We start from the raw sequence: 230,686 nt of genomic DNA on the forward strand, positions 1-230,686 counted from the left end.
ACACGGCGGCTTCAAGAAGTCCGGCTACGGCAAGGACCTGTCGGCCTACGGCTTCGAGGACTACACCCGGATCAAGCACGTCATGACCTCGCTGGACGGCTGACCCCGCGGAACCCCGAGGGGCACGGTCGCGCACACCGCGTCCGTGCCCCTTATGGCTGCGCACCGCGTCACCCCGTTCGCCTCCATGCCAGAGCCATGCCAGAGCCATGCCAGGGCCATGCCAGGGGTTCTCGCACCCCCGCCACCGACACCACCGCCGGGCACCGCCGGGCGGCTGACCGGATATGCGCCATACCCATAACATTGCCCGATATTGACCACCCCACCGGAGGCGGCGGCTACGGCTGGACGCCGCCAACGACTCCGTGTGCTGGCCCGGAATCGGTGACCCCCAGCCTCAGCCGATCACCGAATCCGTCGTGAAACTAAAAAGCAACAACGGAATCCCTTGTTGAAGAGAAGGTCCTCTGTCAGGATCGGCCTTCGATTCCGGCTAGAACGACGCCATGCCCCGAGAGGCGACCGGCGGAGGAGAGCACGCGATGGATCAGCGGTTCGATGTGACGGAGCGGTTCGCCCAGGGTGCGCAGTACATCGCGGGTCGGCTGCGCACAGGCGGCTCGGAGCACATGCACACGGTCGTGGACCCGGCCACCGGCGAGCAGGTGTACACCTACCGGCTCGCCGGTCCGGCCGACGTCGACGACGCCGTGACGGCGGCGGAGGCCGCCTTCCCCGCATGGGCGGGCGCCACCCCCGGTGAGCGCTCGGACGCCATGCACCGGTTCGCCGCCGCGCTCGGGGAGCAGGCGGAGGAACTCGCCTACGCCGAGTCGTTGCAGTGCGGTAAGCCGATCAAGCTCACCACCGAGTTCGACGTCCCCGGCAGCATCGACAACACCGCCTTCTTCGCGGGCGCCGCCCGCCATCTGGAGGGCAAGGCGGCCGCCGAGTACAGCGGTGACCACACCTCGTACATCCGCCGTGAGCCGATCGGCGTCGTCGGCTCCATCGCCCCCTGGAACTATCCGCTCCAGATGGCGGCGTGGAAGGTCCTCCCGGCCATCGCCGCGGGAAACACCATCGTCCTCAAGCCCGCCGAACTCACCCCGTTGACCTCGCTGATGTTCGCGCAGGCGGCCACCGAGGCGGGCATCCCGGACGGTGTCGTGAACATCGTGGCCGGCACCGGACTGGAAGCCGGTCAACAGCTGGTCGGCCACCCCGGCGTGGCCATGACCTCCTTCACCGGCTCGACCGCGGTCGGTAGGCGGGTGGCCGAACTGGCCACCGCCACCGTCAAGCGGCTCCACCTCGAACTCGGCGGCAAGGCGCCCTTCGTCGTCTTCGACGACGCGGACGTCGAGGCCGCCGCCCACGGCGCCGTCGCGGGCGCCCTGATCAACACCGGCCAGGACTGCACCGCCGCCACCCGCGCCTACGTCCAGCGCCCGCTGTACGACGCGTTCGTGGCCGCCGTCGCCGAGCTGATGGCGTCCGTACGCCTCGGCGACCCCTTCGACCCGCACACCGACCTCGGCCCCCTCATCTCGCACACCCAGCGCGACCGCGTCGCGGGCTTCGTCGAGCGGGCCCGCGGCTACGCCACCGTCGTCACCGGCGGTGAGGCCCCCGGCGGCGATCTCGCCAAGGGAGCCTACTACCGGCCCACCCTCATCACCGGTGCCGCCCAGGACAGCGAGATCGTCCAGTCCGAGATCTTCGGCCCGGTCCTGGTCGTCCTCCCCTTCGACAGCGACGACGAGGGCCTGGCCCTGGCCAATGACACCCCCTACGGCCTCGCCGCCTCCGCCTGGAGCCGCGATGTCTACCGGACCCACCGCGCCACCCGCGAGATCAAGGCCGGATGTGTGTGGATCAACGACCACATCCCGATCATCAGCGAGATGCCGCACGGCGGCTTCAAGAAGTCCGGCTACGGCAAAGACATGTCGGCGTACTCCTTCGAGGAGTACACGCAGGTCAAGCATGTGATGTTCGACAACACGGCGGAGGTCCGCAAGGACTGGCACCGCACGGTCTTCGGGGACCGACAGATCTGATTCGTGCGGCCACCGCGTGTGGCCTTCGGCCGGCTGGAACCGGCCGGCACCAGCCGGCACCTTCGAAAGGCACAGCTTCATGGAACGAACGGAACCAACGGGACCAACCCACGAGTCCGAGAGCCTGTCCCCACCGCAGATCGCCGCGATCCGCCGCAGCATGACCAGCGGCCGGATGGCGCTGACCCGCCGCAGCCTGCTGCGCGCGGGCAGCGCCGGAGCGTTCGCCATCGGCGGGCTCGGGGCGCTGAGCGGCTGCGGCATCCCGCCCGCGGGGCGCGCCGAGGCGGACAACGCTTCCGAGGACCACTCCGACGACGAGAAGCGGCTCAACTTCTCCAACTGGACCGAGTACATGGACGTCACCGACGACAACAAGCACCGTCCGACGCTCGACGAGTTCCAGCGCCGCACCGGCATCACGGTGAAGTACACCGAGGACATCAACGACAACGTCGAGTTCTTCGGGAAGATCAAGCCCCAGCTCGCCGCGGGCCAGGACACCGGACGCGACCTCATCTGCGTCACCGACTGGCTGGCCGGACGGATGATCCGGCTCGGCTGGATGCAGCAGCTGAACGCGGCCAACCTGCCGCACGCCTACACCAACCTGGGGGAAGGCTTCCGCAACCCGGACTGGGACCCGGGCCGCGCCCACTCCTACCCGTGGACCGGTATCCCCGCCGTCATCGCCTACAACAAGAAGGCCACCGGCGGCCGCAAGGTCACCTCCGTCTCCCAGCTGCTGGAGGACCCCAGGCTCAAGGGCCGGGTCGGAATGCTGACCGAGATGCGCGACACCGTCGGGCTCACCCTGCTCGACATGGGCAAGCGCCCCGAGACCGTCACCGCCGACGAGTACGACGCCGCCATTGCCCGGCTCCAGAAGGGCGCCGACCGCGGCCAGATCCGCCGGTTCACCGGCAACGACTACACCGGCGACCTCACCAAGGGCGACCTCGCCGCGTGTATCGCCTGGGCCGGTGACCTCATCCAGCTCCAGGCGGACAACCCGGAGATCGAGTTCGCCATCCCGGAGGCGGGCTACATGATCTCCACCGACAACCTCCTCATCCCCAACAAGGCCCGCCACAAGAAGAACGCCGAACGGCTCATCGACTACTACTACGAGCCCAAGGTCGCCGCGAAGATCGCCGCGTACATCAACTACGTCTGCCCGGTCGACGGCGTACGCGCCGAACTTGCGAAGATCGACAAGGATCTGGCGAACAACCCGCTGATCATCCCGGACGACGAGATGGTCGCCAAGGCCCACGCCTTCCGCCTGCTGTCGAGCAAGGAAGAGACGGCATTCGAGGACAAGTTCGCCAAGCTCACCGGCGCCTGACAAGCGAGGAAGACCCCAGCCATGCCCCAGCAGCCCACCACCGGCGGTGATGTCCGCCTCACCGGGATCAGCAAGACCTACGGGTCCTTCACCGCCGTCCACCCGCTCGACCTGGACATACCCGCCGGCTCCTTCTTCGCCCTGCTCGGCGCCTCCGGCTGCGGCAAGACCACCACCCTGCGCATGATCGCGGGTCTGGAGGACCCCACCACCGGCACCGTCCTGCTCGCCGGACAGGACGTCACCGCCCTCCCGCCGTACAAGCGCCCGGTCAACACCGTCTTCCAGAGCTACGCCCTCTTCCCGCACCTCGACATCTACGAGAACGTCGCCTTCGGCCTGCGCCGCCGCGGCATCAAGTCGGTGAAGAAGCAGGTCGACGAGATGCTGGAACTGGTCCAGCTCGGCGACTTCGCCCGCCGCAAACCCCAGCAGCTCTCCGGCGGCCAGCAGCAGCGCGTCGCCGTCGCCCGTGCCCTGATCAACCACCCCCGGGTGCTGCTCCTCGACGAGCCGCTGGGCGCCCTCGACCTCAAGCTGCGCCGCCAGATGCAGCTCGAGCTCAAACGCATCCAGACCGAGGTCGGCATCACCTTCGTCCATGTCACCCACGACCAGGAGGAGGCCATGACCATGGCCGACACGGTCGCGGTGATGAACGGCGGCCGCGTCGAGCAGCGGGGCGCCCCCGCCGAGCTCTACGAGAACCCCGCCACCACCTTCGTCGCCAACTTCCTCGGCACCTCCAACCTCATCGAGGCCGAGATCAGCGACAAGAGCGGCGGCACCCTGGTGCTGACCACCGCGGGCGGCAAGCTCGCCCTGCCCGCCGCCCGATGCAGCGCACCCGTGCGCACCGGCGGCAAGGTGCTCGTCGGAGTGCGCCCGGAGAAGATCTCCCTCACCCACGCCGAGGACGCCGACACCGTCGCCGACGGACGCAACCGGATCACCGGCCGGATCGCGGACTCCAGCTTCATCGGCGTCTCCACGCAGTACGTGGTGAAGACCCCGGACTGCCCCGAGATCGCCGTCTACGAGCAGAACATCGAACGCGATCCGCGGCTGGTCCCCGGCGCCGAGGTCGTCCTGCACTGGAACCCGGCCCACACCTTCGGCCTCGACGCCGCCCAGGACATCGACGCGGGCACGGAACGGGACGAGGAGGCGGCGTGAGCGCGACCACTGCCCCCAAGCCGGCACCCCCGGCCCCGCCCCCGGCAGCCCCGGCGGGCGTCCGCAAGGCCGCGCTCCGCAAGAAGCTGGTCCCCTACTGGCTGCTGCTCCCCGGCATCCTGTGGCTGGTGATCTTCTTCGCGGCGCCGCTGGTCTACCAGGCGTCCACCTCGGTCCAGACCGGCTCCCTCGAAGAGGGCTTCAAGGTCACCTGGCACTTCCAGACCTACTGGGACGCGCTGACCGAGTACTACCCGCAGTTCCTGCGCTCGGTGATGTACGCGGCGACCGCCACCGTGCTGTGCCTGCTGCTCGGCTATCCGCTCGCGTACCTCATCGCGTTCCGCGCGGGCCGCTGGCGCAACCTGGTGATGATCCTGGTCATCGCGCCGTTCTTCACCAGCTTCCTGATCCGCACCCTGGCCTGGAAGACCATCCTGTCCGACAGCGGTCCGGTGGTCGGCGTGCTGAACTCCCTGCACATCCTGGATGTGACCAGTCAGCTCGGGCTCACCGAGGGCGAACGGGTGCTGGCCACGCCGCTGGCGGTGGTCTGCGGTCTGACGTACAACTTCCTGCCCTTCATGATCCTGCCCCTCTACAGCTCGCTGGAGCGCATCGACGGCAGGCTGCACGAGGCGGCCGGGGACCTGTACGCCAAGCCCTTCACCACCTTCCGCAAGGTGACCTTCCCGCTGTCCATGCCGGGCGTGGTCGCGGGCACCCTGCTCACCTTCATCCCGGCCACGGGCGACTACATCAACGCCGAGCTGCTGGGCTCCACCGACCAGAAGATGGTCGGCAACGTCATCCAGTCGCAGTTCCTGCGGGTACTCGACTACCCGACGGCCGCGGCACTGTCCTTCATCCTCATGGCGGCGATCCTCGCGATGGTCACCGTGTACATCCGCAGGTCCGGGACGGAGGATCTGGTCTGATGGCTCTGACACGCTGGATACGGCGGAACCTGGTCGTCATCGCGGGGCTCGGCACGCTCGCATATCTGATCCTGCCCAACGTCGTCGTCCTGGTCTTCTCCTTCAACAAGCCCAACGGCCGGTTCAACTACGAATGGCAGCGGTTCTCCACCGACGCCTGGACCGACCCCTGCGGCGTCGCCGACATGTGCGGCTCGCTCTCGCTGAGCCTGAAGATCGCGGTGTGGGCGACCATCGGCGCCACCGTCCTGGGCACCATGATCGCCTTCGCGCTGGCCCGCTACCGTTTCCGGGCCCGCCCGGCCGTCAACAGCCTGATCTTCCTGCCGATGGCGATGCCCGAGGTGGTCATGGCCGCCTCGCTGGCCACCCTCTTCCTCAACATGGGCGTCGACTTCGGCTTCTGGACGATCCTCATCGCCCACATCATGTTCTGCCTGAGCTTCGTCGTGACGGCCGTCAAGGCGCGGGTGCTGAGCATGGACCCCCGGCTGGAACAGGCCGCCCAGGACCTCTACGCCTCCCCGGCGCAGACCTTCCTGCGCGTCACCCTGCCGATCGCGGCCCCCGGTATCGCCGCCGGTGCGCTGCTGTCCTTCGCGCTCTCCTTCGACGACTTCATCATCACCAACTTCAACGCCGGCTCGACCGTCACCTTCCCCATGTTCGTCTGGGGATCCGCACAGCGCGGTACGCCCGTGCAGGTCAACGTGATCGGCACGGCGATGTTCGCCATCGCGGTGCTGTGCGTCCTCGTCGGCCAACTGGCCGGCACCCGCCGCAAGAGGAGCTGAAACCCATGGCCGCAGACGCCATGACGCGCTCTACCGGGGACAGCGCCCCCGGACCGTCCGCCCTGGAATCCCTGGCCGACGCCGCGTACACCCCCTACTGGCTGGAGGACCCCGGCCGGCCCCGTGCCCGCCCCGCCCTCGTCGGGGACGAGCACTGCGATCTGCTCGTCATCGGCGGCGGCTACAGCGGGCTGTGGACCGCCCTGATCGCCAAGGAGCGCGACCCCGACCGCGATGTGGTGCTGCTCGAGGGCCAGGAGATCGGCTGGGCCGCCTCCGGGCGCAACGGCGGCTTCTGCGCCGCATCCCTCACCCACGGCCTCGGCAACGGTCTGGCCCGCTGGCCCGGTGAACAGGCCGAACTCGAACGGCTCGGCCACCGGAACCTCGACGAGATCGAGGCCGCCGTCGCCCGCTACGGCATCGACTGCGACTTCGAGCGCACCGGCGAGATCGACGTGGCCACCGAGCCCCACCAGATCGAGGAGCTGCGCGAGACCGCCGAACTGACCGCCCGGCTCGGCGTCGCGGAGCAGGAGTTCCTCGACCGCGACGCGGTACGCGCCGAGGTCGACTCACCGACCTTCCTCGCCGGGCTGTGGGACCGCAAGGGCGTGGCGATGGTGCACCCCGCCAAGCTGGCCTGGGGCCTGAAGCGCGCCTGCGCCGAACTGGGCGTACGGATCTATGAGCACACCCCGGCCGAGCGGCTGACGAGCGCCGGGGCGGCGATGGCCGTCCGTACCCCGTACGGCCGGGTGCGCGCCCGTCAGGTGGCACTCGCCACCAACGCCTTCCCCGCGCTGGTGCGGCGCGTCCGCCCGTATGTCGTGCCCGTCTACGACCACGCGCTGATGACCGAGCCGCTGACCGAGGAGCAGCTCGGCGCGATCGGCTGGAAGCGGCGGCAGGGGCTGAGCGACACCAACAACCACTTCCACTACTTCCGCATCACCGCCGACCACCGCATCCTGTGGGGCGGCTACGACATCATCTACCGCTACGGCGGCCGGGTGCGCGCCGAGTACGACCACCACCCGGCCACCTACCGCACCCTCGCCCGGAACTTCTTCCGCTGCTTCCCGCAGCTGCAGGGCGTGCGTTTCAGCCACGCCTGGGGCGGCGCGATCGACACCTGCTCGCGCTTCTCCCCGTTCTTCGGCAGCGCGCACGGCGGACGGGTCGTCTACGCCCTCGGGTACACCGGCCTCGGCGTCGGGGCGACCCGCTTCGGAGCGGAGGTGATGCTCGATCTGCTCGGCGGTGAGCCCAGCGCGCGCACCCGGCTGGAGATGGTGCGCAGCAAGCCGCTGCCCTTCCCGCCGGAGCCGGTGCGCTGGGCGGGCATCGGGATCACGCAGTGGTCGATGACCCGGGCGGATGAGAACGGCGGCCGCCGGAATCTGTGGCTGAAGGCGATGGACAAGATGGGGCTGGGCTTCGACAGCTGAGGTGGGGCTTCGTGGGTTCGAGGCTTCGGGGCTTCGGGGCTTCGGGCCTTCGGGCCTTCGGGCCTTCGGGCCTTCGGGGTGACGAGTCCGGGGCAGGGGCCGGTGGTGTGTCCGCCGGCCCCGACCCGCTTGTGTCTCTGTCGCCATCGGACTGCCATCGAAAGGCAACCTCATGGCACTGAAGACGAAGAACGACGCACTGCTCAAGGCGCGCGCCAGGGTGGACAACGCGAGCGTGAACGAGAAGGACGACTCCTGGGTGGTCAGCCACGGCTACGTCGGAGGACGCTGACCAGGCCGGCATCGCTCCTCCGACGCGAGGGTCTCCAGCGCGAGGAGCACCACGTGCTGCCAGAACATGGCCGGGCTGTCGAAGGACGGCGGATCGACGTCGCGGATCTCCCGACCAGGCGGCGTACCTCGTCTGCGATCTCTTCCTCCGATTCGTCCTCGTCGCGCGCTGTAGAACAGGTCGAGGCCCTTGAACTTCAACCGGAGCTGGTAAGCGATCTCCACGAACCGCTCCAGGGACGTGTTGGCGAGCGCGAATTTCCGGTCGCTGCTTCCCGGCTCGTACCAGTAGATGCGGTTGTCCGCCCGAGACATGCAGGCCAAACCGCCCATGCCCGTGGCGATCAAGAAATGCCGCTCGGCGACCTCCGGCGGCATCGTCGCGACCCAGAGCGAGCCGAACGCGGACACCAACTCCGCGTGCGTGACCATCGCGGGCTCCGGCCGCTCGGAGGCACCGCAGCGACTGTCGTCGACGACCGGAGCAGCAGCCGTGGAAGTAGGGCACGCCGTGGGTGCGATGGTAGGGAGCTGCGGGCAAGGGTGCCCAGGCGTGGAAGCTGACCGGTTCGCCGCTCCTGCACTGACCGCCCACCGGGATCCTGAGTACTCCTACTCATGACCCGGTCCGCTTCTGAGGGACAAGGGACGAGGGACGGCAGAGGCGATGGGCGACATCGCGGAAGCGGCGGGAAAGGTGCAGGCGCCCTTTCGCCGGAGCCAGGCACTCCGTTCAGTGCGGTGACGGTTTCGGGTCCAGGGCGTTGCCGACAGTGCAGCCGCCCTCTCCGGGCATCCGCTGGATCCGGGGCGGCACCCACACCTCGGTGGCACCGGGGCCCACGCGGGCAAGAAGGCAGTCCTGCGCGTCGAATCCGTTGCCCTTTACCGACAGAAGAACGCCGACCCGGCCGCCGTCCGCCTTCACCTCGGCACGGATCGCCGGATCCAGGTCCAGGGCAGCGAGCGTACGGCGCACCTCGGCCTCGTCCACCCGGCCGCCCTCCGGCACCCGGGGAAGTTTCGCGCGAAGCTCCTCGTACGGCAGCCGGGGCGGTTCGGGTGGCGGGGCGAAGGTCAGCGGAGGGCCATCCGGGCAGTCCACGTCACGGGGATCCTCATCCCACTCCGACTTGGGTGACACCCGCACCGCGAAACAGCGCCGCACGTCGACCTCTTCAGAGTCCCATCCGTTGTACGCCGAGCCGGACGTGCGGACGACCACGTCGACGCCGTCCCCGTCGTGTGTCGAGGTACCCGTCACCCGCAGTACCTCCACCCCGTCGATGACGGAAGCGGAGCGCCCGACCTCCTCCGCCGTGCGCGGACGCTGGCCGTAGAGCCGCTCGCCCGCCTTCCTGGCCACCTCCCGTGCGGCGTCCGTCGCCTCGTCCTCGGAGGACGGCACCACCCCGCAGCCGACCGTGAACAGCAACAGCGGGGCGAGCAGCAGCAGTCGGCGCATACGTCCACCCTTCCGGCGCCGGGCGCGGCGGGCAACCGCTCGCGTACTCAGACCGCGTAGGTGTTCGTACTCAGCCGGTGCGGCGATCAGACGTGGGCGCGCCCCGTGAGGTTCCGGCGGCGGGCGTACACCTCGATCTCGATCCTCATCCGGGGGTCGGCGAGGCCGCAGACCATCATCTTGGCGACGGGCCGAACGTCGCCGGAGCGGCCGCGGAGCAGGGCCGGCACGGCTCAAAGTCGCCGCGGTCGGGGAGGAGATGACGCACCCGGACGACGTCCGCGAAGGCGCAGTCCGCTTCCTTCAGCGCGGACACCGGCTCGCCGGGGGCCACGGGGAGGGTCGTGTACTCCGCCACGCCGATCACCCGCCCTTGCGCCATCGCGAGCGGGGCGCGGTAGCCGGGGTGCGGGGGTGCGCAGATGCGTGCCGCGGCCTCGCTCGCGTACCTCGGATTGGCCGCGAAGAACCGCAGCCGCAGGTCCTCAGACGACATCTCGCGGTGCATGCGCAGCACCTCGTCCCGGTCCTGCGGCCGGGCGGCGCGGATCTCGACGGTGCTGCCGTCGGCGAGCAGCGCGCGAACCGTGTCGGGGCGGTGTGCCGTGTCCGTCATCCGTGCGCCCCTTCGCCGGGCGTTTCCCCCCGATCCGGTGCCAGGAGCGAGGCGGCGTGGTCGGGTACATAGGTCTGCAGATGCCGGGGCGGCCGCTCGTACCCAGTGGGCGCGGGACGCGGCGGCAGTCGCAGGTCCGGCGGCCGGACGTCGCCGTACGGCACGGTGGACAGCAGGTGGGCGATCATGTTGATGCGAGCCGCGCGTTTGTCGTCGGCCTCGACGACGTACCAGGGGGCCTCGGGGATATCTGTGCGCGCGAACATCTCGTCCTTGGCCTGGGAGTACGCCTCCCAGCGCGTGATGGACTCCAGGTCCATCGCCGAGATCTTCCAGCGCCGGGTGGGGTCGCTCAGCCGCCTGCGGAACCGCTGCTCCTGTTCGGCGTCGCCCACCGAGAACCAGTACTTACGCAGCAGAATCCCGTCCTCGACCAGCATCCGTTCGAAGACCGGGCACTGGCGCAGGAAGCGCTGATGCTCCTCCTCGGTGCAAAAGCCCATGACGCGCTCGACGCCGGCCCGGTTGTACCAGCTGCGGTCGAAGAGCACGATCTCACCCGCGGCGGGAAGCTGCTCAACGTAGCGCTGGAAGTACCACTGAGTGCGCTCCCGCTCGGTCGGCACCGGTAGAGCGACGATCCGCGCGATACGCGGGTTCAGGCTCTCGGTGACCCGTTTGATCGCGCCGCCCTTGCCGGCAGCGTCGCGCCCCTCGAAGATCACCACCAGCCGCCACCCCTCGGCCCGCACCCACTCCTGGAGCCTCACCAGCTCGATCTGCAGACGTGACATCTCCTGCTCGTACCTGGCCCGGGGCAGTCGGCCAAAGCCGCGGTCGCCCATGAGGCCAGTGTCGCATCGCACGGACCGCTCCGCCCCCGCTACCGCGCCCCAAGCTGACACCGCGCGAAGGCGGGGGCAGGGTGGAAGCACGGCAGCGCCCGGGAAGCCGACCGCTCGCGCAGCAGCAGTCCCGCGGTCACGGCGACCGCCGCCGCGGTCAGCCCGTGGACGCCGTACGCGGTCGCCGCCGGGCCTGCCGGACGGGACGGGGCAGGACGGAATCGGCGGCGGGCATCGCATCGCCTCGCAAGGCATCGCAACCGCATCACTGACAGCAGGGAGCGGGCTGAGACTTCGTCTCTTGCCGCAGACGTCTTGGCGTTGTCCCGACGTCCTGGTGGCGGGGCTGCTGTAGCTCGCCGGTTTCGGCGATGCCGCCGATGTCGTGGCCGCGTCGGGGGTCGGCTGCGCAGCACGGACCGGTCCCCGGCGTCCGAGGCTTCCGGCGGGCGGGTGCCGGTGATCGCGGTCGGCCGCGCACTCGGCGCCGGGCTGGTCAGGGGCAGATGATGTAGCGGCCGCGGAGGCCGCCCTCGGCGGTGGCCCGGTGGGCTTCGGCGGCCTGGTCCAGCGGGACGGCGGCGTGGACGCGGGTCGGGAGGTCGCCGGCGGCGGCGCGGGTGAGGAGATCGGCGAGTCGGGTGCGGTCGGAGGCGGTGACCACGGAGGTGACCGAGATTCCGCGCTCGGTGGGAGGTTCGAGGCCGGGCCGCAGGCCGACGTAGGCGCCGCCGTCGCGGACCAGCTTGAGGGCCTGGTCATTGAGTTGTGCGGGGTCGACGACTGCGTCCCATTCCGGCTCGGCGTGTGCGGTGAAGTCGGCGCCGAGGCCGCGGACGAACTCCTCGTCGCCGGCGCGGGCGAGCCCGGTCACCTGCCAGCCGCGTTCTCGGGCGAGGACGGTCACGTTCGCCCCGACCGCCCCCGCGGCGCCGGTCACCAGCAGTCGGCCGGCCCCGGCGGGCGCGTCGCCGAGCAGGTCGACGACCTGCGCGGCGGCCAGCCCGTTGAGGGGGACCGTGGTCGCGGCCAGCAGGTCCAGCCCGTCGGGGACCGGGGCGACGTCGGCCGCTGACACCACGATCTGCTCGGCGTAGGTGCCGTAGTCGCGGTCGAAGCCGGCCACCAGGCCGGCCACCCGGGTGCCGACGGCCTGGTCGACGCCCGGCCCGGCCGCGTCCACGACGCCGGCGAACTCCCAGCCCAGGCCGGTGTGCTCGGGCTGCTGGACCAGCCCGAGCGCGTGGAAGAAGCCCGCTGCGACGCCGAGGTCGGTGGGGTTGACCGTCGCCGCAGCGATGACGACGCGGATCTGGCCGGGGCCGGGCTCGGCGACGGGCACGTCGATGATCTCGATCGAGTCGGGCCCGTTCGGGATGCGGACGACGGCGGTGCGGAAGGTGGCAGCACTCATGGCTTTGTTCCCTTGCGGTGGGTGATCGTTTCCGAGCTCCATGCTGGTTTCGTTAACCTCTTTGCGGAAGCAGGCACTTGAAAGTGCGTAAGCCCCCCTCGGGTGCCAAAGGAGCGATCAATGTCGACGCGGACAGCGGCTCAGCGCCGGGCCGAGGAGAAGACGAGCTACAACGCGTTCATGGCGGGCTGCCCCAGCCGTCAGCTGCTCGACCGGATATCCGACAAGTGGGTCGCGTTGATCCTCGCGGCGCTCGGCAGCGACGGCCCGCACCGTCCCGGGGTCGACCACGAAGACGGGCCCCGGGCGATGCGCTTCTCCGAGCTGTCCCGCCGGCTCGCGGGCGCCAGCCAGAAGATGCTCACCCAGACCCTGCGCTCCCTGGAAGTCGACGGCCTGGTCACCAGGACCGTTACGCCCACCGTGCCCGTCACTGTCACCTACGAACTGACCGAACTCGGTCTGTCCCTGAACCGCGTCATGGCCGACCTCAAGGACTGGGCCGAAGCGCATATGAGCGAAGTGCTCGCCCACCGGGAGGAACACCACCGCGCGGCAGCCGAACACTGAGCTTGCTGTTTGAACCTGCAGCCAGGCAAAGAAAGTCACAGGCTCGTCCACCGGCAAATCCGCCACCAGCAAGGGGTTTCACCCGAATCGCGTACGGCCGTCGGTGCGCTCCCGCGCTTGGTGTCAGGCCGACGGCCGGGTGTCGTCGCCTCCGCTGCCGCCCCGGCCGGTGGCAGGTCCTCGGCGAGGTGGACGAGGGCCGTGGTGCGTGCCGGGCGGACCGGGATGCCATGCGCGGCCAGGCGCCGGGACAGGACGGGCGCGGAGGTGTGTGCGCCGGGCCGGGTACCGTCATCGCCGGCTGTGTGACTCCCTGTCGGCGGGCGCCCGCCGAGATCGAGCCCTCTTGGGCCACGGCTACGACGGATGCGAACAGGGCGAGGCCGAACCAGTATTCGACATCATGTGGATCATCTGCCCATCATGGCAGTGGACTCGGCCGGAGCCGTCCTCCGCTCCGACGCCTCGTTCTCAAAGACCCCCGCATACGAATCGAGGAGTACACCGTGAGCAAGCCCGGACAGACCGTCGAGATCCCTCACCTCGGGGGATCGACCATCGGGTACACCTTCGGCAAGCCGTACGACCCCGCACTTCCGACGCTGGTCCTGATCAACTCGTACACCACCTCGGCCGAGTTGTACCGGCCGCAGTTCGCCGACCCGGAACTCGGGACCGTGGCCAACCTGCTGGCCCTCGAACCCTACGGGCACGGCCGCACGAGGGCCGCGTACCAGCACTTCACCTACTGGGACAGCGCGGTCGCGAACCTGCAGGCCCTCGAGGCCCTCGGGATCGACGAGGCCTTCGTGCTGGGAACCTCGCAGGGCGGCTGGGTGGCGGTCCGCATGGCGCTGCTCGCCCCGGACGTCGTGAGGGGCCTCATCCCGCTCGGCACGTCGATGGACTTCGAGAGCCCGCGCAGCCGCGACCTGGGGTGCTGGGACGCGATAGGGCTCAACACGCCGCTCGTCGACGCCCTCGCCGACCCGGTCGGCGAGGACTGGGTCGTGCCGGACGAGGTCGTAGACGCCGTCTTCGCCACGTCCCTGGGCGGCGTCTCGGCCGAGGAACGCGAGTTCTGGCTCACCGCCTACCGTGCAAACTACAGCGGTGACGCCGGACGCCGGCGTCTGCGCCTCAGCACGGTGAACCTGCGGGACCGCGACGGGCTCCACGGCAGGCTCGACGAGGTCCGGTGCCCCGTCCTGTGGCTGCACGGTACCGCGGACCAGGTGTACTCCGTGCCGAACGCGCAGGACGAGATCCGGATGTTCACCAGCTCCCCCGAGGCGCGCCTGGAGATCATTGAGAACGGGCAGCACTTCCTGAGTGCCTCGCATCCCGCGGAGGTCGGCTCCGCAGCGATCGAGTTCCTGAAGCGCTGGGCCTGAGCCTGAAGCCACCCGTGCGTCGGCCGGTTGATCTTCTGCCTGATTGTTGATCGACCCGGGCGGGGTGGGCGGGGAGGTGCCACGACCCGCCGCCTCCCCGAGCCGTCTCCCCCGAGCGTCGCCCGGGCAAAGCTCGCCGCACTCACCATCGCCGACCCCCGGCCGGGCGCGTCCCTCACCCAGGCACCGGTTCAGGCTGTTGGCGAAGGTGGCTCGTCGTGGGTGGTGACCCAGGCCGTCGAGATCGGCCAGTCGCGTTCGGGGCGGTGGGGGTGGAGACCGACGACGGCGAGCGATGGCAGGTCGTCGAGTTTTGACAGCACCCGCCATTGGTCCTGGGTCACCTCCAGGTAGCGCAATCCCTTCAGCTCAGTCACCGTGGCGATGTCGGCGACGGGTGCCGCCGCGATGTCCAGCGCCCACAGGTTGGGCACCGTACGGAGCGGAGCCAGCTCGACGGGCCGCGCGCAGGTGACCGACAGCGAACGCAACTCCCGGTTCCGGGCCGGCGCCGTCAGGTCAACCGACTCCACATCCAGCTCCAGATACTCCACCGGAGGGCTGCCGAGCGGAGTCAGGTCGGGCGAACCCCCGCTCGACAGCGCCAGTGAACACACGTCGGGCACCGCGGCGAGGAACGCGCAATCCTCCACGCCGGACACCCGGACCTCCTGCACGCGCGGACCGGCCTGCTCGGCCCGCGCACGGGAAGGTCGGCCGTCGCTGTACCTGGTGTGCTCGCCGGGCAGGCCCGGCAGGTCCGCGTCGATCCACAGGCTCTTGTTGTGATGGCGGTAGTCACCGCGTTCCAGTGCTTCCACCAGACGGCGCAGGAACGTGGTCACCGAGTCGGCGACGTACGTCGGCCCCCGCGTGTAGTCGACTCCGACCGCGATGACCTGCCCGGGACGACCGTTCGGCCCGGGATCCATGTCCACGGCGAGCCAGTTGCCGCCGGTGTCGAACGCGAACCGGACCCAGCCCGCACGCAGCGGCGACCTCCGGACGGTGTTCGGGGGCTGAGCATCGAACACCGTCCGGCGCCAGGGTTCGTGCTCCCATTCCTGCGCGATGTCGAGCCACTCGTCATCCAGATCGCCGATCTCGGCAAGAGGGAGCCACTCCTGCCGGTCGAACAGAGGGTTGACGACGCCATCACCTTCACCGTCGGCGATGCCGTACAGCGCGCGGAGGTCCGGAGGCAACGCGACGCCGAGTACCTCCTCCGCCGCGGCGAGGTCCTCCTCACCCGCGGGCTCGGGGAGTTCCTCCTCGTACCCGAGGATCTGCGCCATCAGCCGCCGGTGGTAGTGGAAGAGCCGCACCGCCTCGTCCGGATCACCAGCGGGAACCGCAGACTCAGGCCCTTCCTGCTCGTCACCCCGGTCGGGCGGAACGAAGTCCTCATCGATCACATAGAGGAACGGCGACTTCTGCGGGGAGGATGTCGTCATGCCGCCGCAACCTAGCACCCGCCCCCGACACCGCGGCCGGTGGTCCGTGCGGCGTCCAGTGCCTGCCGGGCCTCGGCCACCACCTTCGGGTCGGTGACGAAGTGGGTGTCCTGGAGAGCGGAGGCTCCCGCGACTCCGAGAGGTATCCACGCACCGCCGCGCCGGGGCTCGGCCTGGGTCTTGGCGGAGAGGTGCACTGCGGCGACCCCCGCGGCCACCAGGGCGGGGATGTCAGCGGTGCGGACGCCGCCGCCTGCCATGACCTGCACACCAGGAGCCGCGGCGACCATCGCGGCAAGCGTGGTCGCCCCGCCGGCCGCGGTCGCCGCGCCGCCGGAGGTGAGAACCCTGGTGATCCCCAGTGAGGGGAGCAGCGCCGCGGCGGCGACCGGGTCGGCGGACTGGTCGATCGCGCGGTGCAGGGTGACGTCTACGGAGCACTCGTGGTTCGAGGCCGCGTCATGGGCGGCGTCGGTCAGGCGGGTGACGGCGTCGGTGTCCAGGAGGCCTTCGGCGGTCAGCGCACCGACCACCACGCCCGAGGCGCCCGAGGCGACGACCGAGCGTACCTCGGCGACCATCAGGGCGATCTCCTCGGCGTCGTACACGAAGTCACCGGGACGGCACCGCACCAGAGCGTGCACCGGCGACCCGACGGCTGCGACCGCCTCCACCGAGGCCGCCGACGGGGTCAGGCCGCCCAGTTCGAGCCCGGTGCACAGTTCGACCCGGTCCGCACCGTGGTCGCGTGCGGCACGGGCACCCGCCGGGGAGGTGACCGCGATCTCAAGAGTGGTTCCCGACGTACCGGTGCCGCCCGGAGAGCCGGAGGGCACGCCGGGTCGGCTCTGGCGAGGGGGGTAAGCGCTGTAGCCGGTCACTCGTCGTCCCCGGTGAGCGGCTGGTCGGAGGCCGGGATGAGCCGGGCCGTCAGGTCCGGGTCGGCCATGTCGAGGTCGAAGGGGAACATGGGCCGACGGATGCGGTGGTAACCCAGTCGCACCAAGTCCTGGTCGACACCACCTGGTGTGAGGGCCATCTTCCACGCCGCGGCCATGTCGAACAACTCCGGCTCCAGATAGCCGATCTTCACGATGACCACGTCGGCGGAGCGGGGGTCGAGGTCCAGGTCGGAGAAGTCGTGTTCATGATGGTAGGGCTTGCGCAGCCGGGTCAGGATCGCGTACACGCTGCCGACTCGGACCACGACCTCGGTCTCGGCGTCGCGGTCGCCGTGCCGGATGGCGTGTACCACGCCGGTGAGGGTGACGGGACCGGCGTGCCGGTCGTCCACCTCGGCTCCGGCGGTGACGGTGACGGTGGCGCCCACGCCGGCGGCAACCGCGGTGTCAACGGCGGCTGGGCCGGGCACCGAGGCGTACAGGACGGTCGGGCCGTCGTCCTTCTGGAACTCCGGGCGCTCCAGCAGCCTGGTCAGGCCCCAGGTGACGTCGCCGGCGCCGCCCGCGGTGGGGTTGTCGCCGGTGTCGCTGATGAAGTACGGCCGGTGCTGCGAGCCCAGGGCCTCATCGAGGAGGTCGTCGAAGGTACCGGTCGGGGCGACGAAGCCGAAGTCGTGACGGGCCTCCCAGAAGCCGCGGGCGAGGCGTTCGGCGCCTGACGAGACGGCGTTCCGGTCGGGGCCGATGACGACGACGGCCGCGCGGTTGCGCGGTTCGTCGGCCCAGGCGTAGCCGACCCATATCGCCGCGTCGGTCACCCCGTCCATGGCCTCGACCTCGTCGACCGCCGCGTACACGCTCCTGGCGGGCTCGATGCGGGTGGAGGTCTGCTCTCCGGCCAGCAGCACCGGGACCGGTACCCATGCCTTCACCGGTCGGGGGGCGCCGGAGGCGAGCAGGTCGACCAGGTTGCGCACGGCGCGCTCCTTGGTCTCCATGTGGTCCTCGTGCGGGGCCATCCGGTAGCAGGTGATGAGGTCGCTGCGGTGGGCGAGTTCGCGGGAGACGTTGCCGTGCAGGTCCATCGAGGTGGAGACGATCACGTCGGGGCCGACGGTGGCACGGATGCGTTCCAGCAGGACGGCCTCGGCGTCCTCGACGCCCTCCACGGTCATCGCGCCGTGGATGTCGTACCAGAGACCGTCGAGCCGGGGCAGTGCGGCGAGGCGGTCGATGAGTTCGCCGGTGAGTGCGGACCAGGCGGCGGCGGTGACCATGCCGCCGGGCAGCGACTTGCCCACCAGGGCGCCGTGCCAGTCGGCGGCCTCGCGCAGTTCCTCGCCGGGCGCGAGGAAGGGGTAGCGGCCGAACACGTCGGCGCCCCGCAAGGGATGGAACGCGGGGGCCTCGGTGCGGGCCGGGGAGAAGGTGGACGACTCGATGCCGAGCCCGGCGATGGCGATGACCGGGCGGGCGGCGGTGCGGGATTCCGACATGTCTCCTCGTGCGGGGTGTGGTGCGTCAGGGGGTGCGGTGTGCGGCGGGGCCGAAGCGCTCGACACCGAGCCCGGTGCCGCCGACGTCGCGCAGGGCGTGCGCCATGGCGCGCTGCAGGGCGAACTGTCCGGCCCCGACGACTCCGGCGTCGACGCCGAGGCTGGCCCGCTCGATCGTGAGGTGCTCGGTGACCAGCGGGTGGCAGCTGTCGTAGAGCTGGCTGCGGACCGCGGCGACGAAGGGTTCCAGAGTGGAGAGGATGCCGCCGAGGTAGACGGCGTCCGGGTTGAAGAAGTTGACGTTGGCGGCGAGCACCTGCCCGAGATGCTCTCCGGCCCGGCGGACCGCGCGGGTGGCCTCGGGGTCGGCGTCGGCGGCGAGGCCCACGACGTCCTCGATGCTGCTGACGTCGGCGCCGCGCTCGCGCAGGATGCGTACGAGGGCGGCGCCGGAGGCCACGGTCTCCAGACAGCCCGTCTTGCCGCAGGAGCAGGGGATGTCGGCGGCGCCGTCGATCCGGATGTGGGTGATGTCGCCGGCGGCGCCGGTAGCGCCCCGGTAGAGGCGACCGTCGACGATGACACCGGCGCCGATCGCCGAGCCGATCTTCACCATGATCGACTGTCGGTGTTCGGCGGGCCGGACGGTGTGCTCGCCCATCGCCATGCAGTTGGCGTCGTTGTCCACCGCGGTCGGGACGCCGAAGCGTTCCTCCAGCCAGGTGGCGACCGGGAAGCGGTTCCACCCCGGCATCCGCGACGGCAGCATGGCGGCTCCGGACCGGATGTCGACGGGGCCCGGCAGGGACAGGCCGACACCGCACATCCGGTCGCGTCCGTGTTCCTCGGCCAGGGCCTCCAGGGTTTCGGCGAGCCGTGGCAGGGCCTGCTCGGGGCCGTCGGCGATGACGAACGGAACGGTGGAGACCTTTTCGAGTCGGCCGCCGGGCAGCGCCACACCGATCCGGGCATGCCGGCCGCCGAGGTCGGCGGCGACGGCGAACTCGTCGGTGCCGCCGAGCCGCAGGACCTTGCGGGGGCGCCCGCCGGTGGACGACTGGGTGCCTTCCTCGGCGATCAGCCCGCGCTCGACCAGCTGCCCCACGGTGAGGGAGATGGTCGAGGGGGCGGCACCGAGCAGGCCGGCGAGTTCGGCGCGTGACGATGCCTGGCCCGAGGCCACGAGTTCCAGGACGCGGGCGGCGAGGGGGGAACTCCCCTTCGCCGGCTGACGGTTCCGCGCACTTATTTCAGTCATGTACGAAGTAACTTCCGCAACGGTGGATGTGACGAAGACAGTACGCCCGTACAAGGCGTACGTGAACCGCTTCCCGGACGACATTGCCGTGATCAATAGCGCGACAAACCAGACCAAAGATGGCGTTTTCGCTACCTGGACAGGGCTTCGGAGAGTTCTGTCGAACTCGCAGAAACTTACTTTTTACTAATTCTTGTTTGTTTAATCAGCACGTGAGACGTTGACTGTCGTCGCAGCGCCGATCCCCGCGGCGCCCGCCCCAGGCCCAAGCCCAACGGGGCACACACGGGTCCTTTCACTCCGAGGAGAGTCATGTTCCTTGCTCATACGGCGACCGGCCGCCGCTGGGCCCTCGTCGCGGGTGCCGCCCTCACGTCCGGCGCACTGCTCACCGGCTGTTCCGGGGGCGGTACCTCGTCGTCCGGCGGACACTCGACCGACACCATCAACTACGCGCTCCCGGCCAACTTCACGCCTAACTGGATCCTCCCGGTCGGCACGGCCGCGCACCTCAACACCAACAACTCCTCCATATCCCAGTCCCTCTGGGAGCCGCTGATCGCCTATGACGGCTCCACGGGCGAGGTCGGCTGGAACAAGAACAACTCCCTCGCCACCGCGGCGGACTTCGCCAAGGACAGCAAGAGCGTCACGATCACCCTCGGCAACCGCCACTGGAGTGACGGCAAGCCGATCACCTCGCGCGACGTCGAGTTCTGGTTCAACCTGGTCAAGGCCAACAAGGCCGACTGGGCAAGCTACAGTCCGGGCAAGGCGCCGGACAACTGGACCTCGCTGAAGATCGTCGACGACACTCACTTCACCATCACGTTCGACAAGGCGTACAACAAGCAGTGGATGCTCGCCAACGAGCTGAGCATGATCCGCCCGATGCCGCAGCACGTCTGGGACAAGACCGGCGGCTCCGACGCCGTCTCCGACCTGGACCGCACCCCCGCCGGCGCCAAGAAGGTCTGGAAGTACCTCAACAGCGCCGCCAAGAACATCTCCGGTTATGCCACCGACCCGCTGTGGAAGACCGTCAGCGGTCCGTACACCCTCAAGTCCTTCTCCACCGCGGGCAGGGTCGAACTGACCGCCAACGCCAAGTACGACGGTGGCGGCAAGGCCAACATCAGACACGTCAACCTCCTGCCGTTCACCACGACCGACGCCGAGGCGAACGCGCTGCGGGCGGGCACCGTCGACTACGGCTACATCAACGCCACGGACCTCAGCCAGGAGGAGTCCTTCAAGTCGAAGGGCTACACGGTCAAGCCGTGGGCGGGCTGGGCGATCACCTATATGCCCTACAACTTCAACAACCCGGCCATGGGCGCCGTCTTCAAGCAGCTCTACGCCCGCCAGGCGATCCAGATGTCGGTCGACCAGACCAGTCTGGCGAAGGTGATCTTCAACGGCACCGCGGTCCCCACCTACGGTCCGATCCCCCAGGGACAGGCCTCCGACTTCGTCTCTCCGGAGCAGAAGAAGAACCCGTACCCGTTCGACACCGCCAAGGCGAAGCAGCTGCTGACCTCGCACGGCTGGAGCGAGCAGAACGGCACCATGGTGTGCACCGACGCGGGCAGCGGCGACGACCAGTGCGGCTCGGGCGTCGACAAGGGCACCAAGTTCGAGATGCAGGTGCTGTCCCAGTCCGGTTCGACCGTGACCGACAACATGATGAGCGCGCTGCAGTCCTCCTTCTCGAAGACCGGCATCAAGTTCACCATCAAGACGGCCCCCGTCAACTCCGTGCTCTCGCAGTCCGGTCAGTGCAAGTCCGGTGACTCGGGTTGCAAGTGGCAGCTGTCCTTCTTCGGCACCGCGGGCAGCTGGTACTTCCCGGCGTACCCGAGCGGTGACTCACTCTTCCAGACCGGCGGCGGTTCCAACTTCGGCAGCTACTCCAACCCGGCCGTGGACAAGCTGATCGCGCAGACCACCACCTCCGAGTCGCCCGCCGCCGTCCAGGAGTACAGCGCCACGCTGGCCAAGGACCTGCCGGTGATCTGGCTGCCGGAGCCCGACTACCAGGTCTCCGTGGTCAAGAACGGGCTGGGCGGTTTCGCCCAGGACTCGCTCGCCAACTTCCACCCCGCCATGTGGAAGTGGACGAACAAATGAGCCCGGCCGGTGACCCAGCGCATTCCTGAGCCGAAGCGACCGGAAAACACATGAGTACTCCTTCGTACCTGATCAGACGCGTGCTCCAGGCCGTCGCGGTGATCGTGATCGTGACGATCGTGGTCTTCGGTCTGCTGCACGCCCTGCCCGGGGGCCCCGCCCGCGGCATCCTCGGCCCGCAGGCCACGGCGCAGCAGATCGCCCGCTTCAACCACGAACAGGGCCTCGACCAGTCTCTGCCCGTGCAGTACCTCCACTACCTGAACCAGTTGCTGCACGGCGACCTCGGCACCTCGTACACCCTGAACGCGCCGGTCTCCCGGCTCATCGGGGAGCGGCTGCCGAAGACCCTGGTCCTGACCGTCCTGTCGATGGTCATCGGCCTTCTCCTGGCGATCCCGCTGGGGATGTGGCAGGCCGTGCGCCGCAACAGGCCGGTGGACTATGTCATCACCACGCTGAGCTTCATCGCCTACTCCACGCCGGTGTACTTCCTCGGGTTGATCCTGATTCTGGTGTTCAGCCAGGTGCTGCCGTGGTTCCCGTCCCAGGCGCCGCAGGGGGACTCGCTCGCCCAGGTGTTCTCCGACCCGCAGGCCCTGGTACTGCCGGTGGCCGCCGGCGCCGCCTCCATGGTCGCGGTGTTCAGCCGCTACATGCGCGCCGCCACCTTGGAGAATCTCTCCGAGGACTACGTCAGGACGGCGCGGGCCGGGGGTTCCCGCTCCCGCGCCATCCTGCGGCGGCACGTCTTCCGTAACTCCCTGACCCCCGTGATCGCCATGCTCGGCTACTACCTGCCGGTGCTCTTCGGCGGTGCGCTGGTGGTGGAGCAGCTCTTCAACTACCCCGGCATGGGATTGCTGTTCTGGTCCGCCGCACAGGCCTCCGACTACCCGGTCCTGCTGGGCTGCGTGCTGGTCATCGCCGTCGCCACCGTGGTCGGCACGCTGCTCGCCGACATCGTCCAGCGGATCATCGATCCCCGAGTGAAGGCAGGCAGCCGGGCATGAGCGCCGTCATCCAGCCGGCCAAGACGCCCGGCACCGCGGACACCCCCCGTGAGAGCTCCGGCACCCGGCTCGCCGTGCGGCGCTTCCTGCGCAACCGGCTCGCCGTCGCCGGGCTCGGCGTCGTGGTGTTCTTCGTCCTGTTCTGCTTCGTGGGCCCGCTGGTGTACCACACGGACCAGACCCACACGGCCCTCCAGCAGGTCAACCTCTCGCCGAGCGGAACACACTGGCTCGGCACCGACGCCGTCGGCCACGACGAGCTGGGCCGGCTGATGTACGGCGGCAAGGTGTCGCTGGTCGTCGGTCTCGCCGCAGGCGTCCTGGCCACCGTCATCGGCACCCTGTGGGGCGCGGCCGCGGGCTATGCCGGCGGCTGGATCGACGCGGTGATGATGCGGATCGTGGACGCGGGCATCGCCATCCCCGCCCTCTTCATCCTGCTGGTGGTCTCCGCCATCACCACCCCCGGCCTGGCCGGCCTGATCCTCATCCTCGGGCTGGTGTCATGGCTGGTGCCGACGCGGCTCATCCGGGCCGAGACCCTGAGCCTGAAGAATCGCGACTACATACTGACTCTGCGGGCCATCGGGGGAACACACGCCCGCGCGATCCTGCGGCACATATTGCCCAACTCCGTGTCGACCATCATCGTTGCCACGACCTTCCAGATCGCCGACGCCATCCTCCTCGTAGCGTACGTCTCCTACCTGGGCCTGGGCCTGCAGCCGCCGGCCACCGACTGGGGCGGCATGCTCTCCGCGGGACTCACCGCCGCCTACTCCGGCTATTGGTGGCTCATCCTGCCGCCCGGCCTGGCCATCATCCTGGTGGTGTGGGCGTTCAACGCGATAGGGGACGGGCTCCGTGACGCATTCGACGTGAGGGGACGCGGATGACCGCCACCCAGGCCTCCGCCGCCCTGACGGCCGAGCCGATTCTCGAACTCGACGACCTCGGTGTCGTCTTCACCACCGAGTCCGCGGAGGTTCCCGCCGTACAGGGGGTGTCCCTGCACGTCCGTCCCGGTGAGACCCTCGCTCTGGTCGGCGAGTCGGGCTCCGGAAAGTCCACCGTCGCGCTGGCCGCGATGGGGCTGCTGACCGGAAACGCCCGTGTCACGGGCCAGGCCGTGATCGACGGCACCGACATCGTCGGCGCTGACGAGGCTGGGCTCGCCGCGCTGCGCGGCCGGACCGTCTCCATGGTGTTCCAGGAGCCGGCCACCGCGCTCGACCCGCTCACCCGGATCGGCAGGCAGATCGCCGAGGTGATCCGCAACCACAACGACGTCTCCGCCAAGGACGCCGCCGCTCGCGCCGTCGGCCTGCTGCGCAGGGTCGGCATCCCCGAGCCGGAGAAACGCGCGGCCGCCTACCCCTTCCAGCTCTCCGGGGGCCAGCGCCAGCGGGTGGTCATCGCCATGGCCATCGCAAACGACCCGGCCCTCCTGATCGCCGATGAGCCGACCACCGCGCTGGACGTCACCGTGCAGGCCGAGATCCTCGACCTGCTGCGCAGGCTCGCCGCCGAGACCGGCACCGGCGTCCTGCTCGTCACCCACAACATGGGTGTGGTCGCCGACTTCGCGGACCGGGTCGCCGTGATGTACCAGGGCCGGATCGTGGAGACCGGCCCGGTCGAGGACGTACTGCTGCGCCCGTCCCACGACTACACCCGGCGGCTGCTGGCCGCCGTGCCCCGGCTGTCGGTCGCGGAGTCCGACGAGCGCCCGCCGGCCTCACGTCGCCGCAGCGCCACGGCAGTTGGCGAGGCCCGCCCGGACGACGGGTCCGGCAGCGGCGACGCCACCGCGCCGGTCGTCGAACTGCGCGACATCTCGGTGGTGTTCGGCCGCGGAAAGCGCGCGGTGCACGCCCTGGACGGTGTCTCGCTCGTCGTCCGCCCCGGCGAGACCCTGGGCCTGGTGGGCGAGTCGGGCTCCGGCAAGTCCACCGCGGCGCGGGTCGCACTCGGCTTGATCCCGCCGACGTCCGGCGCCGTGTCGCTGTTCGGCGCCGACCTGGCCCGTACCCGTTCTCGTGCCCGCCGGAGGCTGCGGTCCGGCATAGGCGTGGTCCTCCAGGACCCGGTCGCCTCGCTCGACGCCAGGATGACGGTCGGCGAGTGCGTCGCCGAGCCGCTGCGGGTACATCGCCGTGAACTGTCCGCCCAGGAACAGCGCAGCAGGGTTGAAGCAGTGCTCGACCGGGTCCGGCTGCCCCGCGACATCGTCCGGCGCGCCCCCCGCGAGCTGTCCGGCGGTCAGCGTCAGCGGGTCAGTCTGGCCCGCGCGCTGGTGCTCGAGCCCCGGCTGCTGGTCGCCGACGAGCCCACCAGCGCGCTCGACGTGAGCGTGCAGGAGTCCGTGCTGAAGGTCATCACGGAACTGCAGGACGAGCTGGGCTTCGCCTGCCTGTTCGTCTCCCACGACCTCGCCGTCGTCCAGCACTTCGCCCGCCGGGTCGCCGTCATGCGGGCCGGGCGGATCGAGGAGCAGGGCCCCACCGATGAGACGCTGCTGCGCCCGGAAACCGACTACACCCGGCGGCTGCTGGCCGCCGTGCCGGTCCCCGACCCGGTGGTGCAACGCGGACGCAGGGCCGAACGCCTGGCCACCTTGGCGGCCGGACGCACGGAGGCCGAGGCGTGAACGACCGCCCATTGTTCGCCGGCGTGGACATCGGCGGGACCACGACCCAGGTAGTGCTGTGCGACGACGACCTCACGGTGCTCGACCGGGCCGGAACGACCACTCCGGCGGCCTCCGGCGGGCAGGCCATGATGGACGCCGCGCTCGGTGTACTGGAACCGCTGTTGCGGCGTACGCCCGGCCGGCTGATCGGTGCCGGCGTCGGCGCGGCCGGGGTGGTGGACACCGCCGAGGGCCGCATCCTGGTGGCCAGCGACTCCTTCAGCGGCTGGTCAGGTTTCCCTGTCACCGCCGCCGTGGAGGACGCCCTGGGCGTTCCCGCGTTCCTCGACAACGACGTCAACGCGTTCCTGCGCGGGGAGGTATCGGGCGGCGCGGTACGGGGCGAGCCCGATGTTCTCGGCATTGCGCTGGGCACGGGCGTGGGCGGCGCACTGTGGGCGGGCGGCCGGCTCTTCACCGGCCCGCACGGCGCGGCCGGCGAGATCGGGCACATCCCCGGATTCGGCGATTTGCCCTGTACCTGCGGGGGGCGTGGCCACCTGGAGACCTTGGCCTCCGGCCGTTCCATCGGGGCCCGATTCGCCGACCGCACCGGCCGCCGGCTCACCGCGCGAGAGGTCGCCGACGCGGCCGCGTACGGCGACGAGGACGCCCTGGAGGTGTACCGCGTCGCCGGCGCCGGGCTCGCGCGGGCGGTCGTCATGACAGCCGGCCTGGTGGACATCACCACGGTGGTGATCGGTGGCGGCGTCAGCCGTGCCTGGCACCTTCTTGAGCCCGTCGTACGGGCAGAGCTCGCCGAGGAGCCCCCGGTCAGTGGTCACCCGGTCCGCCTGGTCCGTGCCCGGCTCGGCGCCGATGCCGTACCCGTGGGCGCCGCCGCTCGCGCCCGCCTGGAGACGACGGCGATTCGCACGGCCAACCGCCGAGTCAAGAGGCTCGATGAAAATCAGCCACGCCAGACTTAATATCGCCAAGAGTCACGGCCGACATCATGCGCACCAAAGCGGGCAACAAGGCGGTACGCTCCTCAATCCACACCCCCAAGTGCGTGACCTGCATCACAAAACCGGGACAGCTCTGGTCGGCGCCACGCCGCGTGTCGCAAACTCACTGCGATCTTCTGTTAGAGGAATTGCTCACGGGGAACTCGGTTACGGGGGGCAACAGTGGGTCATCTATCGATTCAGATGCGCGCTTCCAGATCCAGCGGATCGCCGGTTTTGAGGCATATCGCCGCTGATATTCAGGCAAGCTCAAGGAAACCAGGACATCTCGCATTCCAGCACCTCTCCAGGGTGACTCTGTGAATTCCGCCGGGCATCCGCTGTCCCGGCAGCAGCAGACCGTCTGGGCGTCGCAGCAACTCCAGCCCGACGCGGACTCCTACCATGTTCCCGTGGCCTACCGCCTTTCAGGTCACGTCGCCGAGAAGGAGCTTGCCGAGGCCATCCGGTCGGTGCTGGACCGGCACCCCGCGCTGCGTGTGGCGATTCATCAGTTATCGAGCGGCGAACTTCGTCAGAGCGTACGCCCCACGCCGGATCGCGTCCTGGACGTACACCAGGTGACAGCCGATGAGCTGCAGGAACGGCTCACCGCAGCCGCTTCGGAGCCGTTCTCCGGTGAAACCGCGTGCCGTGTGCGAGCCGACTTGTTCCGGCTGTCCCCGCAGGACGCCGTTCTCCTCATGGTGTTCGACCACATCACGGTGGACGCACCTTCGGTCGGCCTGATCATCGAGGAATTAGGCCAGGCCTATACCGAGGCCCTCGACGGCCGCCTCCCGGCGGATGCACCTATTGACGAGTCGCCCTATTTCGCCTACGTCCGCCAGCAGCAGGAGTGGACGAATCTCCCCGAAGAGCAGGAACACACCGACTTCTGGGAGAAATACCTGGAGGGCATGGACGTACTCGCGTCCGCACCACGCAAGCGCCCGTACGGCAATGAGTCGCCCATTCGCCACTCCTCCTGCCCGCTGTCCTTTCGGGCGGATTTCTTCGAGCTCGTCGAACGCCGGCGGGTGACCCCCTTCGCAGTGCTGCTGTCCGCTTACTCTCTGACGCTTCAGCACTTCCTCCGCTCCGATGACGTCGTCGTCTCCTATCCGGCTGTCGACTGGCGACGCACCGAATTCGACAGGGTGGTGGGGCTGTTTACGGACATGATGCTCTTCCGCTGCCCTCCGCAGGCTGAAACAAGCCTTCAGGAGTACGTCCGGGGGGTTCAGGAATCGCTCTTCACCTGCCTGGAGCATCAGGGAGAGTCCCTGGAGAAGCTGTGGGCCCGCATGCGGGTGATCGCCGGTGGCGGTGCGGCCCTCCCGGCCATGCTGTCCGTCAACGACCTGGGCACAGGCCCCCGGTTGCGCGGGCTGGATGTGGAACGCATCCCGCTGATCCCGCGTGACGGCAAGTCGGAACTGCTGCTGGCCATCAACATCAGCGGCACCGAAATCACCGGGCGGCTGGACTTCGATCCCGACGTGTACGCCCCGGCCACCGCACAGCGGCTGGCCCGCGCGTGGGAAACCGTGCTCGGCCAGATCCTCGACGGCTGGGACGGCGCCGCGCGGGAAGTGGAGCTCATCACCGAGGCCGACCGCTCCCTGGTGCTGGACACCTGGAACGCGCCGCCCGGCGAGCTGGACTCGCCGCACGTCCCGGAGTCCTTCCTGCGTCAGGCCACCGCCGCCCCCGAGAAGGTCGCCCTGATCGACGAGGGACACGAGGTCACCTACGGGGAACTGGAACGGGCCTCCCGCTCCCTTGCCGCCCGTATCACGGCCCTCGGCCTCCCCTCGGGGAGCGTCGTCGCGCTCTGCCTGCCGAGGTCGGCCCGGTTCGTCGAGGCGGCCCTGGCCGTGCTCCGATGCGGGCTGGCCTTCCTCCCCGTCGACATGGAACAGCCGCCGCGCCGACGCGCCTTCGTCCTGTCCGACGCGGGAGCGGCAGCCGTGATCGCGCCGAGCCATGCCGGACTCGACGCTCTGCCGCCCGGGGTGAAGCCGCTCGGCCTGGACGCCGCCGAAGCCGCTGCCCCAGGCGACGGGTTCGAAGACCGGCCGGTGGACGCCGAGGCCCCCGCCTACGTCATCACGACGTCCGGAAGCACCGGGCTGCCCAAGGCGGTCGTCGTCCCGCACCGTGCACTGACCAACAACCTCCGGTGGAAGCGGAACGAGTTCGGCTTCCGCCCGGAGGACCGCTTCTACTTCAAGACGCCGCCCATCTTCGACGCGTCGGTGTGGGAGTACCTCGCCCCGCTCACCGTGGGCGCCACGCTGGTGGTGGCGCCTCCGGGTGCGCACCGGGACCCGGCGTCCATGCTCGGCGAGATGCGGCGCCACGCGGTGACCGTGGCGCAGTTCGTCCCCACCCTGCTCAAGGCCCTGCTGGCAGAGGACGGGTGGGGCGGCCTCCCCGCGCTGCGCTGGATCTTCGCCGGTGGAGAGGCCCTCGACTCCTGGGTCGTGAAAGCCGTGGGAAAGAGATGTCATGCCCAGGTCACCAACCTGTACGGGCCGACCGAAGCGGGCTGCGACGCGACGTCCCACGTGTGCCGCCCCGGCGCCGAGCCGGAAGCGGCGGTGCCCATCGGCCGTCCCATTCCCGGGGGCCAGGCCTATGTGCTCGGGCCCGGCGGGCAGTTGCTGCCCCCGACCTTCGTGGGGGAGCTCTGCCTCGGCGGGCTCCCGCTGGCTCTCGGATACGCCAACCGCGCCGGACTGACCGCCGAACGGTTCGTACCGCACCGGTTCGGCGAGGATCCCGGCGCGTTGCTCTACCGGACGGGTGACCTCGCCAGCTTCACCGAGGACGGCCTGCTCGAGTTCCACGGGCGCGACGACGGGCAGGCGAAGCTCCGCGGACTGCGGGTGGAACTGGACGGGATACGCAACCTGCTGCTCGGGCACCCCGGAATCCAGGACGCCGTCGTGACGGTCCGCCCCGAGCTCCCGGACTCCCTGCTCGCCTACGTCGTCTCCGAACCGGACGACGTCCTCGCCGACCTCCGCGGACACCTCGCCGACCGGCTGCCCCCGGAGCACCTGCCCACCCACTTCGTACGGCTGGCGGAGCTGCCCCTCACCGCCACCGGAAAGGTGGACGTACGAGCGCTGCCACTGCCCGAGGCGGGAGCCGCCCCGTCGTCGCACAGCGAACCGCGTACCGGCCTCGAACGGCGGCTCGCCGCGCTGTGGGCGGAGGTCCTGGGCACGGAACCCGACCGGGTGCCCCGTGACGTGAGCCTGTTCCAGCTCGGGGGCAGCTCACTGACCCTGATCCATCTGCATCGCCGGCTCAGGACGGAGATCGCGCCCGGCTTGTCGGTGACGGACCTGTTCAAGTACCCGACCGTTGCCGCTGTCGCCCGCTCGCTGAGTGGCCCGGAGAACGACGGAGGATGAGCATGACCCTTGCGCAGGAGAGCCAGCTCATAGCGGTGGTCGGGATGGCCTGCCGTTTCCCCGGCGCCCGTGACACCGACGAGTACTGGAACGCGCTCATGAAGGGGACGACGTCCCTGGTGCCGCTGACGGCCGACGAACTCGCGGCGAAGGGCGTCCCCCGGGAGGTGCTCGCCGACCCGAGTTACGTTCCCGTGGCCGGGGCGCTCGAAGACGTGGAGATGTTCGACGCCGCCTACTTCGGGATCCCGCCCGCCGAGGCGGCTGCCATGGATCCGCAGCACCGCCTCTTCCTCCAGGAAGCGGTGCACGCCCTGGAGCACGCGGGGTGGGCGGGCGGCGAGGACCGCAGGGTCGGGGTCTTCTGCGGCTCCGGCGAGAACCGTTACGCGGCGACGCTGCCCAGCCCGGACAGCGGCGCCCGGACCCACCGGTCCATGTCCGACGCCCCCGCCGCGCTGCCCCTGCGCGTCTCCTACCATCTCGACCTGCGAGGGCCGAGCGTCTTCATCAGCAGCCTGTGCTCCACCTCGCTCACCGCCGTCCACCTCGCCAGGCGCAGCCTGTTGGCGGGCGAGTGCGAACTCGCCCTGGCGGGCGCGGTGTCCGTGCGGCTGCCACAGCACCACGGCTATCGCGCGCTCGACGGCTCCGTCATGTCCCCGGACGGCCGGCTGCGCCCGTTCGACAGCGCGGCAGCGGGCACCGTACCCGGAAGCGGCGCGGGAATCGTCGTCCTCAAGCGCCTGGACGACGCCCTGCGCGACGGCGACACCGTCCACGCCGTCATCCGCGGCTCCGCCCTCAACAACGACGGGGCGGACCGGCAGAGCTTCGCCGCGCCGAGCGTGCGCGGACAGCGCGACGTCGTCATCGCCGCCCTCACCGACGCGGGTATCGACCCGGCGACCGTGGGGTACGTCGAGGCGCACGGCACCGGCACCTCCCTCGGGGACCCCGTGGAACTCGCGGCGCTCCGCGAGGCCCGGGAACAGCTGGGTGCCACCACTCCCTGTGCGATCGGTGCCGTGAAGTCGTCCCTGGGGCACCTGGACACCGCTGCCGGCATGGCCGGGCTCATCAAGGCCGTACTCGCCGTCCGTGAAGGCACGGTGCCCGCGACGGTGGGGCACGACGAACTCAACCCCCTCATCGACCTGGGGGACAGCGGCCTGTACATCAGCGTGGGCACCCACCCGTGGCCGCATACGGAGCACCCCCGGCGCGCCGCCGTCACCGCGCTCGGCGTCGGCGGCACCAACGTCCACCTGGTGCTGGAACAGCCACCCAGGCAATCCGCACCCGCACCGTCCGGGCCGGCCGCCCCGGACGAGCCCCACATCTTCCCGCTCTCCGCCCATACGCCGCGCTCGTTCGACCGGCTCTGCGACCGGCTCGCCGAGACGCTGGACCACAAGGAACACGCCCCGGGCGATGTGGCCCGCACCCTCCAAGAGGGCCGCCACCACCGCACGCTGCGCCGGGCCTGGGTCTCCCCCTCCCTCAAGGGGATCAGCACCGCCCTGCGCGAGAAGCCCGTCCCCGCGCCGGCGGAAGGGCTCGTGCTGGCGATCGACCTCGGAGACGAGAACCCGTACCCGCTCGACGAGCGGCTCGGCGAGCGCATCCCGGAGCTCCGCCGCGCCCTGGAGCACACGGGCTCCGGGGCCTCCCGGGCGGTGGTCGCGGCGCACACCGCGCGGGGCCTGCTCGACGCCCTGGCCGCACGGGGAGTCGTCCCGGACGCCGTGGCCGCGGTGGGCGCCGGCGAGTACCTGGCGTTCGCCCATGCCGGAGCCCTGCCCTGGGACGTGGCGCTCCGCTGCGCCGAGCGTCACAGCCGGGCTCTGGAGGCGTCACTGCCCGGCGGGGATCTGAGCGTCTGCGAACGGCTGCTGGACGAGATCGAACGGGACCTCGCCACCTGCCCGCCCACCCCTCTGGCCGTCGAGGTGCGATCGCTCACCTCGGGCACCGGTTTCCCCGCCGGCCGCGTACCGCCGACGGGACACCTGCCGACGATGACCCGGGCCGCGGTGACCGGAGAAGAAGCCTCCGCGCCCCTGCCGGGCTGCCCCGGCCTGCTCGACGGCGCGGCAGGCTGGGAGCAGTGGCTGCGTCTGGTCGCCCACTGCTGGGAACGGGGCGCCGACGTGTCCTGGCACCTGCTGCGCGGGGCCGGACGCCGGATTCCGCTGCCGGGCTACCCGTTCGACGAGGCCCGCCATTGGGCCGCTCCGGCGCCGGATGCCACCGCGGGACACACCCCCATACCTGCCGGCACCACCGCCGCCACCTCCCGCTCCGACGGTGCGCAGGACGTCCTGACCGAACTGGGCGCCATCTGGCGGACGGTCCTCGGTGTTCCCGAGGTGGCGCCCGAGGACAGCTTCTTCGACCTCGGCGGGCACTCGCTGCTCGCCTCCCAGGTCATGACCAGGATCCGCGAGCTGTTCGAGGTGCGGATCCCCCTCGGCGATCTGCTGGACGCCGAGACGCTGGAAGGCATGTCCGAGCTCGTGCAGGGCGAGCTTGCCGCGCTGCGTGTCTACGCGACGCAGACCGCCCCGACCGACGAAGCGATGGAGACGGTGGAACTGTGAGCGTCACCCGCTTTCTGGAGGACATGTCCGCGCGCGGGATCCGCATCGCGCCCAACGGCGAGAAGCTGTCGGTGTCAGGCCCCGACGGCGCCCTCACCGACGCCGTCAAGGACTCCATCCGCACGCAACGCGCGGAGATACTCCGGTTCTTCCGCGAGTACGAGGAGGAGCAGTACCGTCGCGGCGTCCGCATTCAGCGCGTCGACCGCCGGAAACCGATCCCCGCGTCCTATGCCCAGCAGCGCCTGTGGCTGGTGGAGCAGACGGCGAGCGACCTGTCGGTCTACAACATGTACTTCGCCACCGAATTCCGGGGCGACCTGGACGAAGCGGCCCTGCGCGGCGCCGCCGACGATCTCGTGCGGCGCCACGAGATCCTGCGCACGGCCCTGACCGAGACGCCGGAGGGCCTGTTCCAGACCATCGACGACGCATGTGCGGCGCCGTTCGGGACACACCGGGCGGACACCCCGGAGGAATACGACAGGCTGCTCCTCGACGTCGTCTCCACGCGTTTCGACCTGGCCGCGGCCCCGCTCATCCGCTTCGACCTGCTGCGCACGGCGGAGCGGCGGTGGACCTTCGTCGTCACACAGCACCACGTCATCTCGGACGGCTGGTCCACCGGGCTGATCAAGAAGGAACTGTCCGAGTTGTACGCGGCGCGCGTCGCCGGGCGGAGCCCGCGGTTACCCGAGCTCTCCGTGCAATACGCTGACTACGCCGTCTGGGAGCGCGAATGGCTCGGCAGCGACCTGGCGCAGCGGCAGCGCGCGTACTGGCGCGACAGGCTCGCCGAGCTTCCACCGCTGCTTGACCTGGTCCCCTCCCGGCAGCGCCAGGCGGTGCAGAGCTATCGCGGCTCCGCGCTGACCTTCCGGTACCGACGCGAACTCCTCGACAAGGTACGGGGGTTGTGCGGGGAGACCGGCACCACCCTCTACAGCACCTTCATGGCGGCGTACTCACTGCTGCTGTCCCGTATGACGCGGCAGTCCGACATCGCCGTCGGCAGCCCTCTGGCCAACCGGCCCTATCCGGCGCTGGAGCGGACCCTGGGGCTGTTCTTCAACACCATCACCGTGCGGACCCGGGTCGATGAGAGCAGTACCGTCCGCGAATACCTGGCGCAGACCCGGAGCAGCGCGTTCGACGCCTTCGCCCACCAGGACCTTCCTTTCGACCAGGTGGTGCAGGCGACGGCCCCCGAGCGCAGCAGCTCGCACTCCCCGATCTTCCAGACCATCTTCATCCTGCAGACCTATCCGGGCGAGCAGTTCACCTTGCCCGGTGTCCACGCCGAGGCCGCTCCGACCCCCTTCTACTCGGCCCAGTACGACCTGATGTTCAAGCTGCGCGAAGACAGCCGGGCGGCCGGCCTGCAGGGGCTGCTGGTCTACAACGACACGCTGTTCGACGAGGCCGACGCGCGGCGCTTCGCCGACTGTTTCGTCCGTCTTGTGGAGCGTATGTGCGAGGACCCGGACGCACGGCTCGCGGACCTGCCGCTGATCGACCCCGGCAGCTCCCGGCGCATCGACCGGTGGAACGCCGGCACCAGCCGGCCGGTGCCGGCGCGGCGCGTGGAGGAGGAGCTCCTCGACCGGCTGCGCGAGGATCCCGAGCGGGCGGCCGTCACGTTCCGGGGGTCCGTGCTCTCCCGGGGTGAACTGGCGCGCAGGGCCGAGTCCGTCGCCGCCGGCCTGCGCTCCGCGGGGCTGCGGCCCGGCGGCCGGGTGGGCGTGCTGGTGCCCAGGTCGCCGGAGCTCATCGCCGTGCTGCTGGGGATCCTCCGGGCGGGGCTGGTTTACGTGCCCCTGGACGGGGCCGCTCCGGACGGGCGCACCACGTCCATGCTCGACTCGGCCGGCTGCGTCGCGCTCGTGACCGGGGAGGTGTACGAGGGCAGATGCCCGTCGTTCGCCGGTGTGCGGCTGAGCGCCGCGGACCTGCTCCGGCACCCGGGGACGGCCGGCTCCCCGGGTGAGGCCGCCGCCGACGCCGCCTATGTCATCTTCACCTCCGGCTCCACCGGGCGGCCCAAGGGCGTCGAGGTATCGCACGCGAATGTGCTGAACCTCTTCACCGCCCTCGACGCGGTGGCTTCGCCTCCGGATCCGGCCGTGTGGCTCGCCGTCACCCAGGTCACCTTCGACATCGCGGTGGTCGAGCTGTTGTGGACCGTGGCCCGCGGTGTTCCCGTGGTGCTCTCGGAGACGTCCGAGACGCTGCGGCACACCACGAGTGACCCGCAGGGGCTTCAGGCGCCCGCGACCATCCCGGAGCTCATCCGTCGTGAGGGGGCGACGGCCATGCAGGCGACCCCCACGCTGCTGCGCGGCGTGCTCCGCCTGCCCGGCGCCGAAAGCGCCCTGGCCGGACTCCGGCTGCTGATGGTGGGCGGCGAGCCGCTCGACCTCACTCTGGCCCGACAGCTCAAGGACCTCGGCATCCCACGCGTGCTGAACATGTACGGACCGACGGAGACCACCGTGTGGTCGACCTGCTGGGAGGTCCCGCGGGAGCCCGACCGCATCCTCGTGGGCCGGCCGCTGGCGAACACCGCGGCCCACGTGGTGGACGCGACGCTGGGCCCCGTGCCGATCGGCATGTTCGGCGAGCTGGTCCTCGCGGGGGCCGGTGTGGCCCGCGGCTACGTCGGCAGTCCCGGGCTCACCGCCGAACGCTTCCCCACCCTCCCCGCCCTGTGCGCTCCCTCCCTGTCCGCCGACGGTCGTGTCTACCGCACGGGGGACATCGCCCGGTGGCTGCCGAGCGGTGAGATCGAGCTGGTCGGCAGGGTCGACAACCAGGTCAAGGTGGGCGGCTACCGGATCGAGCTGGAGGAGGTGGAGCACGCGCTCAACTCCCTTGCCGGAATAGCTGAATCCGCTGTGACCGTCCAGCGTGAGCGGGAGCGCGGCCTGCTGGTCGCCCACTATGTGCCGGCCCCCGGCGCGGTGATCGACGAGGCGTATCTGCGGGCCGGGCTCGCCGATCTGCTCCCGGATCAGATGGTGCCCGCGGCCTTCGCGCCCTGTGCCGCCCTGCCCACCACCAGCAGCGGCAAAACGGACCGCAACGCCTTGCCGCACATCCGCGTCGACACCCGGGAGCAGACGGCCAAAGAGCCGGCGAACGATCTGGAGGCCCGGCTGCTTGCGGTCTGGCGAGCGGTGCTCGGCGACGACGGCATCGGCCCGGCCGACGACTTCTTCCAGTCGGGGGGCACGTCGATCCTCGTCGCCCAGCTGCTCACGGAGGTGCGCGACCGGGTGCACGAGGATGCGCGGATCGTCGACCTGTTCCGCTACCCCAGTGTCCGGGCGTACGCGGCCCATGTCAGCGGGGCGTCCCCGGCCGAGGACCCGCGGCGCGGTCGGGCGCCGGCCGCGGACGCCCGCCGGGCGGCCCGGCAACGGCGTGGCCAACAGGTCTCCCGCAAGAAGCAGCTCCGGGCGGACGCGTTCCGGCCCGTCAACGACTGACCCCCATCCCGCGCTCCCCCATCCCGCGCACCCCCCATCCCGCGCACTCGGCGTTTCGCGCGCCGCTGCCCCACGCGTCCCTCGCCGCATCCCGGTACGCCGACTCGCCGCCACCGCGAGTGCGTGCCGGCAGAAGTCCCGGAGTGTGAGCCTTGGCTGCCGATCTTCCCGACGAACCCGACGACGAGCTCCCGGCGATCGCCATCACCGGTATGGCCTGCCGCTTCCCCGGGGCGGATTCCACCGATGCGTTCTGGGAGCTGCTGCGCGACGGCGTGGAGCCCCGGGAGACCGTTCCCGACAAGGAGTTGAGGCGCGCGGGACTGCTCGACCGGGTGCGCGACGACCCGTCGTACGTCGCCACCCGTATGCGGTTCACGGACCCCTCGCTCTTCGACGCGGGCTACTTCGGCATGACTCCGGCCGAGGCGGCCGCGACCGACCCGCAGCAGCGCCTTCTGCTGGAGACCACGGTCCACGCCCTTCAGGACGCCGCTCTCGAACCCGGGACGTTCGACGGCAGCGTCGGCGTGTACCTGGGCATGAACCTCTCGGACTACCTGCTGCGCCATGTGATGAGCCACCCCGAGGTGGTCGAGGCCCTGGGCTGGCACCGCGTCCTCATGGGCAACGACCGGGGTTTCACCGCGACCGGTGTGTCCTACCGCCTGGGCCTGACGGGCCCGAGTGCGGCGGTCGACTGCGCCTGCTCCTCCAGCCTCGCGGCGGTGCACCATGCCTGCCGCGCGCTGCTGGACTACGAGGCGGACGCCGCCGTGGCCGGTGGCGCCGGCATCAAACCGACCGACCTCGGCTACTCCTATGTGGAGGGCGGCATAGGTTCCCCCGACGGCCGCTGCCGGCCCTTCTCCGCGGACGCCCGGGGCACGGTGTTCTCCAGCGGTGTCGGGGTCGTGGTGCTGCGGCGTCTGGAGGACGCGCTCGCCGACGGCGACCGGGTACTCGCGGTGATCCGAGCCGGCGGTGTCAACAACGACGGGGCGCGGAAGAGCGGTTACACCGCGCCCAGCGCCCGGGGACAGGCCGAGCTGATCGCCTCGGTGCTCGACCTGGCGGGCGTCGACGCCGATCAGGTCTCCTACGTGGAGGCGCACGGCACGGGCACCGCCCTCGGCGACCCCATCGAGGTGAGTGCCCTCACCGAGGCCTTCCGCACGACGAGCCGTGCGACCGGCTTCTGCGGGATCGGGTCCGTGAAGTCCAACATCGGTCATCTGGACTCGGCCTCGGGGATCGCCGGCCTGATCAAGGTGGTCCTCGCGCTGCGCCACCGCACCCTGCCCCCGACTCTGTGGTGCGAGGAGACCAGTCCGCACATCGACTTCGACACCTCGCCGTTCCGGGTCACCGGAAAGCTGCAGCCATGGGACGGCCCGCGACCGCTGCTCGCCGGGGTGAGCTCGTTCGGCGTGGGCGGCACGAATGTGCACGTGCTGGTGGAAGAGGCGCCGGAGGTGCCGGCGGGGCCGGAGGCGGCCGCCGACAGCGTGCCCCGCAACGCACGGCTGCTGCCCTTCTCGGCCGCGTCGCGTACGGCCCTGGACGCATGGGAGTCCGGCCTGCGGGAGCGGCTTTCGGCTCAGACTCCGGACGGCGTGCGCGACATGGCGTACACCCTTGCCCGCGGACATGCCGTACTGCCCTTCCGGCGCGCACTGCTCTGGGCCTGTGGCCGGGAACCCGTCACCCTCGACGGGGACGGCGCGGACACGGGGCGCGGCGGATTCGCCTTCGTGCTGCGGGATGCCGAACCCGACCAGCAGGCGGTCCAGGAACTTCTCGATCACCACCCGGCGTTCCGGAAAACCGCCGAACGGCTCGTCGGGCCGTGGGCCGCGGCGCACGGCCTGACGGTCCAGCAGGCGTTGCGCACCCTGGCGGCCCGGGCCCCGGCAGTGCTGACCTCCACCGTCGTATCACTGGGCGAGGCCGCCGTGTGGGCGGAGCGCCGGGGAGCCGCCCCCCGAGCCGTCGTCGCCGCCCGGGCGTCCCGCCCCGCCGCGGCTGTGCTGGCCGGCGCGCTGACGGAGGACGAACTCGCCGCCGCCATGGTGGACTTCTCCTTCGACGGCGCCCCTGTGGCCGACGGCATGGGATCCGACGAACACGTCCTGCGCCGGGTGTCGCTCCGTCCGCTGACCATCCCCTGGTACGACGAGGACGGAGCGGAACTGTGCCCGGCGGGCCGCCGGCCGGACCCGGCCCTGGCCTTCGGCAACGCCGCGGCCACACCGGGCCGGCGCACCCTGCCGCCCCGGATCTCGGCGCTCGTGCACCTCGGCGCGGCCGCGGCGCTCCCTGCCGCCACGGTCCCGGGCGTGTTCGCGGGAGCGGTCCACGTCGTCGGTCCGTCCGGCACGCGAGGCGGCGACGCCTCGCTGCTCGGGCGCCTCGGCCGCGCCTGGGCGCTGGGACTCCTGGAGGACCGCTCGGGACTCGTCGATGCCGCCGGCGGCCGCGTCGTGGACCTCCCCGCGTACCCCTTCGACCGGCAGCGGCACTGGCTGGAACCACGGCCGCCGCAGGGCGCCGTCGAGCGGTCCGTACGCTCCGGTGGCCCGCGGCCCCTGGCGGTGGAAGCGGCGGAGGAGGCGGGCGGTGCGGAAACCGCCGGACAGTCGGCCCGGCACATCTTCGCGCAGTGTCTGGGGGTCGACGACGTCGCGGAGGACGACGACCTGTTCACACTCGGCGGTGACTCCCTGCTCGCCACCCGGGTCGTGGCCATGGCCCGTGCGCGGCTCCGGGTGAACGTACCGTTCGGCACGTTCCTGCGGGAGCCGACCCCGGCCCACCTGGCCCGGCTGGCACACAGAGAGCAGGACGAGGAGGAGGAAGCGGCGGCGGGCGCCGGAGCACGACCCGAGCCGCGCGATCGAGGCCCGGTGTCCGCCGACGGTCCGATCCCCCTGACTCCCCTTCAGGAAAGGTTCCTGTTCCTCAGCGAGATCGACGGCGCGGCCGAGGCGTACAACGTGCCGGTTCTCGCCGACCTGCGCGGCCCGGTGGACATCGAGGCGCTGCGTGCCGCGCTCGCCGACGTCGTCGCCCGGCACGAGAGCCTGCGCGTGGTGTTCCGCACGACCGCGGACGGCACGACGCAGGAGATCCTGCCCGAGGTGCCCGTCGAGCTCCCCGTTCTCGCCGTCGACGGCGAGGAGTCCCTGCGGTCCGCGATCGCCGGACTGCTGGACCGCGGGCTCCCGCTGGACCGGGCTCCCGCCTTCGCCGCGCGCGTCTTCACCACCGGGCCCGGCCGGCACGTCCTCGCCCTCTCGGTGCATCACATCTGCGCGGACGCCCAATCCACCGGCATCCTGCTGCGTGACCTCTACGCCTGCTACGCGGAGCGAACCGGTGGCGACAAGGCCGCCCTGCCCGCCATCGAAGGTCTGCCGGCCGCCCATATGCGTGCCGTCGCCGCATGGCTGACCTCCGCGGACGCCGACCGGCAGCTGCGCTTCTGGCTGGACGAGCTGGCGGATCTGCCCGAGCCGCTCCAGCTGCCGGGTGACCGGCCGCCCGGTGCGGTCCGCGGCTACCGGGGCAGCACCGTCGACTTCGCCCTTCCGGCGGAACTCTCCGGCCGGGTCCGCGCGCTGGCCGAGCAGCACGGCGTGACGCCCTTCGTCGTCGTACTCGCCGTCTTCTTCCTGCTGCTCGGCAGGGTCACCGGGCGGACGGATCTCGTCGTCGGGACACCGGTCTCCGGACGGCACCGGCCCGAGACCCGCGACCTCATCGGGAACTTCGTGAACACCCTCCCGCTCCGGGTGCGGACCGAGGAAGCCCTGGACTTCCACGCGTTGCTGGGGCAGGTGGCCGAGCGGGTGACCACGGCCCTGGACCACCAGGATCTGCCCGTCGAGGTGCTCACCCGCCGGCTGGGAGGCAGCGGCCAGGACCTGAACGCCACCCCGATATTCCAGGTGCTGTTCAACATGCTCAACCTGGACGCGGGCAGTGCCGCGCCGCCGGCCGGACTCGAGTGCCGCCCCCTGCCGTTCGAGCGGCACACCAGCCCGTACGAGCTCTCCCTGGACTGGTGGTTCGGCCGGGACGGGAGCATTACCGGACGCTTCCTCTACAACACCGAACGCTTCGAGAGGGAGACCGTCGCAGGGTGGCAGGACACCTTCGCCTTTCTCCTGGCCACCGTCGTGGACGCGGCGGACCGACCGCTGAGGGACGTCCCCTCCGAGTCGCCCGCCACCGCCGCCCGGACCTCCGCGGCCCTGGCCGGCCCGCGGGTCCCCGTCCCGCCGCGCCCGGTCCACGCGGTCTTCGCCGACTGGGCGGCCAGGGAACCCGGCCGCCTCGCGGTCACCGACGGCCGGACCTCCCTGACGTACGGCGAACTGGCCCGTGTCTCGGCGGGGGTGGCCGACCTGCTCGCCGGGCTCGGCGTACGTCCCGGCCAAAACGTGGGCATCGCCATGGAACGGGGCGTGCCCCTGGTCGGCGCTCTCGTGGGCGTGATGCGCGCGGGAGCAACGCCGGTGCCCTTCGACCTGACTCACCCGCGGCGGAGACTCGCGGCCATGGCCGAGGACTGCGGCGCCGCCGTCGTCATCTCCGAGCGCAAGGAGGACGCCGACTTCGCCGCCTGCGCGACGGCTCTGGAGCTGGCGGACATCACGGCGGTGCGAGGCGGTGCGGACAGCGTCCCGGGCGACGCGGTGGACCTGTCGGTGGGTGCCTATCTGACCTACACGAGCGGCACCACGGGCCGGCCGAAGGGCATCCACTTCCCCCACCGCGCGCTGGCGAACCTCATCCACTGGGAGACCGCCGGCCACACCGCGGGGCTGCGCCGGCTACAGCTCGCGTCCTTCGGTTTCGACGCCTCCTTCCACGAGGCGTTCGCCGCCCTGTGCTCGGGCGGCTCCCTCCACATCGCCGACGACGAGACCAAACACGACCACGACATGCTGGCCGGCTTCATCCGGGACCACCGGGTGGAGAAGGCCATCCTGCCGGTGTCCCTCCTGCACGCGCTCGCCGCACGCTTCGGACACGACACCGCCGCCTTCTCCTCGCTCAAGGAGATCGCCTCCACCGGCGAACAGCTGCGCCTGAGCGCGTCGGTGATCTCCTTCTTCGAGTCCCTGAAGGAATGCCGGCTGATCAACAACTACGGCCCGGCCGAGACACACGTGGTGACCTCCTACCGGTTCAGCGGACCGCCGCGTGCCTGGCCACGGCACGCACCGATCGGCCGCCCGATCCAGAACGTCACGCTGTCCGTGCTGGACGGGCAGGGCCGCGACGCTCCCCGCGGCTCGGTCGGCGAGCTGGTCATCCACGGCGACTGCGTGGCCACCGGCTATCTGGGACAGCCGCGGCTGACCGCGGAACGCTTCCCGCGTCCGGGCCCGGACGGCGGCACGGCGCACACCGCACGCGCGTACCGCAGCGGAGACAGAGCCCGGCTGCTGCGCTCGGGCGACATCGAGTTCCTGGGCCGTGGCGACAACCAGGTCAAGATCCGCGGCTTCCGTGTGGAGCTGGGCGAGGTGGAGACGGTGATCCGCGAGGACCCGGCGATCCGCGACGTCGCCCTGGTCGTCGGCGGCACGGAGGGCGATCGGCGCATCGACGCCTATGTGGTGGCCGCTTCCGGGGCCGGGGTGGCCGAGCGGACCCGCGACCGGCTCAGGGATGAGCTGCCGGCGGCGATGGTGCCGTCGTCCTTCACCGTCCTCGACAGCCTCCCGGTCAATGTCAACGGGAAGGTCGAGGTGTCCCGGCTGCCCCGGCCGGGCAGCCCGGTACCGCGGAGTGCGGGCGCGGACGCGGGCGCGGACTCCTCCGAGGCGGACGGTGCCCTGCACGGTGTCCTGGCCGTCTTCCGCCGCGTACTGGACAACCCGCTGCTCGGCCCGGACGAGGACTTCTTCGACGCCGGCGGCCACTCCCTGCTCGCCACCCGCGTCATCCACGGCGTACGGGAGGAATGCGGCATCCGGCTGTCGGTGCGGGAGCTCTACCGGCGCGGCACGGCCGCGGAGGTCGCCGCCCTGGTGGCCGGCCACCGCCCCGTGACAGACGCCGAGGAAGAGCTGCCCGCCGTCGCCGCTCCGCTCGTCGTCCCTGCGGGGCACCGCGCGCTCCTCGACGGTTCCCCGTCCTCCGACCGGCAGAAGACCTTCGTGTTCGACACCGGGCAACGGCTGGACCCGGCACGGCTGAGTACGGCGGTGGATGCCGTCCTCGGCCGGCACGCGGCCCTCCGCGTGCCGTATGCGGCGGATGCGGCGGCCGATACGGACGGGGAGTCGCGGGCCCGGACACAGGGCTTCACCGTGCTCGATCCGCCCGGGACGCCGGCGGGCATGACACCACACGAGGCCGCGGCATGGATGTACGACCGGGGTCAGCGCAGGCCCATCGATCCCGCCGGGGAACCTCTGTTCCGGGTCGCGGCGGCGCAGCTGCCCGAAGGCCCCACCCTGCTGGCGCTGACCGTCCATCTGGCCGCCCTGGACGGGCGGAGCCTGAACACCTTGTGCCGTTCCCTCGCCGAGGCCTACGCCACGCCAACGGCCCCCCGTGAAACGGACGACGGATTCCTGCGCCACCTCACCTGGCGGCAGTCCCTGACCGGCAGCGAGCGCGCCGAGGAGACCGTGCACCGGTGGCGCCGGCTTCTGCCCCGTGCCCCGCGGGAAGCCGACACCCTCGGCCCCGCGGCCGACGGGGAGATCGCCGGGCAGCGGTCCTGGGCCCCCGGGCAGCGGCTCCAGCAGACGCTGCGCCAGCGGTGTGCGGAGCACCGCGTCACCCCCTTCCTGCTGCACCTCACCGCCTTCGCCACCGCCCTGGCCTGGTCGCGGGACGAGGACGAGGTCTGCCTGGCGCTGGCGCTGGACGGCAGGATCCACCCCTCCCTCGACGCGACGGTCGGCAGCTTCGCCAACGTCGTCCCCTTCCCGTTCCGCCTGCGCGCCGCGGAGCCGCTGCGCCACGCCCTGGAGGCCGTACGCGAGGTCTTCGACGACGTGGACGGTGTACGCACCGTGAACTACGCCGACCTCGCGGCCGCCGACGAGGGGCTCGGGGCCTTCCGGAGCCTTCCGGTCGTCTTCACCTATGCGCGCGACGAGGGCGAGCCGCTGCGGCTCGGCACGCGGGAACTACGTGCCGTCGGGCCCGACGTACTGGCCGCCGGGCAGCGGCTGCAGCTGACGGTCGCCGACGGCCCGCGCGCCTTCCGCACCCAGCTCACGTACGCCCGCAGCCCTGCCGAGCGGCGGGACGCACAGGTGATGGCGCTGTATCGCACCGTGCTGTACGCCCTCGTGTTCGAGGCCGACACCACCGCCGCGGACCTTGCCGCATCCATCGATCCCGGGGAGGGCGCGTGAAGTTCAGCCTTTTCTTCTTCGCCAACGGGCAGGACACCACCGAGCAGTACCGTCTCCTCCTCGATGCGGCGCGGTTCGCGGACACGGAGGGCTTCTCGGCCGTCTGGACGCCGGAGCGGCACTTCCACGACTTCGGCGCGCCGTTCCCCAACCCCTCCGTCACCTCGGCGGCCGTGGCCGCCATCACCTCCCGCGTCGACGTACGCGCCGGAAGTGTCGTGCTTCCGCTGCACGATCGCCTGCGCGTCGCCGAGGAGTGGGCCGTCGTCGACCAGCTCTCGGGCGGCCGGGCGGGCCTCGCCATCGCCTCTGGCTGGAACCCGCAGGACTTCGTCCTGGCACCCGGCAACTTCGAGCAGAACAAAAACCTGGTCCGTGACGGCATCCCGGAGCTGCGCGCGCTGTGGTCCGGTGAGGCCGTGCGCCGTCCGGGGCCGGGCGGGGAGGAGCGGCTCATCCACACCTACCCGCGCCCCCGGCAGGACGAGCTGCCCCTCTGGGTCACCGCGGCAGGCTCCGCCGAGACGTTCTCCCTCGCGGGAGAGCTGGGGTGCGGCATTCTGACCCACCTTCTCGGGCAGTCCTGGGACCGGCTGGAGGACAATCTGGCCGACTACAGCGAGGCGCTCGAAGCCGCGGGATACGGCATCGAAAGCGACCGTGTGACGGTCATGCTGCACACGTTCGTCGCCGAGGACAGCCGTACGGCGCTGGAGACGGCCCGTGCCCCCATGACCGCGTACATGCGCTCGTCCATGAGCCTCTTCGGCCTCAAGTCGCCGCAGAGTCACGGCGTGGGACCGGCGTCGGACGCCGCGATGCGCGAGTTGCTGGACCACGCCTACGAGGAGCACGCGCGGACCCGGTGCCTCATCGGCTCCGTGGACAGCTGTCTGCCCATCGTCGAACGCCTCGCCGACCTGGGTGTCGACGAACTCGCCTGTCTGATCGACTTCGGCGTCGCGGCGGACGAGGCGCTCGGCGCGCTGCGGAACCTGGCGGTGCTGCGGGAGAGGTGCGAACAGCTGTGATCTCCCGGACCGGAGGACGGCGGGCGGCCGTCTGCCGCCCGCCCGCCCCCAGCGCGCTACGCCCGCACCGCGGTGAGCCGGGCGAGGGCCTGACGCAACTGCTTGACGGTGCCCACGGCCATGGCCGGCACCTGCGAGGCCGAACCGCGGCTGATGTTCGTCAGCACCCTGCCGGGACCGACCTCGACCAGCGCGTCGACGTCCTCTTTCACCAGCAGCTCCAGCGTCTGGCTCCAGTACACCGGCGAGGAGAGCTGGCGCCTCAGCGACTGACGAGCCTCCTCGCCCGTGTGCACATACGTGGCGGTCGCATTGGCGATCACCGGGATGACCGGAGTGGAGAACGGGACGGCCTCCAGATGGGCGGCGAACTCCTCCTCGATGTCCTTCATCAGGAGCGAGTGGAAGGGCGCGCCCACCTTCAGCTGTGCGACGTGTGTCGCACCGGCCGCCCGCGCGGCGACGGTGACGGCCTCCACCCCGGCCACCGTTCCGGACACCACCGTCTGCGTCGGCGCGTTGTAGTTGGCCACGGCCACGCTCTCACCGGTGCAGCGCGACGACTCCTCGCACAGGTCACGGACCCGCTCGGCGGGCAGCCCCAGGACCGCCGCCATCCGTCCCGGTGTGCGCCGGTTGACCCCGGCCATCAACTCGCCGCGACGGCGCACCAGACGCAGCGCATCCTCCCAGGCGAGCACCCCCGCATGCACCAGGGCCGGGTACTCACCGAGGCTGTGGCCGGCCACCACGCCCGGCCGGATGCCGTGTTCCCGGAGCACCGCGGAGACGGCGAGGCTGGTGAGGAACACACCGGGCTGGGTCACGGCGGTGTCCCCCAGCTCCTCCTCGCTGCCCTCGAAGCAGAGCCGGCTCAGCGGAAGTCCCAGAATCTCGTCGGCCGATGCGTAGTAGGCCCGTACGATTTCAGCGTATTCCCGGGCGAAATCCTTTCCCATTCCGGGCACCTGCGAGCCCTGCCCGGGGAAGAGAAACGCAATCCTGTCCACGGCTACCCCGTTCGCGTCGTGACAACAAAACTTGACGCGGCCTCGACCGCGATCGCTCACCCTATCGATCAGGCGGGACGGTGACAATGCCAAGTCAAGTAATCATCAGAGATCTCGGATCCCGGTCCAGGCGATACGGGAACGAAGAGCACCGGAATCGAGAGCACGGGAACCGAGAGCCGGAAACAGAGCTGACCTGCTTTCTGATTCACCATTCCGGCGGCTCGGCCACCGGCTACGCGCCCCTGGCCGAGCACCTTCCCCCCACCTGGCGGGCATTGGCCGTCGAACTGCCCGGACGGGGCGCCTCCGTCGGCGAGTCGGCCTGCGGCGACATGGCCGAACTGATGGCACACGTCGCCCCCGCCGTGCTCGACAACGCCCCCGACCGCTATGCCGTCTTCGGCCACAGCTTGGGGGCGCTGGTCGCGTATGAGCTGGTCAGAGAGGCCGAACGGCGGGGAGCCGGACCGGCCTGGCTGGGTGTCTCCGGAAGCCCCGCCCCGCACCGCCTCCGGGACCGGCTGCCGGAACGGCGTGACCTGTGGCCACGCGAGCGGCTCGTCGCGTTCCTGCGGGAGCTGGGGGGAACACCGGAGGAAATGCTGGAGATCCCGGACGTGGTCGACTACATGGTGACCGTTCTGCGCGCCGATCTGCGCATCGTGGACACCTACGAACACATCGAAGGACCACCCCTCTCCACACCCGTCTCCGTCTTTTCCGGGGACGCCGATCCGCTCGCCGAGCATGAATTTTTGAACGGTTGGCGAGAGAGAACCCTGGCACCCGTCAGTTTTCACATCTGGCCCGGTGGACACTTTTATCTGTTCGATCATCCGGAAAGCTTCTGCAAGAGTCTCGTGGCGGACGTCAGTTCCGCTCTTTCCGGTACACAAGCAGCGGCGCGAGAAGAAATGGAAGACGCTGAGAGCCATGGCTGAGAACAAGCCCTCCGGTCCGGAGGGAGAGAAGAAGACGCGGCAGATCGCCGGTGCCGCGCTCCCCCTCTACCTGACGATGATCGCCTCGTCGGCGGCGTCCCTGGTGGACACGGCCGTCCTGGGGCGGCATGCCACGGCCTCGCTCGCGGCCTTCGCCGTCACGCTGGCCGTGTTCAGCCCGGCCACCGCCGCGGTCTCCGGAGCCATGCGCGGAGTCATGCCGTTCGTGGCGGCACACAAAGACGACGCCGGCGACACCGACGACGCCGACGGCCTGCTGCCCGTGCTGCGCAACGGCATGTGGCTCGGGATCTGCGTCGGACTGCTCGGTGCCGCGGCGGTCGCCTCCGTGCCGCTGATCGGCAAGGCCGGCGGAGTGCCGCAGACCACCCTCGACGAGTTGGGTGTCTTCCCGTACATCCTCGCCTGCAGCGTTCTCGTGATGTCGATCGCCGCCACCGCGACATCCACTCTCGTCGGGCTCGGCAAGGGCAAGGCGGTGATGCGTTCCGGGATGGCCGGCACCGCCGCCGCCGTCATACTCTCGCTGGTCCTGGTCGGCGGCGTCGGTTCGTTCGACGGCCTCGGCCTGCCCGGCGCCGGTATCGCCATGCTCACCTCCAGCCTGATCAACGCCTCCCTGGCACACATCCAGTTGCGCCGGAACACGGTGTTGGCCGGGAGGCCGCTGCGGCTGGGGCGTCCGCATCCGCGCGAGGTGCTCAAGCTGGCCGCGGTCGGCATCCCGCTCGCGGCCACCGTGCTCATCAAGTTCGCCGTCCTGGGCGTCCTCGCCTTCTCCGCGGCCCGGGTGAACACCGACAGCGCGGCCGTGCACAGCATCTCCCTGTCCCTGGTGAACCTCATGTTCACCGCGGCGGTGGCGGTGGGCCAGGCGACCGTGCCGCTCATGGCCGCCCATGTGAAGACCGGCGACGTACAGGAGGTCAGGCGCAGCGCTCACGCGGGTGTCCTGGTGGCCCTGGGCGCCGTCTGCGGTCTCGCGCTCCTCCTGGTGGTGGCACGCACCCCGGTGATCTCGCTGTTCACCAAGGACACCGGCCTTCACGACAAGGTGCTGGACCTGCTGCCCGTCGTCCTCCTCGCGGTGCTGGCGGACGCCGCCCAGGCGGTGTTCGGCTTCGGACTGATCGGCATCAAGCGCACCGTCCCCAGCCTGGTCGTCTTCGCGATCTGCTACGGGCTGCTGGCCCTGGTGGCCCTGCCCGTCGGCGCAGCGGGCGGCCTGAAGGCGCTGTGGCTCTCCCTGGCCGGCGCCAACCTCCTGCTGGTGGCCGGACAGGCCTTCTTCTTCCAGCGCCGCAGTGGCTCGCTGACGAGGCCCGAACCGGCCCCTGCGAGCGCGTGACCCACCTTTCCGCGACCTTTCCCCACCCGACGTGTGCACCGTCATATCCGCGAAGTCAGGAGTACCTCCATGGGCATGTCCGACGATCGTGAGCGACCCAGCACGCTCGTTGAACTCTTCGAGACGACAGCAGCGCGTCACCCGGACCGCAACGCTGTGAGTGACGGCGAACAGACCCTGAGCTACCGGGAGTTGAGCGCCCGCTCCGACGTGCTCGCCGCACACCTGGCCACGCGAGGGGTCGGCCGGGAGGACCGCGTGGTGGTGCACCGCCCCCGCTCCAGCGAGGTGTTCGTCGCCCTGCTCGGCATCCTCAAGGCGGGCGCGACCTACGTCGCGGTGGACGTCCGGTATCCCGACAAGCGCCGGGACCTGATGATCCGGCGAAGCGAAGCCAAGGCCATCGTGACCGAACCAGGGTGGGGTGCGCGGCTCTCGCACCTCGGGCCCGACGTGATCGAATGGCACAGCACGGCCGACTCCCCCGCCCTGGGCGACCTGCCGCTTCCCGCGCCGGAGAACGGGGCCTGCGTGCTGTTCACCTCGGGCTCGACCGGGGTCCCGAAGGCCTTCGTGCTGGAGCACCGCAACCTGCTCGCCTTCGCCCGCAACCGCGTCATGCCTCAGCTGCTGCCCACCGATCGCACCAGCCAGATCGCCAGCGTCTCCTTCGACGCCTTCCACTTCGAGACCTGGTGCAGCTTCGCGTACGGAGCGGAGATCGTCGTCATGCCCGCCATGGCGGAACTCCTGGCCTCCGATGTGAAGCGGGAGCTGGAGGACCGCCGCATCAGCGTCATGATCGCTCCCACCATGGCGTTCAACCACCTGGCCCGCGAGAGCCCGGAGACGTTCTCCAGCCTGCGGGTCCTCCAGGTCGGCGGTGGCACCATGCTGGCCTCCGCCTGCCGGGACGTCCTGGCGAGCGGGTTCCGAGGGTCGCTGTGGAACCTCTACGGCCCGTCGGAGACCACGACGGGCTGCTCAGTGGCCCACATCGAGTCGGTGGGACCCGAGGACACTTCGGTGCCCATCGGCCCCGTCCTGGACGGCTTCTCCATGTATGTGCTGGACGCCGACCGGAAGCCCGTGCCCGTCGGTGAGGTGGGCGAGCTGTACGTGGGCGGAGTGGGGGTCTGCCGCGGGTACATCGGTCAACCGGAGCTGACCGAGCAGCGCTTCGTCCCCGATCCGTTCGCCGAGGACGACAGCCGCATGTACGCGACCGGCGACCTCGGCCGACAGCGGCCCGACGGGGTCTTCGAGTACGTCGGGCGCGCCGACGACCAGGTGAAGATCCGCGGCTACCGGGTGGAACCGGGCGAGGTGGAGCGCGCGCTCGCCCAGCACCCGCTGGCCCGGGAGGCGATCGTGCTGGCCACCGGCGAAGAATTGGACCTGCGCCTGGTGGCATTCGTGGCGGCGGACAGCGCACTGACCGACGAGGAGCTCCTGGCGTACGCCAAGCGGGAACTGCCCGAGTACATGGTGCCCAGCCGCGTCCTGCTCCTGCCCCGGATCCCCGACAACGAGAACGGCAAGCGGGACGTGGCGGCGCTCAGGGCCCTGCTGGCCGAGGACTCCCGGCAGCTCTCGCCGTCCGACCTGCCGTCGGGGGAGACGGAGACGTACCTCGCCCGGCTGTGGCGGGAGTTTCTGGGCGACGAACCGGTCGGCGCCACACACGACTTCTACGCCGCCGGCGGCAACTCGCTCCTCGCCTTCCGCATCCGGCAGCGGGTGGCCAAGGAGCTGGGCGTGACCATTCCCTTCAACGCGATCCTCAACCACCCGGTGCTCCGGGATCTGGCGGCGCTCATCGACGCCCAACGCGACACCTCGGACCGGCAGGTGTCGTGATGCGGCGGATCGCAGTCGTCTACGACATGGGCGCCGCGGACGTGGTGGAGATCGCGGCCGCACTCGAAGGGCTGGCCGAACCGATCTTCGTCTGCCCGGACTCCGAGTTCGGTGAGCAGCCCAAAGAGCTCATGGCCGAGCTGGGCCGGCTGTGCGACATCAGTGGGCTGGACCTCGGCCGCGCCGCCACGAAGGTGCGCGCGGAACGGCCGGACGGAATCGTCACCTTCACCGACTATCAATTGGAGAGAACCGGGGCACTCGCAGCAGAACTTGATCTTCCGTTTCACTCGCCCGAGCTGGTGCGCAAGCTCACTCACAAGCACCTGCAGCGTGAGGTGCTCAACGGCTGCGGTGCGTCCGCGGTGCCGGCGCGGCTGGTCACCGGGGAGGATTCCGCCCGGCTCGCCGTGGCGGAGGTGGGCCTGCCGGCTGTGTTCAAGCCCGACGTGGGAACCGGCAGCCGAAGTACCTACCGCATCTCCTCATACGACGACCTTGTTGCCGCCTGCCGTTCGGAATTCCCGGGACCAGCGGAGTCCGCCGCGAGGGAAGCCTTCGTCTTCGAGAGGGAACTGCGGGGAGTCGTGGACACCGCCCCCTGGGGCGACTACGTCTCCGTGGAGTCGGCCGTCTTCGACGGTGCCATCACCCATCTCACGGTCACCGGAAAATTCCCGCTTGTGCCACCGTTCCGGGAAGCCGGGTCATTCCTGCCCGCGGCCTTGCGGGAAGAGGACGAGAAAACCGTCCTGGACGTGGCCACACGCGCCTTGACCGCCCTGGGCGTGCACACCGGAGTGTGTCACACCGAGGTGAAGCTCACTCCGTCGGGACCGCAGGTCATCGAAGTGAACGGGCGCCTTGGGGGCCTCGTCAACGCTCTTCTCGCCCGCGCGACAGGAGTGGACGTCATCCGGCTGGCGGCCGGTATCGCTCTTGGGGACGAGGAAGCCACGAAGGCGGTGGACAACATCGCCTACGAGCGGATCGCGTTCATATACGCTCGCGTGCCTCCCCTGGAGGCGCGGCGTGTCGCCGAGGTGTCGGGACTCGAGCAGTTGCAGCGTCTGCCCGGCATTTCCCGTGTCGTCCTGAAGCGCGGAGCGGGGCACTCCATCGACTGGCGTACGGGGAGGCTGGGGCAGGTCTACGTCTGCTTCGGAGCCACGGAGACCCATGAAGCGCTGGCCTCGCTGCTCGATGAAATGACCGACGTGGTCAAGGTCCGCTATGAACCGCGATATCCGCCACCGATCAATTGATTCCATATCCGCACACCGCACCCTGGAAGAAGTTCCTTGAAAAAACCTCGAGTCGTACGCTCCTTCAGCGACCTCGCCACAGGGGTCCTCGACCAGAACCTGCCCGTGGTCACGCTGTTCAGCGGAGGGCTGGACAGCACCTATCTGCTGTACCGGCTGCGCCGGTCCGGGCACCGTGACATCCATGCGATCAGCGTGGACGTAGGAGGTGACGAAACCCTCGAAGAGAAACAGCGCATAGCCGACCGACTCGGCATTGAATTGCACATCGTTGATGCACGAGAAACTTTCGCGCATGAGTTTGTTCTCCCAGCCATATCCGCACAGGCCGTCTATCTGAACACGCATCCGATCAGTTCCTCGCTGAGCCGTCCCCTTATGGCACGAATAGCGGTCGAGATGGCCCAGAACATGGGGGCATCGGCAGTACTGCACACCGCCAATCAGTCCCAGAACACGCTGCGACGACTGAACGGGGCAATCAACCTGCTCGGCTTCCCGGGCCGGTACGGAAGCCCCTACGAACTCGATCCGGTCGATCGCGCCCAGAAGATCGAGGAACTCAAGGATGCCGGCCTGGACGAGATGGCAGACCGGATCGTCAGCGGTGACTCGAATCTATGGTGCCGCGAATTCGAGTCGGGAATCCTGGAAGATCCGGAGGACCATGCCACTCCCGAGCATCTGTATCGGTGGTCCATCGCCGAGAATTCCGCTCCCGAGGGCCTCATGGACATCAGGTTCCGCGCGGGAGTTCCCATCGCAGTCAATGGAACCCAGCTTCCGCTGACAGGGCTGATCCGCGAAATGAACCTGCGTGTGGGTGCCTTCGGTATCGGCCGTTACAGTGGCCTCGAGCATTTGCCTGACGGAGAAAAGGTGCTGGAGATCCGAGAGATGCCGGCGGCCTGTCTGCTCTTGCGCACATACCGGCATCTGGAAACAGCCACCCTGGATGCCGAGACCATCCGGGAAAAGATGCACATGGAGCAGCTCTGGGTGCGCGAGGCCGTCGAGGGTCGGTGGTTCGGCCCCCTTCGAGCCGCCTGCCAGTCGTTCATTGACAACTGCTCGGCCCGTATCACCGGATCCGTGCAGTGGAGACTGACTCCCGGCTCAGCACAAACGACGGCGATCCTCGCGGAGCACCCCCTTTACCTGCGCGACCGGGAATCCTGGGAAAAGGAGAAAGTCGCCGACGCCTCCTGTTCTTGGTGAACCGATTGTTCTTGGTGAACCGATGCGAGCTCAAAGGGCTAGATAAGGAGGCCCGATAGGATAAAGACCGACCTGATCGGCAAGCCATTGAGCCCGCAGATACGTGCCTTTCCGGTCGTGAATGTGCACCGTATGATCGGGTGCGGGCTCATCCCAGTGAATTTGTCGCGAATTGATGGAGATGGAAACATGCGCATACTCCTCCTCCGCGGACAACCGCAGCGCAGGCACCTCCGGCCAGCGCATCCCACTCCACACAAGCGTCGCGGGACATTTTCCCGCAGCGGCGACGAAGCGGTCCTCGAGCCGGCCGAGAGGCTGGGATGTCCACTCCAGAAAAATCGGAAACGGGCCCGCGACAACTGAACTGGTCGACGGCTGAATGGCCGGACTCTGGCCGCACCCGAATGCGGTGGCTGTCGGCATGGCGGCGCTCAGCATCTCCAGTTCCGACGCCTCGGACACGGTGGCTTCGAGACTCACCTCGGCATCAGTCGGGTCGCCGATCGCCAGCAAGCGACGAGCCGTCTTCACCGCAGCAACCAAATCCGTCGTCCGGAACACCGGATGCGCCTGAGAGTTCCCCATGGAAAGCATTGTGCCAGCGGCGGCATGCGGTGTCCCACGAAGCTCTGCATAAATATTCCACAAAACGGTCTTTCATAGTAGAGAGGGTGCATCATGTCCACAACGGTCAAGGACTCTTCGACCGCGCTGAAGTCTGCTTACGCCGAGACCGGGTGGAGCCGGATACCTTTCCGATTCGACAACAAGGCGGTTGAGCTGATCCGCGAGCGTGTGGCGTCGATCAGCCGGGAGCGTAGGCCGGAGGTCGTCCATGAGAAGGACAGCGATGTCGTCCGAGCCATCCACGGCTGCCATCTCTTCGACGACGTGTGCTCCGCGCTCGTGAGACACCCGCAACTCGTCGCGCTGGCCGAGGTCCTGACGGGAAAGTCGGTCTACGTCTACCAGTTCAAGGTCAACCTCAAGCAGGCCCATGAAGGCGCGGCCTGGCCGTGGCACCAGGACTATGCGTTCTGGAGCAAGGAGGACGGCATGCCACGTCCGGAGGCCGTCAACGTCGCCGTATCGCTGGACGACATACATGAGGACAACGGCCCGTTGGCCGTCATCCCGGGCTCCCATCGCCTCGGCCTCATCGGTCTCCCCGACACGGTGGAAGGGGAGGGTGACTGGCGGCGACACGTATCCGCCGATCTGGCGTACACCGTCAACACCGATACCGCGTCCGACCTTGCCCGGCGGAACGGCACCGAACTCATGGTGGGTCCGGCTGGGTCGGTCCATGCCTTCCACCCGAGCATCGTCCATTCCTCGTCGAACAACTCCTCGACAGACCGACGTGCGCTGCTCCTGATCACCTACAACGCCGTCGACAACGCACCAGCCAACCCGACACGCCCCGAGTTCCTCGTCAGCCGTGAGGCCACCCCGATCACCCCCCGCTGTGATGACCGGCTGGGTGTTCACGGGTCGTGACGTCCGCGGAACTGATCGCGACCACCTCCCGGCCTGCACTTATAGACCATTTCCCTTGCCCATAAGACCGTCGTTTCTCCCTGGAAGGACCGGGTAACTCGCCCTGGCCGGGACTAGGTTGGGCCAATCGGCGCGCAACCCCCTGGAAAGGGACATGAATCGGTATGACCGTCGCCTCACAAGCCCCGGCCCAAGCCCCGGCCCAAGTCTTGACTCAAGTCCCGGCCCGAGGCCGTACCGCCCGGTTGGTGGGGCGGGCCCCCGCCGGGGTGCGACCGTATCTGGAGTTGCTGCGGCTGGACCGGCCGGTGGGGGCCTGGCTGCTGGTGGTGCCCGGATGGATCGCCCTGGGAGCGATCGCCGGGCCCCGGGACGGGGGCCTGCTCGGGCTGCTGCTCCTGGTGTACGGGGTGCTGTCGAGAGGGGCCGCCTGCGGGCTCAACGATGTGCTGGACGCGCGGTTCGACGCGCAGGTGCCGCGTACGGCGGGGCGACCCGTCGCCTCCGGGCGGCTGGCGGCCGGGCGGGCGCTGGTGCTGTGTGTCGTGGTGGGGGCCGCCGCTCCGCTGGTGATGGGTTTCTGGAGTGTGGAGGCCGTGGTGTGGGCGGCGGCCGGGGCGCCCCTCGCGGCGGTGTATCCGTACCTGAAACGGGTCACCCACTGGCCGCATGTGTGGCTGGGGATCACCATGAACTGGGCGGTGCCGCTGGTGTACGTCCTGCTCGCCGGAGGGCTCGGGGACGGGGGCTGGGTGCTGTACGGGGCGCTGATCTGCTGGGCCGTGGGGACGGACGTGATCTACGCCTGCCAGGACCAGGAGGCCGATGTCCGGGCCGGGGTGCGGTCGGCCGCCGTGCTGCTGGGGCGCCGTAGCCGGGTGCTGGTGGGCGGCGTGTACGCGGGGTGTGTGGTGCTGCTCGCCTGGTTCGGGGTCGTGGCCGGGCTCGGGCCGCTGTACTGGCCCGGACTGTGCGTGGTCGCGGGGCAGTTGGGATGGCAGGTATGGCGGGCCGACCCTGCGGACGTCGGAGCTTGCGGGCGGGCGTTCGGCACCAACCCCCTGTGCGGACTGCTCATCCTCGTGGCCGTGCTCGCCGGGCGGATCGGTACCCTCGGCTGAGGGACACGGACCCTGGAGGTGCTGGTGGGACTGCGGGAACGGATCGCGGCGGAACTCACGACGACCATGCACGGCGGGGATCTCAAGCTGGAGCGGTACTCGGGGCCGCCCGGCGATCCCGGACTGTTCGGGATCGCGCCGGGGGACCCGGTGTGGCGGGTGCACGGGCAGGCCACCGGGATGCTCACCGGCGGGTTCGCCGCGCTCATGCTCCAGTCGCTGCATCCGCTGGCCATGGCGGGGGTCGACCAGCACTCCGACTTCCGCGCCGATCCGGTCGGACGGCTGAACGGAACCGTACGGTTCATCACCACGACCACCTTCGGCTCCTCGGCCGCCGCCCGCGAGGTGATCGACCTCGTCCGGCGGATCCACACCCGGGTGCACGGCACCGCCCCCGACGGCCGGCCGTATCGCGCGGACGACCCCGACCTGCTCACCTGGGTGCACACCGCCGAGGTACGCAGCTTCCTCGCCGGCCACCAGACCTACGCACCCCGGCCGCTCCGACTGACCCCCGCCGAGTGCGACGCCTACTACCGCCAAGCCGCCCCCATGGCCGAGGCGTTGGGCGCGCGGAACGTACCGCGCACGTCCCTCGAAGCCGAGCGCTACCTGGCCCGCCTCCGCCCCCAACTCCAGGCCACTCCGGCCGCGTTGGACTCGGTACTGTTCCTCCGCCGCTTCGGACGCACACGACGGGAGCGGCTGGTCGCAGGCCTGCTCACGAACGCCTCGGTCGGACTCCTCCCCGACTGGGCCCGCACCGAACTCGGCATCCACCGCCCGGCCCCCGTCCGCACCGGCTGGGACCGGCCCCTGGCGACGGCCGTCGGACGCACCCTCCAGTGGGGGCTCGGGCCCTCCCGGATCCAGGCCGCCGCACGGGGGCGGCTGGCGGGGACGCGGCAGGGATGACGTCGAGATCCATCGCCGGATTCAAGGCGAACTGGCCCGGCTCGGACACCCGACCGACGCCTCGACCGTCTGGCAGATCCTCCACTCCGCAGGAATCGGTCCCGCACATCGCAGGCGTCACCGCACACCCGACCGCCGCCTGGGCCACCCAGCAAGCCCGCAACCTCGCCATCGACCTCGGCACGTGCATGGACTGTCGGACGCAGGGCGATCGAAAAGGGCTTGCGGACGGGGCGGCGCTTGGCTAGACGTTACGGCGGAACCCCACCACGAGAGTGAGGGGCCACGACAGCGAGAGGAGGGGTAAGCCCATGATCGCCATGATCACCGCGCTTGTGTCCTCCCGGGGTGCGGACCACATCTGACCTCGGAGCGGACGGGCGCCTTCACCGGAGCGTGCCTTGACCGTGAAACGGAACGACCTGACCATGCGTCCGATCACCGGACGCGAAGAACTCGTCCTCTTCTCCCAACTGCCTTACACCCTCAACGAGGAACTGGCGGACGACCTTGCCGCCGGCCGCCGGCGTCCGGAATGGATGTGGGTCGCCCTTCGCGGCGAGCGCCTACTGGCCAGGGTCGCATGGTGGGGTCGGACCGGAGACGACACACCATTCCTTTTGGACATTTTCGACATCGACGACAGCAGCGCGGACCGCGATCGCGTGGACATCGGCGTACGGCTGCTGCGGGCCGCCACGGCCGCAGTGGTCCCAGCCGACGCCCGTCCACCCGAGTACAACCGAGCCGTCCCACCCGATTGGCGGGAGGGCGGAGTGACCGGGCGCATCGTCGAGGACCGCATGCTCGCCCTGGAACGGACCGGCGCCCGCCAGTTCGTCGAACGGCTGCTTCTGGAGTGGCGTCCCGGGACGCCACTCCCCGAGCCGAAGGGGCGCCTGGCGTTCCGGCCGGTCCGCGACACCGAGGAAATCCTCGCCCTGATGACTCGGGTCCTGGACGGAACGCTGGACGCGCACAGTAGGGACGCCCTGACCCGGCTGTCCCCCCGCGAAGCGGCGACCAGGCACTATGAGGAGGAGCTCGCGCACTACCGGAGCCCGCAGGACTGGTGGCGGATCGCGACACTGCCGGACGGCGAGCCGGTGGGGTTCGTCACCCCGGCCCGCAACGACTACAACCCCGTCATCGGCTACCTCGCCGTACTCCCCGAACATCGGGGCAACGGCTACATCGACGAGATCCTTGCCGAAGGCACCCGGATCCTCAGCGCGCAGGATGTCCCCCGCATCCGGGCAGCCACAGATCTCGGCAACACCCCCATGGCGAATGCCTTCCAGCGCATCGGATACGTCAACTTCGCACGCCGGATCTGCATGATCTGGAGCTGACCGAGGGCGCGGGGCTCCCCCAACGGCGTCCCGCCCGCCCGCGATCAGGTGCGATCTGCTTCGCGACGCCTTGACGTCCGGGAGGTTCAGCGGCGGGAGATGGCTCGCCGCAGCAGGTCCTGGAGCGCGCTTTGCTCCTGCTGGGTCAGGCCCGGGAAGAACGTATCCTCACTCACTGGTTTCAGCAGCCGTTCCCGGCGCTCGGCGCCTTCAGGAGTCAGGAGCAGCTGCTTGGCCCGGCGGTCGGAGGGGTGGGGACGCCGTTCGATCAGCCGCTGGCTCTCAAGCTTGTCGATCACGACGGTGGCGTTCGACGGTTCGCGGCTCATCCGCACGGCCAGCTCGCTCAAGGTCATCGGACCCGTCAGCTCGCGCAGCGCCGAGGCCCGCGCGACGGTGAGACCGAGCGTGGCTCACCGGAAACGGCGGCCTGCTCGTGGAACGCGACGGCCGCGCCCTGCTCATCGACGTCGGCGTCGGCCCGCTGACGATGGGACCCCCGGAGAACCCCTTCGGCATCCTCAGCGGCGGTGCCCTGCTCGACAGCCTCGCCACGCTCGGCCGCAACCCCGCGGACATCGAGGCCGTCGCGTTCACCCACCTGCATGTCGACCACTTCGGATGGGCGCCTGGCATCCCGCCCCCGGCAGCGACCGGCCCGCCTTCACAGGCACCGACTACCTCGTCGCCGAATCCGAGTGGGCCCAACGCCACCACGCCGAAGCACAGGGCATGGGCGGCATGATCAAGGCCATGCAGCCGCAGGTGCGCACCGTGGCGAACGGCGAAGAGATCTTCCCCGGCGTCCACGTCATGCTCACCCCCGGCCACAGCCCCGGACACGCCGCCTACGTCATCAACGCCGGCGGACAGCGGGTCATCGCCTTCCACTCCCCCTCCAGATCACCCACCCGCTCTGGGAAAACACCCTCGATCACGACCACCAGCAGTCCACCAGCCTCCGCCACCGCCTCGTCCTCGAACTCGCCGAATCCGACACCATCGGCTTCGGCATCCACTTCGCCGACGTGCCCTTCGGCCACGTCTCCATCGACGACGGCCGACCGATCTGGCACCCGGTCGACGCCTGAAACCGGCCCGGCGGGAGGCCTTCACCGCACGGCATCCGGTCCCGTCGCCGAACAGTCAAAGTTCGTTCAGCTGGTAAAGGTCCTTGCCCGAGCGGGCCGGGCGGCACATCTCGATGCCGAGGACGACCTTGGCCGTCGCGCCACCTGTCCTGGGAAGAGGCCATGGCGCCACGTATTCGCAGTCACCCCCACCACACTGCTGACCTGGCACCGGCAACTCATTGCACCGAAGTGGGCGTTCCCCCGGCACCGCCGCCCCGGCAGGGACAGGGGCACGTTCTACTGGCTCATCGAAGGGTCCAGCGGGAACTGGACGGACCGCTGCATCACCTGTGAGGTGCCCGTGCCCGGTTCGAGCCGAGCATCGTCACCCACGTACGGCAACCGGGGCCACAACAGCTGCACCGCTGGCCCGGGTGTCGCCGGCCGCAGGCCCCGCCCCCTCTATTGGGTCTCCAGTTCCCCGATCCGCGTCAGCGTCGCTCCCCTCTTCGGGCATACCCACACCGCCGTTTCCGCGCGGACCGTCGCCGTCAGCGGATGCGCGTCCGGGTGTGTCGGGCACTGTAGCCAGACCGCCGACGCGCCTTCGGACCATAGTGCCTCAACCGCCCATTCCTGGACCTGATCTGCCAGGTTAGCCAGCCGCTCCGCGGCGGTGCCACCAGGTGGTGAAGTCAGGCCCTGGCCCGAACCATCCGGGGCGAAGAGCATGATCCCGTACGTGTCGTCCGCACGTATATGCGGCTGCACCGCGCACTGCGCCCGGAGGTCCCGCAGGACTGTCTCCAGAGCTTCGGCGAATTCCACGTCGTCCACTGAGGGCTCCTGATCACATCGCGGAGGACTTTCCCACAGTCTCCACCGTCCCTGAAGCTTGCGGAGGATCTTTTCCGGCCCAGGCTGTCACCCGGGCTGACCTGCTGGTTCGGATCTGCCCAGATCTCAGGAGCGGCGAGCCGTTCTGAGGCAGCATGCCGGTCGTGGTGATACGGCTGATCTACCTGCTCGTCTGCCAGAGTGCTCCGACTCGTCAGCAAGCAGCGGCGTAACCAGGTGGCCTTGCTCGTCACTCCGCGATCGGTCCGTGGACCTACCCATCCCGTCGACCGGGTCGGCCACCGGTCGTGCGGCTGGCGCGGGAGAACCCGGGATGGGGATACCGCCGCATCCACGGCGAGCTCACCGGCCTGGGACGCGACATCGCCGCCTCCACTGTCCGGTCGATCCTCAAGGAGGCCGGGATCGACCCGTCGCCACAGCGCACGGACCGCTCCTGGGGCGGCTACCCCGGCCCATGGGTCGGATCACCGGACAACGGCACCTCCACCTCGTCGTCAACGAGCATTCACAGCACTACAACCAACACCGCCCGCACCGATCCGTCGGACAACGGTCACCAAGCCCGCTGATCGCCCCTGAACCGCGGTCGGCCAACGACAGCACAGCAGGGCCAGTACGGCGCCGAGCGCTCGGTGATACCGGCCGGGATGAACGCTGGTGGGCGTTCACCGCATAAGGAGGGCCAGAGCCCTTGGGGCGGCCGGGACACCGCCCCACGGGCCCGTCCTCATGCCGACACGCCGATGCGAGCGAACTCGACGGTGTGTGCGTTGTTGTGCTGGTCGGCCCGGTTCTGCAGGGCGCTCATGCAGGCATGGTCGAGGTGCCGCAGGCCGGCGAGGTCGAGTTCGATGGCCCGGTGTGCGGGCAGCTGCTCGAGGGCGTCGAGGATGCGTGGCAGGCGAAGGAAGGTGGCGTTGCCGAGTATCCGGACCAGCACCTGGCCGTCGTCTTGGCCATCGACCTCGATGAGGAGGAGTGACGTGGCGTGAGGAACGTGTGCCGCACGCCGCCGATCAGCAGCGGAACGTCTGCAGGGTGGCGGCATCGGGCGGGAGGGCGGAGGCAGGGCTCCAGACCTCTCTCGCGGTGCGTGGATGGGCCGCGCGGGGCAGGGCCTCGGCTTCCGCGCCCGCCACCCTGTCGGCCCGCGCGTTCTCGGCGGGGCCGGCTCGACGGCCGGCTGATCCGTGCGCGGAGCCAGGACCGGCGAGTCGGCCGTCGTGTCCAGGTGAGCCGAGTTGGTGCCGACCTGTGCGGACGCGGATGCCGACGCCGGACCGTGTGGCTCGTCGGTCTCCGATTCGATTGCGGGTGTCGTCGCGGACACCATGTGCGGAGCGGAGGAGGCATGGTGGGGCGTGCCCATGTGCAGGAGCACGGCAGCGGCCAGCAGGAGCACCGCTGCTGCCATGCGCCGTATCACCACTGGACTGCCGACGTTCTGCTTGCGCCGACACCAAAACGTCACCGGCCCGCCTTGTGCCCTCACGCTGATCCCGCGGGCAGGCGAAGTGATTTGAGTAACACCGCTTTCTCGCTGCAAGAGCAATCACCCGGTTCGGCGGTCTTGCCGGATGCAGGGAGCCAGTGAATCCCGCTCACCGGCGCGTGGCACTCGCAGGGTCGGCCACCGGACGGCAGCGGTGACCATTTCCATTTTCAGGCCGGAAATCCCTATGCAAAACAAATATGAAAACGGGAATCAGTCTTTAAATTGAAACTGAGTGCCAGTTTTTGTAACTTATCCAGGGCCGTATTTATCTGGACGGAATAATCGAAGGAGCCTCCATGGCCGCCCCGCGCAACGCGGTGGGCACCACGCCCTCCACCACCGAGCCCCCACGACCCGGCCGACGTCGGCTCGGCCTGGTCGCGCTCGTCCTCGGTCTGCTGATCATCGGACTGGACGCAACGATCCTCACCGTCGCGCTGCCGACCCTCGCCACGGATCTGGAGGCGTCCACCACCGAACTGCAGTGGTTCACGGACGCCTACACCCTCCCGTTCGCCGCCCTGCTCCTTCCGCTGGGGGTGCTCGGCGACCGGTTAGGGCGAAGGCTGGTGCTCGTCTCCGGGCTGCTGGTCTTCGCGGTGGGATCGGTCATCGCCATGCTGGTGGACACCTCCGGCGGGCTGGTCCTCTCCCGTGTGGTGATGGGCGCGGGCGCGGCTGCCATCGCGCCGCTGGCGCTGGCGATCGTGCCGTTGCTGTTCCCGCCCGACGAGCGACCGCGCGCCGTGGCCCTGGCCACCGCGGGGTTCGCCCTGGGGCTGCCCCTCGGGCCGCTGGTCGGGGGCTGGTTGCTCAACTCCTTCTGGTGGGGCTCCATCTTTCTGATCAACCTCCCGGTGATCGCCCTCGCCGTGGCGGGGGCGCTGATGTTCGTGCCGGAGACCCGCGATCCGCATGCCAAGCGCCTCGACCTGGTGGGCTCCGCCCTCGCTCTGGTCGGGATCTCCGCGCTGGTCTACGGCGTGATCGAGGCGCCCAACGACGGCTGGACGGACCCCGTGGTCCTGTCGGGGATGCTGGGCGGGGCCGCCCTTGTCGTGCTGCTGGTGGTGTGGCTGAGCCGGGCCGCGAACCCGCTGGTGGACATCGCGCTCTTCCGCAACGCCCGTTTCGCCTGGGCCACCGTCACGGTGTCCCTCGTCATGTTCATCCTGCTGGGCGTGTTGTTCGTGGTGCCGCAGTTCCTGCAGCAGGTGCAGGGACATGACGCCATGGCCACCGGCATCCGCCTGCTGCCGATGATCGGCACCCTGCTGGTGGCCACGGTGGCGGGGGACAAGATGGTGGCGCGGTTCGGCACCAAGGTCGTGGTCGCCGCGGGCATGGTGCTGTGGGCGATCGGCCTGGCGGTTCTCGCCTCCCTGTCGGCCGACAGCGACTACGCCATCACCGCCACGGCGCTCGCCATCGTCGGCGCGGGCTTGGGCCTTTCGCTGCCGACGACACTGGACGCGGTCCTCGGCTCGCTGCCACCGGACCGGGCGGGGGCCGGCTCGGCGCTGGCCAACACCTGCCGGCAGATCGGGGCCGCGGTGGGCATCGCCGTCCTGGGCAGCGTGATGAATTCCGTCTACCGCGGCAGGGTGGACGAGGACGCCCCCGCGCGATTGACCGGGAGCGCGCTGGCCGCGGTGCGCGACAATGTGGCCGGGGCCGAGGCGGTCGCGCGCCGGCTTCCCACGGAAGAGGGGCGGGTGGTCTCCGACCTGGCCCAGGATGCCTTCGTCGCGGGTATGTCCGCGGCATCATGGGTCTGCGTCGGGGTGGCGGTGATGACGGCGGTCTTGGTGGCCGCCCTGCTGCCGGCCCGCGAGAGTACGGGGAACGGCGCGCCCGCGGCGGACGCGGGTGCGAAGGCGACGAAGAGCGTCGGAAGGTGAGTGAGCCGATGAGCGGACGATGGGCCGGCATCCCCGATGAGGCGCCTGGCCCGTCGCCGCTCGGCCTGCGCGAGTTGAAGAAGCTCCGGGTGCGCCTGGCCATCCAGCGGGCCGCGGTGGAACTCTTCCAGGAGCGGGGCTTCGAGGCGGTGACGGTCGCTCAGATCTGCCGGGCGGCCGATGTCTCGCGCAGTACGTTCTTCCGGTACTTCCCCACCAAGGAGGACGTGGTCCTGCTGGACCACTACGACCCGTTGATCAGCGAGGCCATCGCGGCCCGGCCCCGTGGGGAGCCGCCGCTGACGGCCGTACGGCGGGGTCTGACCGGCGAGTTCCTGGAGCTGTTCCGCGACGACCAGGAACTCTTCATGGCGCGCGCCCGGCTGGTGATGTCCGTGCCCGCGCTGCGCAGCCGCATGTGGGAGGGGATGCGGGAGACCGAGAAGGTCTTCGCCACCGTGCTCGGCCGGCGAAGTGGCAGGGCGCCGGAGGACTTCGAGGTGCGGATCACGGCGGCGACCCTGTCGGCGGCGCTGGTCTCCTCCGTGGAGGAGTGGACCCGGCACGGCGGGCGCGTCGGGCTCGTCGACCTGTTCCACCAGGCACTGGACCAGATCGAGTCCGGCTTGAGGCTCTGACAGTCACGCCCATGCCCATGCCCATGCCCATGCCCCCAGGGTTGTCGCCCCGGGGGCACCGTGGCGTCAGCGGTGGTGGATCCGCGCGGGCACTCCGGGGTTCGGGCGGAGGTTGACCAGCAGCTCCGGGCGTATCTCGGTGGCGCCGGGCAGCAACTCGACCTCGACGCGCTGGGCGAGCAGCGCGGTGAGCAGATGGCCCTCCATCATTGCCAGATGGCTCCCCGGGCAGACGTTGCCGCCGGTGCCGAACGGCAGATAGGCGCCCTTGGGGAGGGCGCGCTCCCGCTCGCGTGCGAACCGCTCCGGGTCGAAGCGCTCCGGATCGGGGAAGACCTCCGGTCGCCGGTGCAGGCTGTAGGCGTTGATGAACACCATCGTCCCGGCCCGGACGGTGCGGCCGCCCACGACGGTGTCCCGGATCGCCTGGCGGGGGATCACCGCGGCCGGCGGATAGAGCCGCATCGCCTCCTTGAACACCTGCAGACAGTAGGGCAGCCGGGCGAGATCGTCGTAGCACACGGCCCGCTGTCCCAGCACCGTGTCCACCTCGGCGCGGACCGCGTCCCGGACCTCGGGGTGGCGGCCCAGCAGATACAGGGTCCATGCCTGGGCATCGGCGGAGGTCTCCTGGGCCGCGCCCCAGGCGGTGAGCACCTCGTCCAGCAGGAGGTCGTCCGGCATCGTCCCGCCGTCCTCGTAGCGGGCCGCCATCAGATCGTCCAGGATGTCCTGGTGGGCGGCCGGGCCGGGTGCCGAGGGGTCCGCCGGGCCGGTGGCGCGGGCCTGTCGCTGGCGGATGAATCCCGCGATCCACTGCCGGAAGGTGGCGATGTTCCGGCGCGCCCGCAGGTTGCGCGGGGTGGGTACCCACATCGGCAGGGCCACCATGCTGGTGATGGCGTGCATCTCCCACTCGAAGGCCTCGGTGATGGCGCGGGCCAGCACGTTGTTCTCGCGGGTCGAGGCGCTGAACAGCAACCGGGTGACGATGTCCATCGTGAGGGCGTTCATCTCGGCCACCAGGTCGACCTCCGCGCCCTCCTTCCACCGTCGGACGGTCCGCTCGGCCTCGGTCACGATCGCGTCGGCGTGGCGGGGGATGCGCCGGGGGGAGAAGTGCGGCAGCACCAGCCGGCGCTGCCGGGTGTGCAACTCACCCTCGCTGGTGAGCAGCCCCTTGCCCATGAGCGGGGTCAGGGCCCTGGTCTGCCGACGGCCGCGGCCGAAGTCGTCGGCGCGCTCGATGAGTACATCGCGGGCGGTGGCGGCGGAGGACACCACGACCGCGGGGCTGGGGCCGATCCGAAAGCCGATGACGCCGTCCGAGCCCTCGGCGAGGTCGTTCAGCGCGGCGATGGTCCCCGTCTGCCGGTGCCGGCAGGTCGTCGCGGTCCCACGCCTGCCGGCCGGGCAGCCCAAGTGGCCACTCCGCGCCGGTGACCAGCCGCCGTGGCAGCGCGTGGGCCAAGGCGGCCTCGGCCAGGGTGCGCAGCATCTCCAGCGCGGCCACCATCCGGGCATCCGCGCGGTGCAGCAGCCAGGCCACGGCCAGCGCGGCGAGCGCGTGCACGGTCATCATCGCCGGCCCGGCGTGATGCCAGGCATGTCCGTCGCCCGGCGCCGCCGTGAGGTGCCCGGCGTGCGCTGCGTGCCCTGGTGTCCCCGTCGGCGTGTTGCCGTCCGCCCAGGACAACGCCAAGTGCAGCACGCCCTGCGTCGCCAGCGTGAACAGCATGGTCACGGTCGGCGGGCAGTGGCGCCGGGCCAGCGGCCAGACCCCCGCGAACTGCGCCGCGGCCAGGCCGCCCACCATCCGCCACGGCACCGTTCCTTCGGCGATGGCATGGTGACCGAACGTGGCGAGCACCGTGCCGAGCGCCGCGAACACACCGGCCCGCGCGCACGCTCCCACCCGGGCATCGGGCCGGGATCCCCCGGCACGCCCCTGGTGCCCCGTCACGGGATCACGCGGCACGGTTGCCCATCGCCCCCTCCGGCGCGCTGCCGGGCGTTCGTCGTGGACGAGCGGGCTGGTGGAGGTCACGGGCGGCGTTCACCTTGTCGTATACGGCGCGGAGGGTGGGAACTGTTCACACGGCCGGCGGCTGTTGGCGCGGGGCGTCGTCGCCGTGCACGGCGTCACGGTGAGCGGCCGCACGCCGGTCGCGGGCGTGCAGACCGGCGAGGTAGGCGTTGTAGGCGGCGAGCGGGTCGTCGGCGTCGCCACGGTCGATCCGCCGGTCGATACGACGGGCCTCGCGCTGGTCGGAGCGGACCCACTGGATCGCCAGAATGACCGTGGTGAACAGCACCGGGATGTCGCCGGTGGCCCAGGCGATGGCACCGGCGTTGTACTGGTCGTCCAGTGGCTCGGCGACCCAGGGCCGGTCCAGCAGCGACCACCAGCCCTCGCCGATCAGCTCCGTGGAACTCATCAACGAGATGCTGAACCAGGAGTGGAGCGGCATGGTCAGGATCAGCACGAACAGCCGGCCCAGGTGGGGCGGGCGGCGCGGCCCGGGGTCGATGCCGATGACGACCCAGAAGAACAGAAGGCCCACGGCGAGGAAGTGCACCAGCATGAACATGTGTCCGAGGTGGCTGCGCATCAGCGTCTCGAACAGCGCGGTGTAGTACACCGCGAAGGCACTGCCGATGAACAGCGCGCTCACCACCACCGGATGCGAGATCACCTTCACATAGCGGCTGTGCAGCAGTTTGAGCAGCATCTCACGCGGCCCGTCCGGCGAGCCCTTGGGCGCGGCGGGCAGCACCCGCAGGGCGAGGGTGGCCGGGGCACCGAGCACCAGCAGGATCGGCACCGTCATCGCGAGAATCATGTGCTGGCCCATGTGCACGCTGAACAGCACCTTGCCGTACACGGCCAATCCGCTCATGGTCGCGAACACTGTGACGGTCAGGCCCAACAGCCAGGAAATCGTACGCCCGAGGGGCCACTTGTCGCCCCGGGCCCGCAACGTCCGTACGCCCGCCAGGTACAGCAGTGCGGCCGCGCCGGTGCCGAAGGCGAACAGCGGGTCGAAGTGCCACTGGGTGAACAGCGGGGTCTTGGGGAAGCCGCCGAGCGCGGGCGGCATGTCGAAGCCCAGCAGTTCCTCGGCCGGCGAGAGCGAGGTGTCGCCGCTCCCGGGTGCCGGGGTACGGGACAGCCCCACCGCGAGCCCGATCGCCCCCGCCATCAGCAGCAGCTCGCCCACGGCGAGCCGGACGAACGCCCGTCGCCTGCCCTCCCGGAGCGCGGGCAGGGTACGGCGGCGGTGCCACCAGCCCATGCCGCCCAGGACGGCCAGCGCCACCGCCTTACCGAGGACCATCACCCCGTAGGCGCTGCCGAACAGCTCTCCCGGGGACGGGAGCCGCACGGCGGCGCTGACCAGACCGCTGGAGCCGACCGCGAGCAGCGCCCCGCCGGCGAGCGGGCTGAACCGCCGCACCGCGTCTGCTGCCCGCTCCTCACGGCGGGCGGTGGCCACCAGTACGAAAACCAGCCCGCCGACCCAGACCGCGACCCCGAGCAGGTGCAGCGCCAGGCTGGTGACCGCGGCGTCGTGGTTGCCGGACGCGGCGGAATGCCCGCTGAACGCCGGTGGCAGCAGCCCTACAAGAGTCAGGAGCAGCGCCAGGCGCGCCCAGCGTGCGGTCGTGACGCCCACGCAGAAGGTGGCGATCACACCGCCGGCCGCCGCCGTCAGAGCGTAGGAACGTCCCTGCGTGTCGGTGATGGCGAAGTCGGCGAGAACCGCGGGCGAGGCGATGTCCGCGACCGGCGTGGCGAACAGATCGGACAGTGTGAACACCAAGGCGGCCACCGACGCGGCGCCCCACAGCGCGGCTGCCACGGCGGCCCAGTTGAGGTAGCGCAGCTGCGTCGCGGTGAGCTTCCGGCCACCCGGCAACAGGACGACCACCAGCAGCAGAGCGCCCACGGTGGCCACGGCGGCCACGTCCGTGAGAGTCCGGGCCACCGGCAACCCCCACGCGGTCATGGCCCCGGCGTCCGGAATGCCGGGGATCGCCTCACTCGCACCTCCGCCTGCCCCCACGGCCGCCAGCGCCACGGCGACGGCCACCCCCGCGCCCGCGGCGAGCAAGGCGGGCAGCCGCGGCAGCAGCCGCTTGGCCCCGGTGTGCCTGGTCTCAGTCGCCATGACGCGCCCGCCTCCGTCGTGCCGCGAAGACACCGGCCCCGATCACGGCGGCGATCCCGGCGGCGGCCAACGCGCCGGCTCCGGCGAGGACCGGCCCCCGCACCCCCGGGGACGCGGCGTCGTCCCGGTCCGCTTCCCCAGATGCCGGCGCGATCGAGGGGTCGGCGGCTTCCCGCCCTCCCGACGGCGACGGACTCGGGCTGTCCGCCGCCTTGACCGTGAAGGGGTACGAGCCGGAGACGGGATGGCCATCGGCGGACACCACCCGGTAGCCCACCGTGTAACGCCCCGCCGGAGCACCGGCCTTCAGCGGGAGCGTGACGGTCCTGCCGTCCACCCGCGGCCGGCCGGCCGCGACCGGCGTTCCGTCCGACGCGGTCACGGCGACCTTGGCGTACTCCTCGGCCATCGCGTCCGTGAAGTTGAGCGTGATACGCGGGGGCAGCCCGGCGAGCGTCGCGTTCGCACCGGGGCTGCTGGTGTCGAGACCCGTGTGGGCCGCGGCCTGCCCGGCCGCGGCGGCCGGCACCACCAGGGCCGCGGACAGGACGAGGATGCGTGCCGCCGCGCGGGCGGCACGCCGATGGACGGCATGCATGATGCGGAGCTTTCTGTCGTCCCCCGGCGGCGCGGACCACCGGGACGGGAGGGACCGGCCCGCCGGGCGGCCCTCGCGTCGCGCCCGTCAGGACAGGCAAGGACCGCCGATCGGCATCGGCCGGAGAAGGACATGCGGAAGGACATGCGGAAGGACATGCGGAAGGACATCCGGTCGATGCGCACGCGGCGGCGCGCGGCCTTCACGCAGCCTCATCAGCACAGCCGACTTCAGAGGCGCCACGCTCTCGACGAAGGTGACCTGCGGGCCGGCCCCCTGAACGCGGCCGAGCAGCGGCCAGACGAAAGCGAGCAGAGAGCCTACGGCCGCCGACAGCGGCCCGGACTGCCACAACAGCCGCTCCGTGACCCCCAGCAGCCGCGCCGCGAGCAGCAGCGCGATGAGGTGCCCGGCCAGCAGCACGCCGGGGGGCGGCCCGGAGATCGCGTCGTGCTCGGCCAACCACGGTCCGGAGCCGAAACCACCCTGCCCCGCGACCGCCGCACAGGCCCCGGGCAGCGAATAGGCCACGTGATAAGCGAGTTGCGCGGCGGCCAGAACGCCCAGCAACTGGGTGTCGGTCAACCGCCGCCGCGTCAGCACGGCCGCGCCGGGTACGGCCACCAGCGCCGTCGCCGCCACCACGGCCCACCGCGGAGTGTGGCCCTGCGACAGCACGTGTCCGACCAGCGGCAGGAGCACACACAGCACCGCCAGCACCCCGGCCCGTACCCCACGCAGCACGCCGGACGCCGGGGAGGCGGAACACGGCAGGAGGAACGGTCGCATCACAGGCGGCTTTCGGAAGCGGCGGGCGGGCGAGCGGCGGGACACGCGGTGAAGCCCAGTCCTCGGCAGCGTACCCACCCCTCCGACACGGTTCGCTGCCGGGTGGCCCCCTTCGTGCCCGCCCCCGCAGTGCACCGGACCTCTCGGCTGCGAGGACCCGCACGGCCCGGTCAACCGGGACGGGCCGCACAAGCACTGGCCCTCCTCCCGCAAGGCCGCACCCTGAACTGAAGGGTGTCAATATGGACCTCGCCGGGTGGGCCGGGTACGGCTACTGCGACTCCCACTCGCGGTTCAGCCCCGGTCACCCGATCCCTGATCGCGTACGACCACTGATCACCGCGTTGAAAGCCTTGTGTTTCGTCGGGTGGGCTCTGGCGAACATCGTGATTCCGTTGTTCAGCTGAATGTCGATGGTCATGTCTCTCCTCAGGTGGTCGTACTTCTGGTGAAGACGCCGCACCCCCGGGAGAGGCGGTGGCTCCGACGGCGGTGGTCAACGCTTTTCGCGTCGGCTGCGGATGCTCAGGGCGATGGCGGAGACAAGGAACCAGAAGGCACCGAAGGCCGAGTATCCGGCGACGGTAAACAGGCTGCTCGTCGCCGAGGCGGACATGGCAGCGAAGGAGGCACCGGCGAGGACGGACAGTCCGCCGCTGATGACCATGGGCCACTGGGCACCGACGGTGCGTCGGCGCCAGATCGCCACGACGAGCTGGATCGCTCCGGCAAGGAGGGCCCAGATGCCGAACACGAGCAGGGCCGTCCCGATGGTGGAGAAGACGGCGATGATCATCCCGGCGGCGGTGGCGAGGCCGAGAGCCACGTTGGTGGTACCGACGCGGTCCGTGGAGCCGGTGCCGGCCATGCGACGCTCGAGGAGCGTGGCGATGGCGTCCCACAGGGGGTAGATGACGAGCAGCACGCCCGCGATCACCGTGGGCCTGTCCGTCGACACGAGCGAGGCGGAAGTCGTGACGACGAGTGCCACCCAGATCAGGGAGAAGGCGACTCGGATCAGGTAGAGCGATCGGAGCCCGGAGGGCGTCGTCGTGGTCGTGGTGGTGCTCGAAGTCACGGTGGTCTGAGTCATCGGGTGTCCCGTTTTGTGATCGTGATGGTGTGAGACGGTCGCCTCGATGAGGAGTCTCAGCGGCCTCGGGACAGGGCGTGTACTTCGAACGAAGTAGTTTTGCCATCCGCTTCGAATCGAATGAGTTCTGCCGTCCCCATCGCCCGGCCCGGGCTCGCCGTCTACATCATTCGAAGTACACGGCCACAGCACACGTGGACGAGAATTGGGTCATGGTCAAGGCGCAGAACAATCAGGGCGGCCCGTGGCACCCCTGTGGGTCCGCCGCCCCGAGGCGCTGCACCTCGTCGCCTATTCGGTGGCCGCGCTGGTGTTCACCGGCCAGATCGTGGCAGTGATCCTGCGAGGGTCGGATTGGCCGACGGTCCTCTCCGTACTCCTCGCCGGTGGCGGTGTCGCCCTCTCATGGTGGAGGCCGTGGGCAGGACTGGTCGTGGCGAGCGCGGCGTCCTTCGCCGTCGCAGCGGTGGGCCATGACCCCCTGTCGGTGTGGATGATGGCGGTGCTCGTGCTGTTCTCGGTCACCCTCAGGGGGAAGCAGCCGCTGGCCGGAACCGGCATCGTGGCGGCGTTCTTCCTGGGGGCGTTCATGACGCTGGGAGGGTTCCGTGGCGGCGCGATCGTGGGAGCCGCCGCACTCTTCTCAGCCATAGCAGGAGGTGCGACAGGGGCCGCGCTGCGCATCCATCGAGAGCACTGGCGCACCCTGGAGGAACGGGCCGAAAGCGCCATCGTCACCCGCGAGATCGAGGCCACCCGACGGGTGACCGAGGAACGACTCCGCATCGCCCGGGATCTCCACGACATCATCGGCCACCAGGCCGCGATGTTGAGTATGCATCTTGGTGCCGCGGAGATCGGGCTGCCCGAAGACGCCGAGTCCTCCCGGCACGCCCTCGTCTCGGCCAGGTCCAGCGCCCGCACCGTCGTCGTCGAAACGCAACGGATCCTCGCGCTCCTCCGCCTCGGAGACGACATCTCCGACGACGAGGCGCTCCGGCCGACCCCGGCGCTCAGCGGCCTGGAAGGCCTTATCGCCTCTTTCGAGAGCATCGGCCTCGACGTCCGGCCCTCCATCGACATCCCCGCCGGTTTCGTGGAACCCAGCGTCGGCGTGACGGTCTACCGGGTCGTTCAGGAAGCACTCACGAATGCCTACCGACATGGACAGGGGGCGGCAACGGTGGATGTGCGCGAGCGCGACGGCAGGATCTGCGTCACCGTGGAGAACCGCGTCGGTCACTCACTGCGCGGCTCCGACTCCGGCTCCGGCTCCGGCTCCGGCTCCGGCAGCGGACTCGGACTCGTGGGGATGCGCGAACGCGTCGAGTCCTCCAGCGGGCGGCTGACGATCGACAGTGACGGCGGGCGATTCCGGGTCCATGCGGAGTTCAGCCCTCTGGGAGCCGCCGTATGACGACGCGGATTCTGATCGTCGACGACCAGGACGAGATAAGGGCCGGCATCAAAGCGATGCTCCGGCTCGACCCGAGTCTCGTCGTTGCGGGTGATCTCTCCGATGGACTCCAGGTCGTCCCCTTTCTCAGGGACCACCCCGTCGACCTGGTCCTGATGGACATCCGGATGCCCGGCATCGACGGTGTCGAAGCCACCCGCCGGATCCGCAAAGAGCATCCACCCGAAATGATGCGGGTGATCGTGCTGACCGCTTTTGACCAGGACAACATCGTTCTCGCCGCCCTTCGCGCGGGCGCCAACGGTTTCCTGAGCAAGACCGTGAGCCCGGCTGAACTCGTCGCCGGAATCACCGAGGTCGTCGGCGGTGGCGGTGCGCTGTCGGCCGCCGCGACGGCCGCGCTCATCGGTCACAGCCACCGACGACAAGCAACCGCTCGACCGAAATCTGACGCACAGTCATGTCGTGAGGGCGAGTCGCTGCGGCAGTGGTGCCCGCTGCTCAGGCCAACCGGTACTATCGGTAACGGCCTGGTGCAGCCGGCCGCTCGCGCCTTTCAAGGTTGGGTGAATGCACCGAGATTCGCCTGGCCTCGGCTCACTGAACGCGGCGCCAGCCGACAACGCGAGCATCAGCAGGATGGGCCGCGTGGAAAGCCGACGCGATGACGTCCACTACCACTGACCGCGCCAAGAAACTCGCCAAACGCCTGCGCGAGGACCTTGCCACAGCGGGGGTCAAGATCCCGTACAGCCTCGCGCTCGAACTGATCGCCCACCAGCTCGGCACCAAGGACTGGAATGTGCTCGCCGCCCTGGCGAGCCGCGCAGGGAACCCTGCCGCGCCGGGCATCAGCCCGGGCGTGCCGGTCCTGCGCGTCATGTCCGCCGCACAGGCACTGCCCTTCTACCTTGACTACCTGGGCTTCGCCCTGGACTGGGAGCACCGGTTCGAGCCCGGGCTGCCACTGTACGTGCAGGTATCGCGCTCGGCAGCTGTGCTGCACCTCTCCGAGCACCACGGCGATGGCGTCCCCAACAGCGTGGTCTGGATCCCGGTGCACGATGTCTCCGCGCTGCACAAGGAATTGCTCGCCCGACCGAACGCGCCGGTACGTCCCGGTATCGATCCGGACGCGCCCGGAGGGCCTACGCTGCAGGTCATCGACCCGTACGGCAATGTCCTGAGATTCGCGCAGCCGTCATCCGCGCAGTAGCCGACCCCGGCAGAGCGCGCCGCAGCACGCGGTGCGCTCTGCCGACGCGATCCCCGACACGGACACTCCACAGAGCGACGGCAGCAAGATCACGCTCTACGGCTGGAGCACTAAGCGCAAGTCGCGGTATCGAACCGCATGGCGGCCCGCCCCCACTACAGCGAATGCGCTCAGCCGGCCCATCGGCCCTCTGGAGCCAGCTCAGCGATATGCATCACAGCATCACCACCGGAAAGCAACAGGCGCTGCTCTCTCCGTCGCGAACGCGGCGTCGAGAGGGCAGCACTCAATGACCCCGCGAACCCAACCGCACACGGCCTCCGCGGACACAAGCCACTCCTCCCTGACCCACACCGGAGAGGCCGGGGCGAGCCTGTTGATGCTGATGGCGAAGCCACGGCATAAGAAACCGGAGAACGTTCGCAGATACTTCAAACCGTCACCGGAGGCGATCGCCGAGCTCACCAGCCTGCTCGCCCCGGGTGACAGCCAACGCTGAACGCAGGCGGCCTGATTCGCCTGGCGCTTCTTCGCCTCACTTGTTCCGGTCTTCATGGAAGTGAGGAGGCAGGACCGGTTGCTCCCAGAGGCCGGTCAGGTGTTCGTGAAGGACGTCGTGTGCCTCTTGCGGGGTGAGGTGACCGATGAGGACATGCGTGGTGAGGCCGTCCGCAAGGGCGAGGAGAGTGCGGGCCTCGCGTGGTGGATCGAGGGGCGCGGCGCGGTCGGCGCCCTCGTCGGCTTCCGAGATGAGGCGGGTGAACGCCTCCTGCAGGGCTGCGTAGTTCGCCCTCAGCGTCCCGGCGAGCGCCTTGCTGACAGCCGCCTGCGCGACAAAGGCGAGCCAGACCCGGGCCTCGGCGCGGTGCTCTTCCCCGAGTAGTGAGATCTCGGTGGCGGCGTGGCCCAGGGCGGTGCCGGCCGACTGGGCCGGGCTCCTGACGAGGCGGGCCTGCACGCGCTCACTGATCCGCTCGCTGACGTGCCCAAGAGCGAATACGAGCATCTCTTCCTTGGTACGGAAGCACCGCTGAACGGCGCCCATGGACACCTGCGCGCGAGCGGCGACGTCGCGAAGGGTCACGCCCTCAAGGCCACGCTCGTCGGCGAGTTGGCAGACGGCCTCGGCGATGAGGCGGCGTCGGCCCACATGATCCACCTGCCTGGGCATGCCCGGTCGCCTCCCTGCTCCACGGCGCTCTGCTTCGCAGTGCACCTTATGCGATGCGCTCGTATCGGTACCAGGGTACGGTTGCGGTTCCGATGCAAGCGCATCGGTACGTAGGGGAGGAAGGAAAGGTCATGCAGGACGCCCTGTGGAAGATGTCGGCCGCCGCCCAGGCGGAGGCCGTGCGCGGCGCACACGTCTCGGCACTCGAACTGGTCGACAGTCACCTCGATCGCATCGCCGAGGTCAACCCACAAGTGAACGCAATCACACAGCTCCTGGCGGAGCGCGCACGCGAGGCCGCGACACAGACGGACCGTCGGCGGGCCGCCGGTGAAGCGCTGGGGCCGCTCGCGGGCGTGCCGTTCACCGTGAAGGAGAGCACCGCCGTCGAAGGCGTGCCGACCACGTTCGGCACGGAGCGCTTCCGCGATCTGGTGGCGCCGGCCGACGCGCCCCCGGTGGCGCGGCTGCGCGCGGCCGGGGCCATCCCCATCGGGCACAGCAACATCCCCACCCTGATCCTGGCGGGGATGCACACGCGCAGCGAACTGTTCGGCGACACGGTCAATCCATGGGACAGCAGCCGGACCCCGGGCGGCTCCAGCGGGGGCGACGCGGTGGCCGTGGCCACAGGCATGGCGGCGCTCGGGCTCGGCAACGACTCCGGGGGATCGGTGCGCGTCCCGGCCCAGTTCTGCGGCGTGGCCGGGCTGAAGCCGTCCACGGGCCGGTTCCCCGCCGACCACCGCATTCTCGGCCCGGACGACCCAGGCCCGGCGTCCCAGATACTGGTCACCGACGGCCCGCTGGCCCGGAGCGTGGGCGACCTACGGCTGGCTTACGAGGTGCTGGCCGGGACCGATCCGCGAGACCCACGGGCCGTACCGGTGCCCGCGTACGGCGAAGCGCTCCCCGGACCGGTGAAGGTCGCGGTCGTGGCGGACCCCGGCGGGCACGGCGTCCACCCCGCGGTTCGCGGAGCCATCGGGACCGCGGCCGACGCGCTCCGCGACGCCGGATACGACGTGCGCGAGGTACAGGACGTACCGCGGATGGACGAGGCTCTCGAGGCGTACGGCCGGATCACCGTGACCGAGTTCGCCCCGACCTGGCCGGTGGTGCGCGAGCTGCTCGGCAGAGGCGGGGACCGCTACATCGAGATGGCGATGGAGCAGACCCCGCCCGCAAGCGCGGACGAGTTCATGAAGCTGATGGGCACCTGGATGACCATTCGCCGCTCGTGGGCCGAATTCCTCGACGAATACCCGCTGTTGCTCGGGCCGTCGTTCACCGAGCCACCGGTCGAGCCGGGGCTGGAGTCGCGCGACAGGGCGGGCCGGGACCGGGTCGGCTCGGGAATGCGCCTGTGCAGCGTGACCAGCTTCGTGGGCGTGCCCGGTGTGGCCGTACCGACCGGCGTGGTCGACGGGCTCCCCTTGGGAGTGCAGATCGTCGGGCGCGCGTTCCGGGAGGACCTGTGCCTGGACGCGGCCCAGGCGATCGAGGACCGGCTCGGAGTTCTCACACCGGTCGACCCGCGCGTGGGAGGCCGGGCTGATTGAGCCCTTGTGCCAGGGAGGGCGCGCTCGGCGGCCCCCGCATCTTCCGCCACGTTGGCCCATCTCTGCGGGGCGCAGGAGGACCTACGCCGGCAGCGGTCAAGATCCTCCCTACCGTGGAGGCGCCGGTCCTGTGGCCCAAGCGTGCACGCTCTCCCTGGATCCTGCGGCAGCCCCAGCGCGGGTTCTCCCGTGCCGGCCGCAGCACCAACTCCTTCACGGCTTTCGCTGTCGGCGGTCTTCCTGGCTCGATCCGGCGCTCGCTGTAGTCCCACCTGAGTGCAACGAGACGTCGATGCCAGCCGAGCAACGTCCCTGGCCTCACAGGGAACAACTGCGCCCAGCGCCACCGAGGGATCAGCGAGGACAACGCCGCGAACCACAGCCGGTCCGCCCACTCATACCCGCACCGGACTGGCAAGCTGCCTGCGCAGCACCGCGTTCTCGTGCCGGAGCACGAGCAACTCCGCGTCTCTGGCCGTCTGCCGACGCAGCAGCACCGCTCCACGGCCCCACGGTGGCGCGGTGGCGCGGTGGCGCGGTGGCGCGGTGGCGCGGTGGCGCGGTGGCGCGGTGGCGCGGTGGCGCGGTGGCGCGGTGGCGCGGTGGCGCGGGAATACGGCCGATAGCTCGCCCAGTGTGCAGGCCACTGCGGAGCGGCGGGCTTCCAGCACCTGCCCGACCGCTCCCCCGAGGCATGCGCGAACACCGGATCGTCTCACCGCGCACCCCGCCCTGGCACCAGCGTCTGGTGAAGCAGATTGGACGCAGCCGCCGTCCAGGGCCGAGCGCGGCTCGCGCCCGACGACGACCTCAGTGTCATTCCCCTGCCCACCGCCCGAATCGAACGCCGACGAGCCGTCGCCGGGGTCGAGCTGATCACTCTGCCCCCGCCTTCCATCGCCGGGCGTCGCCGCCCTGGTCCGGCAGCAGGAACAGCGTGTCGCCCCAGGACGGTGTCACCGCGTGGCCCGGGGCGATCTCCGGGCGGACCACGCCGCGGGAGTCGACGGCGAAGCGCAGGTTCTGGCCGTTACGGCTGTAGACCGCGGAGCACTCCCAGATGCCGACGCCCTCGTCCGTGGAACCCCGGCTGTCCAAGCAGAAGCCGGGATCAGCGAGTGACTGGAGGACACCGCGCGCGGTGTCGACGCGCCAGCGCTGCGTAGCGGACGACGTGCAGGGCGCCGTGATGACGTCCGTGCCCAGGTCCATCACCCCATCGCGGATGTCGAGGCACCGGCCCGAGGCGACGTTCACCATCTGGGCGTACGTGCCGTTCGGGGGATGTGCCGCAGGCGGCTGAGGCGTCGGCTTCGGCTTCGGTTTCGGTTTCGGTTTCGGTTCGGGCTTGGGCGCGGGCTTCGGGAACGCCGACTGTGTCGTCTTCGACGGGGCCGGAGTCGGAGCGGGGCTCGGCGACTTCGTCCCGGACGTGTGGGAGGGAGATGGAGTCTCCGAGATCTTCACCGCAGCCGTCGGCGATGGCGGCGGCGTGCGGACGCTGCTCGCGGCTGGCACTTGCTCCGAACCGCCCGAGAGCAGCAGGTAGACCAGCAGCGGGGCCACCGCCGCCCCCACGGCCGTCGCGCCCAGCGCAATCCGCCGGGAGGGCCACCAGTTCGACAGTCTGTCGGTGCCGGCCCTGATCTGCTCGCCCGTGTCGCCCCTGACGTACGCCGCGCCACCCCACGGGAGCAGTCCCTCCGCCAGCGCCGTGCGGGGAGTGTCACGCAGTTGCGACTGCTCCTCGTACGCGGTGGCACAGTGCACGCAGTGCGCCATGTGGGTGTGAAGATCCACGCTGTAGCGCGGGGTGCCGGGTCGCACCGACTCCTCGATCAGCCGCCGGAAGCCCTCACAATGCTCATTGCCGGAAGCGGCCAGCCGGGTCATCAGCAGGGACTGACGCAGCCTCCAGAAGGCCGGTTCGATGCCGTACGCCACGTCCCGTGGGGAGATGCCCAACAGATTGGCCGCCCGCTCCGGCGGCTCCTGTTCGACGATGCCGTGCCAGAGCAGCACCTGTCCATGGACCGGAAGTTCCTCGAACGCGGTGAGCATCGGTGGGAGAGGGGCCTCGGAGCCGGACCTGTACACATGCGTGAGCAGGTCGGTGTCGAGACGGGCGGCGCGTTCGTCCGCGGCCCAGGAGGTGGCCACGCCACCCGCCAGCAGCAGGAGTTGATGGCGCCAGGAGCCGCGCGGCTCGTTGCCACGGACCGTGTCGCGGGCCGCGAGCGCAAACGCCTGGGCGGTGAGCTGCCGGGCCGCGTTCTCGTCCGCCGTGCATACGCGCGCGTACGCGAGCACCGAGGGACGGTGACGCGTGCGCAACTCGCGCAGGGCCGGATAGGCGGTCGGGGAGCCCGTCCGCAGCAACGTGGTCAGCTGGACATCGGACATCTCCCTCAGCACGCCCTCGCCAGCCTCGACGTCACCGTCATCCCGCGCCGCCCGGGTCATCCCCTGCCTCCTCGCACCCTCCGTCGCCGCCCGGCAGGCACGTCTGAAACTGAGAGGTGCCGACCGGCTAGGGGTGACCTTAGCCGTGGCAACGGACTTGCAGGGAAGGGGTACTGGTGGGTAACCGGTGTGCGCCATGAGGGATCGACACACATCCGTGAGGTGGCGGAGGGAAAGCTCCATCCAACAGGTCGCCCGTCAACTCGCATCGAGCACAGAATCGTTATGAACTCCTGGCGCGATACGCCGTCGGTGCCATCCGTGGACGCGATCAACACGTCCGGATTTCCGGCAGGGCCCTGCGGGCAACCGAGCAACGCCCTGGCGCCACAGGGAACACGCGCGCCCAGCGCCACCAGGGGGACGCCGACGGCACCCTGCCCCCGCTACGCACACCGCACGGGCCAGGAGTTGGCGTCGCCGCGCCCGGCCGGGCCACGGGCGGCGTCGCTCCGGGAGCCGTTCGCCACGCTGGTCGGCTCGGGCACCTCCCTGGTGTCCGTCATCGCCACCTCCAACATCACCGGCGCGGTCACCGACATCGCGGCGGTGGTCGAGGCGGTGCGCGCGAAGAACCCCGAGGTCTACGTCGTCACGACGGCGTCCAGTACGCCCCACACGGCGTCATCGACGTACACGCCTGGGGCGTCGACGCCGTCAACATCGCCCCGTACAAGATGTTCGGCGACCGCGGCAACGCTTTCACCTACCTCTCGCCGCCCCTCGCCGAACTGCACCACGACAAGCTCGCCGCCGCAAGCGCGCGAACCTGGGCCGTAGGCAGCTTCGCACCCGCCGTCTACGCCGGATTCTCGGCGATCGTCGACTACCTCGTGGCGCTGGGCGGCTCGGAGCCGGACGCCGACCGCCGGACCGGCCTGGTCGCCGGAATGCTTGGCGTGATCGTCTACGAGCGTGTGGCGAGCAGCCCCTACTCCGAGCGCACCCTTCGCGCCGTCGGGCTGGACGGGGTCGTATGTGTCTCGCCGTTGCACTGCCACGCCCTTGAGGAGGCGGAAGGGAAAGCTGAAAGGATCAGCCCTGCTTCTGCGGCTTGCGGGACTTGTCGCCGAGCATCATGAGGCCGGCGGGCACGCAACCGGGGGCATCGGGCGCCGCCGCTGCCTGCCCGCGGCATCGCTTCCGGTCACTCGCGCCCACACGGCGCAGCCGCAGATCGCCGGGCCCCGTACCCCAGACGGGCACCCGCCCCGGAAGCAGCGATGCTCATTGATCACAATCCGATACGCGCCCTGACGCCACGTCATTCGCCGGTGCCCTCGTCGTCCTCGTCGAGGTGGACGGTCGCCGGGTCACGCAGTGGGCGCAGGCCCTCGCGTGGCGCCGCCGAAGTTGCCCGGGTCGGACGCGATGCCGACGTAGAGGGGCGCGTCATCGGGGAGGTCCTTGGCGGCGTCACGAGGCGTCCGACCATCCAGACCTCGTGCGAGTGATCGTAGGTGTCAGTCGTGACGGGAACACCCCAGTTCATGCGCTTCTGCAGAGACGCACGCGCGGTCCGCGGCAGGCGCAGGGGGCCGCACGACCCCGACGGTCCGGATCACAGCCTGTCAAAATTCCTGACAGCAACACCGATTGCCTGGTCCGTTCCTACTCGGAGCCCGAACCGCGCCTCTCGATAGTCACGCGACACATTGACCCCACAGCGCCATCGCGGTTGCATGCTTGTGGCCCTCCGGTGGGGAGCCGGGGAGAAGGACCGTGTCCTGCCTCAGGGGGAAAAATGAGGGGAAATGCGAATCGGAGCGCCACCAGACGTGTGCGGGCCGCCTTAAGCGCCACGGTCGTGGTCTGCGCGGTCACGACGGTGCTGCCCGGAGCCGCTTCGGCTGAGCCCATGACCGTGCCGGGCGTCGCGAGCGACAGCGGAGCCGGGGTCGAGCGGATCAGTGTCGCGACCGACGGCGCCCAGGGCGACGGCGACTCCGCCGGCGCCACGATCACGACCGACGGCCGGCGTATCGCCTTCTCGTCGTTGGCGAAGAATCTCACACCCGCCAACCCGGTGACATGGGAAAGGGTGTTCGTCCGCGACCAGCGGACGAGCCAGACCACGCTGATGAGCAGCATCACCCCAACGAATCAGGGCCCGGTGATCAGCGGCGACGGGCAATACGTTGCCTTTTGGGGGCTGTTGCAAAGAGACACGAAGTCCTTCCTGTCCCAGGTGAGCTCGGGAAGCACGATCGGCATCAACTGCCCGGGCCTCAGCTGCAGCCAGCCGTCGCTGAGCGCGGACGGCCGCCACGTCGCCCAGGTCGCCACCTTCAACCGACCGCCGTCCCGGCAGCGCATCGAGGTACGGGACTGGCGCGCCGACACCACGGAGACCGTCGCCGAGTTCGACCACACCGTCTCAGCCCGGCCGTCCATCAGCGGCGACGGCCGCTTTGTCGCCTACCAGGACGGTCAGGCGGAGGACGTCTTCGTGTGGGACCGGACCGACGACACCTCCTCCGGCCCGATCGAGGGCCCGTCCAAGGCGGCGACCCTCGTCCAGATCAGCAAGGACGGCAGCAAGATCGTCTACCTCTCGGGCTCCGACACCTACGTCCAGGACGAGAGCTCAAGCACCGACCAACTCGTGCCGAACGTGCGGGGCGTGGCCATCGACCCCACCGGCCGCTATCTGCTGTACGCCCCACACGACACGAACGGACCGTCGCTCACGCTGCGCGACCTGGAGACGGGCACCGACGAGATCGTCTCGAACCAGCCCGCCTCGGCCGGGACCGACGCGGTCAGCGCCGGTGGGCGCGACGTGGTCTTCCATTCCACGGCCGACGACATCGTGCCCGGCGACACCAACGGCAAGTCGGACGTTTTCCTCCGCCGCTTCTACTGATCGCCCCGACCGCCACGCTCTCCTGCTGCCAACGTTCCCCGCACCCCCACACCCCCGCAGATCCCGTCAGACCCCCTTTGAGCTGCAGCGACGCATTTCTGAAGGGCACAGGATCGAGAATAGTCAACGAACTCCTGAGGGAAGGCGGCGTAGCTCGCATTGCGTCGCCGAGTGCTCCCAGTAGGAACAGGCATCGGGCCTCGGATCCGTCGTCGTGCGACGGCGTCCCTCTACGAAAGCCGGATTGGGCACGGCAGATCGTTGTCACGGCGCCGTCGCGCGATGGCTCACGAGTTGCCTTATGGTGATATGCGGGGGTTTGGCCACCAGTGTGGGATACGGGTGGGGAAGCGGCCGACCCGGGGGCGACACACAATGACTCGTGAATGGGCGGATATCCCATGGACGACAAGGTTGTGCCGCCGGGCGAACCGGTGCCGGAAGAGGGCTGGGTCTACCTCCGGCTCGCGGGAGACGCGAAGCAGCGCGGCGAACAGCACGGGAAAGCACTGGCGAAGGAACTACGAGACGCTCTCGATGTCGGCGACTTCATGGCTGAGTGGGACACCGGCGAAAACCTGACCGAATTCGCCGCTATAGCCAAGGAGGCGTTCGGGCCCATCGACAAGGAGTACCTGGACGAGATCAAGGGCATCGTCAAGGGCGCGACGAGTGGCGGAAATCCCTCGGTCACACCCAAGCGAAAGGTCCCCATCACCGAAGAGGTGCTGATCGCCTGGAACGCGTACAACGAACTGGTCGGCACCTGGTGGCCCCTTGACCCGCCAAAGGAAGAGCCCGCCGGCACACGCGTCAGAAGCTCCCCGGGGCGATGCAGCGCCTTCGCCACCACCGGGGCGGCCAGCGACGGCGGGAAGATCGTGATGGCCCACAACACCTGGGACCGTTACTCCATCGCCGAGTGTTACAACATCATCCTCGACATCGTCCCGCCCAACGGCAAGGGACATCGGGTGCTGATGCAAGCGGCCCCCGGCTACATCACCAGCGGCGCGGACTGGATAGTGACCGACGCGGGGCTGATGATCTGCGAGACCACCATCGGGAGCTTCACCGGACACTTCCTCAAGGGCAAAACCCCCGAGTTCCAGCGTTCCCGGAAGGCGGCCCAGTACGGCGACAGCATCGAGACATGGCAACAGCTGATGCTCGACGGGAACAACGGGGGCTACGCGAACACATGGCTCGTCGGAGAGGCCAAGAGCGCGAACAAGAGGATCGCCCGCATCGACGTGGGTACGGCCTATCACGGCTCCGAGGAGCGCACCGATGGATACTTCGCCTGCTACAACGTCGCCTCGAACCTCAAAGTGCGCAACCAGGAGACCTCCGATCCCGGCGCCTACTCCGACATCCGCGGCAACGGCGCCCGGCGCGTGCGTTTCGGCCAACTGCTGGGCAACTCCGTCCGGATGACCGCCGAGCAGGCCCAGAAAGTGATCGCGGATCACCACGATGTCTACTGCGACAACGCGATCCGCCCCGGTTCGCGGTCGATCTGCGGGCATCTCGACCTCGACGACGGCCATGCCGGCAACCACGGCCGGGAGCCCTTCTACCCCCATGGGGCCAACGACGGGAAGGTCATGGACAGCGACATGGCGGCGAACATGACGTTCCAGGCCCGCTGGGGCAACTCCTGCGGCCTCCCCTTCGACGCCAAGGACTTCCTGGCGACACACCCGCAGTACGCATGGCTGGCGGACTGGTTGCACGACCGGCCCACCCGGAAGTGGACCACCTTCCCCCCGAAGCGGTGAACGACAGGGTCGAGAGCCCGAGCTGGAAAGGAAAACGACATGCCGAACAACCCGACGCCCGGCAACATCAAGTCGGTGGTGAAGAACGCCATAGGTCCCATGGAGGACTACGCCATGGGCTACCTCAACCCCGTGGGCACCGACCCGGCACCCCCTTCACAGGGCACCGGATACGTCGCGACCATGAAGCTCTCTGTGGGCACGGTGGGAATCAGCGATGCCGACATCCTGGACGAGGGCACCGAGAACATCGTGTCCTACGACCGATGTGAGGCGGCCGACGCCAACATCAGCCAGATCAACATGGGCACCGCCTCCTCGTTCTGCGGCCTGAACGGCGCCCTGTGGGGATACCACCTCGCGCACGCGGACCTCCCCACGACCCCGGTCTTCTCGATCCCCGCCGACGGTGGCAAACCCTTGGACGTCTACGACGCCACGCCCCTGCTCGACGCGACCTACCGGCTCTTCGGCGCCGTCGACGTCCCACGGCACCCGCCCCTTCCGGGAGCACATGTCATCTGTGCCAACAAGAGCATCACCGTACGCGGACCCTCCTACGCCTGGGCCTTCATCGCGATCGCCATCGCCGATGACCCCAACGAGAGCAACCTGTTCATCGAGGACTGCGGTGAATTCCCTGCGCGTCCGTACGAGACGTACGACAAGGATGGGCATCCGGTGAAGACCGTCTTCCCCACCGGCGACCAAGTCAGCGACCTGCTCCTGAAACACGAATACGCCGTCGCGAAAAGCGTCCAGCTGTGCGGAACGGACTACCGCAAGAAGGCCTACTCGAAGATGTACGCCGTCAGCCGCGCCGTGTACGCCGCGCCCGGCGAGGTGGGCTCCGCGCTCGCCTGTGCCCCGTACGTTCTGCTCGCCCAGAACGATGTCCCGAATCAGTGGACGACGGACAAGCTCGTCGACAGCAAGCTCACAGCGTGGCAGTCGGCGCTGTGGAGTGACAAGCTCCAGCCCTACCCCTTCAAGGACCGCGAGGTCGTCGGGGCACCGTAGGAGATGCGATGACCGTCACCCAGCTCGAGAAGGACATCACGGACCAGTGGGCGCAGCTCTGCCCGGTCGCCGGGTACACCTCCGGATGGCCGCAGAACAAGGACATCGCTCACCTGTTCATCCCCACCACGGACGCGATGCACGAGGCCAATGCCAAGATCGTCGCCCTGCGCAAGCGCCTGTCGGAAATCTCCGACGCCGACCTGCGCACGACCGCCGACAAGCAGCTGACCCTGCTCGCCACGCAGCTCGCCTGGCCACAGCCAGGCGCGGCCGTCCAGGACTGCGGCGACGGCGCCTTCTACATCAAGCTCCTCAATACGGAGTTCGGCCGCCCCGACCCCAAGAGCTGGCTCCCGGGCTTCCTCGACAGTGCCGCCAAGAAGATCGACTTCGAGACGGACCGGCTGACCAAGATCCCGCTGGACGTCACCCACCGCAGGCAGTGCCTCACCGCGGCCGCCTACTGCGGAGCCACGATGCGGATCCTCGAAAAGGACTACTCGGCGAAGATCGACACCGTCCTCAAGAAGCTGGATCACTTCAAGCAGACGGTGGACGGATCGTTCAAGGGGCTCGACGCGGACGACATACCGACCGTGATCCACGTCCTGCGGGAGCACACCGTCGCTCCCACGTACACCGACGGATACCCACAGCTCCTCGCCGACCTGTACGACTTCGCCCCCAGCGCCGCGGACCTCGACACGACCGCGACCACCTGGCTCGAGCAGGACCTGACCATCGTGAAGGCCCTGGCCGCCGAACTCGCGTCGCTGCTGAAGCTGCCACGCGGCTCCTCCGTGGGCGACGTGTGGGCCGAAGCCGGCCGCAAGTGGCCGGTGGGCGCCACCCCGGTCAAGGACGCGGCGAAGACCTGCGCGGACTTCGCCGACACGTACCTCGTCGAGGTCCCCGACGGACTCAAACTGAGCGCCACACCGCCCTTCCTCGTGCCCATGATCACGGGCGGGCAGGACATCGCGGTCGACTTCCTGACGGCCAAGCCGCAATCGTGTCTCTACTACACCGAGGACAAAACCAGCGCCCTGCTCACGATGCTCAACGTCGTGGTCCACGAGTACTCGCACGGCATCAACTTCGTCCTCTCGGCCCAGCGTGCCGGCTCTCCCCTGCTCAACCTCGCCGGGCCGATGCAGGTGCCGCTCACGGAAGGGCAGGCGTTCTGGCGCGAATGGGACTTCTGGCATGCGGCGGCTGACATCGTCGGGCACTCCGGTCTCACCGACACACAGCGCGAATACCTGAAGCTGTACGGGCAGACCACCTGTGAACAGTCCCAGGCGATCCGCGCCGCCCAGTTGGAGACCTACATCTGGCGTGTGGTGCGCCATCTGCGGGCGATGTGCGACGTCGAGGTCAACATGGGGTGGCGCACGTTCGTGGACTTCCTCGACCAGGCGAGCGAACAGACCGGCCTGACCGAGGAGTTCCTGTTCGGCGAATGCTTCACCTTCCTCGCCCAACCCGGCTACGCCCCCGCCTACGCCATCGACGGCATCCGCTACGGACAGCTCCAACAGCAGGCCGTCGCCAAAGCCGGCACAGTGAAGGATTTCAATACGAAGGCATCCGCTATAGGCTTCTATCCCTGGACCGTCTGCGATCGGAAACTGCAGACATGACGCCTGCGCCCGCCACCACGTTGCGGCGCGATCACCTCCAACGAGGCTTTCACAGGCTGGAGCCGCACCTTCACCGACCGCATGTGCTGACGGCCGCTGGAGCCAACTTCATCCGCCTCAGCGAGTGCTTCCCGCCCGGCACGACACCACCCCGCCTACCCCGGCCGAACAGCCACTTTCAACAGCTCTGTCAGAGGCTCACGACCTAGAGATCACCAACAGCATCAGTTCCGTGGTCCCGTGACACAGCGTGTTGGATCCGACTTGTGCGGCCGCAGCGGCTCCTCTTCCGCCCCACGTGCCCGGCGCTTCCCTGGTCGGACCCGGCCAGGCCTGCGTACCTTTACCTGCAACAACCTGCCCTTCCAAATGTGGCGGCTCGAGTGCTGATGAACTCCAGATGACGTCGCATCGCGGCTCACCATTCGCTGCAGGCCAGGGCACCTGCGTTTCCGAAGGAGCGGGAAACGGGCGCGGCCGAACATCTGCCGCTTGAGCATCTTGATGCGAACGAGCCGACCAGGCATGCGGCGGTCTCCAACTCGGGGCAGCGGTCGGCCACGGCCTTGCAGTGCGGTTTCTCCTCCTCGGTGAGGGTGGCAGGGTACGTCCATTCTGCCGGTCCGGCGCGCGGTCGTCATCTCTGTCAGGCCCTCCGGTGCCCAGGTCCGGCGTTCGCGTGGGACAACCGCGGGCGGCTGGGCGCGCTCCGGGGGGGGTGGGCGACGTTGTCTGCTGGTGAGTCCAGCTATTCGAGCGTGCGATCAGTTCCCGGCCCGCTGCGGATGCCGGCGCGTCAGGTGCTGATGTCGTCAGGCGCTGATGTCGTCAGGCGCTGATGTCGTCAGGTGCTGATGTCGTCAGGCGCTGATGTCGTCAGGCGCTGATGTCGTCAGGATCAGGTGTCGAGCATGCCGCGCAGCAGTTCCACGAACCCCATGCGCAGCGCCGCGCGGCCGGGCACGGCGGCATGGTCCGCTCCGGCGGCGCAGAGGAACATCAGCCCCTCGCACCAAGCGGCGAGCGACTGGGCATGGCGCCGCGGTTCGGCGGATCCCAGGTCTGTCAGCAGCGTCTCCAGCGGCTCCCGGAAGCCGCGCCCGGCCGTGTCGTAGAACTCCCGCAGCTCGGGTCGGCGAGTCGCCTCCAGCGCCAGCTCGTAACGGGCGACCAGCAGTTCGCGCTGACCGGTCAGTGTGCGGTGCAGGGCGAGGGCGAGGGCGTCGGCCACTGCGTCGAGCGCGTCGCCGCCCTGACCGTCGGCGGTGCTGAGGGGGCCGCCGCCCGGATGCGGCATCTCGTCCGGTGCGAGTACCCGCGCCTCCCGCTCGGCCAGCCGTCGGACGGCCGCCGTGAGCAGGGCGGCGCGGGTGCGGGCATGGTTGGAGGTCGAGCCCTGGGGCAGCCCGGCCGCCTCGTCCACCGCGCGGTGCGTCAGGCCCCGCATGCCGCGCTCGGCCAGCAGCGCGAGGGCGGTATCGGCGATGAGCTCGGCGCGGGATCCACCGGCCGGGGCAGCGGGGGTCTGATCAGCGGTCATGGCGCCCAACCTATCTCCCCAACTACAGGTGTAGTAACTTGACTGTTACTACACCTGTAGTGTCGGGAGGAATCATGAAGCAACCCCGTGCCGTCGTCATCGGCGCCGGAGTCGGCGGACTCACCGCCGCCGCGGCCCTGCACCGCAGTGGCTGGGCCGTCACCGTCCTGGAACGCGCTGCCACCCTGGAACCCGTCGGCGCCGCGATCTCGCTCGCCCCCAACGCCCAGCGCGCCCTCGATGTGATCGAACTCGGCGACGAGATACGCGCCCTGGCCGCCTGGCGGAGCGACGGCGAGCTGCGCGCCCCCGGCGGCCGCCGCCTCGCCCGGATGGACGGCGCGGCGGCGATCCGGCGGTTCGGCGGCCCGACCGTCCTCCTCCACCGCGCGACCCTCATGGGCCTGCTCACCTCCCGGCTGCCCAGGGACCGCGTACGCACCGGAGCCGCCGCCGAACTGGCCGACCCCGGTACCGCCGGCCGCCCCGCGCGCGTGACCGTGGCGGACAAGGAGTTCGAGGCCGAGCTCGTGGTCGCCGCCGACGGCATCCACTCAGCGGCCCGCCACGTCCTCTTCCCCGGCCATCCCGGGCCCCGCTACGCCGGATTCACCACCTGGCGCATCGTCGCCCCCGCCCCCGAGCGGCCCTTCACACCGCACGAGACCTGGGGACGGGGACGGTTCTGGGGCACGCAGCCGCTCCTGGACGGCCGCATCTACGCCTACGCGGCGGCCTTCACCCCGCAGGGCGGGCGCGCGCCCGACGACGAGAAGGCCGAACTGCTCCGGCTCTTCGGCGACTGGCACCGGCCGATCCCCGATGTCCTCGCGGCCGTCGAACCCGGCGATGTCCTGCGCCATGACATCCGCCACCAGACCGAACCGCTGCCCGCCTATCACCGGGGCCGCACCGCCCTCCTCGGCGACGCGGCCCATGCGATGACCCCGACCCTGGGACAGGGCGGCAACCAGGCCATCGAGGACGCCGTCGTGCTCACCCACCGCCTGGCCGCCGCCAACGCCGCCGACCTGCCGGACGCGCTGGCCGCGTACACCCGCGACCGACAGCCCCGCACGATGGACATCGTGCGCCGCTCGGCACGCAGCAGCCGCATGACAGCCCTGTCCAGCGCCCCCGCGACCGCCCTGCGCAACGCCATGCTGACCACGGTCAGCCGGCTGGCCCCCGGCCTGCTGCTGCGTGGCTTCGACGGCATAGCCGACTGGCACCCGCCAGGCCCGCGGCGGGGACGGACCGGGCACGGTCCATCATGAGCGGGGCGGAAACCGCCCCGGAGGCGAGGGACACGAGGAGCCCCGGCAGCACGGCCTGATCACGGCCCGGTCTGGTCTTCTGCCGGCCCGGCGGACAACCGCTACGGCCCTGGACCGTCCTGGACCGATTCCGCAAACGGCCCTTCATCCGCCCGTCCGCGGGGCGGGCGTGGCGGGCCGGAGTGCGTGGGCTTCGGCGAGGAGCAGGTAGCCGCTGGCGGTCCAGGTGTAGGCGCGGTCGCGCAGGCCGGTTCCGGTGAGGGCGTCGAAGTTCTCCGCGAAGCCGTGTGTCTCGCACAGGGTCCGGAAGCGGACGCTGATCTCGTCCGCGAGGTTCTGGTGACCGCTGCGGCGCAGGCCGTCCTCGATGAGGACGACGGCGGGGGCCCAGACGGGGCCGCGCCAGTAGCCGTCGGAGAGGTAGTGCGGGGAGCTGGGCAGTTCGGTCGCGAGCCCGTACGGCGTCAGGTGCGCCTCGATGCGGTCGGCCAGCACGCGGGCGACGTGCTGCGGCAGGTGCTCGCCCAGCGCGATCGGCATCAGGTCCAGCAGGCTGGAGCTGCTCCAGGTGTCCCCGCTGTGCGCTCCGCGGGCGACGAAGTGGTCTCCCTTCCACAGGTCGTCGAGCATCGCGGCCTGAGTCGCGTCCGCGGTCCGCGCCCACCGACGGGCGTCGTCCGGCCGCCCCAGCTCTTCGGCCAGACCGGCGAGTTCGCGCAGCTGGAGGACCAGGAACCCGGCGAGGTCGGCGGTGGCGACCACCCGTTCCGGGTCAAAGGTCGTGGCGTTGTCCCAGCCGCTGTCATTGCCGTGCTGGTAGTGGGGAAGGGCGCTGCCGGGCGCTCTTCGCGCGGTGAGCCAGAACTCGGTCCAGCCTGCCAGCCGGTCGTACGTCCGGGCCAGCTCCGCCGGGTCGAGCGGTTCGGGCAGGCGTCGGCGCAGGTGGCCCAGAGCCCAGCCGTGGATGGGGGGTTTGACGTAGTTGTAGAGGATCTCGGAGTGGCAGACGGAGTCGGGCAACGCTCCGCTCTCGTCCTGGTGGTCAAAGGGAAGGCAGAACTGGTCCCAGGCGGACGCGGGCAGACCAGGGGCCATCGCCAGTGCGTTGAAGCAGTGGTCCCAGCTCCAGACCTTGTCCATCCAGTGCTTGGACATCAGCACGGCGGGCCGGGTGACGAAGCCCGTTGGGTTCACCGTCGCGGACCACAGGACGTAGGCCGCCAGTTCGGCGGCCGGGGTGTCGGCCGAGCGCCACGGGGCGACCGCGTCAGCGAATTGGGCGAAGGCGTTCTGTGCGGTGGTCACGACCTGCTCGAAGGCCGTCTGCGCGGTGTAGGGGCGGCGTGCGCTGTCCAGTTCCTCGACAGCGGCCTCCCAGACCCCGCCGTGCTCCGCCGCGATGGCCAGACCGCGCTCCGCGCTGCCCAGGTCCTGGGCGCCGAACGCACCGACCGCGCCGGCGGACAGCGCGGTGATCCGGTAGCGGCGGCCGGTCTCGTACGAGGTGAAGACGTACGCCCCGTCCACCGGGTCACGGAAGAAGTAGGCGCCGGTGAAGGGGGTCAGGGTCTGCTCGGCGGCACAGATACGCAGTCCTAGCCCCTCGCCGCGCAGCCGTATGGTGTCCGGTGACTCGTAGGCGAGGTCGATACGGCCGCCTTCGCCGGTCCAGCTGAGCAGCCCGGGTGTCGCCTCGATGCGGGTCGTGGCCCGGGCACCCGTCCCGGCATCGAGGGGGACGAACTGCAGCATTGCGTGCATGCCGTTCTGGTGCGAAACCAGGTGGAGGTCGTCGGCATAGGTCTTCTGGGCCACCACAGGCGAGATGCCGAACCAGGACCCGTGGGTGCTAAACGGAATGTCGTGGACGGAGAAGGCCGGGCCGGACGGGGCGGCGGTCATGAGCGTTACTCGTTTCTTCGGCGGTGGCGGGTCGGCGGCATACCGGGCGGCTGCGGCGGCGTACCGGTCGATGGTGTGCGGCGTCCCGGCGGGAGCGTCCCGGCGGGCGGGGGAAGGATCGCCGGGGAAGGTCAGTCCTTGACGGCGCCGGCGGTCACGCCGGCGGCGACGTACCGCTGGGCGAGGACGAGGATGACCGCGGCGGGCAGCGAGGCCACGACGGCGGTGGCCATGATGGCGTTCCACTCCTGGTTGTTGTTGCCGATGTAGTGGTAGATGCCGAGGGTGATCGGCTTGTGTGTGGCGCCGCCCGCGAGGGTGCTGGCGAAGACGAAGTCGGACCAGGACCACAGGAAGGCGAACAGGGACACCGTGACCACGGCGTTGCGGCTCATCGGCAGGACGATCGCCCAGAAGGTGCGCAGGGGGCCGGCGCCGTCGGTCTTCGCGGCCTGGAGCAGCTCGCCGGGGATGCCGGACATGAACGCGGTGAAGATGAGGACCGCGAAGGGGACGGCCAGGGTGGAGTCGGCGACGATCAGGCCGGGCACGGACTGGAGCAGGCCGAGTTGGAGGTAGATGGCGTAGAAGCCCATCGCCATGATGATGCCGGGGATCATCTGGGCGGCCAGGAGGAGGAAGCTGAGTACCCCGCCGCCGCGTGGGCGCAGCTTGGCCAGCGCGTAACCGGCGGGCGCGGACAGGGCCACGGTCAGTACGACGGTGCCCAGGCCGATGACGAGGCTGGTGCCGAGGTAGGGCAACTGCTCGTCGAGGACCCTGCGGTAGCCGGCCAGCGTGCCGTGGACGGGGAACAGGTCCGGTGGGCTCTTGCGCATGTCCTGGTCGCGGGTGAAGGACACGTTCAGCATCCAGTAGACCGGGAAGAGCATGATCCCGGTCAGCAGAAGGCCGATCGTCGTCTTTGCCCAGGTGCGCTTGGAGCTTCGCGTCATGCCAGCGCCTGCTTTCTCTGCACCCGGACGTAGACCAGGCCGAAGGCCAGGGCGGCGATCACGAGCAGGTTGCCGACGGCCGCACCCGGGCCGAAAGCGGGCAGCAGGTTGCCGAAGCCGAGCTGGTAGGACCAGGTGGCGAACGTGGTGGACGAGTCCGCCGGGCCGCCCTTGGTCATGATCCAGATGATGTCGAAGACCTTGAGCGTGTAGACCAGCCCCAGCAGCAGGGTGATCGCGGACACCGGGCGCAGCAGCGGGAAGGTGATGCTCCAGAACCGGCGCCAGGCGCCCGCCCCGTCGAGGGCGGCGGCTTCGTACAGGCCGGCGGGGATGGACTGCAGGCCGCTGTAGAGCACGACCAGGTTGAACGGAACACCGATCCAGATGTTGGCAATGATCACCGAGGTCAGCGACCACGACGGTGACGTCAGCCAGTTCACCGGGTCGATGCCGACGGCGTGCAGGGCGGCGTTGACGACACCGGAGTCGCTGTTGAGCATCCATGACCAGGTGGAGGCGGACACGATCAGCGGCAGCAGCCAGGGCACCAGGAACAGGGCGCGCAGGGTGGCGGAGAGCCGGAAGTGCTGGTTGAAGAAGACCGCGAGGGCCAGGCCGATGGCGTACTGAAAGAACAGGCACACGGCGGTGAACACCACGGTGTGGAACAGGGCGGGGGCGAAGGTCGGGTCGTCGAAGACGGTGCGGTAGTTGGCCAGGCCGGTGAAGGGTGCGTCGCCCTGGACGAAGGAGCGGACGGTGTAGTTGCGCAGGCTCAGATCGAGGTTGCGGTACAGCGGATAGGCGTAGAAGAGGGCGAGGTAGAGGGTGACCGGGGTGAGGAAGGCCCAGGCGGCCCACTGCTGGGAGCTGGGGCGGCGCCGTTCCCGGGGCGGTGCGGTAGGGACCGCCGTGTGGTCGGGCACGGGCCGGCGATGCGGCACTTGTGTCGTGTGACTCATCAAAAGGCCCTTGAGTGCGTCACTTGACGGCGGACTGAGCGGCGCTCAGTGCGTCCTTCGGGGACTTCGAGCCGCTCAGGGCGGACTGCACGGCCTTCCACAGCTGCTCCGAAATCTTCGGGTACTTGGTTCCCAGGTCGTCGCTGGTGCGGCCCCGGGCGGCCTTGACCGCGTCCACCCACGGCGTGAGCTCGGGGTTGGCCGCCACCTGCTTGTCCTGGACCGCGGAGGTGGGGGCGACGTAGGAGAGGGTGGTGTCGGTGTCGTACAGGTTCTGGGTGCTGGTCAGGCAGGTCGCGAGTTTCTGCGTGGTGGCGTAGCGGTCGGTCGAGTCCTGGACCGGCACGGTGACGAACTCGCCGCCTGTCGGGGCCGACGCCTTGCCTCCCTCGATGCCGGGGATGGGCAGGACGCCGTAGTCGAGGCCCGCCTTCTTGGCGTTGGCGAGCTGCCAGGTGCCGTTCTCGCTGAACGCGTAATCGCCGGTCGCGAACTCCTGCCAGCTGGTGGTCTGGGTGTTGTTGAGCACCGAGTTCGGGGCGTAGCCCTTGGCCAGCCAGTCCTTCCACAGGGAGAGGGCGGAAACGGCCTGGGCGGAGTCGAGCTCGGTCAGCTTCGCGCCCGAGCCCCAGAACCATGGCAGGAACTGGAAGCTGCCTTCCTCGGTGCCGATCGCCGAGAACGTGATGCCCTTCTTGCCCGCCTTCTTGACCTTCTCCAGCGCCGCGGTCAGCGACTTCCAGTCCTTGATCGAGGCGATGTCGACCCCGGCCTCCTTCAGGACCTTCTTGTTGTAATAGAGGGCGAGGGTGTTGGCGCCGATGGGGGTGCCGTAGGTCTTGCCGCCCGACTGGCCGGCCGCGAGCAGGTTGGGATCCGCCTTCGAGGTGTCGAGCTTGTTGTCGTCGGTGGTGGTGAGTACGCCGGCCTCGGCCAGGGTCGACACCACCGGGTTGTCGACGATGAGGACGTCCGGGGAGTTGCCCTGTTGTGCGGCCAGCAGTGCCTTGTTCGTCAGGTCGCTGGTGTCGAAGCCGGTGCGCTTGACTTTCACGCCCGCCTTGGTGCCGCACTCGTCCAGCAGCTTCACCCATGCCGAGCCCTTGTCGAACTGGGGATACGGGTCCCAGACGGTGTACGTGCCGCTGTCAGCCGCTTTCGCCCCGGTGCCTCCCGAGCTGCAGGCGGTGGCACTGGCCGCGACGGCCAGGGTGGTCAGAGCTGCGGCGGTGAGACGACGCCGTCTGGAGGAGCTGTTCATGGCCGGTTCCTTTGTTCTTGGCATGCGGGTGCCGAGGGCTGGGGGTGGCGAGGGCTGGGGGTGGTGGGGAGGGTGCGGGCACGACGAACGGCGCCGTTGAGCGGTTCGAGCGTCCGGTGGGCGTGAGGAGGTGAGCGTGGGGTGCGGTCAGGGGGTCGTATCGGGCCAGGTGTCCGCCGCGGGCGCGCCTCCCGAGGGCCCGGTGCTGGCCCGCAGGGAGATGGGCGGCGTGAGGAGATGGTGCCGGGGCGGCGCGTGGGGATGGTCGAGTCGCTCCACCAGCAGCTCGACGGCGCGCCGGCCCATTTCGGCCGCCGGTACGTCCGCCGCGGTGAGCTGCGGGGTCACCGTCTCCGCCCAGCGGCTGGCCACCACTCCGGTGACGGAGAAGTCACGCGGTACATGGCGGCCGGCCTGGGCGAGCCCCCGGTAGAGACCGCCCAGCGCGGCCTCGTTCAGCGTGACCAGGGCAGTGGTGGCGGGATCGTCGTGCAGGATGCGTTGCACGCAGCTCTGGCCCGAGGCTGCGTCGTCCCCGCAGCAGTACGTCCGAACCGTCAGTCCGCGCTCGGCCGCCGCCTTGGTGAAACCGTCCAGGCCGCGGTGCGCGGACTCGTACCCGGCCCGCAGCAGTTGCTCGGGACGGTTGACGAAGGCGACCCGGCGGTGGCCGAGATCCGCCAGGTGGTGGACGCACGCCTCCACCAGCGCGGTGTGGTCCAGGGCGACCCACCAAACGCCCTCGGGACGGGCGGTGCGGCCGATGGTGACGGAGGGGAAGTCCAGGGCGGCCAGATGATCCACCCGGTCGTCCTCCAGTCTGATCTCCATGAGGATCGCCCCGTCGACCCGCCGCTCCCCCAGCAGCCGCTGGAACGACCGGTCACTGTCCACACCGCTCGGGGACAGCAGCACGTCGTAGTCGTAGGCCGCGGCGGCCTCCACCACGCTCCCGATGAAGTCCAGCTGCATCCCTGTGTAGTGGTTCCCGGCCGGCGGGAAGACCAGGCCGAGGGTGCTGGTGCGCCCGTTGGCCAGGGCGCGGGCACTGGCGCTGGGCCGGTACCCCAGCTCGTCGACGACCTGCTGGATCTTCCGGCGCGTGTCCTCCGACACCGGGCGCTTGCCGCTCAGCGCGTAGGACACGGTGCTCCGCGAGACACCGGCCCGCCGCGCGATCTCACCGATGTTCACGGCAACTCCTTGCTCGAACCAGTTCGCCGCTTCACAGGAGGAGCGGCCGCCGGTTGTGGGGTCGTGGGACGGGAGGAGAGGGGCGCCCCGGCCGTCGAACCGGTTCGCGTGAAGCGACGGTAGGAACCGCCCGAACGCCTGTCAACACCCTGGACATCACTTTCTCGATCCATCCAAGGGCCGGGAATCGCAGTTGCGTCGCAGGGATTGCTGGTCGGGTTTCGCGGTGCTAGCTTCGCGAACCGGTTCGACGAAGCGATCCTTCCGGCAACCCTGGGCGCGCTCCGTACACCCCCGAGGAGAGGAGCTGCCGCCCCGGCCGGCCGGCGAAGTTCCCGTGGCGCAGGAAATCGAACCGATTCGCCTGCCACCAACACCACCCTCAAACTCTCCCGCCGGGCCGCGCCCCATGGACGAGCAGCCGACCGAGATCGGCCGACCGGAACCGCCAACTCAAGGATGAGGACGCAATCCATGCCATCCGCTGACAGATCCGCCCGGCGCCGGGCACCGGCCGCCGTGGCGCTGGCCCTCGGCGCGGGCCTGCTGGCCGCACCAGCCGTCCCCGCACAGGCGGCCGACACACCCCAGCCCACCGCCCGCTACACCTTCGACCAGGACGACCTGTCCTCCGGCAAGATCACCGACAGCTCCGGCAACGGCCTGACGGCGAGTCTGGTCAACGGCTCCACCGCCCAGTCCGTCGCCGGCACGGGCGGGGGCAAGGCGCTCGCTCTCCCCGGCGGGGCGCCCACCTCCACCGGCGCGTACGTCCGCCTGCCCCGCGAAGTGGTCGGCGACGCCGACAACTTGACGGTCTCCGCCCGGGTGAAGTGGAGCGGCGACACGTCGTCGTGGCAGCGAATCTTCGATCTGGGCACCAACACCACCAAGTACCTCTTCGCCACCCCGTCCAACAACAGCGGGCTGCTGCAGACCTCCGTGACCACCGGCGGAGGGGGCGCGGAGACTCAGATCCGCGGCTACGCGCCACTCCCCGCCGACGAGTGGCGGACCGTCACCGTCACCCTCGACACCACCGCCGGCCGGCTCACCACCTACCTCGACGGCGTGGCGGTCTCCTCAGCCGCGACCGGCATCAAGGCCAGTGAGCTGCTGGACAGTTCGGCCACGGCCGCCGGCTACATCGGCAAGTCCTTCTACCCGGATCCGCTGTTCAAGGGCGCGATCGACGACTTCGCCGTATGGCACTCGGCGCTCAGCCCCGAGCAGGTGGCCGGCATGGCCGGGGAGGTGCCTACCCTCCAGCAGCTCTCGAAGACGTCGTTCGAGGTCCGTACGGCTACCGGGACCGCCCCGTCCCTCCCTGCCGCCGTCCGCTCCTCCTTCTCCGACGGATACGACCGCGATACGCCGATCACCTGGGACGCCGTGGCTCCCGGCAAGTACGCCCAGCCGGGCACCTTCACCGTGGCGGGAACGGCCGCCGGGCGCGCGGTGGAGGCGACCGTCACCGTGGTCCGCGAGGGGCAGCTCACCGTCGACCTCGGCTCGGACACCGGCGCGTTCCACGGCGGCGCCTCCGGCACCCTCTACGGCGTGTACGGACCGGACGTCCCCACCAACAACCTCATCGAGGGCATGGGCCTGCGCACGGTCTCCACGAAGGCGCAGGACGGCCCACAGCACCCCGGCGCCGACGCTCTGGAGGTGGTGGGGCCGCTGGCCGACTCCACCGACGGCGACGTGTACATCTACATGACCGACATCCACCGCGGTTTCCCGTACGAGTGGCCGGGCGACACCCCCGAGGAGAAGCTGAGGCTCTACAAGGAGAAGATCGCGGTCCAGGTCGACCAGGTCCTGCACCTGCCGAAGCAGTACCAGGACAACATCGTCTTCGTGCCGTTCAACGAGCCCGAGGGCAACATGTTCGGCACCGGTCAGTGGAGCTACAACAAGGTCAGCTGGCTGGCCGACCCCGACGACTACTTCGCCGCCTGGGACGACGTCTACAAGCTCATCAAGCGCAAGATGCCCGGCGCCCGCATCGCCGGCCCCAACACCAGCGTCCTGTACAACCAGGTGAAGGGCTTCCTCACCCACACCCTGGCCGCCGGCACCCTCCCGGACGTCATCACCTGGCATGAGCTGAGCCACCCCGAGGCGGTCCGCGAGAGCGTCGCCACGTACCGGGGGTGGGAGAAGGAACTGTTCAAGGGCACCGGCAAAGAGGGCACCCAGCTCCCCATCAACATCAACGAGTACGCCTTCAACTACCACACCTCCGTCCCCGGCCAGATGATCCAGTGGGTATCCGCGATCGAGGAGTCCAAGGTGGACGCCGACATCGCGTACTGGAACATCGACGGCAACCTCTCCGACTCCGCCGTGCAGTCAAACCGCGCCAACGGCCAGTGGTGGCTGCTGCACTCCTACGCCTCGATGAGCGGGCACACGGTGAAGGTCACCCCGCCGTTCCCGGGCGAGAACTACACCATGCAGGGCGTCGCCACCGTGGACGAGAAGAAGCGGCAGGCCCGGCTGCTCTTCGGCGGGTCCACCGGGAAAGGCCACATCACCTTCGCCGATGTCCCGAAGAAGCTCTTCGGGAACCGTGTGCACGCCTGGGTGCGAGAGATCGAGTGGAGCGGACAGGTGGGCGACTCGCCCGGCCCGAAGCTGCTCACGGAGACGAACCTGAAGGTCGGTGACGACGGCAAGGTCGTCGTCGACTTCGGCGACGGCGGACTGCCGAAGCTGAAGGAGTCCTCGGCGTACGAGATCGTCCTCAGCCCGGCCGGGAAGGCGAAGGGCACGCAGTCCACGCCCATGCGCTGGCAGGCTTCGTACGAGGCGGAGGACGCCGCCCACACCGGGTCCGGCTACTCGAAGAACGGCCCGGAGGGCTCGCCCCGCGACGTGTCGAAGTTCTACACCTCCGGCGGCTACGACGTGGGCGGCCTGCGCACCGGCTCGGACGTCACGCTCGACTTCACCGTGGACGTGCCCGAGGACGGCACCTACGACCTGGGCGTCTTCGCCAACTCCCTCAACACCTTCGACAAGGTGAAGGAGCAGGGCCCCACCAACGTCTTCCTGCGCGTGGACGGCAAAGCGGACACCGAACGGGAACTGCACCTGCCGCTCGGCTACAAGTGGGTGGTGTGGGACCACACGGACACCAAGGTCCACCTCACCAAGGGCAAGCACACCCTGACGCTCGCCGCGAAGAGCCTCGACGGCAAGCGCGCCACCAAGGGCGACGCCATCGTCGACCGCCTCACCCTCTCCCTCCCCCAGCCTTCCGCCGCCACCCAGGTGTACGAAGGCGAACTGGCCTGGCCGGACGGCGGCGCACGGCCCGTCTACGACCTGCCCAAGCGGGCCGGAACCCCCGCCACCGGCTCGGGCGCGATCCAGCTCCCGAAGAACGGGACCGCCACCTTCTGGGTCTACTCCCCCGCCGACCGCGAGGCCACCCTCAAGGTCGACACCCTCGGCGGCGCGAACGCCCGGCTCTCCGTCAACGGACACCACGTCCTGCGCCTGTCCAGTGGCGAGCACAGCGTCGCGGTCTCCCTCTCCGGCGGCATCAACAAGGTGACATTGACCGGAGGCTCGTCCGCCACCCTCGTCGACCGCCTCACGGTCACGCCCACCGAGGGCACGCTCACGGCGCGCACATACGAGGCCCAGGACGCCAAACTCGCGGGCTCGGCCACGCTCACCCCGCTCTCCCTGGCCACCGACGGCACGGCGATCACCGGCATCGGCGGCGACCCCGGCAACGGCAACACCGCGACCTTCACCGTGAACGCCGACCGGGCCGGCCTGAACGCGCTGCGCATCCGCTACTCCAACCCCGAGCAGTCCGAAGCCACCCACTACAACCCGGACCCACTCACCCGCCACGCCGACATCACCGTGGGCGGCGGCAAGACGCAGCGCGTGACCTTCCCGCACAGCTTCCACCGGAACAACTTCTGGGAGCTGACCGTCCCGGTCCACCTCGAGAAGGGACAGAACACCATCACCTTCCGCTCCGAGGAACTGCCGAACTTCGACGGCACCACCTACGCCTCGGACACCTTCCCCGGGGTGCTGCTCCGTTCCCGCTACGCACCGCTGATCGACCGGATCACCGTCGCGCCGTACGCACAGGAGGTGCGATGAGGTGATCACCACCGACGGCGATATGCCGCGCGCAAAGATCGGGTAGCGGCCGCTCCGCGTCCCACGCCCCGCCCGGCAGGCGCGCGTCCACTCAAACCGTCGGTGCCGCGAAGGCACAGCGCCCGGGTCCGCCATGGTCGGCGGCCCCGGGCTACTGGCGGGTGATACGCGTCAGGCGCCGCTTCAAGCCGCGGCGCTGTCGCGCAGGAAGTTCGCGAAGGCTTGGGCGGCCGGGGTGAGGGCGTGGTCGCTCATGCGGACGAGGAGGATGCGGCGTACCGGGGCGGGGGGTTGCAGGGGCAGGACGCTGACGCCGGCTCGGATGCCTTCCAGGGCCAGGGTGGGGGCGAGGGCGATGCCGATGCCGGCGGCGACCATGGCCTGGGCCTCCTGGTAGTCGTGGGCTTCGTAGGCGATCTGCGGCTCGAAGCCGGCTGCGTGGCAGCTGCGGGCGAGGGCCTCGGCCACGGGGTGGTTCTCGGCGCGGGTGATCCAAGGGTCGTCGGCGAAGTCGGCGAGGGCGGCCGAGTCGCGGCCGGCGAGCGGGTGTGTCTCGCTGACGAGGAGGGCCGGAGGATCGTCGACGAGTGAGGTGACGACGATGTCCTCGCGGTCGATACGGTTCCAGTCGTAGTCCCACATCAGGGACATCTCGATTTCCCGGTTCTCCAGCATCGCCCACAGGCCCGCGATACGGGAACTGCGCACCGTCAGCCGTATGCCGGGATGCGCTTCCCGGAAGGCGATCACGGCCCGGGGGAGCAGGGAGGCGCCGACGGTGGGGAAGGTGCCGACGCGAAGCGTGCCGGCGCGGAGGCCCGCGAAGTCGGCGAGTTCGTTCTCCGCGGCCGTCAGTTCGCGCTCGATCCGCTCCCCGCGCTCGGCCAGAGCGCGCCCCGCGTCGGTGAGCGTGACACCCCGCGCATGGCGCTCCAGCAGGGGCTGCCCGGCCTCTGCCTCCAGGCGGCTGACCTGCTGGGACACCGCTGACGGTGTGTAGCTGAGAGCCCGTGCGGTCGCGGTGACCGAGCCCCGGCGGGCGACCTCGGTGAAGAGCAGGATGCGCCGGACGTCGAGCACCGCACCACCTCCAGCGTTAATGCCAGCTTAATACCCCTGCAGATTTCCGAGATTGTACTTCACGCTCCCGGCGCCCACTGTGGATCGCACCCCGCACGGACGTGCCGTCGGGGTTTCCACGAGGAGTCTGTTGTGTTGCGTCTGCAGGGCGAGATGATCCGCGGAGGAACCAGCAAGTGCTGGATCTTCGGCCACCACGATGTGGTGGCGACCGGCGTGGACGCCGACACCCTGCTGCTCGCCGCCTACAACGCCGCCGACCCCCGCCAGATCGACGGCGTCGGCGGCGCCTCCTCCACCACCTCCAAGGCCGCGATCGTCCGGTCGTCGGCCGAGCCGGGCATCGACGTCGAGTACGCCTTCGCTCAGGTCGGTATCGGTGACGAGCGCGTGGAGTGGACCAGCAACTGCGGCAACTGCGCCACCGCCGTCGCCCTGTACGCCGTCCACCACGGCCTGGTGCCGATCGCGTCGGACTCCACCACGGTGCGCATGCTCAACGTCAACACAGGGGCCCGCCTCACCGGCACCATCCCCACCCCGGGCCGTACGGCCCCCGACGAGGGAACGGCCGCCGTACCGGGCACCGCCGCGCTCGGTGTGCCGGTCCTGCTCGGCTTCGAGGACCCGGCGGGCTCCACCACCGGACGCGCCCTGCCGACCGGTCGCGCCCTGGACACCCTGAAGGGGCCCGCCGGTCCCGTCGAAGCGTCCCTCGTCGATGCCGGTGCCCCGGCCGCGTTGTTCGAGGCCAAGGCCTTCGGCCTCGATGGCACCGAGTCCCTGGCGGAGTTCGCCGCGGCGGTGCCTGCGCTCACCGTGCTGCGCCGTCGCGCCGCCCTGACCATGGGACTGGCCGGGGAGAGCGATCCCGTCAGCCACGCCGTGCCGAAGGTCGGCGTCGTCGCCCGCCCTGCCGCGTACCGCACCACCGATGGCATCCTGGTCGGACAGGACGAGTACGACCTGGCCGTACGCATGGTCTCCATGCACGCACCCCACCCGGCGATCGGTCTCACCTCCGCCGTCGCCCTGACCACCGCAGCCGCCATCCCCGGCACCCTCGCCCACCGCGTCGCCCGGCAGACCGCCGACGGCACCCTGCGCCTGGGCACCCCGGCAGGTGTCATCACCGCCCAAGCCGTCCCCGCAACGGACGACGCGTCCCCCACGGTGCTCCTGCACCGCGCCGCCCGCCGCATCGCCCGAGCCGAACTTCTCGTTCCCGTCCTGGAAGGACGCCCCGCATGAGCCGCAACGACGCCGCCCCGGGTACCGTCACCGCTCCACCCGGCCGCATCCGCCGGCTGCTGTCCCTGCTCTACATCCAGTGCCTGATCGGTGTCCTCGCCGGGGCCGCCGCCGGCTGGCTGTGGCCGTCCTTCGGGGCCGAGCTCAAACCCCTGGGCGACGGCTTCATCGCCCTGGTCCGCATGATGATCGCGCCGGTCATCTTCTGCACCGTCGTCCACGGCATCGCCTCCATGGGCAACGCGCGCGCCGTCGGCCGGGTCAGCCTCAAGGCACTGATCTACTTCGAGGTGCTGACCACCGTCGCCATGGTGATCGGCCTGGTCGTCGTCAACATCGTCCAGCCCGGCAGCGGACTGCACGTCGACCCCTCCACCCTCTCCACCAAGGGCCTGCCGCCCGAGGCGACCACGGGCCACGAGAGCTTCGCCGCGTTCGTCCTCGCCATGATCCCGGACACCCTGATCAGCGCGCTGACCGGCCACGAGATCCTGCCGGTGCTGCTGATCTCGGTGCTGTTCGGCTTCGGCCTGAACGCCGCCGGCCAGTCGGGACAGGGGATCACCCAGGGCATCGAGAAGCTGTCCAAGGTCCTCTTCACCCTCATCCGCTGGATCATGCGACTGGCCCCCATCGGCGCCTTCGGCTCCATGGCCTTCACCATCGGCAACTACGGCCTGGACACCCTGCGCCACCTCTTCCTGCTGGTCGGCTCCTTCTGGCTCACCGCCCTCTTCTTCGTCCTGGTCGTCCTGGGTACGGTCATGCGCATCAACGGCCTGCGCCTGCTGCCCTTCCTCCGCTACATCAAGGAAGAACTGCTGATCGTCCTGGGTACCTCGTCGAGCGAGCCGGTGCTGCCGCGCATGATGGCCAAGCTGGAGCACGCGGGCGCCTCCAAGCCCGTCGTCGGCATCACGCTGCCCGCCGGGTACTCCTTCAACCTCGACGGCACCGCGATCTACCTGACCATGGGCTCGGTCTTCCTCGCCCAAGCCCTCGGCATCGACCTCAGCCTCACCCAGCAACTGTCCATGCTCGCCGTCATGCTGCTCACCTCCAAGGGCGCTGCCGGCGTCACCGGCTCCGGCTTCATCGCCCTGGCCGCCACCCTCAGCGCCGTTCCGCACGTCCCCGTCGCCGCCCTGGCGCTCATCTTCGGCATCGACCGCTTCATGTCCGAGGCCCGCGCCCTGACCAGCGTGGTCGGCAACGGCGTCGCCACCCTGGCGGTGGCCAAGTGGGAGGGGCAACTCGACGAGGACCGCGCCAGAGCCGTCCTGAAGGGCGAGATCCCGTACACCTCGGCCCCCGAAGCCGGCCACACCCCGGAGCCGCAGGCCGACCCCGCACCCGGCGCGAAGCCCACGGGGGCCGACCCGAAAGCAGCAACCGGAACGGACCGCGACCCCGTGCCCGCCGTCGGCTGACCCCCCTCCACACACAGCCGGTCCGGAGCCTGTGCTCCGGACCGGCCCCTTCTCGTGATCAGGAGCACCCGCACTCATGGCAGCACCCTGGGACGTCATCGTGGTCGGTGGCGGAAACGCCGGACTCTGCGCCGCGCAGTCCGCCCGGCAAGAGGGAGCCCGAGTCCTCGTACTGGAAAAGGCCCCACGGCAGTGGGCCGGTGGCAACACCTACTTCACCGCCGGCGCCATGCGCACCAGCCACGGCGGACCGGCCGACCTCAAGGACCTCCTCGCACCACTCGAACCCTCCGCGCAGGACCGTTTGTCCCTCACCGACCTCGCCCCCTACACCGCCGCCGACTTCCTCGACGACTTGGTCCAGGTGACGCGCGGGCGCACCGATGTCGACCTCGCGCGGATCCTGGTCGGCGAGTCCCGCGCGACGATGGACTGGCTGCGGGACCTGGGTCTGCGGTTCGAGCTGATGTACCACCGGCAGGCGTACGAGGTGGACGGCCGCCATCGCTTCTGGGGCGGTCTGGCGGTCGGCGTGGCCGGCGGCGGCAAAGGGATGATCGAGCAGCATCTGGCGGCCGCCGCACGCACCGGCGTGCACGTACGCTTCGACGCCCCCGTCACCCGCCTGGCCACCGCGTCCGACGGCACCGTGAACGGCGTGGTGCTCGCCGGCGGAGAGGCACTGGAGTCCCGGGCCGTGGTCCTCGCCGCCGGCGGATTCGAGGCCGACCCGCAGATGCGCGCCGCCCATCTCGGCCCCGGCTGGGACCTGGCCCTGGTCCGCGGCACCCCCCACAACACCGGCGACGGCATCCGTATGGCTCTCGACGCCGGCGCCCAGGCGTACGGCCACTGGAGCGGCTGCCACGCCGTCGCCTGGGACGCGGGGGCACCGCCCACCGGCGACCGTGAGCTGACCAACCAACTCACCCGTGGCGGCTACCCGTTCGGCGTCGTCGTCAATACCGACGGCCGCCGCTTCGTCGACGAGGGCGCGGACTTCCGCAACTACACTTACGCCAAGTACGGCGCCGAGATCCTCCGACAGCCCGGAGGCACCGCTGTCCAGATCTTCGACGCCAAGGCCGCACGGCTGCTGCGCCCCGAGGAGTACACCTCGAAGGACGTCACCAGCGTCACATCCGGCAGCGTGCGGGGACTGGCGCGTGAGCTCCGCATCGACGAGGATCGACTCGCCTCTACGGTGGAGGAGTTCAACGCCGCGATCACTGGCGGCCCCTTCAATCCGACGGTCAGGGACGGCAGCCGCACCGAAGGCATCACCCCGCCCAAGTCCAACTGGGCCCAGCCCCTCGACACGCCTCCCTACACCGCCTACCCGGTCACCTGCGGCATCACCTTCACCTTCGGCGGCCTGCGCATCGACCCCGACGCACGCGTCCTCAACACCCGCGGACGGCCCGTACCGGGGCTGCACGCGGCGGGTGAACTCGTGGGCGGGCTCTTCTACTTCAACTATCCGGGCGGCTCCGGGCTGACCGCCGGGTCGGTGTTCGGCCGCAGGGCCGGCCGCTCAGCGGCAGCCGCTGCGGCCGCTCGGGTCGGGTGAGTCCGACCGGCCTGGACGCCTCAACCAGACCGAGAAGTGGTGACTGAGCGCGGCCTTGCCGACCGGCACGTCGAAGCTGCCGCAGCTGTTGGTCACGCCGCAGTCGCGGGCGAAGCGGTTGGGCCTCGGCCGAGGAGCCTCCCAGCATGTGCCGGTAGAGCCCGTACGCCGCCGACTCGACCTGCTCGTCGGTGAGGTACAGGCACCAGCGGTTGTCCACCCGGCTGAAGCCCGCAGTGTGAATCCGCTCGGCGAGCCCTTCCGCCGCCGAAGGCGCACGGCCCCTGACGCCGCCCGCCCGGCAGGCCGCGGGCCGTACGGTACGGGCGGTGCTGCGGCGCGAGCGAAGCGCAGACGAGACGGTCCTGCCCGCGCGCCGCCCACCAGCGGTTAAGCGCAGCCGCAGGAGGCCCGCGCAACGAGCCGGCACGGGAACCTACGCTGACGTTCATCCTGGGTGTGTTCGACCTGTGCGGAGTCTTCGACCGCGTCCATCGCAGCGCGAGCCATGGCCATGCGGTCCGAAGCGACAGTTGTCAGCGGAGGATCGACCAGAGCCGCCTCTTTCACGTTGTCGAAACCGACTACCGCCACCTGCCCGGGCACATCGATGCGCAGTTCGCGCGCCGCTCGCAGTATGCCGATCGCTTGATCATCGGTGGCACAGAAAACAGCCGGTGGGCGGCTTGCGTCCCTCAGCAGTTCCAACCCCGCACTGTAAGCGTGATACCGGGTGTACGGAGTGTGGAAGAGGAGACCTCGAGTAGGGAGTCCGGCCTCCTGCATGGCCTGTCGCCATCCCACCACATGCTCGGCGACCGGGTCACCGGACACCAGGGTTTTCTCAGGGCCTCCCACGCAGGCAACGCGCTCGTGGCCATGCTCCAGGAGGTGTCGAGTGGCCAGCCGCGCCCCGCCGACATCGTCCGTGACCACCGTGATCCCGCCGATCTCCTTGAGGTGGCGGTGGAGGAGAACCACCTGTCCTTCGCGCGCCCGGATCTCGGCCGCCGCGTGTTCGCTGGGGCCTTGGCTGATCAGGATGAGGCCTGACACTTGCATGTCCAGAAAGGCACGAAGGTAGTGCACCTCGCGCTCGGTGCGGTAGTCGGAGTTACCGACAAGGAGCATCTTCTCCCGTTCGGAGGCGACCCTTTCTACTGCGTGAGCCATCTCTGCGAAGAACGGCTGGCGTGCGTCGGGGACGATGAGGCCTATGAGGTCGGTACGGCCACTGGCCATGGCCTGGGCCATCCGATTCGGGCGATAGCCAAGCTGTTCAATCGCAAGGAGAACACGCTGCCGGGTGGCAGGAGCAACCGGGCGGGGGCCATTATTGACAACATAGCTGACTACCGCGGTCGAGGTCTCGGCGAGCCGGGCTACATCGTCGCGCGTCACCTTGGGCACGCCTACAGATTATGCGGAAGGCAAACCGGTAAGCCACAGGCGAAGTTCCTCGAATGGCTCGTCACACGTGCTGCTGGGACGTCCAGCCCGGGTAGGCCGAAGGGCCAACTACCTTCTCGAGCGACGATCACCTGTTCAAGGGATCAACTTCTCCCTTGTTCGTTTCTGCGCGCTGTTCCTCTACGCTCAAGGAGGTCATCAACTGCCACATGACATCTGCCCGGTGACGGAGTCGACGTGGGGTGCGCGTCCCCGCTCCACGTCACCACTGGACGGCTTCAGGCGCAGCCATGGGTCGGGACATCCGGACGCCGACGACCTCGTGTGGCGCGCCCCGCCGGGCGGCGAAGGGGATGCGTCGTGCCTTCGGCTTCGATGAACTATCGTACTCTGCTGCGCACTTCGGGTGCCGCAGCCTTCTTCCTTCCCGCCGCTGTCGGGCGTATAGGCATCGCCATGACGGGGATCGGCATCGTCTGGCTGGTGCACGCACGCACCGGGTCGTACGCCGCCGCGGGCCTCGTCACCGGCGGGTTCGCTGTCGCGGACGCCGTTGCCGGGCCCCAAATCGGTTGGCTCGTCGACCGGTTCGGGCAGGCCCGGGTGCTTCCCTGCGCGCTGGGCGCACACGCCGCGGCCGTTGCGCTGCTGCTCGCCGGCGCCGTTCCGGACGTCGTCGCCGGAGTGCTCGTCGGGGCAACACTGCCCCAGCTCGGTGCCCTGTCCGCCGCTCGCTGGTCCGCCCTGCTGTCCGGCGAACGGGCTGCCGCGCTGCCCACCGCCTTCGCTCTGGAGGCCCTCGCCAACGGTGTGTCCTACGTGGCCGGCCCCGCCCTGGTGAGCGTCCTTGGTGCGGCGGGCCGACCGGGCGCCGGGGTGCTACTGGCCGCCGCCCTCGTCATCGGCGGCGGGCTCACCCTCGCAGTCCAGCGCCGCACCATGCCGCCTCTCACCGGCCACTCCGAACGCCGGCACGCCGGACGCGCCCTGCTCCGCTCTGCATTCCTGCGGCAGGTCGCGCTCGGCCTCGTGCTCGGGGTGTTCTTCGGCGCGATGCAGGTGTCCGTCGCCGCGTACGCCGTCGGACGCGGCACGCCGGACGCGGCAGCACTTCTCTATTTCGCCTCCAACTGCACCAATTTGGTGGGCGGTTGGGCCTACGGAGCATGGGGCCACGGCGACTCACCCCGGCACCGCCAGGCCGCAGCCGCCGCCTGCCTCACCCTCGCGAGCCTCCCGCTGACCTTCCTCGACGCGCCCCTCGCGGTCGGCGCCATCCTCGCCCTGACCGGGCTCGCCGTGCCGGTCCTACTGATCCTCGCCTCCGTCCTCACAGAGGCGTCGGTCCCGCGCGCCGTCCTCACCCAGGCGTTCACCTGGGGCAACTCCGCAAACGCGGCAGGAACAGCGGGCGCCGCGGCGGTCGCAGGGCGAGTGGTGGACGCGGGCGGTGCGCACGGCGGTTTCGGTGTGGCGGTAGGGGCTGCGGTGGTGATGACGATCCTGGCGCTCAGCGGTCTGCGCAACTCATCACCGGAGGCACCGAAGTCGTCCGCATCCGTGGAAACCACGGCGCCCAACCCACCGGTCACACGGCGAGATTCGTCTACGAACCGCAAGGCACCCTGAACCCTATGACCCGCAACGGGCGCCCCGCCTGTGTCGTACGTGAAGGAGCGACTGTTGTCTGCGGGGACTGATGATGGACGGGCGGCGCGAGTCCGTCCATGCCACGGCCTCGCGGCTGCCGGACGGCAATGAGCAGAGCCTGCAGCAGTTCGTGAACCAGTCCACGTGGGATCCGGTGCCGGTGCGTCGGCGGATCGCGCAGCGGATGGTGCCGCAGATCGGCCCGGACACCTGGGCGGTCGAGGGCGTGTCGTTCCCCCGAGGCGCTGCGCGACATGCTCGACACCGCGCCCGATGTCACAGCGGCCCGCCCCGGCCAGACGATCAGCGAGGACAAGAACTACTACGGCCGCGAGTTGGAGACGACCTGGCCGAGCGTCACCTCGAGTTGCTGCGGCCGGCCCGCAAGGGAGAGTCCGAGCGGGCCGGGACACACCTGTTCAAGCCGCTGCGGCAGGTCATCGAGTCGATCAACCAGAGCCTCAAGGGCCAGCTCGACCTGGAACGACATGGCGGCAAGAGCCCGGCAGGGGTGGTGGCCCGCGTCCTGTGCCGGATCCTCGCGCTCACAGCGGCGATCTGGCACAACCACAAGACCGGACAACCGATCAAACGGTCACTGACTGCCTACGATCACTGACCGCAACGACACCCCTTGGACTCATCCATCTGGGCGGTGTGGGGGCGGGCGACGGTGTAGCGGGTGGTGCCGTTGTCGTGACCGAGGTTGTCCGGCACGCCGACGACGTCCAGGTGGAGGGCGCGCGACCCACGGTGTCGTAGACGACGGTGACGGCGCCGGTGTGGGAGTGGGCGCGTAGGCCCATGGGCCGGTTGACGTTGGTGAAGAAGATGGGGAGCGGGCCAACTGTGACGGTGCGGATGAGGCCGGTGGTCTCGAGGGCCATGGGCGGGTGGTCTCCTGTCATGCTGCGTGGTCGCTGGCGGAGGCGCTGTTGAGGTTGGTAGTGGTGTCCTCTCCGAGGTACAGGTGCAGTCCGGGCGGGGCAGGTGTTGCGGGAGACGGGGTTGCAGCGGCCCGGGAGTATGGGGATGGGGGTATGGGGATGGGGCCATGCCGCTACCGCAGTCGCTCCTCCGCCTTGCGCCATGCGAGGTCGGCCACCCCGCACGCGGCGCGGGGGTGTTGCGGGCGCGGGTGGCGAAGGTTGAGGGGCCCGCGTTGTGAGTGCGTAGCAAGTCACGGTATTTGAGCAGGGCTGGCTTGTCGCGCAGCTCGACCTTGGCCCACTGCGCATGAGCGGAGTCGAACCGCATGAGGTAGCCGAAGCGGAAGCCGCTCCCCTTTACTCCAAGGATTCCGTGCGTCGACGCAGGCACATGCTGCACCGCAGGCCTGATGGAATCGCGGATCGGCCTCCACAGGAGCGAGTTCATCAAGCCCCGCACCCTGGAGGGGTTCGACGGCGTCGAACTCGTCACCGCGGAATGGATCGACTGGCTCAATGACCAACTCAACCACACCGTGATCGGCGACATCCCACCCGCCAACCCACAAACCAACTACTACGGGGAGTCTGAGCCGAAGAAACTGCCTCATGCAGGTAGCCGTTTCGCCGCCTGAACGGCCTCGGCCAGCGTGTCAACGACGGGTACTCCTGCACTCATGAGATTGGCGCGGCTGTGCGAGCCCCCGGTATAGAGGACGGCGCGCGCTCCCGCGTGGGACGCCGCGACAGCGTCGTCTGCTGCGTCCCCAATCACCACCATGCGGCGTGGATCGACATCGAGTGCCGCGACATGGTGTGCCAACTGTTCCGCCTTACCAGTGCTGGTCTGTCCGGTCCTCCTGCCGTCCACGCGGACGAAGTGCTGTTCGATGTCGTGCGTGCGAACAAGCGGAACCAGGGACTCGTGGGGGGCCAGGGAGCACAGGGACTGCGTAAGGCCGGCTTCCTGCCATTCGACCAGCAGCTGCTTGGCGCCGGATGCAAGCACGGTGCTCTTAGTCAATGCCTCATAGTGCTGGTAAGTTCCTCCAGCGGCGCGGGCCATACGCAGGATGGTGGCTGCCCGCAGCTCGGCGTGGACACCGGCCACCAGCCCGTTCGGTTGATCCCCGGCCAGCGTGTCGAACATTCCCGCTCAACGGCCCTGCCCGGGTGGGTGGGAGGACTGGCGTCCTCGTAACCGCCACGCGACCGAGCAGGGCCACTCTGATGTTCAAGGGCCGCCGGAGCAGAACCCACGTGAACAAGCCTCCGGGTGTGCGAGCACGCCCGATCGAGCCGTACGGACCATGAGCTCTCTGACCCTGGTGGGCGAGCGGATCAGCGCAGTCCGGCGAAGAGGTCGTTCTCGGGCACGGCCGCGCCGGTGGTGTCCTGGACACGTACGAAGGTCTCGACGCCCATCAACTCGGTGAACCTCTCCCGGCCCATCCTGAGGAAGAAGATGTTCTCGCCCTGGCTGGCGTGCGCGGCCAGCGCATCGAACTTCTGACCCCCGAACGCGGTGGTGTCCACCCAGGTGGTGATCTCCTCGTCGGGGAGTCCGATCTCGGCCATCGCGGCGGCATCAGCGGGATCCGGCTCCTGCCCGTCCGCACCGAACTCGCGCATGACCTCCCCGAACCGCCGCATCATCGAGCGGGGCGCCGTCGTCCAGTACACCTTCGGTGTCAGCGCGGTCATCGCCAGCGCCGCCATCGTGATGCGGTTGGCCTGGATGTGGTCGGGGTGGCCATAGAAGCCGTTCTCGTCGTACGTGACGACCACATCGGGCTGGTAGCGCCGGAAGAGTTCCGCGAGTCGGGCAGCGCCCTCCTCCACGGGTGTATTCCAGAAGGAGCCTGGGGCGTCATTGGCCGGCCAGCCCATCATCCCGGAGTCGGCGTAGTCCAGCGTCTCCAGATGACTGACCTTCAGGACTTTGCAGCTTGCCTCGAGTTCTTGACGCCGCATCAAGGCGACGGCCGCACCGTCGTGCCCGGGATCGCCCGGCTTGACACCCCCCGGTCCGTCACCGCAACCGCCGTCGGTGCACGTCACGAGGACCGTGCAGATGCCCTCCGCCGCGTACCGCGCGAGGACACCTCCGGTTCCAGTGGCCTCATCGTCGGGGTGGGCGTGTACCGCCATGAGCGTCAAGGGCAAGTCATTCATGAAACAGTCCTCCTGTGTGAAAAGGCCTTGATCCGAGTCCGTGGCGGGCGTATGAGCGGTCGCCCTTCAATATCGGATGTCGGATGACCGGGTGTACCGCGGACCCGAGGGCCCCGGATCACGTCGGCTGTTGGCCTCTGTGTTCCCCGCCCGCGCGGCGCCGCTCTCTTGGCAGTGCAACAGTGGCGGCCGGACTGGCTGTTCCCGCCGCACACCGGAACTTTGCCACTCCCGCGAGAACGAAGAGGCGTACATCTCGTTGTAGTGCTCGGCGTACCTGGTCAGGACCGTACACAGGTGTCGTTCGCCGGTGATGAGGAGACGGTCGGTGCACTCGGCACGGGCTGTGCGTATCCATCGTTCGGCGAACGCGTTGGACCGGGGCTCTGCGGCGCTGTCGGGATGACGGCTGTTCCGTTGCCGGCGAAGACGGCGTCGAACGCGGCAGTGAACTTGCTGTCCCGGTCGCGGATGAGAGACCCGAAGCACCCGGATGAGCGCGACTGTCCCTTCCGCCAGCGGTGGCCGGCCGGGTCCGACCGCCGTCTGGTGCCAGGTCAGCAGGGTGCCCGGGGTAGCCAGCCGATGGCGGCGTAAGGCAGGTGGCAGGTGCCGGGCGAGAGCGGAGCAACAGCACGGTCAGCCCATGAGAGCCGCGGCCGCTCGACCTGTCGGCGCAGCACAGCGACCTCATGACGAAGCACGAGGATCTCGGTGTTGTTCGCGGCGGCCGACCGGCCCAACAAGAGGAGGCAGCCCAGTAGTCGACAGCAGATCGGATAAAGCAGTCGCAGACCCACGATCAGAGATCGTGCCCATACATGAGCGATCACAAAGCCCCAGGTCAACCACTGTACGGCAATAAAGACACCCTTCAGGGGGCGGAGGCGGGGGCGGCTAGGGGGATGGTGCGCTTGGTGGCGATCCTCGGAGGGTGGCCAGGCGGCGGTGGTATTCCTCGTCGTCGATCTCGCCGCGTGCGTACCGCTCGGCGAGGATCTGCTCGGGGCCGATGGGCCCGGGCGTCTTGTGCCAGGTGTTGGGGCCTGTGCCGGGCGGGGTGGGGCGAACCAGGGCCCGGTAGAGCAGGACGCCGATGGCGATGATCAGCGCCCAGAACACCACCATGCTGATCGACATCGCGAACCAGCCCCAGCCGTTCATGCCATGGCCGTACCAGAACATCATTCCCGCCTCACTTCCCCAGGTCGGTCTGGGCACCTTTCCCTGCTGTCATCGTCGCTCTGCCTCGGCGCGAGTGCTGGGGCCTGCCAGTCCCCGGCCAGTGGGCCGATCAGCCCCTACCGGGTACCCGTGTCGGCGAGCGAGGCTGGGTCAGGGGGCGGGAAGGGAATGTCTGCCATGAACGCCCTGGATCTCGTGGTCATCGCCGCCGCCGTTGTCCTGATCGCCGGGCTGGGCTGGTACTTCTTCGGGCCGCGCCGGGTCCGCTCGGCAACCCTCGAGGGTGGGGTGCAGCGCGTCGGCATCACGGTGCGCGGCGGCTACCGCCCGAACGTCATCCGGGTGCGCCAGGGCATGCCGGTGGAGCTGGTCTTCGACCGGCGGGAGTCCGGGGAGTGCACCGCACGGGTGGTCTTCCCCGACCTGCGGGTCAGTGCGAGCCTGCCCGCCCACGCGCGCACCACCGTGCGGCTGAGGCCCGAGAATGCCGGGTCCTTCGGGTTCGCGTGCGGTATGAACATGATCCACGGAACGCTGCTGGTCGACCCGGCCGCACCCCCGGGCAGGCAGACCTCCCCTGACGCCGGCCAGGCTCCGCCCACCACAGCCAGGCCGGGCGGCTCGCCACCGGAGGGCGAGAGCGCGGCGGACACGGAGGCGGCGGAGGCCGCCGAGCGGCGTGGGGAGATCGCGGACCTGACCCGGCGGGTCACGGTGGGTGCGGTGCTGACGCTGCCGGTTCTCGTCGCGGTCATGGCGCATGAACTGTTCGGCGCTACGTGGGTGCCGGGATGGATGCTGAACCACTGGCTCCAGCTGGCGTTGATCACGCCCGTGATGTTCTACACCGGCCGTCCGATCCACACCACCGGCTGGCTGGCCCTGTGGCACCGCTCGGCCGACATGAACTCCCTGATCACCCTGGGCACCACGGCCGCCTACGGCTACAGCCTGCTGGTCACCCTCGCCCCCAGCTGGTTCCCGGCCGGAGTCCGCGCGGTGTATTACGAGGCGGTCGGGGTGATCCTCACCCTGATCCTGCTGGGCCGGGTGCTGGAGGCCCGGGCCAAGGCAGGCACCGGCGAGGCCATCCGGGCCCTCCTCGGGCTGCAAGCCCGCACCGCCCGTGTGATACGCGACGGCACCCCGGTCGAGATCCCGGTCGACACCGTCGCGGTCGGTGACGAGCTGCTGATCCGCCCAGGGGAGAAGGTGCCGGTCGACGGCGACGTCCTGGCCGGCTCCTCGGCGGTGGACGAATCCATGGTCACCGGCGAACCGATGCCGGTCACCAAACACCCCGGGGACACCGTCATCGGCGCCACCGTCAACGGCACCGGATCCTTGCGGATGCGCGCGGCCAACGTCGGCGCCGACACCATGCTGGCCCAGATCATCCGCCTGGTTCAGCAGGCCCAGGCGTCCAAAGCCCCGATCCAGCGGCTCGCCGACGCCGTCTCCGCCTACTTCGTCCCCGCCGTGATCGCCATCGCGGTCGCCGCCTTCGCTACCTGGTTCACCCTCGGCCCACCCCCGGCCCTGACCCTCGCCCTGGTCTCCGCCGTCGCCGTACTGATCATCGCCTGCCCCTGCGCGCTGGGCCTGGCCACCCCCCTGTCGGTCATGGTCGGCACCGGCAAAGGCGCACAGGCGGGCATCCTCATCCGCTCAGCCGAGGCATTGGAGACCGCCCACAAACTCGACACCATCGTGCTGGACAAGACCGGCACCGTCACCGCGGGCAAGCCCGTACTCACCGATGTGCACCCAACCGACGGCTACGGCGAGCGGGAACTGCTGGCGCTCGTGGCGGCCACCGAGGAGATGAGCGAACACCCCCTCGCCACCGCGATCGTGATCGGCGCCCGGCAGCGGGGCCTGGACCTCCCGACAGCCGACGCCTTCGACTCGGTCACCGGCAAAGGCGTCCGCGCCACCGCCGACGGCCACACCATCCTGGTCGGCACCGCCCGCCTGCTCCGCGACGCCCACATCGACACCGGTGCGCTCGACCGCGTCGCGGCCGACCTGTCGGCCCAGGGCAAGACCCCCGTACTCGCCGCCGTCGACGGAGCACCCGCCGGGGTGCTCGCCGTCGCCGACACCCTCAAGAACGACTCCGCCACCGCCATCACCGCCCTGCAGCGGCTCGGCCTGGACGTCCTCGTCATCACCGGCGACAACGCCCGCACCGCCCAGGCCATCGCCCGCCAGGTCGGCGTGGCCCGGGTGCTGGCCGAGGTGCTGCCCGAGCACAAGGCGGACGAGATCCGCCGCCTTCAGGGCGAGGGACGTACGGTCGGCATGGTCGGCGACGGCATCAACGACGCCCCCGCCCTGGCCGCCGCCGACGTCGGACTCGCCATCGGCACCGGCACCGACGTCGCCATCGAAGCCGCCGACATCACCCTCATCTCCGGCTCCCTCAGCGGCGTCGTCACCGCCATCCGGCTCTCCCGGGCCACCATGCGCAACATCCGCCAGAACCTGTTCTTCGCCCTGATCTACAACGCCATCGGCGTCCCCGTCGCCGCCGGCGCCCTCTACCCCCTGTGGGGCATCCGTCTCAGCCCCGTCATCGCCGCCGCCGCCATGGCCCTCTCCTCCCTGTCAGTCGTCACCAACTCCAACCGCCTACGCCACTGGCACACCACCCCGCCGCCACCCACCACACCCGCCCTCATCGAGCCTCACGAGGAGTTAACCGCGCACCGCCATCAGACCGCGAGCCGCACCCGAGAAGGAGACCCACCGCGATGACCACCGCCCACCACGCCACCCGGGAACCGGCACCGCCCGGATACACCGACCACAAGCCCGACCACCTGGACCGGCTCCACAAGATCGAAGGCCAGACCCGCGGCATCACCCGCATGGTCGCCGACGACCGGTACTGCATCGACGTACTCACCCAGATCAGCGCCATAACCCACGCCCTGCAGCAAGTCGCCCTCAGCCTCCTGGACGACCACATACGCCACTGCGTCACTGCCGCCACCCGGGCGGACCCGGTCCGCGCCGAGGAGAAGCTCGACGAACTCACCCTCGCACTGCGCCGTATGCTTCGATTGTGAACCTGGTTCGGTTCCCAGCACATCCCATTCCCGGCACGCCATGATGGGAATACGGAGCACTCGCGCATCAGAAGGGTGAGCCGGATGCGGCCGCACGATGCCATGCGGCGCGGTGGGCACCGTAGTGTTCCCCACACCGCGGACCTCCGGGTGGAGGCCTGGGCCCCGACCCGGGAGGAGTGCCTGGCGCAGGCGGTACGAGGGGTCTGCACGTCGTTCCTGGACCTGACGGGCGCGACAGGTGTCCGCAACCGGGATGTCGTGGTGCGGGCGAACATGGACGAGGACCTGTTGGCGGCCCTGTTGGAAGAGGTCGTCTACTGGCTCGACACTGCGGACGAGATCCCGGTCGACATGGAACTGACCGCCGTCCCGGGCGGTGTGCGGGCCCGCCTGCACATGGCGGACACCAGGTCGCTCCCGACGACGGGTGCCGCGCCGAAAGCGGTCACTCTCCACGGCCTGGAATGCGGTCGCGGGCCGGACGGCTGGCGGTGTTCGGTGACACTCGACGTGTAAGCCCAGCACGATCGAGGCTCGGCGGAGGGACCCCGACCCCAACGAGGATGACGGACATGGACATCACGATGACGGAGGAGAGCCCGTTTCGCTTCCGCATCGACCAGCAGGACCGGATGAGAGTTCCCGGGATCGTCTTCGCCAGCCGAGAGCTGCTGCCGCAGGCGGCCGGGGACAGGGCGCTGGAGCAGGTGGTGAACGTGGCGATGCTGCCCGGCATCGTCCGCGCCTCCTTCGCCATGCCCGATGTGCACTGGGGTTACGGCTTCCCGATCGGCGGGGTCGCCGCCACGGACATCGATGCCGGGGGCGTGGTCTCGCCGGGAGGGGTGGGGTTCGACATCTCCTGCGGTGTCCGGCTGTTGGCCGCCGACATCGAGCGTGCGGAGCTGGCCCCTCGCTTGCGGAGACTGATGGACGTACTCGGCGACATCATTCCGCGCGGTGCGGGACGCGGCGGCCTGTGGAAGTTGTCCGGCCGCGCGGAGATGGAGAAGCTCCTCGCCCATGGCGCCGGGTACGCCGTGGAACGTGGCCACGGCACAGCCCGCGACCTGGTGCGCTGCGAGGACCACGGGAGCCTGGCCGGTGCCGACCCGTCGCAGGTCGGGCAGCGGGCCGTGGACCGGGGGCTGCTCCAGGTGGGCAGCCTGGGCTCGGGCAACCACTTCCTTGAGGTACAGGCCGTGGACCGAGTGTACGACCCCCGGGCGGCGGCCGCTTTCGGCCTGCGGGCCGCTCAGGTGTGCGTGATGATCCACTGCGGCTCACGCGGTCTGGGACACCAGGTGTGTGCCGACCACGTCCGCGTCATGGACCGGTCGCCCTACGCCCGTGCCGTTGACCTCCCGGATCGCCAGCTGGCGTGCGCGCCCGTGGCATCGCCGCCCGGCCAGGCCTACCTCGGCGCGATGGCGGCCGGGGCCAACTACGCACGCGCCAATCGGCAACTGCTCACCGAGGCCGCGCGCCGGTCATTCACCTCGACTGTCGGGGTGGGTCTTGACCTGGTGTACGACGTCTCACACAACATGGCCAAGATCGAAATCCACGAGGTAGGAGGTGTACCGCGCCGACTGTGTGTCCACCGCAAAGGCGCCACCCTGGCCCTCCCTCCCGGCCGTCCCTGTCTGCCGGAAGACCTCGCCGAAACCGGACACCCCGTCCTGGTGCCCGGCACCATGGGCACCGCCTCATACGTCATGGTCGGCACCCCGGAAAACGACGCGTTCGCGTCCGCCTGCCACGGCGCGGGACGTGTGTGGAGCCGCCACCAAGCGCTGCGCCAGGTCCGTGGCCAACAGCTCCGCGACGAGCTGGAATCCCGGGGCGTCGCCGTCCGACCGTCCTCATGGCGCGGGCTGGCCGAGGAGGCCCCCGCCGCGTACAAGGACGTCGACGCGGTGGCCGCCGCCACCGAAGGCGCCGGGCTCGCCAGAATCGTCGCCCGGCTGATCCCCCTCGGTGTCGTCAAAGGGTGAGAAGGCCCCGCGAGCGCGGAAGGGGCGAGCGTGGAAGGTGGCATACGGCGCCGACGGCGCCGAGGGCTGCCCGCTTCTCGTGGGCCCGGATTGCACGGTGCGCGACTTCACGCCGCTTCTCCGTGTCTGTTCTCGCCCTCGGTGCCACTTCCATAACACCACCGCACGGCCAAGAGGGCCAGGGCCGACCGTTCCCCGCCCGAGGTCCGGTCCGCCCATCCACATGGGCCCCTCCAGGGAGATCCTGGCCGAACTCATCGCCGCGTCCGCCGTGGAACGCGTGACGCTGCGCAACCCGGACGTGAAGGCCTGCGGTGAAGCGCTGGCCGAAGACACCGTGACGGCCCTGCCGGCGGAGAGCCGTGAGGCGTACGCCGTGGTCACGAGGTCCCAGGGCAGAGGCCGGCTCGCCGGTTCGCTCCTCGGGTCGGTCAGCCTGGCGGTGGCGGCGCGTGCCGTGTGTCCGGTGGTGGTGGTCCGTGGCGGGGAGCGGAACCGCGAGGAGTGCGGCGGTCCAGGTGGCGTGTCGGGCGGCCACGTCGCCGGGGCAGGGCCCGTGGACGGTCCAGTCCAGCGCGACAGGGACGCTCCGACTGCGGACACTTGGGTCAAGGGGCCGCAAACCATGACCATGGGGAGAGCTCGTGGCCGGATTCCGGGATTTCCTGCTGCGGTTCCGTCCGGTGGGCTCGCCGGGCCGGGCGGCGCCCGGAGGTGTCCCGGCGGACCGCGCCGCCGAGCTGACCGCCGAGCTGACACCGCCGCTGTCCCTGCTGGAGGAGGTCGAGGCCGAGGCGCGGCGCATCCGTGAAGAGGCCGCCCGCGTGGCGGCGGACAGACGGCGGGAGGCCGAGCGGCAGGCCGACACGATCGTGGGGCGGGCACGGGCGCGCGCCGACGAGGTGCGGGCAAAGTCCGCGGCCCGGGGCCGCCGCGCCGCGGAGGCCGAGGCGGCGGAGTTTCTCGCCACCGCGGAGCGGAACGAGGCCGAGATGCGTTCCCGGGCCCAGGCGCGGATGCCGGGGCTCCTGGACCGGGTGGCGCGGCTGGTGATCGAAGACATCGAAACACCCGCGACGCCCCGGACGCCCAGCAACCGGAGCGCGAGCAGGAGGACGTCGCCTGACGTGCCGGACTCAGGGCCGCCGGAGCGAGGTCCCTGATGGGCGCCGGATGGGTGGCGGGGGTGACGCGGGCCAAGGCCATGCTCTCCCGCGCTCTCGGTGCGGAACGAGCCGAGGAGGTGGCCTCGGCTCCGGGTCTGGACGCGGCCGTGCGGTACCTGAGCGCTTCTCCCTATGGGCACGATCTGCCGTCCGAGGCGTCTTTGGCCGACGCTCAGCGGGCGGTGGGCGAAACCCTGGTGTGGCATCTGCGGGTGCTGGCCGGCTGGCAGCCGCCAAGCGGTGTGACCGCCCTCCGGCTGCTCGCCTGCGGCTTCGAGATCGCCAATACGGAGGACCATCTGCGCACGTTGACGGACACGTTGCCGAACACGTTTACGGACACGTTGACGGACGGCGGGCCGCTCCCGCCGCCGTACCGGCTGGGCACACTGGCGACCGCCTGGCCCCGGCTGGCCCGCACCCGCTCGCCCCAGGAACTGCGGGCCGCGCTGGCCTCGTCCGCCTGGGGCGATCCGGGAGCCGCCACCCCGGTGGCGGTGGCGATCGGCATGCGGGTCTCGGCCGCGGTGCGCACGGCGATGGCCGTTCCGGAGGCCGCGCGCTGGGCGGCGGGGCGGCTCGCGCTGCTGGTGGGCCGCGAAACGTTCGTCGCCCGCCGCTCGTTGCCGGGCGCGGTCGCGGCGCGAGCGGGTCGGTTGCTCGGTACGAGTGCGATGGCCGCGTCGTCGTATCCCGACTTCCGGCGGCACCTGCCGCCCGCCGCCCGCTGGGCCCTGGCCGGCGTCGACAGCGCGGCGGAACTGTGGCGGGCCGAGCGGCGGTGGTGGCACCGGCTCGACGAGGGCGGACGGGGCCTGACGCACGGGGCCCGACTGGACCGCGCACCGGTGGTCGGCGCCGCGGCGGTGCTCTCCGCGGACGCCTGGCGGGTGCGCGGCGCGCTGGAGCTGGCCTCGCGGGGCGGCGGGCGGATCGGTGCCTTCGATGCTCCGGCATGAACCGATGGTCCCGGTGCGGATGCGGCGGGTGGCGATCGTCGCGCCACGTGCGGCGCTGCGGGACGTCCTGGTGAAGGTCGCCGAGGCCGGCTGTATCGAGATCGAAGCCGCAGGCCGGCAGTCAGTCGGCGGCGGGCTGGACGCGCCACAGACCGCGCCCGGCTCCGCCGCCCGTCGGCTGCGGGCCTCGCGCGCCGAGCCGGGAAGCGCCGTCCTGAGTGCCGTGCCGCCTGATCTCGACGCGCTGGAGCGTGCGGGCCGCACCGATCTGCTGGCGGGCGAGGCACAGCTCGAGGAGCGCCTCGGCAGCGCGGTGCGGCACGGCGCCGCCGCGGCACTGGCCGGCTGGTGTCCGGCCGCGGCTGTCCCGGCGACCGCCGAGCGTCTCGCCGAGGTGGGAGGCGCGCTGGTGCCCCTGCGCACGCCGCGCGGAGTGGACCCGCCGACCCTGCTGGGCGGCACCGGCGCGGTGCGGCGCTCGTTCGCGGGTCTGGTGCGCACATACGGGACGGTGCCGTACGCGGATCTGGACCCCAGCGTGCCCGCGGGCATCGTCTACGTGGTCATGTTCGGGGTGATGTTCGGCGACGCCGGGCACGGGGCGCTGCTGCTCCTCGCCGGGCTGTCGCTGTGGCTCGGCCGGCCCCGCCGGGCGGAGCCGCTGCGCGGGCTGTGGCCGTTCGTCGCCGGTGCCGGGGTGACCAGCACGCTGGCGGGCGTCGCCTACGGCGAGTTCTTCGGTCCGACCGGAGTTCTCCCGGTGCTGTGGCTGAACCCGCTGCACGATCCGCTGCGGCTGCTGGCCGCCGCCGTCGGTCTTGGCGCCGTGCTGCTCGCCGTGGCGTACGGCGCGGGGATCGCGAACCGCTGGCGGGAAGGCGGGCCGTCCGGCGCCCTGTACGCCCTGTCCGGAGTCGCCGGGGCGATGCTCTACCTCGGCCTCGCCGCGATGGGCGGCGCACTGTGGCTGGGCGACGTCGGTGTCCTGTTCGCGGGCGCCACGGTCGCGTGCGCGGGCCTCGTCCTGGCGGGCCCGGGGCTGTTCGCCGCGACCGGTGGCGGTCCGGGAGGGGTCGTCCAGGTCGGTGTCCAGCTCTTCGACGGAGTGCTGCGCATCGGGTCGAACGTCATCTCCTTCGCGCGGCTCGCGGCGTTCGGGCTCACGCACGCCGCGCTGGGTGCGATCGTGTGGCAGGGCACCACGGCGCTCGCGCGCACGGGCGGGGTGGCGCTTGTCGCGGCGGTGGCGCTCTTCGTCGTCGGCAACGCGCTCGCGTTCGCGCTGGAGGCGCTGGTCGCCGGGGTGCAGGCGCTGCGTCTTGAGTTCTACGAGCTGTTCTCCCGCGTCTTCGATCCCCAAGGGCGTCCCTTCCGTCCCTGGCGGCTCCCCGTACTGCACGGCGTGGGACCCGCGGCTGCTCCGCCCGAAGGGAACGCGCCGGACAAGGAGGCCACGTGATCGCCTGGCTCATCGCCCTTCCCCTCGTCGCCGTGGTCGCGGCGGCCGTCCGACGGTTGCCCGTACGCCGTGGGCGCCCGGCCCTGCGTTGGGTGCTCGCCGCCAACGCCCTGCTGTTCGCGGCTGCCCTGGCGCTCCTCGTGGTGGCGCTCGACGGCCGGTCCGCGCAGGCCGCCGCCCCGGCGGCCGCGGCGGCCCAGACGGCGGGCTCGGGGTCCGCCGCGCTGATCGGCGCGGCGATCTCGGTCGCCGGGGCGTCCATCGGGGCGGCGATCGCCGTCGCCTACACCGGGGCGGCAGCGATGGCGGCGCTCAGCGAGCGCCCCGAGCTCTTCGGCCGCGCCATGGTGATCGTCGGCCTCGCCGAGGGCATCGCGATCTACGGCTTGGTGGTCGCGATCATCCTGATCGGAAAGGCGTGATCATGGGGCGGGTGGCGGCCGTGGGGGAACGTACGCGGGTGGCCGGGCTGGCTCTGGCCGGAGTGACCGCCATGGCCGCCGAGGAGCCGCACGCGGTCCGCGAGGCGTGGCGGAGACTGCCGCCGGACGTCACGCTGGTGATCCTGACGCCCGCCGCGGCCGACGCTCTCGGCCCCGCGCCCCTGGAAGGCGTCCGCCCGCTCACTGTGGTGATGCCGTCATGACACCGCCACTCCCCCGACGCCCACTCCCCCGACAGCCGCTCCCTGACGAAGCGGTGGCCGCCCTCGCGCCGGTGCGCGCAGAGTTGCTGCACACGGCCCGCGCCGAGGCCCGAGAGCTGCTGGACCGTGCGGACCAGGAGGCCGAAGCGCTGATCGCCGAGGCGCGGGCCACGGCACGTTCCCTCCTGGAGGAGGCCCAGCGAGCCGGCGAGCGGGACGGTGCGGCAGCCGCCCGCGACATACGGGCCCGCGCCCGCAGGACGGCGCGCGCCCGTGAACTGACCGCACGCGGACGGGCCTACGAGGAGCTGCGGTCCCGGGCCGTCGTGCGCGTCCGGGAAACGTGGGACACGAGGGCCCGCCCAGACCGCCCAGACCTCCTGGACCGGCTGCGACAACGCGCCCAACAGCTCCTGGGCCCGGACGCCGAGGTCACCGAGGCCCCTGACGGTGGCCTGGTGGCCCAGTTGGCGGGCCGGCGTGCCGACTACACCCTGGACGCCCTCACCGCCCGCGCGGTGGACCGGCTCGGAGCGGAAGTGGAGACGCTGTGGTCGGCATGAACGCAACCGGGGAGACGAAGCACTCATGCCGGATTCTGCGGGTCGCCGGACCGCTGGTCGAGCTGGAGTACGTCGGCGGGACGGCCATGTACGACCTCGTCTCCCTCGGCGAGGCCCGCCTGCCTGGCGAGGTGGTGGCCATCAGTGGCGATGTGGTGACCGCGCAGTCCTACGAGTACACCGGCGGCCTGGCCCCCGGTGACACGGCCCGGCCCCAGGGCGCGCCGCTGTCCGCGTCGCTCGGCCCCGGCCTGCTCGGCGGCGTGTACGACGGTCTGCTGCGGCCGCTGTCCGGCAGCGGGGACTGGCTGCATCCGGGGAGCGTCGCCCAAGCGCCCGCAGAGCGCGCCTGGCCCTTCGTACCACGGGTGAGCGAAGGGGAGCATGTCGAGGCGGGCGGCGTGGTCGGGGAGATCCGGGACGGCGGACCGATCCGGCTGCGGGTTCTCGTGCCACCGGGCTCCGGTGGCGTGGTGGAGCGCGTCGCCGGTGAGGGGACGTACCAGCAGGACGCGGTGGTGGCCGTCGTGGGCGGGGCCGAGGTGCGGATCGGCGCCACATGGCCGGTCCGCCGTCCGCGTCCGGTACGCGAACGCGGTGGCGAGCGCGAGGCGCTGAACACCGGACAGCGCGTGATCGACCTGCTGTTCCCCGTCGCCCGCGGCAGCACCGTGGCCGTCCCCGGCGGATTCGGCACGGGCAAGACCATGCTGCTGCAGCAGATCGCCAAGTGGTGCGACGCGGATGTGATCGTCTACGTCGGCTGCGGGGAGCGCGGCAACGAGATGGCGGATGTGATCGCCGAGCTCTCCGCGCTGGAGGACCCGCGTACCGGCGGGCGGCTGGCCGACCGGACGGTGACCGTCGCCAACACCTCGAACATGCCGATGATGGCCCGTGAGGCCAGCATCTACACGGGCGCCACGGTCGCCGAGTACTTCCGGGACATGGGGCTCGATGTCGTCGTGATCGCCGATTCCACCTCGCGGTGGGCCGAGGCGCTGCGCGAGTTCGCCTCCCGCACCGGCGCGCTGCCCGCCGAAGAGGGCTACCCGGCGGGGCTCGCGTCGGCCATCGCGGCGTTCTACGAGCGTGCGGGAGCCGTGGTGACGCTGGGTGGCGAGCAGGGCTCGGTCACGGTGATCGGGGCGGTCTCCCCGCCCGGCGGCGATCTGACCGAGCCGGTCACGGCGCACACCGAGCGGTTCGTGCGCTGTCTGTGGTCGCTGGACCGGGACCTGGCCTATGCCCGCCACTACCCGGCGCTGTCGTGGGCGGGGTCGTTCTCACGGGACGCCGGGACACTCGCGGCCCAGCGGGCGGCGGCGGGCGACCCCGCCTGGGCCGACCGGCGCGCCCGGCTCGCCGCGGTGCTCGCGGAGGCCGATCGGCTGGCCGACCTCGTCGACCTGATCGGCATCACGGCCCTGCCCGACCGGGAGCGCGTCGGCGTCCTGGCCGGACGTCTGGTGCGCGAAGGGGTGCTGCGGCAGAGCGCGCTGTCCGTGAGCGACGCGTACTGCGGGCCGGACAAGGCCGCGGCGCTGGCCGACGCGGTGCTCGCGACCGTCGACCGCTGCCGTCAGCTCGTCGACTCGGGGGTCCCGGCGGCCACCGTGGAAGCGGTGGACTTCGGCCCGGTGCTCCGGGCCGCCGAGGAGGCGGGGCCGCATGATGTGGAAGGGGTGAGGGGGCGGCGTCAGGACATGCTGGCCCGGCTCGGGGAGCTAAGACCGTCCGGCAGTAGGGAGCGCGGATGAAGGAGGGGGTACCGCCCAGGCCCGCCAGGGCCGAGGGGGAGGGTCGAGGGGCAAGCATGGGTGTGCCCCGTGAGGAGAGCGCAGCGGCTCCCCCAGCTGCCGCTGGGAGGTGCCCCCTGCGTGCGACGAGCGGGGTGCGGCGGGGGGCACCTCCCGTGCGGAGCTACGGGGGAGCCGCCCATCGGCACGCGACGCCGCGGGCCCTACTGCCGGACGGTCTAAGGTGACTTCCTGGAGCGAGGTCGAGTACACCGCGGTGCGCGAGCTGCGCGGCCCGCTCGCCGTCGTGGCAGGGGTCTCGGGTGTGGGCTGGGACGAGTTCGTGCGCATCACCTTGGACTCGGGCGAGCGACGCTACGGCCTGGTGCTGGAGGTGGACCGCGAACTCGCCGTGGTCCAGGTGCTGGAGGACACCTCCGGGATGGACCCGGCCAGGATGCGGGTGTCCTTCGCCGGCGAACCGCTGCGCATCCCGGTCGGGACGGGCTGGCTGGGCCGTACGTGCAACGGCCGCGGCGAGCCCGTGGACGGCGGCCCACCCGTGTTCGGCCGGGCCAGTGCAGCTGTGGGCGGCACCCCGATCAACCCGGTGCGGCGGGAGCCACCGTCGGATCCGGTCCTCACGGGCGTCGGTGTCATCGACGCGCTCACCACACTGGTACGCGGGCAGAAACTGCCGGTGTTCTCCGTGGCCGGGCTGCCTCATCTGGAACTGGCCCTCCAGATCGCCGCACAGTCCACCGTCGGCGGCGCCGCGTTCAGCGTGGTGTTCGCCGGGATGGGCCTGACCCACCCGGACGCCTCCTTCGTACGGGACGCCCTGGAGGAACGCGCGGCCGCGGGAGAACTCGTCCTGCTGCTCAACACCGCCGACGACCCCGTCATCGAGCGGATCCTGACCCCTCGTATCGCCCTGACCGTGGCCGAACACCTCGCCTTCACCCACGGACACCATGTGCTGGTGGTGATGACCGACATGACCGCCTACGCCGAGGCACTGCGCGAGGTCTCCGCGGCCCGCGGCGAGGTCCCGGCCCGCCGCGCCTACCCGGGCTATCTCTACAGCGACCTGGCCTCCCTCTACGAACGCTGCGGACGGATCCGGGGCCGGAGCGGCTCGGTCACGGTCCTGCCCGTTCTCACCATGCCCGCGGGCGACATCACACATCCGGTGCCCGATCTGACCGGCTACATCACCGAGGGCCAGATCGTGCTCTCCCGGCAGACGCACGCCCTGGGTGTGTATCCCCCGGTGGACGCCCTGTCCTCGCTGTCCCGCCTCATGCGCAAGGGCGCCGGCCCCGGACGCACCCGGCCCGACCACCTCGATGTCGCGGCCCAGACGCTGGCCGCGCTCTCCCGGGCACGGCAGGTCCGGGAGCTCTCGGACCTCGTGGGGCAGGATGCGCTGAGCCCGACCGACCGCCGCTACCTCGACTTCGACGAGGCGTTCTCGCACCGTTTCATGGACCAGCGCCGCGACGAGACGCGCCCGTTGGACCGGACGCTGGACGCCGCCTGGCAGGTGCTGCTCACCCTTCCCCGAAGCGAGCTGGCCCTGCTCCCCACGGCGCTGCTCGCCGCGCACGGCGGGCGGGACGAACCGGCCGACGGCGAACGCGAAGGGGCGGGGGAATGACCGCCGCACCAGAGGTTCCGCCCTCACGCGCCGCCCGTCTGCGCCTGCGGCACAGCCTGGACGTCGCCCTGCGCGGAGCGGATCTGCTGGAGCGGAAGCTGCGCATCCTGCGAACGCTCCACAAGGACCTGCTGCGGTCCGAGGAGACCCGTGCGCACGAGTGGCACGACTCGGTGCGGGAGGCGGAGACCTGGCTTCTGCGGGGGCTCGTCCTGGGCGGCGAACGCGCCCTGGAGACGGCGGCCGAGGGTGTCGGGGACGCGGAGGTCGCCTGGGGCGAGGAGTCCACGATGGGGGTGCGCCACCCGTCGCTCGCCTCCTGCCACGTCCCGGACCGCTCCCCCGACGCGGCCACTCCCCGCAACACCGCCTTGATCCACGCGGAAGCCGCCTACCGGGAGGCGCTGCGGGCGGGCGCGGAGTATGCCGCGGCGCGAACGGCCGCCCGGCTTGTCGGGGCGGAGGTGGCGCACACCCGTCGGCGGGTCCGCGCCCTGCGCCGCCATTGGATCCCCCGGCTGGAGGAGTCGCTCGCCCGGGTCGTGCTCGCCCTGGAACAGGCCGAGCACGAGGACGCCGTACGACGTCGGTGGGCTGCCGGCGTGGCGGCCGACGGCCCGGAAACCGACCGCAGGCGCTGAGCCGCGCTCCCTCATGGGCCACCGGATGACGACACCGACACCGGATGACGACACCGGATTACGCGCCACCGGAGGAGAGAAAGCCGACGCAGCCGGACAGCGTGGTGAGCCGTGGTGTGTCCGCGTCGTCGATGCGGACACCTGTGCGCTCACTGAGCGTTTCGATGAATCTCAGGAAGTCGAGCGAGTCGAGTTCAAGCGCCTCGCGGAACGGCTCCTCCGGGCCCAGGGCGGTGAGGTCGGCATCGGGCACGATCCGGGCGAGGGATTCCTTGACGACGTCCGCTGCTTCGGTGCGGTTCACAGGTCCTCCGGGCGCTGCAAGAGGCGGTCGACCGCCGTCAGATAGCGGGCCCCGATGGCGCCGTCGGTCGCCCGGTGGTCGGCGGACAGGGTCGCGGTGACCGTGGGCCGTACGCCGAGCAGACCGTCGACGGCACACGGGCGGTCGACGATCCGTCCGAACCCGGCCAGGGCCACTTGGGGCGGGTAGATCACACCGAGCACGCTCTCCACTCCCTGATCGCCGAGGTTGGTGACCGTGATGGTGGGGTCGGAGATCTCCGATCCGCGCAGTCGGCCCGCGCGGGCGCGGGTGACCAGGTCCTTCAGAGCGGCCATCAGCTCGGTGAGGCCGAGCGTGTCGGCGTCGTGCAGGGCGGGGGCGACGAGTCCGCCGCCGCGCAGGGACACGGCGACGCCCAGGTGCACTCCGTCGCCCGGGGTGAAGTGGTCCTCGGTCCAGAAACCGTTGAGCTCGGGGACCTCGCGGGCCGCCAGGGCCGAGGCCTTCAGCAGCAGGGCCGCGGGGAGCAACCGCTCGCTCACCGGGCTGCGCCGGTTGTGCTCACGGAGCCAGTCCATCGCGGATGCCATGTCGACGGTCGTGGACAGGTAGTAGTGCGGGATGTCCCGTTTGGAGCGGGACATGAGGCCACCGATGGTCCGGCGCATGGCCGCCGTCCGCTCATCGGCCGCGCGTTCGGCCGTGTGTGCCGGCGCCGTACGAGGGCTCACCGGGGTGGCGGCAGGGCCGGGGGCGGCCTTGCGCACGTCGTCGGCGCGGACAACGCCGTTCTTACCGGTTCCCGCCACGGCGGTGAGGTCCACGCCCAGTTCCGCGGCCAGCCGTCGGGCGAGCGGAGTGACCGTCGCTCGCCGTGGCCGGGTGTCGGCGGCGCGCTCGACGTCGGCGCGAGTGATACGGCCCTCGGGACCGGAGCCGTGGAGAGAGGTCAAGTCGACGCCGTACTCCCGCGCCAGACGCCGGACCAGCGGAACGGTCTCGGGGCGGGGGTGCTCGTCCGGTGGGTGGGCGACAAGGGACTCCGGGACCCCGGCGGGGACCGGCTGGGGACCGGCCGGCGGTGGGCTCGGCGGCTTGCGCCGTGGCGGACCCTTCTTCCCGGCCTTCTCCGGTGCGCCGGCCACCGGCTCGATCAGTGCGAGCGGGGTGCCCACCGGCACCGTGGTTCCCGGCTCGACGAGCAGCCGCCCCATCGTCCCGGCTTCGAAGCACTCGACTTCGATCGTGGACTTGGCGGTTTCGACGACGGCGACGGGATCGCCTCGGTGGACCGGCTGGCCGGGGTGCACCAGCCACTCCTGGAGCTTCCCCTCGTCCATGTCGGCACCCAGCGACGGCATGGTGAACTCGGCCACGGTCAGTCCACCGCCCGGTGCGCCGCCGCGACGACATCCGCGGTCTGCGGCAACGCGGCTTCTTCCAGCCGCCGAGCGTATGGCATGGGGACTTCGGCGCTGCACACTCGCTCCACGGGCGCGTCCAGTTCGTAGAAGGACCGTTCGGCGATGCGCGCGGACACCTCGGCGGCCAGGCTCCCGGTGCGCCAGCCCTCGTCGACGACGACCGCGCGATGGGTCCGCGCCACTGAGGCCGTGATGGTGTCGTCGTCGAGTGGCCGTAGTGTGCGCAGGTCGACCACCTCGGCGCTGATGTCCTCGGCGGCCAGCTCGTCGGCCGCCGTGAGCGCTTTGGGCAGCGAACCGCCGTAGGTGATCAGCGAGATGTCGGTGCCCGGCCTGCGGACCGCCGCGTGGTCCAGATCGACGGGCGTGGCGGTCGGGTCGAGCTCGCCCGAGGCGTTGTACAGGCTGCCGTGCTCGAAGATCAGCACCGGGTCGGGGTCGGCCAGCGCCGGGGCCAACATGAAGCGGGCGTCCTCGATGGTCGCCGGGGCGACCACGCGGATGCCGGGGATGTGGGCGTACCAGCCCTCGAGGCTGTGCGAGTGCTGTGCGGCGAGCTGCCGGCCCGCGCCCGTCGTCATCCGGATCACCACGGGAACGGGCAGCTGGCCACCCGACATGTGCAGCAAGGTGGCGGCGTTGTTGAGGATCTGGTCGAGGGCGAGCAGGCTGAAGTTCACGGTCATGATCTCGACGATCGGCCGCATCCCGGACAGGGCCGCGCCGATGCCCGCGCCGACGAAGCCGGACTCCGACAGCGGGGTGTCACGGATCCGCTCCGGTCCGAACTCCTCCAGCAGGCCGAGGCTGACGCCGAAGCAGCCGCCGTAACGGCCGACGTCCTCGCCCATCAGGAAGACGCGGTCGTCGGAGCGCAGGGCCTCGCGGATGGCCTCGCGCAGCGCTTCCCGGTAGGTGGTCTTCCGTTCGTCGTCCCGGCTGGTGCCCATGGGATCAGCTCACCTCCGCCGAAGCGCTCGTGACGTGGCGCAACAGGCTCTCGACCGGCTCCTCCGGCGCCCGCTCGGCCGCTTCGACCGCCTGTTCCACCTCGTCGGCCACCTGGTGTTCGAGCTCGGCCAGATCCTTGTCGCCCAGCTCGCCCAGCTCACGCATGCGGGCGGTGAGCCGTTCGATCGGGTCCCGGCTCTTCCACCGCTCGATCTCGGCCTTGTCGCGGTAACGGTCGGGGTCGTACATGGAGTGCGCCCGGAAGCGGTAGGTGCGCAGTTCGAGGAAGTGTGGTCCGGCACCCGCGCGGATGGACTCGGTGGCCCGGCGTGCGGCCGACTCGACGGCCTCGGCGTCCATGCCGTCCACGGCCCAGGCCACCATGCCGTACGAGGCGGCGCGCATGGCCAGGTCGGTCTGTGCCTCGTGGCGTTCCAGGGCCGTGCCCATGGCGTACTGGTTGTTCTCGCAGGCCAGCAGCAGGGGCAGGTTCCACAGCGCGGCGAGATTCGCGGTCTCGTGGAACTCGCCTTCCGCGAAGGCCCCGTCACCGAAGAAGCAGCAGGTGACGCGGTGTGCATCGCGCATGCGGTCGGCCAGCGCGAGCCCGGCGGCCAGCGGAAGCCCGCCGGCCACGATCGCGTTTCCGCCGTAGAAGCGGCGGCTCGCGTCAAAGAGGTGCATGGATCCGCCGCGGCCTCCGCTGCATCCGGTTGTCCTGCCGTACATCTCGGCCATGACGGCTTCCGCCGGAATACCGCGCGCCAGTGCGTGGCCGTGTTCACGGTAGGTGGAGACCACCGCGTCGTCCGGGGTCAGCATCTCGTTGACGCCGACAGCGACGGCTTCCTCCCCGATGTAGAGGTGGACGAATCCTCGGATCTTCGCGGCGCTGTACAGCTCGACGCAGCGCTCCTCGAAGCGGCGGATGCGCAGCATGGCGCGCAGCAGATCGCGGCGGTGCCGGGCGTCCGGCCCGCGCGAGGAGGGAGTGTCGGTCCTCTTGCGCGTGCTGCTCGCGGGCTTCGCCGCCTTGGTGGGCTTGCGGGTACGGGGCTCGCGGGTCGGGCTCATGCGGATCCCTCCAAGGTGGACAGATCGCCGGTGGGCAGGCCGAGTTCGCGGGCCCGCAGCAGCCGGCGCATGACCTTGCCACTGCGGGTCCTGGGCAGGTTCTGGTCGAAGGCGATCTCGCGCGGCGCGACGGCGGGACCGAGCCGTCGGCGGGCGAAGCCGAGCAGGTCACGCTCCAGCGCCGGGGTGGCCCGGACATCGGGGCGCAGCGATACGAACGCCTTGACGATGTTCCCGGCGACGGGATCCGGCCGTCCGATCACCCCGGCCTCGGCGACCGCGGGGTGTTCCATGAGGGCGCTCTCCACCTCGAAGGGCCCGATCAGATGGCCCGCCGACTTGATGACGTCGTCGGCGCGGCCCACGAACCAGAACCAGCCGTCGGCGTCCCGGCTGACCAGGTCGCCGGTGAGGTACCACCCGTCGGCGAATGTGGCCTCGTACCGCTCCTTGTCGTGCAGATAGCCACGGAACATCGACGGCCAGCCGGGCCGCAGCGCCAACTCCCCCTCGGCCCCCGGGCGGTCCTCCACGGTCACCCGACCGTCGGTGACCCGCGCCCGGCCGTCCTCCCCGCATCTGAGCACCGCCGCCTCGATGCCCGGCAGCGGCCGTCCCATCGAGCCGGGGCGGATCTCACAGGCCGCGAAGTTGGCGATCATGATGCAGCCGGTTTCGGTCTGCCACCAGTTGTCGTGGACGGGGAGTCCCAGCACCTCCTGGCCCCACACCACCGCCTCGGGGTTCAGCGGCTCACCGACCGAGGCGATGAACCGCAGCCGGGACAGGTCGTAGGAGGCCGGCAGGTCGTGGGGACCCTGCCGGGGCGTGGCGCGCATCAGCATGCGCAGCGCCGTGGGTGCGGTGTACCACACGCTCACCCGCTGCTCCGCGAGGATCCGGTACCAGCGACGGGCGTCGTATTCGCCCTCGTCGACGACGACGGTCACACCGTGCACCAGCGGGGCGATGACGCCGTACGACATGCCGGTCACCCACCCCGGGTCGGCGGTGCACCAGTACACGTCCTCGGGGTGCAGATCGAGCGCGTAGGCGGCCGTGGCGTGGTGGGCGACGACCGCCTCGTGGACGTGGACAGCGCCCTTGGGGGCGCCGGTGGTGCCGCTGGTGAAGTGCAGCAGCGCCATGTCCTGCCGAGACGTCGGCGGGATGGTGAAACGCTCCGGCGCGGTGGCCATCAGCCCGTCGAAGGACAGCGTGCCGGGCAGGTCCTCGGCGCCGGGACCGACGATCAGCACATGTTCAAGACCGGCCAGGGACGCCCGGCGTTCGGCCACCTTGCGCCGGTAGAGCGCGGCCGTGGTCACCAGGACCCGGCCGTCGCCGAGCCTCAGCCGCTGTTCCACCGGGTCCGGGCCGAAGGCGGAGAACAGCGGGCACAACACGCTGGTGTTCTTCAGCGCGCCCAGCACCGCCGTGTACAGCTCAGGACAGCGGCCCAGCAGTGTGAACACCCGGTCACCGCGGCCGACGCCCAGCGAGCGCAGGACATGGGCGAATCGGGAGGTACGGCCGGCCAGTTCGGCGTAGGTGACCGAGTCGGCCGTGCCGTCCGGGGCCACACAGCGCAGCGCGACCTTGCCGCCGCGGCCAGAGCCCGCATGCCGGTCCACCGCCTCATGGGCGATGTTCAGCCCACCGCCGGGCTGACCTTCCAGCGCGGCACGCGCCCGCGACCAGGTGAACTCCGCCCGGGTACGGTCGTAGTCGGTGAGGTTCGGCCGGACGCGCGGGGCCACATCCTTGTGGATCGTCTCCCAGGCCATGGGGTTTGCTTCCGGCATGCGCCCACCTCGTTCGCGGGTAATTCGTGGGTTATTCGTGGGGGATCACGGCGACCGGACACCGGGCGTGGTGCACGGCCGACTGCACCACCGGGCCGAGCCGGGGCGCCAGGGCGGCCCGGTGCCTGCGGCGGCCGATCATCAGCAGCCCGCTGCCCCCGGCCGCCCGTACGACGGCTTGCGCCGGGCTCTCGAGCCGGACCTCGTCGACCACCTCCACACGGGGAAACCTCTTCCGCCACGGCCTCAGCACCTCGTCCAGCTCCCGCTGCGCCTCCTGGGCGACGTCCCTGGCGATGCCGGGGTCCACACCCCACGGGACGTGTGCCTGGACGGGCAGGCTCCTGCCGTGGACGGCGCGCAACGGGACACCACGGGTGAAGGCGGTGACGTAGGCGAATTCCAGCAGGTTGTCCTGAGGGCCGTGCAGACTCAGCCCGACCACCACGTCCCGCTCGCGGACCCCGGGCGGTCGTCCCTCCTCCGGCTCACCCGCGCGCACCAGGACCACCGGCCGCTCGGCCCGGCCGACCACATAGAGGCTGATGTCACCGAAGAAGAAGCTCGCCAAGGGCTCCATGCCCCGCGATCCGAGCACCAGCATCCGCGACCGCGCCGCCGCTTCCAGCAGAGCTGTCTCGGCCTCCTGCGCGACCAGTTCCTCCTCGATGGGCAGATCCGGGTGGCGCCGGCTGAGCTCCATGCGCGCGTCGTGCACGATCCGCTTGGCCCAGTAGTTCTGGTCATCCGCCGAGGGACTGTCCGGCGTGGGCGGGGACAGCAGGATCCACGCGTGCAGCAGCCGCAGCGCGAGCTCCCGCCGCTCCGCCTCCCCGGCGGCCCAGCGCGCGGCGGCGAGACTCTCCGGTGAGCCGTCGAGGCCCACGGTGACGACCTGTTCCTCCATGGCGTTGCTCCGTCTCGCGCATAGCCGCTCATTGTCAGCCGCCTCGTTGTCAGCCGCCCGCGTCTCATGTGGCGGTGGCAGGCCCGTGGGTGTCGTCGGTTCCGTGGGCGATGTGTGCGGTGACCGAGACCACCCCGTCCACGCTCCGGCACAGCCGCTCGATGACCGGGACCAGGCTCCTGGCCTCCACCGAGCCGTGCAGGGTGACCTCACCCTCCCGCACGTCGACCGTCACCGCCGAGGGGGCCAGGCGCATCGTCCGGCCCAGCACATCCCGCTCGATCTCCTCGCGGATCGCGTCGTCATGGCGCAGGAAGATCCGTAGCAGGTCGCCGCGGCTGATGATGCCCAGCAGCCTGTCGGTCTCGTCGACCACGGGAAGCCGCTTGACGCCCTGGACCGCCATCAGACGGGCCGCCTCGACCACGCTCCACTCCGGGCGCGCGCACACCGCGGGAGCCGACATCAGCTCCTCCGCTCTCGTTCCTTCTGCCTTCGCGCGCTCCCACGCCTCCAGGTGCGGGATCGGCACCCGGCCGGACGGATCGGCCTGACCGGAGGACTTGCGCAGCAGATCTCCCTCGGACACCACACCGACCGGGTGGCCTGAGCCGTCCACGACCGGCACGGCGGTGACATCGTTTTCCGCGAGGAGCTCCACGATCTCCTTGAACGGCATCTCACGCGGCGCCCGGACCACGTTGTGGGTCATGAGCTCCCCGACCGTCCTGTGCTGCATGTCCACGACTCCCTTCGGACACTCGAGCCATCGGGTACCCACGCGAGGACCTTCCGCCCATGCCATCGCCCGCCGAACGTGAAACGCTGGACGGAGGAAGACCGGCGGAGAGGCGGGGATGCCGATGCGTGCTCATATCGGCGACCACCTGATTGTCGAAAGCCCCACCACGGGTGCGACCAGGCGCGACGGCGAGATCGTCGGCGTCCACCACCACGACGGGACACCTCCGTACGACGTGCGCTGGTCGGATACCGGACAGGTCTCCCTCGTGTTCCCCGGACCGGACGCCCATATTCAGACAGAACCGCGTACGAACGCACGGCCGCTCTCCGACGCGGAGGTGACGGCGCTGGTGCGGGACGCCTCGGCCGCCCCGTCGATGCACAACGCACAGCCCTGGCGGTTCCGGTACTTCCGCGGCAACCACCTGTTCCACATCACCGCGGATCTGGCGAGGACCCTGCCGCACTCCGACGCCGACCTCCGCGCCCTCCACCTGGGCTGCGGCGCCGCCCTGATGAACCTGCGCATCGCAGCCGCACACACCGGCCGGCCACCGACGACCCGGCTCCTGCCCGACCCCCACGACCCCACCCTGCTCGCCGCCCTGTCACTGACCGGCCCGCCCGGCGACGAAGAAAACCTGGGCGCCCTGTACCCGGCCATCCACACCCGGCACACCAGCCGGTCCCCGTTCACCGAGACCGAAATACCCCAGCCCGTACGCACCACCCTCCAGGAAGCGGCCGAGGCGGAAGGCGTCTCACTGTCCTTCGCCTCCGGATGGCACCTGCAGACAGTCCTGGACCTGACCCTGGAAGCCGAAGCACGCAACCTCACCGACCCGGGCAGCACCGAGGACCTCACCCACTGGACCCAGCTCTCCGACCAGACCCCGCGGTCCGCCGCCGAAGGCGTACCGCCGTACGCCTTCGGCCCCCGCCGACGCGGCGGCAAAGCCCCCGTACGCGACTTCGCCGGCGGCAAACCCGTACCCGGCCGCGAAAGCGCCGACTTCGAAACCTCCCCCCAGCTGGCACTCCTGGCCACCCCCGACGACACACCAAAAGACTGGCTGCGCACCGGCCAGGCCATGGAACGCGTCCTGCTGACCGCCACCCTCGAAGGACTCTCCAGCTCCTTCATCACCCAGGCCCTCGAATGGCCCGACCTGCGCTGGCCACTACGCGACCCCGTAGCCGGCGCAGGACACGTACACATGGTGCTGCGCCTCGGCTACGGCCCACCAGGCCCCAGAACACCACGACGCCCGACCCGCCACACACTCGACATCCAGCCCTGACCACGTGTGCACCAGGGGGTGTTGTCAGGCGCCGCGCGCCCCCTGAGATCGTCCGGCGCCGGTGAAGTGGCATTCGACGTCCACCACCCCCTCCACCGCCCGGATGAGACGCGCGGCCACGGGAATCATCGCGGTGTTCGGGATCTGCCCGCCAAGAGTGACGACGCCCTCGTCCACCCGCACGTGTACGGCATGGCTCGCCCCGGGGAAGAGATAGGAAATCACCGTCCGGCGAACCTCTTCCTCGATGTCCTCGTCCGGCCGGAGGAAGACTTTGAGGAGATCGCCCCGGCTGACGATGCCCTGGAGCATCCCCTCGCTGTCGACCACGGGAAGCCGTTTCACCCGCCGAACGGCCATGATCCGGGCCGCCTCGGCCAGCGTGGCTTCCGCGTGGACGGTGACCGCCGGGGCGCTCATCAGCTCCTCCGCCGTCACCGCCCCCGCCTTCGCCAGGTCGGGGAGGCGCCGCAACTGCTCGAAGCGGTCCGGATCACTGTCCCGGAACTCCTCCTTGGGCAGCAGATCCGCCTCGGACACCACACCGACCACTCGCCCCTCGCCCTCCAGGACCGGCATGGCGCTCACCCTCCACTGCCCCATGGTCCTGACCATTTCCTTGAACGGCGCATCGCGCCCGACAGCGACCACCGTGCGCGTCATCACGTCACTCACCTGGTGCGGAGTCTCGGACACGGGAACCTCCTCATTCCGCGTCTGCCTCACCGGACCTCCCTCGACCGGTATGCCCCGGTCGGAACGCCCTGGGCGTGCACCAGCCGCAGCGGCAACCGGCGCCGCGCCGCCTCGTCCACGGCCCAGGCAAGCACCATCCGCCTGGTGGGGTCGGGACCGATCCCCGGCACGACCGGCCGACGTCCCAGCGGATTCGTCATTGCCGCCTCCCGGGAACCAGGCTCGCCCCCTTTCGCGCTCTCACCATCCAGCCTGCCCCCGTCTGCCGCCGGTCACCATCCGGCAGCTGTGCCACTGCCGGGTGCCGCGCCGGGGCTGGGACGACCCAGATCACAACCGCCCCCTTATGCACGGATTGCACCCTTGTGCGGCTGCCACCACGATGAGGTCATGGATCCTGCGGACCGTTTCGACGCGTTCCGGGCCCTGGCCGACCGGCGCGGGCGGCCGGGAGACCGGCTGATCACGTCGCTGGCCGAGGCCAGGGCAGGAACGGCGGACAGCCCCGAGGTCTGGGCTCCGAACATCGCCGCCGGTTTCGGTCTGCCCGCTGCCGCCGCGCTCGGACCGGCCGATTACTACGCGGACCTCGCCGCCCCGCACGGCCGCCGCCACGTCCGGGTCTGCGCGGGCACCGCGTGCTTCACCGCCCAAGCCGGACGGCATCTCACCGATGTGGAGCGCGAGCTGGGCGTTCCCACGGGCACGGCCTCACCGGACGGCGAGACGTCGGTGCAGGCGGTCCGCTGTCTGGGGTACTGCTACGCGGGCCCCGCCGCGCTCGACGGTGACCGGCCCCGTGCGGGCCCGACGCTGGCCGGTCAGCTCGCGGGGCGCGAGCCGCCTCGGGCACCGGAGATCCCGGTGACCGACGACACGGGCGCCCCCGTGCTGCTGGGGGGTGTGGTGGCCGGTGAGCCCGCATGGCAGGTGTGGCCGCGGACGGTAACAGCGGGCTCCCCTGACGAGGTCCGGCGAGAGGTGGCCGCGTCCGGGCTGCGGGGGCGTGGCGGGGCGGGGTTCCGGGTGGCCTCGAAGTGGGAAGCGGCGGGCCGGACACCGGACACCGTGGTGGTGGTCAACGGCGACGAGGGCGATCCCGGCTCCTTCGCCGATCGGCTGCTGATGGAGGCGGATCCGGAGCGGGTGCTGGAGGGCCTGGCACTGGCCTGCTTCGCGTGCGGGGCGCGCCGGGGTGTGGTGCTGGTGCGCTCGGAGTATCCGCGTGCGCTGGCACGCGTGCGGGAGGCGGTCGAGCGGGCTTACGCCGACGGGCACTTCGGTTCTTCCGTTCACGGAACGGCCACGGCCATGGACGTCGAGGTGGTGGAGGGGGCGGGTTCGTACGTCGCGGGTGAGGAGACCGCACTGATCGCGAGCTTGGAGGGGGATCGGGGGTGCGCCCGGCCGCGCCCGCCCTACCCGACCCGGCGCGGGCTGTGGGACGCGCCGACGGTGGTGAACAACGTGGAGACCCTGGCGGCCGTCCCGTGGATCGTCTCCCGGGGCGGCGAGGCATACGCCCGGCGGGGGGTTCGAAGTGAGACCGGAACGAAGCTGGTCTGCCTGTCGGAGCGGTTCGCCCGGCCGGGGGCGTACGAGGTCGAGCTGGGCACCCCGCTGTTGCGGATCGTCACCGAGCTGGGCGGCGGCCTGCGGGAGGGGTGCGAGCTGACGGCTCTCCAGGTCGGCGGGCCGCTGGGTGGTTTCCTCGCCCCCGACGCGCTGGACGTGCCGCTGACCACCGCCGATCTCACGGCCCGGGGCGCCGCTCTCGGCCATGCCGGACTGGTCGCCTTCGACCAGCGGGTGACGCCGGAAGAGGTGCTGCGGCACATCTGGCAGTTCGCCGCGGCCGAGAGCTGCGGCGCCTGTTCACCCTGCCGCGTGGGTTCGCGCCGCGGCCTGGAGCTGGCGTCCGCCGACACTCCGCCCGGGGAGGAGTGGGAACGGCTCGCGCCTGTTCTGGCCGAGGCGAGCCTGTGTGCCTTCGGCCGGCGGATCCCGCCCGCCGTGCACAGCCTCGCCCGCGCCTACGGGGACCGACTGGCGGGATGGGCCCCATGACCGGAATCGAGATCGAGGTCGAGGTCGATGGCAGGGGCGTCGCCGTCCCCGAGGGGGCCTCACTGCTCGCGGCGGTGCGGACGGCCGGGATCGAGCTGCCCACGCTCTGCTCCGACGACCGGTTCAGCCCCGCGGGCTCCTGCCGTACCTGTCTGGTGCGGGCCGACGGACACATCGCGGCGGCCTGTGTGACCCCGGCCGCGTCCGGTGTCCGCGTCGAAGCCGCCACCGACGACCTTCAGCGGCTGCGTCGGGACGCGGTGGAGCTCATCGTCTCCGCCCTGCCCTCCCGTGCCCTCGCGACCGGCAACCCCAGCGAACTCGCGCAGGTCTGCCGGTCGACGGGTATCGGTCCCGAGGCGGCGCGGGGTGCCGGAGGCCGGGGCGAGGACGACTCCCACCCGTACGTCCACCTGGACCGGGATCTGTGCATCGCCTGCGGCCGGTGCGTCCGCATGTGCGCCGAGGTACAGGGCACCTTCGCCCTCACCCTGGTCGGCCGGGGCGCCGACACCGTGGTCGCCCCCGGCACCGGCGGACCCTGGGCCGAGTCGGACTGCGTGGCCTGCGGCGGCTGCGTCGACACCTGCCCCACCGGCGCGATCACCGAGCCGGGGCCCGGGCGCGGGCTCACCTCCGCCCATCGGCCGACCGCCCCCCGTACGCACGCCACCCGTACGACATGCGGCTACTGCGGTGTCGGCTGCGCGCTGGACGTCGTCACCCGCAACGGCGAGGTCGAGGCGGTCCTGCCCGCCCGGGACGGCCCCGTCAACCACGGGCACGCATGTGTGAAGGGCCGCTTCGCCCACGGCTATCTCACCTCCCCCGAACGGCTCACCCGGCCCCTGCTGCGGCGCGACGGCCGCGATGGCCGCCTGGAGTCCGTCGGCTGGGACGAAGCGCTCGGCGAGGTCGCCCGCGGACTGCGTGCGGCCATCGGCGCCGGGGGCCCGAACGCCGTGGCGGCGATCTCCTCGGCCCGCGCCACCAACGAGGAGAACTACCTCGTCCAGAAGTTCATGCGGGCCGTGGTCGGCACAAACAACGTCGACAACTGCTCCCGGCTGTGCCACTCCCCGTCCGCCGCCGGCCTGACCGCCTCCTTCGGGCTCTCCGGCGGCACCGACACCTTCGACGACGTCGAGCGGTCCGACTGCCTGCTGGTGGTCGGGGCCAACCCGGTCGAAGCCCATCCGGTGGTCGGAGCGCGACTGCTCCGGCGCGTGCTGCGCGGGGCCAGGCTGGTCGTCGCCGATCCCCGCGCCGTCGGCCTCGCCCTCCACGCCGACGTACATCTGCGCCCCCGCCCCGGCACCAACGTCGCCCTCTTTCACGGGCTCGCCCACGTCCTGCTCGCCGAAGGCCTCGCCGACGAGGGGTTCCTGCGCGAGCGGGCCACCGGCCTGCCGGAACTCGCCGAGCTGCTGGACGACTACCCGCCCGACCGGGTCGCGGAGATCACCGGCGTACCCGTCGCGGACCTGATGGCCGCCGCCCGGCTGTACGGCCGTGCCCGACAGCCCGCCATCGTCTACGGACTGGGCGTCACCGAACACCTGCACGGCACGGACGGGGTGCGGACCCTGGCCAACCTGGCGATCCTGCGCGGCGCCGTGGGCACCGACCGCGGGCACGGGGTCAACCCGCTGCGCGGCCAGAACAACGTCCAGGGCGCCTCGGACATGGGCGCGCTGCCCGACTGCCTGCCCGGCTACGGAAAGGTGACCGACCCTGCCGCACGGTCCCGGGCCGAGGCGGTGTGGGGGGCACCGGTTCCAGGGCGGCCCGGACTGCGGATCCCGGACATGTTCGCCGCCGCACGGGCGGGGGATCTCCGGGCCCTGTGGGTCATCGGCGAGGACGTCTGCGCCACCGACCCCGACACGAACCGGGTGGCCGAAGCCCTGGACACGTGCCCGCTCGTCGTCTGCAACGAACTGTTCCTGTCCGAAACCGCCCGCCACGCCGACATCGTGCTGCCGGCGGCGTCCTGGCTGGAGAAGGAGGGCACTTTCGTCAACTTCGACCGGCGGTTCCAGCGGGTCAGGCCCGCCGTGCCCCCGCCGGGCGAGGCACGTACCGACTTCGAGATCGTGCACGCCGTGGCGACGGCCATGGGCACCGCCCTCGGCTGCCCGACTCCGGCCGAAGCCCTGGCCGAGTGCGGCCGGGTCGCACCCGTCTTCGCGGGCCTCTCACACGGCCGGCTGGACCGCGACGGTGCCATCCCCTGGCCATGCCCGGACCCGGACCGCGCCGGTGAAGCCAAGCTGTACGAGGAACGGTTCGCCACACCCGACGGACGCGCCCACCTCGCCGCACCCCCCTATCTGCCGCCGGGCGAGCAGCCCGACGACGACTATCCGCTGATCCTGGTCACCGGGCGGCGCTGGGCCCACTACAACTCCGGGAGCATGACCCGCCGCGGCGACAACCTCACCCTCGATCCGACCGACTTCCTCGACCTCAACCCCGACGACGCCCTCCGGTACGCAGTGCGCGACGGCCTGCCGCTCACGGTGGAGAGCCGCCACGGCCGGGCCCACCTCATCGCCCGGATCAGCGAACAGACACCCCCCGGACAGGTCTTCTGTTCCTTCCACTTCCCCGCGAGCGGAGTGAACCGCCTGACCTCCGACCACGCGGACACCGTCACCTCCTGCCCCGAGTACAAGGTCACGGCGGTGCGCCTGACCGTGCCGTGACCGAAGGACGTGGTCGACGTCTGCCTCGGCGTCAATCGTGATCGGCTTGCCCTGCGCCAGCTGGCCCGCGGGCATGGTCCTGGGGTCCTTGCCCTTGGCGAGGCAGTTCACCACGATGTCACGGTCGGTAATGATCCCGTGGAGCCGGTCATCCGGCCCGCAGATCGGCAGGGCTCCGACGCCCTCCCGTCGTGTCCCCAGTGCCCGCCCTGGGGGCGGGCACGACATCCCCCAGCCTCAGGGTGACGGCAGGTGCCTCCCGCGGCCCTGTTCCGTCAGCCTCGCTGAGGAACGACGGCGACCGGGCACTCGGAGTGATGCAGCAGGGTGTGGGCAACCCTGCCGAGCTGCAGACCGAAGTGGCCGTGTCGTCTCAGAGCGCCGACGACAATCAAGTCGGCACCGGCCGATGTCTCCACGAGGGCCTTGTGGGCGGGGCCTTCGACCGGCCTGCGATGTACATCGACCCGAGGATGCTCCCTCAGCGCCTCGCGTAGTGCGTCGGCGAGTTCGGCCAGAGCCCGTTCCTCATGCACTCGAGCCGCATCGTCCGCGAGCAGAGGGTGATCCACGTGCTCATGGGCCGGACAGCGCCAGGCCCGTACGGCCTCCAGGGCGCAGCCGCGGGCCTCGGCCTCGCTCAAGGCGAACCCCACTGCGTCCGAGCCCTTGGCCGAGTCACCGACCCCGACCACCACCCGCCCGAAGGCTCCCCGCCGATTCTGCTCCGAACCACGGACCACGATGACCGGACACTCGGCGCGGGCGGCCACCGTGAGGCTGACCGACCCCAGCAGCAGCCCGGCCAGCTCGCTACGGCCGCGAGAACCGGTGATCAGGACACCTGCCTCATGGCCCTCGCGCAGCAGCGCGGAAACGGCATCGTCGGGCACGACCTCGCCCGACACCTTCGCCTCTGGATTGCGAAGCGCGGCCCGTTCCGCGCATGAGGCGATGATGTGCTCCGCCATGAGCTCTTCGGCGGGACGATCAGTGCTGAAGGACGGACGCCCTCCCTCATAGCGCTCCCACAGGGAGGCGTAGACAAGCCGCAGCGGCAGCCCGCGGCGTGCCGCCTCGTCCACCGCCCAGTCCACTGCCTCCAAGCTGGAATCCGACCCGTCGACGCCCACGACCATCGAGGTTTCCATCGTCCCTACCGCCTTCCGTCCCGGCAGCTGAGCACCCCCCGTAAATACCCTCGCACCGCTCAGGTGCCATCGCGACACACGGACCGGCTCTCAAAAGCTGGGCAGCCCGGCCACTCACCGGTCGGCCGGGCTGATGCGGCGGCCCGTGAGGCGAGCGGCCGGATCGACACCCACATCTCGCGTTCGCCCCCGGCCATGGTGTGGTGAGAGCGCGACCGGCCAGCCGCCGCACGGCGTCGGGCTCTGTGACAGCCCGCGCGGAGCCGACGACGAGCACGCTCCAGCCCTGGCTCATGGCCTCGTCCACATGATCGACCTCGAAGGCGACCTCCGCCCCCACAGCCGCCGCCGGCACCGAGTCGGACGCGGTCCGGAAGGCGAGCGCGGCACTCATCCGGGCTGAGATCCCGCAACTGAGGGTGCGGGAGCGCCCGGCCCCGGCCGGGCGGCAGCTCGATTCCGACGCCGCGCAGCGCCGCGACGCTGGTCCCCAGCGCAGCGGCCAGCCTGATGAGACTCGCCAGACTCCGGTCAGCCGATCCGGCCGCACGTCATAAGGAGGTGTTCCATCCGCGTGCCGGAGTCCGACAATCTCGCCGTCGCGCCTGGCAGCCCCGGTTGTCGGGCTTTCGACGACGAGTTGATCACCGATGTGAGCTCGCATGACCGTCGCCTTTCCCCCACGATGTCGCCGTGTCCAACGTGCCACGTGCGGCGTCCCACCGCAGGGACGGCGAACACGAATCAGTGGCCGACACCGTCAGGACGGAACTGGCCACCGTCGGCCGGGTCGCCCAGGCGATCGGCGCGGCTGCTCGAGCGGCCGACGTCACCGTGGTCACCGGTGACACCAAGGTGGTCGATTCCGGCCACGGCGACGGGGTGTACATCACCACGGCCGGTGAGCGGTGCCCGTTCTGGAGGCGGTGGCGCCCGCTTGTGCCTCCCTGCCCGCTGGGGCCTGCTGTTCGGCCCCCGTGGCCGGGCGGCGGGGACAGACGGCCCGAAACGACAGGCGCAGGATCGGTGGCCGATATCGGTTTCGCCACTGCCGGTCGGCAGCGTGGAGGTGGATTTCGGGTGCGGGAGTTCCAGCGGGGCGCGGTGCGGCTGCACATCCTGCACCACGCGGCCGAAGAGGAGATCCACGGCGTATGGACGACTGCGGAACTGGCCCGGCACGGCTACGAGATCAGCCCGGGCACGCTGTATCCGACGGTGCACCGGCTGGAGGCCGATGGGCTGCTCACCTCCGAGCAGCGCGTGGTCGACGGGCGCACGAGGCGCGTCTACAAGGCGACGGAGGCAGGGGAGAAGGCGCTGGCCGAAGACCGGCAGGCGCTGCGGGAGCTGGCCCGCGAAGTCCTCGGCGACGAGGCCCCGTAGGAAATGCCACCGACGGGTGGCCGCTCACCCGGCTGAGGGTCCGCGCAAGGTACCGGTACCCGGCCCGGCCCGGCCCTCGGGCAGCTTCCGTGGGAAGCCGGACGAGGGGTCAGGCGGCCGGCCGACCGGCGAACATGCGGCGAATGGCGTAGGCGGCGGCGCCGACCGCCAGGACCGCAGCGCCCGAGATCACCGAGGCAAGGGGCAGGGCGAAGGCGAGGATGAGGCATCCGGCCAGGCCGACAACGGGGATGATCCGGCCAGGCGGCATTCCTGCGGGGTGAGGGTCCAGGCGGAGGCGTTGGCGATGGCGTAGTAGGCCAGCACGCCGAAGGAGGAGAACCCGATCGCCCCGCGCACGTCCGCTACTGCTGCGAGCACGGCCACCACCGCGCCGACCGCCAGTTCGGCCCGGTGCGGCACCTTGAACCGGGGGTGCACGGCGGACAGGGGATGCGGCAGGTGCCGGTCGCGGGCCATGGCCAGTGTGGTGCGCGAGACGCCGAGGATGAGCGCGAGCAGCGAGCCCAGCGCCGCCATCGCCGCGCCCACCTGGACCACGGGGGCCGGCCAGTCGGCGCCCGCGGCCCGCGCCTGCTCGGACAGCGGCGCGGAGGACTCGGCCAGGCGGGTCGGGCCGAGCACTGTCAGAGCGGAGACGGCGACGAGGGCGTAGACGACGAGTGTGATGCCCAGCGCGAGCGGGATGGCGCGGGGGATGGTCCGCGCTGGATCGCGCACCTCCTCGCCCAGCGTGGCGATGCGCGCGTAGCCGGCGAAGGCGAAGAACAGCAGGCCGCCCGCCTGCAGCACACCACCGAAGGACGCGTCCGCGCCTACGTCCAGGCGGGCCGCACGCGCGACGTCCGAGGTGTGGGAGGCGACCACGACCGCGGCGAGCACCGCCAGCACGATTGTGACGATCACGCGGGTCAGCCGCCATGTCCCCAGCAATGCTGCGATTTGAGCGGCTGTGCAGGTCGGGTCGCGTAGCAGGTCGCGCAGGGCTACAGCATCGTCGTGGGTGGGTTTGACGGGAATGCCGGAGGCTTCCAGGTACATCACGCCGGTTGCCGCCGCGACCGCGAGGTTGGAGCGTTACCAGCCAGCGCAGCGTCCCAGGACGTGTACCAGGGCTGCGGCTCGCGCGTAGGGGCCGTCGTAGACCGGCTGCTCGAGGAGGTCGGCCTTGTGGCAGGCCACCGCGGCAACCGGGATTCCGTAGTCGTCCGGAGCCGGATCGCCTGCGCCGGCGATCTCGGCGATCTGCAGGATCCAGGCGACGGCGACGTGCAGATCCATTACGCGGCGCGCGCCCCCGGAGCAGGCTTGTGGGCGTCCTCGGCATCGTCGTCGTCGGCTTTCAGAGGGATGCGGAACGGTTCACAGCTTTTCGAACGGATCGTGCTCGGTGAGCAACTTCTCCATCCGCGCCTGATCGACCCGGCTGACGATCTGCCCGGCCTCCTGCCGGTCCCGGATCACCTTGGCCAGGGTAAAAGCGGAGGTCACCAGATAGAGGACGGCGATGGCCAGGAAGCCGCGTACCCAGGCGTCGGCGTTCAGCCGGAAAATGCCGACAGCGGTGGCCGCCATGGCGACAGCGAAGGAGGCGACCGCCTGACCGTAGAACGCGGCCGTACTTTGCTGGCTGACTGATGTCTCACTCATGCGGACAAGAATCACCAGAGGCCGTCCGCCCCGCATCCGACCCGATACTCAGCTATGTACTCAGAAATCAGGCCTCCCCAGGACGGGCCGCCTTTTTGTCTTCCCTGAGCCGGGCAAGAAGCGAGACGGAAGACGGCCGAACCCCCGACGTCAGCGGTCACGTCCCCGGTCGCGCTGCAGCGGCGGATCCGGGGCATCAGGCCGCGGGTCGACGTCGCCCTGCTGCCCGAGCTGCTGGAGACGCCGCACACCGAGTGGGCGTGGCGGCCAACCGGCCAGCGTGACGACCTGTTCTTCGCCCCTTGGACGCCGTTTTGCCGGACCGGCAACAGCAGTGGCGTGCCCGGGACATGAGGGGCGATGGTGGGTCCGTGACCGACAACATCACAGCAGGATCGCGCGCGTCCGGCACCCCCTCGCCTGCCGACGGCTACGTCGGAGACCCCGCGGTGCGGGCGGAGTGGGACAACCGGTACGCCGACCGACAACAACTGTGGAGCGGCCAGCCCAACGGTGCGCTCGTGGCCGAGGTCGCCGGGCTCACACCCGGGCGGGTGCTCGACGTCGGCTGTGGCGAGGGCGCGGACGCCGTCTGGCTCGCGCGCGGCGGCTGGGACGTGACCGCGCTCGAGGTCTCGGGCGTGGCGCTGGAGCGGGCGGCCGGGCACGCACGGGACGCGGGCGTCACCGTTCGCTGGGTACACGCCGCCCTGACGGAGGCGGCGCTCCCGCCAGCCTCCTTTGACCTGGTCTCCGCGCAGTACCCAGCCCTGCTGCGCACCCCCCACGCCGCAGCCGAGCGAGCGCTGCTCGCGGCCGTCGCGCCCGGCGGCGTGCTGCTGCTCGTACACCACGCGGGGATGGACAACCAGCAGGCGCACGACAGCGGCTTCGACCCGGCTGACTACGTCTGGCCCTCGATGGTCGCCGCTCTGCTCAGCGACGACTGGGAGGTGGAGGTGGACGAGCAGCGGCCACGCGTGGCACCCGACGGCGGCGCCGGCGCGCACCATACCGACGACCTGGTGCTGCGCGCACGCCGGCTGCGCTGAGCGCGTCCTACCCTCCAAGCGTGGGTCTGAGCTGGTCATTCGTAACATCGGTGGACCCAGGGGTTCGGGGTATGGCTGTGAGCTTGTCGCCGTTGGACGGCTCAGAGAACTTGGCCGCCCCGGGCTCCGCGACGACTCGCCTCACGCCGAGTCTTCAACGACGAGTCGGCCCTGCTGGAGCTGATCGCAGACGTACGGGAGCTCGCCGAAGACGCCCTCTGGGCGGCGGACATCAACCGCTGCGGTCACGCCGACTGCCACAGGAAGGCGACCTGATCGCGGTGCGTGGGGCACTGCACGATGTAGCCCGCGCCGTAGTCGCCCCACACATGAGGTACCCCGCGTCCGGAGTCGATCTGCAGGACCGGCTGCGTCATGCGGTGGTCCCCGCGGGGGCAGTTCGGGTACCCGGGGTCCTGGACCCAGTTCGGCCACCCTCCCAGCTTGTCGCCCTGGCGGTTGAGCCCGAACACGGCGGCGCGTTCCTCCGGGAGTAGTTCCGACTCGTCTGCCTCGCGGTACGGATAGTCCCTGACCGCACGCGCCCACCCGGCAATCGGCCGCTCCGGGAACAGTGGGACACCGTCGGGCGGTGTCGGCGACGACGCTTGGCCGGCCGCGTCGACGACCCGAACCAGGTGGCCACCCGAGAAGGCGCGGTACGGGTTGCACGCGGTGCAGTGGAACAACTGCAACAACCCCGTGCCCAGATCCCGCGCCTGCTTGGGCGCGCCCGCGAGGTCGAGTTGCACGAAGAACGTCAGCGGGGCCGCGCAGTCGGCGCAGCGAGGCCATGGTTCATCCGCGCCCAGCCAGGGCAGGCCGCCGAACCGCGAGGCGCCCGGTTGCCCGTCCCCGTCTGTGGCGCCGATGAGCGGGCGGACATCTTTCACTGCACGGCTGATGGTCATCGCGGTGGTGTTGAAGAGCTGGCCGAGAAGCTCCTGAAGAGCGTGTTTCCGCAGGTAGAGGATGGTGACCAGGATCTGTTCGGCGGGAGTGAGGGTAGGTTTGCGGCCTGTGCCGCGTGCGACGCGGCGTGGTCCGCCGCGAGCTGCGTGGCGGGCTTGCTCGCGGTGCTCCTCCAGCTCAGGGATCAAGGTGTTGACCAGGTCGCTGAAATGCTGGCGTGTCATGCCGGTCAGCTCAGGGTGCTGCAGTTCATCGGGCATGAGCGAGTGAGAGCCGCCGGCTGGGGACCGGTTGCGCTGCGGGCGGTCCGGACGCGGTCGCCGGTCTGCGGTGTGGAGGGTTTGGTTCCCGTCTCCGTGGAAGCGATGCCGGGTGATCGGCAAAACAGCGATGGCCTCGTCGCTGATTTGGATGCCGGTGGGTGGGGCAGTGACCGCTGTCGAGTTCGGCGTGCACGGTCAGGCCGGTGCGGCTGGTGGTCGCGGCGATGGTTTGGAGCATGACTTCATGGCTGGTCAGAGGCCTGCCACGGCAGTTGATGGTGATGTGGGAGAACAGCCGGTGCCGGGAGGCGGATGGCACACGGTGATCTCCAGGCCCGTTTCGCCGGCGAGGTCGGCGAGGTGGGTCTTCCAGCCGCGGGTGCGGTAGCCGTTGGAGCCCCCGCCGTCGGCAGTGATCAGCAGCCGGCGGGCGCGGGGGTAGTCGTGCTGGCCGCGGGTCTGCCACCAGCGGCGGATCGAGGCGACGGCGAACGCCGCCGTGTCGTGATCGGTGCCGATGGTGACCCAGCCGGTGTTCGCGGCCATGTCGTAGATCCCATACGGAATCGCCTTCCGGGCCTGGCCGGGGAAGTCGTGCGTGTTGACCTTCACGGGCTGCTGGGCGGGTCGCCACTCGTGCCCGGCGTTCTTGTAGTCGCCGATCAGCTCCTTCTTCTTGGTGTCCACGCTGATCACCCGGTCACCAGCGTCGCTGTGATCTCGCGCCTGCTCGTTGAGGTAGCGGAACTGGGCGTCGCGGTCCGGGTGCTGAGCGCCTTCGACGGTCTTGGCGTTGGCCTGCAGACTGAAGCCTTCCTCCCGCAGCAGGCCAGCGACCGTGTCGGCGGAGACCCGGTGGCCCTGCCGGGCCAGCTCCGCTGCCAGCTTCCGGGTCGACTTCGTCGTCCACCGCAGCGGCGACATCGGATCGCCCCGCTCGTCGGGCTCGACCAACGCCAGCAGTGCGGGCAGCGTGGGGACGTCGCCGTGGATCGTGTCGGATGAGCTGTGGGACCGCCTGGAGCCGCTGCCGCAGCGTGGGCGGCGCTTTCGCTACTCGAACACGATGACGTACGCCCCGCCCCGCCCCAAGGTCCAGGTGCAGATCCATTCCACGATTGGCCCAGTTAGTCACTCTTCAAATCGACCACATGTCCGGGTCACTAGCTGCACAGGCTCGACACCAATGCGGCTGAGACCACGAGCGACCTCTGTAGGGGATCCCGTGGTCGACACTGTTGCTTGCTTTGGGTTTCCGGCCCGTACCTCCCGATCGGCCGGACTGAGTGAGAGGACAAAGATCTGTTGTGAAGGCGTGCGGAGTGTCCGGGGCCGAGAAGGAAGTCGCCCTGCTGGAGTTGCCCGAACCGTCACCTCCCGGGCCCGGTCAGATCCTGGTGGCGGTTGAGGCGGCCGGGGTCGGCCCGTGGGACGAACTGCTGAACAGCGCTGGTTGGGACGTGGGGCTGCGCCCTCCGGCGGCGCTGGGAGTGGAGGGCGCGGGCAAGGTGCTGGCCGTCGGCGCGGGTCTCACCGGGTTTGCCGTAGGCGACCGGGTGCTCGCACACGAGGCCCCGCTGCCCGGGGGAAGCGGCTTCTGGGCCGAACGCGTTCTGATCAACGCGGATCACGCGGCAGCCTGCCCACCCGGGCTGGACGCCGTGCACGCGGCGGCGCTGCCGGTCAACGGACTCACCGCGTTGCAGGCCCTGGAGAAGCTGGACCTCAGCCGAGGACAGCGGCTCCTGATCACCAACGGAGGCGGGGCCACCGGAGCCCTGGCCATCCAGCTCGCCGCGGCCAAGGGCATCGAGGTGACCGCGACCGCGTCTGCTGCCGCCGCAGAGCGCCTGTTGGGTCTGGGAGCGATGGAGGTCGTCGACTACCACGACCCGAACTGGCCGGCCAAGGTACGCGGCGGGTTCGACGCCGCCCTCACCATCGCCACCAGCACGGCGGACGCCGCCCTGCCTTTGCTGCGGGACGGCGGCCGACTGTGCTCCCTGACCTCGGACGCGCCTCCGGAGGAACGAGGCATCACGAGTTGGGACCTCTACGTCGAGCCCAACGCCGCGCAGCTTGTCCAGCTGGCGGAGCAGGCCGTCGAGGGAACCTTGAAACTCGCACCGGAACCCCTGCCGCTGAGCGAGGGACCGGCTGCGTTCGCCCGGGTGGTTACCGGACGGGCCGGCGGTAAGAAGATCGTGCTCACCCGAGCATGACCCGGCCGGGCACCGACCGATCCCGATGCCGGGCCACGGGTGCCCTGAAGGTGTCAATATTCCCGATCAGGCTGCTGAGCTGGGCGTTTCCTGTGGATGGTGAGGCGGTCGGGGTGGCGTGGTGTGGTACTCGTTGAGCAGTCCACCAAGTACCTGTCGGCGCCTGACCGTGGCGGCGGGCAGGGGGATGATGTCCGGGTCGTCGTCCGGAGCACGTAGGTCGAGGCTTCGGTGGGCTCGTCCGGCGTTGTAGTGCTCGGCGTACCTGGTCAGGACCGTACACAGGTGTCGTTCGCCGGTGATGAGGAGACGGTCGGTGCATTCGGTGCGGGCTGTGCGTATCCATCGTTCGGCGAACGCGTTGGACCGGGGCTCTGCGGCGGCGTCGGGATGACGGCTGTGCCGTTGCCGGCGAGGACGGCGTCGAACGCGGCAGTGAACTTGCCGTCCCGATCCCGGATGACGAACAGGAAGCCCCCAGCCCTCTCCTCGAGGCCCATGAGCAGGTTGCGGGCGAGTTGGGCGACCCATACGCCGGTCGGGTGGGCAGTGACACCCAGGACGTGAACGCGCCGGGTCTTGATCGATGACGCAGACGTCTGAGGGAAACGGTCTCCACGTGCATGAAATCGCAAGCCAGCAGCGTGTGGGCCTGTGAACAGAGGAAGGAACCAGGTCTGCGGGGAGGCGCGCTGCGGTGCGGGTGGTAGGCCGGAGTGGCGCGGAACGCGCCGGATCGTGGCGGCGGCGACCCGATGGCCAGGCCGTCGCAGCTCACCCTGGATCCTGACGTACCCCCAGGCCGGGTTCTCTCGCGCCAGGCGCTGGATCACGCGACTGCCTCTTCCGCCAGCGGTGTACGACCGGATCCGACCGCCGTCTGGCCCGTAAGTACGGCAACCTCGGCCGGCTCACGCTCTTCGGCAGCATGCTGCGCCGGGGGCTGGACGGGACGGTCGGGATCCGCGTGACCTTGTGAAGTGCGGGGCCCGGACAGACCGGACCCCGCACAAGAGGGTGCTCACGATCCCTCGTACATCGTGCTTACGGCTTGTCGAGCGCCGTCCCCGTCAGTACCGGCCTGTCGGGCAGCGGCTCGGCGTTGTTGTCGGTCAGTGCGAGGCGCATCGACTCGGTCGGCTCGGCCACCTGGTCCCGCACGGTCGGCACGACGAAGTCCACGCTGGTGCTCCCGGGCGGGATGTTCAGCCACACCCACAGGTGCGCGTCGGACAGCGGCCGCTCGGGGTCGGGCACGTCACCGGACCAGTCCTTGAGCCACTGCGGGTCCACGTCCTTGGTGGACAGCTCGGCGCCCTCGGTGGCCGGAAGCACCCGCGCCGGCTGCCAGATGTCCACCGCCGTGGGCGCGTCCACGGACAGCCGCCAGGTCAGCGTCTCTCCCTCGGTCACCCGGTCCGCGACCGGCGACAGGGTGATCACCGGCTCGGGGTCGTCGTTCTCGACGGTGAGCCCGCCCCGGTGCTTGCCGACGACGGCGTTGTGGACGGCCTTGACCGCGATGTCGTGCTCTGCGTCGTCGCCGTAGACCGTGTCGCCCTTCACCTCGACCGGCACGTCGATCGCGTCGCTGCCGGACCGTACGGTCACGAGGCGGTTCTCGGCCCGGCCGCTGTCCGGGTCGAGGACGTACACGCGGACCTGCCCGCTGCCGTGCCCGGAGATCTCGACCGGGATCCGGTAGGTACGGGTGCCCGAGTCGCCCTCCTTGACGATCGTGCGGCCCACGTCGACACGCGGCAGTGCGGCCGCCTTCACCGCCAAAGTGCCGGGCGCCCAGCCCCAGGCGTCCATCAGCCAGGCCCGTCCGGACTGCGAACGGGGCGTCAGCTCAAGGGACTTGACATGCCTGAGATCGAGCCCGGCCCGGGTCGCGGCCGACAGCGGGACGCGCAGCTCCTGAGCCCAGTATGAGGCGGTGTTCGCAGAGCCCGGGAGCCCATCCACCTGGACCGAGCCCAGCCTCACCCGACGGTTGGAGGAGTCGGTGACGGACACGTCGAACTTCGTGCCGGTCGTGTTCGGCGGTACGAAGACCCGGAGCGCGAGCTTCTGGGAGCCGCGGAGGGAGAGCGGCTTGGCCGGAGTGATACGCGCGGCCGTGCCCGGCTGGGACCACTTCAGGTCCACCGCGCTGCGGCCGGTCTCCTGTTCCGTCTCCCACGACGCGAAGTGCGGTGACGATCCGAGGGCCTCCGGATCCAGACAGGCCACGGCCGGGTCCGGGTCGATCGCCGAACACAGCCGGGCGCCGGTCACCCTCGCCCCGCCGTCCGGCAGGAAACCACCGCTGCGGCGGCCGCCGACCGCGTGGGTCAGCACCCGGGCCGGGTCCGCGGACGGGGCCCGCTTGCCCGAACCGTCGAGCAGCGGACGCACCCGATCGTCCCCGGCGAGGAAGAGCCGGGCCGCGGCGGCGATGTACGTGGCGCCCGCCTTGTGCTGCTGGGCGGCGGTCAGCCGGGTCGCGGCACCCGGCGTGCACACCGGGTCCGGCTGCTCCGGGTCGGTCCCGAAGTCGTCCCTGGCCGGTGCGACGGCCTCGCCCGGGGTCCACTCGCTGTTGAAGTAGTTGTGGTTGGCGCCGACCATGTAGACCGCGCTGTGCAGTGCCGTGCCCCGGCTGATCCCGCGCGTCCCGTCGACGAAGTCCTCGCCCTGCAGGTCCGACACGTCGCCGTCGCAGCCCGGCAGCAGCGTCACGGACGGCACGTCGGCGACCGGATTCTGGCCGAAGATCGTCGGTCCGATGAGCACAGTCCCGCGCACCTTCCAGCGCACCGGGCCCCGGTAGCCGTCCTCGGCGGCCGGCGGCGGGTAGAGGCTGTCCATGGTGGCCCGGTTGACGCCCTCGCCACCGCGCGAGTGGCCGACGAGCAGGACATGGGAGAGGTCCGCCTTCGCCGCCTCGCGTACGACGGCCGGGGCGGAGGAGCGATGGGCGGCCCAGTCGGCCCAGCGGGCGAGGTGCTGCCGTACCAGCGAGGAACGCGCCTGCGCGCCGCCGTCCTCGGCCTCCCAGTCCTGGGCGTTGATGCCGTTCGCCGAGATCGACACCGTCACATAGCCCTGGGAGGCAAGCAGTTGCTGGTCGCGCAGATAGCCCAGGTAGCTCGGGATCGGCTGGTAGCCGTCCGCACAGGGCCAGTCGCCGGTCACGTCGTCCTCGGAGCCCGGCTTGTAGCAGGTGTCATGGCGGCCGTGCAGGAACAGCGCGAGCGGCCGGCTGCCGGTAGCACCCCTCGGCGCCACCACCTCGGCGGTCATCTCCACCGAGGTGTCGAACCCGGGCAGGCGCACCGGGTCGAGGTCGTACTCCCCGGTGACCGTGCGGTACGAGCCGGGCTTGCCCGGATCAACGCCGTTCGCCGACGCCTGCGCGGGCATCCGTGCCCCGCGCGAGCCGGACCTGTGCGAGTCGTCGGCCGCCGCGTCCAGCCGACGCCCCGCGGCAGTTACTTGAAGGCCCGTCAGCTGCTTGGGCCGCGTCTCGCCGAGGGCGAGCCGGAAGGTCCGCCCGTCCCTCGCCGGCTTCGGCACCCCGAGCAGCCGGTCCCCGGTACGGAACTCGACCCGCGCATCCCCCATGGGCACGGCCTTCGGCGCACGCCAGACCAGCTCACGCGCCCCGCCCTCCCCGTCGATCCGCCACCCCGGCGGAAGTGGGCTGCCGCCCGTCGCACTCAACAGCCCCGATTCGTGCGACCGTTCAGCCTGCGCCGGTCCGGGCGAGCCCGCTAGGGCCACCAGCACCGCCACGGCGGTCACACATATTCGCCGGGCACGGATCAATGATCCTCTCCTCAAAACCCCGTGCGCAGACGTCCCATCGGTCCCGGGCGCCTCTCGCGTCACCTAGACGAGTCATTCCCAATGAAGATCCGCCATCCTGAAGTTGCTGTTCCCGGGGGCTGGTGTGCGTCGTTGCTCATGCCCTCGTTCTGGTCGCGCGCGGCTGTCTGCGCATCGTCTGACATCTGGATGGTCGCGGAATCCCAAGAACTCCGGCATGCGTGCGCTCTCGCTCCGTACGATGCCCCATGTGACGCCGCCGTCCGACGAGCCCTTACTGCCCAGAAGGCGGCTTCCGAGCGTCACAGGTTGATCCGGATTGCGGTAAGCCCTCTTGTCGAGAGCTTTTGGCGTTTGGAACGTTGGGGGCGTGGGTGTCTGGCGTGACACGGTTACGGGGGGCGCGGCGGTGAGGGATCAGCTTTTCGGGGGCAGGTACCGCCTGCTACGGCAGATGGGCGAAGGGGGGATGGGGCAGGTCTGGGAGGCGCGTGACGAGACGTTGGGACGCCTCGTCGCAGTCAAAGTGATCGCCTTGCTCGTCGGTGGTGGAAGCAGGGGCGACGAGGCGCGCGCCCGGTTCCTGCGCGAGGCTCGGATCACCGCCGCGCTGCAGCACCCCAACGTGGTGACCGTCCACGACCTCGGAGAGACGGACACCGAGGACGGCAGGGCGCCGTTCTTGGTGATGGAGCTTCTTCGGGGCGAGGCGCTCGACGCAGTCCTGCGCCGTGGCCCTGCCGCCCTGCCCGACACGGCCCGATGGGGCGCGGAGATCTGTGACGCCCTGGCTGCCGCGCACGAGACAAGAGTCCTCCACAGGGATATCAAGCCCTCGAATGTCCTCATCACGACTGCCAGCACCGTGAAGGTCCTCGACTTCGGCATCGCGCGGGCGGCCGACCCCAGCGCGACGGCGAACCACCTCACCCAGACCGGCTTCATCGTGGGCACACCCCCGTACATGGCTCCCGAGCAGGCCCGTGGTTTCCCGGAGGCGCGCAGTGATCTGTATGCCCTCGGCTGTCTGCTCTTCGAACTGATCACCGGCAGGCTGCCGTTCGAGGCCCCCGACGCGGTGGGCTACCTCACCGCCCACCTGAGCCAGGAGCCACCGGCGCCCAGCTCGGTAGCCGCCGGTATCCCGCCCGAGTGGGACGAGCTTGTGCTGACCCTGCTGCGCAAGGAACCCGGCCAGCGGTACGCGAGCGCCTCTGCACTCGCTCAGGCACTCCGCCGGCTCGAAAGCCGTACCGGGCACGGCCCCAGCCCCCACCCCCCGCCGCCGAAGCCGCCCGAGACGGACAACGCCGCTCGCGCACTCCGCGCATGGGCCGGCAACATTCAACAGGCCCTGGGCATTGCCCGGACCATCGCCGACAAGACGACGAAGGCGCAGGTCCTGGCTGAAATTGCAGGCGTGGCAGTGGCCGTTGACCGCGACGAGGCCCGGCGCATCGCCGCCGACGCCGAGCGCATCGCCCACACCATCACCAACACGAAGGACAAGGCTCAGACGCTGGCCAGCGTTGCGGCAGCGATAGGGACCGTCGATGCCGACGAGGCCCTGCGCATCGCCCGCGACGCCGAGCGCACCGCCCACACCATCACCAACACGAAGGACAAGGCTCAGACGCTGGCCAGCGTTGCGGCAGCGATAGGGACCGTCGATGCCGACGAGGCCCTGCGCATCGCCCGCGACGCCGAGCGCACCGCCCACACCATCACCAACGTCTTCGGAAGCAACAGCCAAAGGAACCGGAAGGACAAGGCGCTGGTGCTGGCCGGCATTGCGGCAGCGATAGGGACCGTCGATGCCGACGAGGCCCTGCGCATCGCCCGCGACGCCGAGCGCACCGCCCGGACCATCACCAACACGGAGAAGAAGGAGAAGGCGCTGACTGACGTCGCGATGGCGGTGGCGGCTGTCGACGCTGGCGAGGCCCTGCGCATCGCCCAGTTCACCACCGACAGCGGATCCAAGGCACTGCTGCTGGCGACCATCGCCACAGCGGTGGCGGCTGTCGATGCCGGCGAGGCCCTGCGCATCGCCCGCGAGGCCGAGCGCATCGCCCACACCTTCACCAACAACGCCTTGGGGGGCCTGCTACTGGCGAGGTTTGGCGCCGACCAGAAGTCGCTGGTACTGGCCTCCGTAGCGGAAGCGATGGCGGCTGTCGATGCTGGCGAGGGCCTCCGCATCGCCCAGACCATTAGCGATAATGCAGGCAAGGCGCTGGCGCTGGCCTCCGTAGCGGGGGCGGTGGCGGCTGTCGACCCCGACGAGACCCTGCGCATCGCCCGCGAGGCCGAGCGCATTGCCCATCCCATCACCCACAACGAGACCTTCCAAGCGGCAATGCAAGCGGCAATCATGGAACTGGTGCTGGTGAGCATCGCGGCGGCAGTGGCGGCCGTCGACCCCGACGAGGCCCGGCGTATCGCCCAGGCCATCACCGATGAAGCCTTGCAGGCTTCGGCGCTGATCGGCGTCGCTCCAATGTGAGGGTAGTGGTCGTATTGGTGTGTGACACCACGGCCGCTCAGCGCGGTGCTGGGACATGGCCAGCAGGGCTTACTCGTGCTCCTCGACCAACTGGCGCCTGCCATCCTCAAGTCGATGGTAGGGGCTGACGGCGTGGTGGTTGCAGCCGCCACGAGTCCGACCTCACCACCAAACAGACATGATCTCAATGTCGACAGGGTGCCCGGGAACGCAAATAGGGTGTCCAAGATCGTTCTGTGGCAAGCGACCTGGACACCCTGCTCACAGCACTGTACGTGAAGATCGACGACGAGATCGGAGATACCCGATGGCTAGTGCTGCGCCGCGGAAGTTCCGCCGATGGCCATCAGGCGGCAAGGCGTTTGTTGATGTTGCAGGGCCTTCTTCACCTCGATGCGGTGTACCCAGCCGTCACCGAAGTCGTAGGTGTAGCTGATCTTGTCCCCGACGGCGGGCGCGACCGCGCAGAGCGGGACCTTCGCTATAGACACGGGCTACGGAGGACTGCAAGGTTGGTACATGTCACGTCAGTCCAAAAGGCTCCAGCAGTTAGCCGAGCGAGACGGCATCACAATCCATGAGGCTGTCCCCACAGCGGGTGGTCGCTGGAAGGTGAGCCTGACCTACCCGTTGGCCGACCCGAGGATGGCGGAACTGGCACGGATAGGAGCAACGCAGATAGCGGCAACATGGCCCTACGTCAACGACGTGGGTGGCGATGAGCCTCACGTCGGCCACGTGCTCGAACAGTGGCTGCAACTCGCTGCAGGACTTCACCCCATGCACGAGCTACCACTTCACATCCAACAGGCGCTCCAAGAAGACCTGGACAGGATGTTGAAGGACGACCGAGGCGAGTACCTTCAGGCCGCAGGAATTCACCTGTAGTGCTGCGTCGTGGAAGTTCCTGTCCGCCGATCGCTATCGGACGGCAAGGCGCTTATTGATCTCCTCGATGTCGAAGTGGCTGGGGTCGAAGGCGCCGCCGACCCATTCCAGGAGTTCGTTGTGCTCCTCGTGTCCGGGGTCGGCGATGGCCTCGGTGAAGTTCGCGTAGCCCCACGGGCCGCCGCAGTCTTCCGGTGGGCAGGCCCGGCGGCCGGTCAGGCAGCGGGGGTAGGCCGTTCCCGGATCCCGGGGCAGGACCTTCTCCACCTCGATGCGGTGCACCCAGTCGTCACCGAAGTCGTAGGTGTAGCTGATCTTGTCCCCGACGGCGGGCGCGACCGCGCAGAGCGGGACCTTGCGTTCGTCGCGGTGGCCGGGCTCGCTGTCGCGGCGCCCGCAGTCGCCGGCCAGAGTCTCGAAGAGGTGCATGTGGTAGTTCTCCCGGCCCATCGCTCTCTGGATCACCAGGTGCAGGCGATCGAGTGTGAGGTCGGCCGGGACTTGCAGCCGCCAGATCGGGGGGCGGATGTCGGCCAGAGTGACCTTGATCTGCAGGACGGACTCAGCAGGCATGGCACGGTTCCTTCGCAGCGACGGCGCTCTCAGCCTCAGTCTGGCGGGGCCGGCCCTCGTAGTTCCAACGGAACGGGCGAGCGGTCTCGTTGTGGACAACAGTGAAGTCGGTGACTTTCTCCAGCAGGTCGTCGCGGGAGGAGAAGTCCCCGTGGCGCAGGACGGCGCGGGCAAGGAGGGAGAAGAAGATCTCCACCTGGTTGAGCCAGGAGGCGTGTTTGGGGGTGTAGTGCGTCACGATCCGTGGATGCTTCGCGAGCCAGGCCCGGGTGGCCTTGGAAGTGTGCGAGGAGCCGTTGTCCAGGACCAGATGGACCGTCAGCCCAGCGGGAATGCATCTCTCCAGCCGGGCCAGGAACTGGATGAAGTGCGCGGAGTCGTTGCGCGGCAGTTCCTCCACGACGACCTGTCCGGTGTGCACATCCAGCGCGGCGGTGACCGAGACGGTGCCGTGGCGGATGTACTCAAACTCCCGCCGGCGCACCCGTCCGGGGGCGGGCGGCCGGTCGGGGTGTTTGCGGGAGCGGGCGGCCATCGCGGTCTTCTCGTCCACCGAGAGCACCACTGAACGCGGCGGATAGGAGCGGTAAAGGGCGCACACCTCGGCCGCCTTGGTGAAGAACTGCGGGTCGGCGGGCCGGGTCAGCCAGCCGCGGACCCGGTGCGGCTTGACCTGGAGCGCGGCGAGAATCCGCCCCGCCTGGGAGGCGGAAATGCCCGTGTCCGCCAAGTGCTCGGCGATCAGCCGGTGCGACCAGCCGTCATAAGGGTGGGGCGGCGTGCTCGTGGCCGTCGCCACGATCCGCAGCCGAACCTCCGGCCCGTACACGGGCGGTCGGCCCGAACGGGGCCGGTCATCGAGCCCGGCCATCCCCTCCCGGGCATACCGGTCGCGCCACCGCACCACCGTGGAGACATCCACCCGGACAATCTCCGCTATCCGCCAGGCCGGGCAACCTCCAGCAGCCAGCAGAACTATGTGCGCGCGACCGGTCACGCGCTGCGGGGCGGTATGCGCGCGTACCCGGTCCTCCAACACACCCCGGTCATCAGGATCAAGCGCCATGCCCGGTCAACGAGCCAATGGCCATCAGCGGAACTTCTGCGGCGCAGCACTAGGGCGGCCTCCGCGGTTGACGGACTCCGAGCTCGTCTGTCTCGCCGTGGCCCAGGCGATGCTGGGCTTCGCTTCGGAGTCCAGGTGGCTGCGGTTCGTCCACTCCCGGCTGGGTGCGATGTTCCCGTACGTACCGAAGCAGCCGGGCTGGAACAAACGGCTGAGGGCTGCGTTGCCGCTGGTCAAGCGCGCGATACGGCTCCTTGCGACGGACACCGACTTCTGGTTCGACAACCACTGGATCATCGACTCGACCCCGGTGGAGTGCGGCCGCTCGCGGCCCACGGTGAAGCGGTCGGACCTGGCCGGCTGGGCCGGATACGGGTACTGCGCCAGCCATTCGCGGTTCTTCTGGGGCCTGCGGCTGTATCTGGTGTGCACCCCGACGGGCATGCCGATCCTGTGGGCCCTGGCGAACCCGAAGCTGGACGAGCGCGAGGTGCTGATGGCGATGCTGGACCGCGAGCCGGATGCGGTCACCGGCCGGCCCGGCCTGCTGATGATCGCGGACAAGGGCTTCGCCTCCAAGGAGTTCGAGGCTGATCTGGCCTTGCGCGGGGCGGCGTTGCTGCGGCCGTCGTTCAAGCGGGAGAAACGCCGCAAGGGCGAGTCGCTGCTGAAGTCGGTGCGGCAGCTGATCGAGTCGGTGAACGACACCCTCAAGGGCCAGCTCAACCTGGAACAGCACGGCGGCCGGACCTTCGAAGGCGTCGCCGTCCGCGTCGCTCAACGCGTCCTCGCGCTGGCCGCGGCGATCTGGCACAACCACAAGACCGGACAGCCGGTCATGCGATCCCTGATCGCCTACGACCACTGATCACATCGGAATGACTCGTCTAGGACGGGGCGAGATGTCTGTGGGTTGTCTGTGAGGAGACGCCGACAGCGGGCGAGCGACGCGATCAAGCCAGCGCAGCTGCGGGGACCAGGGAGTGTCTTCAAAATTCCGTCTGCCCGGCGCTGTGTGGTGCGCACGCTCCTTAGGGCATTCCGGGAGGGACGGGCTCCACGGTACCGCGCCGCGCCACGAACACGAACTCCCTGCCCGGCCGGTCGGGTGCGTCGCGTACGTCCTCGACGATGAAGCCGTGCTCGTGCAAGTCCCGCTCGATCTCCGTACGTTCGCGGAAGAGAAGTGTCGATTCCGAGGTCAGTACGTCCCCGTCCGCAGCGAACACGTGCGTACCCCGGAAGCTCACCAGCGGCAGGCTCACGTCCGTCAGCTCGGCCCAGGTCTCGACGTGGCCGACGCCCGGGATGTCCGTCATGCGGTACGTGGTCTCGCGCGTCCACTCCGCCCACTCCTCCCACACGCGCTGCGCCGGATCGCGCGTCTCGAAGACAACCCGCCCGCCGGGCCGCAGCGCCTCGTACGCGCCGCGCAGCGTCGTACGCCACGCCTGCGGATCGGCGATCGCCTGGGCGACGTTCCCGGTCATCGTCACCAGGTCGAACTGCATGGGCGGCAGGTCCCCCGCGTCGCCGTCGAGCCAGCGCACTCGCTCCGCGCCCGGCTTGCCACGCGCGACGTCGACGGACGCCCGCGCGGGATCGATCCCGGTGACCGTAATCCCGCGCTCGGCGAGCAGCAGCGCGAACACGCCCGTACCACACCCGATGTCCAGCACGGACCGCGCGCCGAACTCCTCCGCCATCGCGAGATACGCGTCGAGATCGCTGCGGTCCGGATCGAGTGGGTCGTAGATGGCGGCGAGGCGCGGATGCCCGAAAGCTGCGTCAACCATGGAGGCGAGCGTATGTGGCCCCGAGCCCGCGCGGCCACTGCTATTCGGGTTACGGCGCCAAGCGGGCGCGGCGAAGTGCGCCGCTGATCCCGGCGCCCCTATCGGGCACGGCCGTACCGAATCGAACCTCGCCCAGGCCGCCCGCTTGGTAGGACTCGGCGATCTTGTCGTAGCGGGTCGCGATGCCACGCCGCACCTCCACCGTGACCGGCTCGGCCAGCTGACCGGGCAGACCCTTGAGAGTGCCGATCGCGTGCGAGACTTCTTCCCCGGCTGTCCCGTTGCCGCGAGTGATCAGCTGCACCAGCCGGCCGTCGCGATAGCGCGCGGCTATCGCAAGGCCATCCAGCTTCGGCTCCACGCTCCATGCCTGAACCGGCCGACCGATTCTCCGTTCCAGCGCTTGGGGTGGTCCGTCTCCCAGGCAGTGATCACCCGTATCAGCCGGTCGTACGCGTCGTCGTCCAGTGCACTGTCCCCGCCCCCGTAGTAGGCGGCCGCGGCCTTCACCGCCGTCTCGACCGCTTGCGCGTACCCAGTGTTATCGGCGATCACAGCTTCAGTGGTGGTCATGACCGCCATCGTGACTGCCACCACTGAACAACGCCGCCGCAGCCGCAGCCGAAATGGCCGCCAGCATCGGCGGCCAGCTCGGCGGACGCCGCGCGGGTGGACTCGCCTCACAAAAGGGGCTGGCCTTCCCGCCCGGACACGAACCGCAGACGCCGCCCTGCGCAGGATCTTCAGGCTTTCGATGAACGCCCCGTTACTCGTCAGATATGCGATCATCACCCAATGCTGCGCAGCCTTGAGATCAGTGCGGCTCTGTCGGGAGTGGAGCAGACTCACCGTGATCGCTTGTTCTGGGAGCGAACGATCGAGTTGAGCTTGGACTGCTTCGTCTGCGAGCGAGTGGGCCGGACGACGGTACTGAAGTGGGGAGCCGAGCGGGCTGTCTGCGTGAGCGGCCGGGATGAGCACCACTTCACGGCAGCACGGATCGCGGCGTTCGACGTGACGAGCCAGGATGACCGGCTCACGTTGAAGTCCACGGTCGACTTCTGGTGGGCACCGTTCCAGGACGCCAAACGCGGAGGGCAAGCGACGCCGCTCAGCTCATGGGTCCGCCTGCATTACGGCTGCTACTGCCCACATCAGGAGACGTCAAGCAAGGGCTCGATCCAGACCAATGTGCGGCGCCCCAGCCCCGTGTATTGCGGAGAGTGCAAGACGGAGATGGCAGTTGATGCGGAAGCACCGTCGATTCGGCTGCTGGTATAGGCCCTGGGGAGGGGCGGTGTCTGCCCACGAGGCTCAGTTCGCCCACCTCTACAAGCAATGCGGGTGCCGATAAATCATCCACGCAGGTCGGCAGCTGATCACGGATCTCCGGTTCCCCTCAACGTTCACCCCAGGTGCCTTCACCTGCTCAGGACCCCGGCGGCATCACGATCTGCCGTGCTGCTGCGCCTGGCCTACCTCGTCGCGACCAACGCGCTGGCGCTGCTACGCCTCCTGCCGATGAGCGACACAGAAAAGGACATCGAGATCCTCGTACTCCGGCACCAACTGCTGGTCCTGCAAGGCCGGTTCGGCAAGCCGACCTTCACCGACACAGACCGTGCCATCCTCGCCGGGACGCCCCAGCCCATTGGGTCAACAGGCGGGACGCCCCGGCGTCGTGCCCGGGTTCTACTGCGGGCCGTAGACCTCGAGTTCGACGAGGCGCGAGTAGTTGCTGCCACCGAAGTGGATCAACACGCGTACCGCGTCGGTCTGCTCGGCGGGGAACGTGGTGACGACGTGCTCCTCGGTGTTGCCCACGACCTGCGCGACGGTGCGCCAGGTGTCGCCGTCACGGACCTGGATGTCGAAGTCCCGGATGCCGCTCGTGGCGGCGGGCGTCTTGGTCCACAGCTCGGCCCGGTCGACCGTCTGGACCGTCGGCCACTCCACGCCGTACCAGTCGGGGAAGACGTCCCGGGTGGCGTCGTTCCAGCCGGTCAGGGTGTCCCAGTGGCTCTGGTCCTTGTCACCGTCGACGGCGCCACAGAGGGTGAAGTTGCCGTGCGTGGAGGAGGCTATGGCCTGCTCGCCGTAGGCGAGGTTGGCCCCGGGCCCGCGCTCGGGGACCGGCTGGACCGTGACCGGGACGACCTCCTTCTGCTTGCCGCTGGTCACGGTGACGTCGTACGTCCCCGGTTTCGTCCCGCGCGGGACGAGCACTCCGAACGACTTGGTCACCGGTTGGGCCGGGTTGTTGGGCGGCAGGTATGTCTGGAAGAGCGTGTCGGAGAGGACGAGCGGTGCCTCGGCCTTCAGTGTGGCGTCCGCGAAGACCGGTTCGGTGCCGGTGTTGGTCAAGGTCACCGCGATCGAGGTGGGCAGGCACGGCAGTTCGCTGGCGGACACCGCGGCGGGCGAGGCCCACATCACGACGTTCGAGCGGGCCTTGCCTCCCGCAGCGGCGACGGCGTTCTGGGCGGGAGCGGCGAGGGTCACGCCGGCGGTCAGCACGCCCGCGGCCGCGGCGGCGGTCAGGGTCTTCTTCATGGTCGTTCCTCTTCTCAGGCCTGCTGAATGGCGGCGACGCCGCTCTCGACGGCGAGCTTGGTGCGGGTGCTCACGGTGCCTTCGGGCACCGTGACCCGGTCGCACACCCGGAACTCGGACATCCAGCGGTCCGGCGTGATCTCGCAACTGATGTAGCCCCGCTGGAAGTTGCCGAACTTCATGTGCGGGTTCTCCTCGAGCAGCACCCGCCCGCCGGCGTCCAGGTCCTCGCCGTCCCGCGCCGAGGAGATGGAGGTGCCGACGAACTCGGTGGCTACGACCTTCGAGTCCGGATCGGTGAAGTCGAGCGCGAGGTCACTGACCACCGTGCGGTGCAGGTCGCCGGCGAGGCTCACCACGTTCTGGACGCCGCGCTCGTCGATGCCGCCGAGGAGGCGGTCGCGCGATGCGCTGTACCCGTCCCAGGCATCCATCGGGACGGCCACGCCGGGGCCGGAGACCGTGTCGAGGAGAGTGATGGCGGTCTGGTGGCCGAGGACGTTCCAGGTGGACTGCGACGCGGTGAGGCCGTCGAGCAGCCATCTCTCCTGGGGGAAGCCGAGGATGGAACGGCTGGGGTCGGCCGTGGCCGCGTTGGGCGCCTTGACGCCGTCGCCGTTCACCTGGTCGTTGCGGTACTGGCGGGTGTCGAGCATGGAGAACTCAGCCAGCCGCCCGTACCGCAGGCGGCGGTAGAGCTGCATCTCGGGACCGGCAGGGAACTGCGGTGCACGCAGCGGCAGGTTCTCCCAGTAGGCGCGGAACGCGTTGGCCCGCCGGACCAGGAACTCGTCGGTAGGCGTGCTCCCGGCGTACCGGTCGGCCCAGTTGTCGACGACCTCGTGGTCGTCGAAGACCACGATCCACGGGGCGGTGTGGTGCGCCGCCCGCAGGTCCGGGTCGGTCTTGTAGTACGCGTAACGCTGGCGGTACTCGTCCAGGGTGACGGTCTGACGGGTCCGCAGCGGGTCGTCGTCGCCGGGGCGGACGCCGCGGTCGTTGCCGAACTCGTAGATGTAGTCGCCGAGGAACAGCACCACGTCGTGGTGGCGGGCGGCCAGGTCGCGGTGGGCGGTGAACCAGCCCTCCCAGATGGCCTGGCAGGAGGCGACGGCGAGGGTCATGCTCGGCAGCAGCTGGTCCGGCGCCGGAGCCGTCTTCGTCCGGCCGGCCGGGCTGACGAACCCGCCGGTGCGGAAGCGGTAGTAGTAGTCGCGGGCCGGTTCGAGGCCGCGGACGTCCACATGCACGGAGTGGCCGTACTCGGGTGCGGCCTTCGCCGTCCCGCGCTGGACCACCCGGCTGAAGCGCTCGTCCGCGGCGATCTCCCACTGGACCGAGTAGGTCCGCTGGTCCATGCCGCCGAAGGGCGCCAGCGGGTCAGGGGCGAGACGGGTCCACAGCACGACACCGTCCGGCAGCGGGTCGCCGGAGGCGACCCCGAGCGTGAACGGGTCCTGCTTGGTGGCGGAGGTGGTCGCGGCGGTGGCGGGGCTGATCCCGGGCAGCATGCCGGAAAGGGCAAGCCCGGCGGCGGCACCCGTGACTGTGAGGAAACGTCGACGCGTCGCCGCGCTCAGCGCTGGAGGAAGAGATGGGGAGTGTTTCACGTGCGTGGACGTTGACGGCGCCAGGTGAAGAACTGGGCAACATTTGGTAACGGTATCGCCAGGACTTCAACACGAACTGGCGCCGGAGGATGTTCTCCTCCGGAGGCGCCTCCGCCGGGAGCGGGCGGGGACCGGCAGTACCGTCGGCGCGATACGTGGCCGGCGGAGTCTGTCCCTGGCAGATGGTCAGGTGAGAGGGGCAGACGGCGCCTTGGGCCCCCGGCCCCCGCCGATCCGCGTCGATCCTCGCCGATCCGCGTCGATCCGCCGGGCTGCACCGCCTGTTCAGTGTGCCCATTCGAGTCCGAGGCCGACCAAGGCCTGGTGTGACGGGGCAGTGATGTTCAGGGGGTGTAGCTGTTCTGGTGGCGCACACCCACCCTGCGCGAGCGGGCGGCGGCCGCATCCGAGCTGCTACGCAAGCGTCCCGCGCCGGAACAGACCTGGTCGGAGCTGCGAAACCGGCTGGATGCTCCGTAGTCGTAGCGGTCGACTCCGGTCCTCAGCTCGGGTTGACGGGGTGTGGGAGGTGCCGGTCAGGCCCCTCACCTCCCAGTACCCAGCTGAGGTCGTGATCCGTGTGCTCCCGGGACCGGGCGCTGAGCTGGTCGCTGATCCACATCTTGGTGCGCTGCGGCACCCGTGGGTGTGCGACGAGTTCTTCCAGGTCGTGGCGGGTTGTTGGATAGGCACGGCGGACCGCGCAGCTCACCAGCCCCAAGGCGTACCGTTCCGGAAAAGCCACGTGGCCGACGTCGCCCTCCGCACCAGGCTCCTTGAGGTGCTCCCACAGTCTCCGGTACACAGCCGGGGAACCGTGGTCGAAGATGCTGTCCATCGCGCCGCGGAGCGCCTTGGCCAGGTGGTTCTCCGCGGCCGGGCCCTGTTGTGCGGCCACGGCCCTGCCGATGACGCGGATCAGCAGCTCGGTGGCGGGTGCCGCGCCGTGTGCGGTGCTGAGCCGGCGCACCAGCTGGCCGAGCCCGCTGATCAGTCCGGCGTCGGTCGGTGGGGCGAAAGCCAGGTCGAGGGCCTTGGTGACGGCCGTGTGGGTGAGAGGGCCGGACTCGCAGGCGGCGTGGAGGAGCGCCTTCCGCGCGGCGTTTCGGGTGCCGGCCGATGTGTCGTCGAGGTGGGGGATGTCCCCCGCGGCGTCGAACACCAGCTCCGAAAGGAAGCGGTCTGCCGTGGGGTACTGGCCGGGTTCGCGCGCGGCGATGGTTCCCACCAGCCCGACAAAGGCCGCCCGGGTCTTCTGATCGGAGAAGATGCCGTACCGCGGAAGGAGATCGGTCAGGCCGGGCGCGGGGAGAACACCGGCGGACACGGAGCACTCCCAGAGCGTCAGTGCCTGGCGCTGCCGCTTGCCGCTGTTGCCCTCGGCCGTTTCGTCCGCGATCAGTCCGGTGAGGGCCGGGGCCGATGCCCGTAGTGCGCCCAGCGCCCGCTCATGGGCGAGGGGTGTCAGCGGGCCGGTGCCCTTCTTGGCCCGGCCGGTGGTGATGGCCTCCAGGAGCACGGTATCGGCGTCCAAGAGTGAGAGGGTCACCAGCAGGCCGATGTGGCGCTCGGTGTGGAGACCGGCGTCCGTGACCGCTCGGTGCAGGGAACGGCGGATGAGGCTCCGGGCGGCTGCGGGGGCGGTCGTCGCCTTCTCGATCCTGTGGACCGCGGTGGGGTGACCGCCGAGCGCGGCCGGCAGCAGGAGCGTCGCCAAGCCGTCCCGGGACAGCCACACGTCGGAGTCGGCGTCCCAGCCGGAGTGTTCCAGGACCTGCCGGACGCGGTGCGGGGGAACGTCCCGGTGGGCGAGGATCCGGCGGGCGACCAGTGCTCGCCGTTTCGAGGGCGTGACCGGCTGGTTTTCGGGGCAGGGCAGTGCCTTCAGCATGGCCGCGAGCCTGTGCATGAGAACCGCTGCCGCGGCGCAGTCGCTGCTGAGCAGCGAGGGGAAGACCATGCGGTGCTGCAGTGCGTGCGGCGCTCCGTGGCCGGTCATCTCCAGACAGCGGTCGAGGGTGGTCTCGATGGCCCAGTGTCCGTGCGGCAGCGTAGTCAGGATCGCGGTGACGGCGATGAGTCCGGCATTGCCCACGGTGTCCTGGTCGTCCGCTTCGAGCAGCGCCAACGTACGGTCGAGGCAGTGTGTCCAGGGGTGGGTTCCGGTGTCGGGACGGCCGTCGGCGCCGTCGCCCGGGAGCCCGTGGTCATGGGTCCAGGAGGCGGCCACCACCCTGGCCAGGGCTGTTCGGAAGATTTCGACGTCCCCCGACTTCGGCGCGATGCGCACACGCTGGATCCGCTTCTGGACCGCGGCGGCCCACTCCGGCGAGCCCAATGTTCTCCAGTGCCGCGCCCACAGGGTCATGACACCGGATGCCAGCTGCGCCAACCCCCGGGACAGGGCGAAGTCGAGCACCCCCATGAGACCCCTTTGGGCGGATGCCACATCGAGGTGTGAGGTCAGCACGAGAAGCCGAGGCAGAATGTCGATGCCCGCGCTGCCCGTACGGCGCCCCGTCAGTTCCCGGACGCAGCCCCAGTCGGCCAGGGCGGCGTGCACGGCGAGCGAGTTCTGCGCGGCCAGCCGTTCCAGGGCTTCGAGCACGGCCTCCTGCAGACTGGGTTCCTTCCTTTCCCACAGCCCGCGCAGCTGCGGGAGGAGTGCGTCGACGTCCGTGTCGCGTACGGTCGGGGCCAGGACCGCGTACCGCCGGGCGACGCCGTGCGGCGCCGTCGCGAGCAGAGGCTCAACGGGCACGCCCACGGCCGGGTTCCGGGCGGCGACGGCTACCGCGACGGTATGGAGGATCACGGCGTCCGGGTGCGCTGCCATGCGGCTCAGCGTGTCCCGTACCGGGCCGCGATACCGCTCCGGCCCCGCCGCGAGCATGAGGAACTGTTCGAGGATCGCCCCGACGAAGAAGTCATGGGGATGGGACCCGACCCACTCGGACAGCGACCGCAGCGCTCGCACCCCGGTGAGGCGCAGCAGGCCACGCGCGGCCGCGTACTCGAACATGGTCTGGTGGAAGAAGTGGATACCGTCCGAAGCTCCTCTGGCCAGCACGCCCCGGTCGATCAGCAGATCCATGGCCGCCCCGACGCGGGCTGGTTCGTACGGCAGCGAGGGGCGGGGGCCGGCGTCCGCCGAGGTGAGCCGCTCGACCAGGTCCCCGTGGGACAGCTCGGTCCGGCCGGCCGACATGAGTACGACGGCGATCGCACCGGTGATCGATGAGAGATCCTCCGGCGCCGTGGCGCTCTGGTTGCCGTAAGCGCGCCGATCGGTGACGACCCGGTGGTCCCAGTAGCGACGGTAGAGGCCGGTGGCGTCGATCTCGGCGCTGGGGAACGCCCCGTCGTCCCGCGCGAGTTCGAACAGCAGCCGCAGTTGGAGGGGGCTTCTGCACACCTCGCGCACCGGCAGTCCGCGGGCGACGGGCTCCATCAGCCTCCGCACCCGTGCCCCGTCGTCCCGGGGCACGGCATCGGGGCAGTAGAGCGCGGCGTGTCCACGGATGGCGTGGGGGATCTCGCCGTCGTCGTAGGGGCCCAGCGACATCCGGACGAAGCCGGTGCGCAGCCGGTTCGCCTCCTCCGGCCGGGATGTCAGCACCAGGCGGACACCAGCGGCGGCGAGGTCCTCGCACAGGTCGAGCAGCGCCATCTCGTGGAAGTCGTCGTGCAGCAGCAGATCGGCGGTGTCGAGGAGCACGACCGGTGCGCGCCCCCGGGCCCGGGCATGATCCGCCCCGGACACCACTGTCCGGGAGGTCAGCATGGGGCTTCCGGAGGTGCCGCTCAGGGGGCGCAACAGCCAGGCGGCGTTCACCAGGAAGACCTCGGTGTCCTCCAGCGCGGTCAGGTCCTGGGCGATGCCCCACAACAGACTACTCTTGCCGTTCCCGGCGTCCCCGGTCACCAGGATTGCCTGCGGATCACCGTCGCAGAGGGCCTCCATCACCCGGTCCTGGACGGTGCGCCGCACATACAGCCCGCCGCTGAGCTGCGGCGGGGAGCCGGTGCCGCCGTCCGGCCGGGGAGAGGCCACGACGTCCAGATCGTCCGAGAACCTCCGTGCCCATCGGAGGAGCTGCCGGTGTGCGGCCGACTCGCTGTCCGACGGCCTCCCCTCATCCGGATCCGGTGCCCGTGCCGGCTCCGGTGCCGCCGACCCTTCCGGGCCCAACTCGTACGCCGGCGCCGGGCCCGTGGAACTTCCCGGCCCGGGTGGGGCCGGATCGCCACCGGGCGGCAGTGCGCGGAGAACGGAGAAAGCGAAGGCGGCGGCATTGCGGGCCGCGCGGGACTGCCAGCCCTGGGCATCGGCGTCGTACTTCTTCCCGTCGGCCCGGTCGCTGATACCGCGGACGATCAGGGCGGGTAAGGCCGCGTTGAGATGGGCGGCCTGCGCCACGCCGGCGCCCTCCATCTCGATGGCGGCGGCGTCCTGGTAGTTCCGGCGCAGTTGCCGGCGCAGGGGCGAGTCCGCCGAGTTGAGGACGACCTCCCCGGCGGCCACGGGCTTGAGGTGGACGGCCGGGAGGGAGGTGCCGGGCGGGCGCTCCCGCAGCGATCCGGTCCATGAACCGGACCTGCGGGCGAAGCGGGCCAGCTGGTCGAGTTCCTGGCGCACCGGCCAGACCCTCGGGCGGGAGTGAAACTCGCCGTCCTCGTCCTTTCCGCCGTGGTACGCGTACACATGCGTGGCCACGACCACGTCGCCGAGCTCGATATCGCCCTTGAGCGCCCCGGCCACCCCGACGAACGCCACAGCCCGCGGGCGGAACATGGCGATCGCCCGCTCGGTCAGCACGGCCGCCCCCTGGTTGCCGTCGCCGAGTTCGGCAAGCGCTACACGCCATGACGTACCGACAAGTCGGCCGACCTCGAACAGGGTGCCGGACGCGTGCATTCGCGGCAGCAGATCGACCAGATGTGCCCGAACGGCCTCGTACTCCACGTCCAGCGCGGTCAGCACGACGAGTGAGTCGCTGTGATGTCCGGTGCTCTCCACGCTTCCCCCTGGCCCCGCGTCCACCATGCGGCCCGCAGGCGAAATGCTACCGTCCAACGGATTCCTGGGGTCGCGCCGAGGGCCGGCTCACCGGCAGAACTCCGCGATGACGGCGGCGTCCTCCAGCTTCTGCTCGCCCCAGTCACCGTTGCGGTTCATCGTCATGGCGTGCCGCCCGTCACCGGAGACGACCGTGCGGGTTCCCGAGCCGGGGATCATGCCGCCGTGTCCCCAGGCCCAGCAGTCGCCGTCGCGATCGCCGTCGCCGTCGCCGTCGCCGTCGAGCTTGAAGCGGCGTATGCCGAGGCCGTACAGGTCGTCCTCACCGCCATGTCCCTTGTCCCCCGCTACGGACACGGCCGTGAGCAGTCGGCGCTGCTGTGCGGCGGGCAGCAACTCGCCTCTGAGGAGCCGTGTCATGAACGAGTTCACATCGTCGGCCGTGGAGATGATCTGGCCGGCCGAGAAGGCCACCGTGGGGCTGAACTCCGTGACATCGCGCACCTTCGCGTCCGGTCCGTCCTCGAAGAGCGTGGAGTAGTGCCTGGCATGCGGGTCGGGCAGGACGGGGGAGGCGCCCGGGACGCTGGTGCCGCGCAGGCCCAGCGGCTTGATGAGGTACTGCTCGACAGCCGCCTTGTACGTGCCGCCTGTGACCTCTTCAATGATCATTCCGGCGAGGATGTAGTTGGTGTCCGAGTAGTCCCACTCGCCGGGCTCGCCAGGGCGGCTGCCCTGCTCCGGCTGGAAGTTCGCCGGATGGGCGAGGGCGATGTCCACCAACTGGCGCGGTGCCCAGCGCCGGTGGCGGTTCTGGTCGAAGGCGTCGCCCGCGTACAGGGCTCGGAAACCCTCGTCCATGTTGTAGTCGTAGATACCGCTGGTGTGGTTGAGCAGGTGGCGGACGGTGATGTGCCGGGGGCGGTATCCCTCGCCGCGCACCACGCCCGGCAGCCGCCGCTCCACGCTGTCGTCAAGCGATATGCGCCCCTCGGCCTCCAGCTTGAGCAGCACCACGGCCGTGAAGGTCTTGGTGACGCTGGCGATGCGGAACCTCTCGCCGACGGCGCGCGGCTGCTGTCCCGCGAGGTCGCGGAGGCCCGCCCGGCCGTTCCACACCCCGTGTCCGTCCCGCACCTGGGCGATGACTCCGGGCGTGCCCTGCGCGACGATCCGGTCGAGAGCCGCCTGCGTACGGTCGTGCGCGCGACGGGGCGGGTCGGAGGAGTCTGCGAGTGCCGGGGCCGCGAGAGCCAGGGCGGCCCATGCGCAGAGCAGCGCCAGAGGGCGACGACGTAACCGATGTGATCCCATGAGCCCAGCTCACCAGCCGGACGGCGGACAGGACATCGGGGAAGCCCCGGAGAACCCTCGGGGTACGGAACTCTCCATCCGTGAAGGGGTGTTGTCGAAGGGGTGTTGTCGAAGGGGTGTTGTCGAAGGGGTGTTGTCGCGCCGAGCGCGCACCGCAGGGTCTGTGCGCAGAACTCCCCGCACTGGCCCGTTACACCCACGGACTGTGAAAGTGATCAGACCGGCACGACAGTAGCGAGGTGACACCGTGTCCGGCACTCACAGGGACAGGGCCACTCGGAGTACCTCGTGTTTCACACCTTGAGAACCCCGCGTGACCGTCCTCATTTCACAGCCCGCCTCAACCCCTGCTGTTGCTCTGGAAGTCGTTACTCATGAGCGGCCTTGCGGCGGCGCATCCACCACGTCAGGGTGCCCCCGACCGCTGCGAGGGCGGCGGCGATACCCGCGATGAGACCCACGGGGGTGTCGGATCCGGTGCCGGCGAGGTGGCCGTCCGGGTGCTTCGTCGCGGGTGGCGTCGGCTTGTCGTCACCGCCGCCGGGAGTCGACGGGTCCGGAGCCGGAGTCGACGGCGGGTCGTTCGGCTTGCCGGTGTCCGACGGGGTGGGTGTCGGGGTGGGCGTGGGGTCACCGCCCGGGTCCTCGTCGCTGCCACCGCCTCCGGGTCCGGCCCCGAGGTAAAGGGTGTCGGTGTCCCGGTACGACGCGTCCTCGGACTTTCGGGAGTTCGTGGTGGTGTTGTCCAGGTCCCGGTTCTGGACCCGGAACTGGGTGCGTGTGATGTTCCGCTTCGGCTGCTTCGAGAAGTCGACGCCGCCGACGCCCTGGTTGAAGGTCGTGCCGTCGTATTCGAGCTTGAACCACTCGACGCCCTCACGGGCAGACTTCATATAGCGGTCGTAGGTGCCCTGCTTGGTCCACTTGTCATTCGGCGCGCGAAGCGGCCACGCCTTCACATCATTGCTGTTGATGATGTCGTGGAAGTCGGTGGGCTTCTTCGCGTCCTGCTGTCGGATGTATTCGGCGGCGACGCGGGAGGTGTAGACGCGGCGCAGGTCGGCGTACTTGGGGTCGTTGTTGACGCGCTTCGCGACCTCGGGCATCACGTTCTGGCGCAGGTTGGTCTCGCTGAACCGCTTCTCGGCGTCGGTCCAGGTGCACTGGTGGGCGCCGGGCGCGGACCAGTCCATGTCCATCCACTCCGTCGACACCTTCAGCGGGGTGTCGAGGATATAGACGCCGCCGTTCTCCTCACGGACCTTGGCGACCTCGGGTTCGATCCACAGACGGACGTCCGGGAAGCACGGGATGCCGTCCTCGCGGGGCTGGGTGTCCCAGAACCGCTTGGCGCCGGCGAACTTCTCCGGGTTGATGGCCGCGGCGAAGTCGTGCTTCATGTCCAGGTCGGCGTCGAGGAGGATCCTGCCCGCGTCGGTGGACGCGAACTTGTTGTCCATGATCTTGTCGGGCTGGTCCGGGTTCAAGTTCACCCAGAACTTCTCCGGCGTCAGGGCGAGCCATGTGAACAGCGAGTCGGATGCGAGCTGCATCTTGGCAGCGCCGCCGAAGCCAACGCCTACTGCCGGGCACTCTTAAACTCGCGATGTCGGTCGGATTGTGGTGTCGTGCAGTTGGAGATAGTTGGACGCCGGCCAGTACGGATCAGGAGCGTGGCTGCAGCCAATGACGCGCGGAGGCCAGCGTCACCTCGATGTCGTCGCTCCATGAACAGACTTCCAGCCACGACAGGTAGCCGCCCTGTGTGAAGGCCAGGACCTCGCCGGGGCTCTCGCCGGCCTCGGTGATGAGCTGCGCTTCGGCCGCCACGACGGTGCTGGGGCCGGTGGGGGCGGGCTCCACCTTGCTGGTGTCGAGTTCGAAGTAGGCGGTACCGCACCCGCATGTGCAGCGAGCTCGCACCCTGAGGTGCGGAACCTGCCTTCGAAGCGCGGCATGAATCGGATTGTCCGAGTGCAGGACTGTCGCAAGCACGTCGGCTACGTCAGAAGGCAGGCTCTCGGTCATTCCGGCACCGTATCCGACCAGAGACTTTGGGTTCCGACGAAGCCCGACCTATCGCCGTTTGGTCGGCCAGCGTGGTCACGCGTCCAGCACCAGGTCGGTGCCAGCGAGGCAGTCGTCGATGACCTTCGGTCAGTACTGCAGCGTCTTGAGCTTGCGCTTCACTGCGCGGGTGATCTGGCTGAGGTCAGCGGCGGCGAGGTTGCCGATGTCACACTTGACCAGCGGCATGGCCTCCCGCACACCAGCCGGTGTGCTCCTTGCCCCGGAATGGGACTCGGACAAGGGCGGAGCAGGTGGCGGCGGCCATCTTCGTCGCCTGCCGCCTACGTCGATCGGCCCGGTCACCCGCTGATCGAGGGGCCGGGCCGACCAGGCGGAGGGGAGTGCTCAGCCCTGGCGGGCCTTGAATCGGGGGTCCTTCTTGTTGATCACGTAGGTCACACCCCGGCGGCGCACCACCTGCGCACCGGGCTTCGACTTCAGCGAGCGCAGGGACTTGCGTACTTTCATGATGTTCTCCTCCTGCTTACGCGCCGGTCCGCGGTCAGCGGCCGGCCGACGCCGGGCGGCCGTAGCGCCGCTCGAAACGCTCCACCCGGCCGGTGGTGTCCAGAATCCGCGAGGTGCCGGTGTAGAACGGGTGGCTGGCCGACGAGGTCTCGACGTCGATCAGCGGGTAGGTGTTGCCGTCCTCCCACTCGATGGTCCGCGACGTGTGCACGGTCGAACGGGTCAGGAACGTCGCGCCCGCCGCGCGGTCGCGGAAGACCACCGGCCGGGAGACGGGATGGATTCCAGGCTTCATGATGTTTCCTTCCTCGTGACCGTCCGCGAAAGGGCAACGGCTGGGTTCATCGCTCCTCGCGGAAGAGGACGTGTTCCCCGGCCACCGGGTCGAACTTGCGCAGGACGAGTCGGTCGGGATCGTTGAGACGGTTCTTGCGCGTCACGTAGGTGACGCCGGTCCCGGCCGTCGACTTCAACGTGACGACGGGGCGCACGGTGGTGCGTGCCATGAGCTCCTCCTCCCGCTCACATCCGGCGGGCCCTTGACCCGCCCATGTCAGCGACGTTCCTGTCAACGCCACCCCCCGCTCCTGCATTCCCGACGGCTACCGAGCCGGTCATCAGGCTGTTGCGGCGGCTCGCTCCCGGGCGGCTCGCACCGCGGCCGACGGGCTGCCGATGACGTAGGCGCCGCGGCGCAGATGTTCGAGGCGCAGGGCGCCCCAGTGGCCGAGCAACTCGCGGACGACCGGTTCCGCCTGTCCACACACAGTCGCCGTACTCCACAACAGTGACGGGAGCGTGTCGTAGCCCGCGCACGTGGTCATGGTGGGGGGCTATGGGCACGGCCGAATCGACGATCGCCTCCGCATCGCCGAGCAGCGCGCGTCGCTGTGCGGGGCACGGCAGTGTCCCGATGACTGCGGTGACGAGCCGACTGGTCAGGAAGGCGCAGAGCACGGCGCCCAGGACGCCGATCTTCGCCTCTTTGAGCCTCGCGCCGTGGAAGGCGAGGGCCGCGATGAGCAGGGAGGATCCGACTCCGGCCAGAGTTCCTCCCGCCGTCACGGCTCACGGCTTCCTGGCGCTCGCCGTCATTGGCCTCTCTTTCCGCTGCGCGCGCCAGGCATGGCGGCTCAGGGCTGGCAAGTGATGCCGCACCGGGTCGATCGGTCCTCCACCTGTGCCATTGGGGATGTCACGGCCGCGCCAATACGGGCGACGAGCTGAGCGCCATCGTGGAACTCATCAAGGCGGGGCTCGGCATCGGTCTCGTCCCCGACCTCGCCAAACGCTCGATCCCCAGCGCCTCTGCCGCCTGGATCGCCGTCGACAACCCGGACTGCCGCCGAACGCTCACCCTGTACTGGGGCACCGGCAACCACCTCTCGGCCGCCGCCCGCGGGTTGCGCAGCACGATCATCGACTGGGACTGGATGCCCAGCGGACCACATACCCCCACAGCTATAACGCCATAGCGATATTGGTCTTAGTCAAAATACCCTCGGAGTTATAACTTCTTCGGTGTCGGTCGATTCCGAAGACGAGGAAGAAATTCATGTATCCGATGAAAGCGCTGAGGAAAGCCATCGTCGTGGCTGCCGCGGGGTCGCTGCTGGTCGGCGGTGGGCTCAGGGCCTACGGGGCGGAGGCCAGCTCCGCGAGCCCGCCGGAGCACCCCGAGATCCTGGAACTCGCGGTCGAGAACGACCAGTACGCGGCCCCCGACCTGCCGCCAGCCGGCACCAGCGTGGGTGATCTCTACGTCTATTCCGGCTGGCTGCTGAAGGACGGCCGCAGGGTTGGGCAAGGCGGGGGTTCGTGCCAGGTCATCCAGGTCGACGGCGCCAAGATCACCACACAGTGCCTGCTCACGGCGAGGCTTAAGCAGGGATCGCTGACCATGCAATCGCTCTGGGTCACCGGTGAGAGTCCGCTCGACATGGCCATCACCGGCGGCACCGGCGCCTACCACGATGCGCAGGGCACCGTTCGGGTGTGGGACATCGCGACGCCGAAAGAGCGGATGCGAGCCGAAATCACCCATCCGGCAACTCAATAAACAAAGGAATCAACGGTGATCACCGGCAATTCCGAAGTCGAAGAATTCTTCGCAACTCGCCGCGCCGCGCAGCAGTCCAAGGACATCGATCGCCTGATGCGGCACTACTCACCCGGAATCGTCTACTACGACGCCGTCCCCCCGCTGCGGTTCAGGGGAACCGACGAGATACGCCGCAATTTCATCCGATGGTTCGACGGATACGACGGTCCCATCAGCCTGGAAACACACGAACGCACCATCGTGACCAATGGTGATATCGCATTCGCCAACATGCTGCACCTGGATTCGGGAACCCGCGCCAACGGACTCCAGAGCGCGATCTGGGTCCGGGAGACATCATGCCTGCGGCGGCTGGAAGGCCGCTGGCTGATCACACACGAACATGTCTCGATCCCGATCGACCCGGCGAACCTGCAAGCCTGGCTCCCCTCGAGCCTGGACGACCTCGCCTGATCGTGACGCCCTGACATTCCGGCCGGCTGCGTCGTCGGAAGTCAGCACACTCGCAAAGCAAGACAGGAGTTCGGAAATGACCAGAATCGGCATCATCCTCGGCAGCACCCGCCCCAACCGCAACGGCGCGCAGATCGCCCGGTGGGTCCTGGACACGGCGTCACAGCGCGACGACGCAGAATTCGAACTGATCGATCTGCGCGACCACCCGCTACCGCACCTGGACGAGCCGATGCCGCCGATGTTCGGCCCGTCGGTCCACGCCCACACCCGCGCCTGGGCCGAGCGGATCGCTCCGTTCGACAGCTTCGTGGTGGTGACCCCGGAATACAACGGCGGGATGCCCGGAGTGCTGAAGAACGCCCTCGACCATCTGTTCGCCGAATGGACCAACAAGGCGGTCGGCTTCGTCTCCTACGGTGCCAACGGCGGCGCCCGCGCCGTGGTGCAGCTGCGGACGGTCTGCAGCACGCTCGGCATGGCCGACGTGGGCTATCAGGTCGCGATCTCGGTGCTCACCGATTTCGAGAACCACACCACCTTCACACCACGCGATCACCATGTCGCTGCCCTGGGCAAAACGCTGGATCAGCTCATCGCCTGGAGCACCGCGATGGCACCCCTACGTGCCACCGCCGAACCCACCCTCGCCCATTCATGAGGAAACGGACCATGACTACAGCCAACGACTTTCGAGCACAAGCCGACCGCGATGAAGTCGAGATTCGCGGGCAGATCGACAAGCTGGTCGAAGCATTGCGGGCCAAGGACCTCGAGGCCCTGCGGCAGCTGTACACGACCGACGTCGTGTCCTTCGATGTCGAGCCGCCGCTCCAGCATGCCGGGATAGCGGCGAAACTCAAGAACTGGGCGCAGGTGTTCCTGTTCTTCGAGACCGTGACCTACGAGATTCGCGACCTGACTTTCACCGTGGGCGACGGGGTGGCCTTCGGGCATGCCTTCGCTCGCCTGCGCGGCACGCTGCCGAACGGGGTGACACCGAACGGTATGTGGGTCCGGGTCACTTACGGCATGCGAAAGATCGACGGCGCCTGGTTGATCGCCCACGACCAGGTCTCGGTGCCGCTGGACATCTCCAGCGGCAAGGGCGTGGTCGACCTCGAGCCCTGACGGTTCAGGGACGGTGAAGGTGCTGTTCGAGGTGTTGCAGCAAGGCGTGCGCGCGGGTCGGCAGCCGGATAGGGGCCCGAGGACCACGTCGATCGCGCCGCACACCAAGGCATACGGCCCCCATGGTCGGGGGTGATGGTGTTCGGCCCACGGCCGACGATGAGGGTCGCAGCGTATCGCCAACCGTCGGCAGGTTGACATTGTCGCGTGCACGGCAACCTTTACAGAACCGGCTTCAACGTCCAGGTGCCTCCACGTCGTAGAAGATGCCCAGGCGGTCGATCCGCCACAATTGGCCATACGCGATGAGGACCGCACCGAACACGGTCAGCCGGACCTCGATGGCGACGAGCCCCCAGACCAGCAGGGAAGCAATGTACAGGTCGAGGAACCGGCGCGCCCCCTCGAGGGTCTTGGGGACGGCGTCCTGGTCGACGCCGAGGGCCGCGTACCCGGCAGTGGACCCCACCGGCCGCCACACTCTCTTGATCACCCACGACTCAAACTCCGATGGCACCCGGTCGAGGCCGGGAGGAAAATCATGTCGCGCGTCCCCGCCCTGGCTTTCGGCTCTCGACCGACATCCTTCAGGAGGGCAAGGCCGTTCCGGGCGGGTACGTCTTCGGACACCCGGCGTCGGAACAGCCGCTCAGGGGAGGGCGTGGTCAGCCGATGGGGTTGACGAAGGTGGCCGGGCGGGTGGCGCTGCGCTGGTCGACGAGGCTGTCGTTCTCCCAGGGCCACTCGATCTTGAGGGACTTGGTCTCGTTGGGCGGGGTGATCTCGACCCAGGCCGGCTGGTAGAAGCCCTCTTCCTCCTTGGTGAAGGCGAGGTTGAGGGTGAACTCGGTGCTCTGACCTGCCTCCACGTTCACGGAGGTCCACTTCTGCGAGGAGCGGGCCAGGGACCAGCGCTCGCCGCCGTTGATCGAGGTCAGGTCCACACCGGGGAAGCCGCCGATCCTGCATGAGCTGGTGCCCTTGTTCATCAGGACGATGGTGGCGGTCGTCGCGCCCCCGTCCTCGTTCCGGGCCGGGAGCGCGTCCTCACCCGTGGCGAAGGCGGCTTCCAGGTTTTCGGTGCGGCAGCGCTCGGCGCCCGCGTGCGCGCTGCCGCCGCCCTCGGGAGCCTTGGCGTCGGAACCCTGCGCACCGTCCGAGGAACCCGACGAGCCGCTGGACCCGGCCGAGGCCTTGTCCTGGCCCTCTGCCTTCGTGTCGTTGTTGCAGGCCGTCAGAGTCAGGGCGGCGGCTGCGGTCAGGACCGCGGCGGCGACGCGGAAGGAGCGACGGCGGGCGGTGCGGGCAGTGGTGTTGGAGCGCATTTCGGGTCCCCCTGGGAGGTCGGTGTCGTGGTCTGCTCGGTACGACCACAACTCTGGCCGGGGCCACTACCGCGACACTGCCGCCCCGCTAACGTCCGGCTAACACGACAGTGACCAAGGAAAGGACGCCAAGGGGAACTGAGGAACCAGGTCACACCCGACTGGTCGCGAAGCACGCGGATGCCTGCCGGCGCCTATGTGTCCTGACTCTGGCCGATGGCTACCTCGCCGCGCTCGGCCTGATCCACCCCGGCCGATTCCGTCGCCACCTGGCCCAGGCTGCGACCGGGCTGCCGATGCCACCTGCCCACCTTCGCCGCCCTGCCGCCGCAGGTCCGTGCCGCCGACTTCGGGCACGTCCTGGTCCTTATCGACTACCGCACCGGCCACGTCCAGGGTCTGCTGCCCGCCGCCGAACGCTTCCGCGAAGCCGCTCGCACCGGCTGGCACCACGATGCTCCGGGTACTCCGTGCCGTTGACCAGGCCGCGTCAACCTGCCGCCGCCCGGCCAGTCCCGAACAGGCGTCGGCCGCCGTCCTCACCGTCCGCGCCGCCGGATGGCACTCCCCGGGCCGGATCGCCTGCCTGGACGAACAAGGTGGAGTCGTTCAACCGGTTCTCGCAGTGGATCGGGTTCGGCAACCCCGGCGTCATCGCCGAAAACGACCCCGTCGAGCAGGAGAAGGCGATGAAATTCAATGCCCTGCTCACGAATGCGGCTCCGCGGCACGCGGGCCGCGGTCAGTCGTTGCTCTTCCGCTCGCGCGCGGTGACATTCGCCAGCCCGGCACGCCGCATGGCCTCGTAGAGGGCATCATCTTGCGGCGGATCCGGCAGGGGGCCCCGCGCAGGGGCCTCGAATGACTGGATCATCAGGGCCACGAGACGGCGCCAGGCGTCAGGGAGGGCGTCGCCGGCGAAGTTGACTACCCCGGCGTTGGCGACGAGCAGGATGACGAGGTCCTGGCTCGCGAAGTCCTCCCGCAGGCGCCCGCTGTCCTTGGCGCGGCCGATCAGTTCCAAAAAGCCGTGGTAGGCCGCTGCGTGGCGCTCTTGCAGGGCCTCGGAGTCGGGGAAGGTCGCGGTCAGCACGTCGGCGAATCCGCGGTCGGCGGCCTGCATGGCGCAGATGGCCTCGATGAACCCGGTGAAGCCGTCCCAGGGATCGGGGACCTTGAGAGCATCCTCGACAGCGGCGACGTAGGCATCCATACGGTCGGCGAAGACAGCGGCGATCAGATCTTCCTTGGCGCGGAAGTGACGGAAGAGGGTGGCGATCCCCACCCCTGCCTCCCGGGCCACGGAGGCCATCGACGCACCCAGGCCGTCACGCTCGAACACCGCCCGCGCAGTGGCGATGATCCGGCCACGGTTGCGCTCGGCATCGCTGCGCAGGGGCTGGGCATCGGGCCGGTGGGCGTCAGGGGTCATGCCCGCCACCCTATCAACCGGAATTCCCTATCCATTTTCGGTGTTACGCTGAGCAGAGGTAATCGGATAGAGCTTTCCGTTTCAGAATCGGATAGCCCTATCCGGATGACGGGACGGCCCTGCGGTGACGGCGCCGCAGGCAGCCGCCCACTGCCCTGACCCCGCGCACGGTCCCCCGTGACCGTTCACGAAAGGATCACCATGACCAGCATCGCCATCGTCGGAGCCGGCCCCCAGCTGGGCCTGGCCATCGCGCGCACCTTCGGATCCCGCGGCTTCGACGTCGCCCTGATCTCGCGCAATCCCGACAAGCTCGACGCCCTCGTCGGCGAGCTCACCGCCGAGGGCATCTCCGCCGACGCGTTCCCCGCAGACGTGCTCGACCGCGACGCGCTCACCCAGGCACTCAAGGACGCCGCCGCACGGTTCGGCGGCATCGACGTCCTGGAGTACTCCCCGGTCGGCGGGTTCGACTCGACCGTCCTGACCACTCCGAGTGCGACCGAACCGTCGCATGTGCAGCACGAGATGGAGTTCCAGCTCTACGGAGCGATCGCCGCCACTCAGGCGGTGCTGCCCGCCATGCGCGAAGCGAGCGCCGGCACCCTGCTGTACACCACCGGCGCCGGCTCCATCGACCCCGTGCCGCAGGTCGGCAACGTCAACGCCGCCGCTGCGGCGCTGCGCAACTGGGCGATCAACCTGCACAAGGAACTGGCCGACACCGGCATCCAAGCCGCCCACGTCGGCATCGACGTGTCGATCGGCATGTCGGTCATCCCCGGCTTCCCGACAGCCAAGCCCGAGGAGATCTCCCCCGTCTACTGGGAACTGCACACCACCCACCGCGACGAGGCCGAGCGCGTCTTCAGCCACTGACACCCCGCCGGGCCCCGGACCCGGCCTCTTACGGGAGACCCTGATCGCAGGTGCACGGCCACGACCTGGGAAAGCTGCTGAAGCGACTGGAGGAAAGCGACGACGACTTGTTCGCCGCCGGCGGTGATCGGCACCTGGTCGTCGAGTTCATCCGGAACCAGCACAGCCGCGGCCCGAAGGACGACCAGGGGTGCTACCCGACCACCACCAGTGGGGTGCCCTCGCTGGCCGCGGTGTGCTGCGCCAACCCGCCGCTGTTCCGCCGACCAGTTGAGAAAGGGGGGCGCGCCCACACCGTCCGCCCAGCCGGCCTCGCTGTCAGCGCTCTGTGTCATTATGCGGACGCGTCCCAGTGGGAGTGGGCCGCGGTCTACTGATTGCCAGGGGGTTGGGGATGGGCGCGGGTACGGAGCCGGACGGCTCGTCCAGGTCCGACGAGGAGTGGGAGCGGTTTCTGCGCGAGTCGGTGGCGGGTGTCGCCGACGCGCCCAAGGAGCCGTCGGCGCGGGCCCGCGACGTGGCAAAGCGGCTGCGCGCGGAGCCCGGCCGTGGCTCGGAGGGCTGGCGCAGCTACACGCCCGCGCGGCCCAAGCGGCGCACGGGCTGGTACGTGGCCGGGCTGCTGGCCTCGCTGGTGCTGCTGGTGGTGGCGCTCGCGCCGGGGCCGATAGTGGACCTGTTCGCCGGCGCTGACTCCTCGGCGTCGGCGGCCGAGACCGCCCGCCCGACCCAGGCACCCCCGGCGGATGCGGCCCAACGCCCCACCGTGGAGGAGCCGTTCCGCGGCTCGCCGGCGGCGAGCTGGGCGAGCGGAGCGGCGGGAATCACCGTGCCGAAGGCCGAGGCGGTCGGCTGGATGAGCGCGGCCGAGGTCAAGCGGGCCCTCGCCCGTAGCCGAGACTTCCTCGTCGTGTCCGGCCTGGACCGCGGGGTGCTGCGGGGCGAGCGCCCCGAGAAGGCGATTGCACTGATCAACCCGCACCAGAAGGACGTCCAAGACCTTCTGAAAACCGCTTTCCGAACCCCGAGCGAGAAGAACGACCCCCTCCTCCTCTTCAGCCGCTTCCAGCCCTCCCGCACCCACCTGGTCGGCGACGTCGTGAAGACCCGGGGCCGGCTCACCTACCGGGAGGGCGAGCGCGGCGCGCTCCAGGTGACCGCCGACGTCACCTTCGTCTACCCGGTCACCCGCGCGGACACGGGCGGCGACGACGAGATCGTGCGCACGATCGTCCGGCGCGAGCTGGTCCTGAGCTGGGACGACCCTGCCAAGGTGATCACCGAGCCGGGCACGTTCTCGATCGTCTCGTACAAGTACGACATGACCAACGGTGGCTGCGGCGCCCCCACGGGCTACTTCACCCCGCCCTTCGGCACGGACCGCCCGGCGGACGAGGCCGGCGCGGAGGTCGACCCGTACGACCGCAGCGTGCCGGTCGGGCGGGGCGAGTCCTCTGGGGACGAGTGCAGGAGGGCGACGCGGTCCTAGCGGGCGGCGACGTGCACGAGCACCAGCCAGTAGACGACGCCAATCGCGAGGTAGCGACAGGCGCGAAAGCGCAGCGATGCCCGACCGACAGGTCGCTTCGCTGCGCGGCCCGAAGCACGCGGTCTCGTGGTACGGCTGCGGTCCTCAGACTGCGTGCGCCATCGGGCGTTCGACGAGGTGGCCGTGTTGAAGCCGGCTCCGGCGCGGACCAGGGCTACGAGGTGAGGGTGCGTTCACGTCCGCCACCGCTGCTGGGCGGACTCGAAGAGCTTGAATACCATCGCCGGGACCGCGGTCCGGCTGCCCGCGCCCTTGGTGACCTTCGTGCATAGCCGGACGGTCGCGAAGGGCCGTCATCCCGACTCGCCGCAAGGCCCCCGGTCCAACGCGCTCGCACCGAACGCACCGACCGAATCCTCATCACCGGCGAACGACACCTGCGTATGGTCCTCACCAGGTACGCCGAGCACCACAACACCGTACGAGCCCACCGCAGCCTCAGCCTACGAGCTCCGGACGACGCCCCGAACGTCATCCCCCAGCCCGCTGCCACGGTCAGGCGTCGGCAGATACTCTGTGGACTGCTCAGCGAGTACCACACCGTGCTACGAAGAAGCCGTGTTGGCACCCGGGAACCGTCCGGCCATGCCCACGATCGCTACGTCTTCCCGGACACACCGACGCCGTCGTGCGAACTCACGGTCGAACCCTCTCCCCTTACCGTCACCTGGAGCTGTAGTGGGCCGCTCGGTCCCGCAGCAGAGCAGCCGTCTCGGACATCAGGTGCTCCGCGATGGTGTCGACGTGGCGGGACCGCCACGGCTCGAGACCGGTACCGGCCACCCAGGAGTTAAACGCGCCCATCGCGGGACCGCAGTAGACCAGGTAGTCGACCTTCCGCCCCAGGTCTCCGCGCAGCGCCAGCCGGAAGCCGCGGTGGAGGTAGGACCGGAAGGCCGTGGCCATCCGCCGCTTGCCGTCGCCACCCGGCCCCGCGTCCGACTCCGCGGCGGCGGCCTCGTGGAACGATCCGTGCAGGAACTTCTCCTCGATCCGACGGCGCGTCGGCGCGTCGATGTCCTCGAAGGAGTCGTGGCGCCGCCACAGCTCGTGCAGCTTCCCCGCCTTCGCCGGGAGCAGCACACCGCGCTTGACCACCTGCGCCCGCACCCCCAGTTCGAACATGTCCGGGGCGGGTGCGAGGGCGACGTCATGGACCTCCATCTCCTGCAGCAGGTCCTTGACGGCCTCGCTGGTGGCCGCTTCCGGGGTGCACTGGTTGATCGAGCCGGTGACCAGGAAGTCCGCGCCCAGGATGAACGCGGCGGCCGCGGCCTCCGGGCTGCCGATTCCGCCGGCCGCGCCCACATGGATCCTCGGCCCGGATCCGGCCCGTGCGGACCGGGCGTCCCGCAGCCGGACCACGGCGGGCAGCAGCGTGGCCAGCGTGCCGGTGGCGTCGTACCAGCCGGCGCCGACTTCCACGCACAGGTCGTCGGCCATCGGCAGGTGCGCGAAGCGCTCGGCGTCCGCGGCGGCTATCCGCCCCTCGTCGAGCAGTTGCCGGACGATGCGCCGCGGCGCGGGTTCCAGGAACGCGGCCGCCATATCGGTGCTGGACACCTTGGCCAGCACCCTGCCCCCGCTCAGCCGGTACTTGACCAGCGCGGGGGTGATCCGCAGGAAGCCGGATGCCTCGATGGTGCGCACACCGGCCCGCAGGAACAGGTCGACCAGCGCCGACTCCCGTTCCGGGTCGGCGTACTGGTGCAGCAGGTTCGCTCCGTACGCCCCGTCGGCGCCCAGGGCGGCCCGCACCGCGTCGAGCCCCGCCTCGACCTCGTCCAAGGCCAGCCCGCCGCTCCCGAAGAAGCCCATCCCGCCGGACTTCGCCAGCCGCACCAGCAGCTCTGCTCCGGACACCCCGCCGTACATGGCACCGGCGAGGCAGGCGTAACGGAGACCGTAGCGCTCCCGGAAGGTCCCGGCGCCCAGAGTTTCCGCCCCGACCGCGCCAGGGGCGGCGGCCACCTCGGCAGCCACCTCGGCGGCGACCGGCGGCGCCGCGACCGGAGCCTCAGCGACCGGTGGCGCGGTGACCGGTCGCTCGGCGACAGGTTGCTCGGCGACAGGTTGCTCGGTGGCCCGTGGCTCGGCGACAGGTTGCTCGGTGACCTGTTCCTCGGTGACCAGCGGCTCCGCCTCGGCCTTGATCTTGGTGACCAGCTTGCGGAGCACCGCGCCCGGTCCCAGTTCCTCGAACTCGAACTCGCCCTTGCCCATGAGATACCTGACCGTGTCCGTCCAGCGCACCGTCGAGGCGATCTGCCGGGCCAGCGTCCGCTTCACCTCGCCGGGCCGGTACGGCCGGGCGTCCACGTTGGCGATCACGGGAATGCCGGGGTCGCGCAGCGTGAAGCCGTCGAGGTAGCGGGCGAACTCGTCGGCGGTCTCGCGCAGATAGCGCGAGTGGAAGGGGGCGCTGACGTTCAGCATCACATAGTGCGCGCCCAGGCCCTCGAACACCGGCTTGGCCCGCTCGAGCTCATCGGTGGGTCCGGCGAGGACGAACTGGGCCGGCGCGTTGTGGTTGGCGATGTCCAGGCCGGTCAGCTGGTGGTCGCGCAGCGCCTGTTCCACCCGGTCCAGGTCACAGCCCAGCACGGCGGCCATCCGCCCGCCCTCGGCGCGGCTCATCAGTTCGCCGCGGCGCTTGACCAGCCGCAGGCCGGTCTCGAAGTCGAAGGCCCCGGCGGCGAACAGCGCGACGTACTCGCCGAGGCTGTGCCCCACCAGGCAGTCCGGCGGGGTGGGGTCATCTCGCAGCTTCCGCAGCCAGGTCAGGGCGCTGACCACGTACAGCGCGGGCTGGGTGAACTGGGTGAGCTTCAGCTCCCGTCGGGGGTCCTGGGTGCACAGCTCCCTGATCGAGTACCCGAGCACGGCGTCCGCCACCGCGGTCTGTTCCGGGAACTCGTCGAAGAGGTCCTTTCCCATCCCCTTGGCCTGGCTGCCCTGACCGGGGAATCCATATACCTTCATGATGCCCTCCTGGGGGTGCTGAGGGGCGGGGCGGGTGCGGGGGCGCGGGGCCACGGCGGAGCGCAACTCGGCCAGCGCGCGGGTGTCCTCGCTCAGCGGGCTGAGCAGCGCGTGGGAGCTTGACCGCGAATGGGCGGGCAGGCCGGCCCGGACGAAGTTGTGCAGGGTGCCGGACGGGCCGAGGTCGAGGTACTGGTACGGGCCGCTCCGCTCCAGCGCGGTCAGCGTGGCCGCGAACTCGATCGGCGCCCTGGTTGCCCGCCACAGGTGGTCGGCCGTCACCCGGTCGACCGCGCCCATGGCGGCGCAGGACACGATCGGGATCCGCGGCGGCCGCAGCTCCGCCTCCGCGACGGTGGTCCGGAACACCGGCTCGCCGGCGTCCATGAGGGCCGAGTGGAAGGCGTACGGGACGGGCACCCGGTGGCAGGCCACATCGCGCGCCCGCAGCAGTTCCTCGGCGGCGGTCAGGGCGTCGTCGGCGCCGGACAGGACGAGGTGCCCGGGGTAGTTCCGGGCGGCGACCTCGGTGTGGTCGCGCAGCAGCGGGATGTCCCGGTGCAGCCGCTCGTCGCCCAGGACCGCGAGCATCCCGCCGGGCAGCGCTCCGCGCGCCGCCCTGGCCTGCCGGATCAGCAGCCTCAGACAGGTGTCCCGGTCCACCACGCCCGCCAGCACGCACGCGGTGAACTCGCCGAGGCTCGCGCCGAGCAGCAGGTCGGGGTCGATCCCGTACCCGGCGAGGGTGTCCGCGAGGGCGAGTTGCACCATGACGATCGCCGGATGGGTGAACTCCAGGTCGTCGAACGGCTCGGCGGGACCGCGGCCCGGGTCGTACATCCGGCCCAGAACGGACGCCCCGAGTTCCGCCTCGGCAACGGCGTCGAGGCGGTCGAGCGTCTCCCGGAACACCGGCTCGGCCCGGTACAGGTCCTGGCCCATCCGGTGGTACTGGGAGCCCTGGCCGGAGAACATGAAGACGGTGGGCAGGGAGGCGGTGGGCAGGGAGACGGTGGGCAGGGAGACGGCGGACCCGGAACCAGTGGGCGCCGTCACCGGTCCTCGCCCAGCAGCGCGACGATGTCCTTGACCACGAACTCGCCCTCGCGGAAGCCGAGGAGGCCGTCCGGGGCGGGCCCCTCCCGCAGGGCCGCCGCCAGCATGTCCCGCACGCCCTGCGGCCGGTCGGCCGCGAGGACTTCGAGCACCGAGACGAAGGAGCCGATCAGCCGGGTGATTGTGGCGTCCGTGAAACGGTCCCGGTAGTACGACATATGCAGCTTGACCGTCTCCGTCGGGAAGACGTCCAGCCGCAGCGGGAAGCCCATCCGCGAGATGTAGTACGCCGCGCTGAAGCGTTCGGAGTTGTCGAGACCGACGTTCTGGAAGACCAGGTAGCTCTCGGTGGGCAGGGCGTCCTCCGGCTGTCCGCCCCAGGCCAGCGCCCGGTGCATCGGAGTGTTCTCGTGGGCGCTCATCGCGACCAGTTCGTCCCTGACCCGGGCGAGGTACGCCGGGACCTGCTCGGCGGCGTCCAGCCGGGTGCGCAGCGGCAGGATGTTCAGGGTGGGGGCGACCATGCCGGACACCCCCTGAGGTCCGCCGGAACGCCCGGTGAACAGCACGCCGTGGGTCAGGTCGGCCCGCTCCCGCCCCTGGGCGACGAAGGCCGCGACCGTTGCCGCCCATCCGGCCTGGAAGAGCACGTTGAGGGTCAGCCGGTGCTCGCGGGCCACCTCGCGCAGCCGGGCCGCGAGCTCCTTCGGCAGCGCTGTCCACTGCCGGCCGAATCCACTCTCGCTTCCGACGGCGTTGCCGGGCACCTGCTCGGAGAGCAGCGTCGGCCCCGGCAGACCGCCCAGAGCCCGCTGCCAGTAGCGCTCGGCGGCGCGCTGGTCGCCGCCGCGCACCGCGGCCACGAACTCCTTGAAGGGAAGGGCCGCGTCGAGTTCTATCGGCCTTCCCTGGGCGAGCGCGGGCAAGCCCTGGTCGAGCTGGTTGGCGACGATGTCGAAGCTCCAGCCGTCCAGGCACAGATAGCTCAGGCTGACCACGATGACGCAGGTGTCGTCGTCGACATCGGCCACGAAGTAGCGTATGGCGCCCGGCTCTTCCGGCTCGATCCCGCGTTCCCGGTCGTCTTTGAGGTGGCGTTCGAGCGCCGCGTCCTGCTCGGTGGGCGTCAGCGCCCGCCAGTCGACGAAGTCCAGCTCGACCCGCGGCTCACGGTGGACCACCTGGACCGCCTGGTCCGGTGCGGTCCACCGGAAGGAGGTCCGCATCGCCGGGTAGGTCCGGGCCTGGGCCTCCAGGAAGCGGCGGAAGTCCTCCTTGTCGGCCATCCCCCGGGGCACCGCGGTGATCCGGTGGACCTGGAACATTCCCGGCTCCGGGGAACGCAGCTTGCGCAGGGCCCACTCCTGGAACGGGGCCACCGGGTACACGTCCTCGACATCCGGGTCCGCCCGGAGCTGCGCCAGCCGCGCGGCGGCGTCCCGGTCGCCGGGCTCGTCCTCGGCGTCGGCCCGCGTGCCCGCCCCGGGGGCCGCCTGGGCCGCCGCCGCGAGTTCCGCGAGCGTGTCGTACTGGAAGATCATCTGCGGGGTCAGCTCAAGGCCCCGTTCGCGGGCCTTGGCCACCACGTGAATGCTGTGGATGGAGTCGCCGCCCAGCCGGAAGAAGTTGTTGCCCGCGCTGATCGGTCCCACGCCGAGCACTTCGGTCCAGACCTCGGCGATGATGCGCTCGGCCGGCGTCCGGGGCTCGGTGGTGTCCCCCGACTCGTCGGCCACCTCGACCAGCGGCTCCGGCAGAGCGCTCTGGTCCAGCTTGCCGTTGGCGTTGACGGGATACTGCTTCAGCGCGACATAGGCGGCCGGGAGCATGTAGTCCGGCAACCGGTCCTTGAGGTATCCGCGCAGCTCGGGCACCACCGCCCGCGCCCACCGGTTGAACACCGGGTCGGTGGCGTACTCCTGCCACCGGCCCGACGGTTCCGCCGTCTCGAAGGCGGCCCAGTCGCGCTCATCGCCCTCGGGGCTCAGCAGGACCGCGTAGCTTCCGTCGGCTCGGTCCGGCATCCAGTCGACGGTCGCGGTGCGTCCCAGGCGTTCGGCCAGCCGCCACCACTGTTCCGGCTGGACGCCCTGGTCGCCGGCCGTGGCCAGCCGGGCGTTGGGCACGCCGACTACGGCCAGCGCCCGGTCGGGCTCGGCGCGCAGCCGCTGCTCGACCGCGTCGAGCGTGTCCGTCCCCGCGGACCAGGAGATCCGGGCCCCGGGGGTGGCCGGGGCCGCCACCTCCCCGCCGACGTGCAGGAACGCGTCGTAGCGGTATCGGCTCATCTCGTTCTCGTGCACACCGCGCCGCAACTGGGTCCGCACCCGTGCGAGACGGGGCTCCTCCTGCTGCACGGCCCGAAAGAAGTCCGGGTGCAGCACCAGCTCCTGGTCCTGGGCGATGCGCCGGCGGACCTGTGCGCGCAGCCGCTCATCGCTCGGCGCGGGACCGGGCTGGTGGAGCTCCACGTCCGTGTGGAACGCCTCCAGGAGGGCCAGGTTGCGCACATCGCCCACGAACACGGTGCCGCCGTCGTCCACGCGGCGCAGCGCCTCGCCCAGGACGTCCCGCAGATAGCCGGCGTCCGGGAAGTACTGGACCACGGAGTTGATGACCACCAGGTCGAACTGCCGGTCCTGGAAGGCGGAGAGGTCGTCCGCGCCACCGTTGTGCAGCCGCACATGGGACAGCTCCTCCCGGCGCTCCACCAGCCGGCTGCGCACATGGTCCAGCGCGGCCTCGGAGATGTCGGTGCCGTGGTAGACCTCGCAGTGCGGGGCGACCCTGGAGAGCAGCAGGCCGGTGCCGCAGCCGATCTCCAGCACGCGCCGGGGGCGCAGGGCCAGGATGCGCTCGACCGTGGTGTCGACCCACTCGTGCATCTCGGCGTCGGACAGCTGTCCGCCGTGGTAGCTGCTGTCCCAACCGCTGATCTTGAAGTCGTCGGGGCCGGAGGCCCCTTCCCTCTCTTCTTCTCCGTAGACGCGGTCGAAGACGGCCTCCCACTCCGTTCCCCGGACCGACGCCCCCTCGGAGGCGGCCTCGGAAGCAGCCTCGGAGATGGCCTCGGAGGTGTCCGCGCCGTCCCGCGCCCCGTCCTTGCGGGCGCCCGGCACCACATAGGCGACCAGCCGCTTGTTCCCGGTGTCCCCGGGCTCCCGCCGGGCGAGCACCACCGCTTCCCCGACCTTCGGGTGCTCGGCCAGGGCCGCCTCGATCTCGCCCAGTTCGATGCGGTGGCCGCGGATCTTCACCTGGTCGTCGGCGCGCCCCAGGTACTCCAGCTCTCCGTCGGCCGTCCAGCGGACCAGGTCCCCGCTCCGGTACCAGCGGGAGCCGTCGGGGTCGTGCAGGAAGCACTGCCGGTTCAGCTCCGGGCGGTTGAGGTATCCCAGGGTCACCCCGGCCCCGCCCACATACAGCTCGCCCCGCACCCCGACCGGGGCGGGTTGGCCGTAGCGGTCCAGCACCCGCACCCGCAGGTCGGGGATGGGCCGTCCGATCGGGCTGTGCGCCGCGGCGGCGTCCACGTCCGCGCGGGTCACCGGGCGGTAGGTGACGTGCACGGTCGTCTCGGTGATCCCGTACATGTTCACCAGCCGGGGCGAGCGGTCCCCGTGCCGGTCGAACCAGTCGCGCAGGCTGCGCACATCGAGTTCCTCACCGCCGAACACGACCACCCGCAGGCACAGGGCACCCCGCTCCACCTCCGACAGGTGGCGGAACGCCAGCGGCGTCTGGTTGAGCACCGTGACCCGCTCGTCCCGCAGCAGCTCGTAGAAGCTCTCCGGGGAACGGCTCACCCAGTGCGGGACGACGACCAGACGCCCGCCGTGCGCGAGCGCGCCCCAGATCTCCCACACCGAGAAGTCGAAGGTGAAGGCGTGGAAGAGCGTCCAGGTGTCCGACCGTCCGAAACCGAACCACTCCTTGGTGGCGGAGAAGAGCCGTACCACGTTGGCGTGGCTGACCAGCACGCCCTTCGGCGTTCCGGTGGAGCCGGAGGTGTAGATGACGTACGCGGGATCCTGCGGGCCGGCACCGGCCGCCCGTTCGGGGGCGTGCTCGTCGGTCTCCCCGTCGAGCACCACCAGCCGGGCCTTGTGCTCGGGCAGGCCGTCGACCAGATGCGGTTGGGTCACCAGGATCGGCGCGGAGCTGTCGGCCAGCAGATAGGAGACCCGCTCGGGCGGATAGTCGGCGGCGATGGGCAGATAGGCGGCGCCGGACTTCAGGATGCCCAGGATCCCGACCAGCAGGTCCACGGACCGCTCGGCGCACAGCCCGATCACCGCGCCGGGACGGGCGCCCAGCCCGCGCAGCCGGTGCGCGAGCGCGTTGGCCCGCCCGTCGAGCTCGCGGTAGGTGACATGCTCGCCGTCGTGGCTGACCGCCACCGCGCCGGGCGCCTCCGCCGTACGCTCCTGGAACAGCTCGTGCAGCAGCGCGGCGGACGGCCACGGCTCCGCAGCCGCCGGTGCCGCGGCGGCTGGTGCCGTAGCGGCCGGTGCCGTGGCGCCGTGCCCGGCCAGCTCCAGCCGCTCGCGGTCGGCGGCCGGCATGACCGGCAGCTCCCCGACGCCCAGCCCCGGGTCGGCGGCGACCGCCTCCAGCACCATCCGGTAGCCGTCGAGCAGTCGCTGGACGGTGGCCTCGTCGAAGACCGCGGAGTTGTACTCCACCTCGACCAGGAAGTCCCGGTCGCGGTCCACCACGCTGATCCACAGGTCGAACTTCGAGGTGTCGTTGCGGATGCCCTCGATCGCCTCGACCGTCAGCTCCTCCCCGGAGCTGAGATCACGGGCCGGCAGGAAGCTGAAGGAGACCTGGAACAGCGGGTTCTGGCTGAGGTAGCGCTCCGGCTGCAGCGCCTCCACGACCGCCTCGAAGGGGACCTCCTGGTGCTGGTGCGCCCCGTTCACGACGCCCTGCACCCGGCGCAGCACCTCGCGGAAGTCCGGCTCCCCGCCCAGCCGGGTCTTGTAGACGAGGGTGTTGACGAACAGCCCGATGAGCTGCTCGATGTCCAGCCGGGTCCGGTTGGTGACCGGCGAGCCGACCGCGATGTCCTCCTGTCCGGTGTACCGGTGCAGCAGGACGTTGAGCGCGCCGAGCAGCACGGTGAAGAGGTTGACGCCCTCCCGCTTGCACAGCCCGGTCAGCTCGGTGCGCAGCGAGGCCGGGAAGACGGTCCTGAGATCCCGCCCCTCGAAGGTCTGCACCGGGGGGCGGGGCCGGTCGAAGGGCAGCTCCAGCGGCTCGGTGCCCTCGCCCAGCTGCTCGCGCCAGTACTTCAGCTGCTGCTCCAGCCGGTCACCGCTGAGGTGGTCCCGCTGCCAGACGGCGAAGTCCGCGTACTGGATGGGCAGCTCGGGCAGCGGGGACGGGCGCCCGGCCGCGAAGGCGTGGTACAGGGTCAGCAGCTCCTGCCAGAACAGGCCGAGCGACCAGCCGTCGACGACGATGTGGTGGGCGTTGAGCAGCACCACGTGCAGCTCGGGTTCCAGCCGGTACAGGGTGACCCGCAGCAGCGGCCCCGCGGCCAGGTCGAACGGGCGCCGCGCCGCCTCGTCGATCCGGCCGTCCAGCGCGCCCGGGTCCGCGCCGAGGTCCACCAGCTCGACCGGCACGCTCGCCCGCGGCAGGATCCGCTGCCAGGGTTCGCCGTCCTCGCTGGGCAGCACGGTGCGCAGCGACTCGTGCCGGCGGACGATCTCGTCGACCGCGCGCTGCAGCACCTCGTGGCGCAGCGGCCCGCGCAGCCGGAAGCTCATCGGGACGTTGTACGCGGCGCTGTCGGGCACCATCTGGTCCAGGAACCACAGCCGGCGCTGGGCGAAGGAGAGCGGCGGACGGTCGCCGGCGGGGCGGCGCGGGATGCCGGTGGTGCGCGTGGTGCCCGCCGACCGCTTGGCGCCGCTCAGCTTCTCCAGCAGCGCCCGCTTCGCCGGGGACAGTTGCGCCTTGCGCGTGGTGGCGAGGTCTTCGGGGGACATGGCGGGAGAACTCCTTCGGAATATGCGGCTTTCCTCAGCTTTTTGCGACTGTCCGCGGCTTTCCGCGACTCACGCGAGCAAGGTGGCAACGGTGTCTTCGGGCAGTTCTTCGATGCGCTCGACCAGCTCCGCTTCGAGCATGGCGACCATGTCGGCCAGGGTGCGGGCCTGGAACAGCTCGCCCAGGTCCAGCTCGATCGGGAAGCCGCTCTTGAGCCGGGAGATGACCTGGGTGGCGAGGATCGAGTCGCCGCCGAGCTCCTGGAAGTCGTCCTCGGGGCGTGCCGAGGCGACGCCCAGCACCTCCCGCCAGGCGTCGACCACCATGGCCTGGAGCGAGCCCGCGGCGGCCTCCGCGGCCTCAGCGGCCGGTACGGGGTCGGTGGCCGGTACGGGGTCGGTGGCCACCGGCGGCTCCGCCGGGACGGTCACCGGGGCGGCCACCGGAGCCTGCGCCGGGAGCGGCGGGAGGGCGGCGGTGGTGTCCGTCACGGCCCCCTCGTTCTCCGCCAGGACGACGGCCTGGTACGCCTGGTCCTCGCGCACCGGCGCCAGCGACAGGCTGCGCACCGCGCGGAAGCCACCCTGCTCCAGGGCCTGGCGCCACAGGGCGACGCTCAGCAGCGGCGAGCCGGGCAGCCTGCGCTCGTGGTCCTGGAACGCCCACCAGCCGGCCATCAGGCCGAAGGTGAGGGTGAAGAACTCCTGCACCCGGGTGGTCTCCAGCAGGATCAGCACACCGCCGGGCCGCAGCAGCTGCCGGGCGTGGGCCAGCGAGTCGTCGATCCGCCGGGTAGCGTGCAGCACGTTGCAGGCCAGCACGACGTCGTAGGCGCCCGCCTCGAAGCCCTGCTCGGTCGGCGGGGACTCGATGTCCAGCTGCTGGAAGCTCAGGAACGGGTGGTCCTTGGCGTACCGGTTGCGCCCGTACAGGGTGAAGCTGCGCGAGATGTCGGTGTACGCGTAGCGCAGCCGGTCCTGGAGGCCGTCCAGCGCGGGCAGCACCTTCGCGGTCGTGCCGCCGGTGCCCGCGCCGATCTCCAACACGGACACCTCCGCGCCCGGGTCGCGGGCCAACCGGGCCCGCGCGTACGCGGCGACCAGCTGGGCCACCAGGGCGTTGGTGTCCTGATCGCTGTGGTAGACGGCCTCCACCGCGTCGAAGGAGCCGTCGGGGAAGAGGACTTCATGGGCCTTGCGGCGGCCGGTGAGGATGGCCGGGAACTCCCCCAGGCAGGAGGTCAGCAGCCGGAAGTAGCCCTCCATCTCCGGGTAGTGGCCGGTCACCTCGCGCTTGAGGGCCTCCAACCGGTCCGGCTCCCAGCGCAGCGGCGCGGGGTCGGCGACCCGGTCGGTGGTGACCAGTTCCTCGCCCTCGGCGCGCAGCAGCCCGTCGTCGGTGAGGATGCCGAGCAGCGCGCGGAACAGCGAGGTGTGCTCGTCCACGACGCCCAGCCGCCGGATCAGCTCGGGCGCGCTGTGGCGCTCGCCGGGGGCTTGGAAGACCTCCATCCGGCGCAGCGAGGCGAACAGCATCTCCCGGCAGACCTTGGCCAGTTCGCGGACCATCACATCGTTGCGGAGCGCGGCTTCGATGTCCGCGGCCGACGGATCGGCCCGCAGGTGTTCCTCGGCCGCCGCGTCGAGTTCCACCAGGACGGAGGGCACGGCTCCGGCGGCCGGGCGCGGTGGCGCGGTGTCATGGCCGGGCGCGTCGGCCGGGGCACCGTCGGCCCAGGCGTGGCGGAACACCTCGCGCTCGAAGGGGTGGACGGGCAGCTGGATCCGCCGGGGCGCGCCGCCGGTGTGCAGCCGTGGCCAGTCCACCGCCGCGCCGGTGGCCCAGGCCGCGGCGAGCTCGTCCACATCGCGCCCGGACGCGGTCGGGGCCTGCCCGCCCGTACGGTCTTCGGGGGCCCGCCCCCGGTAGGTGGCCGGGACGGCGTCGGCGCCGCCCGCGAACGCCTCCAGCCGCTTGATCAGTTCGCTCATCGAGTCGGCGGACACCGCGAGCCGCTCGGGGAACGCCTCGCGGCCCACCTGGAGCGTGTACGCCACATCCTGCAGCGCGTCGTCACCCAGCTTGTCGTTCCGCAGCCGTGCGGCGAGCGCCCCGGCCTTCTGCCGCAGCTGGGCGTCGGTCTTCGCGGAGAGCGGTACGAGCTGCCGCCGCCGGGGCAAGGGCCGACCGCGGCGCTCGGCGGCGGGGTACTCCTCGATGATGACGTGGGCGTTGGTGCCGCTGTACCCGAAAGAGCTCACGCCGGCCAGCCGGGGGCCAGTGTCGTCCGCAGCCCAGTCGGCCGGCTCGCGGTTGACGTAGACCGGGCTGTCGGCGAAGTCGACGTGCTTGTTCTCGTCGCGGAAGTTGGCTGCCGGGGGGAGCTTTCCGTACCGCAGGCACAGCAGCACCTTGATGGCGCCCAGCACGCCCGCGGCCCCCATCGTGTGGCCGATGTTGGCCTTGACCGAGCCGATCGCGCAGAACTGCTTGCGCTCGGTGAACTCCTCGAACGCCTCGGTCAGGCCGTGCACCTCGATGGGGTCGCCGAGGCTGGTCCCGGTGCCGTGCGCCTCCACGTAGCGCAGCCGGCCCATGTCGACGCCGCTGCGCCGGTAGACCTCGCGCAGCAGGGCGCTCTGCGCGGTGGAGCTGGGGGAGGTGATCCCCGAGGTCCGGCCGTCCTGGTTGGTCGCGCTGCCCCGGATGACGCCCAGGATCCGGTCGTTGTCCCGGACCGCGTCGGACAGGCGCTTGAGCACCAGCACTCCGACGCCGTCGCCCACCAGCATGCCGTCGGCCTCCGCGTCGAAGGGGCGGCAGGTGCGGCGCGGTGAGACGGTGCCCAGGGCCTCCATGGTGACGAAGGTCCCGGGGTGGTTGACCACGTAGACCCCGGCGGCCAGCGCGAGTTCCGCCTCGCCGGACAGCAGCAGCCGGCGCGCGATGTCCACGGCGACGAGCGAGGACGAGCAGGCCGTGTCCACAGTCAGCGCGGGCCCGGCGAGGTCGAGGTGGTAGGCCAGACGAGCGGCCATGATGCTGGTGTCGGAACCCATCAGCGCATGCGCGGAGTACTCGTTCTGCGGGGCGAGCCCGGTGGAGCCGACGACGGTCGCGACCGCGCGGCCGCGCAGCGCCGAGGCGTCCTGGGCGGCGTCCTCCAGCGCGTGGTAGCAGGACTCCAGCAGGACCCGCTGGGCGGCGTCCATCGCGGCGGCCTCGCGCGGTGAGATCCGGAAGAACGCCGGGTCGAAGCACTCGGCCTCGGCCATGGCGCCGTAAGCGGGCACCGCCGCGTCCGGGAAGTGCTCGCGGAACAGCGAGAGCGCCACCGGGTCGGCCACCGGACCGGTGCAGTCCCGGCCCTTGCTGATCACCTCCCACAGCTCCTCGGGGTCGGCGGCGCCGGCGGTACGGCAGTGCATCCCGATCACCGCCACCGCCTCCGGCGGGGCGGCCTGCTGGGCGAGGGTGGCCTCGACGCGCTCGGCGAGCCGACCGAGATCGCCCGCCTCGGTCACCGCGCTGGTCGGAAGCGCCGTGCCGAACCGGGCGTTGACCTCCTCGGTCAGCTCCACGGCCGCGACCAGGCCGAGGCCCAGCTCCTCGAAGGAGGCCTCGGCCACCCGCTCGGGGGAGGCGTCCAGCACCCGGGCCGCGAGCTCCGACAGCGTCTGCTTGACGTGGGGCGACATCGTCTCTGAATCTCCTTCAGCTCGCCGCGGCGCGCGGACGCCCGGTGGTCTCGGCCAGGTGTGCCCGGTTGAGCTGGAGCCGTTCCTCCTCGGTCGAGGCGGTCACCTTGCGCAGCCGGAAGAGGTGGTGCCGTATCCAGCCCCGGCGCAGCGGCTCGGCCAGGTCGGGGTCGGGCGCCACGGTGTCGTGCGGGATGAGTTCGTCGACCACGAGCCGGTTCCGGGCGAACACCTCGGCCCAGGTGCGCGCGGTGGGGACGCTGATTCCGAGCCCGGGGTCGATCAGGTCGCCGCTCAGGGTGCACAGGAAGTCCGCCAGCAGGACCTGGCCGCCGTCCACGACGGCGGCGTCCAGGTTCGCGAACAGCGTCTGCTTGTCCTCGGCCCGGAAGCAGGCGTCGATGCCGAACGCCAGGTCGTAGTGGCCGGGGAAGGGTTCGGCGGGGTCCGCGTGGAACACCGCGGCCCTCTCCCGCAGGCCGCGCTCCCGGATCTCCCGGTCCGCGCCGTCGGCCGACTCCTTGTCGCCGGTCACGCCGTGGACCACCAGGGCCGGGTGGGCCTCCGCGAGGCCGACGGCGTCGCCCGCGCCACGGCAGCCGAACTCCAGCACCGCGCCGAGCCGGTCCAGGTCCTGGCCGTCCAGCAGCAGTCGGCGGATCTCCTCCTGGCCGGGGGCCGGAGGTGTCGCCACCGCCGGGGCCGGTGTCGGTGCGGGTGCCGCAGCAGGTGCGGGCGTCGGGGTCGGGGGCCTGCCGCCCTTGCGGGCGGCCGTGGTGAGCCGCTGCCGCAGGTACCCGGCGAGCGCGCCGGGCGACGGGTGGTCGAAGACCAGGGTGACCGGCAGCCGCAGCCCGGTGGCCCGGCCCAGCCGGTTGCGGAGCTCCACCGCGGTGAGCGAGTCCAGGCCGAGCTCGACGAACCCGGTGCCGGGCCCGACGTCGTCGGGATCGACCACCAGCACGGCGGCCACCTGTCGGCGCACCAACTCCATGACCCGCGCACGTTGTTCGTCCTCGGGCAGACCCGCGACCCCGTCCAGGCCGCCGCCGGTGTCCGGCGCGGCGGCCGCCGACCGCGGCGCGGTCCGCACCAGCGCCCGGTGCACGGGGTGGCCGGTGCCGGACTCGGCCTGGGTCCGCAGTGCGGCCAGGTCGACGCGCATGGGCACCTGCAGCGCCTCGTCGGCGCCCCGGGCCACGTCGAACAGCGCGAGCCCCTGCTCCGAGGAGAGCCCCAGCAGACCGCCCCGGGTCATCCGGCCCGTGTCGCCCTCGGTGAGGTGCTTGGTGAGGCCGGTCGCCTGCTCCCAGTAGCCGAAGGCCATGGAGACGCCCGGCAGCCCCTGCGCCCTGCGGTGGTGGGCGAGCGCGTCCAGGAAGGAGCTCGCCGCGGCGTAGTTGGCCTGGCCGGGGTTGCCGAGCACCCCGGCGGCCCCGGAGAAGAACACGAACTGGGTCAGATCCATGCCGCGGGTGAGCTCGTGCAGATTCAGCGCGCCCTCGGCCTTCGGCCGCAGCACGTGTGCCAGCCGGTCGGGGGTCAGCGCGTCGAACACCCCGTCGTCGAGCGCGCCCGCGGTGTGGATGACGGTGCCGAGCGGATGGTCGGCCGGGATGGCGCCGAGCACGTCGGCCAGCCGGTCGCGGTCGGCCGCGTCGCAGGCCACCACCGTGACCCGGGCGCCGTCCGCGGTGAGTTCCGCGGTCAGCTCGGCCGCGCCGGGGGCGTCGGGTCCGCGCCGGCTGAGGAGGACCAGGTGCCGGGCGCCGTGTTCGGCCACCAGGTGCCTGGCGAGCATTCCGCCAAGGGTGCCGGTGCCACCGGTGATCAGCACCGTGTGCGACGGGTCGGGGCGCCGGGGCACGGTCAGTACGATCTTGCCGACGTGCCGCGCCTGGCTCATGAACCGGAAGGCCTCCGGCGCGCGCCGCAGGTCCCAGGTGATCCTGGGCAGCAGCTCCAGCACGCCCCGCTCGAACAGGTCCACGATCTCGGCGAGGATCTCCCCGATCCGCTGCGGCCCGGCGTCGACCACGTCGAACGCCCGGTAGCGGACCCCGAAGTGCCGGGTCGCGACCTGCTGGGCATCCCGGATGTCGGTCTTGCCCATCTCCACGAACCGGCCGCCGCGCGGCAGCAGCCGCAGCGAGGCGTCGACGAACTCGCGCGCGAGCGAGTCCAGTACGACATCCACCCCGCGGCCCTCGGTGACGGCCAGGAACTCGGCCTCGAAGCCCAGGTCACGGGAGGAGGCGAGGTGGTCGTCGGGCACGCCCAGCGCCCGTACGGTGTCCCACTTGGCCGCGCTCGCGGTGGCGAACACCTCCGCGCCCACGTGCCGGGCCAGTTGTACGGCGGCCATGCCCACCCCGCCCGCGGCGGCGTGGACCAGCACCGACTCACCGGCGCTCAGCGCGCCCATGTCGAACAGGCCGTAGTACGCGGTGACGAAGGCGACCGGGACCGTCGCGGCCTCCTCGAAGGACCACCCGGCGGGCATCCTGGCCACCGTGTGGGCGTCGGCCACGCAGACCGGGCCCAGGCCGCTCGGGAACACCCCCATCACCCGGTCCCCGACCGCCAGCCCGGTCACCCCGGGGCCGACCTCGAGGACCAGGCCGGCGCCCTCCGCGCCGAGCGTCAGCTCCCCCGGGTACATGCCGAGCGCGCCCAGCACATCGCGGAAGTTCAGCCCGGCCGCGCGCACCTCGATCCGCACCTGCCCCGGGGTCAGCGGCGCGTCGGCGGCGGGCCAGGGCAGCAGCGCCAGGTTCTCCAGGGTGCCCGCGCCCGTGGTGTCCAGCCGCCACGCGCCGCCGCCCGGGGGCGGCACCAGCGTGCCGTCGGAGCCGACCGGGGCCAGCCGGGGCACCAACGCCGCTCCCCCGCGCAGCGCGAGCTGTGACTCGCCGGCCGCCGCCGCGGCCGCCACCGCCCCCGGCAGCGCGGCCACCGACGCCTCGTCACCGTCCAGGTCGACCAGCAGCAGCCGGTCCGGGTTCTCCGCCTGTGCCGTACGCAGCAGACCCCAGACCGGGGCGTGCACCAGGTCCGTGATGTCCTCGCCGACGCGGACGGCCACCGCTCCGCGGGTCACCACCACCAGCCGCGCCGCGGCCTGCTCCTCGTCCGCGAGCCAGCCCTGCACCAGGCCGAGGGCGCGCGCGGTGGCGGCCCGGATCCCGGCCGCCGGATCCGCGGGCCGCTCCTCGGCGGCCAGCGACACCAGCGCCACTTCGGCCGCGTGCTCGGACACCGTGGCGCCGCCGCGGCGCAGGGCTGCCCCCAGCCGAAGGTCGTCCGGGCCCGGCAGGGACCAGGCGTCGTCCCGCCCGGCCACCTCTGCAAGCGCGAGCGCGGTCCAGTCCAGACGGAACAGCGAGTCGGGCGGTGCGGCCGTGCCGGCAAGGCCGGTGCCGGTGCCAGAACCTTCGCCGGACGCCGGGTGTCCGCCCGGGGCCGAGCGCCCTTCGCCGGAGACGGGGCGCAGCACCAACGAGTCCAGCGCGGCCACCGGCCGTCCCGCACCGTCGGCGACCTCGGCCGAGACCGCGTCGGTGCCGGCCGCCGTGAGCCGCACCCGCACCGCGGCGGCCCCCCGGCCGAACAGCCGCATCCCGGACCAGGAGAAGGGCAGTAGTCCGCCGCCGTCGCGTACGAAGCCACCGAAGCCCATCGCGTGCAGGGCCGAGTCCAGCAGGGCGGGGTGCAGACCGTAGCGGGCGGCGTCCGGAGCGTCGTCGATCGCGGCCTCGGCGAACACCTCGTCGCCGCGCCTCCAGACCGCGCGCAGCCCGCTGAACGCCGGACCGTAGGCGTATCCGGCGTCGGCCATCGCCCGGTAGTAGCCGTCCACCGGCACCGGCTCCGCGCCGGTCGGCGGCCACGCGGTCAGATCGGGCCCCGTCTCCGGCTCTCCGGCCCCCAGCAGACCGGTGGCGTGCCGCGTCCACGGCCGCTCCGCCGCCTCGTTCGACGGTTCCTCCTCGGCCCGCGAGTACACCTCCACCGGGCGGCTGCCCGTGGCGTCGGGCGCCCCGACGGCCACCTGCAGCCGTACCGAGTTCCGCTCGGTCAGGACCAGCGGGGCCTGCAGGGTCAGCTCGTCCAGCCGCCCGCAGCCCATGTCCCGCCCCGCGTGCAACGCCATGTCGACGAAGGCCGTGCCGGGGAAGAGCACCGTGCCGGACACCGCGTGGTCGGCGATCCAGGGGTGCGCGGCCAGCGACACATCGCCGCTGAACACCGCCCCGCCGTCGGCGAGCGGCACGGCCGACGTCAGCAGCGGATGGCCGTCCGGCGCCGGCGCGGCCGGGTCGGCCGGGAGGGGGGTCGTGGTGGCCGGGGCCCCCGTCGCCGGGGCGGGTCCGGCCGGGGTGGAGACGGCCGTGGCGGCCGGGAGCGGAGCCGGGGCGGACTCGTCCACCCAGCAGACCTGGTGCTCGAACGGGTAGGTCGGCAGCCCAGGCACCCGGCCGGGTACGTCGTCGCCGTACAGCTCGCTCCAGTCGACCGTCGCCCCGTGCGCCCACAGGCTCGCCACCCGGCTGAGGTCGCGCTCACGCAGTGCCGCGTCCAGCTCCTCGGCCTTCACCCTCCCGGCGGTGGCCGTGACCACCGCGCCGCCCGGGCGGCCCCGGCGCCAGCGGGTGAGCTGCCCCAGCAGCTCCTCGGCGCCCTTGGCGACCGCCGCCAGCCGGTGCGTCAGATCCGCCCGGCCCACCTGCAAGGTGTGGGCGATGCCCGCGAGGTCGGCCCGGGGGCCGCCGCGGAGGAACTCGATCCACTGGTCGACATAATCGCCGAGCCGCTCCTCGGTGTGCGCCGACAGAGTGAACACCACCGGCCCGCGCACGGCCGCCCGCGAGGGCGCGGGCTCGGGCGCCTCCTCGAGGACGACATGGGCGTTCGTCCCGCCCCCGCCGATCGAGGTGATGCCCGCCCGGCGCGGCGCCGGGGTGCCGTCCACGACCACCGGCTCCCAGGGCACGGCGCTGCCGGAGAGCTCGAACGGGAGCCTGTCGAAGTCGATGGCGGGGTTGAACTCCTCCGGCAGCCGGGTCGGCGGCAGGGTGCGGTGCTGCAGGGCCAGGACGACCTTGAACAGCTGCGCCATGCCCGCGGATGCCTCGCCGTGGCCGATGTTGGGCTTGACCGACCCCACGCCGAATCGCCCGCTCGCGCCCGGCCGCTCGTCGAAGGCCTGGGTGAGGGCCGTCATCTCGACCGCGTCACCGATCTCCGAGCCGTTGGCGTGGGCCTCCACATAGCCGACCGTCCGCGGGTCCACGCCGCCGTCGCGCAGCGCCTCACGGATCACATCGGCCTGCCGCTGCGCGCTGGGGCTGGTGAACCCGATGGTCCGCCCGTTGTGGTTGACGGCCGTGCCGCGAATGACGGCCCGTATCGGGTCGCCGTCGCGCAGCGCCTGCCGCAGCGGCTTGAGCAGCACCGCCGCGACGCCCTCGCCCGGGACGATCCCGTTGGCCTCCGCGCCGAACGACCCGCACTCCGAACGGTCGGACAGCAGCCCCACGGTGCCCAGCTCGGCATACGTCGAGGGGTGCAGATAGAGGTTCACCGCTCCGGCGAGGGCCAGTTCGCACTGGCCGGCGCGCAGGCTCTGCACCGCCTCGTGCAGCGCCACCAGGGCGGAGGAGCAGGCGGTGTCCACGGCCTTGCTCGGTCCGCCGAGGTCGAACTGGAAGGAGACCCGGTTCACCATGTCGCCGAAGGAGGTGCGCGGCATCTCCAGCCGCCCCTCCGCACCGAGCCGGGTGAAGCCGTGCTTCGCGCCGCCCGCGAAGACCCCGATGCGCCGGCGCACCGGGGCGGGCAGCTTCGACGGGGCGCAGCCCGCGTCCTCCAGCGCCTTCCAGCACTCCTGGAGGAACAGCCGCACCTGCGGGTCGGTGTTGCGCGCCTCATGCTCGGTGAACTTGAACAGCGCCGGATCGAACTCGTCGAACCCGTCGAGGAAGGCGCCCCACTTGGAGTGGCTCTTGCGCACCACGTCCGCGCCCTCGGGGCGGGGGTCGTAGTGCTCCCGCCAGTCCCAGCGGCGCGGCGGGATCTCGGTGACGACCGACCGGCCGTCCATGAGCAGCGACCAGTACCGGTCAAGGTCGGGGGCGCCCGGGAAGCGGCCGCTCATCCCGATGATCGCGACGGCGTCCGCCGCCGCGTCGTTCTCGTCGCCCTCGCCCTCCTCGCGGTCCTGGCCCTCCCGCGGGGTGAGTTCGGCGGCCGGGGCGGGTACGGGGGCCGGGGCGGGTACGGGGGCGGGAGCGGCGGGTACGGCGACCGGGGCGGGCTCGGCCGCGGAGCTCCCCCCGAGGTACGCCCGGCACTCGTCCGGGAACTGCTCGGCCAGGTGCTCGGCGACGCCCTCGACCTTCGCGAAATCGAAGAACAGCGTCCGGGAGGCAGCCGGGAACGCCTCGCTCAGTGCGTGGTTCATCCTGGTCCGCGTGATGGAGTCGATTCCGTAGCGGTCCAGGTGGTCCTTGATGTCGAGGTCGGCCGCCGACGCGCCGATCATCTCCGCGGCCAGCAGCGCGAGCCGCTCCTCGACGGCAGCCGCCAGCCGCTCGGGGGCGTACGGCTCGGCCCCGGCCTCAGCCTCGGCGACGGCTCCGGCCTCGGCGACGGCTCCGGCCAGCGCCTCGGCGACGGGCTCGGTCCGCGGCGCCGGGGCGGGCTCGGCGGCCGGTTGCGCGACGGGCCGCACCACCGGCTGGGTGAACAGCTTGCCGTGCCGGTTCCTGGCGAACGGGTAGCCGGGCAGCGGCACCCGGCGCCCCGCGCCGTCCTGCCGCGTCCTGCGCCAGTCGATCGGCCCGCCGCGCACCCACAGTTCGGCTGCCTGGGCGAGCTTGCCGCGGTCCAGCCATCTGCTCACGGCCTCCCGCAGATCATCGTCGTCGTCGAAGAGCCGGACCACCTCGCTGCCGTGGTCCGCCTGCCCCAGCCGGCAGTTGTCGGGAAGCTCCTCCCCGGCCGCCACGGCCCGGAGCCCGGCGACCAGTTCCGTCAGGTCGCGCACGACGAACGCGGCGCGCGCCGCCAGCTCCGTCCGGCCCAGCTGCAGGGTGCGGGCCACATCGGCCAGCAGCGGTCGGCCACCGGGCCCAGCGGCGCGGTCCTCGGTGCCGCTCCCTTGGAGCGCCCCGCCCGCCTCGGAGATCAGCCGGGCCAGTTCCCCGGCCGTACGGCCCTCGTGCGGGACGTCGGCGTCCAGCCGCACCCCGAACCGGGCGTCCAGCGCCTCGCCGATCCGGGCGAACTGTCCCGGTCGCACGCCGTAGGAGTCCAGCCGCTCGTCCGGGTCGATCTCGTCCGCCGCGACGCCCAGGACGTCCGCCACCACGGCACACACCTGGGTGGGCGCCACCGGCGCGGCGGCGGGCTCGGGCGCCTCCTCACCCGTCGGGTCCAGGAACTCCGCCAGCACCCGGGCGTATGCGCGCAGCCGCTCGGGGTCGCGCGCCGACAGCGGCACGATCCGCGGGCTGCCGTCGTCCGTTCGGGCCGCCTCGGCGGCGGTCGGCGGATACTCCTCGACCACCGCGTGCACATTGGTCCCGCTGTGCCCGAAGGCGTTCACCGCGGCCATCAGCGGGGCGCCGGAGGCGCTCTGCCAGGGCCGCGCCGCGTCGTCCAGGACGAAGGCCGAATCGGCCAGGTCGATCAGCGGGTTGAGCCGGCGCAGGGTCGGCATGCCGACCAGCCGGCCGTACCGCATGGACAGCAGGACCTTGATCAGCCCGACCAGCCCGGAGGCGGCGCCCGTGTGCCCGATGTGGGACTTCGCGCTGCCGACCGCGCAGAACGCCCGCTCACCGGTCAGCCGCCGGAACGCCCGCACCAGCGCGTTGGCCTCCACCGGGTCGCCGAGCGGCGTCGCGGTGCCGTGGGCCTCGACGTATCCGACGCGCTCGGCCGGAATGCCGAAGCGCCGGTAGACGTCGAGGATCAGCTCTTCCTGTGCCGCCCCGTTCGGCGCGGTGATGCCGTTGCTGGCGCCGTCCTGGTTCATTCCGGTCGCACGGACGACGCCGAGGACGTGGTCGCCGTCGGCCACCGCGTCGGCCAGTCGCTTGAGCACCACGACGGCCACGGCCTCGGAGTAGACGGTGCCGTCCGCGTCCGCGTCGAAGGTGCGGCACTGGCCGGTGGGCGACATCGCGCCGCTCTGCAGCAGCAGGTCGAGACCGCGCCCGTCGAGACCGGCGTTCGCGCCGCCGACCAGCGCCAGGGACGACTCGCCCGACCGCAGGCTCTGGCAGGCCAGGTGCAAGGCCGCCAGCGAGGACGAGCAGGCCGTGTTGACCACCAGCGCGGCCCCGCGCAGGTCGAGGAAGTACGACAGCCGGGACGCCACCAGGGCGTCGGAGGCGCCGGTGAACGACTCGTGCGGATAGCTGGTGGGCTCGGCGCCGACGAACAGCCCGGTGCGCGAACCGGCCAGGGCCCTCGGGTCGAGCGCGGCGTCCTCCAGCGCGTGCCAGCTCTCCTGAAGCAGCAGCCGCTGGTGATGGCTCATCAGATCCGCCTCGTACGGGCGGATGCCGAAGAACTCGGGGTCGAAGCTGTCGCGCTCGTCGAGCGCCCCGCCCCAGCTGTACGCGTTCCGCTCCTCCGGGGCGAGGTAGTGGTCGGGCAGCTCGCCGTACCCGACGCGGCCCTCGGCGAGGTTGCGCCAGAACTCGCGGACGTCCACCGCCCCCGGGAACTGCCCGGACATGCCGACCACCGCGATGTCCAGTGTCTCAGGGCGGTCGGCCGGCCCGGTGGTCGCGTCCTGCCCCGACGGCGCCGGGGCCGTGGGCCGGCCCGGGGCCTGCGCCGGGCGCCGAGCGGCCAGCAGGTCGCGCGCCTGCTCCGCGCCAACCGCTCCCCTGGCGTACCGGTCGAGGATGTCCCGGAACTCTGCGGTGCTCATCGTCGCTCCCTCGTGGCCAACTCGGTGTCGAGCAGGTCCAGCACCTCCGCGGCGGAGAGCTCACCGGCCGCGAAACGTGCCTCCAACATCGCGATCAGTTCCTCCGGCGGCGCCGTATCGCCGGTACCGTCGGCCGGCGGCTCGTCCGTACCGATCAGCTCGATCAGGTGGTCGCCCAGCCGCTCCACGGTCGAGTACTCGTACAGGGCCGCCGCGTTCAGCTCCACGTCCAGCTCCTCGGCGATCTGTGTGACGAAAGTCGAGCCGGTGATCGAGTCGACACCCAGATCGGAGAAGGCCACCGAAGGCGACAGGTCTCCGGCCGGCACCCGCAGCGTCCTGGCGAGCCGTTCGATCAGCAGCCGCCGGATCTCCCGGCGCCGCTCGCCACCGCCACCGCCACCGCCGTCCGGTTGGGCGGCGCCGACGGCGTCGGCGTGCAGGGCTGCCGGGGCCGGGCGGACCGCCGGGGCCCGCATGGCGACGACCTGGCGGTGCCGGCCCCCGCGCAGCAGGCGCACGGCGGTGTCGAAGCAGGCCGCGCCCTCGTCGTCGTCCAGGAAGCCCAGCGTCGGGTAGTCCCGCGCCGCCTCGCCGAACGAGGCCCGCCAGGCGCCCCAGTTGACGATGCCGACCGGGAACGCGGAGGTCCGGCCGACGGCTCGGGCGAACGCGTCGGCGAAGGTGATCCCGGCCGCGTACGCGGCGTGGGTGCCGGCCCCACCGAAGGCGAAGGCCTGGGCGGAGGAGAAGTAGCACAGGAAGTCCAGCGGCTCCTCGGCCACGGCCTCGTACACATGGCGGCTGCCCCCGGCCTTGACGTCGAAGTGCTCGCGGAACTCCGCCTCGCCGAGCGCGGTCAGGTCGCCCGGGCCCTCGGTGATCCGGGTGGCGCCGGCGAACAGCACGCCGTGGAGCCCGCCGAGCGCGGCCTTCGCCGCGGCGATCGCCTGCCGCGCCTGCCGCGGGTCGGTGACATCGGCCTGTACGTAGCCGATCCGCTCGTCCGCCAGGGCCTCGCGCACCGCCGGGTCGCTCTGTGGCCTGCGTCCGACGCAGACCACCTGGGCGCCGTGGCGTTCGATCAGATGGCGGCTGACGATCCGGCCGACGAAGCCGCTGCCGCCGACCACCACGTACTTGCCGCCCGGGCGTATCCCTGGCAGCCCGGCGTCCGCCGCCTCGGCCGGGTCGACCGGGCGGACCTCCTGCCGGTACCGGCGCCCGCCGCGCAGCGCGACCAGATCGCCACCGGGGGCCGGGGGTTCGGCGGCGACCGCCGCGGCCACCTTTGCCCGGCCGGCGGGAGTGGTCAGGTCGGCGCCCGCCACATCCAGGTTGCGCACCGCGAACCGCTGGGAGTCGCGGGCCAGGAAGTAGACGAGACCGGCCAGGCCCGCGCCGCGCGCCCCGCTGGGCTCCCCGGCGACCGACTGGGTCTCCTGGGTGACGACGCTCAGGTCCATCGGCGTCGACCGGTCGGCCTTGAGTCGGCTCAGCGCCTTGACCAGCCGGAGCAGGGCCAGTTCATGCTCGGCGGCGGCGTCCCGGCCGACCGGGCCCGCGCCGACCACGATGTGCACCCGGTCGGGTGCCGGGGCGTCGGGGCCGCCCAGGGGCAGCGGCCCGCCGAGCGCGCACTCGGCCACCTCGGGGGCGCCGTCGCCGCTCCGGTAGTGCTCGGCCAGGGCCAGCGCCAGCGGGGTGCCCGTCTCCTCCGCGACGATCAACACCGCGCGCGGTGCACGCCCGGCGGCCGGGACGGGGGCCGCCGACTCGACCCAACGCGGCGCGGTCAGCAGTCCCTGCGGCGGGACCACGGGGGCAGGGTCGGTGACGGGCACAGGGACAGGCGTCGCGCCCGCGGCGGCCTGAGCCGTGACACCCGGGCCGTCGGCGCGGGCGGCCGGGGCCGTAGCGCCCGGCGCGGCGGCCGGCGCGCCATCCGCAGCAGCCAGGGCCGCAGCACCCGGCGCGGCCGCGGGCGTGACGCCCGGGGCGGTCGGCCGACGGCCTTCGGTGTCCTCGCCCTCGGCCGGTATCCAGTGCCGCTCGCCCGCGAACGGATACGTCGGCAGGCTCGTACGGCGCGGCCGACCCGCCCCGTACAGCGCCGCCCAGTCCACCGCCCCGCCCTCGGCCCAGCGCCGGGCCGTCCCGCCGAGCTCCGTGCCCGGCAGCCCGGGACGGGCGCCCGAGGCGGCGAACTCGTCCAGCTGCCCGGCAAGTTCAGCGAGGTCGCGCACCACGAAGGCGGCCCGTACGGGCCACTCGACCCGGCCGACCTGAAGGGTGTAGGCGATATCGCGAAGCGACCGCCCGGGGGTGCCCGCGGTCAGGGCGTCCCGCAGGCGCGCGGCCAGCTCCCGCAGCGGGTCCTCGGCGCGGGCCGACAGCGGCACCACCACCGGGCCTTCGGCGGCTTCTCCAGCCCCGGCGGGCTCGGCGGGCAGGTACTCCTCCAGCACGATGTGCGCGCCTGCTCCGGTGGCGCCGAAGGAGCTCAGGCCCGCGCGCCGCGGCCCCTCGGGCGGCGCGGGCCACGCGGTGGTCTCGCGCTGCAGCCGGAAGGGGGTGTCGTCCAGCCTCAGCAGCGGGTTCACGGTGTCCGCGTGCAGTGAGGGCACCAGCGTGCGGTGGTGCAGTTGCAGGACCGCCTTGGTCAGGCCCGCGATCCCGGCCGCGGACTCCGCGTGTCCGATGGTGGACTTCACCGAGCCCAGCGCGCAGAACCCGGTGTCCGAGGTGTCCTTGGCGAAGGCGGCGGTCAGTCCTCGCACCTCGATGGGGTCGCCCAGCGAGGTGCCCGTGCCGTGTGCCTCGACGTAGCCGATCGAGCGGGCGTCGACGCCCGCCGCGGCCAGGGCGGCGGAGACCACGGCGGCTTGGCCCACCGGGCTCGGCACGCTGAATCCGCTGACGGCCCCGCCGTGGCCCACCGCGGTGGCGGCGATGACGGCGTAGATGTGGTCGCCGTCGGCCTCGGCGGCGGCCAGCGGTTTGAGCACCACCGCGCCGACGCCCTCCGCCGAGACATAGCCGTCCCCGCCCTCCCCGAAGGAGCGGCAGCGGCCGTCCGAGGAGTGCATGCCGACCGTGCCGTACGTGTGGTACTTCCCGGGGTGCAGCGAGAGGTTGACCCCGCCCGCGAGCGCGACCTCGCACTCCCGGCGGCGCAGGCTCTCCACCGCGAGGTGCAGGGCGGTCAGCGAGGAGGAGCAGAGCGTGTCCACGGCCATGCTCGGGCCGTGGAAGTCGCAGACGAAGGAAACCCGGTTGGCGATCTGCCCCTGGTTGAGGCTCAGCGGGACCGGGTGCGGCGCCTCCGCGGCCACCAGGGTGTAGTCCTTGTGCATCACCCCGGCGAACACGCCGACCGCGCGGCGCCGGTCGGGCCCGGTGGCCTCGGCGAGCGTGGCCGGGGTGTACCCGGCGTCCTCGATGGCCTCCCAGCAGGTCCGCAGGAACCACCGCTCCTGCGGGTCGGTGATCTCCGCTTCGGGACGGGAGATCCGGAAGAAGTCGGCGTCGAACCGGTCGACGTCGTCGAGGAACCCGCCCCAGCGGGACATCCGCCCCCCGTCGGGGGTCCGCCAGCGTTCGGCGGGCACCTCCCCGACGCTGTCCCGGCCCGCCTTGAGGTTGTCCCAGAAGGCCGCCAGGTCCGGCGCGCCGGGGTAGTGCCCGGCCATGCCGACGATCGCGAACCGCTCGGCGCCCGGCGCCGGCAGCCGGCGCCGGTTCAGCCTCGGCCGCTCCAGCGGCCGCCGGGTGGCGCCGCTGACGCTGCCGGCGGCCAGGACGGCGTGGGCGTTGGTGCCGCCGTCCGCGAAGCTGGAGACGGCGGCGACCGGGGGCGCGTCCGGGGCGTCCGACGCGTCCGACGCGTCCGGCCAGGGGGTCAGCTCGCGCTCGAACCTGAGCGGTGTGGCGCCCATGTCGAAGTGATCCAGCGGCCGCTGACCGCTCAGGAACGGCACGATCTGGCGGTTGCGCAGCATCAGCACGGTCTTGATGACCCCGGCGATGCCCTCCGCGCACTGCGGGTGGCCGATGTTCGGTTTGACCGACCCCAGGCTGCACGGTGTGTCGGAGCCGTTTCGGTAGACGGCCTGGATCGCCTTCAGCTCGATCAGGTCGGGGACGGCCGACCCGGCCGCGTTGGTCTCGATGTACGTCACGTCGTCGGCGTCGACCCCGGCGCGGGCCAGCGCGGTGGCCATGACCCGCTGCTGCGCTGCCGGGTTCGGGGTGGCCGGTCCGGCGGTGCGGCCGTCGTTGTTGACCGCCACCGCCTTGATCACGGCGTGCACCTGGTCGCCGTCCGCCTCGGCGGCGGCCAGTGGCTTCAGCAGCAGCACGCCGACGCCCTCGGCGGGCGTGAAACCGCGGGCCCGCCGGTCGAAGACGTGGAACTCCGGCTCCTGGTTCAGCAGCCCGCGCTGGTCGAACAGCCGGTGTCCGCTCTCGTCCGGCAGCAGACCGATCCCGGCCACCACGGCCGCCTCGGCGTCACCGGCCCGGATGGCCTGGACAGCATGGTGCATCGCGACCAGCGCCGAGGAGCACGCGGTGTCCACGACGGTGCTCGGGCCACGCAGGTCGAAGTAGTGGGACAGGTTGGCGGCCAGGTAGTTCTGGCCGATCGCGACCACCGGGTTGCGGCTGCGGGCCAGGGCGTGCTCGCCCGGGTCGTGCCGGGTGCGGCCGCCCACGTACACGCCGATGTCGCGACCCTTGAGCTCCTCGGGGGCGTATCCGGCGTCGGCGAACGCGAACAGCGTCTCCTCCAGCAGCAGCAGCGCCTGTGGGTCCATGGCGGCGGCGTCGCTGTCGGAGAGGTGGAAGTAGCCGGGGTCGAACCCGTCGATGTCGATCAGGCCCGCGCGATACCCGGTCGCCCGTCCCCAGCGCCGGGCGGGCACCGGGGCGATCGCGGAGCGGCCCTCGCTGAGCAGCCGCCAGTAGGCGTCCAGGTCCCCGGCGCCGGGGAAGCGGCCGGACATCCCGACGATCGCGACGGCGGACTCGTCGCCGGCCGTGCGCCCGGCCGTCGGCCGAGCCGCTGCCGGGGCCGCTGCCGGAGTCCCGGTGGGAACGGTCACGGTGGCGGCGGCGCGGGCGGGACGATCGAGGGCCGGTACGGCGGCTCGCACGGACGCCGCCTCCCCTTCCGTACCGAAGGCCGCTTCCGTACCGAAGGCCGCTGCCAGGGCCTGGCCGTGGCTTTCGGCCAGCCAGCCGACGAAGGACTCCACCGTGGGCTGTTCCGTCAGCACGGACGGATCGAGCTCGACGCCCAGTCGGCCGCCGACCTGCCGCAGGAGCTGCACCATCATGATCGAGTCGGTTCCGTAGTCGGCGATGGGCACATCGGCCGCGAGCCGGTCGCGCTCGAAGCCCAACTGCCCGGCCAGCAGGGCGAGCAGCCAGGACTCGGCCTCCCGCACGGCGGTCCCGGCCACCTCGCCGCGGGCGGACGGCCCGGTGAGGGGGGCGGGGGCGGCGGGCCGGGCCGGGGCCTGGGCCCTGCGGACCCGCAGGGCCTCCGGCGTCCACTGCGCGGGGACGATCGCGGGCAGCACCACCGGGCCGGCCCCGGTGGACAGGATGTGGTCGAGCAGCCGCAGCCCCTCGGTCTCGGAGAGTTCGCCGAGCCCGGTGGCCAGATAGCCGGGGCCGGGCCGCTCGGTGCCCATGCCGGTGTCACGCCAGCTGGGCCAGGCCACGCTCACCAGGGGCAGTCCGTGCGGCTTTCGCCTGGCCACGGTGTCCAGGTGGGCGTTCGCCATCGCGTAGTCGCTCTGGCCGACCGCGGCGGCCGGGACCGCCGAGGCGACCGACGAGAACAGCACGAAGAACCGCACCGGATCAGCCGCCACCGCGTCCACCAGCGCGTCCGCACCGGAGGTCTTCGGCGCCAGCACCGCGCGCACCGCATCGACCGGCTTGGTGACGAACGCGAGGTGGTCCCGGTCCACCAGTCCGGCGGCGTGCAGCACACCGCCGATCGGCCCCAGCTCGCGCCGGACGCCGGCCACCGCCTCGCGCACGGCGGCCGGGTCCTCGCCCAGGGGCAGCGACAGCACCCGGAGCCGAACCCCGTCCCGCTCCAGCTCTCGCAGCCCGTGCAGCTTGCGGCCCAGCACCGTGTCCGGACCGTGGCGGTGCCACTCCTCGCGCGGGGGCAGCTGCTCGCGGCCGGTGAGCACCAGGGTGCGGGCCCCCCACTGAGCCACGGCGTGGCGGGCGAGCGCCAGGCCGATGCCCCGGGTGCCGCCGGTGATCAGCAGCGCCTCGTCGGCCGGGAAGCGGACCGGAGCGCCGGTGCCGACCGGCAGCTCGGCGAGGCGGGCCCGGTGCCGCACCCCGTCCAGGTAGCTGACCTCGGCGTCCTCGCCCCCGTCGGCCAGCTCCCGGGCGACCAGGCCGGGCAGCTCGGGGTCGGCGGGATCCGCCTCCAGATAGCGGGACCTGACGCGGCCGTACTCGTGTCGCAGCATCCGGTAGAGCCCGGCCCGGGCGTCCCCCGCCCCCACGCCCAGCAGCAGGGCCTCGCGCCCGGCCATCCGTTGCACGGCCGGCAGCCATGCGTCGAGTGCCAGTCCGCCCAGGTCGACCAGTGCGTCGAAGCGGTCGTCCAGGTCCGCCGCCGAGGCGACCGACGTCGCGTCGGGCAGGGCCTCGGCGAGCCGCCGGGCCGCGGGCCCGGCGCCGAGCACCGCCACCGCCGTGGGGCGCCGTCCGTCAGTGGCCCGTGCCGGCTCCCACTTTCGGGCCAGCAGCCGGGTACCGGCAGGCGCCGGGACCTCGACCGGCCGCTGCGCGGCGAACACCTCGCCGAACGCGTCCGGCGCCGCAACGGGCCGCCACACCGCCCCGAAGCCGCTGTCGCCCAGCACCTCCTCCCAGCGGGCGCCGGTGAGGATGGGCGCCCCGGGGGTGCGGACCTCCTCGTCGTCGTACAGCCACCAGCCGTCGAGCAGCCCGAACGTCAGCGTCAGGGCCGCGGACTTGCGGGTGATCTCGTTGATCACCAGGACCCCGCCCGGGCGCAGCGCGGCGGCCAGGTTGCGCAGGACCAGCCGGATGTCCCGGGTGGCGTGCAGCACGTTGGTGGCCACGATCACATCGCAGCCGCCGCCGGTCAGCCGCTCGCCAGCGTCCGGCTGCTCCACGTTCCACCGGCCGTAGCGCAGATACGGACGTCCGGCCCCGAAGCGGCGCTCGGCCTGGTCCAGGAAGGCCGGGGAGAGGTCGGTGTACCAGTACTCCAGCCGCTCCGCGTGTGCGTCGAGCCGGGGCAGCACCACGGCGGTCGTGCCCCCGGTGCCCGCGCCCACCTCGGCCAACCGGACCGTCGCGGAGGGGTCTTCGGCCAGGCGGTCGCGCACCGCCGCCGCGGCCACCTCGGCCACCACCTCGTTGAGCCGGTCCGCGACCGGGTTGCCCTGGTACACCGCGGTCAGCTTGGCCATGGAGCCGCCGGGGAACAGCACGTCGGTGGCGGGCAGTCGGCCGGACAGGATGTCGGGCAGCCGGTCCACGCACTCGCCCACCAGGGAGAGCTGCGCGTCCCAGTAGGGGTCGGCGGCGAAGCGCTCGCGCGCCTCCTCCCACGTGGGGCCGCCGGCCGCCGGCCCGGCGCTCGGCTCCAGGACGCCGTCGCGCAGCCGGGCCAGGCCCGCAGCGTCGAGCAGCCGGGCGGCCTCCTCCAGCCAGCGCCGGTACTTGTCCACGACGGACAGCCGGTCGGCCAGCCCGGTCAGCGACTCGCCGCGGCCTTCGGCGAACGCGCCGGACTCGCGCAGCCGCGCCAGCACCCGGGCGGCGATGAGGCGGTCGAGTCCGTCCGCCGTGAGGCCGGTCGGGGCGGGGGCGGGCGGGATGCGCGTGGCCGCCTCGACCCGGCTCAGCCCGCTCGGCAGACCGGGCCGGGCCGGTGCGGGGCTCTCGGCCGGTGCCGGTGCGTCGAGCGGTACGAACACGTCCGGATACCGCTCGGCGAGGTGGGCGGCCAACTCACGGATGGTGGTGTACTCGAACAGGAGCGTCGGGTCCAGCTCCCGGCCCACCTCGCGGTGCAGCTCTTCGGCCAGTTCCAGCACCTGCACGGAGTCGATCCCGAGTTCGTAGTACCCGGCGTCGACCGGGATCGCCTCGGGCTCGCGGCCCAGGTGACGGGCCACCAGCCGGCGAAGCCGGTCCTGGACTCCGTCGGCCGCGCCGGGCCGGGGTCCCGGCGCGGCGGCAGGCCCGGTGGCGGGCTCGGCGGCAGGCTCGGCGGCCGGGGCGGTCCGTACGGCCTTGCTGGACAGCCCGGAAAGCTCGGCCACCTGCCGGCCGGTCTCGTCGAAGAAGTCCACGGAGAGCCGGACGAGTTCACCGCGCCGTCCCACCGAGGAGCGCCGCACCCGGGCCGTCGAACTCCCGGTCAGCGGGCCCGTGGTACGGAACGAGGCCACGTGCAGCGGCAGGAACGCCTGACCGCCGGTGTCCAGCAGGGAGCCTGCCGCGACCGCGCCGCCGAGCAGCAGGGCCGGGTGCACCAGGTGGTCGCCGGGCGCCGCGGTGAGTTCGGCGACCAGCTGTTCCGGGTCGGTCCACAGCAGGCCCTCGGCCCGTGCCGCGCCGCTGTACTGCTGGCCGTTGTCTCCGTCCCGCTGATAGATCTCGGCCAGCGTCCGCGGGGCGCCCTGCGGCCGGCTCAGGGCCAGCCGGTCCGCGAAGGCGGGCGCGCCGGTCAGCTCGACCTCGGCCCTGGCGTACGGCTCGCCGTCGGCGACGGTGACCTGCCAGCGGCCGGGCCCCGAGACGGTGCCCCGGATCTCCACGGTCACCGGCCCGTCCGTCACATCCAGCGGTCGCAGCGCGGTCAGATCACGGAACGTCAGCTCTCCGAGGGGGTGGCCGTGGTCGCGGAAGACGCCCGCGACGAGGTCGAAGTAGCCCAGCGCGGGCAGCAGGGACCGGCCCTGCACCCGGTGTCCGGCGATGACCGGCGTGTCGGCCGAGAGCAGCACCTCGCCCCGCAGGTCGCGGTCCCGGGCGGGCGCGGGCTTGCGCACCGCGTCGGCGGCGGGCAGCCAGCAGCGCTCACGGGAGAACGGGTAGCCGGGCAGCGGAATCCGCGGGCCGCCGCCGGCCCACTCGACCTTCGCGCCGCGCACCCAGGCCGCGGCCATTGCGTGGGGGGTACGGTCCGCGGGCGGTGCGGCAGAGCGGGCGGCGGTGCCGGTCAGGACCCGGGGCGAGCCGCCGGACAGATGGCGTTCGAGTTCGCCCGCCAGGTCCTCGACGTCCTCGAAGACCACGGCCAGCCGGCGCGCCAGCGGCTCGCGGGTCTGCAGGGTCCGGGCGAGCGCCGCGGGGTGCGCGTGGCGCCCCTCGCCGCGCAGGTACTCGGCCGTCCGCGCGGTGTGCTCGGCCAGCCGCGCCTCGTCACGGGCGGAGAGCGCGCACACATAGGGCGGCGGGGCTTCCTCGGGGCTCGGGCTGGACGACACGTACTCCTCCAGGATCACGTGGGCGTTGCTGCCGCCCGCCCCGAACGCGCTGATCCCGGCGGTGCGGGGCAGCGGCCGGCCGGCCGGGTCGACCCGCGGGGTCCACTCGGTCAGCTCGCGCTGCACCCGGAACGGGGTGGCGTCCAGGTCGAGGTTGGGGTTGAGCCGTTCGGCGTGCAGCGAGGGCACCAGCTCCCGGTGGCGCAGTTGGAGCAGCACCTTGGTGAGCGCCGCGATGCCCGCCGCCGACTCGGCGTGGCCGATGTTCGACTTCACCGAGCCGAGCGGGATGCGCACGCCGTCCAGGTCGTGACCCTGGAAGCCGCGCAGCAGCCCGGTGATCTCGACCGGGTCGCCGAGCGAGGTGCCGGTACCGTGCGCCTCCAGGTAATCCAGGTCCGCGGGGGCGAGACCGGCCCGGTCCAGGGCCTGGCCGATCAGCACCCCCTGGGCCTTGGGGTTGGGCACGCTGAAGCCCTTGCCGGCCCCGCCGTGGTTGACCGCGGTGGACCTGATCACGGCCAGGATGCGGTCGCCGTCCGCCTCGGCCGCCGAGCGGCGCTTGAGCAGCACCGCGCCGACCCCCTCGGCGGGCACATAGCCGTCGCCGCCCGCGCCGAAGCTGCGGCACCTGCCGTCGCTGGACAGGAAGCCGCCCTTGGCGAGCTGGAGGTACTTCACAGGGTGGCTGGAGACGTTGACGCCGCCGGCCACCGCCGCCTCGCAGTCCCCGTCCCGGATCGCCTGGCAGGCGAGGTGGAGGGCGGTGAGCGAGGACGAGCACATGGTGTCCAGGGCGATGCTCGGCCCGTCGAAGTCGAAGAAGTACGACACCCGGTTGGCCACCGAGGCGTACGAGGACGAGGTGGCCGCGCCGACCCCGCGCAGCGCCTCGTCGACCCCGTACAGCTGGTAGTGGCCGTACATCAGGCCGACGAAGACCCCGGTGCGGACCCGGGACAGCGCGGCCCGGGAGGTGCCGGCGTCCTCCAGCAGATGCCACACGGTCTGCAGGAAGAGCCGCTCCTGCGGGTCGATGTGCTCTGCCTCCACCTGGGACATGCGGAAGAACATCGGGTCGAAGGAGGTGACGTCGGAGAGCCAGCCGCCCCACTTGGCGTAGGTCTTGCCCGGGGCGTCGCGGTCCGGGTCATAGAACCGGTCGTGGTCCCAGCGGTCCTCGGGGACCTCCTCGACGCAGTCCCGGCCCTCCCGCAGATTGCGCCAGAACTGCCCGAGGTCGTCGGCCTGCGGATAGCGTCCGGCCACCCCGACGATCACGATCTCGTCCTCGGCGGGGGTGGGCGCGGGCGCGGGCGCCGGGGCGGGCACGACCCGGGTGGTCGCGGTGGCCGCGGTCACCGCGCTCGCGGGCACGGCGCTCGCGGGCACGGCTGCGTTGGCGACGGCCGACGGCTGGGGTTCGTCCTGGCGCCTCGGGCCGATGAGTTCCCGCAGCGTCTCACCGTGCTGCTCGACCAGGAACTCGGCGAGCTCGGCGACGGTCAGGTACTCGAAGAACAGCGTCTTGGACAGCGGGCCGAAGTGCCGCTCCAGCTCGCGGGTGAGGCTGAGCACCAGCAGCGAGTCGATGCCGTAGTGCTCGAAGGACTCGTCCGCGGCGATGTCGTCGGCCGCCATCTTCAGCTCGGCGGCCAGCAGCCCGCGCAGGAACTCCTCGGCGGGGCCGCGCAGATCGCCGGCCGGGTCCCCATCCGCCGGTGCGGTCTCGCGCGCCGGCCGCGGCGCCGGGTCCGGGGCGTCGGCGGGCGCGGCGGGGCGCCGCAGAAGCGCCTCCTCGATGCGGCCGCGGTCGCCCGCGGTCAGCAGGACGTGGGAGGCCCCGCTCGCCAGCGCGCCTTCCAGCGCGTCGAGGGCGGCCTCGGTCGGCAGCGGTTCCATGCCGTACGCGCGCCGCATCGCCTGCCGCGCCTCGGCGTCGATGGTCATCCCGCCGTCGCGCCACAGCGACCAGTCGACCGCAAGGCCCCGGCCGGGCTGCCGCCGCTCCAGGTAGTGGGCGAGGAAGCTGTTGGCGAAGGCGTAGTCGGTCTGCCCGACGTTGCCGAACACCGCGGCGGTCGAGCCGAAGGCGACGAAGTAGTCGAGCTGGTCCCGCCTGGTCGCCTCGTCGAGCAGGACCAGGCCGCGCACCTTGGGCGCGAGCACCGCGTCGGCGTCCGCCCCGCTCTTGTGCAGCGCCAGCGAGTCCCGCAGCGCCCCGGCCGCGTGCACGATGCCCGCGATGCGTCCGAACCTGCGCCGGGCCTCGCGCACCACCCGCTCGACGTCGTCCCGCACACCGACGTCGGCCTGGAGGTACAGCCAGCCCTCCGGCGTGTCCTCGGCCGGCTCCGAGCGGCCGACCAGCACGACGCCCGCGCCGGGGTGCCGGGCGATCCGGTGGGCGACCAGACGGGCCAGCTTGCCCGAGCCCCCGGTGACGATGTGCGCCCCGTCCCGGGCCAGCGGTGACGCCCCGGCCGCGGGCAGCGTCAGCGGCCGCCAGCCGCGGACCGTACGCCCTGCCCCGTCGACCCGCAGCTCCGGCTCGCCGCCGCGGAGTTCGGCGAGCACCAGGCGGGCCAAGTCGGCGGCGGACGCGGACGCGGCACCGGTGTGGGCGAGCACGGTCATCCGGATCCCGGGGTGCTCCTGCCCGATCGAGCGCGCGAAGCCGTCCAGCGCGGCGTGTGCCGCCCCCGCCGCCCCGGGCTCGTCGCCGTGGACGTACAGATAGCGCAGCGGCCCGCCGCGTCCGGCGATCCGGGCCCGGCACACCTCCAGCGCGGTGTGGAAGCCGCCGTGGAGGGCTTCGTCGAGCCCGCCCCGGGGGGCGAGGTGGACGAGGTGCGAGGCCGCGCCCGGGTCGCCGACGCGGACGCTCAGCCCGGGTGCCAGCCGCAGGAGTTCACCGCGCAGCTCCGCCGCCCGCCCGTCGCCGGTGTCCATGACGGCCAGCAGCTCCACCTCGGCGGCCGCCCCGGCGCCGGGGTCGGCCTCGTCGTCGCTGTTGTCCTTGTTGTCCTTGTCAGCCTGGTCGTGGGTTTCTCGCCACACCGGCTCGAAGGCATGCACACCCGACTCGGGCCGGGACACGGCGCGCAGGGTGAACCGCTCGATCCGGGCGACCACGGTGCCGTCCTCGGCGGTCAGGGCGATGTCGAAGACCTGCCCGTCGGCGCGCCGCTGCACCACCGTGACATGCGCGTAACAGACCTCCGGCAGCTCGGCGCGCAGCGCCACGGACCCGATCGAGTACGGCAGGTGCGGCACCGAGCCGGACACCAGCCAGCCCGCGGTCTGCAACGCGCCGTCCAGCAGCGACGGGTGGAAACGGTGGTCGCCGACGTCCGGGCGGCGCAGCCGGGCCAGGGCCTCGGCGTCGGCGAGCGCCAGCTCCTCGATCACGCGGAAGCTCGGCCCGTACCGGAAGCCCAGGCTCTCGAAGTAGTCATAGGCCTCCTGCCGGCTCCTGGTGCGCGAGCACCGGCTCCGTACGGCGGCCAGGTCGATCCGCTCCGCCGCCGCGTCCGCCTCACCCGCCTGCTCGAACACGAGCGTTCCGCGGGCGTGCGGGTGTTCCCCGGCGATGTCGAACGCGCCGGAAGGGGCCACCGCGACGCGCAGGTCGTGGCACTGCCCGGGGGCGAGGGCGACGGGTGCGGCCCAGACGACGTCGTCGATGCGCCGGACCCGGGCGGCGCCGTGTGCCCGCTCGCCCGCCAGCCGGGCCATCTCCAGATACACCACGCCGGGCAGGACGCGCTCCTCGCCGACCACGTGATCGGCGAGGAAGAACTCGGCCCCGGTCAGCCGCTTGGCGAAGGCGGACTCGCCGAAGGTCGACACGTTCTCGTCCAGCAGCGCGGCCCGACCGCTCCCGGCCGTGGATTCGACCCAGTGCCGGGTCCGTTCGAACGGGTAGGCCGGCAGCCCGATCCGGCGGGCGGGCGGCAGCCCGGACCAGTCGGACCAGCCAGACCAGTCGAGGTTCGCGCCCTCGGCCCACAGCTGGGCCAGCGCCTCCAGGTCGCGCTCGGCGCACAGCGCCCGCACGTACTCCCGCCAGGCGGCGCCGCGCGAGGTCGCGTCGCGCCGCGGTCCGGCGGGCACCCGGCCGGTCAGCGCCCCGGGCTCGGTCCGGCCCCCGGCGTGGGCGTCCAGGTGGTCCAGCAGTTCGGCGCGGCCGCGGGCGACGAAGGCGAGCCGGTGTTCCATCGGCTCGCGGCCCATGCGCAGGGTGTGGGCGACGTCGGCCGGGGCGGGCCGCTCGGCGCGGACGAACGCGGCCAGCCGCCGCGCCTGCTCCCGCAGCGCGCGTCCGGTCCTGGCGGACAGCACGAACAGCTGCCCGTCAGGACCGGACGCACGACGCCCATGGTCCGTCCCGGTGAGGGCGGGCTCCGCCTCCTCGATCACCACGTGCGCGTTGGCGCCACCGAAGCCGAAGGAGCTCACCCCCGCCCGGCGGGGCAGTGCGGTGCCGTCCACGGCCACGGGGGCCGGCCAGGAGCGGGTGGAGTCCACGATCTCGAACGGGCTGCCGGACAGCTCCAGATAGGGGTTGGGCTCGTGGAAGTGCAGGCTGGCCGGGAGGGTGCGGTGGCGCAGCGCGAGGACCACCTTCAGCAGCCCGGCGATGCCCGCGGCGGCCTCCAGGTGCCCGATGTTGGTCTTCACCGAGCCGATCCCGCAGCGCGGCCCGCCGGCCTCGGCGCCCGGCTCCGCGTCCCCGTACAACTCGGCGAACGCCTGCTTCAGGGCACCGAACTCGATCGGGTCGCCCAGGGCCGTCCCGGTGCCGTGCGCCTCGATGTAGCCGACCGTCCGGGGGTCGATACCCGCCGCCCGGTACGCCTCGACCAGCAGCTCGGTCTGCGCGTTCGGGTTCGGGGAGGTGAGCGAGGTGGTGCGGCCCCCGTGGCCGACGGCGGTCGCCTTGATCACGGCGGCCACCGGGTCGCCGTCCCGGCGGGCCGCCGCGTGGTCGCGCAGCACCACGACGCCCACGCCCTCACCGCGCACATAGCCGTTGGCTGCGGCGTCGAACGCCTTGCAGCGCCCGTCCTCGCTGAGCATCTCGCCCTGGCTGAGCGCCGCGTAAAGACCGGGGTCCAGGATCAGGCTGACCCCACCCGCGATCGCCAGGTCGCAGCTGCCGTCGCGCAGCGCGGCGACCGCCTGGTGCACGGCGGTCAGCGAGCTCGAGCAGGCGGTGTCCACCGCCACGCTGGGGCCGCGCAGGTCGAGGAGATAGGAGATCCGGTTCGGGATGATCGACTGCGCGGCGCCGGTCAGGGTGTGCGCGTCGACCGCTCGCCCGGCGGCCCGCTGGACCTCGGGATAGTCGGAGTTGGTGGTGCCGATGAACACCCCGACCCGCTTGCCCGCGAGGTCCGAGGCCCGGTAGCCCGCGTCCTCGATCGCCGACCACACCACCTCCAGCAGCAGCCGCTGCTGGGGGTCCATCAGCTCGGCCTCACGGGGCGAGATGGAGAAGAAGGCCGCGTCGAAGCGGTCCACGTCGGTGAGGAATCCGCCCCAGCGCGAGCGGGACTCGCCCGCGTGCGCGCGCCAGTCCCACCGGTCGGCGGGGATCTCGCCGACCAGGTCCCGGCCCTGCTCCAGGTGGTCCCAGAACTCCGCCAGGTCGGCCGAGCCGGGCAGCCGGCCGGCCATGCCGACGATCGCGATGTCCCCGGCCCCGCCGGGACGCCCGGGAGCCGACCACTCGGGCGCCGGCCGTACGGTCGACTCGGCGGCCCCGGCCCGGCCCGCGTCCGCGCGGACGTCCGCGCCCGTGTCGTACGCGGCAGGGTCCGCGGCCCCGCCGCCGGCCAGGTGGGCGGCCACCGCGGCGAGCGTCGGGAAGCGGTAGAACAGCGTCGGCAGCACCTCGATCCCGTACCGCTCGCCGATCCGCGTGCTGAGCGCGGTGAAGCTGACGGAGTTCATCCCCAGCTCGCCGAGCGGGGCGTCGGGGCGCACCTGCGACACATCGATGGCGAGGATGTCGGCGACCATCTGGGCCAGCTCGCCGGTGCCGACCGCCGGACGCCGCTCGGGGGCGGACGCCCCGCGCAGCTCGTCCAGGGGCGCGTCGGTCAGCCTGCCCCGGTCCACCTTCCCGTTGAGGGTCTGCGGCAGCGCCGGCAGCGCCACGAGGGCGTCCGGGACAAGGTGCGCGGGGAGGCGCCCGGCGAGCGCGTCCCGCGACGGCACGGTGGCGCCGTCCTCCAGCACCAGGAACGCGTAGAGGACGTTCTCGCCGCCGACCCGGCGCGCCACCACGACGGCCTCGCGCACCCCCGGCCGGCCGCGCAGCACCGACTCGACCTCGCCCGGCTCCACCCGGAAGCCGCGCACCTTCACCTGGGCGTCGAGCCTGCCCAGATACTCGACGCGGCCGTCGGAGAGGGTCCGCACCAGGTCACCGGTGCGGTAGCGGCGGTCGCCTGCCATGGTGACGAACCGCTGCGCGGTCAGCTCCGGGCGGCCCAGATAGCCGGTGGCCAGGCCCGTGCCCCCGATGTACAGCTCGCCGGGGACACCGGCCGGCACCGGCCTGCCATGGGTGTCGAGGACGTGCAGCTGGGTGTTGTCGATCGGGTGGCCGATGGTGACCCGGTCGCCCGGTGCCAGCCGGCAGACGGTGGACCAGATGGTGGTCTCGGTCGGCCCGAACATGTTCCACACCTGGCCGGCGCGGGCGAGCAGCTCCTGTGCGGTGTCCTGGTCGAGCGCCTCGCCACCGCACAGGACCTTCAGCCCGCTGTTCCCCCGCCATCCGGCGGCGAGCAGCATCTTCCAGGTGGCGGGGGTGGCCTGGACGACGGTGGCCCGGCCGGCCTCCAGCAGGCGGCGCAGCAGGACGCCGTCCCGGGCGATGTGGGTGGGCACGATCTCCACCCGGCCGCCGGTGATCAGCGGCAGGAACAGCTCCAGTCCGGCGATGTCGAAGCAGACCGTGGTGAGCGCGAGCAGATGGTCGTCGGCCGTGAACCCCGGCTCCTCGGCCATCGACAGCAGGAGGTTGGTCAGGGCCCGGTGCGGGACCTGGACGCCCTTGGGGCGGCCGGTGGAGCCCGAGGTGTAGATGACGTACGCGGGGTCGTCGGGGGTCGCGGCGGACTTTGCCGGCCGGCCGTCCACGGCCGGGGAGGGGGCGTCCCCCGGCGCGTCGAGCAGCAGGACTTCGGTGCCGAGGTCGGCCCGCGCCGAGGACTGGGTGACCAGCAGGCACAGCCCGGCGTCCTCGGCCATGTAACGCAGCCGCTCGGCGGGGTAGTCCGGGTCGAGCGGTACGTACGCACCGCCGGCCGCGAGCACGCCGAGCAGGGCCACCAGCATGTCGTGGGAGCGGTGAACCAGCACGCCGACGGTGCGGCCGGGGGCGACTCCGCGCCACCTGAGCCGGTCGGCCAGCCGCTCGACGCGCTCCATGAGCTGCCGGTAGGTCAGCTCGGTGTCCGGGTCGGACACCGCGATGGCGTCGGGGGTGCGGCGGGCCTGCTCGGCGAGCAGTTGGGGCAGGGTGCGGCCGTCGTGCACGGCCCGGACAGGGCCTGGGGGCGCCTGGTGGGCCGTGGCCTGCTCGCCGCCGGCCCGCCGGGTCAGCCGGTGGAGGGGGGCACCCGGCTCGGCCAGCGCCGCGTCGAGCAGCTGGGCGAACCGCTCACCGAGCCGGCGCACGGTGTCCTCGTCGAACAGGTCCGGGTTGTACTTGAGGCAGTACCGGGCGCCCTCGGGCTCCTCGACCACCTCCAGGGTGATGTCGAACTCGCCCTCCTGGTGCACCCCGGGGAACACGCCGGCCACCGGGGCGGTGTCGCCGCCGTCCTTGACCCAGTTCTGGAAGTAGAACGCGGTGTCGAACAGGCGGCCCGGGGCGCGGAGCTCCTGCACCAGCGTCAGCAGCGGGTAGTCGCTGTGCTCCAGGGCCTCGAGGACGGTGTCCCGCACGCCGCGCAGCAGGGTCCTGAAGTCCTGCTCGGGGTCGAGGTCGTGCTTGAGCACGACCATGTTCATGAAGTAGCCGAGCACATCGGCGTATTGGGGCGACGGGCGCCCGGCGACGGGCGTGCCGACCAGGACCCGGTCCCCGGGGGCGTAGCCGTGCAGCAGCGTGACGTAGGCGGCGAGCAGCACACAGAACAGCGAGGTGCCCTCGTCGTCGGCCAGCCGCCCGGCCGCCTCGATCGGGCCCGCCTCCAGGCGGCCTTCGAGGGAGGCCCCCCGGTAGCTGGGCACGACGGGGCGCGGGCGGTCCAGCGGGAGGCGCAGCGCGGGCAGCTCTCCGGCCAGCTGCCGCAGCCAGTACGCGCGCAGCCGCTCGCCGCGCTCCGAGGCCAGCAGGTCCTGCTGTTCGCGTACGAAGTCGGCGAAGGTCACCTTGGGCGCGCCGGTCGGCGGGGACTGCCGGTAGAACGCGGACAGCTCGCGCAGGAAGACCGGGATGGACACGCCGTCGAAGACGATGTGGTGGAAGGTGAGCAGCAGGACGTGGCGGCCGTCGGCCAGGCCGAACAGCGTGGCCCGCAGCAGCGGCCCGGCGGCGAGGTCGAAGGGCTCGCGCAGGCAGGCCCGGGCCGCCTCGCGCACCGCGTCCATGTCCCCGGTGGAGCTGGTGTCCAGCCGCCGCTCGGTGAACGCGAGCTCCCGGCCCGGGTCGACCACCTGCCGTTCGCCGACCACGCGGGCCCGCAGCTGGGGGTGGCGGTCGACCATGGACCGCAGCGCCGCGCGCAGGGCGGCCACGTCGACGTCCGGGTCCAGCCAGAAGGCGAGGGGCAGGTTGTAGGCGTAGTTGCCCGGTGCGGTCCGTTCGATGACGCTCAGCGCCCGCTGACCCACCGAGAGCGGGAAGGACACCGGTTCCTGCCGGTGGGCCGATTCCTCGGGCGCGGGGGGCGCCGCGGCCGGGCCGGCTCCGTTCACCCCTTTCTCCGCGAGATGGTCGGTCAGGCCGCGCAGGGTGGGATGCTGGAGGAGGTCGCCCAGCCGTACCCGGACCCCCAGATCCTCCTCGATCACTCCGGCGATCCGCGTGCCGCTCAGGGAGTCGAAGCCGTACTCGGACAGCGGCCGGTCCGGGTCGAGCGGCTGATCCAGCTTCAGTGCCGCCTCGAAGATCGCGGCGAGCCGGGGCAGCAGCGGGGCGGCGGCGGTGTCGGGGTCCGCGACGGTGGCGTTGGCGGACTCCGGTCGTACGGCCGCGGCAGCCGCAGCGGACACGGCCGGGGCGGTGGCGGGCGCGGGGCGGGCGGCGTTCTCCCCGATGATCACGTGCTGGCCCAGCCGGGGGCCGCGGTCCAGCACCAGCGTGTCCGTGAAGCCCTCCTCGACCAGCAGCCGCTGCCAGGTGCCGGCGTGGGCCAGGGGCGCGTCCTTGATGCGCAGCTCGCCGTCGGCGAAGGCCCACCAGCCGTCCAGCACCCCGCCGGTGACGGTGATGCCGGCGCGGATCGCGGTCAGCTCGTTGAGCACCAGCCAGCCGCCCGGGCGCAGCAGCTCACGCGCCTTGCGCAGGGTCGCGCGGAGGTCGGAGGTGGCATGCACCACGTTGGTGGCCACCACGACATCCGCACTGCCCGGCTCGAACCCCTGCCCGGCCAGGCTCAGTTCCAGGTTCAGGGTGCGGAAGCGGGTGAACGGATAGCGCGCGCCGAACCGGCGCTCCGCGCTGTCCAGGAACTCCGGCGAGATGTCGGTGAAGACGTACTCGACCCGGTCGGCGTGTGCGGACAGCACCGGCAGCACCCGATCGGTGGTCGCCCCGGTGCCGGCCCCGAACTCGACCAGGCGCAGCCGCTGCCCGGCGCCGAGCGCGGGCAGGGCCGCGCGCGCGTGCTCGGCCACCGCCCGGGCGACCAGCTCATTGAAGGAGTCGGTGAGCGGATTGCCCCGGTAGAAGTCCTGGACCAGCTCCATCGAGCCGCCTGGGAACATGATCTCGGTGGCGACGACCTCGCCGCGCAGCACCTCCGGGTAGCTGCGCAGGAACAGCCGGGTCAGCGTCACGGTGGCCGCGATGTCCGGGTGGTCGGCGGCGATCCGGTCGAACTCGCCGTCCCAGCGGTGCGGGTCGCTCTCGTCCGGGGTGGACGCCACCTCGACCTCGTCGCCCCGGACGGTGAGGTGTCCGGCGTCGGCGAGGATGTTCAGCAGGGCCGAGTGCAGCCGGTGGTACTTGGGCACGATGCCGAGCCGGTCGGCGAGGCCGGACACGGTGTGCCGCTCGCCCGGCCGGAGCAGGGCGCCCATCCGCTGGTAGACGCCGAGCAGCACGGACTCGCACAGCGCGGTCAGCCGCTCATAGCCGGCCACCACCGCGTCGGCGCCCGCGCCGGCCGTGGCCGGCCGGCCGATCCGCTCGGCCAGCGCCGACCTGCGCAGCCCCATCGCCTCCAGGGCCCGCCGGTCCGCGCGGATGGGCATGACCTGTACGAGGGAACCGGCCAGCACCCGCTCCAGGGCGTCGAGCCCTTCACGTACGGAGAACTCGGCGACGCCGGTCTTCTGGAATATCTGCTGCAGGCCGGGCTGGGCACCGGATCCGGTCCGGCCCCAGTAGCCCCAGTTGATCACCCGTACGGGATAGGGGCGCTCGGTGGCGAGCAGCCGCCCGTAGGCGTCCTGGAAGGTGCTGGCGGCCACGTAGGCGGCGTTGCCCGCGGCGCTGACGTATGAGCCCACGGAGCTGAAGAACGCCAGGAAGTCCAGGGGTTCCCCGGCCACGGCGGCGGCCAGCGCGAGCGAGCCGTCGACCTTGGCGGCGATCGCGGCCCGCAGCTCGGGCTCGGTGAGTTCGGCGATGGTGCTGGTGTTGAACGTCATCGCGGCGTGGAACACGCCGTGCAGCGCGCCGAACCGCTGCTTGGTCTCCGCCACGGCCTCGCGCAGCGCGGCCGGGTCCGCGACGTCCGCCCGCAGGTGCAGCAGCCGGCCGCCGGCCTCCCGCACCCGCCGTGCGGTCTCTTGCTGTTCGGGGCCCAGCTCTCCGCGGCTGAGCCACACCAGGTTGGCCCCGTGCCGCGACGCGAGGTCCTCGGACAGGGCCTGGCCGATGCCCCCGGTCCCGCCGACCACCAGATAGGTCCCGCCGGTGCGGTAGGGGGAGCGCTCGGGCGCGGGCAGGGGGGCTGCGAGCAGCCGCCGTACGTGCCGGCGGCCGGCGCGTACCAGCACGGCCCGGCCGGCCGGGTGCGGGGGCTCGGCGAGCACCGCGGCGAGCGCCTGTTCGGGGTCGGTGTCCGAGACGTCCACGCAGGTGATGTCGAGGCCGGGGCACTCGGCGGCCATCACCTGAGCGAAGCCCAGGATCCCGGCCGCGTACGGGTTGTCCTCGTGCGCGCCCGCGGTGACGACGGTGAGCCGGCCCTGGGTGACGCGCGTCCGGAACAGCGCGAGCACGCCGTCCCGCAGCCCGTCGTCGGAGGTGTCCGGGAGTCGCGTGCCGCCGAGGTGGTAGAGGTGACCGACCGGCTCGGCGAGCAGGGCCTCGGGGTCGTCCCGGTCCAGGCGGAACAGCCGGGCCCCGGGGTGGTGGCGCAGCAGCGCCCGCGCCAGGGCGTCGGGCTCGCCGGGGGTCAGCACCGCCACCCGGTGCGGTTCGGAGGCGGGGGGTGCGGGGGCCGCCTGGTCCTCGGGGCACCAGATCGGCTCGTAGTAGCCCAGTTCGGGGCCGTTCGGCGGTACGGGCGGCCGGTCGGTGGGCGCGGGCTCCGGGTGGCGTAATGCTTCGGTGGTGGTCCGGCTGGTGGCGCGCGCCAGGACCGGGGCGGGTGCGGGGGCCGGTCCGGCGTGGCCGGCCGGGGACGGGATCCAGTAGCGCTTGCGGGCGAAGGGATAGGTGGGCAGGCCGATCCGGCGGGCGCCGGTGTCGGGCCAGTCGGCGGGGGCGCCCTCGGTCCACAGCCGGGCCGCGGTGCGCAGGTCGCCCTCGGCCAGGGCGCGCGCCAGCCGGTTCCCGGCGTCCCCGTCCCGCGATCGGCGGGTGCGGCTCGCGTCGTTCAGCTCGACGTCGGCCGCCTCGCCCGCCGCGACTGCCCGCAGCAGTTCGCGTACCCGGTCCAGACCGGTCGCGGGGAACGCCAGCCGGACGTCCAGCTCTTCCCGGCCGACCCGCAGCGTGTGGGCGACGTCGGCCAGTGCGGGGGCCGGTCCGTCGCCCGCCTCGCCCGCCAGGTCGCGCAGCGACATCTCCCCGGAGACGGTGTGGTCGAGCCCCAGTCGCTCGCTCAGCGCGACCAGTTCGGCCGCGCCGAACCCGTGGTCCACGAGGTCCAGGTCGGGGTCCAGGTCCTCCGGGCGCACCCGAAGCACCTCGGCGGCCGTCCGGGCGCACTCCATGAGGGACACGCCCGTGGCCGACCGCCGGCCGAGGAAGCCGGCCAGCTCGCCCGCGTAGGCCCGCAGCCGCTCCTCCGTGAGCGCGGAGAGCACGATCAGTTCGGCGTCCCCGCCGTCCCGGGTGCGGGGTCTGCTGTCCCGGTACTCCTCCACGACGAGATGCGCGTTCGCCCCGCCGCCGCCGAAGGAGCTGATTCCGGCGCGGCGCGGGAACTCCACCTCCCGGCCGTCGCGGTCGCGCAGTACGGGACGGGTCCAGGGTTCGGCCTCCTGCTGCACCCGGAACGGCGTCTTTGACAGGTCGATGTCCGGATTCAGCTCGGCCGAGTGCAGTGAGGGCGGAAGGACGCCGTGCTTCAGCTGCATCAGCACCTTGGCCAGGGCGGCGATGCCCGCGGCGGATTCCAAATGGCCGATATTCGACTTGAGCGAACCAATGGCGCAGCCTCCACCGCCCGCACCGGATACGGCACCGCTTTCGTCGCGGAAGGCCTCGCGCAGCCCGGCGATCTCGATCGGATCGCCGAGCGGAGTTCCCGTACCGTGCGCCTCCACATAGGTGACGGTCCGGGGGTCGACCTGCCCCCGCCGCATCGCCGCGCGGATCACCTCGGCCTGGGCCGTCGGGTTGGGCACGGTGTAACCGCTGGTTCTTCCGCCGGCGTTGATCGCCGAGCCCTTCAAAACCGCGTAGATTCGGTCACCGTCGGCCTCCGCCGCGCTCAGCGGCTTGAGCAGAACGGCACCCACACCCTCGCCGTCCACGAATCCGTCGGCGTCCGCGCCGAAGCTACGGCATTGGTCACCGTGCGAAATCATCTGGCGGTCGGCCAGCATCCGCAGATGCATCGGGTGCAGGATCAGGTTCACCCCGCCGGCCACCGCCACCCGGCACTCTCCGCGCCGCAGGCTTTCGCACGCCAGATGCACGGCGGTGAGCGAGGCCGAGCAGGCGCTGTCCACCGTGAGGCTCGGCCCGCGCAGATCGAGCACATACGACACCCGGTTGGCGATCGACCAGTGCGCGGAGCGCGCGTTGGTGTGCACCCCGAAGGCGCTGCTCTCCCCGGCCAGCCATTCGTAGTCGTTGTTCATGACGCCGGCGAAGACGCCCACCGGATTGCCCGCGCCGAGCCCGCGGGGCCGATATCCCGCGTCCTCGATGGTCGCCCACACCGTCTCCAGGAACAGCCGCTCCTGGGGGTCCATCTCCTCGGCGTCCGACGGCGAGATCTGGAAGAGCAGCGGGTCGAACTTGTCGACGTCCTCCAGCCAGCCGCCCCACTTGCTGTAGCTGCGCCCGCCCTGGCCGTCGGGGTGGTAGTGCTCGTCGATCCGCCATCGGTCGGCGGGCACCTCACGGACGCAGTTGCGGCCTTCGACGACGTTGCTCCACAGCTCGTCCGGGGTCCTCGCCGAAGGGAAACGCCCCGCCAGGCCGATGACCGCGATGTCTTCTCGCTCCGTCGCGATTCCGGGCGTGGCATGTTCCTGCACGGATGCCAGCAGTTTCAAAAGAAGAGCACGCTTGTCGTCCATAGGCCTTTGTCTCGTGGTCAAGGTGACTCATGGCTCGAACGTCTATTGCGGCACATGCAAAGCGCTGTTTCACGCGGCGGCACAGCGCACGACGGCACAGCTTGAGGATGAATTCTCCGGAAAGGAACGGAATACAAAAGCGAGAAGACTTCAGCCGAGCCCCCGTTAGCGTCACTGCCTGCGAACTACCCTGAGTAGTCGCTCCCCGTCAACTCCGATCGCCTTCGCAACGTAACACCAGACATGAAGACGCGGCAAGCGTTATTTGATCACCCGCACCGATGGATGCTCGGCGCCGGGGACACCTCCTGCCAGCCCCTATCCATATCCGATACTAACCCCCACTCATATCCGATTCGCCCTCAATGTGAAGTGTGGAAACAAGCTGCCAGAAACGCAGAAACCAACCCCGGACGGCCATCCAAATGGCGTCTGGTGCCCTCTGGAACACGCGTGATAAGGTCCGATACCAACGGGCTGATATGAGAAAATGGCGCCGCATTTGTGAGTCATCACACGTGGGGCCAGGGTGGCGATTTCTGAAATGGCGCACTTACGATCCGTCTGCTGCCGGGTAATCGACTTTCCGGCCCACCCCCGCGCCGCCGACGAGACCCGCCCGGGTTGCTGTCCGTTCGATCCACTGTTGAACCGCACTGGCGGAGGTATGTGGTGAGCAAGGAAGAGCCGACCCCTCGGCTGGCCGTACTGGGGGCCGGTGTCATGGGCACCAGCATCACGACCCTGGCCCTGATCCACGGTGTCCCCGTCGTCCTGGTCGAGACCGACCCCGAGAAGCGTGCGGGGGCCCGTGCCAGGGTCGAGCGCGAGCTGCGGACGGCCCAGCTCCTCGGCGCCCGGCCCGACATACCCCAGGGAGAGCTGTCGATCTGCGCCTCGGCAGCCAACTGCCGAGGCGCGGATGTGGTGATCGAGGCGATCACCGAGGAGCCCGGCCTGAAGGTCAAGGCGCTCACCGAAGTCGGCGCGGCGGTCGGCGCGGACACCGCGTTGGTCACCAACACCTCGTCCATCCCGGTGGACGAGCTCGCGCAGCAACTGCCGCACCCCGAGAACCTGCTCGGGGTGCACTTCATGAACCCCTCGTACCTGATCCGCACGGTCGAGGTGATCCGCGGCTCCCGCACCGGCGAGCGGGCCCTGGCCTCGGTCGAGCGGCTGCTCGCCGCGCTCGACCGGCGCGGCGTCCGGGTCGGCGACGGCCCCGGATTCGTCACCAGCCGGGTCCTGCACCGCATGATCAACGACGCGGCGCGGGTGGTCCAGGAGGGACGGGCCACCGCCGAGGACGTCGACACGCTGATGCAGGACTGCCTCGGACACCGCACCGGGCCGCTGCGCACCGCCGACCTGATCGGCATCGACAACCTGGTGGACTCGCTGAAGGTGCTGTACGAGCGCACCGGCGACGACGGTTGCCGCCCCTGCGAGCTGCTGCAGCGGAAGGTGGCCGACGGCGAGCTGGGCCGCAAGAGCGGGCGCGGCTTCTACACCTACGCGGTCGGCCTCTGATGGCGGGTCAGCTCGGCCTCACCGACGAGCTCCAGGACTATGTCCGGCACATGTCGCTGCGCGACGACGACATCCTGCGCGACCTGCGCGAGGAGACGGCCGGAATGCCGATGCTCCAGGCGATGCTCGTCCTGCCGGAGGAGGCGCAGCTTCTCGCTCTGCTGGTGCGGCTGACCGGTGCGTACCGGGTACTGGAGGTCGGCACCTTCACCGGCTACAGCAGTCTGTGCATGGCGCGCGCCCTGCCGCCCGGCGGCACCGTGGTCACCTGCGACATCAGCGAGCGCTGGACCGCCATCGCGGCCCGCTACTGGGAGCGGGCCGGCGTCGCCGACCGGATCGACCAGCGACTCGGGGACGCGGCCGACACCCTCGACCAGCTGAAGTCCCAGTCGGGCGAGGACAGTTTCGACCTGGCCTTCGTCGACGCGGACAAGACCAACTACCTCCGGTACTACGAGCAGTCCCTGGAGCTGGTGCGCCCAGGCGGGCTGCTGGTGCTGGACAACACGCTGTTCTTCGGCAGGGTCGTCGATCCGAACGCACAGGATCCGGACACCGTGGCCATTCGCGAACTCAACACCCGGTTGCGCGACGACGAGCGCGTGGAGATCTCCATGCTGCCCGTCGCCGACGGCCTCACGCTCGTCCACAAGAAGCCTGAGAGGAAGCAGAGATGACCAACCCCACCGCCGACCGTCAGCTCACGGCGGAAGGAGTCGCGGCCGAGTTGAAGCAGTTCCTGCGGGAGCGCACCAAGACCAACTGGGAGTCGGACACCGATCTGTTCGCCTCCGGGAGCATCTCGTCCATGTTCGCGATGGAACTGGTGGTCCACGTCGAGCAGACCTTCGGTACCGCCATCGCCGGACCGGACCTGAAGATCGACAACTTTCGTACGGTGAACGCCATGACCGCGCTCGTTCTGCGTCTGGCCCAGACAGATGACGCCGCGTGAGGAACTGGCCGCGCTGCTGAGCGAGGAGGTCGGGGACCGGGCCGGCGGCTGGGATCTGGCGGGTGCCATCCCGCTGGAGACCCTCCGCCGGCTCGGCGGCGAGGGCGTGCTGTGCGCGGAGGTCCCCACCCAGTTCGGCGGACGGGGCCTGTCCGGCCTGGACAACGGCGAACTCACCGCCCACGCCGGTACGTTGTGCAGCTCGCTGCGGTCCGTGATGACCTCACAGGGCATGGCGGCCTGGACCATCCAGCGGTTCGGCACCCGGGAGCAGCGCTCGAAGGAGCTCGCCGCCCTCACCCGCGGCGAGCTCGCCGCGGTGGCGTTCAGCGAACCGCAGGCCGGCAGTGACCTCTCGGCGATCGCCACCACGGTCGTGGACGACGGCGACTCGGTGGTCCTCAACGGACACAAGGTATGGTCGACCGCGTCCGCCTACGCCGATGTGCTGGTGGTGTTCGGCCGCTACCAGGACGGCGCGGCCGCGGTGCTGGTGCCCACCCGGGCGCCCGGAGTCACCGTACGGCCGGTCCCGCAGCCGCTCGGCTGTCGTGCGGCCGGCCACGCCGACGTACTCCTGGAAGATGTGCGCCTGCCCGCGACGCGGGTTCTCTCGGGAGCGAGCGTGTCGCTCGGCCTGCTCACCACCATCGCGCTCACCTATGGCCGGCTGTCGGTGGCCTGGGGCTGCGTCGGCATCATCCGCGCCTGTCTTTCAGCCGCCGCCACCCACGCCCGCGATCGCGAGCAGTTCGGCAAGCCCCTGGCCGAACACCAACTCGTCGCCCGCCACCTGGCCGAGATGTACGTGGCGGAGCAGACCGCAACCCGGCTGTGCGAGCACGCCTCCGGCTGCTGGGACAGCCGTTCCGCCGAGCTGAGCAGCGCATCGGTGCTCGCCAAGCACGCCGCCGCGGGCCACGCGGCGCACGCCGCCTCCGCCGCGGTGCAGATCCTGGCCTCGGCGGGGTCGGTGGACGGCGGGACAGTGGCCCGGGCGTACCGGGACGCCAAGCTGATGCAGATCATCGAGGGCAGCGAGGAGATCTGTCAGCTCATCCTCGCGGAGCGCGCTCTGGAGAGGGTGACATGACCATCGGAACCGAAACCGCGGGAACCGTCGGCCTGGGGGCGGTGTACTGCCTGCTGCCGGAAGAGCGGGTGGCCGTCGAGGACCTGCCGGAGCTGGACCTGCTCAGCGACGAGGAGCTGAAGTTCGCCGAGCAGGCGGGTATCCGGACGGTCGGGGTGTTCCCCGACACCGAACCCACCGAACTCGCCGCCCGCGCCTGCCGGGAGCTCATCGCCGCGCATCCGACCACCCCCGACCTCGTCCTGCACATCGGCTCGCGGGCGCCGGACGTCCTGATCGGCTCGGACGCCGGGAAGATCTCCCACCTCGCCGGGCTGACCGGCACCTTCCCGTTCACCATCGACGGCCTGGGCTGCGCCGGCTCCTCGGCCGCCTGGGGACTGGGCCGCGATCTGATCCTCGGCGACCCCGCCCGGCAGAGCGTGCTGATCACCTACGGCAGCCGGCCCACCGCCGCCGCCCGGGTCCGCCGCCCGGTCACGGTGATCGGGGACGGGGCCTTCGCCATGACCCTGGTCCGGGGCGGCCGCCCGGTGCTCAAGGCCCACCGGATGGAGGCCGACAGCTCCTTCCACGACCTGTTCAAGGTCGAGTACAAGGACCAGCCCTGGTCCCAGTGGCGCGAGGAGTGCGCCGACAACGACCGCTACTCCTTCGAGCTCGCCATGCAGAGCCGTACCCGCCTCGGCCCGCTGGTCGACCAGGTCCTCGCCGACGCCGGCGTCGGCAAGGGCGATGTGGCCACCATGCTGATGCAGAACGTCACCGCCAGCGCGTTCGACTTCTGGCACGCCACGCTGGGCGTGCCGGTCCACCCGGTCTGCGCGGCGCACCTGGCCGAACTGGGCCACCTCGGCCCGATGGATGTCGTCCTCAACCTCGACCGCCTGCTGGCCACCGGGGAGCTGAATCACGGCGACCACGTCCTGGTGATCAGCAACAGCCCGGTCGCCGCCTGGACCGTAACCCTGTGGGAAGTGTGAACCGGGAGGGATGGACCACGTGACCGAGCAGCACCCCACCGTCAAGTGCCTGATCTGGGACCTGGACAACACCCTGTGGCGCGGCACCCTGCTGGAGGGCGACGAGGTCGAGATCCCCCCCGCGGTCAGGGACGTCGTGGTCGAACTCGACTCACGCGGCATCCTCCAGTCGGTCGCCAGCCGCAACGACCACGCCCACGCCTGGGAGCGGCTGGAGAAGCTCGGGCTCGCCGAGTACTTCGTCCTGCCGCGCATCGGCTGGGGCGCGAAGTCCGTCTCCGTCCGGGCCATCGCCGACGAGCTCAACTTCGCGCTGTCGGCCGTCGCCTTCATCGACGACCAGCCGACCGAGCGGGCGGAGGTCGAGTTCCACCTCCCCGACGTGCGCTGCTACCCGGCCGAGGACGCGCTGTCCCTCCCTACCCGCCCGGAGTTCAGCCCGACCGTGGTCACCCACGACGCGCGCCGCCGCAGGGAGATGTACCAGGCGGGCTTCCGCCGGGAATCCGAGCGCTCCGAGCACAGCGGCACCGACGAGGAGTTCCTGCGCTCCCTGTCCCTGGAACTGCG

General features: G+C 70.9%; 154 protein-coding genes and 19 pseudogenes (1 of these 173 cut by a window edge). 94 read left to right on the plus strand and 79 right to left on the minus strand.

Annotated elements, in window-relative coordinates; all coding sequences use genetic code 11:
- Window positions 1–545: 545 nt before the first annotated feature.
- The 6 genes from ACH4U7_RS21270 to ACH4U7_RS21295 all read left to right on the plus strand — a co-directional run bounded on the left by ACH4U7_RS21270 (window position 546) and on the right by ACH4U7_RS21295 (window position 7,773).
- A complete protein-coding gene (locus ACH4U7_RS21270; RefSeq protein WP_398529432.1) occupies window positions 546–2,066 on the plus strand; it encodes a gamma-aminobutyraldehyde dehydrogenase in 1,521 nt (506 codons plus the stop codon).
- A 79-nt stretch (window positions 2,067–2,145) separates the two neighbouring features.
- Complete coding sequence (locus ACH4U7_RS21275; protein WP_398529433.1) at window positions 2,146–3,414, plus strand: spermidine/putrescine ABC transporter substrate-binding protein; 1,269 nt, start codon at window positions 2,146–2,148, stop codon at window positions 3,412–3,414.
- A gap of 21 nt (window positions 3,415–3,435) precedes the next feature.
- Window positions 3,436–4,590, plus strand: a complete 1,155-nt coding sequence (locus ACH4U7_RS21280; RefSeq protein WP_398529434.1) for an ABC transporter ATP-binding protein — start codon at window positions 3,436–3,438, stop codon at window positions 4,588–4,590.
- Window positions 4,587–5,528, plus strand: coding sequence for an ABC transporter permease (locus tag ACH4U7_RS21285; protein WP_385612393.1), 942 nt, complete (start codon window positions 4,587–4,589; stop codon window positions 5,526–5,528). The genes ACH4U7_RS21280 and ACH4U7_RS21285 overlap by 4 nt, the downstream gene beginning before the upstream one ends.
- On the plus strand, window positions 5,528–6,322 hold the full coding sequence (locus ACH4U7_RS21290) for an ABC transporter permease (protein ID WP_398529435.1): 795 nt from the start codon (window positions 5,528–5,530) through the stop codon (window positions 6,320–6,322). The genes ACH4U7_RS21285 and ACH4U7_RS21290 overlap by 1 nt, the downstream gene beginning before the upstream one ends.
- Window positions 6,323–6,327: 5 nt before the next feature.
- Complete coding sequence (locus ACH4U7_RS21295; RefSeq protein ID WP_398529436.1) at window positions 6,328–7,773, plus strand: NAD(P)/FAD-dependent oxidoreductase; 1,446 nt, start codon at window positions 6,328–6,330, stop codon at window positions 7,771–7,773.
- A gap of 273 nt (window positions 7,774–8,046) precedes the next feature.
- Here ACH4U7_RS21295 and ACH4U7_RS21300 read toward each other — a convergent pair whose 3' ends face one another.
- From ACH4U7_RS21300 to ACH4U7_RS21320, 5 genes and pseudogenes are all read right to left on the minus strand, one after another.
- Window positions 8,047–8,496, minus strand: coding sequence for an SUKH-4 family immunity protein (locus ACH4U7_RS21300; protein ID WP_398529437.1), 450 nt, complete (start codon window positions 8,494–8,496; stop codon window positions 8,047–8,049).
- 301 nt (window positions 8,497–8,797) lie between these two features.
- Window positions 8,798–9,529 (minus strand): translation initiation factor IF-2, encoded by a 732-nt coding sequence (locus ACH4U7_RS21305; RefSeq protein WP_398529438.1) that lies wholly within the window; start codon window positions 9,527–9,529, stop codon window positions 8,798–8,800.
- Between the two features lie 86 nt (window positions 9,530–9,615).
- A pseudogene (locus ACH4U7_RS21310) lies at window positions 9,616–9,842 on the minus strand (hypothetical protein); the annotation flags it as partial.
- 299 nt (window positions 9,843–10,141) lie between these two features.
- Window positions 10,142–10,990, minus strand: a complete 849-nt coding sequence (gene ppk2 / locus ACH4U7_RS21315) for a polyphosphate kinase 2 (RefSeq protein WP_398529439.1) — start codon at window positions 10,988–10,990, stop codon at window positions 10,142–10,144.
- 496 nt (window positions 10,991–11,486) lie between these two features.
- On the minus strand, window positions 11,487–12,404 hold the full coding sequence (locus ACH4U7_RS21320) for an NADP-dependent oxidoreductase (RefSeq protein WP_398529440.1): 918 nt from the start codon (window positions 12,402–12,404) through the stop codon (window positions 11,487–11,489).
- A 120-nt stretch (window positions 12,405–12,524) separates the two neighbouring features.
- Here ACH4U7_RS21320 and ACH4U7_RS21325 point away from each other — a divergent pair, with 120 nt between their 5' ends.
- Together ACH4U7_RS21325 and ACH4U7_RS21330 are read left to right on the plus strand one after the other, a co-directional pair.
- Window positions 12,525–12,974: a winged helix-turn-helix transcriptional regulator gene (locus ACH4U7_RS21325; protein WP_398529441.1), complete on the plus strand. Its 450-nt coding sequence runs from the start codon at window positions 12,525–12,527 to the stop codon at window positions 12,972–12,974.
- A 506-nt stretch (window positions 12,975–13,480) separates the two neighbouring features.
- Window positions 13,481–14,368 (plus strand): alpha/beta fold hydrolase, encoded by an 888-nt coding sequence (locus ACH4U7_RS21330; protein WP_398529442.1) that lies wholly within the window; start codon window positions 13,481–13,483, stop codon window positions 14,366–14,368.
- 191 nt (window positions 14,369–14,559) lie between these two features.
- Here ACH4U7_RS21330 and ACH4U7_RS21335 read toward each other — a convergent pair whose 3' ends face one another.
- Genes ACH4U7_RS21335 through ACH4U7_RS21350 form a run of 4 tightly spaced genes read right to left on the minus strand, consistent with a single transcriptional unit; the run spans window position 14,560 to window position 19,478 of the window.
- Complete coding sequence (locus ACH4U7_RS21335) at window positions 14,560–15,822, minus strand: SMI1/KNR4 family protein (protein ID WP_398529443.1); 1,263 nt, start codon at window positions 15,820–15,822, stop codon at window positions 14,560–14,562.
- 11 nt (window positions 15,823–15,833) lie between these two features.
- On the minus strand, window positions 15,834–16,658 hold the full coding sequence (locus tag ACH4U7_RS21340) for a copper homeostasis protein CutC (RefSeq protein ID WP_398529444.1): 825 nt from the start codon (window positions 16,656–16,658) through the stop codon (window positions 15,834–15,836).
- Window positions 16,659–16,699: 41 nt separating this feature from the next.
- Window positions 16,700–18,220: a M81 family metallopeptidase gene (locus tag ACH4U7_RS21345; RefSeq protein WP_398529445.1), complete on the minus strand. Its 1,521-nt coding sequence runs from the start codon at window positions 18,218–18,220 to the stop codon at window positions 16,700–16,702.
- Window positions 18,221–18,245: 25 nt separating this feature from the next.
- Window positions 18,246–19,478: an ROK family protein gene (locus ACH4U7_RS21350; RefSeq protein WP_398529446.1), complete on the minus strand. Its 1,233-nt coding sequence runs from the start codon at window positions 19,476–19,478 to the stop codon at window positions 18,246–18,248.
- A 312-nt stretch (window positions 19,479–19,790) separates the two neighbouring features.
- On the opposite strand from ACH4U7_RS21350, the gene ACH4U7_RS21355 reads away from it, so the two are divergent.
- The 10 genes from ACH4U7_RS21355 to ACH4U7_RS21400 all read left to right on the plus strand — a co-directional run bounded on the left by ACH4U7_RS21355 (window position 19,791) and on the right by ACH4U7_RS21400 (window position 44,198).
- Window positions 19,791–21,608, plus strand: a complete 1,818-nt coding sequence (locus ACH4U7_RS21355) for a peptide ABC transporter substrate-binding protein (protein ID WP_398529447.1) — start codon at window positions 19,791–19,793, stop codon at window positions 21,606–21,608.
- A gap of 50 nt (window positions 21,609–21,658) precedes the next feature.
- Entirely contained in the window at window positions 21,659–22,621 is a 963-nt protein-coding gene (locus ACH4U7_RS21360) for an ABC transporter permease (RefSeq protein ID WP_398529448.1), read from the plus strand.
- Window positions 22,618–23,517, plus strand: coding sequence for an ABC transporter permease (locus ACH4U7_RS21365; protein WP_398529449.1), 900 nt, complete (start codon window positions 22,618–22,620; stop codon window positions 23,515–23,517). The genes ACH4U7_RS21360 and ACH4U7_RS21365 overlap by 4 nt, the downstream gene beginning before the upstream one ends.
- Entirely contained in the window at window positions 23,514–25,271 is a 1,758-nt protein-coding gene (locus ACH4U7_RS21370; protein ID WP_398529450.1) for a dipeptide ABC transporter ATP-binding protein, read from the plus strand. The genes ACH4U7_RS21365 and ACH4U7_RS21370 overlap by 4 nt, the downstream gene beginning before the upstream one ends.
- An 11-nt stretch (window positions 25,272–25,282) precedes the next feature.
- Window positions 25,283–26,242 (plus strand): ROK family protein, encoded by a 960-nt coding sequence (locus ACH4U7_RS21375; protein WP_398529802.1) that lies wholly within the window; start codon window positions 25,283–25,285, stop codon window positions 26,240–26,242.
- 338 nt (window positions 26,243–26,580) lie between these two features.
- Window positions 26,581–29,688, plus strand: a complete 3,108-nt coding sequence (locus tag ACH4U7_RS21380) for an amino acid adenylation domain-containing protein (protein ID WP_398529451.1) — start codon at window positions 26,581–26,583, stop codon at window positions 29,686–29,688.
- Window positions 29,689–29,690: 2 nt separating this feature from the next.
- A complete protein-coding gene (locus ACH4U7_RS21385; protein WP_398529452.1) occupies window positions 29,691–32,291 on the plus strand; it encodes a beta-ketoacyl synthase N-terminal-like domain-containing protein in 2,601 nt (866 codons plus the stop codon).
- Entirely contained in the window at window positions 32,288–35,779 is a 3,492-nt protein-coding gene (locus tag ACH4U7_RS21390; RefSeq protein WP_398529453.1) for an amino acid adenylation domain-containing protein, read from the plus strand. The genes ACH4U7_RS21385 and ACH4U7_RS21390 overlap by 4 nt, the downstream gene beginning before the upstream one ends.
- A gap of 152 nt (window positions 35,780–35,931) precedes the next feature.
- Entirely contained in the window at window positions 35,932–43,167 is a 7,236-nt protein-coding gene (locus ACH4U7_RS21395) for an amino acid adenylation domain-containing protein (RefSeq protein WP_398529454.1), read from the plus strand.
- On the plus strand, window positions 43,164–44,198 hold the full coding sequence (locus tag ACH4U7_RS21400) for a MupA/Atu3671 family FMN-dependent luciferase-like monooxygenase (RefSeq protein WP_398529455.1): 1,035 nt from the start codon (window positions 43,164–43,166) through the stop codon (window positions 44,196–44,198). The genes ACH4U7_RS21395 and ACH4U7_RS21400 overlap by 4 nt, the downstream gene beginning before the upstream one ends.
- A gap of 56 nt (window positions 44,199–44,254) precedes the next feature.
- Here the strand turns inward: ACH4U7_RS21400 and fabD (ACH4U7_RS21405) are convergent, their stop codons facing one another.
- Window positions 44,255–45,268 carry an ACP S-malonyltransferase gene (fabD, locus tag ACH4U7_RS21405; RefSeq protein ID WP_398529456.1) on the minus strand — a complete coding sequence of 338 codons (1,014 nt, stop codon included), beginning with the start codon at window positions 45,266–45,268 and terminating at the stop codon, window positions 44,255–44,257.
- A gap of 26 nt (window positions 45,269–45,294) precedes the next feature.
- On the opposite strand from fabD (ACH4U7_RS21405), the gene ACH4U7_RS21410 reads away from it, so the two are divergent.
- The 5 genes from ACH4U7_RS21410 (at window position 45,295) to ACH4U7_RS21430 (ending at window position 51,864) form a co-directional block, all read left to right on the plus strand.
- Window positions 45,295–46,152 carry a thioesterase II family protein gene (locus tag ACH4U7_RS21410; protein ID WP_398529457.1) on the plus strand — a complete coding sequence of 286 codons (858 nt, stop codon included), beginning with the start codon at window positions 45,295–45,297 and terminating at the stop codon, window positions 46,150–46,152.
- Entirely contained in the window at window positions 46,145–47,521 is a 1,377-nt protein-coding gene (locus ACH4U7_RS21415; RefSeq protein ID WP_398529458.1) for an MATE family efflux transporter, read from the plus strand. Before ACH4U7_RS21410 ends, ACH4U7_RS21415 begins: the two co-directional genes overlap by 8 nt.
- A gap of 75 nt (window positions 47,522–47,596) precedes the next feature.
- Window positions 47,597–49,381 carry an amino acid adenylation domain-containing protein gene (locus tag ACH4U7_RS21420; protein WP_398529459.1) on the plus strand — a complete coding sequence of 595 codons (1,785 nt, stop codon included), beginning with the start codon at window positions 47,597–47,599 and terminating at the stop codon, window positions 49,379–49,381.
- Complete coding sequence (locus ACH4U7_RS21425; RefSeq protein ID WP_398529460.1) at window positions 49,381–50,646, plus strand: ATP-grasp domain-containing protein; 1,266 nt, start codon at window positions 49,381–49,383, stop codon at window positions 50,644–50,646. Before ACH4U7_RS21420 ends, ACH4U7_RS21425 begins: the two co-directional genes overlap by 1 nt.
- Before the next feature lie 36 nt (window positions 50,647–50,682).
- Window positions 50,683–51,864, plus strand: a complete 1,182-nt coding sequence (locus tag ACH4U7_RS21430) for an argininosuccinate synthase-related protein (RefSeq protein WP_398529461.1) — start codon at window positions 50,683–50,685, stop codon at window positions 51,862–51,864.
- Window positions 51,865–51,894: 30 nt separating this feature from the next.
- Here ACH4U7_RS21430 and ACH4U7_RS21435 read toward each other — a convergent pair whose 3' ends face one another.
- Window positions 51,895–52,452 carry a hypothetical protein gene (locus ACH4U7_RS21435; protein WP_398529462.1) on the minus strand — a complete coding sequence of 186 codons (558 nt, stop codon included), beginning with the start codon at window positions 52,450–52,452 and terminating at the stop codon, window positions 51,895–51,897.
- A gap of 93 nt (window positions 52,453–52,545) precedes the next feature.
- On the opposite strand from ACH4U7_RS21435, the gene ACH4U7_RS21440 reads away from it, so the two are divergent.
- From ACH4U7_RS21440 to ACH4U7_RS21455, 4 genes are all read left to right on the plus strand, one after another.
- Window positions 52,546–53,367, plus strand: a complete 822-nt coding sequence (locus ACH4U7_RS21440) for a phytanoyl-CoA dioxygenase family protein (protein ID WP_398529463.1) — start codon at window positions 52,546–52,548, stop codon at window positions 53,365–53,367.
- Window positions 53,368–53,615: 248 nt separating this feature from the next.
- The gene (locus ACH4U7_RS21445; protein ID WP_398529464.1) at window positions 53,616–54,488 is read left to right on the plus strand and encodes a 4-hydroxybenzoate octaprenyltransferase; all 873 of its coding nucleotides are present in this window, start codon (window positions 53,616–53,618) and stop codon (window positions 54,486–54,488) included.
- Window positions 54,489–54,512: 24 nt separating this feature from the next.
- Window positions 54,513–55,406 (plus strand): oxygenase MpaB family protein, encoded by an 894-nt coding sequence (locus ACH4U7_RS21450; RefSeq protein WP_398529465.1) that lies wholly within the window; start codon window positions 54,513–54,515, stop codon window positions 55,404–55,406.
- 428 nt (window positions 55,407–55,834) lie between these two features.
- Window positions 55,835–56,758, plus strand: coding sequence for a GNAT family N-acetyltransferase (locus ACH4U7_RS21455; RefSeq protein ID WP_398529803.1), 924 nt, complete (start codon window positions 55,835–55,837; stop codon window positions 56,756–56,758).
- 86 nt (window positions 56,759–56,844) lie between these two features.
- Here ACH4U7_RS21455 and ACH4U7_RS21460 read toward each other — a convergent pair.
- Window positions 56,845–57,150 (minus strand): annotated as a pseudogene (locus tag ACH4U7_RS21460) (MarR family transcriptional regulator); the annotation flags it as partial.
- Window positions 57,151–57,194: 44 nt separating this feature from the next.
- Here ACH4U7_RS21460 and ACH4U7_RS21465 point away from each other — a divergent pair.
- Entirely contained in the window at window positions 57,195–57,503 is a 309-nt protein-coding gene (locus tag ACH4U7_RS21465) for an MBL fold metallo-hydrolase (protein ID WP_398529466.1), read from the plus strand.
- A gap of 103 nt (window positions 57,504–57,606) precedes the next feature.
- On the opposite strand, the gene ACH4U7_RS21470 is transcribed toward ACH4U7_RS21465, so the two are convergent.
- Both ACH4U7_RS21470 and ACH4U7_RS21475 read right to left on the minus strand, forming a co-directional pair.
- The gene (locus tag ACH4U7_RS21470; RefSeq protein ID WP_398529467.1) at window positions 57,607–57,801 is read right to left on the minus strand and encodes a hypothetical protein; all 195 of its coding nucleotides are present in this window, start codon (window positions 57,799–57,801) and stop codon (window positions 57,607–57,609) included.
- Window positions 57,802–58,293: 492 nt separating this feature from the next.
- On the minus strand, window positions 58,294–58,668 hold the full coding sequence (locus tag ACH4U7_RS21475) for a hypothetical protein (protein WP_398529468.1): 375 nt from the start codon (window positions 58,666–58,668) through the stop codon (window positions 58,294–58,296).
- A gap of 308 nt (window positions 58,669–58,976) precedes the next feature.
- On the opposite strand from ACH4U7_RS21475, the gene ACH4U7_RS21480 reads away from it, so the two are divergent.
- On the plus strand, window positions 58,977–59,261 hold the full coding sequence (locus ACH4U7_RS21480) for a hypothetical protein (protein WP_398529469.1): 285 nt from the start codon (window positions 58,977–58,979) through the stop codon (window positions 59,259–59,261).
- A gap of 158 nt (window positions 59,262–59,419) precedes the next feature.
- On the opposite strand, the pseudogene ACH4U7_RS21485 reads toward ACH4U7_RS21480, so the two are convergent.
- Window positions 59,420–59,638, minus strand: a pseudogene (locus ACH4U7_RS21485) (SulP family inorganic anion transporter); the annotation flags it as partial.
- Between the two features lie 845 nt (window positions 59,639–60,483).
- On the opposite strand from ACH4U7_RS21485, the gene ACH4U7_RS21490 reads away from it, so the two are divergent.
- The gene (locus ACH4U7_RS21490; RefSeq protein ID WP_398529470.1) at window positions 60,484–62,088 is read left to right on the plus strand and encodes a DHA2 family efflux MFS transporter permease subunit; all 1,605 of its coding nucleotides are present in this window, start codon (window positions 60,484–60,486) and stop codon (window positions 62,086–62,088) included.
- 8 nt (window positions 62,089–62,096) lie between these two features.
- On the plus strand, window positions 62,097–62,726 hold the full coding sequence (locus ACH4U7_RS21495) for a TetR family transcriptional regulator (RefSeq protein WP_398529471.1): 630 nt from the start codon (window positions 62,097–62,099) through the stop codon (window positions 62,724–62,726).
- 66 nt (window positions 62,727–62,792) lie between these two features.
- On the opposite strand, the gene ACH4U7_RS21500 is transcribed toward ACH4U7_RS21495, so the two are convergent.
- A complete protein-coding gene (locus ACH4U7_RS21500; protein ID WP_398529472.1) occupies window positions 62,793–64,148 on the minus strand; it encodes a cytochrome P450 in 1,356 nt (451 codons plus the stop codon).
- Window positions 64,149–64,165: 17 nt separating this feature from the next.
- Here ACH4U7_RS21500 and ACH4U7_RS21505 point away from each other — a divergent pair, with 17 nt between their 5' ends.
- Both ACH4U7_RS21505 and ACH4U7_RS21510 read left to right on the plus strand, forming a co-directional pair.
- The gene (locus tag ACH4U7_RS21505) at window positions 64,166–64,324 is read left to right on the plus strand and encodes a hypothetical protein (protein ID WP_398529473.1); all 159 of its coding nucleotides are present in this window, start codon (window positions 64,166–64,168) and stop codon (window positions 64,322–64,324) included.
- Between the two features lie 129 nt (window positions 64,325–64,453).
- The gene (locus tag ACH4U7_RS21510) at window positions 64,454–64,579 is read left to right on the plus strand and encodes a hypothetical protein (protein ID WP_398529474.1); all 126 of its coding nucleotides are present in this window, start codon (window positions 64,454–64,456) and stop codon (window positions 64,577–64,579) included.
- 240 nt (window positions 64,580–64,819) lie between these two features.
- On the opposite strand, the gene ACH4U7_RS21515 is transcribed toward ACH4U7_RS21510, so the two are convergent.
- From ACH4U7_RS21515 to ACH4U7_RS21530, 4 genes are all read right to left on the minus strand, one after another.
- Complete coding sequence (locus ACH4U7_RS21515; protein WP_398529475.1) at window positions 64,820–66,898, minus strand: cytochrome c oxidase assembly protein; 2,079 nt, start codon at window positions 66,896–66,898, stop codon at window positions 64,820–64,822.
- Window positions 66,888–67,496, minus strand: a complete 609-nt coding sequence (locus tag ACH4U7_RS21520; protein ID WP_398529476.1) for a copper resistance protein CopC — start codon at window positions 67,494–67,496, stop codon at window positions 66,888–66,890. Before ACH4U7_RS21520 ends, ACH4U7_RS21515 begins: the two co-directional genes overlap by 11 nt.
- Before the next feature lie 87 nt (window positions 67,497–67,583).
- Window positions 67,584–68,285, minus strand: a complete 702-nt coding sequence (locus tag ACH4U7_RS21525; RefSeq protein ID WP_398529477.1) for a hypothetical protein — start codon at window positions 68,283–68,285, stop codon at window positions 67,584–67,586.
- A gap of 496 nt (window positions 68,286–68,781) precedes the next feature.
- Window positions 68,782–69,378, minus strand: a complete 597-nt coding sequence (locus ACH4U7_RS21530) for a DUF308 domain-containing protein (protein WP_398529478.1) — start codon at window positions 69,376–69,378, stop codon at window positions 68,782–68,784.
- A 244-nt stretch (window positions 69,379–69,622) separates the two neighbouring features.
- Here ACH4U7_RS21530 and ACH4U7_RS21535 point away from each other — a divergent pair, with 244 nt between their 5' ends.
- The 4 genes and pseudogenes from ACH4U7_RS21535 to ACH4U7_RS21550 all read left to right on the plus strand — a co-directional run.
- Window positions 69,623–70,795 (plus strand): sensor histidine kinase, encoded by a 1,173-nt coding sequence (locus ACH4U7_RS21535; protein ID WP_398529479.1) that lies wholly within the window; start codon window positions 69,623–69,625, stop codon window positions 70,793–70,795.
- Complete coding sequence (locus tag ACH4U7_RS21540) at window positions 70,792–71,463, plus strand: response regulator transcription factor (RefSeq protein WP_398529480.1); 672 nt, start codon at window positions 70,792–70,794, stop codon at window positions 71,461–71,463. The genes ACH4U7_RS21535 and ACH4U7_RS21540 overlap by 4 nt, the downstream gene beginning before the upstream one ends.
- The gene (locus ACH4U7_RS21545; RefSeq protein WP_398529481.1) at window positions 71,460–72,011 is read left to right on the plus strand and encodes a glyoxalase superfamily protein; all 552 of its coding nucleotides are present in this window, start codon (window positions 71,460–71,462) and stop codon (window positions 72,009–72,011) included. Before ACH4U7_RS21540 ends, ACH4U7_RS21545 begins: the two co-directional genes overlap by 4 nt.
- A 334-nt stretch (window positions 72,012–72,345) precedes the next feature.
- Window positions 72,346–72,510: pseudogene (locus ACH4U7_RS21550) on the plus strand (site-specific integrase); the annotation flags it as partial.
- A gap of 36 nt (window positions 72,511–72,546) precedes the next feature.
- Here ACH4U7_RS21550 and ACH4U7_RS21555 read toward each other — a convergent pair.
- Window positions 72,547–73,182 (minus strand): TetR/AcrR family transcriptional regulator, encoded by a 636-nt coding sequence (locus tag ACH4U7_RS21555; RefSeq protein WP_398529482.1) that lies wholly within the window; start codon window positions 73,180–73,182, stop codon window positions 72,547–72,549.
- 131 nt (window positions 73,183–73,313) lie between these two features.
- Here ACH4U7_RS21555 and ACH4U7_RS21560 point away from each other — a divergent pair, with 131 nt between their 5' ends.
- Complete coding sequence (locus tag ACH4U7_RS21560) at window positions 73,314–74,744, plus strand: amidase (protein ID WP_398529483.1); 1,431 nt, start codon at window positions 73,314–73,316, stop codon at window positions 74,742–74,744.
- Between the two features lie 40 nt (window positions 74,745–74,784).
- On the opposite strand, the pseudogene ACH4U7_RS21565 reads toward ACH4U7_RS21560, so the two are convergent.
- A pseudogene (locus tag ACH4U7_RS21565) lies at window positions 74,785–75,199 on the minus strand (integrase); the annotation flags it as partial.
- A 421-nt stretch (window positions 75,200–75,620) separates the two neighbouring features.
- The gene (locus ACH4U7_RS21570) at window positions 75,621–77,207 is read right to left on the minus strand and encodes a ricin-type beta-trefoil lectin domain protein (protein ID WP_398529484.1); all 1,587 of its coding nucleotides are present in this window, start codon (window positions 77,205–77,207) and stop codon (window positions 75,621–75,623) included.
- Between the two features lie 677 nt (window positions 77,208–77,884).
- Between ACH4U7_RS21570 and ACH4U7_RS21575 the strand changes: the two genes are divergently transcribed.
- Complete coding sequence (locus tag ACH4U7_RS21575) at window positions 77,885–78,289, plus strand: hypothetical protein (RefSeq protein ID WP_398529485.1); 405 nt, start codon at window positions 77,885–77,887, stop codon at window positions 78,287–78,289.
- Window positions 78,290–78,520: 231 nt separating this feature from the next.
- Here ACH4U7_RS21575 and ACH4U7_RS21580 read toward each other — a convergent pair whose 3' ends face one another.
- Window positions 78,521–78,646: a DUF6225 family protein gene (locus tag ACH4U7_RS21580; protein ID WP_398529804.1), complete on the minus strand. Its 126-nt coding sequence runs from the start codon at window positions 78,644–78,646 to the stop codon at window positions 78,521–78,523.
- A 419-nt stretch (window positions 78,647–79,065) separates the two neighbouring features.
- Here ACH4U7_RS21580 and ACH4U7_RS21585 point away from each other — a divergent pair, with 419 nt between their 5' ends.
- The 4 genes from ACH4U7_RS21585 to ACH4U7_RS21600 all read left to right on the plus strand — a co-directional run bounded on the left by ACH4U7_RS21585 (window position 79,066) and on the right by ACH4U7_RS21600 (window position 84,520).
- On the plus strand, window positions 79,066–80,073 hold the full coding sequence (locus ACH4U7_RS21585) for a hypothetical protein (protein WP_398529486.1): 1,008 nt from the start codon (window positions 79,066–79,068) through the stop codon (window positions 80,071–80,073).
- 401 nt (window positions 80,074–80,474) lie between these two features.
- Window positions 80,475–81,854 carry a C45 family autoproteolytic acyltransferase/hydolase gene (locus ACH4U7_RS21590; RefSeq protein WP_398529487.1) on the plus strand — a complete coding sequence of 460 codons (1,380 nt, stop codon included), beginning with the start codon at window positions 80,475–80,477 and terminating at the stop codon, window positions 81,852–81,854.
- A 39-nt stretch (window positions 81,855–81,893) separates the two neighbouring features.
- A complete protein-coding gene (locus tag ACH4U7_RS21595) occupies window positions 81,894–82,874 on the plus strand; it encodes a histidine decarboxylase, pyruvoyl type (protein ID WP_398529488.1) in 981 nt (326 codons plus the stop codon).
- Between the two features lie 8 nt (window positions 82,875–82,882).
- Window positions 82,883–84,520 (plus strand): hypothetical protein, encoded by a 1,638-nt coding sequence (locus ACH4U7_RS21600; protein ID WP_398529489.1) that lies wholly within the window; start codon window positions 82,883–82,885, stop codon window positions 84,518–84,520.
- Window positions 84,521–85,418: 898 nt separating this feature from the next.
- On the opposite strand, the gene ACH4U7_RS21605 is transcribed toward ACH4U7_RS21600, so the two are convergent.
- Window positions 85,419–86,060: a TetR/AcrR family transcriptional regulator gene (locus tag ACH4U7_RS21605; protein WP_398529490.1), complete on the minus strand. Its 642-nt coding sequence runs from the start codon at window positions 86,058–86,060 to the stop codon at window positions 85,419–85,421.
- Window positions 86,061–86,134: 74 nt separating this feature from the next.
- Here ACH4U7_RS21605 and ACH4U7_RS21610 point away from each other — a divergent pair, with 74 nt between their 5' ends.
- The gene (locus tag ACH4U7_RS21610) at window positions 86,135–87,337 is read left to right on the plus strand and encodes an FAD-dependent monooxygenase (RefSeq protein WP_398529491.1); all 1,203 of its coding nucleotides are present in this window, start codon (window positions 86,135–86,137) and stop codon (window positions 87,335–87,337) included.
- A gap of 144 nt (window positions 87,338–87,481) precedes the next feature.
- Here ACH4U7_RS21610 and ACH4U7_RS21615 read toward each other — a convergent pair whose 3' ends face one another.
- The 5 genes from ACH4U7_RS21615 to ACH4U7_RS21635 all read right to left on the minus strand — a co-directional run bounded on the left by ACH4U7_RS21615 (window position 87,482) and on the right by ACH4U7_RS21635 (window position 93,615).
- A complete protein-coding gene (locus ACH4U7_RS21615) occupies window positions 87,482–89,239 on the minus strand; it encodes an amylo-alpha-1,6-glucosidase (RefSeq protein WP_398529492.1) in 1,758 nt (585 codons plus the stop codon).
- A gap of 131 nt (window positions 89,240–89,370) precedes the next feature.
- Window positions 89,371–90,195 (minus strand): carbohydrate ABC transporter permease, encoded by an 825-nt coding sequence (locus tag ACH4U7_RS21620; protein WP_398529493.1) that lies wholly within the window; start codon window positions 90,193–90,195, stop codon window positions 89,371–89,373.
- Entirely contained in the window at window positions 90,192–91,160 is a 969-nt protein-coding gene (locus ACH4U7_RS21625) for a carbohydrate ABC transporter permease (protein WP_398529494.1), read from the minus strand. Before ACH4U7_RS21625 ends, ACH4U7_RS21620 begins: the two co-directional genes overlap by 4 nt.
- 19 nt (window positions 91,161–91,179) lie before the next feature.
- Window positions 91,180–92,421, minus strand: coding sequence for an extracellular solute-binding protein (locus ACH4U7_RS21630; protein ID WP_398529495.1), 1,242 nt, complete (start codon window positions 92,419–92,421; stop codon window positions 91,180–91,182).
- Window positions 92,422–92,568: 147 nt separating this feature from the next.
- Window positions 92,569–93,615 (minus strand): LacI family DNA-binding transcriptional regulator, encoded by a 1,047-nt coding sequence (locus tag ACH4U7_RS21635; protein WP_398529496.1) that lies wholly within the window; start codon window positions 93,613–93,615, stop codon window positions 92,569–92,571.
- A gap of 474 nt (window positions 93,616–94,089) precedes the next feature.
- Here ACH4U7_RS21635 and ACH4U7_RS21640 point away from each other — a divergent pair, with 474 nt between their 5' ends.
- Window positions 94,090–97,752 carry a LamG-like jellyroll fold domain-containing protein gene (locus ACH4U7_RS21640; RefSeq protein WP_398529497.1) on the plus strand — a complete coding sequence of 1,221 codons (3,663 nt, stop codon included), beginning with the start codon at window positions 94,090–94,092 and terminating at the stop codon, window positions 97,750–97,752.
- 183 nt (window positions 97,753–97,935) lie between these two features.
- Here ACH4U7_RS21640 and ACH4U7_RS21645 read toward each other — a convergent pair whose 3' ends face one another.
- A complete protein-coding gene (locus tag ACH4U7_RS21645; RefSeq protein ID WP_398529498.1) occupies window positions 97,936–98,832 on the minus strand; it encodes a LysR family transcriptional regulator in 897 nt (298 codons plus the stop codon).
- A gap of 132 nt (window positions 98,833–98,964) precedes the next feature.
- On the opposite strand from ACH4U7_RS21645, the gene ACH4U7_RS21650 reads away from it, so the two are divergent.
- The 3 genes from ACH4U7_RS21650 (at window position 98,965) to tcuA (ending at window position 103,083) form a co-directional block, all read left to right on the plus strand.
- A complete protein-coding gene (locus tag ACH4U7_RS21650; protein WP_398529499.1) occupies window positions 98,965–100,083 on the plus strand; it encodes a PrpF domain-containing protein in 1,119 nt (372 codons plus the stop codon).
- Window positions 100,080–101,513, plus strand: a complete 1,434-nt coding sequence (dctA, locus tag ACH4U7_RS21655) for a C4-dicarboxylate transporter DctA (RefSeq protein ID WP_398529500.1) — start codon at window positions 100,080–100,082, stop codon at window positions 101,511–101,513. The genes ACH4U7_RS21650 and dctA overlap by 4 nt, the downstream gene beginning before the upstream one ends.
- A 76-nt stretch (window positions 101,514–101,589) precedes the next feature.
- Window positions 101,590–103,083 carry an FAD-dependent tricarballylate dehydrogenase TcuA gene (gene tcuA, locus ACH4U7_RS21660; RefSeq protein ID WP_398529501.1) on the plus strand — a complete coding sequence of 498 codons (1,494 nt, stop codon included), beginning with the start codon at window positions 101,590–101,592 and terminating at the stop codon, window positions 103,081–103,083.
- On the opposite strand, the pseudogene ACH4U7_RS21665 reads toward tcuA, so the two are convergent.
- Together ACH4U7_RS21665 and ACH4U7_RS21670 are read right to left on the minus strand one after the other, a co-directional pair.
- Window positions 103,063–103,176, minus strand: a pseudogene (locus ACH4U7_RS21665) (transcriptional regulator); the annotation flags it as partial. The gene tcuA and the pseudogene ACH4U7_RS21665 overlap by 21 nt on opposite strands.
- 297 nt (window positions 103,177–103,473) lie before the next feature.
- The gene (locus ACH4U7_RS21670; protein WP_398529502.1) at window positions 103,474–104,493 is read right to left on the minus strand and encodes a LacI family DNA-binding transcriptional regulator; all 1,020 of its coding nucleotides are present in this window, start codon (window positions 104,491–104,493) and stop codon (window positions 103,474–103,476) included.
- Window positions 104,494–104,868: 375 nt separating this feature from the next.
- On the opposite strand from ACH4U7_RS21670, the gene ACH4U7_RS21675 reads away from it, so the two are divergent.
- From ACH4U7_RS21675 to ACH4U7_RS21690, 4 genes and pseudogenes are all read left to right on the plus strand, one after another.
- Window positions 104,869–106,122, plus strand: a complete 1,254-nt coding sequence (locus ACH4U7_RS21675) for an MFS transporter (RefSeq protein WP_398529503.1) — start codon at window positions 104,869–104,871, stop codon at window positions 106,120–106,122.
- 43 nt (window positions 106,123–106,165) lie between these two features.
- Window positions 106,166–106,384 (plus strand): annotated as a pseudogene (locus ACH4U7_RS21680) (transposase); the annotation flags it as partial.
- Window positions 106,383–106,762, plus strand: a pseudogene (locus tag ACH4U7_RS21685) (IS982 family transposase); the annotation flags it as partial. The pseudogenes ACH4U7_RS21680 and ACH4U7_RS21685, both read left to right, overlap by 2 nt.
- Before the next feature lie 720 nt (window positions 106,763–107,482).
- Entirely contained in the window at window positions 107,483–107,707 is a 225-nt protein-coding gene (locus ACH4U7_RS21690) for a hypothetical protein (protein WP_398529504.1), read from the plus strand.
- On the opposite strand, the gene ACH4U7_RS21695 is transcribed toward ACH4U7_RS21690, so the two are convergent.
- The 3 genes from ACH4U7_RS21695 to ACH4U7_RS21705 form a co-directional block, all read right to left on the minus strand.
- On the minus strand, window positions 107,680–108,222 hold the full coding sequence (locus ACH4U7_RS21695) for an HAD family hydrolase (protein ID WP_398529505.1): 543 nt from the start codon (window positions 108,220–108,222) through the stop codon (window positions 107,680–107,682). The two genes, ACH4U7_RS21690 and ACH4U7_RS21695, sit on opposite strands and share 28 nt — an antisense overlap.
- A gap of 191 nt (window positions 108,223–108,413) precedes the next feature.
- A complete protein-coding gene (locus ACH4U7_RS21700; protein WP_398529506.1) occupies window positions 108,414–109,247 on the minus strand; it encodes a PIG-L family deacetylase in 834 nt (277 codons plus the stop codon).
- 897 nt (window positions 109,248–110,144) lie between these two features.
- A complete protein-coding gene (locus tag ACH4U7_RS21705) occupies window positions 110,145–110,435 on the minus strand; it encodes an SHOCT domain-containing protein (protein WP_398529805.1) in 291 nt (96 codons plus the stop codon).
- Between the two features lie 174 nt (window positions 110,436–110,609).
- Between ACH4U7_RS21705 and ACH4U7_RS21710 the strand changes: the two genes are divergently transcribed.
- The 14 genes and pseudogenes from ACH4U7_RS21710 to ACH4U7_RS21775 all read left to right on the plus strand — a co-directional run bounded on the left by ACH4U7_RS21710 (window position 110,610) and on the right by ACH4U7_RS21775 (window position 124,339).
- Complete coding sequence (locus tag ACH4U7_RS21710; protein WP_398529507.1) at window positions 110,610–113,192, plus strand: heavy metal translocating P-type ATPase; 2,583 nt, start codon at window positions 110,610–110,612, stop codon at window positions 113,190–113,192.
- Window positions 113,189–113,506 carry a metal-sensitive transcriptional regulator gene (locus tag ACH4U7_RS21715; RefSeq protein WP_398529508.1) on the plus strand — a complete coding sequence of 106 codons (318 nt, stop codon included), beginning with the start codon at window positions 113,189–113,191 and terminating at the stop codon, window positions 113,504–113,506. The genes ACH4U7_RS21710 and ACH4U7_RS21715 overlap by 4 nt, the downstream gene beginning before the upstream one ends.
- Window positions 113,507–113,590: 84 nt before the next feature.
- The gene (locus ACH4U7_RS21720) at window positions 113,591–114,025 is read left to right on the plus strand and encodes an archease (RefSeq protein ID WP_398529509.1); all 435 of its coding nucleotides are present in this window, start codon (window positions 113,591–113,593) and stop codon (window positions 114,023–114,025) included.
- A 56-nt stretch (window positions 114,026–114,081) separates the two neighbouring features.
- Complete coding sequence (locus tag ACH4U7_RS21725; protein ID WP_398529510.1) at window positions 114,082–115,506, plus strand: RtcB family protein; 1,425 nt, start codon at window positions 114,082–114,084, stop codon at window positions 115,504–115,506.
- Window positions 115,507–115,729: 223 nt separating this feature from the next.
- Window positions 115,730–115,975, plus strand: a pseudogene (locus tag ACH4U7_RS21730) (universal stress protein); the annotation flags it as partial.
- A 175-nt stretch (window positions 115,976–116,150) separates the two neighbouring features.
- The gene (locus tag ACH4U7_RS21735) at window positions 116,151–116,669 is read left to right on the plus strand and encodes a hypothetical protein (protein WP_398529827.1); all 519 of its coding nucleotides are present in this window, start codon (window positions 116,151–116,153) and stop codon (window positions 116,667–116,669) included.
- Window positions 116,669–117,631 carry a V-type ATPase subunit gene (locus ACH4U7_RS21740; RefSeq protein ID WP_398529511.1) on the plus strand — a complete coding sequence of 321 codons (963 nt, stop codon included), beginning with the start codon at window positions 116,669–116,671 and terminating at the stop codon, window positions 117,629–117,631. The genes ACH4U7_RS21735 and ACH4U7_RS21740 overlap by 1 nt, the downstream gene beginning before the upstream one ends.
- Window positions 117,618–119,090 (plus strand): V-type ATPase 116kDa subunit family protein, encoded by a 1,473-nt coding sequence (locus ACH4U7_RS21745; protein WP_398529512.1) that lies wholly within the window; start codon window positions 117,618–117,620, stop codon window positions 119,088–119,090. Before ACH4U7_RS21740 ends, ACH4U7_RS21745 begins: the two co-directional genes overlap by 14 nt.
- Window positions 119,087–119,512, plus strand: coding sequence for an ATP synthase subunit C (locus tag ACH4U7_RS21750; protein WP_398529513.1), 426 nt, complete (start codon window positions 119,087–119,089; stop codon window positions 119,510–119,512). The genes ACH4U7_RS21745 and ACH4U7_RS21750 overlap by 4 nt, the downstream gene beginning before the upstream one ends.
- Before the next feature lie 20 nt (window positions 119,513–119,532).
- The gene (locus ACH4U7_RS21755) at window positions 119,533–119,736 is read left to right on the plus strand and encodes a hypothetical protein (RefSeq protein ID WP_398529514.1); all 204 of its coding nucleotides are present in this window, start codon (window positions 119,533–119,535) and stop codon (window positions 119,734–119,736) included.
- Between the two features lie 71 nt (window positions 119,737–119,807).
- Entirely contained in the window at window positions 119,808–120,299 is a 492-nt protein-coding gene (locus ACH4U7_RS21760) for a hypothetical protein (protein WP_398529515.1), read from the plus strand.
- Window positions 120,296–122,059 (plus strand): V-type ATP synthase subunit A, encoded by a 1,764-nt coding sequence (locus tag ACH4U7_RS21765; protein ID WP_398529516.1) that lies wholly within the window; start codon window positions 120,296–120,298, stop codon window positions 122,057–122,059. The genes ACH4U7_RS21760 and ACH4U7_RS21765 overlap by 4 nt, the downstream gene beginning before the upstream one ends.
- 223 nt (window positions 122,060–122,282) lie before the next feature.
- A complete protein-coding gene (locus ACH4U7_RS21770) occupies window positions 122,283–123,698 on the plus strand; it encodes a V-type ATP synthase subunit B (protein ID WP_398529517.1) in 1,416 nt (471 codons plus the stop codon).
- Window positions 123,695–124,339: a V-type ATP synthase subunit D gene (locus tag ACH4U7_RS21775; RefSeq protein WP_398529518.1), complete on the plus strand. Its 645-nt coding sequence runs from the start codon at window positions 123,695–123,697 to the stop codon at window positions 124,337–124,339. The genes ACH4U7_RS21770 and ACH4U7_RS21775 overlap by 4 nt, the downstream gene beginning before the upstream one ends.
- 58 nt (window positions 124,340–124,397) lie before the next feature.
- Here the strand turns inward: ACH4U7_RS21775 and ACH4U7_RS21780 are convergent, their stop codons facing one another.
- The 7 genes from ACH4U7_RS21780 to ACH4U7_RS21810 form a co-directional block, all read right to left on the minus strand.
- The gene (locus ACH4U7_RS21780) at window positions 124,398–124,643 is read right to left on the minus strand and encodes an acyl carrier protein (protein WP_179285506.1); all 246 of its coding nucleotides are present in this window, start codon (window positions 124,641–124,643) and stop codon (window positions 124,398–124,400) included.
- Window positions 124,640–126,001, minus strand: coding sequence for a 2-oxo acid dehydrogenase subunit E2 (locus ACH4U7_RS21785; RefSeq protein WP_398529519.1), 1,362 nt, complete (start codon window positions 125,999–126,001; stop codon window positions 124,640–124,642). Before ACH4U7_RS21785 ends, ACH4U7_RS21780 begins: the two co-directional genes overlap by 4 nt.
- Before the next feature lie 2 nt (window positions 126,002–126,003).
- Window positions 126,004–126,999, minus strand: coding sequence for an alpha-ketoacid dehydrogenase subunit beta (locus ACH4U7_RS21790; protein ID WP_398529520.1), 996 nt, complete (start codon window positions 126,997–126,999; stop codon window positions 126,004–126,006).
- Between the two features lie 4 nt (window positions 127,000–127,003).
- A complete protein-coding gene (gene pdhA, locus ACH4U7_RS21795; protein WP_398529521.1) occupies window positions 127,004–128,074 on the minus strand; it encodes a pyruvate dehydrogenase (acetyl-transferring) E1 component subunit alpha in 1,071 nt (356 codons plus the stop codon).
- Window positions 128,071–129,861: an acetate--CoA ligase gene (gene acsA, locus ACH4U7_RS21800; protein WP_398529806.1), complete on the minus strand. Its 1,791-nt coding sequence runs from the start codon at window positions 129,859–129,861 to the stop codon at window positions 128,071–128,073. The genes pdhA and acsA overlap by 4 nt, the downstream gene beginning before the upstream one ends.
- A 49-nt stretch (window positions 129,862–129,910) precedes the next feature.
- Window positions 129,911–130,786, minus strand: coding sequence for a universal stress protein (locus ACH4U7_RS21805; RefSeq protein ID WP_398529522.1), 876 nt, complete (start codon window positions 130,784–130,786; stop codon window positions 129,911–129,913).
- 64 nt (window positions 130,787–130,850) lie between these two features.
- Window positions 130,851–131,525 carry a CBS domain-containing protein gene (locus ACH4U7_RS21810; protein WP_398529523.1) on the minus strand — a complete coding sequence of 225 codons (675 nt, stop codon included), beginning with the start codon at window positions 131,523–131,525 and terminating at the stop codon, window positions 130,851–130,853.
- Between the two features lie 118 nt (window positions 131,526–131,643).
- Here ACH4U7_RS21810 and ACH4U7_RS21815 point away from each other — a divergent pair, with 118 nt between their 5' ends.
- Window positions 131,644–132,831: an Acg family FMN-binding oxidoreductase gene (locus ACH4U7_RS21815; protein WP_398529524.1), complete on the plus strand. Its 1,188-nt coding sequence runs from the start codon at window positions 131,644–131,646 to the stop codon at window positions 132,829–132,831.
- 24 nt (window positions 132,832–132,855) lie between these two features.
- On the opposite strand, the gene ACH4U7_RS21820 is transcribed toward ACH4U7_RS21815, so the two are convergent.
- Window positions 132,856–133,527: a CBS domain-containing protein gene (locus ACH4U7_RS21820; RefSeq protein WP_398529525.1), complete on the minus strand. Its 672-nt coding sequence runs from the start codon at window positions 133,525–133,527 to the stop codon at window positions 132,856–132,858.
- Between the two features lie 26 nt (window positions 133,528–133,553).
- Window positions 133,554–133,727, minus strand: coding sequence for a hypothetical protein (locus ACH4U7_RS21825; RefSeq protein WP_398529526.1), 174 nt, complete (start codon window positions 133,725–133,727; stop codon window positions 133,554–133,556).
- Window positions 133,728–133,917: 190 nt separating this feature from the next.
- Here ACH4U7_RS21825 and ACH4U7_RS21830 point away from each other — a divergent pair, with 190 nt between their 5' ends.
- On the plus strand, window positions 133,918–135,594 hold the full coding sequence (locus tag ACH4U7_RS21830) for an NAD(P)H-dependent oxidoreductase subunit E (RefSeq protein ID WP_398529527.1): 1,677 nt from the start codon (window positions 133,918–133,920) through the stop codon (window positions 135,592–135,594).
- Complete coding sequence (gene fdhF / locus ACH4U7_RS21835; protein WP_398529528.1) at window positions 135,591–138,302, plus strand: formate dehydrogenase subunit alpha; 2,712 nt, start codon at window positions 135,591–135,593, stop codon at window positions 138,300–138,302. The genes ACH4U7_RS21830 and fdhF overlap by 4 nt, the downstream gene beginning before the upstream one ends.
- Window positions 138,303–138,425: 123 nt before the next feature.
- Here fdhF and ACH4U7_RS21840 read toward each other — a convergent pair.
- From ACH4U7_RS21840 to ACH4U7_RS21850, 3 genes and pseudogenes are all read right to left on the minus strand, one after another.
- Window positions 138,426–138,530, minus strand: a pseudogene (locus ACH4U7_RS21840) (hypothetical protein); the annotation flags it as partial.
- Between the two features lie 47 nt (window positions 138,531–138,577).
- Complete coding sequence (locus ACH4U7_RS21845) at window positions 138,578–139,453, minus strand: universal stress protein (RefSeq protein ID WP_398529529.1); 876 nt, start codon at window positions 139,451–139,453, stop codon at window positions 138,578–138,580.
- Between the two features lie 114 nt (window positions 139,454–139,567).
- Window positions 139,568–140,117: pseudogene (locus ACH4U7_RS21850) on the minus strand (DUF1918 domain-containing protein).
- 104 nt (window positions 140,118–140,221) lie between these two features.
- Here ACH4U7_RS21850 and ACH4U7_RS21855 point away from each other — a divergent pair.
- A pseudogene (locus ACH4U7_RS21855) lies at window positions 140,222–140,356 on the plus strand (hydrogenase expression/formation protein HypE); the annotation flags it as partial.
- A gap of 201 nt (window positions 140,357–140,557) precedes the next feature.
- A complete protein-coding gene (locus tag ACH4U7_RS21860; RefSeq protein ID WP_398529807.1) occupies window positions 140,558–140,839 on the plus strand; it encodes a PadR family transcriptional regulator in 282 nt (93 codons plus the stop codon).
- 109 nt (window positions 140,840–140,948) lie between these two features.
- Here ACH4U7_RS21860 and ACH4U7_RS21865 read toward each other — a convergent pair.
- From ACH4U7_RS21865 to ACH4U7_RS21875, 3 genes and pseudogenes are all read right to left on the minus strand, one after another.
- Window positions 140,949–141,778 (minus strand): annotated as a pseudogene (locus tag ACH4U7_RS21865) (APC family permease); the annotation flags it as partial.
- A pseudogene (locus ACH4U7_RS21870) lies at window positions 141,779–142,141 on the minus strand (fic family toxin-antitoxin system, toxin component); the annotation flags it as partial.
- Window positions 142,142–142,222: 81 nt separating this feature from the next.
- Window positions 142,223–142,510: a YiaA/YiaB family inner membrane protein gene (locus ACH4U7_RS21875; RefSeq protein WP_398529530.1), complete on the minus strand. Its 288-nt coding sequence runs from the start codon at window positions 142,508–142,510 to the stop codon at window positions 142,223–142,225.
- 371 nt (window positions 142,511–142,881) lie between these two features.
- Here ACH4U7_RS21875 and ACH4U7_RS21880 point away from each other — a divergent pair, with 371 nt between their 5' ends.
- The gene (locus ACH4U7_RS21880; RefSeq protein WP_398529531.1) at window positions 142,882–143,562 is read left to right on the plus strand and encodes a class I SAM-dependent methyltransferase; all 681 of its coding nucleotides are present in this window, start codon (window positions 142,882–142,884) and stop codon (window positions 143,560–143,562) included.
- A 245-nt stretch (window positions 143,563–143,807) separates the two neighbouring features.
- Here the strand turns inward: ACH4U7_RS21880 and ACH4U7_RS21885 are convergent, their stop codons facing one another.
- Window positions 143,808–144,455: a DUF1963 domain-containing protein gene (locus ACH4U7_RS21885; RefSeq protein ID WP_398529808.1), complete on the minus strand. Its 648-nt coding sequence runs from the start codon at window positions 144,453–144,455 to the stop codon at window positions 143,808–143,810.
- Window positions 144,432–145,790 (minus strand): annotated as a pseudogene (locus ACH4U7_RS21890) (ISAzo13 family transposase); the annotation flags it as partial. The pseudogene ACH4U7_RS21890 and the gene ACH4U7_RS21885, both read right to left, overlap by 24 nt.
- Before the next feature lie 269 nt (window positions 145,791–146,059).
- On the opposite strand from ACH4U7_RS21890, the gene ACH4U7_RS21895 reads away from it, so the two are divergent.
- A complete protein-coding gene (locus ACH4U7_RS21895) occupies window positions 146,060–146,959 on the plus strand; it encodes an NADP-dependent oxidoreductase (protein ID WP_398529532.1) in 900 nt (299 codons plus the stop codon).
- Between the two features lie 66 nt (window positions 146,960–147,025).
- On the opposite strand, the gene ACH4U7_RS21900 is transcribed toward ACH4U7_RS21895, so the two are convergent.
- A complete protein-coding gene (locus tag ACH4U7_RS21900) occupies window positions 147,026–147,490 on the minus strand; it encodes an integrase core domain-containing protein (protein ID WP_398529533.1) in 465 nt (154 codons plus the stop codon).
- Window positions 147,491–147,839: 349 nt separating this feature from the next.
- On the opposite strand from ACH4U7_RS21900, the pseudogene ACH4U7_RS21905 reads away from it, so the two are divergent.
- Window positions 147,840–147,938 (plus strand): annotated as a pseudogene (locus tag ACH4U7_RS21905) (PPOX class F420-dependent oxidoreductase); the annotation flags it as partial.
- 65 nt (window positions 147,939–148,003) lie between these two features.
- Here the strand turns inward: ACH4U7_RS21905 and ACH4U7_RS21910 are convergent.
- Window positions 148,004–150,772 carry a hypothetical protein gene (locus ACH4U7_RS21910; protein ID WP_398529534.1) on the minus strand — a complete coding sequence of 923 codons (2,769 nt, stop codon included), beginning with the start codon at window positions 150,770–150,772 and terminating at the stop codon, window positions 148,004–148,006.
- 409 nt (window positions 150,773–151,181) lie between these two features.
- Here ACH4U7_RS21910 and ACH4U7_RS21915 point away from each other — a divergent pair, with 409 nt between their 5' ends.
- Window positions 151,182–153,278 carry a serine/threonine-protein kinase gene (locus ACH4U7_RS21915; protein WP_398529809.1) on the plus strand — a complete coding sequence of 699 codons (2,097 nt, stop codon included), beginning with the start codon at window positions 151,182–151,184 and terminating at the stop codon, window positions 153,276–153,278.
- Between the two features lie 311 nt (window positions 153,279–153,589).
- Here the strand turns inward: ACH4U7_RS21915 and ACH4U7_RS21920 are convergent, their stop codons facing one another.
- Window positions 153,590–153,769: a hypothetical protein gene (locus ACH4U7_RS21920; RefSeq protein WP_398529535.1), complete on the minus strand. Its 180-nt coding sequence runs from the start codon at window positions 153,767–153,769 to the stop codon at window positions 153,590–153,592.
- Window positions 153,770–153,797: 28 nt separating this feature from the next.
- Here ACH4U7_RS21920 and ACH4U7_RS21925 point away from each other — a divergent pair, with 28 nt between their 5' ends.
- Entirely contained in the window at window positions 153,798–154,166 is a 369-nt protein-coding gene (locus ACH4U7_RS21925) for a hypothetical protein (RefSeq protein ID WP_398529536.1), read from the plus strand.
- Window positions 154,167–154,199: 33 nt separating this feature from the next.
- Here the strand turns inward: ACH4U7_RS21925 and ACH4U7_RS21930 are convergent, their stop codons facing one another.
- On the minus strand, window positions 154,200–154,739 hold the full coding sequence (locus ACH4U7_RS21930) for a plasmid pRiA4b ORF-3 family protein (protein WP_398529537.1): 540 nt from the start codon (window positions 154,737–154,739) through the stop codon (window positions 154,200–154,202).
- Complete coding sequence (locus ACH4U7_RS21935) at window positions 154,729–155,805, minus strand: IS630 family transposase (protein WP_398529538.1); 1,077 nt, start codon at window positions 155,803–155,805, stop codon at window positions 154,729–154,731. Before ACH4U7_RS21935 ends, ACH4U7_RS21930 begins: the two co-directional genes overlap by 11 nt.
- On the opposite strand from ACH4U7_RS21935, the gene ACH4U7_RS21940 reads away from it, so the two are divergent.
- Window positions 155,804–156,673, plus strand: a complete 870-nt coding sequence (locus ACH4U7_RS21940) for an IS982 family transposase (RefSeq protein ID WP_398529539.1) — start codon at window positions 155,804–155,806, stop codon at window positions 156,671–156,673. The two genes, ACH4U7_RS21935 and ACH4U7_RS21940, sit on opposite strands and share 2 nt — an antisense overlap.
- 163 nt (window positions 156,674–156,836) lie before the next feature.
- Here ACH4U7_RS21940 and ACH4U7_RS21945 read toward each other — a convergent pair whose 3' ends face one another.
- Complete coding sequence (locus ACH4U7_RS21945) at window positions 156,837–157,601, minus strand: class I SAM-dependent methyltransferase (RefSeq protein ID WP_398529540.1); 765 nt, start codon at window positions 157,599–157,601, stop codon at window positions 156,837–156,839.
- Window positions 157,602–157,791: 190 nt separating this feature from the next.
- A pseudogene (locus ACH4U7_RS21950) lies at window positions 157,792–158,183 on the minus strand (NAD-dependent DNA ligase LigA); the annotation flags it as partial.
- 213 nt (window positions 158,184–158,396) lie between these two features.
- Between ACH4U7_RS21950 and ACH4U7_RS21955 the strand changes: the two are divergent.
- Window positions 158,397–158,882, plus strand: a complete 486-nt coding sequence (locus ACH4U7_RS21955) for a hypothetical protein (protein WP_398529541.1) — start codon at window positions 158,397–158,399, stop codon at window positions 158,880–158,882.
- A 411-nt stretch (window positions 158,883–159,293) separates the two neighbouring features.
- On the opposite strand, the gene ACH4U7_RS21960 is transcribed toward ACH4U7_RS21955, so the two are convergent.
- The 10 genes from ACH4U7_RS21960 to ACH4U7_RS22005 form a co-directional block, all read right to left on the minus strand.
- A complete protein-coding gene (locus tag ACH4U7_RS21960) occupies window positions 159,294–160,154 on the minus strand; it encodes a hypothetical protein (protein ID WP_398529542.1) in 861 nt (286 codons plus the stop codon).
- A 14-nt stretch (window positions 160,155–160,168) separates the two neighbouring features.
- Window positions 160,169–161,665 (minus strand): alkaline phosphatase D family protein, encoded by a 1,497-nt coding sequence (locus ACH4U7_RS21965; RefSeq protein ID WP_398529543.1) that lies wholly within the window; start codon window positions 161,663–161,665, stop codon window positions 160,169–160,171.
- A gap of 601 nt (window positions 161,666–162,266) precedes the next feature.
- Window positions 162,267–166,784 carry a hypothetical protein gene (locus tag ACH4U7_RS21970; RefSeq protein ID WP_398529544.1) on the minus strand — a complete coding sequence of 1,506 codons (4,518 nt, stop codon included), beginning with the start codon at window positions 166,782–166,784 and terminating at the stop codon, window positions 162,267–162,269.
- An 87-nt stretch (window positions 166,785–166,871) separates the two neighbouring features.
- The gene (locus tag ACH4U7_RS21975; RefSeq protein ID WP_398529545.1) at window positions 166,872–168,098 is read right to left on the minus strand and encodes a serine hydrolase domain-containing protein; all 1,227 of its coding nucleotides are present in this window, start codon (window positions 168,096–168,098) and stop codon (window positions 166,872–166,874) included.
- A gap of 368 nt (window positions 168,099–168,466) precedes the next feature.
- Window positions 168,467–169,651 carry a hypothetical protein gene (locus tag ACH4U7_RS21980; protein ID WP_398529546.1) on the minus strand — a complete coding sequence of 395 codons (1,185 nt, stop codon included), beginning with the start codon at window positions 169,649–169,651 and terminating at the stop codon, window positions 168,467–168,469.
- A 112-nt stretch (window positions 169,652–169,763) separates the two neighbouring features.
- The gene (locus ACH4U7_RS21985) at window positions 169,764–170,126 is read right to left on the minus strand and encodes a hypothetical protein (RefSeq protein ID WP_398529547.1); all 363 of its coding nucleotides are present in this window, start codon (window positions 170,124–170,126) and stop codon (window positions 169,764–169,766) included.
- A 387-nt stretch (window positions 170,127–170,513) separates the two neighbouring features.
- The gene (gene ykgO, locus ACH4U7_RS21990; protein ID WP_398529548.1) at window positions 170,514–170,636 is read right to left on the minus strand and encodes a type B 50S ribosomal protein L36; all 123 of its coding nucleotides are present in this window, start codon (window positions 170,634–170,636) and stop codon (window positions 170,514–170,516) included.
- A 34-nt stretch (window positions 170,637–170,670) separates the two neighbouring features.
- Window positions 170,671–170,931, minus strand: coding sequence for a type B 50S ribosomal protein L31 (locus ACH4U7_RS21995; RefSeq protein WP_398529549.1), 261 nt, complete (start codon window positions 170,929–170,931; stop codon window positions 170,671–170,673).
- A gap of 46 nt (window positions 170,932–170,977) precedes the next feature.
- On the minus strand, window positions 170,978–171,142 hold the full coding sequence (gene rpmG / locus ACH4U7_RS22000; protein ID WP_398529550.1) for a 50S ribosomal protein L33: 165 nt from the start codon (window positions 171,140–171,142) through the stop codon (window positions 170,978–170,980).
- A gap of 111 nt (window positions 171,143–171,253) precedes the next feature.
- Window positions 171,254–171,460 (minus strand): hypothetical protein, encoded by a 207-nt coding sequence (locus ACH4U7_RS22005; protein WP_398529551.1) that lies wholly within the window; start codon window positions 171,458–171,460, stop codon window positions 171,254–171,256.
- Window positions 171,461–171,471: 11 nt separating this feature from the next.
- Between ACH4U7_RS22005 and ACH4U7_RS22010 the strand changes: the two genes are divergently transcribed.
- The 6 genes from ACH4U7_RS22010 to ACH4U7_RS22035 all read left to right on the plus strand — a co-directional run bounded on the left by ACH4U7_RS22010 (window position 171,472) and on the right by ACH4U7_RS22035 (window position 174,282).
- Complete coding sequence (locus ACH4U7_RS22010) at window positions 171,472–171,786, plus strand: hypothetical protein (protein WP_398529828.1); 315 nt, start codon at window positions 171,472–171,474, stop codon at window positions 171,784–171,786.
- The gene (locus ACH4U7_RS22015) at window positions 171,731–172,111 is read left to right on the plus strand and encodes a LysR family transcriptional regulator substrate-binding protein (protein WP_398529552.1); all 381 of its coding nucleotides are present in this window, start codon (window positions 171,731–171,733) and stop codon (window positions 172,109–172,111) included. The genes ACH4U7_RS22010 and ACH4U7_RS22015 overlap by 56 nt, the downstream gene beginning before the upstream one ends.
- A gap of 80 nt (window positions 172,112–172,191) precedes the next feature.
- Entirely contained in the window at window positions 172,192–172,695 is a 504-nt protein-coding gene (locus ACH4U7_RS22020; protein WP_398529553.1) for a hypothetical protein, read from the plus strand.
- Window positions 172,696–172,710: 15 nt separating this feature from the next.
- On the plus strand, window positions 172,711–173,151 hold the full coding sequence (locus tag ACH4U7_RS22025) for a YybH family protein (protein WP_398529554.1): 441 nt from the start codon (window positions 172,711–172,713) through the stop codon (window positions 173,149–173,151).
- 76 nt (window positions 173,152–173,227) lie between these two features.
- Entirely contained in the window at window positions 173,228–173,812 is a 585-nt protein-coding gene (locus ACH4U7_RS22030) for an NADPH-dependent FMN reductase (protein ID WP_398529555.1), read from the plus strand.
- Window positions 173,813–173,823: 11 nt separating this feature from the next.
- Complete coding sequence (locus ACH4U7_RS22035) at window positions 173,824–174,282, plus strand: YybH family protein (RefSeq protein ID WP_398529556.1); 459 nt, start codon at window positions 173,824–173,826, stop codon at window positions 174,280–174,282.
- A 235-nt stretch (window positions 174,283–174,517) separates the two neighbouring features.
- On the opposite strand, the gene ACH4U7_RS22040 is transcribed toward ACH4U7_RS22035, so the two are convergent.
- Together ACH4U7_RS22040 and ACH4U7_RS22045 are read right to left on the minus strand one after the other, a co-directional pair.
- Window positions 174,518–174,775 carry a hypothetical protein gene (locus tag ACH4U7_RS22040; RefSeq protein WP_398529829.1) on the minus strand — a complete coding sequence of 86 codons (258 nt, stop codon included), beginning with the start codon at window positions 174,773–174,775 and terminating at the stop codon, window positions 174,518–174,520.
- 172 nt (window positions 174,776–174,947) lie between these two features.
- Window positions 174,948–175,607, minus strand: a complete 660-nt coding sequence (locus ACH4U7_RS22045; RefSeq protein ID WP_398529557.1) for a DUF4232 domain-containing protein — start codon at window positions 175,605–175,607, stop codon at window positions 174,948–174,950.
- A gap of 584 nt (window positions 175,608–176,191) precedes the next feature.
- Between ACH4U7_RS22045 and ACH4U7_RS22050 the strand changes: the two are divergent.
- A pseudogene (locus ACH4U7_RS22050) lies at window positions 176,192–176,326 on the plus strand (Tn3 family transposase); the annotation flags it as partial.
- Window positions 176,327–176,349: 23 nt separating this feature from the next.
- Here the strand turns inward: ACH4U7_RS22050 and ACH4U7_RS22055 are convergent.
- Window positions 176,350–177,039, minus strand: a complete 690-nt coding sequence (locus ACH4U7_RS22055) for a TetR/AcrR family transcriptional regulator (protein ID WP_398529810.1) — start codon at window positions 177,037–177,039, stop codon at window positions 176,350–176,352.
- Between the two features lie 201 nt (window positions 177,040–177,240).
- On the opposite strand from ACH4U7_RS22055, the gene ACH4U7_RS22060 reads away from it, so the two are divergent.
- From ACH4U7_RS22060 to ACH4U7_RS22070, 3 genes are read left to right on the plus strand one after another with little or no spacing between them, the layout of a single operon-like run.
- The gene (locus ACH4U7_RS22060; RefSeq protein ID WP_398529558.1) at window positions 177,241–177,918 is read left to right on the plus strand and encodes an SDR family NAD(P)-dependent oxidoreductase; all 678 of its coding nucleotides are present in this window, start codon (window positions 177,241–177,243) and stop codon (window positions 177,916–177,918) included.
- A gap of 50 nt (window positions 177,919–177,968) precedes the next feature.
- Window positions 177,969–178,295, plus strand: a complete 327-nt coding sequence (locus ACH4U7_RS22065; RefSeq protein ID WP_398529559.1) for a hypothetical protein — start codon at window positions 177,969–177,971, stop codon at window positions 178,293–178,295.
- Between the two features lie 17 nt (window positions 178,296–178,312).
- Window positions 178,313–179,407, plus strand: coding sequence for a hypothetical protein (locus ACH4U7_RS22070; protein WP_398529560.1), 1,095 nt, complete (start codon window positions 178,313–178,315; stop codon window positions 179,405–179,407).
- A 144-nt stretch (window positions 179,408–179,551) separates the two neighbouring features.
- Here the strand turns inward: ACH4U7_RS22070 and ACH4U7_RS22075 are convergent.
- The 6 genes and pseudogenes from ACH4U7_RS22075 to ACH4U7_RS22100 form a co-directional block, all read right to left on the minus strand.
- Window positions 179,552–179,754 (minus strand): annotated as a pseudogene (locus ACH4U7_RS22075) (IS256 family transposase); the annotation flags it as partial.
- A gap of 376 nt (window positions 179,755–180,130) precedes the next feature.
- On the minus strand, window positions 180,131–183,505 hold the full coding sequence (gene fabD, locus ACH4U7_RS22080) for an ACP S-malonyltransferase (protein ID WP_398529561.1): 3,375 nt from the start codon (window positions 183,503–183,505) through the stop codon (window positions 180,131–180,133).
- Window positions 183,502–189,504, minus strand: coding sequence for an amino acid adenylation domain-containing protein (locus ACH4U7_RS22085; protein WP_398529562.1), 6,003 nt, complete (start codon window positions 189,502–189,504; stop codon window positions 183,502–183,504). The genes fabD (ACH4U7_RS22080) and ACH4U7_RS22085 overlap by 4 nt, the downstream gene beginning before the upstream one ends.
- Window positions 189,505–189,573: 69 nt before the next feature.
- The gene (locus tag ACH4U7_RS22090) at window positions 189,574–193,203 is read right to left on the minus strand and encodes a beta-ketoacyl synthase N-terminal-like domain-containing protein (protein ID WP_398529563.1); all 3,630 of its coding nucleotides are present in this window, start codon (window positions 193,201–193,203) and stop codon (window positions 189,574–189,576) included.
- A 16-nt stretch (window positions 193,204–193,219) separates the two neighbouring features.
- On the minus strand, window positions 193,220–202,150 hold the full coding sequence (locus ACH4U7_RS22095) for an SDR family NAD(P)-dependent oxidoreductase (protein ID WP_398529564.1): 8,931 nt from the start codon (window positions 202,148–202,150) through the stop codon (window positions 193,220–193,222).
- Window positions 202,147–225,507, minus strand: a complete 23,361-nt coding sequence (locus ACH4U7_RS22100) for an amino acid adenylation domain-containing protein (protein WP_398529565.1) — start codon at window positions 225,505–225,507, stop codon at window positions 202,147–202,149. The genes ACH4U7_RS22095 and ACH4U7_RS22100 overlap by 4 nt, the downstream gene beginning before the upstream one ends.
- Window positions 225,508–226,221: 714 nt before the next feature.
- Here ACH4U7_RS22100 and ACH4U7_RS22105 point away from each other — a divergent pair.
- The 6 genes in view from ACH4U7_RS22105 to ACH4U7_RS22130 are tightly spaced (at most 10 nt apart) and all read left to right on the plus strand, a layout consistent with a single transcriptional unit that may run on beyond the window.
- Window positions 226,222–227,082: a 3-hydroxyacyl-CoA dehydrogenase family protein gene (locus tag ACH4U7_RS22105; protein ID WP_398529566.1), complete on the plus strand. Its 861-nt coding sequence runs from the start codon at window positions 226,222–226,224 to the stop codon at window positions 227,080–227,082.
- Window positions 227,082–227,762: an O-methyltransferase gene (locus ACH4U7_RS22110; RefSeq protein ID WP_398529567.1), complete on the plus strand. Its 681-nt coding sequence runs from the start codon at window positions 227,082–227,084 to the stop codon at window positions 227,760–227,762. Before ACH4U7_RS22105 ends, ACH4U7_RS22110 begins: the two co-directional genes overlap by 1 nt.
- Entirely contained in the window at window positions 227,759–228,040 is a 282-nt protein-coding gene (locus ACH4U7_RS22115) for an acyl carrier protein (RefSeq protein WP_398529568.1), read from the plus strand. The genes ACH4U7_RS22110 and ACH4U7_RS22115 overlap by 4 nt, the downstream gene beginning before the upstream one ends.
- Window positions 228,027–229,133, plus strand: a complete 1,107-nt coding sequence (locus ACH4U7_RS22120) for an acyl-CoA dehydrogenase family protein (RefSeq protein ID WP_398529569.1) — start codon at window positions 228,027–228,029, stop codon at window positions 229,131–229,133. Before ACH4U7_RS22115 ends, ACH4U7_RS22120 begins: the two co-directional genes overlap by 14 nt.
- Complete coding sequence (locus tag ACH4U7_RS22125) at window positions 229,130–230,116, plus strand: 3-oxoacyl-[acyl-carrier-protein] synthase III C-terminal domain-containing protein (protein WP_398529570.1); 987 nt, start codon at window positions 229,130–229,132, stop codon at window positions 230,114–230,116. The genes ACH4U7_RS22120 and ACH4U7_RS22125 overlap by 4 nt, the downstream gene beginning before the upstream one ends.
- Before the next feature lie 10 nt (window positions 230,117–230,126).
- Window positions 230,127–230,686, plus strand: partial view of an HAD-IIIC family phosphatase gene (locus tag ACH4U7_RS22130; RefSeq protein ID WP_398529571.1) — the 5' portion only. The gene runs 547 nt beyond the window's last position; the window shows 560 of its 1,107 coding nt (coding positions 1–560); its start codon is at window positions 230,127–230,129; the stop codon falls past the right edge of the window.

Origin of the sequence: Streptomyces sp. NPDC020845, assembly GCF_044334165.1 — a bacterium.
Taxonomy (GTDB): Bacteria; Actinomycetota; Actinomycetes; order Streptomycetales; family Streptomycetaceae; genus Streptomyces.

Excerpts from the sequence above, each read along its gene's own strand:
- ACH4U7_RS21270 (WP_398529432.1), top strand. The coding sequence starts at position 546 with ATGGATCAGCGGTTCGATGTGACGGAGCGGTTCGCCCAGGGTGCGCAG.
- ACH4U7_RS21275 (WP_398529433.1), top strand. The coding sequence starts at position 2,146 with ATGGAACGAACGGAACCAACGGGACCAACCCACGAGTCCGAGAGCCTG.
- ACH4U7_RS21280 (WP_398529434.1), top strand. The coding sequence starts at position 3,436 with ATGCCCCAGCAGCCCACCACCGGCGGTGATGTCCGCCTCACCGGGATC.
- ACH4U7_RS21290 (WP_398529435.1), top strand. The coding sequence starts at position 5,528 with ATGGCTCTGACACGCTGGATACGGCGGAACCTGGTCGTCATCGCGGGG.
- ACH4U7_RS21295 (WP_398529436.1), top strand. The coding sequence starts at position 6,328 with ATGGCCGCAGACGCCATGACGCGCTCTACCGGGGACAGCGCCCCCGGA.
- ACH4U7_RS21300 (WP_398529437.1), bottom strand. The coding sequence starts at position 8,496 with ATGGTCACGCACGCGGAGTTGGTGTCCGCGTTCGGCTCGCTCTGGGTC.
- ACH4U7_RS21305 (WP_398529438.1), bottom strand. The coding sequence starts at position 9,529 with ATGCGCCGACTGCTGCTGCTCGCCCCGCTGTTGCTGTTCACGGTCGGC.
- ppk2 (WP_398529439.1), bottom strand. The coding sequence starts at position 10,990 with ATGGGCGACCGCGGCTTTGGCCGACTGCCCCGGGCCAGGTACGAGCAG.
- ACH4U7_RS21320 (WP_398529440.1), bottom strand. The coding sequence starts at position 12,404 with ATGAGTGCTGCCACCTTCCGCACCGCCGTCGTCCGCATCCCGAACGGG.
- ACH4U7_RS21325 (WP_398529441.1), top strand. The coding sequence starts at position 12,525 with ATGTCGACGCGGACAGCGGCTCAGCGCCGGGCCGAGGAGAAGACGAGC.
- ACH4U7_RS21335 (WP_398529443.1), bottom strand. The coding sequence starts at position 15,822 with ATGACGACATCCTCCCCGCAGAAGTCGCCGTTCCTCTATGTGATCGAT.
- ACH4U7_RS21345 (WP_398529445.1), bottom strand. The coding sequence starts at position 18,220 with ATGTCGGAATCCCGCACCGCCGCCCGCCCGGTCATCGCCATCGCCGGG.
- ACH4U7_RS21350 (WP_398529446.1), bottom strand. The coding sequence starts at position 19,478 with ATGACTGAAATAAGTGCGCGGAACCGTCAGCCGGCGAAGGGGAGTTCC.
- ACH4U7_RS21355 (WP_398529447.1), top strand. The coding sequence starts at position 19,791 with ATGTTCCTTGCTCATACGGCGACCGGCCGCCGCTGGGCCCTCGTCGCG.
- ACH4U7_RS21360 (WP_398529448.1), top strand. The coding sequence starts at position 21,659 with ATGAGTACTCCTTCGTACCTGATCAGACGCGTGCTCCAGGCCGTCGCG.
- ACH4U7_RS21365 (WP_398529449.1), top strand. The coding sequence starts at position 22,618 with ATGAGCGCCGTCATCCAGCCGGCCAAGACGCCCGGCACCGCGGACACC.
- ACH4U7_RS21370 (WP_398529450.1), top strand. The coding sequence starts at position 23,514 with ATGACCGCCACCCAGGCCTCCGCCGCCCTGACGGCCGAGCCGATTCTC.
- ACH4U7_RS21385 (WP_398529452.1), top strand. The coding sequence starts at position 29,691 with ATGACCCTTGCGCAGGAGAGCCAGCTCATAGCGGTGGTCGGGATGGCC.
- ACH4U7_RS21410 (WP_398529457.1), top strand. The coding sequence starts at position 45,295 with ATGCCAAGTCAAGTAATCATCAGAGATCTCGGATCCCGGTCCAGGCGA.
- ACH4U7_RS21415 (WP_398529458.1), top strand. The coding sequence starts at position 46,145 with ATGGCTGAGAACAAGCCCTCCGGTCCGGAGGGAGAGAAGAAGACGCGG.
- ACH4U7_RS21420 (WP_398529459.1), top strand. The coding sequence starts at position 47,597 with ATGTCCGACGATCGTGAGCGACCCAGCACGCTCGTTGAACTCTTCGAG.
- ACH4U7_RS21425 (WP_398529460.1), top strand. The coding sequence starts at position 49,381 with ATGCGGCGGATCGCAGTCGTCTACGACATGGGCGCCGCGGACGTGGTG.
- ACH4U7_RS21435 (WP_398529462.1), bottom strand. The coding sequence starts at position 52,452 with ATGGGGAACTCTCAGGCGCATCCGGTGTTCCGGACGACGGATTTGGTT.
- ACH4U7_RS21440 (WP_398529463.1), top strand. The coding sequence starts at position 52,546 with ATGTCCACAACGGTCAAGGACTCTTCGACCGCGCTGAAGTCTGCTTAC.
- ACH4U7_RS21455 (WP_398529803.1), top strand. The coding sequence starts at position 55,835 with ATGCGTCCGATCACCGGACGCGAAGAACTCGTCCTCTTCTCCCAACTG.
- ACH4U7_RS21490 (WP_398529470.1), top strand. The coding sequence starts at position 60,484 with ATGGCCGCCCCGCGCAACGCGGTGGGCACCACGCCCTCCACCACCGAG.
- ACH4U7_RS21495 (WP_398529471.1), top strand. The coding sequence starts at position 62,097 with ATGAGCGGACGATGGGCCGGCATCCCCGATGAGGCGCCTGGCCCGTCG.
- ACH4U7_RS21515 (WP_398529475.1), bottom strand. The coding sequence starts at position 66,898 with ATGGCGACTGAGACCAGGCACACCGGGGCCAAGCGGCTGCTGCCGCGG.
- ACH4U7_RS21520 (WP_398529476.1), bottom strand. The coding sequence starts at position 67,496 with ATGCATGCCGTCCATCGGCGTGCCGCCCGCGCGGCGGCACGCATCCTC.
- ACH4U7_RS21525 (WP_398529477.1), bottom strand. The coding sequence starts at position 68,285 with ATGCGACCGTTCCTCCTGCCGTGTTCCGCCTCCCCGGCGTCCGGCGTG.
- ACH4U7_RS21530 (WP_398529478.1), bottom strand. The coding sequence starts at position 69,378 with ATGACTCAGACCACCGTGACTTCGAGCACCACCACGACCACGACGACG.
- ACH4U7_RS21540 (WP_398529480.1), top strand. The coding sequence starts at position 70,792 with ATGACGACGCGGATTCTGATCGTCGACGACCAGGACGAGATAAGGGCC.
- ACH4U7_RS21545 (WP_398529481.1), top strand. The coding sequence starts at position 71,460 with ATGACGTCCACTACCACTGACCGCGCCAAGAAACTCGCCAAACGCCTG.
- ACH4U7_RS21555 (WP_398529482.1), bottom strand. The coding sequence starts at position 73,182 with ATGCCCAGGCAGGTGGATCATGTGGGCCGACGCCGCCTCATCGCCGAG.
- ACH4U7_RS21560 (WP_398529483.1), top strand. The coding sequence starts at position 73,314 with ATGCAGGACGCCCTGTGGAAGATGTCGGCCGCCGCCCAGGCGGAGGCC.
- ACH4U7_RS21570 (WP_398529484.1), bottom strand. The coding sequence starts at position 77,207 with ATGACCCGGGCGGCGCGGGATGACGGTGACGTCGAGGCTGGCGAGGGC.
- ACH4U7_RS21575 (WP_398529485.1), top strand. The coding sequence starts at position 77,885 with ATGTTCGGCGACCGCGGCAACGCTTTCACCTACCTCTCGCCGCCCCTC.
- ACH4U7_RS21585 (WP_398529486.1), top strand. The coding sequence starts at position 79,066 with ATGACCGTGCCGGGCGTCGCGAGCGACAGCGGAGCCGGGGTCGAGCGG.
- ACH4U7_RS21590 (WP_398529487.1), top strand. The coding sequence starts at position 80,475 with ATGGACGACAAGGTTGTGCCGCCGGGCGAACCGGTGCCGGAAGAGGGC.
- ACH4U7_RS21595 (WP_398529488.1), top strand. The coding sequence starts at position 81,894 with ATGCCGAACAACCCGACGCCCGGCAACATCAAGTCGGTGGTGAAGAAC.
- ACH4U7_RS21600 (WP_398529489.1), top strand. The coding sequence starts at position 82,883 with ATGACCGTCACCCAGCTCGAGAAGGACATCACGGACCAGTGGGCGCAG.
- ACH4U7_RS21605 (WP_398529490.1), bottom strand. The coding sequence starts at position 86,060 with ATGACCGCTGATCAGACCCCCGCTGCCCCGGCCGGTGGATCCCGCGCC.
- ACH4U7_RS21610 (WP_398529491.1), top strand. The coding sequence starts at position 86,135 with ATGAAGCAACCCCGTGCCGTCGTCATCGGCGCCGGAGTCGGCGGACTC.
- ACH4U7_RS21615 (WP_398529492.1), bottom strand. The coding sequence starts at position 89,239 with ATGACCGCCGCCCCGTCCGGCCCGGCCTTCTCCGTCCACGACATTCCG.
- ACH4U7_RS21620 (WP_398529493.1), bottom strand. The coding sequence starts at position 90,195 with ATGACGCGAAGCTCCAAGCGCACCTGGGCAAAGACGACGATCGGCCTT.
- ACH4U7_RS21625 (WP_398529494.1), bottom strand. The coding sequence starts at position 91,160 with ATGAGTCACACGACACAAGTGCCGCATCGCCGGCCCGTGCCCGACCAC.
- ACH4U7_RS21630 (WP_398529495.1), bottom strand. The coding sequence starts at position 92,421 with ATGAACAGCTCCTCCAGACGGCGTCGTCTCACCGCCGCAGCTCTGACC.
- ACH4U7_RS21640 (WP_398529497.1), top strand. The coding sequence starts at position 94,090 with ATGCCATCCGCTGACAGATCCGCCCGGCGCCGGGCACCGGCCGCCGTG.
- dctA (WP_398529500.1), top strand. The coding sequence starts at position 100,080 with ATGAGCCGCAACGACGCCGCCCCGGGTACCGTCACCGCTCCACCCGGC.
- tcuA (WP_398529501.1), top strand. The coding sequence starts at position 101,590 with ATGGCAGCACCCTGGGACGTCATCGTGGTCGGTGGCGGAAACGCCGGA.
- ACH4U7_RS21675 (WP_398529503.1), top strand. The coding sequence starts at position 104,869 with ATGAACTATCGTACTCTGCTGCGCACTTCGGGTGCCGCAGCCTTCTTC.
- ACH4U7_RS21690 (WP_398529504.1), top strand. The coding sequence starts at position 107,483 with ATGGAATCGCGGATCGGCCTCCACAGGAGCGAGTTCATCAAGCCCCGC.
- ACH4U7_RS21695 (WP_398529505.1), bottom strand. The coding sequence starts at position 108,222 with ATGTTCGACACGCTGGCCGGGGATCAACCGAACGGGCTGGTGGCCGGT.
- ACH4U7_RS21700 (WP_398529506.1), bottom strand. The coding sequence starts at position 109,247 with ATGAATGACTTGCCCTTGACGCTCATGGCGGTACACGCCCACCCCGAC.
- ACH4U7_RS21705 (WP_398529805.1), bottom strand. The coding sequence starts at position 110,435 with ATGATGTTCTGGTACGGCCATGGCATGAACGGCTGGGGCTGGTTCGCG.
- ACH4U7_RS21710 (WP_398529507.1), top strand. The coding sequence starts at position 110,610 with ATGAACGCCCTGGATCTCGTGGTCATCGCCGCCGCCGTTGTCCTGATC.
- ACH4U7_RS21715 (WP_398529508.1), top strand. The coding sequence starts at position 113,189 with ATGACCACCGCCCACCACGCCACCCGGGAACCGGCACCGCCCGGATAC.
- ACH4U7_RS21720 (WP_398529509.1), top strand. The coding sequence starts at position 113,591 with ATGCGGCCGCACGATGCCATGCGGCGCGGTGGGCACCGTAGTGTTCCC.
- ACH4U7_RS21725 (WP_398529510.1), top strand. The coding sequence starts at position 114,082 with ATGGACATCACGATGACGGAGGAGAGCCCGTTTCGCTTCCGCATCGAC.
- ACH4U7_RS21740 (WP_398529511.1), top strand. The coding sequence starts at position 116,669 with ATGGGCGCCGGATGGGTGGCGGGGGTGACGCGGGCCAAGGCCATGCTC.
- ACH4U7_RS21745 (WP_398529512.1), top strand. The coding sequence starts at position 117,618 with ATGCTCCGGCATGAACCGATGGTCCCGGTGCGGATGCGGCGGGTGGCG.
- ACH4U7_RS21765 (WP_398529516.1), top strand. The coding sequence starts at position 120,296 with ATGAACGCAACCGGGGAGACGAAGCACTCATGCCGGATTCTGCGGGTC.
- ACH4U7_RS21775 (WP_398529518.1), top strand. The coding sequence starts at position 123,695 with ATGACCGCCGCACCAGAGGTTCCGCCCTCACGCGCCGCCCGTCTGCGC.
- ACH4U7_RS21790 (WP_398529520.1), bottom strand. The coding sequence starts at position 126,999 with ATGGGCACCAGCCGGGACGACGAACGGAAGACCACCTACCGGGAAGCG.
- pdhA (WP_398529521.1), bottom strand. The coding sequence starts at position 128,074 with ATGAGCCCGACCCGCGAGCCCCGTACCCGCAAGCCCACCAAGGCGGCG.
- acsA (WP_398529806.1), bottom strand. The coding sequence starts at position 129,861 with ATGGCCTGGGAGACGATCCACAAGGATGTGGCCCCGCGCGTCCGGCCG.
- ACH4U7_RS21805 (WP_398529522.1), bottom strand. The coding sequence starts at position 130,786 with ATGGAGGAACAGGTCGTCACCGTGGGCCTCGACGGCTCACCGGAGAGT.
- ACH4U7_RS21810 (WP_398529523.1), bottom strand. The coding sequence starts at position 131,525 with ATGCAGCACAGGACGGTCGGGGAGCTCATGACCCACAACGTGGTCCGG.
- ACH4U7_RS21815 (WP_398529524.1), top strand. The coding sequence starts at position 131,644 with ATGCCGATGCGTGCTCATATCGGCGACCACCTGATTGTCGAAAGCCCC.
- ACH4U7_RS21825 (WP_398529526.1), bottom strand. The coding sequence starts at position 133,727 with ATGACGAATCCGCTGGGACGTCGGCCGGTCGTGCCGGGGATCGGTCCC.
- ACH4U7_RS21830 (WP_398529527.1), top strand. The coding sequence starts at position 133,918 with ATGGATCCTGCGGACCGTTTCGACGCGTTCCGGGCCCTGGCCGACCGG.
- fdhF (WP_398529528.1), top strand. The coding sequence starts at position 135,591 with ATGACCGGAATCGAGATCGAGGTCGAGGTCGATGGCAGGGGCGTCGCC.
- ACH4U7_RS21845 (WP_398529529.1), bottom strand. The coding sequence starts at position 139,453 with ATGGAAACCTCGATGGTCGTGGGCGTCGACGGGTCGGATTCCAGCTTG.
- ACH4U7_RS21875 (WP_398529530.1), bottom strand. The coding sequence starts at position 142,510 with ATGAGTGAGACATCAGTCAGCCAGCAAAGTACGGCCGCGTTCTACGGT.
- ACH4U7_RS21900 (WP_398529533.1), bottom strand. The coding sequence starts at position 147,490 with ATGGGTCGCCCAACTCGCCCGCAACCTGCTCATGGGCCTCGAGGAGAG.
- ACH4U7_RS21925 (WP_398529536.1), top strand. The coding sequence starts at position 153,798 with ATGTCACGTCAGTCCAAAAGGCTCCAGCAGTTAGCCGAGCGAGACGGC.
- ACH4U7_RS21930 (WP_398529537.1), bottom strand. The coding sequence starts at position 154,739 with ATGCCTGCTGAGTCCGTCCTGCAGATCAAGGTCACTCTGGCCGACATC.
- ACH4U7_RS21940 (WP_398529539.1), top strand. The coding sequence starts at position 155,804 with ATGCCCGGTCAACGAGCCAATGGCCATCAGCGGAACTTCTGCGGCGCA.
- ACH4U7_RS21935 (WP_398529538.1), bottom strand. The coding sequence starts at position 155,805 with ATGGCGCTTGATCCTGATGACCGGGGTGTGTTGGAGGACCGGGTACGC.
- ACH4U7_RS21945 (WP_398529540.1), bottom strand. The coding sequence starts at position 157,601 with ATGGTTGACGCAGCTTTCGGGCATCCGCGCCTCGCCGCCATCTACGAC.
- ACH4U7_RS21955 (WP_398529541.1), top strand. The coding sequence starts at position 158,397 with ATGCTGCGCAGCCTTGAGATCAGTGCGGCTCTGTCGGGAGTGGAGCAG.
- ACH4U7_RS21960 (WP_398529542.1), bottom strand. The coding sequence starts at position 160,154 with ATGAAGAAGACCCTGACCGCCGCCGCGGCCGCGGGCGTGCTGACCGCC.
- ACH4U7_RS21965 (WP_398529543.1), bottom strand. The coding sequence starts at position 161,665 with ATGCTGCCCGGGATCAGCCCCGCCACCGCCGCGACCACCTCCGCCACC.
- ACH4U7_RS21975 (WP_398529545.1), bottom strand. The coding sequence starts at position 168,098 with ATGGGATCACATCGGTTACGTCGTCGCCCTCTGGCGCTGCTCTGCGCA.
- ACH4U7_RS21980 (WP_398529546.1), bottom strand. The coding sequence starts at position 169,651 with ATGCAGCTCGCATCCGACTCGCTGTTCACATGGCTCGCCCTGACGCCG.
- ACH4U7_RS21985 (WP_398529547.1), bottom strand. The coding sequence starts at position 170,126 with ATGACCGAGAGCCTGCCTTCTGACGTAGCCGACGTGCTTGCGACAGTC.
- ykgO (WP_398529548.1), bottom strand. The coding sequence starts at position 170,636 with ATGAAAGTACGCAAGTCCCTGCGCTCGCTGAAGTCGAAGCCCGGTGCG.
- ACH4U7_RS21995 (WP_398529549.1), bottom strand. The coding sequence starts at position 170,931 with ATGAAGCCTGGAATCCATCCCGTCTCCCGGCCGGTGGTCTTCCGCGAC.
- rpmG (WP_398529550.1), bottom strand. The coding sequence starts at position 171,142 with ATGGCACGCACCACCGTGCGCCCCGTCGTCACGTTGAAGTCGACGGCC.
- ACH4U7_RS22005 (WP_398529551.1), bottom strand. The coding sequence starts at position 171,460 with ATGACCACGTGCGCGGGCTACGACACGCTCCCGTCACTGTTGTGGAGT.
- ACH4U7_RS22010 (WP_398529828.1), top strand. The coding sequence starts at position 171,472 with ATGGGCACGGCCGAATCGACGATCGCCTCCGCATCGCCGAGCAGCGCG.
- ACH4U7_RS22020 (WP_398529553.1), top strand. The coding sequence starts at position 172,192 with ATGTATCCGATGAAAGCGCTGAGGAAAGCCATCGTCGTGGCTGCCGCG.
- ACH4U7_RS22030 (WP_398529555.1), top strand. The coding sequence starts at position 173,228 with ATGACCAGAATCGGCATCATCCTCGGCAGCACCCGCCCCAACCGCAAC.
- ACH4U7_RS22035 (WP_398529556.1), top strand. The coding sequence starts at position 173,824 with ATGACTACAGCCAACGACTTTCGAGCACAAGCCGACCGCGATGAAGTC.
- ACH4U7_RS22045 (WP_398529557.1), bottom strand. The coding sequence starts at position 175,607 with ATGCGCTCCAACACCACTGCCCGCACCGCCCGCCGTCGCTCCTTCCGC.
- ACH4U7_RS22055 (WP_398529810.1), bottom strand. The coding sequence starts at position 177,039 with ATGACCCCTGACGCCCACCGGCCCGATGCCCAGCCCCTGCGCAGCGAT.
- ACH4U7_RS22060 (WP_398529558.1), top strand. The coding sequence starts at position 177,241 with ATGACCAGCATCGCCATCGTCGGAGCCGGCCCCCAGCTGGGCCTGGCC.
- ACH4U7_RS22070 (WP_398529560.1), top strand. The coding sequence starts at position 178,313 with ATGGGCGCGGGTACGGAGCCGGACGGCTCGTCCAGGTCCGACGAGGAG.
- ACH4U7_RS22085 (WP_398529562.1), bottom strand. The coding sequence starts at position 189,504 with ATGTCCCCCGAAGACCTCGCCACCACGCGCAAGGCGCAACTGTCCCCG.
- ACH4U7_RS22090 (WP_398529563.1), bottom strand. The coding sequence starts at position 193,203 with ATGTCGCCCCACGTCAAGCAGACGCTGTCGGAGCTCGCGGCCCGGGTG.
- ACH4U7_RS22095 (WP_398529564.1), bottom strand. The coding sequence starts at position 202,150 with ATGAGCACCGCAGAGTTCCGGGACATCCTCGACCGGTACGCCAGGGGA.
- ACH4U7_RS22110 (WP_398529567.1), top strand. The coding sequence starts at position 227,082 with ATGGCGGGTCAGCTCGGCCTCACCGACGAGCTCCAGGACTATGTCCGG.
- ACH4U7_RS22115 (WP_398529568.1), top strand. The coding sequence starts at position 227,759 with ATGACCAACCCCACCGCCGACCGTCAGCTCACGGCGGAAGGAGTCGCG.
- ACH4U7_RS22120 (WP_398529569.1), top strand. The coding sequence starts at position 228,027 with ATGACGCCGCGTGAGGAACTGGCCGCGCTGCTGAGCGAGGAGGTCGGG.
- ACH4U7_RS22125 (WP_398529570.1), top strand. The coding sequence starts at position 229,130 with ATGACCATCGGAACCGAAACCGCGGGAACCGTCGGCCTGGGGGCGGTG.